221 protein-coding genes, 2 tRNA genes, 1 pseudogene and 1 riboswitch (2 of these 225 running past the window's edge) are annotated in these 222,858 nt (G+C 63.9%); of the genes and pseudogenes, 103 read left to right on the forward strand and 121 right to left on the reverse strand.

Translation table 11 applies throughout. The annotated features are described in order from the left end of the window. The 11 genes from ACR42D_RS04985 to ACR42D_RS05035 all read right to left on the reverse strand — a co-directional run. Window positions 1–606 carry the start of a chloride channel protein gene (locus tag ACR42D_RS04985; protein ID WP_484565764.1) on the reverse strand. Its footprint begins 1,281 nt before the window's first position, so 606 of the gene's 1,887 nt are visible here — the first part of the coding sequence; it begins with the start codon at window positions 604–606; its stop codon lies beyond the left edge, outside the window. A 5-nt stretch (window positions 607–611) separates the two neighbouring features. Further along, window positions 612–1,595: a bifunctional riboflavin kinase/FAD synthetase gene (locus tag ACR42D_RS04990; RefSeq protein ID WP_484565765.1), complete on the reverse strand. Its 984-nt coding sequence runs from the start codon at window positions 1,593–1,595 to the stop codon at window positions 612–614. A gap of 68 nt (window positions 1,596–1,663) precedes the next feature. Continuing rightward, on the reverse strand, window positions 1,664–3,106 hold the full coding sequence (locus ACR42D_RS04995; protein WP_484565766.1) for a M48 family metalloprotease: 1,443 nt from the start codon (window positions 3,104–3,106) through the stop codon (window positions 1,664–1,666). 868 nt (window positions 3,107–3,974) lie between these two features. Further along, a complete protein-coding gene (gene rho / locus ACR42D_RS05000; RefSeq protein ID WP_484568438.1) occupies window positions 3,975–5,222 on the reverse strand; it encodes a transcription termination factor Rho in 1,248 nt (415 codons plus the stop codon). 397 nt (window positions 5,223–5,619) lie between these two features. Then, a complete protein-coding gene (locus tag ACR42D_RS05005) occupies window positions 5,620–6,135 on the reverse strand; it encodes a CarD family transcriptional regulator (protein WP_484565767.1) in 516 nt (171 codons plus the stop codon). A gap of 82 nt (window positions 6,136–6,217) precedes the next feature. Continuing rightward, window positions 6,218–6,835, reverse strand: a complete 618-nt coding sequence (gene pth, locus ACR42D_RS05010) for an aminoacyl-tRNA hydrolase (protein WP_484565768.1) — start codon at window positions 6,833–6,835, stop codon at window positions 6,218–6,220. Between the two features lie 132 nt (window positions 6,836–6,967). After that, the gene (locus tag ACR42D_RS05015; RefSeq protein WP_484565769.1) at window positions 6,968–7,603 is read right to left on the reverse strand and encodes a 50S ribosomal protein L25; all 636 of its coding nucleotides are present in this window, start codon (window positions 7,601–7,603) and stop codon (window positions 6,968–6,970) included. Window positions 7,604–7,702: 99 nt separating this feature from the next. Continuing rightward, the gene (locus tag ACR42D_RS05020) at window positions 7,703–8,641 is read right to left on the reverse strand and encodes a ribose-phosphate diphosphokinase (RefSeq protein WP_484565770.1); all 939 of its coding nucleotides are present in this window, start codon (window positions 8,639–8,641) and stop codon (window positions 7,703–7,705) included. A 33-nt stretch (window positions 8,642–8,674) separates the two neighbouring features. After that, window positions 8,675–8,749, reverse strand: a tRNA-Gln gene (locus tag ACR42D_RS05025). 332 nt (window positions 8,750–9,081) lie between these two features. After that, complete coding sequence (gene ispE / locus ACR42D_RS05030) at window positions 9,082–9,948, reverse strand: 4-(cytidine 5'-diphospho)-2-C-methyl-D-erythritol kinase (protein WP_484565771.1); 867 nt, start codon at window positions 9,946–9,948, stop codon at window positions 9,082–9,084. 51 nt (window positions 9,949–9,999) lie between these two features. Then, a complete protein-coding gene (locus ACR42D_RS05035; protein WP_484565772.1) occupies window positions 10,000–11,418 on the reverse strand; it encodes a Do family serine endopeptidase in 1,419 nt (472 codons plus the stop codon). Between the two features lie 246 nt (window positions 11,419–11,664). Between ACR42D_RS05035 and ACR42D_RS05040 the strand changes: the two genes are divergently transcribed. Both ACR42D_RS05040 and ACR42D_RS05045 read left to right on the forward strand, forming a co-directional pair. Continuing rightward, a tRNA-Arg gene (locus tag ACR42D_RS05040) sits at window positions 11,665–11,741 on the forward strand. Window positions 11,742–11,844: 103 nt separating this feature from the next. Then, on the forward strand, window positions 11,845–12,240 hold the full coding sequence (locus tag ACR42D_RS05045; protein ID WP_484565773.1) for a YybH family protein: 396 nt from the start codon (window positions 11,845–11,847) through the stop codon (window positions 12,238–12,240). Window positions 12,241–12,337: 97 nt separating this feature from the next. Here the strand turns inward: ACR42D_RS05045 and ACR42D_RS05050 are convergent, their stop codons facing one another. The 9 genes from ACR42D_RS05050 to ACR42D_RS05090 form a co-directional block, all read right to left on the reverse strand. Continuing rightward, complete coding sequence (locus tag ACR42D_RS05050; RefSeq protein WP_484565774.1) at window positions 12,338–13,054, reverse strand: hypothetical protein; 717 nt, start codon at window positions 13,052–13,054, stop codon at window positions 12,338–12,340. 264 nt (window positions 13,055–13,318) lie between these two features. Next, a complete protein-coding gene (locus tag ACR42D_RS05055) occupies window positions 13,319–14,524 on the reverse strand; it encodes a methyltransferase domain-containing protein (protein ID WP_484565775.1) in 1,206 nt (401 codons plus the stop codon). A gap of 132 nt (window positions 14,525–14,656) precedes the next feature. Further along, on the reverse strand, window positions 14,657–17,221 hold the full coding sequence (locus ACR42D_RS05060; protein ID WP_484565776.1) for a PAS domain S-box protein: 2,565 nt from the start codon (window positions 17,219–17,221) through the stop codon (window positions 14,657–14,659). A 106-nt stretch (window positions 17,222–17,327) separates the two neighbouring features. Next, a complete protein-coding gene (locus ACR42D_RS05065; protein WP_484565777.1) occupies window positions 17,328–18,983 on the reverse strand; it encodes a DEAD/DEAH box helicase in 1,656 nt (551 codons plus the stop codon). 199 nt (window positions 18,984–19,182) lie between these two features. Beyond that, window positions 19,183–19,401: a translation initiation factor IF-1 gene (gene infA, locus ACR42D_RS05070; RefSeq protein WP_163810014.1), complete on the reverse strand. Its 219-nt coding sequence runs from the start codon at window positions 19,399–19,401 to the stop codon at window positions 19,183–19,185. A 92-nt stretch (window positions 19,402–19,493) separates the two neighbouring features. Further along, on the reverse strand, window positions 19,494–19,757 hold the full coding sequence (locus ACR42D_RS05075; protein ID WP_484565778.1) for an RNA recognition motif domain-containing protein: 264 nt from the start codon (window positions 19,755–19,757) through the stop codon (window positions 19,494–19,496). Between the two features lie 237 nt (window positions 19,758–19,994). Further along, window positions 19,995–20,294 (reverse strand): hypothetical protein, encoded by a 300-nt coding sequence (locus tag ACR42D_RS05080; protein ID WP_484565779.1) that lies wholly within the window; start codon window positions 20,292–20,294, stop codon window positions 19,995–19,997. Between the two features lie 24 nt (window positions 20,295–20,318). Next, entirely contained in the window at window positions 20,319–21,860 is a 1,542-nt protein-coding gene (locus ACR42D_RS05085; protein WP_484565780.1) for a sialidase family protein, read from the reverse strand. Window positions 21,861–21,871: 11 nt separating this feature from the next. Then, window positions 21,872–23,161 (reverse strand): phenylacetate--CoA ligase family protein, encoded by a 1,290-nt coding sequence (locus ACR42D_RS05090; protein WP_484565781.1) that lies wholly within the window; start codon window positions 23,159–23,161, stop codon window positions 21,872–21,874. Between the two features lie 132 nt (window positions 23,162–23,293). Here ACR42D_RS05090 and ACR42D_RS05095 point away from each other — a divergent pair, with 132 nt between their 5' ends. After that, a complete protein-coding gene (locus ACR42D_RS05095) occupies window positions 23,294–24,076 on the forward strand; it encodes a prepilin peptidase (RefSeq protein WP_484565782.1) in 783 nt (260 codons plus the stop codon). A 108-nt stretch (window positions 24,077–24,184) separates the two neighbouring features. On the opposite strand, the gene ACR42D_RS05100 is transcribed toward ACR42D_RS05095, so the two are convergent. Then, on the reverse strand, window positions 24,185–24,982 hold the full coding sequence (locus ACR42D_RS05100) for a BON domain-containing protein (protein ID WP_484565783.1): 798 nt from the start codon (window positions 24,980–24,982) through the stop codon (window positions 24,185–24,187). A 222-nt stretch (window positions 24,983–25,204) separates the two neighbouring features. Beyond that, complete coding sequence (locus ACR42D_RS05105) at window positions 25,205–26,746, reverse strand: ArnT family glycosyltransferase (protein WP_484565784.1); 1,542 nt, start codon at window positions 26,744–26,746, stop codon at window positions 25,205–25,207. Between the two features lie 196 nt (window positions 26,747–26,942). Here ACR42D_RS05105 and ACR42D_RS05110 point away from each other — a divergent pair, with 196 nt between their 5' ends. Then, a complete protein-coding gene (locus ACR42D_RS05110) occupies window positions 26,943–27,683 on the forward strand; it encodes a hypothetical protein (protein ID WP_484565785.1) in 741 nt (246 codons plus the stop codon). Between the two features lie 194 nt (window positions 27,684–27,877). On the opposite strand, the gene trpA is transcribed toward ACR42D_RS05110, so the two are convergent. From trpA to ACR42D_RS05170, 12 genes are all read right to left on the reverse strand, one after another. Further along, window positions 27,878–28,639, reverse strand: coding sequence for a tryptophan synthase subunit alpha (gene trpA, locus ACR42D_RS05115; protein ID WP_484565786.1), 762 nt, complete (start codon window positions 28,637–28,639; stop codon window positions 27,878–27,880). 107 nt (window positions 28,640–28,746) lie between these two features. Beyond that, complete coding sequence (trpB, locus tag ACR42D_RS05120) at window positions 28,747–29,910, reverse strand: tryptophan synthase subunit beta (protein ID WP_484565787.1); 1,164 nt, start codon at window positions 29,908–29,910, stop codon at window positions 28,747–28,749. 9 nt (window positions 29,911–29,919) lie between these two features. Continuing rightward, window positions 29,920–30,546, reverse strand: a complete 627-nt coding sequence (locus ACR42D_RS05125; RefSeq protein WP_484565788.1) for a phosphoribosylanthranilate isomerase — start codon at window positions 30,544–30,546, stop codon at window positions 29,920–29,922. A 1-nt stretch (window position 30,547) separates the two neighbouring features. Then, window positions 30,548–31,318, reverse strand: coding sequence for an indole-3-glycerol phosphate synthase TrpC (locus ACR42D_RS05130; RefSeq protein ID WP_484565789.1), 771 nt, complete (start codon window positions 31,316–31,318; stop codon window positions 30,548–30,550). Further along, a complete protein-coding gene (trpD, locus tag ACR42D_RS05135; protein ID WP_484565790.1) occupies window positions 31,308–32,315 on the reverse strand; it encodes an anthranilate phosphoribosyltransferase in 1,008 nt (335 codons plus the stop codon). The genes ACR42D_RS05130 and trpD overlap by 11 nt, the downstream gene beginning before the upstream one ends. Window positions 32,316–32,319: 4 nt before the next feature. Further along, window positions 32,320–32,892, reverse strand: coding sequence for an anthranilate synthase component II (locus ACR42D_RS05140; RefSeq protein ID WP_484565791.1), 573 nt, complete (start codon window positions 32,890–32,892; stop codon window positions 32,320–32,322). Next, complete coding sequence (locus tag ACR42D_RS05145) at window positions 32,873–34,330, reverse strand: anthranilate synthase component I family protein (protein ID WP_484565792.1); 1,458 nt, start codon at window positions 34,328–34,330, stop codon at window positions 32,873–32,875. Before ACR42D_RS05145 ends, ACR42D_RS05140 begins: the two co-directional genes overlap by 20 nt. 245 nt (window positions 34,331–34,575) lie before the next feature. After that, entirely contained in the window at window positions 34,576–35,346 is a 771-nt protein-coding gene (locus tag ACR42D_RS05150) for a prephenate dehydrogenase/arogenate dehydrogenase family protein (RefSeq protein WP_484565793.1), read from the reverse strand. 19 nt (window positions 35,347–35,365) lie between these two features. Then, complete coding sequence (gene aroA / locus ACR42D_RS05155; RefSeq protein WP_484565794.1) at window positions 35,366–36,706, reverse strand: 3-phosphoshikimate 1-carboxyvinyltransferase; 1,341 nt, start codon at window positions 36,704–36,706, stop codon at window positions 35,366–35,368. Continuing rightward, window positions 36,703–37,806 (reverse strand): prephenate dehydratase, encoded by a 1,104-nt coding sequence (gene pheA / locus ACR42D_RS05160; RefSeq protein WP_484565795.1) that lies wholly within the window; start codon window positions 37,804–37,806, stop codon window positions 36,703–36,705. The genes aroA and pheA overlap by 4 nt, the downstream gene beginning before the upstream one ends. A 321-nt stretch (window positions 37,807–38,127) precedes the next feature. Further along, the gene (locus tag ACR42D_RS05165) at window positions 38,128–39,111 is read right to left on the reverse strand and encodes a 3-dehydroquinate synthase II family protein (RefSeq protein ID WP_484565796.1); all 984 of its coding nucleotides are present in this window, start codon (window positions 39,109–39,111) and stop codon (window positions 38,128–38,130) included. A 10-nt stretch (window positions 39,112–39,121) separates the two neighbouring features. Beyond that, complete coding sequence (locus ACR42D_RS05170; protein ID WP_484565797.1) at window positions 39,122–39,919, reverse strand: 2-amino-3,7-dideoxy-D-threo-hept-6-ulosonate synthase; 798 nt, start codon at window positions 39,917–39,919, stop codon at window positions 39,122–39,124. 552 nt (window positions 39,920–40,471) lie between these two features. Between ACR42D_RS05170 and ACR42D_RS05175 the strand changes: the two genes are divergently transcribed. From ACR42D_RS05175 to ACR42D_RS05185, 3 genes are all read left to right on the forward strand, one after another. Then, entirely contained in the window at window positions 40,472–41,830 is a 1,359-nt protein-coding gene (locus ACR42D_RS05175; RefSeq protein ID WP_484565798.1) for an ammonium transporter, read from the forward strand. 38 nt (window positions 41,831–41,868) lie between these two features. Further along, the gene (locus tag ACR42D_RS05180; protein WP_484565799.1) at window positions 41,869–42,201 is read left to right on the forward strand and encodes a P-II family nitrogen regulator; all 333 of its coding nucleotides are present in this window, start codon (window positions 41,869–41,871) and stop codon (window positions 42,199–42,201) included. Window positions 42,202–42,319: 118 nt separating this feature from the next. After that, a complete protein-coding gene (locus tag ACR42D_RS05185; protein WP_484565800.1) occupies window positions 42,320–43,546 on the forward strand; it encodes an EAL domain-containing protein in 1,227 nt (408 codons plus the stop codon). 102 nt (window positions 43,547–43,648) lie between these two features. Here the strand turns inward: ACR42D_RS05185 and metK are convergent, their stop codons facing one another. From metK to panC, 3 genes are read right to left on the reverse strand one after another with little or no spacing between them, the layout of a single operon-like run. After that, entirely contained in the window at window positions 43,649–44,818 is a 1,170-nt protein-coding gene (gene metK, locus ACR42D_RS05190) for a methionine adenosyltransferase (protein WP_484565801.1), read from the reverse strand. 34 nt (window positions 44,819–44,852) lie between these two features. Further along, window positions 44,853–45,233, reverse strand: coding sequence for an aspartate 1-decarboxylase (gene panD / locus ACR42D_RS05195; protein WP_338669840.1), 381 nt, complete (start codon window positions 45,231–45,233; stop codon window positions 44,853–44,855). 5 nt (window positions 45,234–45,238) lie between these two features. After that, entirely contained in the window at window positions 45,239–46,087 is an 849-nt protein-coding gene (gene panC / locus ACR42D_RS05200) for a pantoate--beta-alanine ligase (RefSeq protein ID WP_484565802.1), read from the reverse strand. Between the two features lie 202 nt (window positions 46,088–46,289). Here panC and ACR42D_RS05205 point away from each other — a divergent pair, with 202 nt between their 5' ends. Both ACR42D_RS05205 and ACR42D_RS05210 read left to right on the forward strand, forming a co-directional pair. Further along, window positions 46,290–48,713, forward strand: coding sequence for a tetratricopeptide repeat-containing diguanylate cyclase (locus ACR42D_RS05205; protein ID WP_484565803.1), 2,424 nt, complete (start codon window positions 46,290–46,292; stop codon window positions 48,711–48,713). Between the two features lie 246 nt (window positions 48,714–48,959). Beyond that, complete coding sequence (locus ACR42D_RS05210; RefSeq protein WP_484565804.1) at window positions 48,960–50,816, forward strand: methyl-accepting chemotaxis protein; 1,857 nt, start codon at window positions 48,960–48,962, stop codon at window positions 50,814–50,816. A gap of 111 nt (window positions 50,817–50,927) precedes the next feature. On the opposite strand, the gene ACR42D_RS05215 is transcribed toward ACR42D_RS05210, so the two are convergent. Then, the gene (locus tag ACR42D_RS05215; RefSeq protein ID WP_484565805.1) at window positions 50,928–52,166 is read right to left on the reverse strand and encodes a M48 family metallopeptidase; all 1,239 of its coding nucleotides are present in this window, start codon (window positions 52,164–52,166) and stop codon (window positions 50,928–50,930) included. 200 nt (window positions 52,167–52,366) lie between these two features. Between ACR42D_RS05215 and ACR42D_RS05220 the strand changes: the two genes are divergently transcribed. Then, window positions 52,367–53,221 carry a tetratricopeptide repeat protein gene (locus ACR42D_RS05220; protein ID WP_484565806.1) on the forward strand — a complete coding sequence of 285 codons (855 nt, stop codon included), beginning with the start codon at window positions 52,367–52,369 and terminating at the stop codon, window positions 53,219–53,221. Between the two features lie 6 nt (window positions 53,222–53,227). Here ACR42D_RS05220 and ACR42D_RS05225 read toward each other — a convergent pair whose 3' ends face one another. Further along, on the reverse strand, window positions 53,228–53,821 hold the full coding sequence (locus ACR42D_RS05225; protein WP_484565807.1) for a hypothetical protein: 594 nt from the start codon (window positions 53,819–53,821) through the stop codon (window positions 53,228–53,230). 138 nt (window positions 53,822–53,959) lie between these two features. Then, window positions 53,960–54,379 (reverse strand): hypothetical protein, encoded by a 420-nt coding sequence (locus ACR42D_RS05230; protein ID WP_484565808.1) that lies wholly within the window; start codon window positions 54,377–54,379, stop codon window positions 53,960–53,962. Between the two features lie 139 nt (window positions 54,380–54,518). Between ACR42D_RS05230 and ACR42D_RS05235 the strand changes: the two genes are divergently transcribed. The 4 genes from ACR42D_RS05235 (at window position 54,519) to ACR42D_RS05250 (ending at window position 56,965) form a co-directional block, all read left to right on the forward strand. Beyond that, complete coding sequence (locus ACR42D_RS05235) at window positions 54,519–55,412, forward strand: LysR substrate-binding domain-containing protein (RefSeq protein WP_484565809.1); 894 nt, start codon at window positions 54,519–54,521, stop codon at window positions 55,410–55,412. Between the two features lie 255 nt (window positions 55,413–55,667). Beyond that, window positions 55,668–56,042 (forward strand): PH domain-containing protein, encoded by a 375-nt coding sequence (locus ACR42D_RS05240; protein ID WP_484565810.1) that lies wholly within the window; start codon window positions 55,668–55,670, stop codon window positions 56,040–56,042. Between the two features lie 240 nt (window positions 56,043–56,282). Next, window positions 56,283–56,582, forward strand: a complete 300-nt coding sequence (locus ACR42D_RS05245; protein ID WP_484565811.1) for a hypothetical protein — start codon at window positions 56,283–56,285, stop codon at window positions 56,580–56,582. Then, window positions 56,579–56,965, forward strand: a complete 387-nt coding sequence (locus tag ACR42D_RS05250) for a hypothetical protein (protein ID WP_484565812.1) — start codon at window positions 56,579–56,581, stop codon at window positions 56,963–56,965. Before ACR42D_RS05245 ends, ACR42D_RS05250 begins: the two co-directional genes overlap by 4 nt. A 131-nt stretch (window positions 56,966–57,096) precedes the next feature. On the opposite strand, the gene ACR42D_RS05255 is transcribed toward ACR42D_RS05250, so the two are convergent. The 6 genes from ACR42D_RS05255 to ACR42D_RS05280 all read right to left on the reverse strand — a co-directional run bounded on the left by ACR42D_RS05255 (window position 57,097) and on the right by ACR42D_RS05280 (window position 61,337). Further along, window positions 57,097–57,312 (reverse strand): helix-turn-helix domain-containing protein, encoded by a 216-nt coding sequence (locus ACR42D_RS05255; protein WP_484565813.1) that lies wholly within the window; start codon window positions 57,310–57,312, stop codon window positions 57,097–57,099. Window positions 57,313–57,321: 9 nt separating this feature from the next. Further along, on the reverse strand, window positions 57,322–57,891 hold the full coding sequence (locus ACR42D_RS05260; protein WP_484565814.1) for a DUF2975 domain-containing protein: 570 nt from the start codon (window positions 57,889–57,891) through the stop codon (window positions 57,322–57,324). A gap of 210 nt (window positions 57,892–58,101) precedes the next feature. Next, entirely contained in the window at window positions 58,102–58,554 is a 453-nt protein-coding gene (locus ACR42D_RS05265; RefSeq protein ID WP_484565815.1) for a hypothetical protein, read from the reverse strand. Between the two features lie 187 nt (window positions 58,555–58,741). Continuing rightward, window positions 58,742–60,394, reverse strand: a complete 1,653-nt coding sequence (groL, locus tag ACR42D_RS05270) for a chaperonin GroEL (protein ID WP_338669851.1) — start codon at window positions 60,392–60,394, stop codon at window positions 58,742–58,744. A 63-nt stretch (window positions 60,395–60,457) separates the two neighbouring features. Beyond that, a complete protein-coding gene (gene groES, locus ACR42D_RS05275) occupies window positions 60,458–60,745 on the reverse strand; it encodes a co-chaperone GroES (RefSeq protein ID WP_071546380.1) in 288 nt (95 codons plus the stop codon). Window positions 60,746–60,902: 157 nt separating this feature from the next. Beyond that, the gene (locus tag ACR42D_RS05280; RefSeq protein ID WP_484565816.1) at window positions 60,903–61,337 is read right to left on the reverse strand and encodes a bacteriohemerythrin; all 435 of its coding nucleotides are present in this window, start codon (window positions 61,335–61,337) and stop codon (window positions 60,903–60,905) included. Between the two features lie 232 nt (window positions 61,338–61,569). On the opposite strand from ACR42D_RS05280, the gene ACR42D_RS05285 reads away from it, so the two are divergent. The 3 genes from ACR42D_RS05285 (at window position 61,570) to ACR42D_RS05295 (ending at window position 66,100) form a co-directional block, all read left to right on the forward strand. Continuing rightward, on the forward strand, window positions 61,570–63,417 hold the full coding sequence (locus tag ACR42D_RS05285) for a lysophospholipid acyltransferase family protein (RefSeq protein ID WP_484565817.1): 1,848 nt from the start codon (window positions 61,570–61,572) through the stop codon (window positions 63,415–63,417). 79 nt (window positions 63,418–63,496) lie between these two features. After that, complete coding sequence (locus tag ACR42D_RS05290) at window positions 63,497–64,231, forward strand: hypothetical protein (protein ID WP_484565818.1); 735 nt, start codon at window positions 63,497–63,499, stop codon at window positions 64,229–64,231. A gap of 246 nt (window positions 64,232–64,477) precedes the next feature. Beyond that, a complete protein-coding gene (locus ACR42D_RS05295) occupies window positions 64,478–66,100 on the forward strand; it encodes an OpgD/OpgG family glucan biosynthesis protein (RefSeq protein WP_484565819.1) in 1,623 nt (540 codons plus the stop codon). 66 nt (window positions 66,101–66,166) lie between these two features. Here ACR42D_RS05295 and ACR42D_RS05300 read toward each other — a convergent pair whose 3' ends face one another. The 6 genes from ACR42D_RS05300 to ACR42D_RS05325 all read right to left on the reverse strand — a co-directional run bounded on the left by ACR42D_RS05300 (window position 66,167) and on the right by ACR42D_RS05325 (window position 69,896). Continuing rightward, window positions 66,167–66,307, reverse strand: coding sequence for a hypothetical protein (locus tag ACR42D_RS05300; RefSeq protein WP_484565820.1), 141 nt, complete (start codon window positions 66,305–66,307; stop codon window positions 66,167–66,169). A gap of 101 nt (window positions 66,308–66,408) precedes the next feature. Then, on the reverse strand, window positions 66,409–67,125 hold the full coding sequence (locus tag ACR42D_RS05305; RefSeq protein WP_484565821.1) for a hypothetical protein: 717 nt from the start codon (window positions 67,123–67,125) through the stop codon (window positions 66,409–66,411). 83 nt (window positions 67,126–67,208) lie between these two features. Beyond that, window positions 67,209–67,805 carry an LOG family protein gene (locus tag ACR42D_RS05310; RefSeq protein WP_484565822.1) on the reverse strand — a complete coding sequence of 199 codons (597 nt, stop codon included), beginning with the start codon at window positions 67,803–67,805 and terminating at the stop codon, window positions 67,209–67,211. Further along, window positions 67,802–68,842, reverse strand: a complete 1,041-nt coding sequence (locus tag ACR42D_RS05315) for a threonine aldolase family protein (protein ID WP_484565823.1) — start codon at window positions 68,840–68,842, stop codon at window positions 67,802–67,804. Before ACR42D_RS05315 ends, ACR42D_RS05310 begins: the two co-directional genes overlap by 4 nt. A gap of 16 nt (window positions 68,843–68,858) precedes the next feature. Continuing rightward, on the reverse strand, window positions 68,859–69,437 hold the full coding sequence (locus ACR42D_RS05320) for a GDSL-type esterase/lipase family protein (protein WP_484565824.1): 579 nt from the start codon (window positions 69,435–69,437) through the stop codon (window positions 68,859–68,861). Window positions 69,438–69,446: 9 nt separating this feature from the next. Then, entirely contained in the window at window positions 69,447–69,896 is a 450-nt protein-coding gene (locus tag ACR42D_RS05325; RefSeq protein ID WP_484565825.1) for a pyridoxamine 5'-phosphate oxidase family protein, read from the reverse strand. 49 nt (window positions 69,897–69,945) lie between these two features. Between ACR42D_RS05325 and ACR42D_RS05330 the strand changes: the two genes are divergently transcribed. The 3 genes from ACR42D_RS05330 (at window position 69,946) to nhaA (ending at window position 72,806) form a co-directional block, all read left to right on the forward strand. Continuing rightward, the gene (locus ACR42D_RS05330; protein ID WP_484565826.1) at window positions 69,946–70,671 is read left to right on the forward strand and encodes a TIGR04283 family arsenosugar biosynthesis glycosyltransferase; all 726 of its coding nucleotides are present in this window, start codon (window positions 69,946–69,948) and stop codon (window positions 70,669–70,671) included. Next, window positions 70,668–71,333, forward strand: coding sequence for a TIGR04282 family arsenosugar biosynthesis glycosyltransferase (locus ACR42D_RS05335; RefSeq protein ID WP_484565827.1), 666 nt, complete (start codon window positions 70,668–70,670; stop codon window positions 71,331–71,333). The genes ACR42D_RS05330 and ACR42D_RS05335 overlap by 4 nt, the downstream gene beginning before the upstream one ends. Window positions 71,334–71,438: 105 nt before the next feature. Further along, window positions 71,439–72,806 (forward strand): Na+/H+ antiporter NhaA, encoded by a 1,368-nt coding sequence (gene nhaA, locus ACR42D_RS05340; protein WP_484565828.1) that lies wholly within the window; start codon window positions 71,439–71,441, stop codon window positions 72,804–72,806. Window positions 72,807–72,874: 68 nt separating this feature from the next. Here nhaA and ACR42D_RS05345 read toward each other — a convergent pair whose 3' ends face one another. The 7 genes from ACR42D_RS05345 to rpmH form a co-directional block, all read right to left on the reverse strand. Beyond that, window positions 72,875–73,144 (reverse strand): hypothetical protein, encoded by a 270-nt coding sequence (locus tag ACR42D_RS05345; RefSeq protein WP_484565829.1) that lies wholly within the window; start codon window positions 73,142–73,144, stop codon window positions 72,875–72,877. A gap of 2 nt (window positions 73,145–73,146) precedes the next feature. Next, complete coding sequence (gene mnmE, locus ACR42D_RS05350) at window positions 73,147–74,538, reverse strand: tRNA uridine-5-carboxymethylaminomethyl(34) synthesis GTPase MnmE (protein WP_484565830.1); 1,392 nt, start codon at window positions 74,536–74,538, stop codon at window positions 73,147–73,149. 136 nt (window positions 74,539–74,674) lie between these two features. Next, entirely contained in the window at window positions 74,675–75,742 is a 1,068-nt protein-coding gene (locus ACR42D_RS05355) for a Jag family protein (protein WP_484565831.1), read from the reverse strand. Window positions 75,743–75,787: 45 nt separating this feature from the next. After that, on the reverse strand, window positions 75,788–77,455 hold the full coding sequence (yidC, locus tag ACR42D_RS05360; RefSeq protein ID WP_484565832.1) for a membrane protein insertase YidC: 1,668 nt from the start codon (window positions 77,453–77,455) through the stop codon (window positions 75,788–75,790). After that, window positions 77,425–77,706 (reverse strand): membrane protein insertion efficiency factor YidD, encoded by a 282-nt coding sequence (gene yidD / locus ACR42D_RS05365; protein WP_484565833.1) that lies wholly within the window; start codon window positions 77,704–77,706, stop codon window positions 77,425–77,427. Before yidD ends, yidC begins: the two co-directional genes overlap by 31 nt. 7 nt (window positions 77,707–77,713) lie before the next feature. Then, window positions 77,714–78,085 (reverse strand): ribonuclease P protein component, encoded by a 372-nt coding sequence (rnpA, locus tag ACR42D_RS05370; RefSeq protein ID WP_484568439.1) that lies wholly within the window; start codon window positions 78,083–78,085, stop codon window positions 77,714–77,716. Then, complete coding sequence (gene rpmH / locus ACR42D_RS05375) at window positions 78,073–78,207, reverse strand: 50S ribosomal protein L34 (protein WP_071546398.1); 135 nt, start codon at window positions 78,205–78,207, stop codon at window positions 78,073–78,075. The genes rnpA and rpmH overlap by 13 nt, the downstream gene beginning before the upstream one ends. 229 nt (window positions 78,208–78,436) lie before the next feature. Here rpmH and ACR42D_RS05380 point away from each other — a divergent pair, with 229 nt between their 5' ends. Then, a complete protein-coding gene (locus ACR42D_RS05380) occupies window positions 78,437–79,090 on the forward strand; it encodes a lactate utilization protein (protein ID WP_484565834.1) in 654 nt (217 codons plus the stop codon). Window positions 79,091–79,296: 206 nt separating this feature from the next. Continuing rightward, entirely contained in the window at window positions 79,297–80,043 is a 747-nt protein-coding gene (locus tag ACR42D_RS05385) for a UPF0280 family protein (RefSeq protein WP_484565835.1), read from the forward strand. A gap of 4 nt (window positions 80,044–80,047) precedes the next feature. On the opposite strand, the gene ACR42D_RS05390 is transcribed toward ACR42D_RS05385, so the two are convergent. The 4 genes from ACR42D_RS05390 to ACR42D_RS05405 are packed head-to-tail and all read right to left on the reverse strand — an operon-like array spanning window position 80,048 to window position 83,575. Continuing rightward, window positions 80,048–80,584 carry a GNAT family N-acetyltransferase gene (locus ACR42D_RS05390; RefSeq protein ID WP_484565836.1) on the reverse strand — a complete coding sequence of 179 codons (537 nt, stop codon included), beginning with the start codon at window positions 80,582–80,584 and terminating at the stop codon, window positions 80,048–80,050. A 5-nt stretch (window positions 80,585–80,589) separates the two neighbouring features. After that, complete coding sequence (locus tag ACR42D_RS05395) at window positions 80,590–81,237, reverse strand: Crp/Fnr family transcriptional regulator (RefSeq protein ID WP_484568440.1); 648 nt, start codon at window positions 81,235–81,237, stop codon at window positions 80,590–80,592. 60 nt (window positions 81,238–81,297) lie between these two features. Next, entirely contained in the window at window positions 81,298–83,262 is a 1,965-nt protein-coding gene (locus ACR42D_RS05400) for a diguanylate cyclase (RefSeq protein ID WP_484565837.1), read from the reverse strand. A 13-nt stretch (window positions 83,263–83,275) separates the two neighbouring features. Further along, complete coding sequence (locus ACR42D_RS05405; protein WP_484565838.1) at window positions 83,276–83,575, reverse strand: MTH1187 family thiamine-binding protein; 300 nt, start codon at window positions 83,573–83,575, stop codon at window positions 83,276–83,278. A gap of 478 nt (window positions 83,576–84,053) precedes the next feature. Here ACR42D_RS05405 and ACR42D_RS05410 point away from each other — a divergent pair, with 478 nt between their 5' ends. The 4 genes from ACR42D_RS05410 (at window position 84,054) to ACR42D_RS05425 (ending at window position 88,108) form a co-directional block, all read left to right on the forward strand. After that, window positions 84,054–85,040: a hydrogenase small subunit gene (locus tag ACR42D_RS05410; RefSeq protein WP_484565839.1), complete on the forward strand. Its 987-nt coding sequence runs from the start codon at window positions 84,054–84,056 to the stop codon at window positions 85,038–85,040. Window positions 85,041–85,106: 66 nt separating this feature from the next. Next, on the forward strand, window positions 85,107–86,825 hold the full coding sequence (locus ACR42D_RS05415) for a nickel-dependent hydrogenase large subunit (RefSeq protein ID WP_484565840.1): 1,719 nt from the start codon (window positions 85,107–85,109) through the stop codon (window positions 86,823–86,825). A 422-nt stretch (window positions 86,826–87,247) separates the two neighbouring features. Continuing rightward, the gene (locus tag ACR42D_RS05420) at window positions 87,248–87,754 is read left to right on the forward strand and encodes a hypothetical protein (protein WP_484565841.1); all 507 of its coding nucleotides are present in this window, start codon (window positions 87,248–87,250) and stop codon (window positions 87,752–87,754) included. Window positions 87,755–87,778: 24 nt separating this feature from the next. Continuing rightward, entirely contained in the window at window positions 87,779–88,108 is a 330-nt protein-coding gene (locus ACR42D_RS05425; RefSeq protein WP_484565842.1) for a DMT family transporter, read from the forward strand. Between the two features lie 157 nt (window positions 88,109–88,265). Here the strand turns inward: ACR42D_RS05425 and ACR42D_RS05430 are convergent, their stop codons facing one another. The 4 genes from ACR42D_RS05430 to icd all read right to left on the reverse strand — a co-directional run bounded on the left by ACR42D_RS05430 (window position 88,266) and on the right by icd (window position 92,508). Next, the gene (locus ACR42D_RS05430; protein WP_484565843.1) at window positions 88,266–88,523 is read right to left on the reverse strand and encodes a HypC/HybG/HupF family hydrogenase formation chaperone; all 258 of its coding nucleotides are present in this window, start codon (window positions 88,521–88,523) and stop codon (window positions 88,266–88,268) included. Further along, window positions 88,492–89,046, reverse strand: a complete 555-nt coding sequence (locus tag ACR42D_RS05435) for a HyaD/HybD family hydrogenase maturation endopeptidase (protein WP_484565844.1) — start codon at window positions 89,044–89,046, stop codon at window positions 88,492–88,494. The genes ACR42D_RS05430 and ACR42D_RS05435 overlap by 32 nt, the downstream gene beginning before the upstream one ends. A gap of 457 nt (window positions 89,047–89,503) precedes the next feature. Further along, window positions 89,504–91,096 carry an acetolactate synthase large subunit gene (locus ACR42D_RS05440; RefSeq protein WP_484565845.1) on the reverse strand — a complete coding sequence of 531 codons (1,593 nt, stop codon included), beginning with the start codon at window positions 91,094–91,096 and terminating at the stop codon, window positions 89,504–89,506. 269 nt (window positions 91,097–91,365) lie between these two features. Then, on the reverse strand, window positions 91,366–92,508 hold the full coding sequence (gene icd, locus ACR42D_RS05445; protein WP_484565846.1) for an NADP-dependent isocitrate dehydrogenase: 1,143 nt from the start codon (window positions 92,506–92,508) through the stop codon (window positions 91,366–91,368). A 159-nt stretch (window positions 92,509–92,667) separates the two neighbouring features. On the opposite strand from icd, the gene ACR42D_RS05450 reads away from it, so the two are divergent. The 4 genes from ACR42D_RS05450 to ACR42D_RS05465 all read left to right on the forward strand — a co-directional run bounded on the left by ACR42D_RS05450 (window position 92,668) and on the right by ACR42D_RS05465 (window position 96,127). Beyond that, a complete protein-coding gene (locus ACR42D_RS05450; RefSeq protein WP_484565847.1) occupies window positions 92,668–93,399 on the forward strand; it encodes an SIR2 family NAD-dependent protein deacylase in 732 nt (243 codons plus the stop codon). Next, window positions 93,399–93,899 carry a GNAT family N-acetyltransferase gene (locus tag ACR42D_RS05455; RefSeq protein WP_484565848.1) on the forward strand — a complete coding sequence of 167 codons (501 nt, stop codon included), beginning with the start codon at window positions 93,399–93,401 and terminating at the stop codon, window positions 93,897–93,899. The genes ACR42D_RS05450 and ACR42D_RS05455 overlap by 1 nt, the downstream gene beginning before the upstream one ends. Before the next feature lie 285 nt (window positions 93,900–94,184). Next, the gene (locus ACR42D_RS05460; protein WP_484565849.1) at window positions 94,185–95,531 is read left to right on the forward strand and encodes a TrpB-like pyridoxal phosphate-dependent enzyme; all 1,347 of its coding nucleotides are present in this window, start codon (window positions 94,185–94,187) and stop codon (window positions 95,529–95,531) included. Between the two features lie 125 nt (window positions 95,532–95,656). Next, complete coding sequence (locus tag ACR42D_RS05465; RefSeq protein WP_484565850.1) at window positions 95,657–96,127, forward strand: META domain-containing protein; 471 nt, start codon at window positions 95,657–95,659, stop codon at window positions 96,125–96,127. A 185-nt stretch (window positions 96,128–96,312) separates the two neighbouring features. On the opposite strand, the gene ACR42D_RS05470 is transcribed toward ACR42D_RS05465, so the two are convergent. Beyond that, complete coding sequence (locus ACR42D_RS05470) at window positions 96,313–97,410, reverse strand: glycoside hydrolase family 3 protein (protein WP_484565851.1); 1,098 nt, start codon at window positions 97,408–97,410, stop codon at window positions 96,313–96,315. A 114-nt stretch (window positions 97,411–97,524) separates the two neighbouring features. On the opposite strand from ACR42D_RS05470, the gene ACR42D_RS05475 reads away from it, so the two are divergent. The 5 genes from ACR42D_RS05475 to ACR42D_RS05495 all read left to right on the forward strand — a co-directional run bounded on the left by ACR42D_RS05475 (window position 97,525) and on the right by ACR42D_RS05495 (window position 101,105). Continuing rightward, complete coding sequence (locus ACR42D_RS05475) at window positions 97,525–98,550, forward strand: rhomboid family intramembrane serine protease (protein ID WP_484565852.1); 1,026 nt, start codon at window positions 97,525–97,527, stop codon at window positions 98,548–98,550. 71 nt (window positions 98,551–98,621) lie between these two features. Beyond that, window positions 98,622–99,434 carry a metal ABC transporter ATP-binding protein gene (locus ACR42D_RS05480; protein WP_484565853.1) on the forward strand — a complete coding sequence of 271 codons (813 nt, stop codon included), beginning with the start codon at window positions 98,622–98,624 and terminating at the stop codon, window positions 99,432–99,434. Beyond that, window positions 99,434–100,234, forward strand: coding sequence for a metal ABC transporter permease (locus ACR42D_RS05485; protein WP_484565854.1), 801 nt, complete (start codon window positions 99,434–99,436; stop codon window positions 100,232–100,234). Before ACR42D_RS05480 ends, ACR42D_RS05485 begins: the two co-directional genes overlap by 1 nt. Window positions 100,235–100,340: 106 nt before the next feature. Beyond that, on the forward strand, window positions 100,341–100,547 hold the full coding sequence (locus tag ACR42D_RS05490) for a DNA-binding protein (RefSeq protein WP_071547142.1): 207 nt from the start codon (window positions 100,341–100,343) through the stop codon (window positions 100,545–100,547). 18 nt (window positions 100,548–100,565) lie between these two features. Further along, the gene (locus ACR42D_RS05495) at window positions 100,566–101,105 is read left to right on the forward strand and encodes a hypothetical protein (protein ID WP_484565855.1); all 540 of its coding nucleotides are present in this window, start codon (window positions 100,566–100,568) and stop codon (window positions 101,103–101,105) included. A gap of 121 nt (window positions 101,106–101,226) precedes the next feature. Here ACR42D_RS05495 and ACR42D_RS05500 read toward each other — a convergent pair whose 3' ends face one another. Further along, window positions 101,227–101,577 (reverse strand): zinc ribbon domain-containing protein, encoded by a 351-nt coding sequence (locus ACR42D_RS05500; RefSeq protein ID WP_484565856.1) that lies wholly within the window; start codon window positions 101,575–101,577, stop codon window positions 101,227–101,229. A gap of 113 nt (window positions 101,578–101,690) precedes the next feature. Here ACR42D_RS05500 and ACR42D_RS05505 point away from each other — a divergent pair, with 113 nt between their 5' ends. Further along, window positions 101,691–103,232 (forward strand): hypothetical protein, encoded by a 1,542-nt coding sequence (locus ACR42D_RS05505; protein WP_484565857.1) that lies wholly within the window; start codon window positions 101,691–101,693, stop codon window positions 103,230–103,232. Here the strand turns inward: ACR42D_RS05505 and ACR42D_RS05510 are convergent. Then, window positions 103,216–103,917, reverse strand: coding sequence for a CTP synthase C-terminal region-related (seleno)protein (locus ACR42D_RS05510; RefSeq protein WP_484565858.1), 702 nt, complete (start codon window positions 103,915–103,917; stop codon window positions 103,216–103,218). The genes ACR42D_RS05505 and ACR42D_RS05510 overlap by 17 nt on opposite strands. A 116-nt stretch (window positions 103,918–104,033) precedes the next feature. Between ACR42D_RS05510 and ACR42D_RS05515 the strand changes: the two genes are divergently transcribed. Further along, window positions 104,034–104,987 (forward strand): LysR family transcriptional regulator, encoded by a 954-nt coding sequence (locus tag ACR42D_RS05515; RefSeq protein WP_484565859.1) that lies wholly within the window; start codon window positions 104,034–104,036, stop codon window positions 104,985–104,987. Window positions 104,988–105,004: 17 nt separating this feature from the next. On the opposite strand, the gene purU is transcribed toward ACR42D_RS05515, so the two are convergent. Further along, the gene (gene purU / locus ACR42D_RS05520) at window positions 105,005–105,886 is read right to left on the reverse strand and encodes a formyltetrahydrofolate deformylase (protein WP_484565860.1); all 882 of its coding nucleotides are present in this window, start codon (window positions 105,884–105,886) and stop codon (window positions 105,005–105,007) included. Between the two features lie 200 nt (window positions 105,887–106,086). Here purU and ACR42D_RS05525 point away from each other — a divergent pair, with 200 nt between their 5' ends. Then, window positions 106,087–106,710, forward strand: coding sequence for a D-sedoheptulose 7-phosphate isomerase (locus tag ACR42D_RS05525; protein WP_484565861.1), 624 nt, complete (start codon window positions 106,087–106,089; stop codon window positions 106,708–106,710). Window positions 106,711–106,826: 116 nt separating this feature from the next. Here the strand turns inward: ACR42D_RS05525 and ACR42D_RS05530 are convergent, their stop codons facing one another. The 4 genes from ACR42D_RS05530 to ACR42D_RS05545 form a co-directional block, all read right to left on the reverse strand. Beyond that, window positions 106,827–107,534: a cytochrome c biogenesis CcdA family protein gene (locus tag ACR42D_RS05530; protein ID WP_484565862.1), complete on the reverse strand. Its 708-nt coding sequence runs from the start codon at window positions 107,532–107,534 to the stop codon at window positions 106,827–106,829. A gap of 6 nt (window positions 107,535–107,540) precedes the next feature. Then, window positions 107,541–107,915: a thioredoxin family protein gene (locus ACR42D_RS05535; protein ID WP_484568441.1), complete on the reverse strand. Its 375-nt coding sequence runs from the start codon at window positions 107,913–107,915 to the stop codon at window positions 107,541–107,543. 205 nt (window positions 107,916–108,120) lie between these two features. Then, complete coding sequence (locus ACR42D_RS05540; RefSeq protein WP_484565863.1) at window positions 108,121–108,705, reverse strand: DJ-1/PfpI family protein; 585 nt, start codon at window positions 108,703–108,705, stop codon at window positions 108,121–108,123. A 46-nt stretch (window positions 108,706–108,751) separates the two neighbouring features. Further along, on the reverse strand, window positions 108,752–109,132 hold the full coding sequence (locus tag ACR42D_RS05545; protein WP_484565864.1) for a hypothetical protein: 381 nt from the start codon (window positions 109,130–109,132) through the stop codon (window positions 108,752–108,754). Window positions 109,133–109,279: 147 nt separating this feature from the next. On the opposite strand from ACR42D_RS05545, the gene ACR42D_RS05550 reads away from it, so the two are divergent. Next, on the forward strand, window positions 109,280–109,702 hold the full coding sequence (locus ACR42D_RS05550) for a hypothetical protein (RefSeq protein WP_484565865.1): 423 nt from the start codon (window positions 109,280–109,282) through the stop codon (window positions 109,700–109,702). A 9-nt stretch (window positions 109,703–109,711) separates the two neighbouring features. Here the strand turns inward: ACR42D_RS05550 and ACR42D_RS05555 are convergent, their stop codons facing one another. The 4 genes from ACR42D_RS05555 to ACR42D_RS05570 form a co-directional block, all read right to left on the reverse strand. Beyond that, window positions 109,712–110,308: a hypothetical protein gene (locus ACR42D_RS05555; protein ID WP_484565866.1), complete on the reverse strand. Its 597-nt coding sequence runs from the start codon at window positions 110,306–110,308 to the stop codon at window positions 109,712–109,714. Window positions 110,309–110,792: 484 nt separating this feature from the next. Next, window positions 110,793–112,850, reverse strand: a complete 2,058-nt coding sequence (locus tag ACR42D_RS05560; RefSeq protein ID WP_484565867.1) for a ribonucleoside triphosphate reductase — start codon at window positions 112,848–112,850, stop codon at window positions 110,793–110,795. Next, entirely contained in the window at window positions 112,798–113,481 is a 684-nt protein-coding gene (locus ACR42D_RS05565) for an anaerobic ribonucleoside-triphosphate reductase activating protein (RefSeq protein WP_484565868.1), read from the reverse strand. The genes ACR42D_RS05560 and ACR42D_RS05565 overlap by 53 nt, the downstream gene beginning before the upstream one ends. Window positions 113,482–114,193: 712 nt before the next feature. Then, window positions 114,194–115,426 (reverse strand): mechanosensitive ion channel family protein, encoded by a 1,233-nt coding sequence (locus tag ACR42D_RS05570; protein WP_484565869.1) that lies wholly within the window; start codon window positions 115,424–115,426, stop codon window positions 114,194–114,196. 160 nt (window positions 115,427–115,586) lie between these two features. Between ACR42D_RS05570 and ACR42D_RS05575 the strand changes: the two genes are divergently transcribed. Next, window positions 115,587–116,780, forward strand: a complete 1,194-nt coding sequence (locus tag ACR42D_RS05575; protein ID WP_484565870.1) for a metallophosphoesterase — start codon at window positions 115,587–115,589, stop codon at window positions 116,778–116,780. A 228-nt stretch (window positions 116,781–117,008) separates the two neighbouring features. On the opposite strand, the gene ACR42D_RS05580 is transcribed toward ACR42D_RS05575, so the two are convergent. After that, complete coding sequence (locus tag ACR42D_RS05580) at window positions 117,009–118,358, reverse strand: APC family permease (RefSeq protein ID WP_484565871.1); 1,350 nt, start codon at window positions 118,356–118,358, stop codon at window positions 117,009–117,011. A gap of 247 nt (window positions 118,359–118,605) precedes the next feature. On the opposite strand from ACR42D_RS05580, the gene ACR42D_RS05585 reads away from it, so the two are divergent. Genes ACR42D_RS05585 through ACR42D_RS05595 form a run of 3 tightly spaced genes read left to right on the forward strand, consistent with a single transcriptional unit; the run spans window position 118,606 to window position 121,152 of the window. Further along, window positions 118,606–119,319 carry a FadR/GntR family transcriptional regulator gene (locus ACR42D_RS05585; RefSeq protein ID WP_484565872.1) on the forward strand — a complete coding sequence of 238 codons (714 nt, stop codon included), beginning with the start codon at window positions 118,606–118,608 and terminating at the stop codon, window positions 119,317–119,319. Window positions 119,320–119,321: 2 nt separating this feature from the next. Beyond that, the gene (locus ACR42D_RS05590) at window positions 119,322–120,338 is read left to right on the forward strand and encodes an alpha-hydroxy-acid oxidizing protein (RefSeq protein WP_484565873.1); all 1,017 of its coding nucleotides are present in this window, start codon (window positions 119,322–119,324) and stop codon (window positions 120,336–120,338) included. Between the two features lie 13 nt (window positions 120,339–120,351). After that, entirely contained in the window at window positions 120,352–121,152 is an 801-nt protein-coding gene (locus ACR42D_RS05595; protein ID WP_484565874.1) for a sulfite exporter TauE/SafE family protein, read from the forward strand. Between the two features lie 87 nt (window positions 121,153–121,239). Here the strand turns inward: ACR42D_RS05595 and ACR42D_RS05600 are convergent, their stop codons facing one another. The 3 genes from ACR42D_RS05600 to lpxB are packed head-to-tail and all read right to left on the reverse strand — an operon-like array spanning window position 121,240 to window position 124,475. Continuing rightward, window positions 121,240–121,563 (reverse strand): hypothetical protein, encoded by a 324-nt coding sequence (locus tag ACR42D_RS05600; protein WP_484565875.1) that lies wholly within the window; start codon window positions 121,561–121,563, stop codon window positions 121,240–121,242. A gap of 35 nt (window positions 121,564–121,598) precedes the next feature. Further along, window positions 121,599–123,287 carry a glycosyltransferase family 2 protein gene (locus tag ACR42D_RS05605; protein ID WP_484565876.1) on the reverse strand — a complete coding sequence of 563 codons (1,689 nt, stop codon included), beginning with the start codon at window positions 123,285–123,287 and terminating at the stop codon, window positions 121,599–121,601. Between the two features lie 39 nt (window positions 123,288–123,326). Further along, window positions 123,327–124,475: a lipid-A-disaccharide synthase gene (gene lpxB, locus ACR42D_RS05610; RefSeq protein ID WP_484565877.1), complete on the reverse strand. Its 1,149-nt coding sequence runs from the start codon at window positions 124,473–124,475 to the stop codon at window positions 123,327–123,329. Window positions 124,476–124,606: 131 nt separating this feature from the next. On the opposite strand from lpxB, the gene ACR42D_RS05615 reads away from it, so the two are divergent. Further along, window positions 124,607–125,536 carry a Gfo/Idh/MocA family oxidoreductase gene (locus ACR42D_RS05615; RefSeq protein WP_484565878.1) on the forward strand — a complete coding sequence of 310 codons (930 nt, stop codon included), beginning with the start codon at window positions 124,607–124,609 and terminating at the stop codon, window positions 125,534–125,536. Between the two features lie 475 nt (window positions 125,537–126,011). Here ACR42D_RS05615 and ACR42D_RS05620 read toward each other — a convergent pair whose 3' ends face one another. The 5 genes from ACR42D_RS05620 to ACR42D_RS05640 form a co-directional block, all read right to left on the reverse strand. Further along, window positions 126,012–126,671, reverse strand: coding sequence for a BON domain-containing protein (locus tag ACR42D_RS05620; RefSeq protein ID WP_484565879.1), 660 nt, complete (start codon window positions 126,669–126,671; stop codon window positions 126,012–126,014). Window positions 126,672–126,724: 53 nt separating this feature from the next. Then, window positions 126,725–128,344: an ArnT family glycosyltransferase gene (locus ACR42D_RS05625; RefSeq protein ID WP_484565880.1), complete on the reverse strand. Its 1,620-nt coding sequence runs from the start codon at window positions 128,342–128,344 to the stop codon at window positions 126,725–126,727. A 1-nt stretch (window position 128,345) separates the two neighbouring features. After that, entirely contained in the window at window positions 128,346–128,966 is a 621-nt protein-coding gene (locus ACR42D_RS05630) for a phosphatase PAP2 family protein (protein ID WP_484565881.1), read from the reverse strand. 53 nt (window positions 128,967–129,019) lie between these two features. Next, on the reverse strand, window positions 129,020–129,217 hold the full coding sequence (locus ACR42D_RS05635; RefSeq protein WP_484565882.1) for a hypothetical protein: 198 nt from the start codon (window positions 129,215–129,217) through the stop codon (window positions 129,020–129,022). A 98-nt stretch (window positions 129,218–129,315) separates the two neighbouring features. Next, window positions 129,316–131,085 carry a motility associated factor glycosyltransferase family protein gene (locus ACR42D_RS05640; protein ID WP_484565883.1) on the reverse strand — a complete coding sequence of 590 codons (1,770 nt, stop codon included), beginning with the start codon at window positions 131,083–131,085 and terminating at the stop codon, window positions 129,316–129,318. 138 nt (window positions 131,086–131,223) lie between these two features. On the opposite strand from ACR42D_RS05640, the gene ACR42D_RS05645 reads away from it, so the two are divergent. Both ACR42D_RS05645 and ACR42D_RS05650 read left to right on the forward strand, forming a co-directional pair. After that, window positions 131,224–133,503 carry a cysteine synthase gene (locus tag ACR42D_RS05645; protein WP_484565884.1) on the forward strand — a complete coding sequence of 760 codons (2,280 nt, stop codon included), beginning with the start codon at window positions 131,224–131,226 and terminating at the stop codon, window positions 133,501–133,503. 126 nt (window positions 133,504–133,629) lie between these two features. Further along, on the forward strand, window positions 133,630–134,646 hold the full coding sequence (locus tag ACR42D_RS05650; protein ID WP_484565885.1) for a hypothetical protein: 1,017 nt from the start codon (window positions 133,630–133,632) through the stop codon (window positions 134,644–134,646). Between the two features lie 384 nt (window positions 134,647–135,030). Here ACR42D_RS05650 and ACR42D_RS05655 read toward each other — a convergent pair whose 3' ends face one another. From ACR42D_RS05655 to msrB, 3 genes are all read right to left on the reverse strand, one after another. Continuing rightward, window positions 135,031–135,492 (reverse strand): DUF6790 family protein, encoded by a 462-nt coding sequence (locus ACR42D_RS05655; RefSeq protein WP_484565886.1) that lies wholly within the window; start codon window positions 135,490–135,492, stop codon window positions 135,031–135,033. Between the two features lie 122 nt (window positions 135,493–135,614). Next, window positions 135,615–136,379 (reverse strand): substrate-binding periplasmic protein, encoded by a 765-nt coding sequence (locus tag ACR42D_RS05660; protein ID WP_484565887.1) that lies wholly within the window; start codon window positions 136,377–136,379, stop codon window positions 135,615–135,617. Between the two features lie 151 nt (window positions 136,380–136,530). Then, a complete protein-coding gene (gene msrB, locus ACR42D_RS05665) occupies window positions 136,531–137,568 on the reverse strand; it encodes a peptide-methionine (R)-S-oxide reductase MsrB (RefSeq protein ID WP_484565888.1) in 1,038 nt (345 codons plus the stop codon). Window positions 137,569–137,919: 351 nt separating this feature from the next. On the opposite strand from msrB, the gene ACR42D_RS05670 reads away from it, so the two are divergent. After that, window positions 137,920–138,468 (forward strand): hypothetical protein, encoded by a 549-nt coding sequence (locus ACR42D_RS05670; RefSeq protein ID WP_484565889.1) that lies wholly within the window; start codon window positions 137,920–137,922, stop codon window positions 138,466–138,468. 75 nt (window positions 138,469–138,543) lie between these two features. Here ACR42D_RS05670 and ACR42D_RS05675 read toward each other — a convergent pair whose 3' ends face one another. Genes ACR42D_RS05675 through ACR42D_RS05690 form a run of 4 tightly spaced genes read right to left on the reverse strand, consistent with a single transcriptional unit; the run spans window position 138,544 to window position 143,299 of the window. Further along, window positions 138,544–140,127, reverse strand: a complete 1,584-nt coding sequence (locus ACR42D_RS05675) for a sigma-54-dependent Fis family transcriptional regulator (protein WP_484565890.1) — start codon at window positions 140,125–140,127, stop codon at window positions 138,544–138,546. 25 nt (window positions 140,128–140,152) lie between these two features. After that, window positions 140,153–140,749 (reverse strand): indolepyruvate oxidoreductase subunit beta, encoded by a 597-nt coding sequence (locus tag ACR42D_RS05680; protein ID WP_484565891.1) that lies wholly within the window; start codon window positions 140,747–140,749, stop codon window positions 140,153–140,155. Between the two features lie 2 nt (window positions 140,750–140,751). Beyond that, window positions 140,752–142,587, reverse strand: coding sequence for an indolepyruvate ferredoxin oxidoreductase subunit alpha (iorA, locus tag ACR42D_RS05685; protein ID WP_484565892.1), 1,836 nt, complete (start codon window positions 142,585–142,587; stop codon window positions 140,752–140,754). Window positions 142,588–142,645: 58 nt separating this feature from the next. Further along, window positions 142,646–143,299 (reverse strand): tetratricopeptide repeat protein, encoded by a 654-nt coding sequence (locus ACR42D_RS05690; RefSeq protein WP_484565893.1) that lies wholly within the window; start codon window positions 143,297–143,299, stop codon window positions 142,646–142,648. A gap of 332 nt (window positions 143,300–143,631) precedes the next feature. Here ACR42D_RS05690 and ACR42D_RS05695 point away from each other — a divergent pair, with 332 nt between their 5' ends. Then, on the forward strand, window positions 143,632–144,891 hold the full coding sequence (locus ACR42D_RS05695; RefSeq protein ID WP_484565894.1) for a glutamate-5-semialdehyde dehydrogenase: 1,260 nt from the start codon (window positions 143,632–143,634) through the stop codon (window positions 144,889–144,891). A 143-nt stretch (window positions 144,892–145,034) separates the two neighbouring features. Beyond that, complete coding sequence (gene nadD / locus ACR42D_RS05700; protein WP_484565895.1) at window positions 145,035–145,697, forward strand: nicotinate (nicotinamide) nucleotide adenylyltransferase; 663 nt, start codon at window positions 145,035–145,037, stop codon at window positions 145,695–145,697. Between the two features lie 16 nt (window positions 145,698–145,713). Here the strand turns inward: nadD and ACR42D_RS05705 are convergent, their stop codons facing one another. Beyond that, window positions 145,714–146,724 (reverse strand): glycosyltransferase family 9 protein, encoded by a 1,011-nt coding sequence (locus ACR42D_RS05705; protein WP_484565896.1) that lies wholly within the window; start codon window positions 146,722–146,724, stop codon window positions 145,714–145,716. A 131-nt stretch (window positions 146,725–146,855) separates the two neighbouring features. Between ACR42D_RS05705 and ACR42D_RS05710 the strand changes: the two genes are divergently transcribed. From ACR42D_RS05710 to hisA, 20 genes are all read left to right on the forward strand, one after another. Next, complete coding sequence (locus ACR42D_RS05710) at window positions 146,856–147,917, forward strand: hemolysin family protein (protein WP_484565897.1); 1,062 nt, start codon at window positions 146,856–146,858, stop codon at window positions 147,915–147,917. 20 nt (window positions 147,918–147,937) lie between these two features. Further along, complete coding sequence (locus ACR42D_RS05715) at window positions 147,938–148,378, forward strand: cytochrome c maturation protein CcmE (RefSeq protein WP_484565898.1); 441 nt, start codon at window positions 147,938–147,940, stop codon at window positions 148,376–148,378. A 130-nt stretch (window positions 148,379–148,508) separates the two neighbouring features. Further along, window positions 148,509–150,407, forward strand: coding sequence for a heme lyase CcmF/NrfE family subunit (locus ACR42D_RS05720; RefSeq protein WP_484565899.1), 1,899 nt, complete (start codon window positions 148,509–148,511; stop codon window positions 150,405–150,407). After that, complete coding sequence (locus ACR42D_RS05725; RefSeq protein ID WP_484565900.1) at window positions 150,408–151,073, forward strand: ABC transporter ATP-binding protein; 666 nt, start codon at window positions 150,408–150,410, stop codon at window positions 151,071–151,073. It abuts the gene before it with no gap. Beyond that, window positions 151,067–151,744 (forward strand): heme exporter protein CcmB, encoded by a 678-nt coding sequence (locus ACR42D_RS05730; RefSeq protein ID WP_484565901.1) that lies wholly within the window; start codon window positions 151,067–151,069, stop codon window positions 151,742–151,744. Before ACR42D_RS05725 ends, ACR42D_RS05730 begins: the two co-directional genes overlap by 7 nt. Before the next feature lie 2 nt (window positions 151,745–151,746). After that, on the forward strand, window positions 151,747–152,409 hold the full coding sequence (locus ACR42D_RS05735) for a cytochrome c biogenesis protein (protein WP_484565902.1): 663 nt from the start codon (window positions 151,747–151,749) through the stop codon (window positions 152,407–152,409). Between the two features lie 28 nt (window positions 152,410–152,437). Continuing rightward, a complete protein-coding gene (locus tag ACR42D_RS05740; protein ID WP_484565903.1) occupies window positions 152,438–152,584 on the forward strand; it encodes a CcmD family protein in 147 nt (48 codons plus the stop codon). Next, the gene (locus ACR42D_RS05745) at window positions 152,574–153,185 is read left to right on the forward strand and encodes a tetratricopeptide repeat protein (RefSeq protein WP_484565904.1); all 612 of its coding nucleotides are present in this window, start codon (window positions 152,574–152,576) and stop codon (window positions 153,183–153,185) included. The genes ACR42D_RS05740 and ACR42D_RS05745 overlap by 11 nt, the downstream gene beginning before the upstream one ends. Before the next feature lie 184 nt (window positions 153,186–153,369). Beyond that, a complete protein-coding gene (locus ACR42D_RS05750) occupies window positions 153,370–154,548 on the forward strand; it encodes a branched-chain amino acid ABC transporter substrate-binding protein (RefSeq protein WP_484565905.1) in 1,179 nt (392 codons plus the stop codon). An 82-nt stretch (window positions 154,549–154,630) separates the two neighbouring features. Then, window positions 154,631–155,533, forward strand: coding sequence for a branched-chain amino acid ABC transporter permease (locus tag ACR42D_RS05755; RefSeq protein ID WP_484565906.1), 903 nt, complete (start codon window positions 154,631–154,633; stop codon window positions 155,531–155,533). A gap of 69 nt (window positions 155,534–155,602) precedes the next feature. Next, window positions 155,603–156,898, forward strand: a complete 1,296-nt coding sequence (locus ACR42D_RS05760; protein ID WP_484568442.1) for an ABC transporter permease subunit — start codon at window positions 155,603–155,605, stop codon at window positions 156,896–156,898. Further along, complete coding sequence (locus ACR42D_RS05765; RefSeq protein ID WP_484565907.1) at window positions 156,891–157,685, forward strand: ABC transporter ATP-binding protein; 795 nt, start codon at window positions 156,891–156,893, stop codon at window positions 157,683–157,685. Before ACR42D_RS05760 ends, ACR42D_RS05765 begins: the two co-directional genes overlap by 8 nt. A 1-nt stretch (window position 157,686) precedes the next feature. Next, a complete protein-coding gene (locus ACR42D_RS05770; RefSeq protein ID WP_484568443.1) occupies window positions 157,687–158,394 on the forward strand; it encodes an ABC transporter ATP-binding protein in 708 nt (235 codons plus the stop codon). 74 nt (window positions 158,395–158,468) lie between these two features. Beyond that, window positions 158,469–159,923 carry an IMP dehydrogenase gene (gene guaB, locus ACR42D_RS05775; RefSeq protein ID WP_484565908.1) on the forward strand — a complete coding sequence of 485 codons (1,455 nt, stop codon included), beginning with the start codon at window positions 158,469–158,471 and terminating at the stop codon, window positions 159,921–159,923. Window positions 159,924–159,993: 70 nt separating this feature from the next. Beyond that, window positions 159,994–161,538, forward strand: a complete 1,545-nt coding sequence (guaA, locus tag ACR42D_RS05780; RefSeq protein ID WP_484565909.1) for a glutamine-hydrolyzing GMP synthase — start codon at window positions 159,994–159,996, stop codon at window positions 161,536–161,538. Between the two features lie 34 nt (window positions 161,539–161,572). Further along, window positions 161,573–161,908 carry a Sec-independent protein translocase protein TatB gene (tatB, locus tag ACR42D_RS05785; RefSeq protein WP_484565910.1) on the forward strand — a complete coding sequence of 112 codons (336 nt, stop codon included), beginning with the start codon at window positions 161,573–161,575 and terminating at the stop codon, window positions 161,906–161,908. A gap of 6 nt (window positions 161,909–161,914) precedes the next feature. Then, window positions 161,915–163,249, forward strand: a complete 1,335-nt coding sequence (gene tatC, locus ACR42D_RS05790; protein ID WP_484565911.1) for a twin-arginine translocase subunit TatC — start codon at window positions 161,915–161,917, stop codon at window positions 163,247–163,249. A gap of 112 nt (window positions 163,250–163,361) precedes the next feature. Next, window positions 163,362–163,943 carry an imidazoleglycerol-phosphate dehydratase HisB gene (gene hisB, locus ACR42D_RS05795; protein ID WP_484565912.1) on the forward strand — a complete coding sequence of 194 codons (582 nt, stop codon included), beginning with the start codon at window positions 163,362–163,364 and terminating at the stop codon, window positions 163,941–163,943. Continuing rightward, on the forward strand, window positions 163,943–164,593 hold the full coding sequence (locus tag ACR42D_RS05800; protein ID WP_484565913.1) for a hypothetical protein: 651 nt from the start codon (window positions 163,943–163,945) through the stop codon (window positions 164,591–164,593). The genes hisB and ACR42D_RS05800 overlap by 1 nt, the downstream gene beginning before the upstream one ends. Next, window positions 164,590–165,318 (forward strand): 1-(5-phosphoribosyl)-5-[(5-phosphoribosylamino)methylideneamino]imidazole-4-carboxamide isomerase, encoded by a 729-nt coding sequence (gene hisA / locus ACR42D_RS05805; RefSeq protein WP_484565914.1) that lies wholly within the window; start codon window positions 164,590–164,592, stop codon window positions 165,316–165,318. Before ACR42D_RS05800 ends, hisA begins: the two co-directional genes overlap by 4 nt. Window positions 165,319–165,382: 64 nt before the next feature. Here hisA and ACR42D_RS05810 read toward each other — a convergent pair whose 3' ends face one another. The 6 genes and pseudogenes from ACR42D_RS05810 to upp form a co-directional block, all read right to left on the reverse strand. After that, a complete protein-coding gene (locus tag ACR42D_RS05810; protein WP_484565915.1) occupies window positions 165,383–165,796 on the reverse strand; it encodes a bacteriohemerythrin in 414 nt (137 codons plus the stop codon). Window positions 165,797–165,814: 18 nt separating this feature from the next. Continuing rightward, on the reverse strand, window positions 165,815–166,636 hold the full coding sequence (locus tag ACR42D_RS05815; protein WP_484565916.1) for a mechanosensitive ion channel family protein: 822 nt from the start codon (window positions 166,634–166,636) through the stop codon (window positions 165,815–165,817). 158 nt (window positions 166,637–166,794) lie between these two features. After that, window positions 166,795–167,274 carry a hypothetical protein gene (locus tag ACR42D_RS05820; RefSeq protein WP_484565917.1) on the reverse strand — a complete coding sequence of 160 codons (480 nt, stop codon included), beginning with the start codon at window positions 167,272–167,274 and terminating at the stop codon, window positions 166,795–166,797. Window positions 167,275–167,277: 3 nt separating this feature from the next. Then, the gene (locus ACR42D_RS05825; RefSeq protein WP_484565918.1) at window positions 167,278–168,036 is read right to left on the reverse strand and encodes a glycosyltransferase family 2 protein; all 759 of its coding nucleotides are present in this window, start codon (window positions 168,034–168,036) and stop codon (window positions 167,278–167,280) included. A gap of 106 nt (window positions 168,037–168,142) precedes the next feature. Further along, window positions 168,143–169,248, reverse strand: a pseudogene (locus ACR42D_RS05830) (uracil-xanthine permease family protein). Between the two features lie 99 nt (window positions 169,249–169,347). Then, a complete protein-coding gene (upp, locus tag ACR42D_RS05835) occupies window positions 169,348–169,974 on the reverse strand; it encodes a uracil phosphoribosyltransferase (protein ID WP_484565919.1) in 627 nt (208 codons plus the stop codon). A 171-nt stretch (window positions 169,975–170,145) separates the two neighbouring features. On the opposite strand from upp, the gene ACR42D_RS05840 reads away from it, so the two are divergent. Together ACR42D_RS05840 and ACR42D_RS05845 are read left to right on the forward strand one after the other, a co-directional pair. After that, complete coding sequence (locus ACR42D_RS05840; RefSeq protein ID WP_484565920.1) at window positions 170,146–171,870, forward strand: dephospho-CoA kinase; 1,725 nt, start codon at window positions 170,146–170,148, stop codon at window positions 171,868–171,870. Continuing rightward, window positions 171,867–172,607 carry a rhomboid family intramembrane serine protease gene (locus ACR42D_RS05845; protein WP_484565921.1) on the forward strand — a complete coding sequence of 247 codons (741 nt, stop codon included), beginning with the start codon at window positions 171,867–171,869 and terminating at the stop codon, window positions 172,605–172,607. The genes ACR42D_RS05840 and ACR42D_RS05845 overlap by 4 nt, the downstream gene beginning before the upstream one ends. A 127-nt stretch (window positions 172,608–172,734) precedes the next feature. Here ACR42D_RS05845 and ACR42D_RS05850 read toward each other — a convergent pair whose 3' ends face one another. Together ACR42D_RS05850 and ACR42D_RS05855 are read right to left on the reverse strand one after the other, a co-directional pair. Beyond that, the gene (locus tag ACR42D_RS05850; RefSeq protein WP_484565922.1) at window positions 172,735–173,286 is read right to left on the reverse strand and encodes an adenylyltransferase/cytidyltransferase family protein; all 552 of its coding nucleotides are present in this window, start codon (window positions 173,284–173,286) and stop codon (window positions 172,735–172,737) included. Between the two features lie 2 nt (window positions 173,287–173,288). After that, window positions 173,289–174,608, reverse strand: a complete 1,320-nt coding sequence (locus tag ACR42D_RS05855) for a BPG-independent phosphoglycerate mutase family protein (protein WP_484565923.1) — start codon at window positions 174,606–174,608, stop codon at window positions 173,289–173,291. Between the two features lie 99 nt (window positions 174,609–174,707). On the opposite strand from ACR42D_RS05855, the gene ACR42D_RS05860 reads away from it, so the two are divergent. Continuing rightward, window positions 174,708–175,310 (forward strand): PHP domain-containing protein, encoded by a 603-nt coding sequence (locus ACR42D_RS05860; protein WP_484565924.1) that lies wholly within the window; start codon window positions 174,708–174,710, stop codon window positions 175,308–175,310. A 26-nt stretch (window positions 175,311–175,336) separates the two neighbouring features. On the opposite strand, the gene ACR42D_RS05865 is transcribed toward ACR42D_RS05860, so the two are convergent. Continuing rightward, complete coding sequence (locus ACR42D_RS05865; RefSeq protein WP_484565925.1) at window positions 175,337–175,894, reverse strand: BON domain-containing protein; 558 nt, start codon at window positions 175,892–175,894, stop codon at window positions 175,337–175,339. A gap of 145 nt (window positions 175,895–176,039) precedes the next feature. Between ACR42D_RS05865 and ACR42D_RS05870 the strand changes: the two genes are divergently transcribed. The 5 genes from ACR42D_RS05870 (at window position 176,040) to ACR42D_RS05890 (ending at window position 182,025) form a co-directional block, all read left to right on the forward strand. Continuing rightward, window positions 176,040–177,020, forward strand: a complete 981-nt coding sequence (locus ACR42D_RS05870; protein ID WP_484565926.1) for a DnaJ C-terminal domain-containing protein — start codon at window positions 176,040–176,042, stop codon at window positions 177,018–177,020. A gap of 10 nt (window positions 177,021–177,030) precedes the next feature. Next, complete coding sequence (locus ACR42D_RS05875) at window positions 177,031–177,366, forward strand: chaperone modulator CbpM (protein ID WP_484565927.1); 336 nt, start codon at window positions 177,031–177,033, stop codon at window positions 177,364–177,366. Between the two features lie 31 nt (window positions 177,367–177,397). Then, window positions 177,398–179,995: an ATP-dependent chaperone ClpB gene (gene clpB, locus ACR42D_RS05880; RefSeq protein ID WP_484565928.1), complete on the forward strand. Its 2,598-nt coding sequence runs from the start codon at window positions 177,398–177,400 to the stop codon at window positions 179,993–179,995. A gap of 219 nt (window positions 179,996–180,214) precedes the next feature. After that, the gene (locus ACR42D_RS05885) at window positions 180,215–180,688 is read left to right on the forward strand and encodes an arsenate reductase ArsC (RefSeq protein WP_484565929.1); all 474 of its coding nucleotides are present in this window, start codon (window positions 180,215–180,217) and stop codon (window positions 180,686–180,688) included. 182 nt (window positions 180,689–180,870) lie between these two features. Continuing rightward, on the forward strand, window positions 180,871–182,025 hold the full coding sequence (locus tag ACR42D_RS05890) for a multidrug effflux MFS transporter (protein ID WP_484565930.1): 1,155 nt from the start codon (window positions 180,871–180,873) through the stop codon (window positions 182,023–182,025). Between the two features lie 75 nt (window positions 182,026–182,100). Here the strand turns inward: ACR42D_RS05890 and ACR42D_RS05895 are convergent, their stop codons facing one another. Then, complete coding sequence (locus tag ACR42D_RS05895; protein WP_484565931.1) at window positions 182,101–183,075, reverse strand: YheT family hydrolase; 975 nt, start codon at window positions 183,073–183,075, stop codon at window positions 182,101–182,103. 175 nt (window positions 183,076–183,250) lie between these two features. On the opposite strand from ACR42D_RS05895, the gene ACR42D_RS05900 reads away from it, so the two are divergent. The 6 genes from ACR42D_RS05900 (at window position 183,251) to gatA (ending at window position 191,196) form a co-directional block, all read left to right on the forward strand. Continuing rightward, window positions 183,251–184,456 (forward strand): aminopeptidase, encoded by a 1,206-nt coding sequence (locus ACR42D_RS05900; RefSeq protein ID WP_484565932.1) that lies wholly within the window; start codon window positions 183,251–183,253, stop codon window positions 184,454–184,456. Between the two features lie 145 nt (window positions 184,457–184,601). Then, window positions 184,602–185,222 carry a nucleotide exchange factor GrpE gene (locus tag ACR42D_RS05905; protein WP_484565933.1) on the forward strand — a complete coding sequence of 207 codons (621 nt, stop codon included), beginning with the start codon at window positions 184,602–184,604 and terminating at the stop codon, window positions 185,220–185,222. Between the two features lie 105 nt (window positions 185,223–185,327). Then, entirely contained in the window at window positions 185,328–187,241 is a 1,914-nt protein-coding gene (gene dnaK / locus ACR42D_RS05910) for a molecular chaperone DnaK (RefSeq protein ID WP_484565934.1), read from the forward strand. Between the two features lie 108 nt (window positions 187,242–187,349). Further along, entirely contained in the window at window positions 187,350–189,389 is a 2,040-nt protein-coding gene (locus ACR42D_RS05915) for a hypothetical protein (RefSeq protein ID WP_484565935.1), read from the forward strand. Between the two features lie 37 nt (window positions 189,390–189,426). Next, a complete protein-coding gene (gene gatC / locus ACR42D_RS05920) occupies window positions 189,427–189,711 on the forward strand; it encodes an Asp-tRNA(Asn)/Glu-tRNA(Gln) amidotransferase subunit GatC (protein ID WP_428593677.1) in 285 nt (94 codons plus the stop codon). A gap of 27 nt (window positions 189,712–189,738) precedes the next feature. Then, on the forward strand, window positions 189,739–191,196 hold the full coding sequence (gene gatA / locus ACR42D_RS05925; RefSeq protein WP_484565936.1) for an Asp-tRNA(Asn)/Glu-tRNA(Gln) amidotransferase subunit GatA: 1,458 nt from the start codon (window positions 189,739–189,741) through the stop codon (window positions 191,194–191,196). A gap of 79 nt (window positions 191,197–191,275) precedes the next feature. On the opposite strand, the gene ACR42D_RS05930 is transcribed toward gatA, so the two are convergent. Then, the gene (locus ACR42D_RS05930) at window positions 191,276–191,494 is read right to left on the reverse strand and encodes a hypothetical protein (RefSeq protein ID WP_484565937.1); all 219 of its coding nucleotides are present in this window, start codon (window positions 191,492–191,494) and stop codon (window positions 191,276–191,278) included. 286 nt (window positions 191,495–191,780) lie between these two features. On the opposite strand from ACR42D_RS05930, the gene mnmA reads away from it, so the two are divergent. Next, entirely contained in the window at window positions 191,781–192,818 is a 1,038-nt protein-coding gene (gene mnmA, locus ACR42D_RS05935) for a tRNA 2-thiouridine(34) synthase MnmA (protein ID WP_484565938.1), read from the forward strand. Here mnmA and ACR42D_RS05940 read toward each other — a convergent pair whose 3' ends face one another. Beyond that, on the reverse strand, window positions 192,819–193,430 hold the full coding sequence (locus tag ACR42D_RS05940; RefSeq protein ID WP_484565939.1) for a tetratricopeptide repeat protein: 612 nt from the start codon (window positions 193,428–193,430) through the stop codon (window positions 192,819–192,821). Between the two features lie 60 nt (window positions 193,431–193,490). Here ACR42D_RS05940 and ACR42D_RS05945 point away from each other — a divergent pair, with 60 nt between their 5' ends. The 9 genes from ACR42D_RS05945 to recJ are packed head-to-tail and all read left to right on the forward strand — an operon-like array spanning window position 193,491 to window position 201,371. Next, window positions 193,491–194,783 carry a MiaB/RimO family radical SAM methylthiotransferase gene (locus ACR42D_RS05945; protein WP_484565940.1) on the forward strand — a complete coding sequence of 431 codons (1,293 nt, stop codon included), beginning with the start codon at window positions 193,491–193,493 and terminating at the stop codon, window positions 194,781–194,783. Further along, window positions 194,780–195,313 carry a DUF4416 family protein gene (locus ACR42D_RS05950; protein WP_484565941.1) on the forward strand — a complete coding sequence of 178 codons (534 nt, stop codon included), beginning with the start codon at window positions 194,780–194,782 and terminating at the stop codon, window positions 195,311–195,313. The genes ACR42D_RS05945 and ACR42D_RS05950 overlap by 4 nt, the downstream gene beginning before the upstream one ends. A gap of 43 nt (window positions 195,314–195,356) precedes the next feature. After that, window positions 195,357–196,238, forward strand: coding sequence for a YicC/YloC family endoribonuclease (locus ACR42D_RS05955; RefSeq protein WP_484565942.1), 882 nt, complete (start codon window positions 195,357–195,359; stop codon window positions 196,236–196,238). Window positions 196,239–196,244: 6 nt separating this feature from the next. Further along, window positions 196,245–196,499, forward strand: coding sequence for a DUF370 domain-containing protein (locus tag ACR42D_RS05960; RefSeq protein ID WP_128326808.1), 255 nt, complete (start codon window positions 196,245–196,247; stop codon window positions 196,497–196,499). After that, window positions 196,500–197,141: a guanylate kinase gene (gene gmk / locus ACR42D_RS05965; RefSeq protein WP_484565943.1), complete on the forward strand. Its 642-nt coding sequence runs from the start codon at window positions 196,500–196,502 to the stop codon at window positions 197,139–197,141. It begins immediately after the preceding gene. Further along, entirely contained in the window at window positions 197,134–197,838 is a 705-nt protein-coding gene (pyrF, locus tag ACR42D_RS05970) for an orotidine-5'-phosphate decarboxylase (protein ID WP_484565944.1), read from the forward strand. Before gmk ends, pyrF begins: the two co-directional genes overlap by 8 nt. 9 nt (window positions 197,839–197,847) lie before the next feature. Continuing rightward, complete coding sequence (locus ACR42D_RS05975; RefSeq protein ID WP_484565945.1) at window positions 197,848–198,741, forward strand: tetratricopeptide repeat protein; 894 nt, start codon at window positions 197,848–197,850, stop codon at window positions 198,739–198,741. A gap of 41 nt (window positions 198,742–198,782) precedes the next feature. Next, window positions 198,783–199,643, forward strand: a complete 861-nt coding sequence (locus ACR42D_RS05980; protein ID WP_484565946.1) for an HDOD domain-containing protein — start codon at window positions 198,783–198,785, stop codon at window positions 199,641–199,643. 18 nt (window positions 199,644–199,661) lie between these two features. Continuing rightward, window positions 199,662–201,371, forward strand: a complete 1,710-nt coding sequence (gene recJ, locus ACR42D_RS05985; protein WP_484565947.1) for a single-stranded-DNA-specific exonuclease RecJ — start codon at window positions 199,662–199,664, stop codon at window positions 201,369–201,371. A gap of 181 nt (window positions 201,372–201,552) precedes the next feature. Here the strand turns inward: recJ and lipA are convergent, their stop codons facing one another. Genes lipA through ACR42D_RS06005 form a run of 4 tightly spaced genes read right to left on the reverse strand, consistent with a single transcriptional unit; the run spans window position 201,553 to window position 205,679 of the window. After that, window positions 201,553–202,422 carry a lipoyl synthase gene (gene lipA / locus ACR42D_RS05990; RefSeq protein WP_484565948.1) on the reverse strand — a complete coding sequence of 290 codons (870 nt, stop codon included), beginning with the start codon at window positions 202,420–202,422 and terminating at the stop codon, window positions 201,553–201,555. Beyond that, complete coding sequence (lipB, locus tag ACR42D_RS05995; protein ID WP_484565949.1) at window positions 202,352–203,011, reverse strand: lipoyl(octanoyl) transferase LipB; 660 nt, start codon at window positions 203,009–203,011, stop codon at window positions 202,352–202,354. The genes lipA and lipB overlap by 71 nt, the downstream gene beginning before the upstream one ends. Window positions 203,012–203,020: 9 nt before the next feature. Beyond that, on the reverse strand, window positions 203,021–204,133 hold the full coding sequence (locus tag ACR42D_RS06000; RefSeq protein WP_484565950.1) for a small ribosomal subunit Rsm22 family protein: 1,113 nt from the start codon (window positions 204,131–204,133) through the stop codon (window positions 203,021–203,023). Beyond that, window positions 204,123–205,679 carry an ASKHA domain-containing protein gene (locus ACR42D_RS06005; protein ID WP_484565951.1) on the reverse strand — a complete coding sequence of 519 codons (1,557 nt, stop codon included), beginning with the start codon at window positions 205,677–205,679 and terminating at the stop codon, window positions 204,123–204,125. The genes ACR42D_RS06000 and ACR42D_RS06005 overlap by 11 nt, the downstream gene beginning before the upstream one ends. A gap of 128 nt (window positions 205,680–205,807) precedes the next feature. Between ACR42D_RS06005 and ACR42D_RS06010 the strand changes: the two genes are divergently transcribed. From ACR42D_RS06010 to ACR42D_RS06025, 4 genes are all read left to right on the forward strand, one after another. Continuing rightward, window positions 205,808–206,683 carry an alpha/beta fold hydrolase gene (locus ACR42D_RS06010; RefSeq protein WP_484565952.1) on the forward strand — a complete coding sequence of 292 codons (876 nt, stop codon included), beginning with the start codon at window positions 205,808–205,810 and terminating at the stop codon, window positions 206,681–206,683. 540 nt (window positions 206,684–207,223) lie between these two features. Further along, window positions 207,224–207,853, forward strand: coding sequence for a class I SAM-dependent DNA methyltransferase (locus tag ACR42D_RS06015; RefSeq protein WP_484565953.1), 630 nt, complete (start codon window positions 207,224–207,226; stop codon window positions 207,851–207,853). 11 nt (window positions 207,854–207,864) lie between these two features. Continuing rightward, window positions 207,865–208,509: a class I SAM-dependent DNA methyltransferase gene (locus ACR42D_RS06020; RefSeq protein ID WP_484565954.1), complete on the forward strand. Its 645-nt coding sequence runs from the start codon at window positions 207,865–207,867 to the stop codon at window positions 208,507–208,509. A gap of 275 nt (window positions 208,510–208,784) precedes the next feature. Continuing rightward, window positions 208,785–209,927, forward strand: a complete 1,143-nt coding sequence (locus ACR42D_RS06025) for an IS481 family transposase (protein WP_484565549.1) — start codon at window positions 208,785–208,787, stop codon at window positions 209,925–209,927. A 113-nt stretch (window positions 209,928–210,040) separates the two neighbouring features. Here ACR42D_RS06025 and ACR42D_RS06030 read toward each other — a convergent pair whose 3' ends face one another. The 9 genes from ACR42D_RS06030 to ACR42D_RS06070 form a co-directional block, all read right to left on the reverse strand. Continuing rightward, window positions 210,041–210,835 carry a sirohydrochlorin cobaltochelatase gene (locus ACR42D_RS06030; RefSeq protein WP_484565955.1) on the reverse strand — a complete coding sequence of 265 codons (795 nt, stop codon included), beginning with the start codon at window positions 210,833–210,835 and terminating at the stop codon, window positions 210,041–210,043. Further along, window positions 210,832–211,545, reverse strand: coding sequence for a precorrin-2 C(20)-methyltransferase (cobI, locus tag ACR42D_RS06035; RefSeq protein WP_484565956.1), 714 nt, complete (start codon window positions 211,543–211,545; stop codon window positions 210,832–210,834). The genes ACR42D_RS06030 and cobI overlap by 4 nt, the downstream gene beginning before the upstream one ends. Before the next feature lie 69 nt (window positions 211,546–211,614). Next, window positions 211,615–212,508 carry an ABC transporter substrate-binding protein gene (locus ACR42D_RS06040; protein WP_484565957.1) on the reverse strand — a complete coding sequence of 298 codons (894 nt, stop codon included), beginning with the start codon at window positions 212,506–212,508 and terminating at the stop codon, window positions 211,615–211,617. 2 nt (window positions 212,509–212,510) lie between these two features. Next, window positions 212,511–213,290 carry an ABC transporter ATP-binding protein gene (locus ACR42D_RS06045; RefSeq protein WP_484565958.1) on the reverse strand — a complete coding sequence of 260 codons (780 nt, stop codon included), beginning with the start codon at window positions 213,288–213,290 and terminating at the stop codon, window positions 212,511–212,513. Next, window positions 213,283–214,320 carry a FecCD family ABC transporter permease gene (locus tag ACR42D_RS06050; RefSeq protein ID WP_484565959.1) on the reverse strand — a complete coding sequence of 346 codons (1,038 nt, stop codon included), beginning with the start codon at window positions 214,318–214,320 and terminating at the stop codon, window positions 213,283–213,285. The genes ACR42D_RS06045 and ACR42D_RS06050 overlap by 8 nt, the downstream gene beginning before the upstream one ends. 4 nt (window positions 214,321–214,324) lie before the next feature. Further along, window positions 214,325–215,299, reverse strand: coding sequence for a sirohydrochlorin cobaltochelatase (locus ACR42D_RS06055; protein WP_484565960.1), 975 nt, complete (start codon window positions 215,297–215,299; stop codon window positions 214,325–214,327). 122 nt (window positions 215,300–215,421) lie between these two features. Beyond that, window positions 215,422–215,598: riboswitch (cobalamin riboswitch) on the reverse strand. Between the two features lie 13 nt (window positions 215,599–215,611). After that, window positions 215,612–217,285: a chemotaxis protein CheA gene (locus tag ACR42D_RS06060; protein WP_484565961.1), complete on the reverse strand. Its 1,674-nt coding sequence runs from the start codon at window positions 217,283–217,285 to the stop codon at window positions 215,612–215,614. Between the two features lie 9 nt (window positions 217,286–217,294). Further along, window positions 217,295–218,020: an Hpt domain-containing protein gene (locus tag ACR42D_RS06065; RefSeq protein WP_484565962.1), complete on the reverse strand. Its 726-nt coding sequence runs from the start codon at window positions 218,018–218,020 to the stop codon at window positions 217,295–217,297. 15 nt (window positions 218,021–218,035) lie between these two features. Then, a complete protein-coding gene (locus ACR42D_RS06070; protein WP_484565963.1) occupies window positions 218,036–218,431 on the reverse strand; it encodes a response regulator in 396 nt (131 codons plus the stop codon). A gap of 182 nt (window positions 218,432–218,613) precedes the next feature. On the opposite strand from ACR42D_RS06070, the gene ACR42D_RS06075 reads away from it, so the two are divergent. The 6 genes from ACR42D_RS06075 to ACR42D_RS06100 form a co-directional block, all read left to right on the forward strand. Beyond that, window positions 218,614–219,204 carry a TrmH family RNA methyltransferase gene (locus ACR42D_RS06075; protein ID WP_484565964.1) on the forward strand — a complete coding sequence of 197 codons (591 nt, stop codon included), beginning with the start codon at window positions 218,614–218,616 and terminating at the stop codon, window positions 219,202–219,204. Window positions 219,205–219,214: 10 nt separating this feature from the next. Beyond that, the gene (locus ACR42D_RS06080) at window positions 219,215–219,826 is read left to right on the forward strand and encodes an L-threonylcarbamoyladenylate synthase (protein WP_484565965.1); all 612 of its coding nucleotides are present in this window, start codon (window positions 219,215–219,217) and stop codon (window positions 219,824–219,826) included. A gap of 493 nt (window positions 219,827–220,319) precedes the next feature. Next, window positions 220,320–220,805 carry an NUDIX domain-containing protein gene (locus tag ACR42D_RS06085; protein ID WP_484565966.1) on the forward strand — a complete coding sequence of 162 codons (486 nt, stop codon included), beginning with the start codon at window positions 220,320–220,322 and terminating at the stop codon, window positions 220,803–220,805. Window positions 220,806–220,878: 73 nt separating this feature from the next. Further along, window positions 220,879–221,889, forward strand: a complete 1,011-nt coding sequence (pdxA, locus tag ACR42D_RS06090) for a 4-hydroxythreonine-4-phosphate dehydrogenase PdxA (RefSeq protein ID WP_484565967.1) — start codon at window positions 220,879–220,881, stop codon at window positions 221,887–221,889. Between the two features lie 2 nt (window positions 221,890–221,891). After that, window positions 221,892–222,431: a D-glycero-beta-D-manno-heptose 1,7-bisphosphate 7-phosphatase gene (gene gmhB, locus ACR42D_RS06095; RefSeq protein ID WP_484565968.1), complete on the forward strand. Its 540-nt coding sequence runs from the start codon at window positions 221,892–221,894 to the stop codon at window positions 222,429–222,431. A gap of 395 nt (window positions 222,432–222,826) precedes the next feature. Further along, window positions 222,827–222,858 carry the 5' portion of an IS481 family transposase gene (locus tag ACR42D_RS06100; RefSeq protein ID WP_484565969.1) on the forward strand. It continues 1,111 nt past the right edge of the window, so only the first 32 of its 1,143 coding nucleotides appear in the window; its start codon is at window positions 222,827–222,829; its stop codon lies off the right edge, out of view.

Here is a 222,858-nt window from a genome sequence, read left to right on the forward strand (position 1 = left end):
CAACGCGCCGCCCAGCGGGGCCCGGAAGATGGCCCCCAGGCCCCCGGCCGCTCCGGCCAGCAGGAGCATGCGCCGCTCCTTGGCGGACATGTCCAGGATCTTGGCCAGCCAGGAGCCGATGCCCGCGCCCATCTGGGTGATGGGGCCCTCGCGTCCGGCCGAGCCGCCCGAGGCGATGGTCAGGACCGAGCACAATCCCTTGATGATGGCCACCCGGGCCTTGATGATGCCGCCCTGGTTATGGAAGGCGTTGATGGTCGAGTCCGTGCCGTCCGTGCCGCCGTTGATGGTCTCGGGGATGAAGGTCTTGACCAGCCAGCCGGTGAGCAGGGCCGTGCCCGTGGTGAAGGCCGGGATGACCCATGGCCGGTACACGCCCGCCGGGCCCTCGAACAGGCCCTCGCCCGCCGGGTCCGGGGAGACGATGCCCGCCAGCTGGTGCTGGATGAGGAACTTGCCGCTCTCCACCAGCCAGAAAAAGCCCGCGGCCACGAGGCCGGACATGGTCCCGACGACCACGCCGATGACCAGCCACCGAAACGAGGTGACCGTGCGGTACGATTTGACGAAATCCTTCCAGTAATTGATCAGACGGGTGATGGGCATGAAACTTATCGGACCTCCGGGCCCTTGTTGAAATCCGGGTGGGTCAGTTTGATGGCGGCCTCGGGCTGGGCGAGGATCTGGCGGCCCAGCTCCACATCCTTGGCGATGCGCGCCTTGAGTTCGTCCAGGCCGTTGAACTTCTTCTCGTCGCGGATGCGCTGTACGAAGTGGACCCGGATATGGTCCCCGTAGAGATCGCCGGAAAAGTCGAGCAGGTGGGCCTCCACCGAGAGCACGTCGTTGCCGAACGTCGGGTTCAGGCCGATGTTGGCCACGCCTTCGTGCACCGCGCCGTCCACCTCGGCCCAGATGGCGTACACGCCGGGCTTGGGGAAGAGTTCGTCCACCAGCTTGAGGTTGGCCGTGGGGAAGCCGAGCAGCTTGCCGCCCCGGTTCATGCCGTGCACCACTTCGCCCTTGACCTGGTAGAACCGGCCGAGCAGGGGACGCACCGCCCAGACGTGGCCCGCCTGGACCAGGTCGCGGATGCGGGTGGAGGAGACGATGGCGTTGTCGATGGTCACCGGGTCGAGCCGGTCCACGGAAAAGCCGTACTTGTCGCCCAGTTCGCACAGGGTCTCGAAGTTTCCGGCCCGCCCCTTGCCTAGGTGGTAGTCGTAGCCGATGATCATGTCCTTCACGTTCAGGCCGTCCACCAGGTAGGTCTTGACGAACTCCTCGGGGGAGAGCTTGGCCATGTCCATGGTGAACTCGAGCAGCAGGCAGACCTGCGGCCCGTACTGGGAGATCAGCTCGACCTTCTGTTCGGTCAGGGTGATGAAGGGCGGCGTGCGGTCGCTGCGCAAGACCCGCAGCGGATGGGGGTCGAAGGTGACGACCACGCTGATGAGATCCCGGGCCTTGGCGCGCTCGCAGGCCAGCGCGATGAGTTTCTGGTGGCCCTTGTGGACTCCGTCAAAGTTGCCGATGGTCACGCATGACCCGGCGATGACGTCCTGGATATCCTGTATGGTCCGTGCGACGATCATTGTGTTGGGTGTTCCTGTTTGAAAAAAAGAGCAACCTACGCCAAAAGGGCCCGGTGCACAAGGCCGGGCTATTTCCCTATCTCGGCGCGGGCCTGGATGGTCTCCTCGAGGTCCTTTATCCGATCCTTCTGCTCCTGGGTCTGGGCCAGGTCGCGGGCCCGCTGCATGTACTCCCGCGCCTTGTCCAGGCGCATGGAATAGACCGCTGCGTAGGCCAGGTGCAGGTTGCCGCCGAAGGTGTCGCCGGACTCGCCCAGGATCATGCCCAAATGGTGGTGGACCTCCCAGTCCTCGGGCACCAGCTCGTTGACCTTGCGCATGTTCTTGGCCGCCTCGGCGTACTGCTTGGCCTCGGCCTGGAGCCGGGCCAGGTAGAACAGGGCCATGGCGTCGTCCCTGTCCATGATGGCCGCCTTTTGCAGCAGCCCCACGGCGCGGTCGGCCCGGCCGGTCTTGAAATAGAAGATGCCCGCCTCGCGGACCACCAGGGGGTCGTCCTTGTCCAGGGACAGGGCCTTGTCAAAGGCCGCCTGGGCTTCGTCCATGCGCTTGAGCCGCTCAAGGGTGATGCCGCGCCCCACGTAGTCCATGGGCGTGTATTCGCTTTCCTTCTTGTCGTCCCAGTAGGCCAGGGCCGTGTTGGCCGGAGACATGCGCGAGCGGATGAGCACCTGGACCCTCTTCAGCCGGGTGTTGTCGTCCTTGCGCTCCAGAAACGCCTTGGGCATGCGCGCGATGCGGTCGTTGAGATAGGTGATGCGCTCCTCGGTGCCGGGGTGGGTGGACAGGTAGCTCGGCATGTTCGAGCTGTTGTCGTACCACTTGTTTTTGAGCATGATCTCGAAGGTTCCGGGCATGCCCTCGGGGTTGTACCCGGCCTTGACCAGGGAGTTCAGGCCCACGTGGTCCGCCTCGCGCTCGTCCTCCTGGGAGTAGTGCAGCATGGCCGCCGTGGCCACGCCCTGGGAGCCGACCACCAGCGCCTGGCCCGCCTGGGCCGCGTTGCCGCCGCCCCCGGCCACGCCCAGCAGCAGCCCGGCCAGCATGCCCGCCGTGGACAGCAGGGAGATCTTCTTCTGCTTCTCGATGCGGCTGACCACGTGGCGCTGGGAGACGTGCGCCAACTCGTGCGCGATGACCCCGGCCAGTTGCGACTCGGTGTCCACGGACTGGATCAGCCCGGTGAAAATATAGATGTAGCCGCCGGGGATGGCGAAGGCGTTGATCAGCGGGTTGGCGATGACCGCGCTCTTGACGTGGAACGGCATGGGCCGTTTGCCCGTGACCACGCGGGCCACCACGTCGGCCACGTACTTCGTGATGTACGTGTCGCCCACCATGTTCTGCTTGGCGCGGATGATCTGGTCGAAATCGTGGCCCATCTTGTTCTCGTCGCGCAGGGTCATCTTGCCGCCGAACAGATCGAGATCGGCGCGCGCGGTCACGGCCGGGACCAGAACCAACAACACGGCGGCCAGCAAGGCCGGGAATATGGCGAAGGGTGAACGCATGCCGCCATAGTAATCATTTGCCCGCCCAAAGCAACCACCGACCACCCGTTGCACAAGATGTGCAGGGAAGGAATGCCTCCAGCGGCCGGGGGAAGGGAATTCTTTGAGGAAACGTTTGCAAGATGTTCTTGCTTGAGCGTCATGAGCCGTTTGATTGCGGCTTTGTTATTCCGATTTTACGGAGAAACTCCAACAATAAAAAACAGATATAAAAACAAGGCACAAAGCCATATTGGAAACAGCAATGGCAAGAGAAAAACATATCTGCGTTGACATTCCTTGAAGTATACTAATCTTCTGGTGGCTAAAGATATGCACAGATAAATGCAGATCATTGCTCCTAAGACGAATAAATTATAATTCACGATGCTGATGAATTGTGGGTGTAACGAGTCGACGTAGATCAAAAGTGATACACTGGTAAAAATGCTCAAGGTCATCGTTGCAGCCAAAGCCATACAGAATGCTACTGCCCTACGTTTATACTTTTTTACTCCACGTTTCTTTAGGCTGGACGCCATTGGGATTATAAATAACGCGCTCAATGGAAACCACAGTAAGCAAATGACAAGCATGTGTCCGATACTGTGCAACATATTTTCCTCTTTGCGCCACTTCCCGCATGAGGGGAGCTGTGGCTCATGGTTTTTGGGATTTTCCGCATAAAGGCCGCAGAATCTCCGCCAGCCAACTCCTGCCGTCCTCTAACCCCAAACATCTTGTCATGACCTATCCACGTAAGAATACAGAAATGCCGCCGATTCAGTCATGAATCAGCGGCATTACGCATTTTAAGGGAGCGACTCGGGTGCATAGCCCCCGACAGCGGCTCTTTTCATTCGCCGCAAAATCGCCCTCGAATGTCGATTTACTTGCTCATCAAATCCAAAAACTCTCTGTTGTTCTTGGTGCCCTTCATCTTGCCCCGGAGGAACTCCATGGAATCGATGGAGTTCATGGGGGAGAGGAGCTTGCGCAGGATCCAGACGCGGTTGAGCACGTCCTCTTCCAGGAGCAGCTCTTCCTTGCGGGTGCCGGAGCGGTTGATGTCGATGGCCGGGTAGATGCGTTTGTCGGACAGGTGGCGGTCCAGGTAGAGCTCCATGTTGCCGGTGCCCTTGAACTCTTCGAAGATGACCTCGTCCATGCGCGAACCGGTGTCGATGAGCGCGGTGGAGATGATGGTCAGGGAGCCGCCTTCCTCGATGTTGCGGGCCGCGCCGAAGAACCGCTTGGGCCGCTGCAGGGCGTTGGCGTCGATACCGCCGGAGAGCACGCGGCCGGAGGACGGGGTGACCGCGTTGTAGGCCCGGCCGAGCCGGGTGATGGAGTCGAGCAGGATGACCACGTCGCGCTTGCGCTCGACCAGCCGCTTGGCCTTCTCGATGACCATCTCGGCCACCTGGACGTGGCGGGTCGGCGGCTCGTCGAAGGTGGAGGAGACCACCTCGGCCTTGACCGTGCGCTGCATGTCCGTGACCTCCTCGGGCCGCTCATCGATGAGCAGGACGATCAGGTCCACCTCGGGATGGTTGGCGTTGATCGAGTTGGCGATGGTCTGGAGCATGATCGTCTTACCGGTCCGGGGCGGGGCCACGATCACGCCGCGCTGGCCCTTGCCGATGGGCGAGAGCAGGTCGATGATCCGGGCGGAATAGTTCTTGTCGCCGTTTTCGAGCCGCAGCTGCTCCTCGGGGTACAGAGGAGTCAGGTTGTCGAACAGGACCAGGTTCTTGGAGTGCTGCGGGTCCTCGAAGCCGATCTCGGACACGCGCAGCAGGGCGAAATAGCGTTCGCCCTCCTTGGGCGGCCGGATCTGGCCCGAGACCACGTCGCCCTTGCGCAGGCCGAAGCGGCGGATCTGCGAGGGGGAGACGTAGATGTCGTCGGGACCGGCCATGTAGCTGTACATGGGCGAGCGCAGGAATCCGAAGCCGTCGGGCAGGATTTCCAGCACGCCTTCGCCGAATATCTGGCCGTTCTGAGAGGCGCATTGCTGCAGCAGGGCGAAGATGAGCTCCTGCTTGCGCATGGTGCTCGGGTTCTCCACTTCGAAGGACATGGCAAGATCGGTCAGATCCTGCATGGATTTTTGCTTGAGTTCGGTGAGGTTCAGGCTGCCGCCATTGCCGTTTTGTTCCGGCGCGACCTTGGGGGGCTTCTTGCGGGTGGTCTTTTTAGGGGCGCCTTTGCCTTTGCTTTCTGAATCAGTCTTTTTAGTGACCATGTTTGGAAATTCTTGTTGAGGTTGTAGAGATTATGTCAATTCAGACTATGGGATACGATAATTCTATACGGCGTGGCCACCGTGGGGGACGTCAAACACAGGATGTCGCGGATGAACCTTTCCGGGCGGACGGTTCGGGTGTGAGGAAACGGGAGCATACCTCTCGTTGAAGTTGCGCTAACAGCCTCGGGACGTCTCAAAAACCAAGTGGGAGTGGGATGATCTGAAAGCCGCGGTGCGGCACAAGGAGGCAGTTACCTCAAACAGGGGACCTTGACAAGTCCTGCTAGTCGTTTTTCTCCTGCGCGGCGATGACATCGGCGAACATTTCGTTGATGTCGTCCTTGATGGCCTCCTGATCGCGGTCCAGGGAGTAGGCCAGTTCCATGGAGACCAGGCCCATGGCCTGTTCCAGCAGGCGGCGTTCGCCGAACGAGAGTTCCTTGTCTTTTCCGATCAGGAACAGCTCCTTGAGCACGTAGGCCACATCGGCCAGGTCGCCGCTCTTGAGCTTCTCGGAATATTCGCGGTAGCGCCGGTTCCAGTTCTGGCCAGTGTAGCCGGTGAACCCGGTGCGGTCGTTGAGGGATTCGAAGATTTGCTGTCCCACATCGGCAGGGCACACGGAACGAAGACCCACGTTCACGGCGTTGGCAACCGGGACCATGAGGGTGACGTTGTTGCTCAAGATACGGACTATGTAAAAATCGGCTTTTACGCCGCCGATCTCCTGGGATTCGACACGCTCCACGCGTCCCACCCCCTGGGAGGGATACACAACCAATTCATCGACCTTGAACACTTGGACCTCAGTACTTGAAAATACTACAGAATTATACGCGACAGAAAGACATTATATCCAAAAGGCCGGGAAGAGTCCACGATTACTCCGATTCTTCTTCCCGGAGGGAAAAGGCGTTGACGTGCTGCTGGGCAAAGCCCATGCCGCGCCGGAAAAAGATATCCAGGCCCTTGGCCGCGTGCCCGATGATCTCGGGGAGCACCGCCTCGGACCGCGCATCGAAGGATTCCAGGACCCAGTCGGGGATGGGCTTGTACGGGTCTTCGGGACGCCCGATGCCCAGCCGCAGCCTGTTGTAATCCGCTGTGCCGAGCCGCTCCTGGATGGACTTGAGCCCGTTGTGGCCGTTGTCACCGCCGCCCCGCTTGAACTTCATCCTGCCCACGGGCAGGTCCAGTTCGTCGTGGACCACCACCAGATCGGCGGGCTCGATGCCGTGGCGGCCGCAGACCCGGGCCACGGCCTTGCCGGACAGGTTCATGTAGGTCATGGGCTTGACCAGGAGCCGGAAGGCCCCGGCGAACTTGCACCGCCATAGGTCGTAGTCGCCGGACTCTTCTATCTTCTCGAGCCGCATGGACTTGCGTTCATCCGCGAGGTGCAGGAGATGGTCCACCAGCATGAATCCGATGTTGTGCCGGGTGGTCTCGTATTCGGGGCCGGGGTTGCCCAGCCCCACTATGGCGCCTTTGAAGTCCATGAGTCGGGTCCGTTGTCCGCGTGGAGGCCACGCGCTGCGAGATTCAGTCTATCAGTCTCTTCCGCCGGAAGCAAAAAAAATCCCGGAGCACGACATCGCGCTCCGGGATGTGGTGTCGTTGACTGTGCCGGGCTATTCGGCCTCGGACTCTTCGGCGGCCGCTTCGGCAGCCTCTTCGCCCTCTTCTCCCTCGCCGGCATCTTCCTGGATGGCGGTGACGGACAGGACGGCGTAGTTCTCATCGAAGATCGGGGTGACGCCTTCGGGGAAGGCCACGTCCTCGATGTGCACGGAGTCCATGATGTCCATCTCGGTGATGTCGATGACGATGGATTCCGGGATGTCCATGGGCTTGCAGACGACCTCGATGCTGTCGCGGTACTGCTCCAGCACGCCGCCGAGCTTGACGCCCTTGGAATGGCCGGTGATCTCGAAGTGGACGGCGACCTTGAGTTCCTGGGTCAGGTCCACGCCGAAGAAGTCCACGTGCTCGGGCACGCCCTTGACCGGCTCGTTGCGCACGCGCCACAACAGGGCGGGCATGGTCTCGCTCTTGCCGCCGCGCTCCAGGACCAGTTCGAAGACCTGGGCGTTACCAACGGCCGCATAGGCCTTCTGCAGGGGGACCATCTCCACCTTGACCGGGATGTTGGTCCCCTTGGCATCGTAGTATATGCCGGGGACCATGCCGGTGGCACGGAGGCGGCGGTTCGGGCCCTTGCCCAACTCGGTCCGTTCCTGGACGTTCAGTTTCAGCAGTTCTGCCATGATAGTTTCTCCTTGTTACGCCCTGGCCGTCCACCATGGACGGACGCTCGCGCTTTAAATGGTTTCGGCGGCCCGCTTCGGCCGCCATCTCCTCAAAATTTATACGAACAGTACGGACACGGAGGATTCCGTGTGCACGTTGTTGATGGCTTTTGCCAGCAGGGAGGCCACGGAGCGGACCTTGAGTTTGCTGCACTGGTCCTCTTTTTCGCCCAGCGGGATGGTGTCGGTGACGACCACCTCGGAGAAGGCGGACTCCTCCAGACGCTGGCAGGCCGGGCCGGACAGCACCGGGTGCGTGGCGCAGGCCATGACGTCCTTGGCCCCGTTCTCCATGATCACGTTGGCCGCAGCGCACATGGTGCCCGCGGTGTCGATCATGTCGTCGATGACCACGGCCACCTTGCCCTTGACGTCGCCGATGATGTGCATGGCCTTGGCCTGGTTGGGCGCGTCGCGGCGCTTGTCCACGATGGCCAGGGTGGCGCCGAGGCGCTTGGCGTAGGCCCGGGCGCGTTCCACGCCACCCGCGTCCGGGGAGATGATGACGAAGTCGTCGTCGCGGTCGCGCAGCTGCTCGATGAGCACGGGCGCGGCGAAAAGGTTATCCACCGGACAGTTGAAGAAGCCCTGGATCTGGCCCGCGTGCAGGTCGATGGTCACCAGCCGCTGCATGCCCGCGGTGGACAGCAGGTCGGCCACGAGCTTGGCGGAGATGGGCGCTCTGGGCACGACCTTGCGGTCCTGCCGGGCGTAGCCGAAGTAGGGAACCACGGCGGTCACGCGGGACGCGCTGGCGCGCTTGAGCGCGTCGAGCATAAGGCACAGCTCCATGAGGTGGAAGTTGACCGGGGAACAGGTGGGCTGGACGACAAAGACGTCGTCGCCCCGGACGTTCTCGCCGATCTCGATGCGGATCTCGCCGTCGGAAAAGCGTTCCCGGAGGACCGGGGAGGCCTTGGTGCCGAGATGCTCGCAAATGGCCTCGGCCAGTTTCGGGCTGGATGATCCGCTGATGATCTTCAATTCGCCGTGCATGAGACTACCCTCTGTGCGATCTTTTTTAATTTTTGGCTGGGGCGGGAGGATTCGAACCCCCGAATGTCAGGACCAAAACCTGATGTCTTACCACTTGACGACGCCCCAGCAAAAAATGTCGATAAGCGGCCGATCGCTTTGTTGCTGCGCGGAAATCAGACCCTTGCGTATTAAGATACGCGGCGGTCCTGATTTCCGCTTGCGCCTCGCGCTCGACCACTTCTCGACATTTTTTGCCCTGCTCCATTTTGGGGGAGCGCCGTCTCGTTTGCTTGCTTTGCATGCAACCTCGTTGGCTGGGGGCTGTCGGTGAGCGGTCTGCGCTCGGTTGACCTTTCGATGTGGCCCTTGCGGGTGTCGCTGAATGGGGTGGCTCCCGGCGCTTTCTGCGGCGGGGGCGGCGACGTCGAATCGGTCCGGCCCTTATCCGGTTTCATGCCCTAGGGGCAGTCCACCTGAAAAATTTCAATTCCCTTTTTTTCGAGAGCCTGGACTGCGGACGTGGCAGAACCCCTGTCCCGAAATATGCCGAACAGGGAGGCTCCCGAGCCGCTCATGGCGGCGTGTTCGGCCCCGTGTGTGAGGAGTGTCTGCTTGATATCCCGAAGGGATGGGTGCTCCTCGAAGACGATCGGCTCGAAGTCGTTCGTCATCTCCCGGGGCGAAACGGGAGAAGGATTCTTAGTATCCCCCATGTCGGATGTCAAGGATTCATGGGAAACACCCATGGCGTATTTTTTGTCCCAGGCGCGGAATGCCCAGGCCGTGTCCACGTGGATGTCCGGGCAGGCCAGGATTAGCGTCGCGCCGGAGAGGTCCACCTCGGCCGGGGTCAGTTCCTCGCCGATGCCGCCCGCCCAGGCCGGACCGTCCAGGAGGAAGAAGGGCACGTCGGCCCCGAGATTCGCGGCCAGGCCGATCAGGGCCTGCAGGGGCAGACCCTTGTCCCCGGCCTCCTGGTTGAGCCACTTGAGCAGGGCGGCCGCATCGGAGCTGCCGCCGCCCAGGCCGCCGCCCATGGGGATGCGCTTGGTCAGGGCCACGAAGATGCCGGGGCGAAAGCCGGTGGCCTCGCCGAACGCCTTCCACGCCTTATAAAGGATGTTGGAGGTGGTCTCCAGTTCCGGGCGCTCGGCGCAACGGATGTAGAAGTCGTGATCCGGGCTGGGCATGACCTCTATGAGGTCGCAGGGCAGGGGGACCGGATAGAAGAGCGTGCGCAGCTCGTGGTAGCCGTCGTCCCGCAGACCGAGGATTTCGAGGTGCAGGTTAATCTTGGCCGGAGCGATGAGGGTGGCTGCTTGCATGGGTATAAAAAAAGGGGGGCTCCCTGAGGAGCCCCCCGGTTGATGAATGGCTTACTTGTTGTCCAGGGGAAGGGCGACGAAGCTGTTGCGTCCCTGCCGCTTGACCAGGAGCATGACCGCGCCGCGCTTTTCGGCGCTCTTGATCACGCCGTTCAGGTCGGAAACGGAGTTCACGTCCTGCTGGTTGGCCTGGAGGATGACGTCGCCCTGGCGAATGCCTTCCTCGCCCGCGGGCGTGTTGGGATCGACGTCGACGACGAGCAGGCCCTGGGTCTTGTCCAGGCCCAGCGCCTGGGCTTCCTGGTCGCTGATCGGCTTGAGCGCCATGCCGAGCACGGTGGCGGCCTGTCCCTGATCCTGCTGGTTCGGGCCCATGGCGGCCATGGACTTTTCATTGCGCTCGCCCAGGGTGACGGTGCGGGTCACCTTTTCGCCGTTGCGCCACAGCACGAGGTTCGCCTTGTCGCCGGGAGCCAGGCCCGCGATCTTCTTGAGCAGGTCGTTGTTGTCCTCGACCTTCTTGCCGTTGACCTCGATGATCACGTCGCCCTGCTTGACGCCGCCCTTGTCGGCCGGAGCGCCCTTGCCCACGGAGGCGACCAGCGCGCCGGTGGGGTCAGGCAGGCCCAGGGCCTTGGCCTGGGTCTCGCTGACCTGCTGGATGGTCACGCCGAGCCAGCCGCGCTGGGGCGTCTTGCCTTCCTTGAGCAGGGCGATGACCTTGGCGGCCTGGGTGGCCGGGATGGCGAAGCCGATGTTGTCGGCGTTGGGGTTGATGGCCGTATTGATGCCGATGACCTCGCCGTCCATGTTCAGAAGCGGACCGCCGGAGTTGCCGGGGTTGATGGACGCGTCGGTCTGCAGGAAGTTGTCGAACGGGCCCGCGCCGATGATCCGGTGCTTGGCCGATATGATGCCCGCGGTGACCGTATTGTCCAGGCCGAAGGGGTTGCCGATGGCCAGCACCCATTCGCCCACCTGGATGTCGTCGGAGTCGCCGAACTTCAGGGTCGGCAGGGAGTGGTCGGCCTTGATGCGGATGACGGCCAGGTCGGTTTCCTGGTCCGCGCCCACCACTTCAGCCGGGTATTCCTTCTTGTCGTCCTGGAAGCGCACGGTCACCTTGTCCGCGCCGTTGATGACGTGGTTGTTGGTGACGATGAGCCCGTCGGAAGAGATGACGAAGCCGGAGCCCTGGCCGAGCATCTTGCGCGGCTGCTGTCCCTGCGGGCCGAAGAACTGGTCGAACCGCTTGAAGAACTCGTGGAACGGGTGTCCTTCGGGAACCTGCTGCCGGAACTGCTCCATGCTCGGGCCCTTGGTGGTTTTTTCCGTGGAGATGAAGACCACGGCCTTGCCCGCCTCCGCAGCCAGCTCCGTGAACACGGGCAGGTCGCGCGCCTGTGCAATAACCGGCACAGACAGCACAAGGGTCAGGACAAGGATGAGAAGATTAACCTTACGATTCATATTTGCCTCCATACAGGATGCGGAAAACAGGATGGCGGCTCGCACCGCCTCTCCCGTATATAGCCCTTTTTTTCCCATTGTAAATAGTGTGCCCGAAATTGCACACGCATTTGGGGCGGAAAGCGCGGCCCCGATCTCGCTTCAGCCCGTGCCGAGACGCGGGCGACGGGTCCTCATGCGTGACGAAAGGCTTGCCTTTTCACCCGCCATTGGCTAGGAACGATTCCCCGGCACCTGCCGGAACGTGCCCCCATAGCTCAGGTGGATAGAGCACAGGATTCCTAATCCTGGTGCCGCGTGTTCGAATCGCGCTGGGGGCACCACGGATATTTCAAAGGGGGCGGTCCATGGACCGCCCCCTTTGCTTATGCACCGCACCACCCGTCGGGCCGCCGTTCCTTCAAAACCCTTCAGGAGAGGGCTCAAATGAAACGACATCCAGTGGAAATTCAGATTGAAAAGGCCGACAAGGCGATCGTTGCCGAAGATTTCGATACGTTGCTCGACATCTATACGGAGGATGCGGTCCTGGTCATAGAGCCGGGCCGCACCGTCCGGGGGAAAGAGGGAATCCGCAAGGCGTTCGAAGCGATCGCCGCTTATTTTCGGCATGGCCTTGAGGTCAGGCAGAACGGCATGGAGATCCTGGAATCGGGACGGATCGCCCTGGTCCACGCCAATACGGTGGTCTCCGCGCCCGAATCGCCGGAAACCGAGCGCAAGGCCGTGTATGTCTTTCACAAGGATGACGACGGGACATGGCGGTGCGCCATCGACAACTCATACGGAAACGAGATCGTGCCCTGCGACGCGGCGTGCTAGGCAAAGGCCATGGGCTGCCGAGCCGCTTCCTACGGCGCGTGGACTGAAACCCGCTTTCATTCGAAAGCGGGTTTTTTCGTGCTCGTTCGCGTCGTGGTCAATTCGCCTTTCCGCCGTCGGGCAACAGCGTGTGGTTGAGGCTGGCGAAGCCTCCCTGGACCGGGTGCAGCGGGAATTGGTTCTTGGCCAGGAAGTATATCCTCCAGCCTGTCGATTCCGCGTCGGTGGCGGACCGGTCCGCGTCGCCGCGTTCCGTGACGATGACGTCGGCGATGTTGAACAGCGCGTAGTACGCCTTTCCGAGCGTGGCCGCGTCGTTCTTGTCCACGCGCAGAAACGGCTTGAACGGATCGCTCTCGTTTTTCAGATGCGCCCGGATGGCGCTCGTGTCGGCCTTGTACTGGTTGTTGGCGTAGTCCATCGGGAACATGTCATAGGATTTCCAGGTCTTCTTGCTGTCATCGTAGGTGAAGGACTCCACGAAGACCTTGCCCAGGTCCCGCAGGTCCGCGTTCACGGTCAGGCAGCTCGCCGGAGTGGTCACGGAGAAGATCGCGCCCCCGGCCTCGGCGGACGGGCGGGCGGCGCCGCCCCTGATAAGGAAGATGAAATAGAATGTGATCACGACCGACAACCCGAAACCGGCCCATTGGGCGATCTGCGGGGGAATGGCCTTGGCCAGGTCAGGGACCGCCGCGCTGGCCAGGGGCGACGTCCCGAGCAGGCAGAGGAACAGGAGCGAAAGGACATTGAGGTGAAACAGGCTCAGACCTGGAAGAGCGCGTTGGAGAAACTTTTCTATCTGCGACAGCATGCGGTTCCCTCCTTGGCATCTTATGGGGGCGTTGTTCCGTCTTTGCGTACCGGATAACACATTTCAAGGCGGGGACAAATACCTATTCACAGGCAGGGCGGTTCCCGCAGCCGATGGGGTTGGCCGGGCAAAAGCCAGGGGCGGCCCGAGGCGACCGCGCAGGCCGTGACGGCGGACGTCCGTTTTTTAAGCGAATGCGGTGTTTCGCGGTGGGGGACGAACGAGGGGCCCGTCGCTTCCGCTGAGCGGGCCCCTGTCCGTTGGTTACGCGGTATAGGCGTGGATCACATGGACCGGGTCGCTGACGCCGCGCGTTTCGAGGAAATGGCGATCGTCCTGCGGACGCCAGTCCCGGCGGATGCTCTCCGCGCCCATGGGGCCGGTGAAGCCCGCCTGTTCCAGAAGTTGGAGCAGGAAGCCGGGCCGCTCGAATTCGTGCAGCTCCAGCCAGCCGCGTACGGCCTTGGTGGGGAACCAGCGGTCGGACACGCCGATCAGGATGACGCCGCCCGGAGCGAGGCGCGAGCGCACGCTTCGCAGGACGGTCAGAGGATCGGTCAGGTATTCCACGGACAGGCTCAGGATCACCGCGTCGAACGGGCCCTGCGCCGGGATTTCCGGGTCGCGGTTCAGGTCGTGGACCAGGTGTTCGGCCAGGGCCGGGTTGCGGATCATCTCCTCGTCGTTCATGCCCAAGCCGGTGACGCGCAGGCCGAGGCCGGTGGGCAGATGCGACTGGACGCTGCTCATCAGGTCGAGCACCGCCATGTCCGGCCGCAGGTGTCGGGCGTACAGGGCCGTCAGGTTTTCGCTTGCGCGGGCGTCCACGTGGCCGACGATGCGCGGCCTGGCGTAGAAGCGCGCATCGTCATCGTCCGGGCGGTCGAGGAATCCGTCGGCCATGAAGGCGGTGGGGCCGGAGGCGAGGCGGGCCTGCATGCCCGGTCCGTTGTCGCACAGCTCCTCGCCCCAGTGGAAAAGAAGACCGCCCGTGTCGGAGATCTTGTCCTGCACGGTCTGGAGGGTGGCGGTCAGGGTCAGGGGGAGTCCGGCCAGCGGATGGTTGCGGTCCACGGTCATGGTTCGGTCGTCCAGAGCCGTGACCCGCGCCGGGGTCATGGTCCCGGGGAAAACCCCGGTCAGGTCCGAGAACAGGCCCTGCGGATAGAATCTTCCGACGCGGGGACGCACGCGCCTCCCGCCGACCACGGGGCCGTTGAAGCGGTCGGTTCCGATGACGCCGATCAGCGAGTCGCTACGGCCCGGGATCAGCTCGCCGGGCGCGTAGTCCACCCGCACGGAGTCGCCTTCGGACTTGCCCTCAAGCAGCTCATTCAGGCGCGGGGGGAAGATGTCGCGCCAGGCGTTGACCCGGCGGGCGACGATGTGGTCGGTGAACGTCCGGTCTCCGTCGCGCCAGTCGAGGACCAATTCCATGATAGCCAGTGCGTTGCTTCCGAAACGAGTCAATTCATCCTTCAGTGCTCACTCTGAATTGAGTTCAAAGGTTTATGGGACGCGGATGTGCCCCGTCCATGAAGGATAAGTATTCGAAAAGGGTGTGGCAACCGCTCCCGCGCGCTTGCGGGGCGGACGCCTTGTCTAGGGGCAGGTGTGGCCGATGGACGGGACCGTGGGCAGGGTGAAGGTGAAGACGCTGCCCTTGCCCAGGGTGGATTCCACGCGGATGATACCGCCGTAGTGCTCGACGATCTCCTTGCAGATGGCCAGCCCAAGGCCGGTGCCCTGAGCCTCGTTGCGCACTGTGTCGCCCAGGCGGGACTTGTGGAATTTCTCGAAGATGTAGCCCAGTTCGTCTTCCGGGATGCCCGTGCCGGTGTCGCTTACGGACACGGTCAGCAGGCCGTCCTGCTCGCGCATGGCCACGGTGACGCTGCCCTGCCGGGTGAACTTGTAGGCGTTGTTCAGCAGGTTGATGAGCAATTGCTTGATCTTGTCCGGGTCCGCCTGGATGCGCCGGTCGGTCTCGGGCAGGACCGTGACCAGCTCGACGCCCTTGGAGCCGTTGAAGCCGCCCGCGGCCGAGGCCACGGCGTCGCGGATGATCTCCGCCGGGTTGAGGTTGTCGTCGTTCCAGCACGCCTTGCCCGATTCGATGCGGTTGATGTCCAGAAAGTCGTTGATCAGCCGGGTCAGCCGTTCGCCCTCGGTGTCGATGATCCCCAGGTTGCTCTGGATGCGCGTGCCCTTGGCCGACAGCGTCTCGCCCTCGGCCAGGGGCATGAAGTGGCGGGAAAAGTCCTTGGCGCAGAGCTTGGCGAACCCCCGGATGGAGGTCAGCGGGGTGCGCAGTTCGTGAGAGACCGACGAAACCATGGACGACTTGATCTCGTCCAGGGTCATCAGCCGCCGGTTGGCTTCCTCCAGCTCCGCCTTGCGGGCCTCGATCTCGGCGGTGCGCTGCTCGACCTTGTCCTCCAGCTCCTCGTTGAGCCGGGTCAGGGCCTCCTCGATGGTCTTGCGCTCGATGGCCATGGCCACCTGCTCGGACACGGCGGTCAGGAAGGTGACGGCCTCGCCTGTATACTGCTTGGGGTTGGCGTAGTCCTGCACGGCCATGGCCCCGACGACGCGGTCGCCCTGCCGCAGCGGCACGCCCAGCCAGGCGGCCGGCGGGGTGCCGATGACCCCGATGTCGGCCATCCGGGCCTCGACGTCCGGGTCGGCCTGCGAGAGGTACAGGGGCGCGGCGGTCCGGAAGACGTGGATGGTCAGGCTGCTCTGCCCCGGGTCGCTGATGTTGGGGATGTCGAAATAGTCGTCCATCTCGTCCTGGAAGTAGACGAAGCGGAGCATGTCCTTTTCCTCGTCCCGCATGGCGATGAAGAAATTTTCGGCCTCGATGACATCGCCGATGATGGCGTGGATGGTCTGGTAGAGCTCCCGCAGGTCGCGGGTGGTGTTGACCGCCGTGGAGATGGCGTACAGGGCGTGGGTAGTGCGCTCGTTGAACTTGCGCTGGGTGATGTCCGTGTGGGACCCGGAAATACGGTAGACGTTGCCGTTCTCGTCCCGGCTGCTGCCGCCCCGGCCGAGAATCCAGCGGATGGAGCCGTCCTTGTGTATCTGGCGGAACTCCACCTGGAACTGCTCGACCTTGCCGTCTATGCACTCCTTGTTGGCGGCCAGGGCCCGTTCGCGGTCGTCCGGGTGCACGCTCTTCAGCCAGGAGTCCAAGTGGTTGGGGAACTCCTCCTCGGTGTAGCCGAGAATCTCCCGGTAGCGGGGCGAGTAGAAGCATTCGTCGCTGTCCAGGTACCAGTCCCAGAGGCCGTCGTTGGCGCCTCGGGCCATGAGCTGGTAGCGCTCCTCGCTCTTACGCAGGGCTCGCAGGGCCTCGTCCCGTTCGGTGACGTCGATGAGGGAGCAGACCCGGTCGTCCGTGCCGGGCACGTTGCGGATGAAAAGATGGATACGCCGGATGTCGCCGCCGAAGGTCAGGAAGTCGAATTCATATTCCGAGGGCGGGTTACCGATCTTCTTGTCGCGCATTTCCTGGTATTGTTTCATGCGCTCCCGCTCCGCCGGCGGCACGAAATCCATCCAGGTCTTCTTGCCCTCGATATCCTCCCGAGCGCATCCGGACATGACGCAGAACTGGGAGTTGCAGCTCTTGATGGTCGCGCCGTCCCCCAGCAGGGCCATGGCCGTGCCCGTGGTCTCGAACAGGGTGCGGTAATGGCTCTCGCTCTTGCGCAGGGCGTCCTCCACCTGGCGGATTTCGGATACGTCGATGACCACGCCGCGTACGCCGATGATCTTTTCGCCGCTTGTGATGGGCTGGGAATAGACCTTGATGGGCAGGGCGGTGCCGTCCTTGCGCACGGCCATGTATTCCTCGTGCTCGAAGCGCTTCCCGGACAGGAGCCGGGCCAGGTTCCGACGGACGCGATCGATGGAGTCGGGATGGATGATGTCGGGCAGCGTGAGCCCGGCCCGGATGTCGGCCTCGGTGTAGCCGAAGTTTTCCAGGGCGTGGCGGTTGGCGAATCGGAAGGACCCTTCCAGGTCCATTTCGAAGATGAACAGGGGGAGGTCGTCGGCAACGAAACAACCCGCTTCGACGCGCACGTCGTCGAGCAGGGCGCGAAGGTGGTCAAGCTCCTCGATGAGCTCTTCTTTGGTCTTGCGTTCGTCGCCGATCATGCATTCTCCTGAGGGCCCGGTCAAATTACCGGGGGGCCGTAAAAGAATCAATGATAAAACGTTGCCCCGCCGGGACAAAAAGGCGTCCTGGCGGGGCATCGGCCGGTCAGCGCCCCTGTTGGGGCTTGAACCGCTTCTTGTAGGGGGGCTTGCCGCCCGGCCAGCCTCCCTTCTTGGGATATGTCCGGCCCGGGGGCTTGCGCCGCGACTGGTCCCGGGCGACCACGGTGGCGCCCTCCCGGCTGTTGACCGCGTTGACGACCTTGTCGGCCTCGGCGGCGGGCACCGTGAAGGTGGTCCGTTCGCCCTGAACGCGGACGTGCTGGATGGCCCAAGGCTTGATGCGCGCAGCCGTGGCGATGAAGTCCACGAACCGCTTGGGGTTCATGCCCTGGGCGCGGCCGAGTTCGCAGACCAGGTCCACGCGGCCCCGCCCGGCGGGACCCACGGCGTCGATGCTGCGGTAGCCGGACTCCACCAGCTCCTCGCCGAAGGCGTTGCGCAGCAGGGCGGCGACCACCTGTTCGGCGGGCCGGTCGGCGAGCAGCTCCCCGGCCATGGCCAGGTAGGCGCTGTGGCCGTCGGCCTCGAGGATGTCGTTGAGTTCGTCGACCACCTTGCGCTTCTTGGAGTGGATGACGTCCTCGATGCGCGGCAGGGGCTCCTTGGCGATCTCGATGCCCGAGCTCTTGGAGATGTACATGAGTTTGCGGAACTCGCTGGGCGCGATCAGGGTGATGGCCACGCCCTCCTTGCCCGCCCGGCCGGTGCGCCCGGTGCGGTGCACGAAGGTTTGCGGGTCCTGGGGCAGGGCGAAGTTGACCACGTGGGTCAGGTCCGGCACGTCGATGCCGCGCGCGGCCACGTCCGTGGCCACCAGGATGGTCGCCTTGCGTTTGCGGAAGCCATTCAGGATCTTCTCGCGCTGGGCCTGGTTCAGGTCGCCGTGGATGGGCTCGGCCGGATAGCCGCGCTGGGTCAGCCTTGCGGCCACATGGTCGGCGTCGGCACGGGTGCGTACGAAGACCAGGCCGTAGAAGTCCGGCTGGGCGTCGATGACCCGGCACAGGGCCTCGAAGCGGTCCGAATCGGCCATTTCGTGAAAGATCTGTCGGGTCAGGGGCACGTCCGAGGTCTCGGGCTTGACCGTGACCACGTCGAAGTCGCCCATGAACTCCTTGGCGATGGACATGACCTCGCGGGCCATGGTCGCGGAGAACATCAGGGTGCGCCGGTCCTCGTTGGCCGAGGCCAGGATGGCGCGCACGTCGTCCACGAAGCCCATGTTGCACATCTCGTCCGCCTCATCGAGGATGAAGTAGGCCAGCTCGTCGATCTTCAGCGAGCCGCGCTCCAGGTGGTCCATGATCCGGCCGGGGGTGCCCACGACCACGTCCACGCCGCGCTTGAGCGCCTTGAGCTGCATGTGGATGGCTTGGCCGCCGTATACCGGGAGCACGCGGATGCGCTTGCCGCCCTTGAGGGAGTCGATTTCCTCAGCCACCTGGATGGCCAGCTCGCGGGTGGGGGCCAGGATGAGCGACTGCACGCGGCGCGCGCCTTCCCGGGCCGCCTCGATGACGGGCAGGCCGAAGGCGGCGGTTTTACCCGTGCCGGTCTGGGCCTGGCCCACGATGTCCCTGTCGCCCGAAAGCAGTTTGGGGATGGTCAGGGCCTGGATGGGAGTGGGGGCGGTGAACCCCTTGGATTCCAGGGCTTCGAGAGTCGAGTCCGAAAGCCCCAGTTCCTTGAAACTGGTCATGATGAGCCTTTTGTAAAAAGTAAAATACGGAAATATCGTTCCACCGGACAACGCGCCATACGAAACCGGCACAGCCGCGCCCGCGCCTGCGTGAGGTCTCGAAGGGGGAGAGTGAGGAGGGTGTCCGGGGGAAGGGGAAAGGGGGAGAACCTCGTCGGCGCTCCTCGCTTCACCTTCCCCCGGCCGCCGGGGGAGGCGGCTACCTGGGGCGGAAGGTGATGCGGCCCCGGGTCAGGTCGTAGGGGGAGAGTTCCACGGTCACGGTGTCGCCGGGCATGACGCGGATGCGGAACTTGCGCATTTTGCCGGAGATGTGGGCGAGCACGGTGTGGCCGTTTTCGAGTTCAACGCGAAACATGGCGTTGGGCAGGGCTTCTTCAACAGTGCCCTGGACGACGATTCCTTCTTCTTTAGCCATATACTTCTTTAACCTCTTGTTGCAGGCGACGGGAAAAGCCCGCCCCGGAGCGGGGCGGGCTGACTTATTTCTTGTAACGACGGGCGGCCGCGCTACCAGCGCGGGCGCTCGGGACGGGGACGTGCTTCGTTGACTTTGATGTTGCGGCCACCGAAGTCGGAGCCGTCCAGGCTTTCAATGGCGGCAAGGGCCCCCTGGTCTTCCATTTCGACAAAACCGAAGCCGCGCGGGCGGCCGGTCTCGCGATCGTTGATCAGTTTGACGGAAATGACCTCACCAAAGGTCTCAAACGCTGCGCGTACATCCTCTTCCGTGGCATTCCAGGGCAGGTTGCCCACATAGATATTCTTAGCCATTACGTACCAAACTCCGAAAAATGGTGTAACAAAACGGCGAACAACGCCCGGTGAAACTAGATCGAGGAAGCGAAAGCGCGCAAGCCTTGCGGAACCTGAAGCCATTCCACCCTTATCGGTGTGGGCCGGCCGAAACCGGCTGCGTCCCCGTGGACACCACCGACTACTGTAGTAGAGCCCCTTACGTGGGGGCAGGGGTATCCGTCAAGGGAAAAATGTTTTGAATAGGAATATCTCCTAGATAATCGCCTCCATATCCGAGAATATTCTGTCCGGGTCGCACAATCCGGGCCGCTCTTCGGCCATGGTCTCCAAAAAATCGAAAAAGGCCTCCCACCCGGCCACCTCCGTGACCTTCCTCTTGTCCACGAATACTTTGAAGATGGTCCCCCGGGGGCACTTGGTCAGGTTGAGTTCGAGCACGCCCTCACCGGTCATCTCGGTCCAGAAGGCGGACCAGGAGGTGCGGTCGCCCTCGGTCTTCTTGTATTTCTCGAAATAGGCCTCAAAAATCCGTTCGATGTCGGCGCGTTCCATGTGGTCCATCCTTGGTTGCGGTGCTCAGGGCCTGAAGTCCTCCGGCCAAAACCGGGTTCCGGCGATGTGCGCGGTCCTGAGCGGCTCGTAGCCCGGCTCCACGGCCCCGCCGTGGTGGTAGGCGCAAAAGAAGCTTCCGTCCGCGAGGGGCGTCCACCCGGAGTACCCGAAATCCGGGGCCGCCGCGTGCCGGTCGTTGCGCAGCTCCAGGACGCGGTCCCGGACGCGGGCGTCGGGCCGCCCGTCTTGGGCGGTCCAGTTCCAAGCATACACCCGGTCATAGGCGGGTTCAAGGATGTTCAGGGAAACGCGCTTCCACGTGCAGTCCACCGCGTTGTCCTCGAAGGGGTAGGGCGCGCCGAACATGACCGGGCGGGTATCGGCTTGGTCCGGGTCCACCTCGATCATGGCCCGCCGTTCGCCGTTGACAAAGGCCGCCACCCGGCCGTCCGCGTACTCGAAGCGCAGCCGGTTGCATCGCCCGCGCGGCAGGGGGACGATCTGCGTGTCGTCCGAGTCCGGGGTCATGCCGTCCGGGGTCAGCCGCCACCACGTGCCCACGCGGATAGCGCAGCCGTTGGGCCCGGCCTCGTCCACGCGCACATCGGCCTCGAGCGTCAGGCTGGCCGTGCGCGGGTCGGTCATGGGCCGCAGGGCGTATCGCACCACGGACTCGTTGCCCGCGTCGTTTTGGACGCGCATGCCGTCAGCGGTGAATATCGGATTGGCCGGGTCAACGGCCCGTCCGTGGACCTGGAATCCCGAGGCCAGCTCCTCCACCGTGCCCATCCAGGCGCAGGTGCCCCAGTCCGGGCCGGTGTTGCGGTAGGTGACCAGCAGCCGCCCGTCGTCCAGAAGCCCCATGGTCGGGCGGTGGCCCATGAGCGCGGCGGGCTCGGGGCGCGACCAGCTGGCCCCGTTGTCGTCGCTGTGGACCAGGTACATGGGCTCGAACACGAAGCTGTTTTCGCGCAGCAGGGCCAGGATGCGGCCGGACTCCAGCCGGGTCATGGAGGCCTCGCACAGGACCAGGTTGCGCTCGGCGGCCATGACCGACAGCGGCTTCCACGTGCGTCCGCGATCCGTGGACCGGAAGACCATCTGTTCGGTGGGCGGCTGGCGGATGGCCGGGTGCTCCTCCTGTCCGACGTGCCGGTGGCCGGTGGTCAGCCAGCTGCCGTCGTCCAGGACCAGGATGCGGTCGTGCATGTCGTGGGTCAGGCCCGCGGCCTCGAAGGGTTGCCAGGTGCGGCCGTTGTCACGGCTCTCGAAAAAGACGCGCGAGCTGTCGGACAGGATGATGGTCCTGTCCGGGAAAAGCTTCAGGCGCGGGCTGTGGCTGCGCGGGGAGTCGGGGTAGACGGGGTCGGACCATGTCGCCCCGTTGTCGCGGCTCGACTTGATGACGAGTACGCGGCGGTTGGGGCGCACGTGCCGGTCGGCCTCGTTGTAGGCGGTGATGAGCGTGCCGTCTTGGGCCCGGATCACGTCCGGGAAGGCCAGGTAGTTTCCCTCCCTGCGGTCGATGACCACATGGCGGTCCGTTTGGTCCGACAGGCTGGGCATGCGGACTCCGGCTACTCTTCCCCGCGCGAGTCTTCCACCCGCTTGGTCTTGGAGAAGCTGCGGGGCAGCTCGCCGGGACCGAGGATGGACACCTCGCCGCGCACCAGGATGTTCTTGCGGATCTCGTCGGCCAACGCCCTGGCCAGCCCCTCGTCGTTGCCGGACGGGGCGCCGGGGGCGCGCTCCACGTGCACAGCCATGTGGTCCAGGCCGTCCTTGCGGCTGAGGAAGATGCGGTATTCGGCGGACAGTTCCTTGAAATGCTCGAGCACGGAGCCGATCTGGCCGGGGTAGATGTTCACGCCACGGAAGATGAACATGTCGTCGGACCGGCCCAGGATCTTGTCCACGCGCGGCATGGTCACTCCGCAGGCGCATTGGCCCGGGATGAACCGGGTCAGGTCGTGGGTCCGGTAGCGGATGAGCGGGGAGGCCTCCTTGCGCAGGGAGGTGACGACCATCTCGCCCACCTCGCCGGGAGCCACGGGTTCCAGCGTCTCCGGGTCGATGATCTCGGTGATGTACATGTCCGCCCAGTAGTGGATGCCGTCGTGGGCCGCGCACTCCAGGCCGGTGCCCGGGCCGTAGAGTTCGGTCATGCCGATGATGTCGAAGCTGTCCTCCAGCCCCAGGGCCTGTTCGAACTGGCGGCGCATCTTGGGGGTGTGGGTCTCGGAGCCGAATATCGCCTTCTTCAGGCTGATCTTGTCGGCCAGCCCCTGTTTCTGGACTTCCTCGCCCATGAGCAGGGCCATGGAGGCCGTGGAACATATGCAGGTGGACTTGAGGTCGGTCAGCATCTGGAGCTGGATTTCGAGCAGCCCCGGCCCCACGGGCAGGGCCATGGCCCCGAACCGTTCGCAGCCGAGCTGGAAGCCCGCGCCCGCCGTCCACAGTCCGTAGCCCACGCAGATCTGGACCCGGTCCTCCACGGTCAGCCCGGCCATCTCGTAGCAGCGGGCGAACATGTCCTTCCAGGCGTCGATGTCGTTCTGGGTGTAGGCCAGGATCTTGCGCTTGCCCGTGGTCCCGCTGGACCCGTGGATGCGGACCACGTCCCTCTCGGGCACGGACAAGAGCGGCATGGGGTAGCCGTCCTTGAGGTCTTCGGCGGTGGTGAAGGGGAGCTTGCGCAGGTCGTCCAGGGAGGTGACGTCGCCCGGCTCCAGGCCCGTTTTCCTGAAGCGGGCCTGGTAGAAGGGGCTGTTGGCGTGGGTGTGGCCCACGGTCCATTTCAGCCCTTCGAGCTGGATGTCGGCGATCTGTTCCTCGGTCAAATGCGGTATGAAACGATGGTCCATCTGGGGCTCCCTTGAATGCGTGTGAGGCGGCGCTTCCCTTGTGCCGGGAGGGGAAATCCGGTAGTCTGCGAAGTGTTGCGCCAGCGGTATTCATGCAGCAAATGCCGCGAATCTTCAAGCCCCAAGGACGCTATGGACACCTTCCCCACCTGGGCTTTTTACCTTGCCGCCGCCGTGGCCGGACTCGAACTCGGCGGCCTGGCCACCATCTTCATCCAGCGGTGGATCGACGAGGAGCCCATCTGCAAGCCGGGCGGTTCCCGGTGCCCCGACTGTAATGCCAAGCTCTCCTTCCGCGACACCGTTCCATTGCTCAGCTTCCTGCTCCTCAAGGGGCGCTGCCGACACTGCGGCGCGGCCATCGGCCCGCAGTATCTGCTGGTCGAGCTGTCCTGCCTGGCCTGGGCCCTGGCCTCGGCCTACACCTACGGCCTGTCCCCGGAGTGGGGCGTGTACCTGATCCTCGGGGTCATGCTCATCGCGGGCAGCTTCATCGACTTCGAGACCTTCCTGCTGCCCGACCGCATCACCCTGGGCGGCACCGGCATCGCCCTGGCGGCCAGCTTCGTGCTCCGCGAAGGCCCCACCTGGCAGAACGCCCTGCTCGGCGCGGCCGTGGGCGCGGGCCTGTTCTGGGTCCTGCAGCAGCTCTACCGGCTGTGGCGCAAGCAGGAGGGGCTGGGCACGGGCGACGTCAAGCTCATGGCCATGATCGGGGCCATGGTCGGCCTGGGCGGGCTGGCCCCGACCATCCTGATAGGCAGCCTGACCGGCGCGCTCGGCTCCATCTACTACATGTTCCGCCCGGGCAAGGGCGGCATCCGGGGCCGCGTTCCCTACGGCCCGTTCCTCAGCCTCGGCTGCATGCTCTACCTGCTCTACGGGCCGGAGATCATGCGCTGGTGGACTTCCTAGCCGCCGATAATCACCCACGCTATTGAAAGCCGCCCAATGAAAAAACCGCCCGTGGCGGACGGGCGGTTTATGTGGGGAAGGCCTTTGGTCGCGATCTGGGGGGATGGATTACCGGCCTCTGTCGGGGTTGGTGACCGCCAGCACCGGACTTGCTTCCGGCCTTGGCCTTTTCTCGACCTTGGGCCTGGTCTTCTTGGGTTTGGTTTTTGGAGGCGGCGGGATTTCCTTGGGCGGCTTGGGCGCGGGGGCCAGCTGCGCGGTCATGATCTGCGGCTCGGGCCCGGCGTTCTCCTGGTGGTAGAGGTAGGAGACCACCCGGTTGACCCCGTCCATGCTCATGGCGTGGGCCATGATCCGGTCACGCTCCCTCTTGTCGTGGATGACCCCGAGGAGGATGATGTCGCCCTGGACGATCTGGACCTCCACGGGCGTGCTGGTGACCTCGAAGTCGGCCATCAGCTGGGTGCGCAGCTCGGCGTACATGGCCTGGTCGCTGAAAAAGTCGTTCTCCCCGTCCGGATCGCGCAGGTACAACCGGCTGATGACCTGCCGCTTGCCCTCGACCTTGTCCACGCACTCGTAGATGGTCCGCAGTTGGGCCTGGGAGTCGTATTCGCCCACCAGGTAGAGCTTGCCGAAATAGCAGTATGTGTTGATCTGGTCCGCCCGGATGTCCTTGTTCTTGTACAGCTCGGCCTGGGCGTGCCCGGCCACGATGGCGTCGAGCATCTGCTGCTCGGTGGTCCGTTCGTCCACGGCGGTCTCATACATGGACTGCCCGCCGCCGATGATCGACGAGACATAGGCGGGCGCGCCGGGAATGAGCCCTATGCCGAACGGCACCATGGCGCAGCCCGGTAGGAAAAAGATGATGGATGCGACAACCAACAATTTGAGTCTGAACATTCTGACCGTCCCCCCAATTTAAGGTGTTCAGGCTCCACCCTGGGCCGGGAGTAGCAAGAATCCTGCCACCGGACGGGCTATAAAACGGTAAACCTCCGCAGCCCTTGGGAGGCAAAGGAATCGTAATTTCGCGACGTTCCGCTATGTGAAATCGCGATCTATAAAATGTGGATTAATGGCGCGCGGTGGATTCGGCGCATCCATGAAAAATGGATCGCGGGGCTAGAACTTGCCGGTGTGGCGGGGCCAGTACCCGGTGAATCCCTTGCAGATGATGATGGTGAACTTGCGCCCCTGGCCGCCCTTGAAGGAGGAGCGGTAGAAGATGGGATCGCTGACGTATTCGAACATCTTTTTCAGGTCGGCCACGGGGGTTTCCTGGAACCGTTTGCGGACCATGACCGCGTCCCAGCCGAGCTTGTCCTCGCCCGGCACGGGCCAGAGGTCGTACTGGTTCATGCGCCGGTTTTCGGTCCAGGCGCAGAAGGTGAAGGGCTGGCCCTCGAGGTAGAAGGCCAGTTCCGAGGTGAACCCGTAGTTGTCGGACATGGCGAAGACCCTGGACGGGTCGTCGAATTCGGTGGCGATGATGTCGTTCACCTTGCGCCCGAGGTCGTTCCAGCCCTTGAGCCGGAGGGTGATGTTCATGGAGTCCGGCAGGGGCAGGAGCGGGGAGACGAAGACGGTCAGGGTCACGGCCACGGCCACGCCCGCCAGGATCGCCCGGCCGCGCGTTCTGCGTGTCGGGGCGTCCCACCACGCCTTGAAGGCCATGCCCGCCAGGATCGCGCCCGTGGCGAAGGCGGCGGCTGTCCAGTTGGCCTCCACCTTGGAGAAGAGCGCCTTGAGGGTGATGGCGCCCCACAGGGGCCAGAAGAAGAGCACGGTCAGCAGGTCGCGGCGGTAGTTCGCGTCGAACCGGCCCACCGGGCCGACCCACGCCTTGCGCGCCGCGCCCAGGGTGGCCGCGACGATGAACCAGAACCACCACGGGGCGAGCAGGCCGATCTGCGCGCCGAGCATCTCGAAGAACGGGCCGATGCGGTCGGGCAGCCAGTCGCTGCCGCCCACGCCCGAGGTCAGCTTGGCCACGTGCTTGTAGGCCACCCAGCCGTTGTCCATGTTCCAGAGGACGATGGGCGCGAGCCCGACGGCGGAGCCGACGACCCCGGCCACGACGAAACGCATCCAGAACCGCTCGGGCAGCTGGTCCCGGCACTGCAGGACGACCGCGTAGACCAGGCCCAGGCCCAGGAAGGCGAGCATCATGTACTTGGCCAGGATGCCCACGGCCATGCATACGCCCAGGATGACGAAGGGCCAATTGGACACCGTGCGGTCCGGGTCGTGGCGCGTGGCCGCGGCCAGGGCGAAGAAGGCCACGGTCCAGAAGAAGATCAGCGGGCAGTCGGTGGTGGCCAGGATGCCCAGCCCGTTGAGCAGGGGCATGGTCGCGGCCGAGAAGAGCACGAACACGGCCAGCCGGTACTCCCGCCAGACGCGCGACACCCCGACGTACAGCGCGGCCTGGATGCCGGTCATGCCCAGGATGGACCCGAAACGCACGCCCAGCTCGGTGTTCCCGAAGACCCAGGTCCACAGGCTGATGATCCAGGCGATGAGCGGCCCCTTGGAATAATAGGACAACTGCGGCCGCCTGATCCAATCCCAATACTGCGCCTCGTCCTGCACCAGGTTCAACTGGCCCGAGGCCACGAACCAGTAGCGGACCAAAAAGGACGCCAGAATGATGAAAAAGGCCACCAAATCCAGCCGGGGAGAGTATGTATCGCGGGGCGTAGTCATGACAAGGGGAGAGGTATATTAACTGCGGTGGGTTGGCAAGAATGGATAATGGGGGGGCTACTTGTCATTTTTGAGTTGCTGTGGTCGAGTGGAAGACAATAGTGACGAATTAGAGATTTTTTTGAATTAAAATCGATCGTAGAGGGGGTGGTTCATGTCTCAGCCAAATTTAGTTCGTAAAACATTTCCGCATTATTTGTCTGGTATATCGAGTGGGTATATTAAATGCCCACTGGTAAGGCACATTCCGCCGGAATACTCTGCGATTGGTTGGAATGGATTATCTTTATGTAAAGATTTCTTTCGCATAAGAAGATGCACAATAAGCATAAATTTATTTATAATGCAAATCCTTGGATGGATTGCAAGTTTAAATAATAATATTCTGAATGCGCATCGTATGCATGAATGTTTAATTAAGATAAAAGGTAGTCCAATAATGTTGTCTCCTTTGTATGAGTATAATACGTGTTTGAGTGATATAATTCACCGTATGCGAGTTATAACGGATCGTATTGTTCAGTTGGGATGGTTAATTGCGTATGAAGGTGATAAAGATATTAAATTTATTGATAGTATTGGGTACTTGATTAAACAGAAAAATGGAAAATATGACATTCTAAATGGATATATGGATATAAAAAATAACTATAACCTTTTTTATATACTTAGTGCACTTGATGATGCGTTTAAGCATCATATGGCTGTTTGCGAATGTAATAATAAAATAGGAGAAGATGAAGTTGTTTTAAATGGTTATATTGTAAAAAATAAAGAATTAGTTAATACAGAATTGGAAGAAATAGAGATCGAAGACCATGCGCATAGCTTACGAGAAGTCGTATTAGGCTTCGACCGCTTTCTTGGTGAGCGGTTGTTCGAAATAAAGGAGTGACATAACAAAATCACTTCGAAGCAAATAAGGTATTTGTGCTAAGTGCTTCAGAATAGAGGGGCGGTGGGACGAAATTTGCGTCAATTGTTCCCCATTCAAATTCCCGCCCCGCGAAGCGGCGCTAAAAAGTTTGGAAGGGGGAGTCCAGAGGGGGAAACTTTTTCAAAAGTTTCCCCCTCTGGCCGCCGGAGGCACTACTTCCACGGCTCCATGAAGGAGTCGCTGGAGTGGCCGGATTCGATGTGGGAGATGAGGGCGGAGCCGAACACGGCGGCGTCCATGAACCCTTCGAACTCTTTAAGCTGGTCCGGGTGTTTGATGCCGAAGCCGAGGGCGACGGGGATGTCGAAGACTTCCTTGGCTTCGGCCAGTTTTTCCTTGATGCGCGCGGGCAGGGACTCGCGCTGGCCGGTGGTGCCGAGCACGGACACGAAGTAGCAGAAACCCTGCGCGCCGTCGGCGTAGAGCTTCATGCGCTCCTTGGTGGTGTTCAGGCCGACCAGGGGCACGAGGGCGACGTTGTGCGGCTCCACGGCGTCCTTGACGAACCGGGACTCCTCGTGCGGCATGTCCGCGATGATCAGGCCGGACACGCCTGCGGCCTCGCAGTCCGCGCCGAACTTGTCCAGGCCGTACTGGTAGACCGGGTTGAGGTAGCCCATGAGCAGCAGGGCGGCCTTGAACCGGCCCTTGCGCTTCTTGAGTTCGGTCAGGATCCAGGTCAGGTTGATGCCGTCCTCCAAGCATTTGAGGGACGCCTTTTCGACCACCGGGCCGTCGGCCACGGGGTCGGAGAAGGGCATGCCGATCTCGATGACGGACGCGCCCGCCGCGTCGAGCTCCTCCAGTTCCTTCCAGAATTGCTCGCGGTTCGGGAAACCGGCGGGCAGGAACGGGATGAGCCCGACCTTCCCCTGGCTCCGAGCCTCTTCTATCTTCACTTGCATTGCATTCATCGTATTATCCTTTTCCCGGCGCACCCGCCTGCGCGAAGCGCACCTAAAAAGTTTTGGAGATTCTTAAGAACCTTTTCCAAAAGGTTCTTAAGCCGCCGGAGGCATCCCTACAGAATCTGGTCGAGTATCCCCAGATCCTTGTCGCCCCGCCCGGACAGGCAGACGAGCACGGATTTGCCTTTGAGCGCTTCGCGGTTCTCGATGGCGTAGGCCACGGCGTGGGACGATTCCAGGGCCGGGATGATGCCTTCGCGTCTGGACAGGACCTTGAAGGCGTTGATGGCCTGGGCGTCGTTGATGGTCGTGTAGTCCACGCGTCCGATGGCATCCAGATGGGCGTGCTCCGGTCCCACGCCGGGGTAGTCCAGGCCGGGCGCGATGGAGTGGGACGGCTCGATCTGGCCGTCCTTGGTCTGGAGCAGCTTGGTCAGCATGCCGTGCAGCACGCCGTCGGTGCCATGGTCGATGGGCGCGGAGCTGTAGCAGCCCGGTTCGCCGGTTCCGGCGGCCTCGACGCCCACGATCTTGACGGACTCGTCCGGGACGAAGTTGTGGAACATGCCGATGGCGTTGGACCCGCCGCCCACGCAGGCCACGACCACGTCGGGCAGGTTGCCTTCGTTGCGGGCCATGAACTGCTCGCGCGCCTCCTTGGAGATGATCTGCTGGAACTCGCGGACCAGGGTGGGGAAGGGATGCGGCCCGGCGGCGGTGCCGAAGCAGTAGTGGGTGGTCTCCTGGTCGGACAGCCAGCGGCGCAGGGCCGCGTTGATGGCGTCCTTCAGCGTCTTGGTGCCGGACTCCACGGCCACGATCTCCGCGCCCATGAGGCGCATGCGGCCCACGTTGGGGGCCTGGCGGACCACGTCGGTGGCCCCCATGTAGATGACGGCCTTCATGTCGAGCATGGCGGCGGCGACCGTGGTGGCCACGCCGTGCATGCCCGCGCCGGTCTCGGCCAGGAGCACGTCCTTGCCCATCATCTTGGCCAGCAGTCCCTGGCCCAGGGTGTTGTTGATCTTGTGCGCGCCCGAATGGTTGAGGTCCTCGCGCTTGAGCCAGAGGTCCAGGCCGAGGTCCTTGGACAGGTTCGGGCAGTAGGTGATGGCCGACGGACGGCCCACGTTTTCCTTGAGCATATCGGTGAAGCGGGTCTGAAACTCCTCGGTGGGGAGGATGGTTTGCATGGCCTCTTCGAGCTCTATGAGCGGCGGCATGAGCAGCTCGGGGATGAACTGCCCGCCGAAATCGCCGAAGTATCCTTTCTTCATGATGAATCCTTATTCCATTTCCGCGAGAATCCGGAAGACTTCCCGCAGCTTGGTCTCGTCCTTGATGCCCGGTGCCTTTTCCACGCCGGAATTGATGTCCAGCCCGGAGGGGTTCACGGCCAGGGCGTCGCGGATGTTGTCCGGGCCGAGGCCGCCTGCAAGGAACCAAGGTGTTAGTATTTCAATATCTTGCAGCATCGCAAGATCAATGGATTTGCCGGTGCCGCCCTGGCCCTTTGCGCCCGCGTCCAGGAGGAAGTGCCCGCAGACCTCGGAGTAGTTCTCGAGGTCCCGCAGCAGCGCCTGGGGCGAGGGGTAGGTGTCGGGCCAGAAGGCCCTGATGACCCGGTCCGGGCCGATCTTCCAGCAGAAGTCCACGTCCTGGCCGCCATGCAGCTGGGCCGCGTGCAGCCCGCAGCGTTCCATGGTCTCAAGGACCTCGTCGGCGGTCTGGTTGACGAACACGCCGACCTTGGAGACCTTGCCGGTCTTGACCGAGGCCACGAAGTCCGGGTCCGCGCAGCGCGGGCTCTTCGGGTGGAAGATGAAGCCGAGCAGGTCCACGCCGAGATCGACGCAGAGTTCGACGTCCCGCATGCGGGTCATGCCGCAGACCTTGACCAGGGGGCGGGGCATCCTACTTGACCCCCGCCAGTTCGGCCAGCTTGGCGCCGGGATCGTCGGCCAGCATCAGCGAGGTGCCGATGAGGATGGCGTCGAACCCGAGGCCCGCCATTTCCTCGACCTGGGCGCGGGTCTCCACGCCGCTGGCGCAGATCCACAGCTCGCCGTCGCGCTTCTGCTTGATGAAGCGGCGGCTCTGGTCGAGGGTGGTGACCAGGGTGTCCAGATCGCGGTTGTTGACCTGGATGATGTCGGCCCCGGCCTCGCGGGCCAGGTCCAGGTCCGCCTGGTCGAATATCTCGACCACCGGGGCCAGGCCGGGCATGCGGGCGATGTCGATGAGCTGCCTGAGGTGCTCGGCGTCGTCGCACATGCGGGCGATGAGCAGCACGGCCGAGGCCGGGCTGGACGCGGTCATGGCCACCTGGAGCGGGTCGAAAATGAAGTCCTTGCGCAGCAGGGGGACACCCGGCCCGCTCATCATGAACAGGAAGTCCGGGGTGCCCTTGAAGTACTTGTGCTCGGTCAGCACGGAGATGGCCGCGGCCCCGTTTCGCGCATAGATGTCGGCGAAGTCGAGGGGGTTCAGGTTCTCGCCCAGCACACCCCGGCTCGGGCTGGCGGGCTTGAACTCGGCGATGATCGCGCCCGGACCCTTGGCCCGGATGGCCTCGACGAACGAGGGGCGTTCCCCCTGGTAGGCGGCCGGGAGATGCCCTTCCATGAAGTTCTTGTGCAGCGACTCGATCTCGAGTTGCTTGGCCTCTCTGAATTTATCCAACATAGGGAAGTCCTTTGGTCAGTCCTTTGTTTACCACGTCGCGGGCGATGTCGGCGCATTCCGCCATGGTGCCCTTGTCCAGCAAGTTGAGGCAACCTGCCAGATTGAGGGCCACCATGTCCATCATAGGGGCCGGGCCGTTGCCCGCCAGGATGCTCCTGAGCTTGGCCACGGCGTCCTCCTTGCCGTCCACGCGCACGTCCTCGGGGGCGTGGCGCGGGAAGCCCAGGGAAGCCGGGTCGACCACGGCCTTGTCCATGCGGCCGTCGTCGATGATGTAGCCCCGGTTCACGCCCCAGGTGGTCAGTTCGTCGAAGCCGCCCGCGCCCGCGAAGATGAGCGCCCGCTTCACGCCGGTCAGCAGCAGGGTCTCGCCCATGAGGAAGAGGCGCTCCGCGTCGCCCACGCCGAGCAGCTGGTGCGAGGGCCGGGCCGGGTTGGTCAGCGGGCCCATGAAGTTGAACAGGGTGCGGATGCCGAGCTGCTGGCGCACGGGCATGATGTACTTGAAGGCCGGGTGGTAGGCGGGCGCGAACAGGAAGGCGAAGTGGTACTTCTCCAGCCCGGCCGCGGCCTCCTCCGGGGTCTGGTCCAGGGGGATGCCCAGGGCCTCCAGGGCGTCGGCCGAGCCGCAGGAGGAGGACAGGGCGCGGTTGCCGTGCTTGGCGATGGTGTAGCCCATGTCCGCCAGGAACAGGGACACGGCCGTGGAGCAGTTGAAGGAGCACTGGCCGTCGCCGCCCGTGCCGCAGGTGTCGATGACCGGCTCGGGCCGCCTGCCGTCGAAGCCGGGGATCTTGCGCGCATGGGAGACCACGGCGCGCACTCCGGCGGCCAGGTCGGTGGAGTCCTCGCCCTTGGCGCGCAGGCCCATGAGGAAGGCCCCGGCCTGGGCCTCGGTCATCTTGCCGTCCATGAGCTCGGCGAACATGAAGTCGGCCTGGTCGTCGCTCAGGGCTTTCCGCTGGGCCAGGATGTCGAGTATTTCGGATATGGTCATGATCTTATCCTTTGATGTTCAGGAAGTTTTGCAGAAGCTTGGGGCCTTCTGGGGTGAGGATGGATTCCGGGTGGAACTGCACGCCGTGCCAGGGCCGGTCCTTGTACTGCAACCCCATGACCTCGCCCTGGTCGGTGCGGGCCGTGACCTCGATCTTGTCGGCGGCCTTTTCGGCCGGGACGATGAGCGAGTGGTAGCGGCAGACCGTGAACGGCGAGGGCAGTCCCTTGAACACGCTCTTGCCCTCGTGGAAGACCTCGGAGGTCTTGCCGTGCATGATCCGCCCGGCGCGCTCGACCGGCGCGCCCGCGAAGTGCCCCAGGGTCTGGTGGCCCAGGCAGACGCCGAGCACCGGGACCTCCTTGGGCAGCCGGGCCAGGAACTCCAGGCAGAAGCCCGCGTTCTGCGGGTTGCTCGGTCCGGGCGACAGGCAGACGCGCTCAAGCTCGCCGCCCCCGGCCAGCTCAAGGACCTGTTTGCGGTCGTTGCGGATGACCACCGGGTCGGCGCCGAGCTGCTGGAAGGCCTGCACCAGATTGAAGGTGAAGGAGTCGAAATTATCGATCAGCAAAAACATCGGTGCCTCCCTTGCCGGTGATGACCTCGAGGATCACGCGGGCCTTGTTGTTGCATTCGTTCCATTCCGCTTCGGGATCGGAGTCGTAGACGATGCCGCCGCCGGCCTGCCAGTAGCACTGGCCGTCGCGGATCCACATGGAGCGGATGGTGATGCCGGTGTCCAGGGAGACCACGTCGTCGTCCAGGCCGAGCCAGCCGATGCAGCCGCCGTAGGGGCCGCGTTCCTGGGGCTCCACGTCGGCGATGATTTCCATGGCCCGGATCTTGGGCGCGCCGGACAGGGTGCCCGCCGGGAAGGTGGCCTGGAGCACGTCGATGGCGTCCAGCCCGTCCTTGAGTTCGCCCCGGACGTAGGAGGTCAGGTGCATGACGTGGGAGAAACGCTCCACGTTCATGAACTTCTCCACGGTCACGGTGCCGGGCTTGGAGATGCGGCCCAGGTCGTTGCGCCCGAGGTCCACGAGCATGACGTGCTCGGCGCGCTCCTTGGGATCGGCCAGCAGATCGGCTTCCAGCCGGTTGTCTTCCTCTTCGGTATCGCCGCGCCACCGGGTTCCGGCGATGGGCCGGACTTCCAGCTGGCCCGCCGCGCTGCGGGCCATCATCTCGGGGGAGGAGCCGAGCAGGGTGGTGTTGCGGGTCTTGCCCATGGTCGGGCTGTCCGGGAACTTCATGTAGAACAAAAACGGCGAGGGGTTGGCCTGCCGGAGTCTGCGGTAGATCTTGAACGGCTCGTCGGACAGGGGCACCGAGAAGCGGATGGACGGGACCACCTGGATGCACTCGCCCTCGGCGATGAGCTCCTTGCAGCGTTCCACCGTGGCCATGTGCGCCTCCTTGCCGGGGTACACCGTGGGCTCGCCCGCCTCCGGGGCATTCAGGTCCACGCCCCACTGGACCGGTGCGGGCCGGGGGGTCGCGCCTTCGTCCAGGCTCAGGTAGCAGCAGGAGTGGCGCAGGTGGTCGAAGAGGACCAGCTGGCCGGGCAGGATGAGGCACGCCTCGGCGTCCTCGGGTTTGCACACGTCCTTGAGCTTGCGCTCGAACATGCCCGCCGTGCCGTAGCCGAAGTAGCCGTACAGGCCGCGCGTCAGGCCGGGCAGCCCGTCCCTGGGGTTGCCGCCCGTGGTCTGCTGTTTGATGGTGAGATTCTTGAGGACTTCCTTGAGACCGGGGAGGTAGTCCATGCCTTCCAGCTCCTTGAGCGGAGCCAGGCGGTCATCGCCCACGTCCACCACCAGCTTGCCGTCCACGGGGTGGAGCAGGAGCCGGTAGTCGAAGGCGATGAGGGAATAGCGGCCGAGCCGTCCGTCCACCTCGGCGGATTCCAGGAGGATGCCGGGCTGGTCGCCCACCAGTCCCATGTACAGGGAGATGGTGGTTTGCACGTCGGCAGGCAACCATTTGCCGTGCTGCGTGAGGGTGATTTTCTGCATTGTCTATCCTTCACACCGGTTGCGTTCGCGGTACAGACCGTGCGCGCAACGGCGTTCGTTGAGAACGTGTTATTAATGATATGGCCGGGGTATGACCTGCCACCCCTTGATCTTCTTGCGGTTTTCCGATTTCTTTCACGTACCGTTCATCTGCTGTCTCCTTGAAAAAATGAAGCCGCACCCTGGGTCGGGGTGCGGCTCCGGTTACTGGTGTAATCGTGTGCCCGGCGAAAAGCCGCACCCCTTTAATATGATTCTTCGTTACGCCACCACCACTGGGCCCGGTCGGCCAACAGGTCGAGATCGCCGCCGGCGGCCAGGCTGAGGTAGGACATGAACTTGCGGCTGACTTCCTGCAGGAAGGGGTTGGATTCGGAGATGATTTCGAACAGCTCCGTATCCTGGGTGAGCATCTTGGCCGCCGCGTCGAGCCTGCGTTTGAAGGACGGGGTGACGAATTCCTTGATGCCGTCCACGTCGCGGGCCGCGGCCAGGAAGGCGACGGTGGAGGTGTAGTTCAGCCCCTGGATGTAGGCCATGGCCCGGTCGTGGTCCTCGGGCGTGGAATCGAAACAGGTGTAGCCGCAGCGCGAGAACAGGTCGGCGACCAGGGTGGCCGCTTCCGTATCCCGGTCCCGGCCGGGCATGACCGCCACCCTGGGCTCGAACCCCTCGGGGATGACCGCGCCGAACAGGGGGTGGGTGCCGACCACCGGCCCCTCATAGCTCCTGACCATGGCCTTGACCGGCATGACCTTCACCGAGCCCACGTCGCACAGGATGGTCGGGGCCTTCAGGTGGGGCGAGACGCGGTCGAGCACGGCGCCCATGGCCGTGACCGGCACACTGAGCAGGAGCAGGTCGCAAGCGGAGAGCGCGGCGCGCACGTCCTCGTCCGAGGACTTGCGGCCCAGCCCGGTCACGGTCAGGCCGAGTCCGGCGAAATCCGCCGAGAAGCGGCTGCCCATCTGCCCGTCCGCACCCACGATGGTGATATGGTCTATTGCCTTTGCCATGATCTTCGGTTCGTTGGGGTTAGCCGGTGATCTTCTTCCATTCGTCGAAGAAGCCCGGGAATGATTTGCCGACGCAGGCCGGATTGTCAAGGGAGACCTTTATTCCGGCCAGCTCGAACAGGGACATGGACATGGCCAGCCTATGGTCGTTGTAGGTCTTGAACTCGATCTCGCGGCCGCGCGGCAGGGCGGTGGGCCGGATGACCAGCGAATCGTCGGTGGTCTCGGTTTCGCACCCGGTGCGGGCCACTTCGGCGGCGCAGGCGGCCAGCCGGTCCGTCTCCTTGATGCGCAGATGGGCCACGTTGGTGATGGTCGTCGGCGACGAGGCGAAGGCGGCCACGGCGGACACGGTGGGCACCAGGTCCGGGCAGCGGCCCATGTCGACCTCCACGCCGCGCAGCCTGCCGGGCTGGACCAGGATGCCGTCGAAGTTGACCTTGATGGTCGCCCCCATCTGGCTGAGGATGTCCATGATCGCCCGGTCGCCCTGGAGCGAATCGGCGGCCAGCCCCTTGATCATCACCGGGCGGGGCCCCACGGCCCCGGCGGCCAGGAAATAGCTGGCGTTGGACCAGTCGCCCTCCACCGCGTAGCCGGTGTTCTGGTACCCGGTGGGCTGGACGATGAACCGGACGTGGCCCGGGGTCACGTGCTTGATGGACCGCCAGGGCACACCCTTCCACTCCTTGCCTTCGAGAATCTCCACGGAAAAGCCCGCCTTGAAATCCTCCATGATCCGCAGGGTCAGGGCCACGTACGGCCAGGACACGGCCTTCTTGCCGGTCACGGTGATGGTGACCTCATGGTCGGCCATGGGTGCGCCCAGGAGCAGGCCGGACAGGTACTGGCTGCTCTCCTCCAGGGTGATCTCCACGGACTTCTTTTTGTACCCGTTCGCGGTCATGACAAAGGGCAGGAAGCCCTGCTCGCCCTCGAAGTCGAATTTGGTTCCCAGGCCGGACAGGGCGGTGGTCAGCTCGGCCATGGGGCGCTCGTGCATGCGCGGCGCGCCATGGACCCGGAAGGTCCCCTTGCCCGCGGCGGCCACGGCGGTCATCAGGCGGCAGGTGGTCCCGGACTCGTGCATGAACAGTTCGTGCGGGGTCTCGTCCTTGTGCTTGCCGTCCGCGTTGCCCCCCTTGGGGCCGTCCGCCATGCCCGTGACCACGAGCTTGCCGTCCTTTTCCTCGATGGACGCGCCGCAGGCCTCAAGGCAGCCCCGGGTGCGGGTGATGTCGTCGGAGTCCAGGGCCGAGGAGACCTCGGACACCCCGTCGGCCAGGGCGGCCGCGATCAGGGTGCGGTGGGACAGGGACTTGCTGGCGGGGGCGTTGATGATGATCGGGTCCTTGGTCATTGCAGTTCCTCCTGGGTGGGGTAGGTGCCGAGCACGCGCAGGGTCAGGCATTGTTCACGGATATCTTCCAGCACGTCCTCGTACCGGCCGCCGCCCAGGTCGCAGGCCAGGTCGGCGAAAAAGACGTATTTCCACTTCTCGCCCCGGAAGGGACGGGATTCGAGCTTGGTCACGTTGATGCCCTGGTGGGCCAGGGTGGTCAGCACCCGGGCCAGCGCGCCCGGGCGGTTGGGCGTGGTGAACAGGATCGAGGTCTTGTCGCGCCTGTCCTCCTGGGACGGGGCCGAGCCGATGATCACGAAGCGGGTCCAGTTGTCCGGCAGGTCCTCGATGGATTCGGCCAGCACGTTCATGCCGTGCATGTCCGCCAGCTTGCGGTGGCCGATCACGGCGGCGGATTTCTTGCCCGCCACCACCTCGGCGGCCTCGGCCGTGGACTCCATGGGGATGGTCGGCACGTCGCGCAGGTTGGCATGCAGCCACTCGCGGCACTGGCCCAGCGGCTGCGGGTGGGAGTAGATGACCTCCACGTCCTCCACCTTTTGGGCGTGGGAGATGAGGCAGTGGCTGATGCGGCTGAAGACCTCGGCCTGGATGTAGACCTTGTATTTCATGAACAGGTCCACCACCTGGCCCACCGTGCCCTCGATGGAGTTCTCCAGCGGGATGACGCCCAGTTCGGCCCCTTCCTCGGCCACGGCCCGGAAAATCTCCTCGAAGTTGGACTTGGGCGTCAGCGAGGCGGACGAACCCATGTGCTCGATGGCCGCGAAATAGGAAAAGGTGCCCTCGGGCCCGAGGTAGACCACGCGCTCGGGCCGTTGCAGATGGCGCGACGAGCTCATGATCTCGCGGTAGATGGTCCGCAGGTGCTTGTCCGGCAGCGGGCCGGGCGAGGAGTTGGCGATTTTGTCCATGACCTCCTGCTCGCGGAACGGCTTGTAGATGGCCTCGCCCTTGGCCGCCTTGTAGCGGCCCACGCTCAAGGACACCTCGGCCCGCTTGTTCAGCAGGTCCACGATCCGCTTGTCGAGTTCGTCGATGGATTCGCGCAGTTCCCCGAGATCGGGGATGTCGTTCTGGTCTTTCTTGTCAGCCATGATATCTCCAGGGAAGGCCTCCGGCGGCGCCTCGCCGGCGGGGCGTCTCCGACGGCCGGGAACCCTTTGAAAAGGGTTCCCGGACCCTCCTAAACTTTTTGTCGCGCCTTCGGCGGGGCCGTTCGAGCGCGGTGGTTTTCGCTCATCTTATTATTGTCATGCTTCATTGACCACATTTTCTCAACCCCCACCCCGCGAAGCGGCGAAAAAAAGTTTAGGAAGGGAAAGGGGATGGGGGGGGCCGGGGGAAGGGGAAAGGGAAAGCCCTTTTCAAAGGGTTTCCCTTTCCCCTTTCCCCTTCCCCCGGGAGCGCCGCAGGCGCTACCCTTCCTTGATGTCTTCCTTGATGCGCATGCCGAAGTGGCGTCCGGCCTCGTCGGTGCGCACGAGGATCTTGTCCCCGACCTTGAGGGTGACCACGGACACGGGTTCGCCCTTGTCCGAGACCACGCGGATGGTCTCGGCGTTTTGCAGGAACACCTGGCCGGTCTTCACGCCGCTTGCGGTCTTGACCTCGGCGGAGATCAGCAGCATGGGCCGGACCTCCACCTTGACGCGCCCCACGGTGGCCAGGGAGGTGGCCCCGTCCGCGCCCACGATGAGCACGTCCGTGCCCGCGGAGAGTTCTTCGAGATAGGTGGTCTTGTCGCCGGGCATCTGGGCGTAGGCGTGGACCGCGCCCGCGTTGACCCGGAAGGGCCGCGCGGCCACGTACGGGTTGGATTCGGTCTCGGCGTGGACCAGGAAGGAGAAGGCGCTGGAGTTGCCGATGAGCATGCCCTGGCCCTTCTTCAGCATGGAGATGGTGTCCACGCAGACGCGGTGGCCCAGGCCGGTGGCTTCGATGGCGGTGACGGTGGCGGTGGAGAGTTCCATGGTTCCCTGCGAGAGTTTGAGTTCGGCGACGATCCGCTTCAGGTCGGCGGCTCCCTCGGGCAGGACCACGATGGTGTCGCAGCCCCGCTCCAGGATGCCTGCCGCCAACAGGGCCCGGTCCAGGGATTCGCATTCCAGGGCCAGGCTGTCCACCTGGGCCAGGATGTTCTCCACCGGGATGATCTCCCAGCCCTTCTTGAGGACCACGTCCTTGCCCGCCTGGATGGCCTTGACGGCCACGTCCTCGTCGGCCTTCTTGGTCAGCTCGACCACGGGCATGTCCTCGGGGGTGATGACGGTCACGCGGCCCAGCGCCCGGACGGCGTCCGCCTTGTCCTTCTCGACCATGACGGCATCCACGCCGGATTCGAGCGCCAGGGTGATCAGGGTCTTGTCGAAGGGGACGGATTTGAAGATGACTTTTTTCATGGCGGTTCCGCTATGCGTTGAGATGGTTGAGGGCGGCCTCGACGGATTCGTCGCCGTGGACGATCATGTTCAGGGCCTGCACCAGGCGGGTGGGGTTCTCGTGCTGGAAGACGTTGCGGCCCACGGACAGGCCCGCGCCGCCAGCTTCCAGGGAATCGTGGACCATCTGGAGGAAGGCCTCGGTGCTGTCCAGCTTGGGGCCGCCCGCGATGACCACCGGGATGCAGCAGGCGTCGCACACGCGGGCGAAGGTCTCCTTGTCGCCGGTGTAGTTGACCTTGACCACGTCCGCGCCCAGCTCGGTGCCCACGCGGGCGCAATGGGCCACGACCTCGGGGTCGTACTCGTTCTTCACCTTGGGGCCGCGCGCGTAGACCATGGCCAGGAGCGGGATGCCCCAGTTGGAGGCCTCGGAGGACATCTTGCCGAAATCGCCCAGCATGGCGGCCTCGGTCTCGTCGCCGAGGTTGCAGTGGATGGACACGGCGTCCGCGCCCAGGCGGATGGCGTCCTCCACCGAGGCGACCAGCGACTTGGCGTTGGGGAAGGGCGAGAGGGTGGTGGAGGCGGACAGGTGGACGATGAGCCCGATGTCCTTGCCCTGGGCGCGATGGCCGCAGCGGACCAGCCCCTTGTGCTCGATGACGGCGTTGGCCCCGCCGTCCACGACCCGGCCCACGGCCTCGCGCATGTCGACCAGTCCGTCGATGGGACCGACGGTCACGCCGTGGTCCATGGGGACCACGATGGTCCGGCCCGTGTTGCGGTTGAAGATGCGCTCCAACCTGATGGCTTTACCGATGTGCATGTTCTCTCTCCTTTGAAGTTGTTTGCCTCAAGGAGCCGACTTGTGGTCGGCGGCCGGGAAAAAAAACAAGGGCCGCCGGCTTTCGCCTGCGGCCCTTGAAGAAGTTCTTGCTATCCTGTGATCCACCAAAAGGTTACACAGCACCTCTTCCAAGCCCGCAGGCGCGGCTAAACCAATACCAAAAATAAAAGTTGGAAAAGTATGCGTTGGAAACGATGGTGGAGTTCATGGCTAATAGGGCTACACTCTCCGGGCAGTACTGTCAACTAAAACATTTGTCACGATTTCGAGGAGATAGCGCATATTACATTATATTCTTGCGACCGGCGGTCACTTTTAGTGGTTTTTGACAATTTTTTACATATTGACAATTTTGATGTAATTTTCACCCTGCAAAAATGTACTTTATCACAAAAATGAAAAATTATGGCCTCGTAAAACAGGGTTGAAAGGGCGATTTTACGCCAATAGCAATAGAAACCATGATTGGCACGACTCTTGATAAGGGATGGACAGGTTAGAAACGCATTCCATTCAAAGAGGAGTACTGCAATGTTTTCGAGAAAGTCCCCGACCCATGTTTCCAAGAGGCTCGCCATAGGCGCGGCCGCTTTGGCAGCAGCCCTGGCCCCCACCTTTGCCTACGCCCAGGACGTGGAGGTCCTCACCCAGTCCAACGCCAACATTCTGTGGACGCTGATCGCCGCCTGTCTCGTCATGATCATGCAGGCCGGTTTCGCCTGCGTCGAGTGCGGTTTCACCCGCGCCAAATCCGCCGGTAACATCATGATGAAGAACTTCCTGGACTTCGCCGCCGGGTCGATCGTCTTCTTCCTGTTCGGTTTCGGCATCATGTTCGGCCTGGACGCCGGCGGCTTCATGGGCACCTCCGGTTTCGCCCTGGGGGGCGTGGCCGAAGGCGACATGATGTGGACCTACACCTTCTGGTTCTTCCAGTCCGTGTTCGCCGCCACCGCCGCCACCATCGTTTCGGGCGGCATGGCCGAGCGCACCAAGTTCGGCAGCTATGTCGTCGTCTCCATCGTTATTTCCGGTCTGATCTACCCCATCTCCGGTCACTGGGCCTGGGGTTCCCTGTGGCTGGGCGATGACGGCGCCGGTTGGCTGGAAGCCCTGGGCTTCTGCGACTTTGCCGGTTCCTCCGTCGTCCACTCCGTCGGCGGCTGGATCGCCCTGGCCGGCGCCCTGGTGCTCGGCCCGCGCATCGGCAAGTACTCCGAGGACGGCAAGGCCAAGGCCATCCCGGGCCACAACATCCCGCTGGCCGGTCTGGGCGTCTTCATCCTCTGGTTCGGCTGGTTCGGCTTCAACCCCGGTTCCACCACCACCGCCGACGACACCATCGGCCTGATCGCCATGAACACCTCCCTGGCCGCCTGCGGCGGTACCCTGGGCGCCATGGTCTTCTCCTGGTTCCGTTTCGGCAAGCCTGACATCTCCATGACCATGAACGGCGCTCTGGCCGGTCTGGTCGGCATCACCGCGCCCTGCGCCACCGTCACCCCCGGCCCGTCCATCATCATCGGCCTGGTCGCCGGTGTGCTGGTCGTCCTGTCCATCGAGTTCATCGACAAGGTTCTCAAGATCGACGACCCGGTCGGCGCGTCTTCCGTCCACGGCGTCTGCGGTGCCTGGGGCACCATCGCCTGCGGCCTGTTCAACGTCGACGGCGGCCTGTTCTACGGCGGCGGCATGGGCCAGCTCGGCGTGCAGCTGATCGGCGTGGGCGTGTTCTTCGTCTGGGCCTTCGGCGCCGGCTTCATCCTCATGAACATCGTCAAGGGTGTCTTCGGCATCCGCGTCACCAAGGAAGAGGAACTCAAGGGTCTGGATATCGCCGAGCACGGTTCCGAGTCCTACAACGGCTTCCAGCTCTTCAGTAACGAGTAGTCGAAGCGTAACCAGAGATCATTCAAGGAGAATATAAAATGAAGCTCATCATAGCATACATCAGGCCCGAAAAGCTCAATGACGTGAAGCAGGCCCTTTACGCCAAGGAGATCTACTCCCTGTCCGTGACCAACATCCTGGGCTCGGGCCGCCAGAAAGGGTTCACCGAAACCTACCGCGGCGTGCAGATGGAAGTGAACCTGCTCAAGAAGGTCCGCCTCGAGATCGGCGTCAACGACGACTTCGAGCAGAAGGCCATCGACGCCATCCTGTCCTCCGGCCAGACCGGCTCCGAAGGCGACGGCGTGATCTTCGTCTCCGAGCTGACCAAGGCCCTGCGCATCAGGACCGGCGAGGACGGCATTCTCTAGAACGGATTGCGAACGCATATAAGCGCCGGGGCGGCGTCGACCACCGCCGCCCCGGCCTTATGACCCCGGTCCAGGCACTCGGATGATAAACGTAACGGCCGACAGGCAAGGTATTTCAGTGTTGACCGCAGTGCCGGACATACAAAAGATCATTGAAAATCGTTCGCTGATCACGCACTTCCAGCCCCAGGTCTCGCTCAAGAGAAAGGCGGTCGTCGGGCTGGAGGCGCTGAGCAGAGGGTTTGACCCCCAAAGCGGAGAAATCATACCTCCAACCCTGCTGTTCGAGCAGGCCCGGGACAAGGCATCCCGGCTCGCCCTGGACCGGGCCTGCCGAACCAACGCGGCGGAATCCTTCGCCGCCCTTCACAGAAGAGACAAGAGCCTGATGCTTTCCATGAACATCGACGCCTCCTGCATCAACGAGGAGACGCGCGGCTCCAGCCACGTACTCAATCTGGTCACCCGCTGCGGCATCAGCCCGAGCAACGTGATCATCGAGATCATCGAATCCCGGTGCGAGGACATGGACGCCCTCATGGCCTTCGTCAATTTCTACCGGGAAAATGACTTCCTCATCGCGCTCGACGACGTGGGCGCGGGCTTCTCCAACCTCGACCGCATCCCCCTGCTCAAGCCCGACGTCATCAAGCTGGACCGCACGCTGATCAGCGACGTGGACAAGCACTTCCACAAGCTCGAGGTGGTCCGCAGCTTCGTCCAGATGTCCAACCGCCTCGGCTGCCTGGTCCTGGCCGAGGGCGTGGAGACCGCCGAGGAGGCCATGTGCCTGCTCTCCAACGGGGTGGACGTGTTCCAGGGGTTCTATTTCGCCCGGCCCGCCCCCGGGCTGGATGCGGTGCCCGGCATGGCGGGCAAGGTCGACGCCCTGGCTGAGCGCCACCGGGAGAACCGCACCCAGCAGATAGCGGACGACAAGCGGCTGTACTCCAGCTACGACCTGACCGTGCTGACCATGTGCCAGGAGCTGGCCGAGACCCTGGCCAAGGACATGGGCCAGGCCTTGGCCAAATTCGTGGATACCTACGACAGCGTGGAGTGCCTCTACGTCCTGGACATGCGCGGCAGCCAGATCACCGACACCGTGTGCGACCCGGTCCGTCTCAAGACCTGCAAGCGATTCCTCTACGAACCGGCAGAAGTGGGCGCGGACCACTCTCTCAAGGAATATTTCCTGCCCATCCAGGCCGGGCTGGAGAAGTTCACCACCCGGCCGTACATCTCGCTCGCCTCGGGCAACCTGTGCATCACCATTTCCCATATGTTTTATCATAAGAGCAGCGGCCGTCACCGCATCCTGTGCGTTGACATGTCACGGGCCTAAGAGGGAGGCCCCCGATAGGGTTAGGCCGCAACGCTCAATGGAAAACCGCCCGGTTCGGCATATGCCGGACCGGGCGGTTTGTCTTTTGCGGGAGCTGCGGAACTAGATCTTGCAGGCGGTGCGCAGATCGTCCACGGCGTCGGTGGCTTCCCAGGTGAACTCGGGCAGCTCGCGGCCGAAGTGGCCGTAGTTGGTGGTCTTCTGGAAGATGGGGCGGCGCAGCTTGAGGCGCTCCTGGATGAAGTAGGGGCGCATGTCGAAGACCTCGGTCACGGCCTTGGTCAGCTGCTCGTCCGAGACCTGGCCGGTGCCGCGCGAGCAGACCACCACGGAAACGGGCTCGGCCACGCCGATGGCGTAGGCGATCTGGACCTCGCACATGTCGGCCAGACCGGCGGCGACCACGTTCTTGGCCACGTAGCGGGCCATGTACGCGCCGGAGCGGTCCACCTTGGACGGGTCCTTGCCCGAGAAGGCGCCGCCGCCGTGCGCGCCTGCGCCGCCGTAGGTGTCGTTGATGATCTTTCGACCGGTCAGGCCGCAGTCGCCGACCGGGCCGCCGATGACGAACCGGCCGGTGGGGTTGATGTAGGTCTTGAGGGTGTCGTCGATCAGCTCCTCGGGCAGGGTGTGCATGATGACTTCCTTGAGGATCGCCTCCTTCAGGTCGGAGTAGGCGATGTTCTCGTCATGCTGGGAGGAGACGACAACGTTGTCGATGCGTACGGGCTTGCCGTTGTCGAACTGCACGCAGACCTGGGTCTTGCCGTCCGGGCGCAGGAAATCGAGGATGCCCTCCTTGCGCACGTAGGTCAGGCGGCGGGACAGCTTGTGGGCGTAGTAGATCGGGGTCGGCATGAGGGTGGGGGTCTCGTTGGTGGCGAAACCGAACATCATGCCCTGGTCGCCCGCGCCCTGGTCCTCGGGTTTAACCCGGTCCACGCCCTGGGCGATGTCCGGGGACTGCTTGTCGATGGACGAGATGACCGCGCAGGTCTGCCAGTCGAAGCCCATGGTGTCGGAGCTGTTGTAGCCGATGTCCTTGATGGTGTTGCGGACGATGTCCGGGAAGTCGGCGAAAGCGGTGGTGGAGATCTCACCGGCGATGAAGGCCATGCCGGTGGTCACCAGGGTCTCGCAGGCCACGCGGGCGTTTGCGTCCTGGCCGATGATGGCGTCCAGGATGGCGTCGGAAATCTGGTCGGCCACCTTGTCGGGGTGGCCTTCGGTCACGGACTCGGAAGTGAAAAGGTATTTGCCTTCAATCTGCATCTGGCCCTCCTTCAGGGATGCTGCTTGATGTCGCCTAGAAATCCGGGTTGATGAGCTCGCACTCGAGGATTTCGTCGACGGTATTGTTCTTGCCTGCGATGACGACCCTGGGTTTGCGGGTCTTCGCTTCGTTTTCGTCCAGCCACATGTATGCGGCGATGATCACGCGCTGGCCGACGCCGCCCTTGTGCGCGGCGGCCCCGTTCAGGCAGATCTCGCCCGGTTGGCCGGGGATGGCGTAGGTGGTCAGCCGCTCCCCGTTGTCCAGGTTGTACACGTCCACCTGTTCGTAAGGCAGCAGTCCCACCGTCTTCATCAGCTTGGTGTCTATGGAAATGCTGCCCCGGTACTCCAGGTTCGCGCAGGTAATGGTCGCGCCATGAATTTTGGCGCTCAGAAAACATCTTTGAGCCACGGGTCTTAAACCTCTATCAGTAGATTATCTATCAGCCGGGCCTTGCCCATGCGCACGGCCACGGCGGCCAGCGCGGACCGGGCAATGGTCCTCAGCGGTGAAATTTCGTCCGGGTCCACGATCTCGATGTAGTCCACCTGGCCCATGGGCAGGGCGGCGGCGTACTCGTCGGCCAAGAATCGCTTCAGGGCGGCGCAGTCGCGCTCTCCGCCCTTGGCCTTGTCCGCGAGTTTGAGCAGCCCCTTGCGGATGTTCGGGGCCGCACTGCGCTCGGTCTCGGTCAGGTAGGCGTTGCGGGAGCTTAAGGCCAGGCCGTCCTCCTCGCGCACGATGGGGTGCCCGATGAGCTTGACCGGGATGTTCAGGTCGCGGACCATGCGGCGCAGGATGGCGAACTGCTGCCAGTCCTTTTCGCCGAACACGGCGACCTCGGCCTGGGTCAGCATGAACAGCTTGGTGACCACGGTGCACACGCCCCGGAAATGGATGGGCCGGGTGGCGCCGCACAGGTTCTCGCCCAGACGGGGGACCTCCACCCAGGTGGCGTGGTTGTCCGCGTACATGGCGCCGGGTTCGGGCGCGAAAATCAGGTCCACGCCGTGGGCCTCGGCCTTGGCGCGGTCGCTCTCGAAGTCGCGGGGGTAGCTGTCCAGGTCCTCGTTCTCGCCGAACTGGGCCGGGTTGACGAAGACCGAGACCACGAGACGGTCGCACTCGGGCCGCGCCCGGTCTATGAGGGAGGTGTGGCCGTTGTGCAGGTAGCCCATGGTCGGCACAAGGCCGATGGAGTGACCCTGCTTGCGCCAGGCAAGGCACTGGCGCTGCAATTCTGTCGGATCGGTGATGATTTTCATGATTCGCCTCGAAGCTTGGTTGAACACCTGACAGATTTACCCGGGGGAGTCAAACAAAATGTTTATATCTGGATGTATTGATATAGTTTGGCGGCAATGTGGAGGATCGGTCCGTTTTCGGGCGGAAAAACGGGAGTTGTCGCGGACCATTACCCAAAGTTTTGTTTGAGAAAAAACGGGCCTCGTTGTACCGTGCCGCATTATGAGGACAAATAAGGACATCTTCTCGGACAGGGCCGTGTCGCTCACTCCCCAGGAGTTGATCGATTTCGAACACACCATCAAGGATTGCATGGCTGAGTTCGTTCCCTTCACCTCCTACAGCCTGTTCTTTCCCAGGGAGAAGTCGGCCGAAATTCCGGAGCCCGAGTTTCGGGCCGAGGACCGCGAGTTGATCCTGCCCCTGGTCTTCAAGGGCGAGATGATGTGTTACTTCATCGCCAAGGGCGTGCGCCTCAAGGCCCCGGCCACGGCCCCGAAGTACCTCATGGCCCTGGCCGCGTCCGTGCTCGAGAAGCTGGCCCTGTACAAGAAGGCGGTCACCGATCCGCTGACCGGCCTGTATTCGCGCAATTTCTTCTTCGAGGAGCTGGAGCAGGCCATCGACCAGGTGCAGGGGTGCCTGGCCACGGGTTCCTGCCGGTCCGGGGTGGAGGCCCGTGAGCCCGAGATGGCCTTTTCCGGGACCTTCGGGGTCATCTTCCTCGACCTCGACACCTTCCAGCCCGTCAACGAGCGCTACGGCTACCTCAAGGGCGACGACATCCTGGGCGAGGTCGGGCGGCTGCTGAGCCTGGTCTGCCCCAAATACACCACCGTGGCGCGTTTCGCCAACGACAAGTTCGCCATCCTGGTGCCCGACGCCAAGCCCCACGCCTGCTTCCAGTTGTCCGAGGTCATCCGTTCGGGCTTGAGCAAGCTCTCCTTCACCGACGACATCACCAACGACACCATCTCGGTCACCGGCAGCCTGGGCTACGTCTGCTACCCCCAGGGGCTGGAGGGCGCGCAGTTCCGGCGCACCCCGTCCGAGCAGGCGCGCATGATCGTGCGCAAGGCCCGCAAGGGCGTGGCCGTGGCCAAGGACCAGGGGCGCAACCGGGTCTTCGGCTACGCCGACATCCTGTCCAAGGGCGGCAGGGTGCTCGAAACCCTGCCCATGAACCGCATGGTCGTATCCCTCGGCGAGGCGTCCGGGGCCAAGGTGGGCCAGCGGTTCCTGGTCCGTTCGCCCAAGTCCGGCGGCATCGCCTCGGCCGCCCTGACCGAGGACGAGCGCATCTCCGGCCGCTATCCGGCCATGTACAAGGGCGAGGTGGTCCTGGTCGAGGTCCAGGACGACATCGCCTTTGCCGAGGCCCTGCACCTGGGCGACGCGGCCTGGTCCGTGGAGCCCGGCGACCGACTGAATCTTATCGAGGGCGACGAAAGCCTGTTCTCGCCCGAGCAGGAAATAAAGGACGATACCATGCCGAGCCACGACGGCGCGACACAACTTCTGCGATACGGCGAATTCGTCTCCTGGTTCGCCAAGGCCCGGCTCACGCCCGAGTCCTTCGGCCTGTCCCTCATCCGCATCCTGGACCAGCCCGAGGAGAACGACCGCTACCAGGACGGCATGGACCACATGGCCCGCGACGTGGCCCGCATCGCGCGGGGCGTGTTCGGCGACGCGGCCACCGGCGGCCGGTTCGGCCTCAACGGCATGATCTTCTTCACCGAGGGCGTGGACCGGCAGACCCTCCTGGACCGCACCCTGGAGCTCGAACGGGCCGTTGCCCGCAACCTCGGCCTCAAGCTCTCCGTGGGCTCGGCGCGCTATCCGTTCCTGAATTTCGACCGGGCCGACATGCTCGAAAACTGTCGCAAGGCCCTGGAGCACGCCCTGCTTCTGCCCGACCCGCGCGTGGCCGTGTTCGACTCCATCTCGCTCAACCTGTCCGCCGACCGCAAGTTCATGGACGGCGACATCTACGGGGCCATCGAGGAGTTCAAGCTGGCCCTGCTCGACGACGAGAACAACCTCCTGGCCCGCAACTCGCTCGGCATCTGCTACGCCCAGCTGGGTCGGTTCGAGGAGGCCCGCCACGAATTCGAGCGGGTGGTGGAGCTCGACAAGAAGGACGTCCTCGCTCTGTACAACCTGGGCTGGGCCAACCATCGCCTGGGCGACCTCAAGTCCGCCGAAAAGGCCTACCGCCAGTGCCTCAAGGCCGAGCCCGGCCATGTCTACTCGCTGATGCGCCTGGGCTCCATCGAGGAAAAGGCCAACCATCTCAAGAAGGCCGCCAATCTCTACAAGAAGGCCGCCGAACAGCCCGGCGGCGAGCGCATGGTCCTGCGGCCGCTCGCCCGCGTGGCCTACCGCCAGGGTGACATCGAGGGTACCCGCGAATATCTGCACCTGGCCCTGAACGCCGACCACAACGACCACCAGGCCATGCACATGCTCTCCAAGCTCTATCTCGATCAGGGCGAGGACCCGCAGATCGCCGAGGTCCTTGCCCGCCAGTCCTCGGCCCTGGCCCCGGGCGTGCCCGCCTACTGGGAAACCCTGGTCGAGGCCCTCGAAGCACAGGGCAAGGGCGAAGAAGCCGCCATCGTCGCCGCTCGCGCGGCCAATTAGCCTGGGTCGCTTCCTGTTTTCCGGGGCCTGGCTCCCGGCCTCAGCGCACCGTGCACGGCACGGTGCGCTTTATTTTGACCCGTCAGTCAATTTGGAGCCAGTTTATAATGGACTGGTTTTGCCTCTAGCATCATGCTCTCCGTGACGCAGATTCTAATTGTCTGTATTTTATGTTTATTTTTGTTTTTTTTGGGTGAATTGTCAAGGGATTCTAGAGCGATCTGGTATGATTTCGAGGAGATGCAGATGTTTACTTGGATCACAAAAAGTCTGGCCCGGGCCATCATGTTGCCGTGCATAGCGGCAATCGTGATCGGGATCGTGGCGCTGATCTATTTCGTTAATTATTCAACCTATGAGATGGCCCTGCAGAGTGCGACAGGCAAGGCCGATACCCAGGCGCGGAGCATCGCGGACGCCCTGCACCTGTTCATCGAGGACAATATGACGGCCACCACGACCCTGGCCGGCATGGCCGTGATAAGAGGGGGGCTGCAGGGGGACTCGGAAAAGGCAGAGGCATTCATCAAACAGTACACGCGCGATAACGACAACCTGCAGGGCGCGGGTGTGTACGATCTGAACGGGAAGATTCTTGCGGGAGCAAATTCCCAAGGGGTTTCCATGAGCGGGCTGGACCTGTCCCAACGGGAGTACGTGAAGGCCGTGATCTCCAGCGGGCAGCCGCATATTTCCAGCGGCGTTTTCAAGGTCAAGGGGGGCGAGTCCCTGATCTTCGCCTTGAGCGCGCCCGTGCACGGAGAGAACGGTGAGCTCCTCGGCGGCGTGGCTGTATACTGCGACTGGAACCGTTTCTGCAAAACATTCGTCGATTCTGTGACCATTGGCGAGCGCGGGTACGGCTTTGTCCTGAACGCCAAGGGGTTGATCGTCTATCACCCCAAGGACCGGTCCCTGATCATGCAGGACTTCAACCGTCATGCATTCATCAAACGGGCCTTGGCCATGAAGAACGGCGAATTCCGCTATCAGTGGCAGGGAGCGGACAAAGTCATGGCCTTTCACGACGATCCCGGGACCGGATGGATCGTGTGTATGTCGGCCAACGAGGCGGACCTTGCCGCCGGGGCCATCCACCAGGCCTGGATTCTGTCCTGGATCGGCCTGGCGCTCGTTCTCCTGGTCATCGTTCTGATCGGTTTTTTCCTCAGGCGGCTGATCATCAAGCCGGTGGGCGACGGCATGGTCCTGGCCGCCGATATGTCCCGGGGTGACCTGGTCAAGGATATCGGCAGCGATTCGCCCAACGAGCTCGGCAATCTCATGCGCTCCCTCGGGAGCATGGTCGTGGCCCTCAGGAACGTGGTCCACGACGTCAAGAACGCGGCCGAGAACGTGGCCACTGGCAGCAACGAGATCGCTTCTTCATCCACGCACTTGAGCGAGAGCGCCTCGGAGCAGGCCTCGGCCGTGACCGAGATCACCGTATCCATGGAAGTCATGACCAGCCGGATCCATGAGAACATGGAGACAGCCCAGGAGACCGAGAACACTGCGGCCCGGACAGGTGAGCACGCCCGAAAGGGCGGCGCGGCCGTCCGGCAGACTCTGGAGGCCATGCAGGACATCGCCCAGCGGACGTCAATCATCGAGGAGATTGCCCGCCAGACCAACCTGCTCGCCCTGAACGCGGCTATCGAGGCCGCCCGCGCGGGTGAGCACGGCAAGGGGTTCGCCGTGGTGGCCGCCGAGGTCCGAAAGCTGGCCGAGCGATCCGGCGTGGCAGCGGCGGAGATCGGCGACCTGACCGGCAACAGCCTGAGCGTGGCCGAACACGCGGAGAGCATGCTCGAAAAGGTGGTCGCCGGCGTACAGCACAACGAGGAGCTGGCGCGAAGGGTGGCTGCGGCCAATAAGGAGCAGTATGCCTCGGTAGAAGAGGTGGCTTCGGCCATCAAGCAGCTCGAGGCAGAGACCCAGCGCAGCGCGGCCTTCTCCGAGGAGTTGGCCGCTACGTCCGAGGAGTTGTCCGGCCAGGCGACCCAGCTGCAGGAGGCCATGGAGTTCTTCCGGGTGGACCAGGATGCACGCGCGGTCTCCGCTTCGATCGGGGGGCGGGCCGTACGCTCGCTTCCTGAGTAGACGCAGGCCCGGCCGGGGGACGCTCGATGACGGCCCGGGCGGCCATGAGTCGATACGGATCAAAGGGAGGGGCGCGGCTTGGATGGTCGCGCCCCTTTCCCTATAAGAAGCCTAGCGGCCCGCTTTGGCCAGAGCCCGGATGCGGGCCAGGACGGGCGGGTGGCTGTATTCGAGCCAGACGGTGAGCGGGTGCGGGGTGGGGTTGGACAGGTTGGAGGCGGACAGCTTTTTCAGGGCCGAGATCATGTCTCCGGGGCGGCCCGTGGTCCGGGCGGCGAAGGCGTCTGCCTCGAACTCGTGTTTGCGCGAGATGGCGTTGGCCGCCACGGACAGGGCCAGGGAGAGCGGGGTGTAGAGCAGGACGAAGAAGACCAGGCCCGCGTACAGCGACATGTGCTCCATGCCGAAGGCCGCGAACAGCCCCTTGGAATCCAGGAACAGGGACATCAGGTAGAAGACCACGCCCGCCTTGAGTATGCCGGTGGCCAGCCGCTTCTTGATGTGGCCGAGCTTGGCGTGCCCCACCTCGTGGGCCAGCACGGCCACGATCTCGTCGGCGTCCATCTCTTTGATAAGCGTGTCGAACAGGGCGATGCGCCGCCGCTTGCCGAACCCGGTGAAAAAGGCGTTGCCCTTGGTGGACCGCTTGGAGCCGTCCATGACGTGGATGCCGGACAGCTCGAACCCGGCCTTGTCCGCGAACCGCTCCAGCTTGTCGCGCAGCTCGCCTTCCCCGAGCGGGGTGAACTTGTTGAACAACGGCAGTATCCAGGTCGGGGCCACGTAGGTCAGGCCAAGTGACAGGAGCACCGCGAATCCCCAGCAGAGCAGCCAGGCGTACGGGCCGGTTTTGTGCAGGAAGAGCAGCAGACCCGCCACCAGCGCGCCGCCGATGATCGCGGTCAGGATCAACCCCTTGATCCGGTCCAGGACAAAGGTGCCGGGTGTGGTGGTGTTGAAGCCGAACCGTTTTTCCAGCACGAAGGTGTGGTAGATCTCGAAGGGCAGGCCGAGGATGCCGCTGATCAGGGCCAGGGAGCCGATGTAGATCAGCCCGGTGACCAGAGGGCCGTACCCGGCCGCGCGTACCAGGGCGTCCAGGATGTTGAACCCGCCCGCCAGGATGGCGGCGGTCAGCACCAGCATGTTGAAGGTCTCGGACACCGTGGACAGCTTCATGGACGCCAGGGTGTAGGCCCGGGACTTGGCGAAGGTCTTTTCATCGAAGACGTCGGCCAGCTCCCTGGGTGGGGCGGGCTGCATGGCCCTGGCCGACAGCAGGTCGGACAGCACGCCCAGGAACCAGGCCGCAAGCAGGGAACCGATGATGATCGCGAGGTAGATGTTCAAGAGGCACTCCCGGGGTATGTGGACGGACCGCAACGAGCGGTAACGCTATACGTTTTGACTTGCCCGCGTCAACCTGACGGGCGGCTGCGATGGCCTAGTGCTCCGAAAAAACGGGATAATCGCGTCCAGGCTTGCCAATTTTTCATGCCTGTATTAATTTGCCGTTGTCTTATAGTGTTTTTTTCGAGACAAAGGACGCCATGTCAACAAGTCCCATGAACGCCAAGGAAATCCGCGAAGACATTGCGCGCGCCCGCGCCTATGCCAAGAAAAGCGACTACCTGCGGACCCTCAAGTACCTGGCCAACGCCATCCGGGGGATGGTCACCAGCCAGGTTTTCGGTGCGGAGAAGTTCGAGATTCAGGCCCACCTCGACGAGGCCCTGCGCGAACTGAACAAGATGAAGATGATCCGCAAGCTCTTTCCGGACGGGCTCAACTACCGGAAGGGCAAGGAAAAGGCGTTCTACCAGACCCTCATGCGGCTGCACAAGAAGCTGGGCGAGGCCATGGAAAAGGCGCGTATCGCCAAGCTGCGCAAACGTCTGGCCGTGCTGGACGACAACCTCATCAAGGCGGCCCAGCTGATCAACGCGGGCCAGCCGCTCGAGGCCCGCAAGCTGTACAGCAAGATCGCCGAATATTTTCAGGATATCGAGGGCATCCACTCGGACATCGGCAACCGCATGGCCACCTTCGGCCTGTTCGCCGAGGCCGTGCCCTACCTGAACAAGGCCCTGGATATCCAGAACAACGACGCGCGCGCCCACAACGCGCTGATCCTCTGCTATGAAGGCATGCACGAGCCGGACAAGGCCATGGCCGCCATCAAGGACGCCATGCGCTGGCTCGGCCCCAGCGAAAACCTCTATCTCCGCCTCGCCAAGCTGCACCTGCAGAAAAGGGAGTGGGGCGAGGTCTTCAACAACGCCAAGGCCGCCTACGACCGCAACCCGCTGAACACCGAGGCGGCCAAGCTCATGAAGCAGGCCGAACCCAAAATTTTCACCGCCTCCAAGAAGGCGGCCAAGAATTCCCACGACCTGAATTTCTAGGTCGGCCTAAGCCTCTTCCTCTCCGCCTATGGTCATGGTGAAGGGCTCGTCCGGGATGTCGTCGAACAGATAGGCGAACCGGGCCACCGCCGCTTCGGGGTCCCGCTCGTATGCCTCGGCAAAGGCCGCGTGCCGTTCGGCCGCCTCTTGTATTTCCGTCTGGGCGCTGACCATCCGGAAGTCGTTGCACAGCGTCTCGTCTCCGGCCAGGGCGGCCTCTATTTCATCCTTGTAGGGGGAGTCGCCCTTGACCCGGATCGCGCCTTCCATATCCGTGTACAGTTCCACGGGCGGGTTGGTGGGAATGCCTCGCTCCATGAACAGCGCCGTGATCCGGCTCTGGACGTTTTCGGTCTTTTGGGCCAACTCCTCGGGGGTGAGCAGGGGGAGCTCCGTGCTGAGCAGTCCCAGGGATGGTGTCTCGGCATCTTTTTCAGCCGTGGCGGCGGCCGCAGCCGCGCTCATGGCCCGGGCCTCCTCGGAAATGGTCACGGTGTCGCCGGTGCCGCCCGTGTCCGATCGGGGGGAGGCGGCCCGTGGCCTAGAAGACGGGGCGTTCACTGATTGCACGCCGTAGCCCTGGGCAATGGGGTTGATCATGGCTTCCTCCTTGCCCGGCACTTATTGCCGGTGGCCGCACCGATGCAAGGGGCATGCCCGGGCCTGCGGGTGAGAGGGGCGTCAATCGAGCGGGCCGGATCGCCCAAAAGGCACCCGGCCCGCCCGGTTTGTGGAGGATTAGTCCGAGAAGTGGAACTCGTCGCGCGTCACCCGCAGGATCGCGCCCTTGCCCGTGGCCGCCAGCAGATTGCCGTCCCGGTCGATGCTCAGCCCGGACACCGCATTGCCGCAACGGAAGATTCGGCTGACCGCGCCGTCCGGCGTGACCGCGTAGATGTCCCCGGACGCCGTGCCCACGAACAGCGTGCGCAGCCGGTCCACGGCCAGGGCCGTGGGGGCGTCCACCCGCGCGTAGACCATGGGCTCGCCGCCCGGCGGCACGCACAGGACCTTCCCGGCCTCGCGGTCCGCGGTGTAGGCATAGCCCCGGGCGTCCAGGACCAGCCCGGCGGTCCCGGCCAGTCCGGTGCCCACCACCCGCGACTCATCTTCGGCCCGGCTTGCGCCGCCCGTCCCGACCAGAAGCGCGGCGGTCATGATGACACTTAAAAAATATGTACGAATACGCGAACAACCCTGCATTTCGTGCCTCCTTTGTGTTGGAGGACACGGTAGAAATGTGGTATCAATATGTCCAATACATATTTACACGAAGATTAATATGTATTAAATCTGAATGATGGAACTGAGACAGATCACCTATTTCATTGCCGTGGCCGAGGAGCTGCATTTCGGGAGGGCCGCCGAGCGGTGCCATATCGCCCAGCCGCCCCTGTCGCAGCAGATCAAGCGTCTTGAGGAAGAACTCGGTGTGAGGCTGTTGGAGCGAACCAGCCGGAGGGTCGCCTTGACCCCGGAGGGCAAGGAGTTTCTCAGGCGGTGCAAGGACGTGCGCGACCGGTTGAACGAGGCCGTGATCCACATCCAGGACATGGCCAAAGGGCTGGAAGGGATGCTCTGCGTGGGGTTCATCGGTCCCGCGTCGCTGTCCAAGCTGCCCCAGGCCATCCGCGCATTCCGCGAGCGCAACCCCAACATCCGGCTCGATTTTTCGGCCCAGTCCACCACCGAGCAGTTGCCGCTGTTGCGCGGCGACCGGCTGGACATCGCCTTTGTGCGGTTGTTCGGGCACGATACGTCCGGCCTCAACACCATGACCTTCCTGCGCGAACCGTACGTCCTTGCCCTGCCCGAAGGGCACCGTCTGGCGGAGCGCGAGGTCACGGACATCGCCGATCTCGAAGGCGAGCCGCTCATCTTCAACCAGCGCATCGCCCAGCCCGCTCTCTATCGGTCCCTGATCGGCTCCTTCCACAAGGCGGGGTTCATGCCCAACATCGTGCAGGAGGTGAACACCGAGCAGTCCACCGTGGCCCTGGTCGCCACCGGTCTGGGCTGCGCCCTGGTCCCGGCCTCCAGCGCCACGGACAACCGCGCCGGGGTCGCCTTCAGGCCGCTCACCGGGGACCTCCCGCAATGGGAGATCACGGCCCTGTGGAAGAAAAACAAGAAGTGCGCCGGGCTCTTCAAATTCCTCGACGTCATCCGCGAATTCCGCGAAGTGCATTGAGGTGAGGGATGCCTCCGGCGGCCGGGGGAAGGGGAGAGGGAAACCCTTTGAGAAAAGGGTTTCCCTCTCCCCTTCCCCCGAACCCTCATCCCCTCTTCCTTCCTAAACTTTATGGTTGCCTTCGGCAGGGGCGTTGGGGCGCGTGAATGCTGGATCTTTTGCGTGTGGGCGATTGTGCGCCGGGTGGAGGGTATGGTAGTGGTTTTAAGCAGTTAAGTGGTATTAATTCGATCAATCATAGCAAAAGGCAGCACCATGGGATTTCTTGACGGTTTGATGGGCAATGCGACCGAGGTTTCGCTGGAGGACGTGCTGGAAGAGCTGGCTCCGATCCTGGGCGACAACGAGCGCATAGAGCGGGCCTTCAAGGTCATCCGAGACATGTACATCTTCACCTCGGGACGCCTGCTGATCATCGACAAGCAGGGCATGACCGGCAAAAAGGTCGATTACCTCTCCCTTCCCTACGGCTCCATCAAGGCCTTTTCCGTGGAGACCGCCGGGCACTTCGATCTCGACTCCGAACTGATCCTCCACGTCTCCGGCCTGCACGAGCCGGTCAAGAAGGAGCTCAAAAAGGGCAGCGACGTGGTCGGCATCCAGAAGCTGCTGGCCAACAAGGTGCTCTAATAACGTGGGACATACTGATGGTAAACTTTTGAACTAGTCATATTCGGGTGTCAGCCCTTCCGTAAGAAGCTGGTGTGAATTCTTTTTTGTGAGATCGGCTTAATCCTTTGGTTCGGACCTTGTGTGTTTAAGTGCAGGAAGGGGTGAAAAAATACATTTTAATATTGATTAAGTAGTTTTAATTTAATATTATATATTATCAGGCTTATTGAGCAGTTTGTTTTTCCAAGAGGAGGAGGTATGAAGCTAAGTGAGTTGTCAAAAACACAACAGGCTGAGATTCTGGAAGCCATCAAAAATGATGAAAGAATAGTCGGCGATGTGGATGTAGCAGCTGTTGACGTAAAAAAGAATGATGAGAAAAATAAAATTATTGTAAAGTATAAAGAATTTTATTTGGAATTTCCAAGTGTGCATTTTTCTCAGCAGACAAAGGACACTCTAGCGGTTGTATTCGTTACAGCGTTTATAGTATTAAGTGCTGTCATTGTTGGGTCAGCACTCTCAACATCACCAACTATTAGCAATTTAAAAAAATGAATGATTGGTCTGATTACAATCAATGGAGACAGGCATATAATTCATTGATAGAATTTGGTAAATCTACGCTAACGACATCCGCCTTGTTGAATGGTGGTGCTGCAACTGCTATTATTACTGCTGCATCTATTTCTAGTTTTGAAATTAAAAAATTGAAGTATGCCATATTTAGCTTTTCAATAGGTGCTGCATGCGCATTGTTGTCACTCGGTCTTGCGTATCTTTCAGAATATATTTTACTTCAGAAGCATAGAAGTAAGCCTTATCCAAGGATTTTGGACCGTGGGGAAAACATCATCAGGTATTTATCCTGGGTGGTTGCCTTGTTGTCGATTCTTTCGTTTTGTGTCGGCATCTTGGTCGCATATAGAGCATTGAACTAATTAGAGTGGCCCCTTCCGCGAAGCGGCACTAAAAAGTTTAGGAGGGGAGATGGGATGGGGGTCCGGGGGAAGGGAAGAGGGGAAGCCCTTTTCAAAGGGGTCCCCTCTTCCCTTCCCCCGGCCGCTGGAGGCTATTCCGGCTCGTCGGGTTCGTAGCGGAGGATGTCGCCGGGTTGGCAGTCTAGGGCCTTGCAGATGGCGTCCAGGGTGGTGAATCGGATGGCCTTGGCCTTGCCGGTCTTGAGGATGGACAGGTTTTGCGCGGTGATGCCCACGGCGGCGGCCAGTTCCTTGGAGCTGGTCTTTTTCTTGGCCAACATGACGTCGAGGTCGATGATGATGCCCATAGAGCGCCCCTAGACCGTCAGTTCGTCGGTTTCGCGCAGTTTGCGGCCCTCGTCCATGATCCAGCTGACCAGAATGATGATCCCGGCGATGATTAGGTCGCGGATGTCGCCCGACCCCAGCGAGATGGAGACCACCCGATCGCCCGGAGGGTTGTGCATGGTCAGGACCAGGGTCATCAGGGCCTCGTGGAACGGCATGAGAAACACGCCCGCCAGCATGGTCCAGCCGGTCCGGCGGATGTACTTGACCGTGTTGCCGGTGAAAATCTCACCTGCGGTGAACAGCCCGAACAGACGCGCCAGCCACCACAGGCAGAGCATGGTCGGCCCCAACGGGATCAGGCTGACCGCAAGCCCCAGCCAGCGCTGGCTCCAGGGAAGCGGAAACGCGGGCGTGAGCGCCGCGTCCAGACTGACATTGTCCCTGACCAGCCCGATGACCGAGGTCGACCCGCCGTCACCGAGCATGACCTCTCCCCCGGAAAGCCACAGGGTGGCCACTATCACCGGACTCAGGATGAATGCTGCTGCGAAAATGGCCCGGAACACCCGGGCAAACCTTTGTATACGATGTTCCATGGGAAACTCCTTGTGCTTGATGAGTCCTTTTATCGATGATTAATCATCGTTTGTCAATAACTATTTTACGCAAAACAGCGTTGTGGGAAAAAACGGCCTTTGCGTGGAGCGGAGTGCCTTGTGCGGCGGGCACGGCCGACCGGCCCCGGTCCGTGTGGATCGGGGCCGGTTTTGCATTGTCGGTGGAGCGGGGCGGGGAAGCGGTCCTTGTCAGCTGCGGTCCATGTCGTTCTCGACGACCTTGTACCGGACGCCGAGGTCCGTGCAGATCCGTTCCACGGCGACCAGGCCGCGGTTGCGCTGCTCGTCCTCGTCGCCGGGGCTGACGCCGACCATGATCAGCTGGGTGTTGTGGTCGTCAAGCGGCACCAGGGTCATCTCGAACCACCATGCGCCGTCCTTGGCCTCGGCGCGGAGGAAGTGTTTCTCCTCGTTCCTTTCGGTCACGACGTAGTTGGTTCCTCCGTCCTCCTCGGTGATCCGCATGGTCGTGGCGTAGATGTCCTCGGCGCTGCGCGGGATTTCGGCGGTGACGGTCACGTTGTCCCCGTCGGTGGACGAGATGAGATAGACCACCAGCATGGCGGGGCACCCGGACACGGCCGGGACGATCATGAGCAGGAGATAGGCGATCCAATGGCGTAAGGTAAACGGTGAAGTCATGAATACTCCTTGGCGAAAATGGGAATGATATTTTTCAATACGCGTGATCCTGTATCTCGGCAAGAGGGGGCGGGGAATAATTGCGTTCCAAACGCGAAGGCGGGGTGGCGCGGCCAAAAGAAAACCGGCCCCGGTCAATGAAGACCGGGGCCGGTTGGTAATGGCTAGGTTGGAAACGCCGGGAGGCTTAGTACATGCCGCCCATGCCGCCCATTCCGCCCATGCCGCCCATGCCGCCGGGCATGGCCGGGGCGCCGCTGTCCTTCTCGGGCTTGTCGGCGATGGCGCATTCGGTGGTCAGCAGCAGACCGGCCACGGAGGCGGCGTTCTGCAGGGCGGTGCGGGTGACCTTTTTCGGGTCGATGACACCGGCCTTGATCAGGTCCTCGTAGTTGTCGGTCGCGGCGTTGTAGCCGAAGCCGCCCTTGCCTTCCTTGATCTTCTCCACGACGATGGAGCCTTCCAGACCGGCGTTGGCAGCAATCTGGCGCAGGGGCTCTTCCACGGCGCGGGCGATGATGTTGATACCGGCCTGCTCGTCGTCATCAGCGGCCTTGACCTTGGCGCAGACCTTGCCGGAGCGGGCCAGGACCACGCCGCCGCCGGGCACGATGCCCTCTTCGACAGCCGCGCGGGTGGCGTTCAGGGCGTCTTCCACGCGGGCCTTCTTCTCCTTCATCTCGGTCTCGGTGGCGGCACCGACGTTGATGACGGCCACGCCGCCCACGATCTTGGCCAGACGCTCCTGGAGCTTCTCGCGGTCGTAGTCGGAGGTGGAGTCGGCGATCTCGGCGCGGATCTGCTGGATGCGGCCCTTGATCTCGGCGGGCTTGCCGGCGCCGTCGACGATGACGGTGTTTTCCTTGTCCACGACGATGCGCTTGCAGGAACCGAGGTCGTTGACGGTCAGGTTCTCGATCTTGATGCCGAGGTCTTCGGAAACGACCTGGCCGCCGGTCAGGGTGGCAATGTCCTTGAGCATGGCCTTGCGGCGCTCACCGAAGCCGGGAGCCTTGACGGCGACCACGTTCAGGGTGCCGCGCAGCTTGTTGACCACCAGGGTGGCCAGGGCCTCGCCCTCGATGTCTTCGGCGATGATGACCAGGGGTTTGGACATCTTGGCGCACTGCTCGAGCACGGGCAGCAGTTCCTTCATGTTGGAGACCTTCTTCTCGTTGATGAGAATCAGGGGCTCTTCCATTTCGCAGGTCATGCGCTCGGTATTGGTCACGAAGTAGGGGGAGAGGTAGCCGCGGTCGAACTGCATGCCTTCGACGACGTCCAGGGTGGTCTCGAGACCCTTGGCTTCCTCGACCGTGATGACGCCTTCCTTGCCGACCTTGTTCATGGCCTCGGCGATGATGTTGCCGATGGTGGCGTCGTTGTTGGCGGAAATGGTGCCGACCTGGGCGATCTCTTTCTGGTCGCGGGTGGGCTTGGCGACCTTCTCGAGGTCTTCGACAATGGCTTCGACGGCCTTGTCGATGCCGCGCTTGATGGACATGGGGGAACGGCCGGCGGCAACCAGCTTCACGCCTTCGGTGAAGATGGCCTGGGCCAGGACCGTGGCGGTGGTGGTGCCGTCACCGGCGACGTCGGAAGTCTTGGAAGCGACTTCCTTGACCATCTGGGCGCCCATGTTCTCGAACTTGTCTTCCAGCTCGATCTCCTTGGCGACGGACACGCCGTCCTTGGTGATGACGGGGGAGCCGAAGGACTTCTCCATCACGACGTTGCGGCCCTTGGGTCCGAGGGTGACCTTGACCGCGTTGGCCAGCTTGTCCACACCCGCTTTCAGTTTCTCGCGGGCCTTGGCATCGAAAAGAATATCTTTCGCCATGGTGTATTCTCCTTAAAAAGAATTTTTGAAATGGTGTTTTAGTTGGATCGCGCCGTGATGGAGCTATTCGACGATGGCGAGGATATCGTCCTCGCGCATGACCAGGTGCTCTTCGCCGTCGATGCTGATCTCGGTGCCCGCGTATTTGGCGAACAGGACGAGGTCGCCTGCCTTGACGGTGGGCTTCACGCGCTTGCCGGCTTCGTCCAGCTTGCCGGGGCCGGCGGCCACGACTTCACCCTTCATGGGCTTTTCCTTGGCGGAATCCGGGATGTAGATGCCACCCGCGGTTTTCTCTTCCGTTTCCAGACGCTTGACCAGGACGCGGTCGTTCAGCGGTTTCAATTTCATCCTCTTATACCTCCAAAATGGATTTTTGAATTTGTGCGCCGGACGACAGGTGCCGCCCGGCTTGCAGTTACATAAACACGGCATGACGGGTGTCAACCCGAGCGATCAAAAAAAAATCGGGTGTGCGGCCGAGCGGGCCGGATGGAGTCGGGGTAGCCTACTTGGCGTTTTCCTTGCGGAACTGCGCGAAGGGGAGGTCCATTTCCCGGATGTGCCCGTCGAACCAGTCGGCCAGAAAGCCGTGGAGCTTCACCGGCGGGACCGATGTGCCGTTCATCAGCTCGGCCTCCATGCGGATGATGTCGTCCAGGAATCGCTCGTGGGCGTCCTGCTGGTCGTCCAGCCCGGGGTAGTCGGCCTCGTCCATGAGGTTCTCCTCGAAGCTGAAATGCTGCATGACCGAGTCCTTGAGATCGCTCATGATGTCGAGCATCTCGTCGGTCTCGTCGTCGTCGAGCTGGCGGTACATGTCCGGCGACACCGCGTCGATGCGGCCGAGCATGGCGAAAAGGGCTTGGTGTTGGTCGTCGAGTTCGGGAATGCCCAGGGTGAGTTCTGGCGAATATCCGGCCGGGTTCGGTTTGGCTGACATGCGTTTCTCCTGTAACGCGGGTTGTTTTTTAGGCTCCATATACCGGGAATCCCGGTGCCTGTCACCCCCGGCCGTTCGTTTTTCAGGGAAATCGCGGCCGGTTCCGGGTCGCGGACCTCTGTCACACAGTCGCCAAGCGGGCGTCACCGAAATTGGCGAAATCGTCATGAGCACGCCGCGAACAAGGGCGCGTTCGGGCGTACAGTCCGGCAACCATAGCAGGAGGAAGGAAATGGAAGATCGCCTTGCCGGTCCGCTGTTCAATCTGGATTCGCCCTTCAACGACCCTGTCCGCCACACCCTTTTTTCCATGGTCAGGCGCCCGCTGGCCAAAGTGCTCAGACTCGACACGCTGAACTCGCTCTACTCGGCCCTGAAGGCAGGGGAGTGCGACGGCTGTTTCGTGGACAAGGCCATGGATTTGCTCGGGGTGCGCTTCTCGGTGGAGGGCCAGCCGGTCAGCCGGGTGCCGCGCACCGGGGCGCTGGTGGCGGTGTGCAACCACCCCTTCGGCGTGCTCGAAGGGCTGCTTCTGGTGCGTATCCTGCGCGAGGTTCGCTCGGACATCAAGATCATGGCCAACTTCATGCTCGGCATGATCCCGGAGATGGACGACCTGATCATCCAGGTGGACCCCTTCGGCGGGGCCGAATCCTCGCGCAAGAACATCTCCGGGCTCAAGGCGTCCATGCGCTGGCTCAAGAACGGCGGCATGCTGGTCGTCTTCCCGGCGGGCGAGGTGTCCAGCCTGAAGGTCAAGAAGCGCCGCGTGGGCGACCCGAACTGGAGCCCCATGATCGGGCGGATCATCCGCAAGACCGGGGCCGCGGCCCTGCCGGTATTCTTTAACGGACGCAACTCCGGCCTGTTCCAGACCCTCGGGCTCATCCATCCCCGGCTGCGCACCGTGCTCCTGCCCCACGAGAATTTGAAGCACGCCTCGCGCGACGTCATCAACGTCCGCCTGGGCACGGTCATCGGCCAGGACAAGCTGGCCGAGCTCGACGGCGACCAGGGCGTGGTCGACTACCTGCGCTTCCGCACCTACCTTCTGCGCCGAGAGCGCAAGCCGCGTTTCCACTTCAAGGGGCGCGAGGCCAAGCGGCGCATGGACCCCATCGCCAATTCGCGCGGCAAGCACATCCTCGCCTCCGAGGTGGCCAGCCTGCCGGACGAAAACGTCCTGCTGCGCAACGCCGAATTCACCGTGTTCCACGCCGGGGCCGACGAGATCCCCCGGCTGCTGCGCGAGATCGGCATCCGCCGCGAGGAGACCTTCCGCCTGGTGGGCGAGGGCACGGGCCGGGCCATGGACATCGACGGATTCGACGACACCTACCGCCATCTGGTGCTCTGGAATCACAAGGAGCGCGAGGTGGCCGGGGCGTATCGCTTCGCCCTGACCGACAAGATCATGGCCGAAAAGGGGCCGGACGGGCTGTACACCTCGACCCTGTTCAACTACCGGCCCGGCTTCCTGGAAGGGCTCGGCCCCGCCCTGGAGCTGGGCCGTTCCTTCGTGGTCCCCAAGTACCAGCGCAGCTACCAGCCGCTCCTGATGCTCTGGAAGGGGCTGGCCGAGTTCGTGGTCCGCAATCCGCGCTACTCCCGGCTTTTCGGCTGCGTCTCCATCTCCAGCGAATACTCGGTGGTCGCCCGCGAGCTGATCGTCGGCTTCATGGAGCGCCACTGTTCCCTGCCCGAACTGGCTCGCATGGCCCTGCCCAAGCGGCCGCCCAAGGTTAAGCGGTTGAAGCGGCTGGACTTCTCCCTGCCCGACGCGGTGTTCAACGACCCCGAGGACGTGGCCGACTTCGTGCGCGACGTGGAGGACGGCCGGTCCATCCCGGTGCTGCTCAAGCAGTATCTCAAGCTGGGCGGCAAGATCATCGGCTTCAATATGGACCCGGATTTCGGCAACTGTATGGACGGGCTCATCCTGGTGGACCTGCTCAAGTCCGACCCCAAGGTCCTGTCCCGGTTCATGGGCCGCGACGGGGTGGCCCGGTTCCACGCGGCCAACCGCCACGCCGTGGCCGGGCGCCCGGAGCCGGTGCGGATCGGCGGCGAGGCCGCCTGATCGGACCCCGGACAGGGGGAGAACCACACACCGTCCGCGCCGGGCTTGGCTTTCCGGCGCGAAGAGCATATGTTGCCCCATGCGCAAACATTTGATTCTCCCGATCCTGCTGATCGCCGCCCTGGTCCTTTTCGTTGGCTGCCGTCAGGGCGACGGCGCGTCGTCCGAAAAGGCCAAGCCCGCGTCCGCACCCGCACCCGCCGCCGAATCCGCCCCGCGCGATGAGGCCCCGGACCCGGCCAAGCCCCGGGTGCCGGACGGCTGTTCGCCCGAGTTCCGGGCCCTGTTCGACAACGCGGTGGTGGAGCTGCACGGCCAAGGCGACCTGGACGTGGTCGTGGTCACCGACCCGCTCTGCTGGCACTGCCGCCTCGGCGACAAGCTGTTGCGCGAATACCCCAATCTGTACGGCCGGTTGCGCCTCTGCTTTTTCCCGCGCAGCAGCTTCATCGGGTCGGACATGGCCGCCTGGGTCCTGGAGGACGCGGCGGGCACGGACCGCCTGGAGAAGCTGGCCAAGTTCGCCTACAACGGCTTGAAGCAGCCCAAGACCAAGGACCTCATGGAGGCGCGCATGCTCGTCCTGGTCCAGTTCGTCAAGGCGTTCCCGGAACTGGCCGAGGGCACGACCCTGGAGGGGCTGTACGTCCGCCTGCAGAAGGAGCGCGAGTTCCATGTGCAGGAGACCGCCATGCTCGCCCGCGCGGCCCATCTGCCCGGCACGCCCATCCTGGTGGCCGGGGACAAGGTCGTTTTGGGCTTCGGCCCCGAGGTCTGGCTCAAGGTCCTGGGCGAAGCGAAGATGTGCAAGTAGCCGCCCTCCGTGACGGCCGGCGCAAGGCGCGGCCGTGGAATCCCTGCCTTTTCCTCATTGCACTTGCTTGCAGGTTCCCCGTCATTCCCATAGAAGGAAAACCGTCGGTTTGCCCGGCGAGTCGCCCAGGCGCTGTGAAGAATAGTGTAAGTATTTATATTTGTTATATTTTTGTCAGCCATCTCGCCTGCGTGAAGACGCGGTGACGGCCTGACCGATCCATTGCCAAGACAAGGAGAGAACTCCATGCCGATTGCACATATCCCCCTGTCCCCCCTGCGCCGCATGCGGTCCCTGGCCGCTATGTTGCTCGCCCTGGCGGGCTTGGCGTTGTTCGCCCTGCCGGGCGGCGCACTGGCCGAGAGCCCGTCCGCCGAGCCCTTTGACTACGCCGTGCTCAAGGGCAGGGCGCGCGCCCAGGCCGGGCAGCCGTATGCCGACCACGAGGGCGAGATTCCCCGGGCGGTCGCGGACATGACCTGGGACCAGTTCCAGGCCATCCATTTCAACAAGGACCACGCCCTGTGGCGCGGCCGGGATTCGAAATTCCAGGCCACGCTGTTCCACCTGGGGCTGTACTTCAAGCGGCCCGTGGCCATCTATGAACTCAAGGACGGCAAGGCCGAGCGGATCGCCTACGACGCCGGGCTGTTCGACTACGGCAAGTCCGGCATCGATCCGGACAAGTTGCCGGAGGATATGGGGTTCGCGGGCTTTCGGCTGCAATTCTCGCCGGACTGGGTGCGCGACGTGGTCGCCTTCCTGGGCGCGAGCTATTTCCGCGCCGTGGGCAAGGAGATGCAGTACGGCCTGTCCGCGCGCGGTCTGGCCGTGGACACGGCCCTGGACCGGCCCGAGGAGTTTCCGGTCTTCACCGCCTTCTGGCTGGAGCGGCCCAAGCCGGGCAGTGATACGGCCACGGTCTACGCGCTGCTCGATTCGCCCAGCGTGACCGGGGCCTACCGCTTCGACATCACGCCCGGCGACACGCTGGCCATGCGCGTGGACGCGGCCCTGTATCCGCGCAAGCCCATCGAGCGGCTGGGCATCGCCCCGCTGACCAGCATGTTCATGGTCGGCGAGAACGACCGGCGCACGGGCTACGACTGGCGGCCGGAGATCCACGACTCGGACGGCCTGGCCCTGCACACCGGCACGGGCCAGTGGATCTGGCGGCCCCTGAACAACCCGCGCTCCCTGCGCTTCAACGCCTACATGGACGAGAACCCCAAGGGGTTCGGCCTGTTGCAGCGTGACCAGAACTTCGACCACTACCAGGACGACGGCGTGTACTACGACAAGCGCCCCGGCCTGTGGGTGGCCCCGCGCGGCGACTGGGGCAAGGGCGCGGTGGAGCTGGTGGAGATTCCGACCCTGGACGAGACCTTCGACAACATCGTGGCCTTCTGGCATCCGGCCGAGCCCGTGGTGCCCGGCAAGGAAATGCTCTTCAGCTACGACCTCTACTGGGGCACGGCTTCGCCCGGCCCCAAGGAGCTGGCCCGTGTGGTCGACACCTTCACCGGCCTGGGCGGCGCGGTGGGCAAGCGGCGCACGCGCTACAGCAAGCGGTTCGTGGTCGACTTCGCAGGCGGCCCGCTGGCTACCCTTGGCCGGGATGCTCAGGTCAAGGCGTCCATCAAGACCTCGGCGGGCGAGGTCGAACTGGCCACGGTCCTGCCGCTCCACTCGGTCAACGGCTACCGCGTCCGCTTCGACCTGGTTCCGCCCGACGAGACCGAGAACCCCATCAACCTGCGCATGATCCTGACCTCGGGCGGCAAAACCCTGACCGAGACCTGGACCTACCAATGGAGCCCGCCGCCTGCGAATGAGCGGCAGCTGCACAACGCCGGGCACCTGCAATAGGGTGCCGAACGCAGAAAATGACAAAGGGCCTCATTTAGAGGCCTTTTTTCATTTCTATCCATTTGTTCACTCGCGGCGGGTCGTAATTGGCGAACAGATCAGTTCGCCGGGGTCGGGGCTGGTCAGGACCATGCGCCGGTGGTCGGGCAGGCAGCACGGCTTGGCGCGGTAGCCGACCTGGTTCCAGGTCAAATGATTGAGGGGCAATCCCGACTATTGTTTGTGTGGAGCAAAATCAAAAGAAATCAACAGCCTGAATTGAGGATTGGAGTGAACATATAGTGCCGTTTCGGGTGCCCGGATAAACTTTAAACCATAAGGTCGATCGAAGGCTCTGTCGGGGCGTTTCCATACGCCTTCTGCGCCGCTGCCGCCTCCTGGCCGCTGTAGGCCTTCTGCGATGCGGCGGCCTCCGGTGCTGCTACTGCTGCGGCCTGGGGCTGGTCGGCTTCCGGTGCGGCGGCCACGGGGGCGGCGTTCGGTTCGGTTTCGGTCACGGACTGTTCGCCTTCGGCTTCTGTCTGAGCCTCGGGCGCGGCTTCGTCCAAGTTCTCATCCAGGGCTTCCTGGGGCGAGGTTTCGTTCTCCAACGCCTTTTCGCTTTCCGGCTTCACGGCCTCGTCGGCCTTTTCCTCAATGTCTTCCCGGATGTCTTCGAGTTGATCGGAGTTGGTGTCCTCCACCTCGTCATCGACTATGGAATTGACAGCCTTAACGGCATCTTTAGCGTAACTCGGGTCACCAGACAGCTCCACAAGACTGCGGTATTGGGCCACCACTGCCTGCATTTGGTCGCGAAAGGAGTTCTCCAAGGCCAGGCCCGCCTTGAGCCCTGCGATGTAGCGTGATTCCTCCCGGTAGGCGTGGACGAAATGCCCGCCCGTTAAATTGATGGAATTTCGAACGGCTTTATGCGTATCAGCGGTTTCAACGCTTTCGGTCGTGTCGGCTGCCTGCTTATTCACCCCCCCCAGTTTGAAGAGGGGAGTTGTTTGCTGTGCGCTTTCGATGCCGAATAGATTCATGACGACCTCCAGGTATGGAACGACATAATGCTCGTATCGACATTTGTTCACATATCTTTAGGCCGCCTGAATAAAAAGTTCGATTACAGCCCCTTCTTCATTTCAATCCACTTGTCCACCTGTGGCGGATCGTATTCGGCGAACATGTCGATGAGCTCTCCCGGATCGGGGCTGGTCAGGACCATGCGCCGGTGGGCGGCCATGAGGAAGCCTTCCTCGACCATGCGGTCCATGTGGTCGGCCAGGCAGGTGTAGTAGCCGTTCACGTCCAGCAGGCCGCACGGCTTGGCGTGGTAGCCGATCTGGCTCCAGGTCAGAACCTCGAAGAATTCCTCCAGCGTGCCGATGCCGCCGGGCAGGGTGATGAACCCGTCCGAGAAGTCGGCCATGAGCTGCTTGCGCTCGTGCATGGAGTTGACCACGTGGGATTCGGTCAGCCCCTGGTGGGCGATCTCCTTCTCGACCAGCCGCTTGGGGATGACCCCGATGGCCTCGCCGCCCGCCGCAAGGCAGGCGTCGGCCAGCCTGCCCATGAGCCCGGTGGAGGACCCGCCGTAGACCAGGCCGATCCCGCGCGCGGCCAGCTCGCGGCCCACGGCCTCGGCGGCGGCCACGTAGGCCGGGTTGTTGCCGGGATTGGACCCCAGGTAGACGCAGATGCGTTTCAGCTTCCGGCTCATGCGACCGCCTTCATGGCCTTGCGCAGGTCTTCCACGAACTCGTCGACCATCGCCTCGGTGGTGGCCCAGGAGGTCATCCAGCGCACGGTCTGGTCGTGCTCGTTCCAGACGTAGAAGTAGTATTTCCTGAGCAGGATCTCCGTGGCCTCGGGCGGGATGTGGGCGAACAGGGAGTTGCAGTCCACGGTGCCCTTGATGGTCACGCCGTCGATGGCTCCGGCCTTTTCGGCCAGCCGCTTGGCCATGGCGTTGGCGTTTTGCGCGTTCTTGAGCCACAGGTCGTCCTTGAGGTAGGCCTCCAGCTGGGCCGAGACGAAGCGCATCTTGGAGACCAGCTGCATGGCCTGCTTGCGCAGGTAGGGGAATCCCTGGCCGATGTCCGGGTTGAGGAAGATCACGGCCTCGCCCATGAGGCAGCCGTTCTTGGTCCCGCCGAACGAGATGAAGTCCACGTCGAGCGCGGTGGTCATGTCGAAGAAGGAGCAGTTGAGCGCAGCGCAGGCGTTGGCCAGGCGCGCGCCGTCCAGGTGCACCAGCAGGTCGCGGTCGTGGGCGAACTCCACCAGGTCCTCGATCTCCTTGAGGGTGTAGAGCTTGCCCACCTCGGTGGGCTGGGTGATGGAGATGACCTTGGGCTGGGAGGCGTGCACGAAGCCGATGTGGCCGAGGTACGGGGCGATCATGCCGGGCGTGAGCTTGCCGTCCGGGGACGGGATGGGCACCAGCTTGATGCCGCCGAACGCCTCGGGCGCGCCGCACTCGTCGTTGTTGATGTGGGCCTGCTCGGCGCAGAGCACCGAGTTGTAGGTGTGGGTCACGGAGCGCAGGCCGAGCACGTTGGCCGCCGTGCCGGTGGTCACGTAGTGGATACGCGCCTGGGACCCGAAGAATTCCTTGAACACCTCGTCGGTGTGGATGGACAGTTCGTCGTCCCCGTAGGACTTGAGGTGGCCGGTGTTGACCCGGACCACGGCTTCCATGATGGCCGGGTGGGCCCCGGAGTTGTTGTCGCTGGCAAAGGATTTCAAGTCGCTCATTTCGTATCGCTCTTTCTTATTCCAGCCCGAGAAACTCCCGGACCGTATGGGTTTGTATAAGGTACTCGGCCAGGATTGCGTATCCCTTGGCCTTGGGGTGGACATTGTCGTTGGCCGCCAGGGCCTTGGCGTAGGCGGCGGATTCGAGCAGGAAGCCGGTCACCGGCACGTGGGGCACGCCGAGCCGTTCGCACACGGACTCGAACCCCAGGGAAAGCTGGACGATGCGTTCGCTCTTGTCCTGGTCGGCCACGGGCATGGGGCCGATGAACAGGGTCGGGCCCAGCGCCTTGGCCTCGGCCAGGATGGCCTCCGCGTTTTCAAAGGAAGTCTTTGCGGGCACGTCGTTGGAGATGTCGGCCACGCCGAAGGAGAAGACCAACCGGGTGTTCTGGCCGGGCAGGAAGCGGCGCGAGACCTCCTCCTTCCAGCGGTCGCGGATCTTGGTCGTGGTGTTGGCGCGTACGCCGAGGTTGTACCAGGTCAGGTCCTGCCCCTGGCGCATCATGGCCGAGGCGAGCCGTCCGGGCCAGCCCAGCCCGGCCTCGTCGCCGCAGCCCAGGGTCAGGGAATCGCCGATGAAAAAGGTGATCATGGCATCCTCCTAGTCCTTGAGCCGCGCGGTGGCGGACCTGATGTCGATGGCGTAGGCGGCGGTGACGGCCAGGACCTTCTCGTTGTAGGGCATGGCGCGGCCCGCGTACTTGACGGTGATCAGGTCCAGGGCGCGCATCTTCTCATCGCCGTCAAGGGGGCGCGGCACGCCGTTGCCCATGACAGAGCGGAAGCGGTAGCCCAGTTCGCAGGCGTTGTCGTCGCTGGGCTTGAGCTGCATGTCCACGGCGGCGGAAAAGGCCAGGAGGGCGCCCGAATCGAGGCAGGCGGCCTTGCGGCCTTTCCTGCCCGAGTGGACGAAGAGGGTGTAGCCCTCAAACGCGAAATTCACGGGCACGCAGTGCGGGCCGCCGTCGTCGGCCAGGGCCAGCCAGATCACTTCCGCCTTGTCCAGAATCTCGGCCACCACGCTCTTGTCTTCGGTCACGCCTTTGCGCATCGCTCCCTCCGGTCTTTATTAAAAACGGCAAACAGTCTAGTAATCACACATGGACCCGATGGCAACCTCCGCATGTTCCATTTCCGTGATCATTCCGGTGTTCGGCGAGTCCGCGATCATCTCGCAGACCGTCCGGCAGGTGCGCGCATCCGCACCGGGCCGCGAGGTCGAGATCGTGGTGGCCGACGGCGGTCCGGGCCACGCGACCCTGGCCGCCCTGGACGTCCCCGGCGTGACCGGGGTGCGCTGTCCGCCCGGCCGGGGCGTGCAGATGAACGCGGGCGCGGCCGTGGCCACGGGAGATATCCTGCTCTTCCTGCACGCGGACACCCGGCTGCCCGACGGCTGGCCCGAAGCCGTGGACCGCGTCTTCAACAACACAGACTACCGCGTCCGGGCCGGGGCCTTTTCCCTGGCGGTGGACTCCCCCCGCGTCAGTCTCGCCGTGGTCGCGTGGTTCGCCAACCTGCGCTCGCGGTTCGAGCGCGTGCCCTACGGCGACCAGGCGCCGTTCATGGATGCCGCGCTGTTCCGCGAACTGGGCGGGTTCGCGCCCATCCCGATCATGGAGGACGTGGACCTGTTCCGGCGGCTCAGGCGGCTGGGCGAGCCCGTAACCATCCTGAAGGAGCGCGTCCTGACCTCCCCCCGGCGCTGGGAAAAGGACGGCGTGGTCCGGCGGACCCTGGGCAACTGGCGGCTGCGGCTGCGCTACGCCCTGGGGGCCGCGCCCGAGGATCTGGCCCGCTCCTACAGGCCGGATCGGGAGCAATGATGCGCGACTGCCTGCTGTTTTTCGTCCGCCACCCGGAGCCGGGCAGGGTCAAGACCAGGCTGATCGGTCCGGCCTCGCCCGAACTGGTGGCCGACTTCTACGCGGCCCTGGTCGAGGACGCGCTTTCCCGGCTCACGGGGATGATCGGCGCGGACCTGCTCGTCTGTTTCACGCCCGCCGGACAGGAACAGAGCGTGCGCCGATGGCTTGGGCCCGAGCAACGCCTTCTGGCCCAGCGGGGCGAGGGGCTGGGCGAGCGCATGGCCAACGGTTTCACGGACGCCTTCGCCCTGGGCTATGAGCGGGTGGTCCTGACCGGCAGCGACATCCCCGGCCTGACGCCCGCCATCGTCCGGAAGGGGCTCGACGCGCTCACCTCCGGCCGGGCGGCCCTGGGGCCTGCCGAGGATGGCGGCTACTATCTGGCGGGCTTCCACCGCGATGGGTTCGCTCCGGCCCTGTTCGACGAAACGGAGTGGGGCGGTTCCGGAGTCTGTGCCAGGGCCCTGGAGCGGCTGCGCGCGGCGGGCATGGAAACGGCTTTGCTCGACCGGCTGTCGGACCTGGACACCGTGGGCGACCTGCGGCCCCTGCTCGATGCGCCGTCTTGCCCCCTGGCCGGTCGCGTTCGGGAATTGGCCCTGAAGGTCGCCGGACGCTGACCGGGGTGGGCAACCCGTCATATTTGCAGGGGAAAAATGTGAGGGTGTTGCCCTCCATGGGAATATCGGTATACTTGAACCTGTAATCCCGGAAAGGAGCACCCCATGATCAGACCCGAGGACAGGCCGCTGCCCGTTCACTACGTACTCAGTTCCTTTGATAAATTTTTCCGCATGGAGGCGGCGGGCGGCATCGCGCTCATGGCCTGCACGATCATCGCCCTGGCCTGGGCCAACTCGCCGTGGGCCGCGTCCTACGACGGGCTGTGGCAGACCCGGCTGACCGTGGGCGTGGGCGGCTGGGTCCTGTCCAAGCCCGCGCTGCTGTGGATCAACGACGGGCTCATGGCCATCTTCTTCTTTCTGGTGGGGCTGGAGATCAAGCGCGAACTGCTGGTGGGCGGGCTGTCCACCCCGAGCCAGACCATCATGCCCGTGGCCGCGGCCATGGGCGGCATGGTCGTGCCCGCGCTCATCTTCTTCGGCCTGAACGCGGGCCACGAGTCCATCGCGGGCTGGGGCATCCCCATGGCCACGGACATCGCCTTCGCGCTCGGCATCATGTCGCTGCTGGGCAGCCGCGTGCCCGTGGGGCTCAAGATATTTCTGACCGCCGTGGCCATCGTGGACGACATCGGGGCCATCCTGGTCATCGCCATCTTCTACACCGCCTCCCTGAACCTGACGGCCCTGCTCGTGGGGGTGGCCGGGCTGGCGCTCATGGCCGTGCTCAACCTGCGCTGGCGCATCCGCCACTCCATTCCGTACCTGGTCCTCGGGGTGATCGTCTGGTTCGCCTTCCTGTTGTCCGGCGTCCACGCGACTATCGCGGGCGTGCTGGCGGCCATGACCATCCCGGCCGGGACGCGCATGAACTGCGCCACCTTCGTGGAGGAGCTGCGCGAGGCGGCCGAGGTCTTCGAGATGGCCATCACTCCGGGCAAGAACGTGCTGACCAACAAGGAACAGCAGATGGCCCTGCACTCCATGGAGCACGCCTACGAGGCTGCCACCACGCCGCTGCAGAACATCGAGCACGCCCTGCATCCGTGGGTCTCCTTCTTCATCATGCCGGTTTTCGCCCTGGCCAACGCGGGCGTGGCCCTGGACGCGGACGTCTTCCGCGAACTGCTCACCCCGATCTCGCTCGGCGTGTTCTTCGGCCTGGTCGTGGGCAAGCAGATCGGTGTGACCGGGGCGTGCTGGCTGGTAAAGAGGCTCGGCCTGGCCGACTTTCCGGACCGGACCACACTGGTCCACCTGTGGGGCGCGGCCTGCCTGGCGGGCGTGGGCTTCACCATGTCCATCTTCATCGGCAACCTGGCCTTTGACGAAGGCACCTCCCTGGTGGCTCTGGCCAAGATCGCCATCCTGTTCGCCTCCCTGGTCTCGGGGATTCTCGGGTTCCTGGTCCTCAAGTACGTGGCTCCGGAGAGCCCGCCGGACAGCGCGGAGCGGATCACCGACGCCTAGGCGCGCAACCAACGACGAAGCCCCCGCCGATCATCGATCGGCGGGGGCTTTCGTCTGTGAAGCGTCGGCTAGAAGTCGGTCAGCCCCAGCGGGTCCAGTTCGGAGACCTCCACGCGCACAAAAGTGACCACGTCGAAGAAGAGGTCCGAGGTGATTTCGGTCAGCCGCCACCGGGTGCCGGTGCCGAAGGAGTTCCACAGTTCCGTCTGGATGCCCTGGCGGACCTTGAAGGACACGGTTTCCACATCGGGGTCCGAGCCTTCCAGGTGGGTCTGCATGAGCGGCACCAGGCCGCAGGTGACGTGCTGCACGTCTATGGGGTCGAGTTCCTTGGTCATGGCTATTTTCCTATGCAGAACGAGTCGAAGATGGAGTTGAGCACGTCGTTTGCCGCGATCTCGCCGGTGATGCCGGAGAGCACGTTGCAGGCGGTTTCGAGACGCACGCTCAAAAGGTCGTAGGGGATGCCCGCGTCGGCGTCGCTGCTCAGGTCGGCCAGTTCGCGGTCGGCCTCGGCCAGCACGGCGGCCTGCCGGGCGTTGGGCGCGAGCTCGTCCGGGTCGGGCTGGCCCGCGCCCTTGAGGATGCGCTCGCGGATGCGCGCGGCCAGAACGTCGAGCCCCGCACCGGTCTTGGCCGATACGGCCACGGTCTCGAAGCCCAGATCGGCGAGCGGCGCGCCGTTGGTCTCGTCAAAGCCGTCGAGGTCCGCCTTGTTCAGCACGGCCAGCCCCTTGTCCGGGCCGGTGCGCCGGGCGGCGTCCAGGGTGTCACCGTCCACGGGCGCGGTCCCGTCCATGAGCACCAAAACCAGGTCGGCCCGGTCCATGAGTTCGCGGCCCATGGTCAGCCCGGCGGCCTCCACGGCGTCGTCCGTGGCCCGGATGCCCGCGGTGTCGGCCAGGCGGATGGACAGCCCGTCCAGGTTCAGGGTCTCCTCCAGGTAGTCGCGGGTGGTGCCGGGCTGGTCCGTGACGATGGCCCGGTTGCGGCCGAGCAGCGCGTTCATCAGGCTCGACTTGCCCGCGTTGACCCGGCCCGCCAGGACCGCCAACGCCCCTTCGCGCCAGGCGCGGGTGCGGTCCACGGCCTTGAGCAGTACGGCGATCTCGGCGCGGACTTCCTCCACGGTGGAGACCAGCTCTTCGGGGGAGAGACATTCCAGTTCCTCGTCCGGGAAGTCCACGGCCACGGCCAGCTGGGCGCGCAGCCCTTCGAGCCGGGCGCGCAGTTCGGCGATCCTGGTGCCGAGCAGGCCGGACAGCTTGACCTGGGCCAGGTGCATGGCCGCCTTGGTCGGGGCGTGGATCATCTCGGCCACGGCCTCGGCCTGGGACAGGTCCATGCGTCCGTTCATGAAGGCGCGGTAGGTGAACTCGCCGCGTTCGGCCAGGCGCGCGCCGAGGTTCAGCGCCTCCTGCAGGACCGCGCCGAGCACGGCCCGGCCGCCGTGGCAGTTGATTTCGACCAGGGATTCGCCGGTGTAGGACCGGGGGCTCGGCATGTAGGCGCAGAGCACGTCGTCCAGGTCCGCGCCGTCCGCGTCGGCAATGTGGCCGTAGTGCAGGCGGTAGGGCAGAAACTCGGTGAAGGCCGGGCTTGCTGGTCGGAACATTTTGCGGGCGATGTCGCGGGCTTGCGGGCCGCTGATGCGGATGATGCCCACGCCGCCATCGCCGGGCGGGGTGGCTATGGCCGCGATGGTGTCCTGTGAGTGCCTGGGATCGAGCATGAGGTTTCCTTACAAGAGCTTGCCTGGAATGGCAAAGCCGTTTCGCGCAAGAAAAAGGCCGCTCGTACGAGCGGCCTTCATGAATTCAAAGGCTGTCGAGAGTGGTGCGGATGCGCCGCTCTCGGAAGCCGCAGTCCTAGTAGCGGGCGCGGCCGTTTCCGTTCTTGCGGCTTTTGGGGACGATGAGCACACGCTTCATGGGACCGTCGCCCTTGGAGCGGGTGAAGACCGTCTCGTTATCCTGCAGCGCCAGGTGGATGACCCGGCGGTGGTAGGAGGACAGGGGCTTGGTGGACTGGGTCCGGCCCAGGCTGTCCGCCTTCTCGGCCAGGTGCCAGGCGATCTGGCGGAGCTTGTCGTCCTGGCGCTCTCGGTAGTCGCCGGTGTCCACCTGGATGCGCACCGAACCCTCCATCTTGCGGGAGACCAGCCGGTTGACCAGGTACTGGATGGAGGACAGGGTCTGTCCCTCGCGGCCGATGATCAGGCCGGAATTCTCTTCGTCGTCGATGAAGACCTTGACCCGGTCGGATTCCAGGGTGACCTCGATGGCGGTTTCGCCCACGATGGGGGTCAGCAGCTCGGCCATGACCTCGCGCACGGCGTTCTCAAGGAGCGTCGGATCGAACTCGGACATGTCGGCGCGGGGACGCTCCTCGCGCGGCTCGCGGGGTTCGCGCGGCTCACGGGGCTCACGCGGTTCGCGGGGCTTGCGTTCGCGCGGTTTGCGCTCGCGGCCCTTCTTCTCGCCCTTGGGCTGGCGGGGCTTCTTGTCCCGGGGCTTGCGCGCCGGGGCGGCTTCGGTGGGCTCGGGGGCGGCCACGTTGCCGTTGATGTCGTCGTATTCCTCGACCGGGATGAGGTTGCCGTTGGGCTCGTCCTCGACGATCTCGGCGGTCTGTTCCACGACTTCGACGGGCTCCTCCACGGTCTCGGAAGGGGCCTTGGGCTCGCGCCGGGGCTTGGCCTCGCGCTTGGGCTTGGCCGGTTTCTTCTCGCCGTTGAGGATGTCGGAGGCGTTCACCTGGGCGCGGGGCCGCGCCTGAACCTTGGCCTTTTTCACGCCCATGATGCCGAAGATGCCGGAAGAGCCTCCGGACAGGATTTCTATTTCCAGCCGGTCGCGCTGCAGATTGAAGTAGTCACAGGCGCTTTCGATAGCTTCGTCCAGGTCCTTCCCCTGGAATTCCTTGAAGTCACTCATTCTCGTTTCCTTCTTATGCCGGGGTGATGAAGCCCCCCGGTGGCGTTAGTCGTTGCTCGCGGCGGCCGATGCCTTGGATTTCCTGGCGATCATCAGCTGCTGTCCGATGGACAGGAGGTTGTTGAAGAGCCAGTAGATGACCAGGCCGGACGGGAACTGCAGGAACATGAAGGTGAAGACCAGCGGCATGAAGAGCATGATCTTCTGCTGCGTGGGGTCGCCCGCGGTCGGGGTCATCCGCTGCTGCAGGAACATGGACGCGCCCATGATGATCGGCGAGATGTAGTACGGGTCCTTGGCGGACAGGTCGGCCAGCCAGGGCAGATCGGTGAAGGGCAGATGGGCGATGAACGGGGCGTGCCGCAGTTCCACCGCGCCGAGCAGGGCCTTGTACAGGCCGAAGAAGACCGGAATCTGCACGACCATCGGCAGGCAGCCGCCCATGGGGTTGACCTTGTACGTCTTGTACAGGGCCATGGTCTCCTGGTTGAGGCGCTGCTTGTCGTCGCCGTACTTCTCGCGCAGCTTGGCGACCATGGGCTGGAGCTTCTTCATCTTTTCCATGGAAGCGTAGCTCCTCTGGGAAAGGGGCCAGAAGATCAGCTTGATGATGATGGTCAGGATGATGATGGCCACGCCGTAGTTGCCGATGTAGCCGTAGAAGAAGTTCAGGCCCACCAGCAGCGGTTTGGCCAGGAAGTCGAACCAGCCGAAGTTGACCGCGTCGGACAACTCGTTGGGCATGGCGGACAGCATCTTGCGGTCCGTGGAACCGATGAAATAGGAGGTCTTAAGGGTCTTGGCCACGTTGGGCATGAAGGTGGCCTTGTCGGTCACAGCCATGCGGAAGATGTCGCCCTGCATGCCGGCGGACAGGGAGGCGTCCTCGGTCCGGGGCATGATCGCGAACAGGAAGTAGTTGGACTCGATGGCCCCCCACTTGAGGTCGGCGGGGGCGGACAGCCCTTCCTCGCGCAGGTCGTCGCGGTCGCTCAGCTCCTTGCGGGTGTCCTTGGTCAGGTAGGCCACGCGGGTCTGGTTGTAGCGGTCGTCCTCGTCGGACATGGACCGGGCCGCGGCGGTGAAGGACAGGGCGCCTTCCGCGCCGGTGGCGGTCAGGTTGGTGACCGTGGCCGACTCGTCGATGAGATAGGAGTCGGCGTGGAAGGTCAGCACCCGCTCGATCTGGTAGCCGTCCACCTGTCCGGTGAAGGTCAGGGTCTTGGTGCCCTCGCCCTCGGCCAGGTTCAGGTCGGTGCCCTTGAAAGCCCACTGGCCGCGCTTCCAGGTGTGGTATTCTTTGTCGTTCAGGGTCAGGATCAGGCCGAGCGGGCCCTTGGCGAACGCGTCCGCACCGACCAGGTCCACGAACGGGGAATCCTTCTTGATGGTCTCGCGGTACTTCTTGAGCACGAACTTTTCGAGAACGCCGCCCTGGGAATTGAACACGGCGGTGTAAAGCGGGGTATCCACCGAAACGGACACGCCGTCGGTGGGAACGAATTCGGGAACGGGAGCAGCATCCGTGGCGGCACTGGCTGCGTCTTGGGTCTTTTGGGTGAGGGCGGCCGTCTTCTGTTCGGCCTCGGCGGCCTTACGGGCCATTTCCGCTTTTTGTTCCGCCGAGGGACCCGTGATGTATTGCCATCCGAAGAGGACAATAAAGCTCAGGACCAGGGCAATTACAAGACGGATTTGCTCCTTCTTCTCCATGGGGTGAATCTCGCTTTGGTTTTGGAATCGGGCCAAACGGCCGGGACGGGGTCAAATCCCCCGCGGCATAGAGGCTGGCAACGAAGGAGACGCCAAAGCGTAAGAAGGCTCCCCTTGAACGCTCCGTGGCGGCACAGGGCTTCCTTGGCGTACTCGGAGCACGACGGATAGAACCTGCAGGCCGGAGGCAGCAAGGGGGAGATGAGTTTTTGGTAAAACCAAATGAGCGCCAGGAATAGTGAGCGCATCATTTCCTCTCTAAGAGGCCGCCGCTTCTGAGCACAGACGGCTCAAAAGCGGGGTAAACTCTTCTGTGGCGAGGGCGAGGGTCAGCTGCTTGGCCTCAAGGTTCCGCTTCGGAACAACGACGATATCCAGAGGCAAATCAAAATCGAATTGATGCAGCCTGAAATACTCGCGCACCACCCTCTTTATACGGTTGCGCGCCACTGCGTGTCCCATCTTCTTACTGACAGTCAGTCCCAGGCGAAAGCCGCCTACCGGGGTGCTGCGCTTGCGCAGGAACAGGATGAAACTCTTCGTGAAATGCTTCTTGCCCTGCTCGTAACAAGCTGTGAATTCAGGGCTTCTGAGCAGCCGGCGCTCCTTGTTCCAAGCTAGACGGCTAATCTCTTACGCCCTTTGGCGCGACGGCGGGCAAGCACCTTGCGACCATTTTTGGTGCGGGAACGCACCAGGAAACCGTGGGTTCTTTTGCGACGGCATTTGCTGGGCTGGTAAGTACGTTTCATATCTGTGATCTCCTGAAGAGTAAAATTTGCTGAAAGTTGCGTTGAACGGAAGCATATAACCGTTGGTCCTGAGACCGTCAAGCGGTATTTTCTCCGGTTTCCGGGGGACCCGCTTCCGGCTCGGCGGGTTTTCTGCTACAAGCTTTTTCACCGCTTGGCGAGTGAAAAATGGACCCTTTTCCAAATTGCCGCACATCGCCTTCTTAATGAAGTATATACCGGAGGACATATGGACAAGCCCCAAGAACATTATTGGACCCTGCACCTGAACGATCTGGCGGAACAGCTCGGGAAAAACGGCTTCGACGTGCGCATGGCCGACACGCTTTCCGCCGCCCGCGACCTCGTGATCAACGAGATCCTGCCCGAGATCAAGCCCAAGACCGTGTCCTGGGGCGGGTCCGGCACCCTGGCCGCGTCTGGACTCTACGAGTACCTGCGCGACAGCCCGGACTATGAGACCCTGGACACCTGGGACAAAACCCTTTCGGCCGAGGACAAGTATGAGCTGCGCCGCCGGGCCCTGCTCGTGGACTGTTTCTTCGCCAGTTCCAACGCCGTGACCGAGGACGGCCATCTGGTCAACCTCGACATGATCGGCAACCGCGGAGGGGCCATCACCTTCGGCCCGCGCAACGTGGTCCTGCTCATCGGCCGCAACAAGCTCGTGCCCGACCTGGAACGGGCCATGGAACGCATCAAGGAATACGTGGCCCCGGTCAACACCATGCGCCTGAACATGAAGACCCCCTGCGTCAAGACCGGCTACTGCATGGACTGCGGTTCCCCGGACCGCATCTGTAACGTCTGGACGATCACCGAAAAGTCGTTCCCCAAAGGGCGCATCAAGATTGTCCTCATCAACGCGGACCACGGCTTCTAGAAGGGTGGGGGGGCGTGCGCCCCCGGCCCCCCATCCCCTCTTCCTTCCGAAACTTTTTGGGCCGCCTTCGGCGGGGTGTGCTGTGGGAAATGGTGTTCGTTGTTTGTTCGTTGTTTGTTCGTTATGAGGCCGGGTGTGGATAAAATGTTCGTAAGTGTGTTCGCAAGTTGTTCCGTATTTGGAACATCGGCTTGGAGGGCTTGGTGATGGCCGGGAAACATCTTTCCACAGAGCGCGGGTATCGGCGCATGGTCCGCCCCCGGGACGGCGAGGTCCGGTTCCAGGTGGGGGTGGAGCAGACCGATCTGCTCGTGGTGGCCGAGCTTGACCTGCGCGACGAGATCGCGGCCTTCGTGTCCAGGGTGCGCGGCGAGATCAAGAACTGGATCATGTTCCATCCGGAGTTCGCCGAGAGCCTGGTGCCCGTCGCCGTGCCGGACAGCGCGCCCGACATCGTCCGGGCCATGGCGGCGGCCGCGCAGCCGTGCGGAGTGGGGCCCATGGCCGCCGTGGCCGGGGCCGTGGCCCAGGCCGTGGGCGAGGCGTTCACCGCGCGCAGCCCGAACCTTCTGGTGGAGAACGGCGGGGACACCTACCTGTGCTCCACGCGCGAGCGGGTGGTGGCCCTGCTGGCCGACCCGGAATCCGGGGCGTCCGTGGGGCTGCGCATCGAGGTCGACGCCTTTCCCGTGGCCCTGTGCGCGTCCAGCGGGACCATCGGCCATTCTCTGAGCCTCGGCTCCGGCGACCTGGTGGCCGTGCGTGCCAAAGACGCCCGGCTGGCCGATGCGGCGGCCACGGCCCTGTGCAACATGCTCGGTTCGGAGAAGGATATGGACCGGGTGCTCAAGCGGGCGCGAGGACTGGCCCCCTACGGGCTGGATGGCGTGTTCGCCCAGTACGACGCCAAGGTGGCCGCCTGGGGCGATCTGGAACTGGTGGCCTTGGAATAGCGGGCTAGAGCAGCAGGCCGTATATCCACAGGTCCGTCAGCTTGCCCCACTTGCGGACCACGCCCTGCCGCAGTCCCTCCTGCCTGAAGCCGGTCTTTTCCAGCACCCGCCGCGAGGCCGGGTTCCAGCCGAAACAGGTGGCCGTGAGCTGCTCGATGACCGTGTGGTCGCGCATGTAGCGGACCAGCTCGGACACCATTTCGGTGGCCAACCCCTTGCCCCAATGGGCCGGGCCGAGCCAGTAGCCCACCTTGGCGGTGTGCGCCTCCACGTCCGTGCCCCGGATGGTCCCGCAGCTGCCCGCCAGCTCCCCGTCGACCAGGACCGCGAACTGCCATTTGTCCTCGCCCGCGCCTTTCCGCGACCAGTAGACCATCCGTTCCGCCGCCGCCTCGTCAAAAGGGTGGGGGAACTTGAAGGAGGTGTTCCAGGATATGTCCCGGGTGTTGGCCACGGGCGGGATCAGGGGGATGTCCTCCATCCGCCAGGGGCGCAACAGGCAGCGTTCGGTGTTCAGCTCGGTTCGCAGAAAGTCGTTCACGTCGTCTACTCCTGCTGTTGCATGACCGCTGCGAGCATGTCCCGCTCGCGGATGCGGATGATTCTGGTGTCGTTCGCGTCCCGGCCCACGGCCAGGAGCTCCTGGTCGGCCAGCCTCTGGACGTACTGCTCGATCCGGTCCGGGGTGGTCACGAAGGTCTCGGCCAGGGTCTTGATCGTGACGTCGTATTTCAGCTCCAGCTTGCCGCAGGCCGAGAAGAGGTCGAAGATGCGGACCACGCCCAGCCCCACGGACGGGACCTTCATGGCCTTGCGCGTGGTGGATTTGAGCCGGTTGACCAGGACCGTGATGATGGAGGCGATGACCTTGGGCGATTTGCGCATGAACTCGTCCAGGTCGTCGCGGGTGACCACGATGACCTTGGAGTCCTCCAAGGCGATGGCCGTGGCCGTACGCACGCCGTCCTCCAGGAACAGGGCCATCTCCCCGAAGATGGAGATGGGCTTGAGGATGGCGAAGACCTTCTTGCGTCCCTCGACGGTCCCGGAAATCTCGATCTTGCCCTCGGTCAGGATATACGCGGCGTCGCCCTTGCTGCCCTCGTTGAAGACCAGGTTGTACTTGAGCACGTTGCGCATCAGGTAGTTGCCGCGCGAGACCTGCTTCAACTGGACGTTCTGCTGGGTGATCATGGACACGGATGCGCTCCTCTCAATCGGTTATCGATTATCCCTCTGCGGCAGCAAGGGCGGTCACAATCGGACCACCGAGTTGCGGCCCGCCTGCTTGGCCTTGTACAGGGCCTCGTCCGCCCGTTTGAGCAGGTCGTTGATGGAGTCCTCGTCTTCCAGGGAGGCCACCCCGATGGACACGGTCACGGTGAGGTCGCCGACGTCGGTGGGGATGGGCCGGGACGCGGTCATGGCCCGGAAACGCTCGGCCGTCTCTTCGGCCTGCTCGGGGGTAGTCTCCACCAGCAGGGCGGCGAATTCCTCTCCGCCCAGGCGGGCGAAGACGTCGCTCTGCCGGAAGTCGGCCCGGCAGCGCAGGGCGAAGGTGCGCAGGACCTCGTCGCCGATGGCGTGGCCGTGGGAGTCGTTGACCTCCTTGAAATAGTCGAGGTCGAACATGAGCACGGCCAGGGGATGGCCGAACCGCTTGGCCCGCGCCAGCTCGCTCTTGGCCCGGTGGAAAAAGGCGTGCCGGTTGTGGGCCCCGGTCAACTGATCGCGGGTGGCCATGCGCTGCAGCCGCGCCTCCAGCCGCCGCTTCTCGGTCACGTCGTGGACGATGGAGTAGTGGAGCTGGCGGTGGCCCAGCGAGACCGGGCCGGTAAAGACCTCCACGTCGCGCCGGGTGCCGTCCTTGAGGGTGTGCACCTGCTTGAAGTAGCCGCGCCGCTCCTGGGCCGCCTCCTTGAGTTCATGGTAGAGTTCCTCGTCGGTCATGCAGTCCAGCTGGCGGATGGTCATGGAGGTCATTTCCTCGTTGGTGTACCCGTAGAAATGACAGGCCGCCGGATTGACGAACTGGATGGACGAGTCCAGGGGGTCGTGCAGGAGCATGACCGCCTTGTTCTCCTCGAAGAAGGCGCGGTGCAGTTCGTCGCGCTCCTCCACGGCCTGGGACGCCTGGACCAGGTCCGTGACGTCCTGCATGATGCCGTTGAAGAAGCCGTCGGGGTTCAGCCGCCCGGAGAGTTCGGCCCAGATGTGCCGCCCGTCCGTCCTGACCAGTTCGGTGCGGAAGCGCGATATCTCACCGTCTTGCCACAACCTTTCCCACAATCGTTCCCGATTCTCCCGGTGTACGTAATATTTCAGGATGTTTTGTCCGACCACATGCTCGGAGGCCTCGAACCCCATGATGTGCGCCGCGGTCCTGTTGGCCTCCTTGATGAGCCCGTCGGGACCGATCAGATAGATGCCGACCAGGGCGTTGTCGAAGAGCTGTCGGTAGCGCTTCTCGCTGTCGGCCAGGGCCGCCTCCTTGCCCGCGATGTGCCGGAGCATGCCGTTATGGGCCTCGATGACCTCCCCGATCTCGTCGTCGCTGCGCCAGTCCGCCTCGGTCCACCGGCCGGTCTCGCCGGTCTTGCGGATGGCCGCCAGCAGGGCCTTGAGCGGGCGGCTCACGGTCCGGCTGAAGGCGTAGACCGCGCCGCTCAGGGTGACGGCGATGATCAGCAGGAACTGGGACAGCTGCCACAGCAGGTGCAGCCGGAACCGCTTCTCGGCAAAGGTATAGGTGTAGTGGATGACCAGCCGGCCCATGTCCACGCGCGAGCCGTCGGGCATGCGCCGGTAGATGTCCCGCCACAGGGTCTTGAGGCCGACCACGTGGTCTTCGGGGGTGATGCCGTAGGACAGGAAGAGGTCGCCGTCCTGGTCGTATATCTCGGCCCCGAGCATGGCCGGGTTGCTCGAGATGGTGGCCAGGGCGCTGACCATCTCCTCGGTCTGGTAGTTCCACAGCAGGCCGTCCAGCACCCGGGTGGTGGCCGTGGCGAAGATGCCCACGTCGGTGTCGATCTTGTCCATGATGTCGCGCCGGGCGTAGTGGGCGAGCAGGAGCATGAACAGCATGATGCCCACCAGCAGGGGGGGCAGGATGCGCACCAGGAATTTGAAGATCAGGGACCTGGGATTGATCCCACCGGGGGGCCGGGGGCGGTGCTCGGCGGCCTTTTCGGCCTGTTTCTCCGGGGGCGGGGCCATGGGCGGGCGGTCCTTAGGCCAGCCTGCTCTCCACACTGTGGAGCTTCTGGTCCATGCCGTCGCGGCGTCCCTTGCGGGCATCCACCTTGATGGTCATGTACAACCGGTCGGAATCCTTTTCCAACTCGCGGTAGCAGCCGTCGACCACTCCCATGACTTCGTCCCACTCTCCTTCGATGCTGGTGCCCATGGGGCAGAGGCGGTATTTCAGGCCGGACTTCTTGATGACGTTCAGGGCGCGGGAGACATAGGCGCTCAGGCCGGAGCCGCCCTTGTCCAGGGGGAAAATGGAAAGATCGATGATGACGGCCATCGGAAATGTCCTCCTCGAGATTACTGATTCGTCACCTGTTTTAGCCGAATTGTAGGCCGAGTGGAAGAATGTAATCAATTATTGTTTATACCCGTCTCTTCGGCGTCTCGGGCGAAGGGGCGAGGCAAGGGAAAAGGGGGCGGGAAAGGGCGGGATCGGCGACCGCCAATGCCCGTGGGCAGGGCGTTCTGTGATTTTTGTCACGTGTTCACGTCAATTCGCCTAGCGTGCCGATTCGCTTGAAAGTTTTTTAAAGTTGCCTATTGATTTTGTTTGTAAAGCGCGATACGACTTTGTTAATTAATTTTTCCGGGGGGTTATAGCACGAACTCGGAAAAAGAATGTTAATCGTGTCACGTTTTTGTTAATCGTGGCAAAGAGACGGTTTAGGTCCGAGTTCGGGTGTGTGCCCGACGGTTATGGCGGGAATAACGGTGTTCTCCGTCATAACAGACTCATTTTATTACGGAGGTGTTCTATGAAATTTTCCGTAGGTCATGGCAAGGAAGGAGCCGTGGAACGGCTGGAAAAACGCGGCGTCTCTCGCCGTGATTTCATGAAGTTCTGCGGAACCGTGGCCGCAGTGATGGGCATGGGTCCGGCTTTCGCCCCGAAAGTCGCCGAAGCCCTCACAGCTGACAACAGGCCCGACGTCGTTTGGCTGCACAACGCCGAATGTACCGGTTGTTCCGAATCCATCCTGAGGACCGTCGAGCCCTACATCGACGCTCTCATCCTGGACTACATCTCGCTGAACTACCATGAGACCATCATGGCGGCGGCGGGTCATGCCGCAGAGAAGGCTCTGTGGGATACGGTCAACGGCGGCAACTTCGTGGCCGTCATCGAAGGTGGCGTCCCGACCGCTCCGGCCGGTACCGCCAACGAGGCCGGCGCGTACGGCAAGGTCGGCGGCCACACCATGCTGGAGACCACCACCAAGGTCGTCAACGCCGCCAGCGCGACCATCACGTACGGCACCTGCGCGTCCTACGGCGGCGTGCAGAAGGCCGCCCCGAACCCGACCGCGGCCAAGGGCATCGGCGAAATGTTCCCGGGCAAGGCGTTCATCAACGTCCCCGGCTGCCCGCCGAACCCCTACAACCTGGTCGGTACCATCGTGCACTTCCTCACCAAGGGCATGCCCGACCTCGACGACGTCGGGCGTCCGACCCTGTTCTTCGGCGAGACCGTGCATGACAACTGCCCGAGGCAGGAGCACTTCGACATGGACGAATTCGCGCCTTCCTTCGGTTCCGAAGAAGCCCGCAAGGGCTGGTGTCTGCGTAAGCTCGGTTGTCGTGGTCCCGAGACCTTCAACAACTGCCCCACGGTCAAGTTCAACCAGTACAACTGGCCTGTCCAGTCCGGCCACCCCTGCATCGGCTGCTCGCAGCCCGATTTCTGGGACGGCGCCGACTGGGATGGCGAAACCTACTTCTACGCCGACCTCACCGACATGTAGTCGGCGGTCCGCAAGGTTTCGTCCAACTAACGCAGACAGAATCAGAATTCTTAAGGAGGATACAATATGTCTGGTTGCTCCCCTAAAGCCGCCCCGATGGCGCATGGGAAACACGATGTCGTAGTTGATCCGGTCACCAGGATCGAAGGTCACCTTCGCATTGAGGCCGTGGTCGAAGATGGCAAAATCGTTGACGTCCGCAGCAGCTCCCAGCTGTTCCGCGGTCTGGAGATCATCCTGAAAGGCCGTGATCCCCGCGATGCCCAGCACTTCACCCAGCGCTCCTGCGGCGTCTGCACCTACGTGCACGCGCTCGCTTCCGTCCGTTGCGTCGACAACGCCGTCGGCGTGGACAAGGAAATGCCCCACAACGCGACCATCATCCGTAACCTGGTGCTGGCCGCTCAGTTCATGCATGACCACATCGTGCATTTCTATCATCTGCATGCCTTGGACTTCGTCGACGTCACCGGCTGTCTGTCCGCCGACGTCAACAAGACCGCTGAAATCGCCGCCGCCGTCGCCAAGACCGTGCGCCCCGATCCCAAGATCGTCTCCTCCAAGGAAGACCTTCAGAAGACCAAGGACACCGTCAAGAGCATCGTCGAATCCGGCCGTCTGGGCATCTTCACCAACGCCTACTTCCTCGGCGGCCACCCGGCCTACGTCCTGCCGCCCGAGGTCAACCTGCTTGCCACCAACCACTACCTGAACGCCCTGCACCTGCAGGTCAAGGCCGCTCGCGCCATGGCGGTGTTCGGTGCCAAGAACCCGCACACCCAGTTCACCGTCATGGGTGGCGTGTCCTGCTACGAAGGCCTGACCGACAAGTACATCAACGACTTCCTGGCTCTGTACGCGGACATCAAGGACTTCATCCTCGACTGCTACATCCCGGACCTCATCGCCGTTGCCGGTTACTACAAGGATTGGGCCTCCATCGGCGGCACCACCAACTTCATGAGCTTCGGCGAATACCCGGCGCAGGGCGGCGAGGCCGACCTGAACTCCCGGTACATCAAGCCCGGCGTCATCTTCGATCGCAAGATCACCGACGTCCAGGCCTTTGATCCGACCAAGATCGAAGAGCACGTGAAGCACTCCTGGTACAAGGATGACTCTCCGAAGCATCCCTACGCCGGTGTGACCGATCCCATGTACACCAGCCTGGACGACAAGGCGAAGTACTCCTGGATGAAGGCTCCCCGCTACGACGGCAAGTCCACCGAAGTGGGCCCGCTGGCCACCTGCCTGGTCAACTACGGCCTGGGTCATCCCGAGTTCGTCAAGTACGTCAACTTCGTGCTCGGCAAACTGGAAGTCGGCCCCGACGCCCTCTTCTCCACCCTGGGCCGCACCGGCGCCCGCGGTATCGAGTGCCTGATCACCTGCCTGAAGACCGAAGACATGGTCAACGATCTGAAGGAAAACATCGCCAAGGGCAACCTCGACATCTGCAAGGATTGGGACATGCCCGCCGAAGCGCAGGGCGTTGGTTTCGTCAACGCTCCCCGCGGCGGCCTGAGCCACTGGATCGACATCAAGGGCGGCAAGATCGACAACTTCCAGCTCGTGGTCCCGTCCACCTGGAACCTCGGTCCCCGCTGCGACAACAACCTGCCCGGCCCCACTGAAGAGGCTCTGCTGGACAACACCCCGATCGCCGATCCGGAACGCCCGGTCGAGATCCTGCGTACCGTCCACTCCTATGACCCCTGCATCGCCTGCGGCGTGCACGTCATCGACAACAAGACCGGTAACGTCAAAAAGTTCCGCGTCCTGTAGTCAAGGCAGGCGCTGACGCGCTAAAAACAGAGGCCCGGCATATGCCGGGCCTCTTTTTTTCGCGATGGCGCTTGCGGCGGCGGCTTTGGATAGCGGGCCATCCGCACATTTTCCGAGGGGGCATTTGATCCTCACGTAGGTCCACTACGCTGCGGTCAAATCCCCCCTCGAAAAATGCACGGCTGACCCACTCTACGAAGCCTCGCTCCCTGCGTTCTCGGGGGGAGGGAGCGCGGGAGTGGGGAGGGGGACGCGGAGGAGCGGTGCGTGCGCTTCGCTGTTGGGTGCCTTTGCCACCCCAGGCGCTTGGGGCGGCTATGGGGAGTTCGCTGAGGTTAGGCTGCTTTGCAGCCAATGCGCTCGTGGCGGCGAAAAGGGGGGCTGGTTTGACCTTTCGGCGGTTGTTGGCTACGGATTTTCGTATGCGAAGAGAAGAAAGACTGGGGATTGTCGGGCGCGGGGCGCGGTATGTGAAGGCCGCGCCGTGGCCGTACATGACCGGGGTCGGGGCGTTGCTGGCCGCCTTCGTGTTGAAGGGGGCCGGGGCGGCGCAGTGGGCCTCGGGGGACGTGTCCGGGGGCGTCGTTTTGTGCTGGTGGGGCGTGTGCTGGCTGGTGGTCGCCTTTTTCGCCATGGCCGACGGCGTGTCCCGGCATAGGGAGTACCGGCGGATCAAGGCCATGCTGCTCAAGTACGGATTCAGCGAGCGCATCCTGAAACCCCTGGCCCGGTCGCGCTGCCAGCGGGACGCCGCCCTGCACGCCGCCCGGGAGACCGGGTATCTGGACCGCGCCCGCGACTACTTCCACGGGCTCGGCTACCGCTGGTACCACATCCTGCCCGACCTCGTGATCCGCAACCCGCTGGCGTTCGCCAGCCCGACCTTCCTGCGCACATCCTTTCTACCCGGCAAGAAGCAGCGGGCATAGCCCGTCCCGAACATCGGAGACACCATGGGATACATCTATCTGGCCCTGGCCATCATCAGCGAAGTTGTCGGCACCACGGCGCTCCAGTCGAGCCACGGGTTCACCCGGCTCGGCCCCAGCCTGGTGGTGATCGCCGGGTACGGCCTGGCCTTTTACCTACTCTCATTGGTGCTCAGGACCATCCCCATGGGCGTGGCCTACGCCATCTGGGCGGGGCTGGGCATCGTGCTCATCGGCCTGGCCGGGGTGGTCTTCCACAAGCAGCCCCTGGACCTCCCGGCTATGCTCGGTATGGGGCTCATCGTGGCCGGGGTGGCGGTCATCAACATCTTCTCCAAGACCGTGGTCCACTAAGTCGAGTGCTGTCCGGACTGTACCTTATGGCCCTTCGCCGCAGGCGACGCAAAAAGTTTGGGAGGGTCAAGGGCAGCGCCCCATCCGCCGGATGCAGCCGACAAAAAGGCCCGGAACGCGGTGCGTCCCGGGCTTTTTGGCGTTCTTTGCGCAGCCGCTAGAGCATCTCGTGTTGATATTCTTCCCCGCCCAAGAGTTCGACCATGTCGCGCAGGATCTTGAGGGTCTCCTGCGCCTCCTTGGGGTCGAGCTTGCGCAGGGCGAAACCGGCGTGGATAATGATGTAGTCGCCGATGGTCACTTCCTCGTCCATGAGCATGATGGACGCCTGGACCGTGGTGTCGCCTTCGCCCACCTTGCAGGTGGCGACGCCGTCACTGATTTCAAGAATTTCTGCAGGTATCGCGAGGCACATAAATCTTCTCCGTTGCGGGGTTCGCTGCGGTCCGGGGGGCGTAGGATGCGCCCGCCTTCTTCACTTCCTCGAGGACCAGGGCTTCCATTTCCGGCAGCCGGGCTTCGAGTTCGGGGGACAGGGCGGCGGACATGTCCTTGTAGTTGACCGGTTCGATGCCGAACAGGACCACGTCGTCCGGCACGTTGCCGATGATGCTGCACTGGGCCAGCGTATCAAGCAAGTCGGTCTGGTGCAGGGAATTCTTGAAAGCGCAGGCCTTGTTTAGATCCTCGCCCAGCAGCCGGAAAATCTCGCCCGGCCGCCCGTCGTTGAGCACGATGTCCACGATGATCAGGTAGTCCGACTCCATGATCGGGCCCATGAGCTTGAGCCCCAGGGTGCCGCCGTCGAGCACGGTGACGTTGTCGGAAAATTCGTATTTCTGCTCGAGCTCCTCGGCCACCCGGACGCCGAATCCCTCGTCGGTGAACAGGATGTTGCCGACGCCCAGGATGAGAATGCGTTTATCTTTTTCAGGCATGGCTTTCACTTAGTAGAGAGCCAAGGTTTTCGCAAGGTCTAAAACGGAAAACCGTGCCCGAAACCGGGCGCTGGATGTCCGATAATCGCCTTAACGCGCGGCGTAATAGAGGGAACTGACCTGTCCCCCGGCGCGAGCACGGCTGGGGGCAGGTTCAGCCTGCCGTGGTTGTGGACGATCTCGTCGGTGTTTGTACCAGTGGCGGACCAGGCGCACAGGCGCGTTGGTCCGGAGCGGAGGCCACGGCCCACAAAGGGTCTTCCTGGCCAAAGGTGTCCCGGTTTCTTTGCAGTTCCTGCAGGTACATGCGTGCTCTCCTTATGCGCCCGGCGACAGGGGTGCGGGCATTCAGTAGAGAGTTGCATCTCTCATGCCATGACTCGCGCGGGAAGGAGCGGAAATGAGCGCGAACGGCGCGGGCCGGGGCGCAACGGTCCCGGCCCGCAGTGATGTTGCGTTAGATGACGGCCTCGATGAGCCGGGGCCCCTTGGCGCTCAGGGCGGAGCGCAGGGCGTCGGCAAAGGACTTGGTGGTTTCAGCGCGCACGGCCTCCACGCCCATGCCCTCGGCGATGCGCACCCAGTCCAGGGTCGGATCGTGCAGGTCGAGCAGGGAGACCGCCTGGTCGCCCTTGGACGCGGCCCGGACCAGCTTGAGCTCCTGGTTGAGGACCGCGTAGGAGCGGTTGGCGTAGAGCACGGTGACCACGTCCAGATTCTCCCTGGCCTGGGTCCACAGGGCCTGCACCGTGTACATGGCGCTGCCGTCACCCTCCAGGCAGACCACCTTGCGGCCGGGCGCGGCCACGGCGGCCCCGACGGACAGCGGCATGATGCCGCCGATGGCTCCGCCGGTCAGGGCCAGGTAGTCGTGGGGCGCGGCGTTGGAGAGCAGGTTGGCGTAGGGCAGGGTCGAGGTGATGCCCTCGTCCGTGACGATGGCGTTCTCGGGCAGGAGCGCGGCCACGATGCGCAGTGCGGCCTCGGCGGTCAGCGGCGCGTCGCCGGGCAGGGCGGGCGGATCGAGCGGATACAGGGCGCAGTCGGGCGAGGCGTCCACCGCTCCGGCCAGGTCGATGAGCGCGGTGTCGCCGTCCTCGGCCGCGTGGGCCAGGGTCAGGATGGCGCAGTGCGGCGGGGTCAGCCAGCTCTCCTGTCCGGGATAGGCGAAGAAGGAGACCGGCGGTTCCGCGCCCACGAGCAGGAGCTGTTCGAATTCCTCGAGCCGCGCCAGGACGTGCTTGCCACGGTAGGGCAGCCTTTCGACCACGGGCGCGCCCGCGCCGGAACGCATGCGCGGAGTGAAGGTGTCGCAGAACAGGGTGGCCCCGGTCTTGGCGGCCACGCATCCGGCGGCATGAAGCCCCTCGCCGTGGAGCACGGACCCGCGCATGAGGATGGCGGTCTTTTTGCCGTTGGTCAGGGCCTTGGCCGCGGCCTCGACGGCGTCCGGGGACACCGGAGCGGGAGTGGGGACGGCCAGGGCGGGCGCGGGGCGCTCGGCCGGGAGCCAGGCCGTGTCCGCAGGCAGGATCAGGGTGGCCACCTGGCCCGGGGCCGTGCGCGCGGCACGGACCGCCTCGGCGGCGTCCAGGGCCACGGTGCGCGGGCTGCGCGGGCGGCGGACCCAGTGGGAGATGGCCTCGGCAAAGCCCTCCACGTTGGAGGTCAGGGGCGCGTCATAGCGCACGTGGTAGGTGGCGTGGTCGCCGACGATGTTGACCACCGGCGAGGCGCCCTTGCGGGCGTTGTGCAGGTTGGCCATGCCGTTGGCGAAGCCGGGCCCGAGATGGAGCAGGGTGCAGGCGGGCCTGCCGGTCATGCGGGCGTAGCCGTCGGCCGCGCCCGTGGCCACGCCTTCGAACAGGCAGAGCACCCCGCGCATGCCGGGGATGCGGTCCAGGGCGGAGACGAAGTGCATCTCCGAGGTGCCGGGATTGGCGAAGCAGACATCCACACCGTTGTTCACCAAGGTGGCGAGCAGGCTGTCCGCGCCGTTGCATTCGGCGCACCGGCCGGTTTCAGTAATTTCAAGGGTATGTTGAGGCATGATTCGACTCCTTGTTGCGGGTCTTGTGGAGTGTGCGGTCCCGGCGGGGCCGGGGGCGGGAATCCGAAGGGGCTGCGTCTCGTGGCGGGACGGGCGATCATCGCGGGCGCGTGGCCCGGTCGGGAAAAAACAGTTTCCGCCATGAACGAAGGTAGCCAAGCGGGGGAGGCGGGTCAAGCCGGGGAGCGGGAACTCGTCGGCCGGGAAAAAGACGGCGGGCCGCGACACATGGTCGCGGCCCGCCGGGGATGTCTTGGTAAGCTGGCGGGTTACAGGTTGGCCAGCAGCAGCTCGCCGAATTCCTTGCAGCCCACCTGGGTGGCGCCGTTGATCTGGGCGGCCAGGTCCACGGTGACCTTCTTGGCGGCCAGGGTCTTCTCCACCGAGGCGTGGATGAGCGCGGCGGCATCACCCCAGCCGATGTGCTCAAGCAGCATGGCCCCGGACAGGATCAGGGAGCCGGGGTTGGCCAGGTCCTTGCCCGCGATGGTCGGGGCCGTGCCGTGGGTCGCCTCGAAGAAGGCCAGCTTCTCGCCCATGTTCACGCCGGGGGCCAGGCCGAGTCCGCCCACCTGCGCGGCCAGGGCGTCGGAGATGTAGTCGCCGTTCAGGTTGGTGGTGGCGATGACCGAGTACTGCTCGGGGTACATGAGCACGTTCTGGAACATGGCGTCGGCGATGCGGTCCTTGATGATCACGCCGGAGCCGTCCTGGCCCTCGCGCACGACCTTGCCCTGGTATTCCTCGTCGGCCACCTCATAGCCCCAGGCGCGGAAGCCGCCCTCGGTGGTCTTCATGATGTTGCCCTTGTGGACCAGGGTCACGGACGGCTTGCCCTCGGCGATGGCGAAGTCGAGGGCCTTTCTGACCAGCCGCTTGGAACCCGCCGGGGTGATGGGCTTGATGCCCACGCCCGCGGTGATGTCGATCTTCGCGCCGAGTTCGTCCACGAGAAATTCGATTAATTTCTTGGCTTCCGGGGAGCCGGACTGGTATTCAATACCGGCGTACAGGTCCTCGGTGTTCTCGCGGAACACGACCATGTCGACCAGGTCGGGACGCTTGACCGGGGACTCGATCCCCTTGAAATATTTGATGGGACGGATGCAGGCGTAGAGGTCGAAGACCTGGCGCAGGGTGACGTTCAGGCTGCGGAAGCCCTTGCCCACCGGCGTGTTCAGCGGACCCTTCATGGCCAGGTCGGCCTGGGCCAGCGCGTCCATGGTCGCCTTGGGCAGATGCTCGCCGGTCTCGGCGAAAGCCTTCTCGCCCGCCAGCAGCTCCTGCCAGTCGAGCTTGTTGGCCCCGTTGTAGGCCATCTCCACGGCCTTGTTCAGGACGGGGCGCGCGGCGGCCCAGACTTCGGCGCCGATGCCGTCACCTTCAATGTAATAGACAGTTCTAGTAGCCAATGGATCCTCCTCGGGCAATGTGGTCGGGACTGGTTGTGAAATGAAGTAGCGGACTATGACGTTTATTCGGTCGGATTGCAAGCGGCCCGGCCCCGAGCGGCCGGCCCGGCGCGGGCTCTGGCCGACAACATGACAACATAACGAATGGCTGGAGAGATCGTGCAGGCTGAACTGGAGATGGTCAAGGCGTTGTTGAGCGGCGACAGGCGGGTGGTCGTCCTGACCGGGGCGGGGGTGTCCGCCGAAAGCGGGGTGCCCACTTTCCGGGGCCGCGACGGGCTGTGGAAGCACTACCGGGCCGAGGACCTGGCCCGGCCCGACGCATTCGCCGCGCATCCGGAGCTGGTCTGGGAGTTCTACAACTGGCGGCGCAAGCTGGTGGCGGGCTGCCAGCCCAACCCGGCGCACCTGGCCCTGGCGGCCATGGAGCGGCAGATACCGAATTTTCTTCTGATCACCCAGAACGTCGACGGATTGCACACCCGGGCGGGCAGCCGCAAGCTGGTCGAGATGCACGGCTCCCTGTGGCAGGTGCGCTGCACGGTCTGCACGCACGCCCGCGAGGACTTCTCCGAACTGCCGGACCTGCCCGACTGCCCGGTCTGCGGCCACCTGCTGCGGCCCGGCGTGGTCTGGTTCGGCGAGCCGCTCACCCCCGGCGTGCTCAAGCTGGCCATCGAGCAGATCGGCAAGGCGGACGTGTTCGTGTCCGTGGGCACCTCCAACCTCGTCCAGCCCGCCGCGTCCTTCTACCAGCTGGCCAAGGACCACGGGGCCGTGACCGTGGAGATCAACGCGGAACCGACCCCGAACACCGGGTTCATGGACTTCGCCCTGCACGGCCCGGCCGGGGAGATCCTGCACGAGTTGGCCGCCGGGATGGCCAAGTGATGGGTATGCAAGAACGGATCACCTGCGAGCCCCTCGCTCCCGAGCGGGAGGTCGAGGCCCTGGCCTTGGTCCGGACCGTGTTCGACGCCTCGGTGGCTCCCGGCTTCTCCGAGCAGGGGCGCGCCTCGTTCGCGGAATTTCTCGACCGCTTCGCCTTTTCCCGTCGGGAGGGCAAGGGCTTTGCCCTGACCGCCCTGCAGGGGGATGTCCTTGTGGGCGTCCTCGAGGTGGTGGGCGACGGCCACGTGGCGCTGTTCTTCGTGTCCGCCGACTGCCGGGGGCTTGGCGTGGGGGCCGCGCTCATGCGTCGGGCCGTCGCGCGGTGCCTGCGAGATGATCCGGACCTGTCCGCCCTGACGGTCAACGCTTCGCCCGGCTCGGTCAAGGCCTATGCGAGGCTGGGATTCACCGCCGTGGACAGCGAGCGGGAGCGCGACGGCATCCGGTTCGTCCCCATGAGTCTGCCCCTTCGGGACCCCGCGCAATCGGGCCCGGCTTGACGCCAAAGGCGGAAAGAGCGTAGGAGTTTCCTCTATGCAAACACCCATATCATACAACTATTTTTGTGGACGCGGGTGGCGTAACGTCAAGCGGCCCGATTCCTAGACGCGTGCTGAAGCGATCCGCTGCCGGTCCCGGCGGCGGCGTGCTTGCGCGCGCGTTCGGACATCGGAAAGCCGCTGGTTCGTTGCCAGCGGTTTTTTTCGTCAACGCGCACCGGATCGGGGAGCCGGGAAGCTTTCACCCGATCCGGCCTACAACGCGCAACTGTTCGGAGGAACACCATGTCTGTGAAGAAGATATTCCTGTCCCAGGACCAGATGCCCACCCAGTGGTATAACCCCATGCCCGATCTGCCCACGCCCATGGCCCCGCCCCTCAACCCGGAGACCATGGAGCCGCTGACCCCGGACCTGCTCTCCCCGATCTTTCCGGATTCGCTCATCGCCCAGGAGATGAGCGCGGACCGGTTCATCGACATCCCGCAGGAGGTCCTGGACGTCTACAAGATCTGGCGTCCCTCGCCGCTGGTGCGCGCCGACCGGCTGGAAAAGGCCATCGGGGCCAAGTGCAAGATATTCTACAAGGACGAGTCGGTGTCCCCGGCGGGTTCGCACAAGCCGAACACCTCGGTGCCCCAGGCGTACTACAACAAGATGGAGGGCGTAAAACGGCTGGCCACCGAGACCGGCGCGGGCCAGTGGGGCACGGCCCTGTCGTTCGCCTGCGCCCAGTACGACATGGAGTGCGTGGTCTACATGGTCAAGGTCTCCTACGAGCAGAAGCCGTACCGCAAGATGATCATCAACACCTACGGCGGGACCATCCACGCCTCGCCCTCGGACCAGACCCGAACGGGCCGCGAGATGCTGGCCAAGGACCCGGACTGCAAGGGGTCGCTCGGCCTGGCCATCTCCGAGGCCGTGGAGGACGCGGCCACCCATGACGACACCAAGTACGCGCTGGGCTCGGTGCTCAACCACGTCATCATCCACCAGACCATCACCGGCCTGGAGGTCCAGAAGCAGCTCGAGATGATCGGCGAAAAGGCCACCCACCTGGTGGGTTGCGTGGGCGGCGGCTCCAACTTCGGCGGCCTGGTCCTGCCGTTTTTGCCGCAGAAGCTCAATGGCGACCCGGTCAAGTTCATCGCGGTGGAGCCCAAGGCGTGCCCGACCCTGACGCGCGGCGAATACCGCTACGACTTCGGCGACATGGCCAGGCTGACCCCGCTGGTCAAGATGCACACGCTGGGCCACGATTTCATGCCCGCGCCCATCCATGCGGGCGGCCTGCGCTACCACGGCGACGCGCCCATCGTCTGCAACATCGTCAACGAGGGGCTGTGCGACCCGGTGGCCTACTTCCAGACCGAGTGCTTCGAGGCGGCCAAGCTGTTCATGCAGACCGAGGGATTCCTGCCCGCGCCCGAGACCTCCCACGCCATCAAGGGGGCCATCGAGGCGGCCAAGACCGCCGGGCCGGACGACGTCATCGTCTTCCTGTACTCGGGCCACGGCATGCTCGATCTGGCCTCGTACGACGCCTTCAACCAGGGGCTGCTGACCAACTTCGAACTGCCCCAGCGCGACATCGAGGAAGCGCTCAAGGCCTGCCCGAACGTGAAATAGCGGCCTGCTAGCCAACACATGCCGCCCCCGGCCCGGACTTCCGCGCCGGGGGCTCGTGTTTCCTTGCAACAGGGCCGCGCCCCTGTTAATCATGATCCCGTATTCATTGATCAAGGAGACGAACGATGCCGAATCTATGGAAGAGAATGTGTTGCGCCGCGCTGCTGCTGGCCGCCCTGGCGTCCCTCGGCGCGTGCGGGTCCCACGAGGCCCCGGTCATGAACGAGGACGCCCTTCGCCAGGCTCTGGTAGGCAAGACCTGGACCCTGCGCAGGATCGTTTCACGGGACTTCGACGACGACCCGGCGCAGACCATCAAGTTCAACGCCGACGGGACGGTGGAGGGATTCAGCGGGTGCAACGCCTTTACCGGCACCTACACCCTGACCGACGACTACCTGGAGTTCGGCCCCTTCACCGCCACGGAAAAATCCTGCGGCCCGGCCGGTGACGAGCGGGAGTACACCTACATGACCTACCTGGCCAAGGTGACCCGCATCGATACCCAGACCGATCCCGACGAACTGGTCCTGCTGACCGAGAACCAGAGCGAACTCAAGTTCACCGTCGGCGGTTCCGGCGGCCTCTTCTGGTAGTTCCGGTTTGCCTTAAGAAGTGAAAAACGCCGGTCGCCTACAAAAGCGACCGGCGTTTTTTCTGGATCAAGCCCCGCGCCGAAGGCGCATAAGCGGGATGCAAAGGTGCGAACCCTATCGCTGCTGTCGCTATCTCCAAGGCTCGAAGACTCGCCTAAGAGCTAGGGCTGCCCGCACCTGATTTTTTACCCCAGCTGCGCTTTCAACCGCATGATCCGGTCATAGGACTGCTGAATGCGCGCCTCGGGGATGGTCCCGTCGTCCACCAGGGAGCGGATGACGGCGTGGACCTTTTCGACGATGTGCTCGTCATAGGCGAGGTTGTTGCCGAACAGGAGGATGTCCGCGCCTGCCTCGATGGCCCGGCGGACGGCCTCCCGGCGTCCGTACTCGTCGGCGATGGCCCCCATGTCCATGTCGTCGGTGATGACCACGCCCTGGTAGCCGAGCTCACCGCGCAGCAGACCGGTGATGACCTTTTTCGACAGAGTGGCCGGGTAGTCGGGGTCGAGATGCACATTGAAGATGTGGGCGGTCATGATCATGTCCACCTTGCCGCCCTTGATCAGTTCCCGGTAGGGGATCAGTTCGGCCTCTGACCAGGTGCCGGTCACGTCGGTCAGACCCCTGTGGGAGTCGGTCCCGGCCGACCCGTGGCCGGGGAAATGCTTGAGGCAGGAGAGCACCCGGTTGCGGTGCAGCCCCTTGATGAAGATGCCCGCGCAGCGCGCGACCTCCTGCGGGTCGCTGGAGAAACTGCGGCCCAGCCTGCCGATGGCCGGGCTGTCCGGGTCGACGTTCACGTCCACCACCGGGGCGAAGTTGAGGTTGAACCCGGTATCCCGCAACATCGCGCCGACGGCCAGGCCCGCGTCGAGCACCTCGGAATCGCCCGCCGCGCAGAGCTCTGCCGCCGAACGGGTCTCCTTGAAGCCGTAGGTCTTTTTGAGCCGCTGCACCTTGCCGCCTTCCTGGTCCACGCCCATGAACAGGGGGATGTCCGCGTTGGCCTTGAGGTCGGCGATGAGTTTCTCGACCTGGTCCTTGCTCCGGATGTTGCGCTGGCCTGCGCCCCGGAACATGTCGTGGTCGAAGAGGATGACCCCGCCCAGGTGGCGTTCTCGGATGTCGCGCACGATGGTCGAGTCCCTGTCCACGGAGAAGCCCCGGAACCCGGCCAGGATCATCTGGCCGATCATGGTGTCCAGGTCGGCGGCGCGGGCGGCGGAGCAGGGGAGCAGGAAGAGAGACAGCAGGAACAGGGCGGCGAAGCGGATGCGCATGGCGTGACTCGTCGGGGGTTGAGGTTTCGGGTTCGGGCCAGCATAGGGCGGGCGGGGGCGCGGCGCAAGGGCGAAACCGGTTTGCGCCGGGCCGGATTTCCTATACATTGCGGCATGCACGCCCGAACCGTCCACCCCGGATTCTTCCGCCGCGTCCTGCGCCACGCCTGGATCGATCTCGTGCCCCTGGTGCGCGGGGAGCAGGCCGGACCCCTGTCCTGCCGCGAGGCACGGCTGTGGGGGCTGATTTTGTCCTCGCGCCACGTGCCGCACCGGTTGCGGCGGGTTTTGTCCGAGGGAGGCGACGGCTGGGCGGTCATGGTCCAGGAGTGGTACGTCGACCGGGCCGTGGAGGAAATCGAGCTCTATTTCGAGGAGAACCGCCCGGAGCTGGCCAAGGTGGACCTGCCCGACCTGCGGCCCGTGGGCGGGCTGGAGCCGACCCTGTTCGGCCTGGCCCTGCTCGTGATATTTTACTGGGCTTATTCCCGGACCTATCCGGGCATGGGGCTGTACCCGGACCTGTGGGTGCAACTCGGCAGCGCGGACGCCGGGGCCATCCTGTCGGGCCAGTGGTGGCGGCTGTGCACGGCCCTGACCCTGCATGCGGACGGCCCGCACGTGGCCGGAAACGCGGTCATCGGCGGGGTGTTCATCTGGTTGGCCGCGCGGCGGCTCGGCTCGGGCGCGGCCTGGATGCTGACCATGGGGGCCGGGGTGCTCGGCAACCTCTTCAATTCACTGGTCCTGGGCGTGCATCACGACGCCATCGGCTTTTCCACGGCCACCTTCGGCGCGGCCGGGGCGCTGGCCGGGATCACCCCGTTCGGCGTGGGCGGCGGGCTTCACGGGTTGGGCAGCGGCTCGTGGCTGCGGCGTTTTCTGCGCTTCACCCGCACGGCGCTTATCCCGTTCGGCGCGGGGCTGGGGCTGCTGGCCATGCTCGGCGCGGGCAACGGGGAGGGCAACACCGACCTGGGCGCGCACCTGTTCGGCTTCGGATCGGGCCTGGGATTGGGCGCGCTCACGGCATGGGCGGCCACCCGCTGGGGCCTGCCGGGCAAGGGCGCGGATTTCCGGCTCTACGCGGCGGCCCTGCTTATGCCCGCAGCCGCCTGGGTCTGGGCCTGGGTGGCATGATTTCCGGGCTTGTGCTAGGCTGCCTTGATCGGTAAGGATGTCGATCCAAAGCGTTTCACCAGGAGTTTCACGTGGCTGAGCCCGTTGTCGACATACAGGGTCTGAACTATTCACCGGGCGGCCTGCCGGTGCTGGAGAACGTCGATTTGCGTATCGAGCGCGGCGACTATCTGGCCGTGCTCGGCCCCAACGGCGGGGGCAAGTCCACCCTGCTCAAGCTCATGCTCGGGCTGATCCGGCCGGACAGCGGGACCATCCGCGTGCTCGGCCTGCGTCCGGGCGACGCCGGGGGGCGTATCGGCTACCTGCCCCAGCACACGGAGGTCGCCAGTTCCTTTCCCATCACCGTGCTCGAGGCGGTCTGCATGGGCACGGTCAAGCCGGGATTCCGGGGCATGTCCGGCCGCCACTCAAAAATCGACCATGAAAAGGCCCGCCAGGCCCTGCGAAAGGTGGACATGCTCGACTACCAGGGGCGCAGCCTGGCCCGGTTGTCCGGCGGCCAGAAGCAGCGCGTGTTCATCGCCCGCGCCCTGGTGGACAGCCCGGAACTGCTTTTGCTCGACGAGCCCACGGCCAGCGTGGACTCGGCCAGCCGCATGTCCCTGTTCGCCCTGCTCAACGAGCTGACCGAGGAGATGACCGTGATCATGGTCAGCCACGACATCTCGTCGCTGGCCTCGGGGGTCAAGTCCGTGGCCTGCGTCAACCGGACCCTGCATTTCCACAAGGCCCCGGAGATCACCGACGACATGTTCGCCATGACCTATGGCGGGTCCGGGGACCATTGCTGCCCGGTGGAGCTGGTCACCCACGGCCACGTGCCGCACCGCGTGCTCGCGCCCCATGACGGGGCGGACGCGGACCAGGGCGGTGAGTCGTGATGGACGTGCTCGGCTTCGACTTCATGCAGAACGCCCTGGCCGCGGGGCTTCTGGCCAGCCTCATCTGCGGGATCATCGGCTCCTTGGTGGTGGTCAATCGAATCGTCTTCATCTCCGGCGGCATCGCCCACGCCTCCTACGGCGGCGTGGGCCTGGCCTTCATCCTCGGCCTGCCGGTCCTGCCCGTGACCTCGGCCTTCACCGTGTGCATGGCCCTGATCATGGCCCTGGTCACCCTGCACGCCCGTGAGCGCGTGGACACGGTCATCGGCGTCATCTGGGCGGCGGGCATGGCCCTGGGCATCATTTTGCTCGACTTCACGCCGGGCTACAACGTGGACCTGATGAGCTACCTGTTCGGCTCCATCCTGGCCGTGCCGCGCTCGGACCTGTGGATCATGGCCGGGCTGGCCGCCATCGTCATCGTCCTGGTCCTGGTCTTCTACCGGGGTTTCACAGTCATGAGCTTCGACGAGGAGTTCGCCCGCTCGCGCGGCGTGCCCGTCAATTTCCTGTATATCCTGCTCATCGTCATGGTCGGTCTGAGCGTGGTCATGATCATCCGCGTGGTCGGCCTGATCCTGGTCATCGCCCTGCTGACCATCCCGCCGTTCATCGCCGAGCGGCGGACCCGTTCGCTTCGGGTGATGATGATCGTGTCCACGGTCCTGTCCGCCGTGTTCACGGTCTGCGGGCTGATGATCTCGTACGCGCTCGACATCACCTCGGGCGCGTCCATCATCGCCGTGGCCGCCGTGGGCTTTTTCATCTCACTGCTCATCCCGCAGAAAACCGCCTAGTCCGTAAGGGGTTGTTTTTTCCAATGGAATGGCTTTTGCAAATTGTCCTCAGCAGGTGTACATCTTTTCCTGGCCCAAGGCCTGACAAACGGCCCGGCGCATAACCATGGAATACAAAGACAAGCTCAAACAGGAAGGATACACCCGGTACCGGGGCGCGGTTGACGCCTCGGTGTACGAGTATTTCAACTGCGACTGTTCGTGGAAGGCCCAGTGGTACCTGAAAAAGGGCCACTACCGCTGCTGCGGCTGCAAGGAACGGTGCGAAACCCGCGATCCCGAGGGGTTCCAGCTCTTCCTCGATCTGGGATAAGGCAACTAAGGAAGGACAATGCGACGCATTCTCATCGCCCTGAGCCTGGCCATGGCCCTGGCCGCGATTCCGGCCCTGGCCTCGGACTATATGGACATGGACATCTGCCTGGGCAAACAGGTCCTGGGGCGCATCCTGTGCAAGTCTCCCCAGGAGATCAACTACGTGGCCAAGGTCAGGGACAACATCTACCTGTTCTCCGTGTTCTACGCCAAGCAGGAAGCCCGGTTCGTGGTCGGCATCTCGAGCGACAAGATCCGCGTCCAGGGCAAGGAATTCCTCAAGCTCACCCGAACCATCCCCTATGATTTCGACACGACCAGCAAATGCGCCGTGGTCGAATACTCCTCCGCGGAGTGCACCCGCACCGAACCCATCGTCTGCTGCACCGAAAAGACCGAGGAGGACATCAAGGAAGAGAAGTTCTGGGACCGTCCCATTCCCGACCTGCTCGAGGAGGACCTTAAAAAGGCCCTGGAGGTCCTGCCCCCGGAAGAGAAGCCCGCACCGGGCCAACAGAACGGCCAGGGAACACCGGCCACGCCTCCGGCCCAATAATTCAGGCCCATCGGAAAACCAAAGCCCCTACAGAAATGCGGGGGTTTTTTTTTGCGTCCCTCGCCCGCGAAGCGGCCCAAAAAGTTTAGGAGGGAAAGGGGGATGGGGGTCCGGGGGCGTCCTACACCTTCCGCACCCAGAGCAGGAGGGCGATGAGGGCGACGGTAGGGTAGAGGGGCCACCAGATCTTGTAGACGATGCAGGCCGCGGCCACTCCGGCGAGGATCAGGACGTAGGCCCAGGCCTCGAGCATGCGCTTGAGGGAGCGCAGCAGGTCGCCCTGCACGCCGTGGTGGCGGAACGGTTCCAGGGGCGCGTCCGCGACGGCCCCATTGTCCGGCGCGGCGCGGCGGGAGGACTGGAGCTTGTTGCCGCATTTGGGGCAGGCCAGGGTGTCGTCGGAGCTCTTGGCTCCGCATTTGGTGCAGGTGATCACAGGGAGGTTATGGCCGCCGAGGAGGAGAAAGGTCAAGGGGCGGTGCGCCCCTTCCATCCCGGCGCGGTTGGTGATATGGCTTTTGCAGAAAAGCCGGAGAAGGCTTAGCATCGCGCAACTCCCATGCGCAATTGAGGATAATCGAACCCATGAGCGAATCAACCGCCCGCGACACGCGACCCGACAAGGAAACGCGCCTTGCCGCCTACCAGAAGAAACTGCGCGCGCTGAAGGAGCGCTCATCCCTGCGGGAGGTCACGGAGCGCGAGATGCTGCTGGCCATCCTGGAGAACAACAGTCCGGCCATCAACGAATACCCCATGCTCGAGGCGCAGCGCAGCAGCGTCATGGAACTGTTGTGCGGCCGGGTGGGCCATCCCGGTTACGAATTCATCCACGAGCGGGTGGGGCGGTTCATCATCCTGCTGGCCCACTATGACAAGGCGGTCAAGACCGGGGACGCGGAGCGGCGCGAGGAGCTGGAGGCGGCCCTGCTCAACGCCGAGGCCGTGCTGACCAAGTGCGCCCAGGGCGTGGTCTACGCCATGGCCCTGGTGACGGACAATTTCGAGGAGCTGGTCCTGCGCTATTTCGGCAAGCAGAGCCTGGAGCAGTACAGCGGGCTTATCGAAAAGCACGAACTGGACCAGGGATTCTGGAGCGCCTTCGTGGAGGAGTTCATCGCCAGCCGGGTGGTGGAGGCCCACCGGGAAATCCTGGAGGGCGAGAAGTACGAGATATCCAAGGAGCGGACCTTCCTGGTCATCCGTTTCCTGTTCGACGACATTCTCTCCAAGCTCAATCCCACGGACCAGGAGATATCCAAGACCCGCATCCAGAACAGCTTCATCGCGGCCCGCGAGGAGCCCGCCATCCGGGAGCGGGCCAAGCTGGTCCAGGCCATGCTGGTCAAGGGGCTGAGGGGCTTGTCGCAGTTCGACAAGCTCTCGGCGGGCGAGCTGCTCCACGCGGCGCGCGTGGCCTGCATGGACAACGTGGCCGAGGAGTTCGAGACCCAGTACAAGGCCCGACTGGCCGAGGCGGAGGCGGCCCGCAAAGGCGAGGCCGGGAAGAAGGAGCCCGAGGAGCGGCAGCGGGAGCAGGCCTGGTTCAAGTTCGTGCAGGACCAGCTGGTGGCCCTGGGGCTCGGCGCGTCCATCGCCATCGGCGTGACCAGCGACCATTTCTACAAGGCGTTGGAGGCCGTGGTCCCGGACCAGATCAACGGTATCCTGCCGCTGAAGAAGGATTTCAGCCTGCCGGTGCTCGAGAAAATCCTCTTTTTCCTGCTGGAAAACCATTTCATCCAGATTCTCAAGGAGTGCGGGCGCGAGGAGGGCGGCAAGATCCAGGTGCGCAGCGGCCGGGCCCGGCGCGTGCCCGCTCCGGCGGTGAACGAACTGCGCGGTATGTCCAAGATCCGCAAGAAGCAGATGTTCGGCAACGACGTGACCAGGGAGGACACCCTGCTGTTCAAGCCCAAGACCGCCAAACAGCTGAGCGAGACCATGTCCATGCTCTCGCTCGAACCCGAGCTGCAGCGGGGGCTGGCCGAGCTGTGGAAGCGGGCCGTGTTCCGGGTGGACGTCATGGTCCTGATCAACCTGGAACTCGTGGCCCGGTCCACCACCAACCTGACGGTCAGGCTGACCGAAATCCTGGGAAAGTACGGCGTCAAGAAAATCGGGTAATCGGCGCTCGGACCGCCTTGACGAAACCGTCCACCAGCGGGTGCGGGCAGGACCGGGCGGAACGCGCCTGGGGCACGAACAGGGTGGCGATGAAGAATCGATGCGCCGGTATCTCCACGACCCTGATTTCCCCCTCGGCGTCCGAACCGCTGACCCGGATGGGCGCCTTCTTCAACTCCTCGACATACGCGGGATTGACGCCGAAATTGCAATAATAGCGTTCGGTCGTCCGCGTACTCCCGTACAGGGCCGCGGCCCGTGACCCCTCGGCCAGGGAAAGGGTCATTTCCCTCCCGGCCAGGGAGCAGGCCAGTTCGGAGATGAACAGGTCGCTGGCGTAGGGATCATACTCCGCGTGCTCCGCGTCCTTGAAGCCCAGCAGGTTCCGGGCGATCTCCAGGATGACGTGCTGGAACCCGCCGCAGGTCCCCAGCAGCGGAACATCGTTCTCCCGGGCATACCGGATGACCTCAAGGGTTTTTCGCATGTTCCTGTAAGGGCTGCCGGGGCCGATCCAGAACCCCTGGTACTCGCTGTACAATCCGGGGCCGAGGTCTTCGGTTGATATCCAGTCCCCTTTGACCTCGATCCCGGCGGCAGCGGCGGAGTGAAGCAGGGCCCGTTGCGTGGCGGCATGGGGTTCGAAGGACGGGTCGTATTCGGCGATCAAGGCGATTTTTTTCATATGGCTCCCGTGGGGTTGTCGTCGGGGCCGCAGTCGGCCCGATTGTGCTTCCACTGTATTTGGCGTATGCAGCCGAGTAAATGCAGCAGTGCTAAACCATGGCTTAAGTGAAACCGATGCTCCCCGATCTCAACAGGCTCAAAGTCTTTCATTTCATATTCACGGAGAAAAGCGTGGCCGGGGCGGCGCGGAAGCTCCACGTCTCGCCCTCGGCCGTGAGCCAGGCCCTGAACAAGTTGGAAGGGGAAATGGGCGTGGCCCTGTTCACGCGTTCGCCGAGCGCGTTGGTGCCCACCTATGCGGGCGAACAGCTCGCAAGTATGATGGGGCCGTTCCTCCGCGATCTCGACACGGGGGTCGCCCGGCTGCAACAGGCCCGGCAGGTCCCTTCGGGGATGCTTCGGATCGGCTCGCCCATCGAATTCGGAAACGCCTATCTGCCCGCGATCATGGCCGGTTTCCGGGAGTCCTGCCCTGATGTGACCTTTACCCTCAAACTCGCCGACACGGCGGAAATCCTGTCGATGATCCGCGACGGCGCCGTGGACTTCGGTCTGGTGGACGATTTCTTTCTCCGGGATCGGCTGGAAGAGGGAGTGGGGCCCTGTGCGGTTGAACCGCTGATTGACGAAGAAGTCGTCCTGGCCTGCTCACGCGAATATTATGAACAGGCCATCGCGGGCGACCATTCGTTCGCTCACCTGGCGGGACGGGAATTCGTCGCCTACAGGGAGTCCTCGTTGACCCTGACGGGCTGGTTTCTCCACCATTTCGGGAAACCGTGCGCCGGGCTGAACCGCGTGCTGTCCGCCGACAGCCATCAGGCGATCATATCCGGGATACGGGCGCACCTGGGACTGGGCGTGATCGCCTCGCATCTTGTGAGGGAGGACTTGGCGGCGGGGAGCATCGTTCCGATCAGGACCGGGACCCGCGAGATAGTCAACACCATATCCCTGGCGCAACTGCTCGACAAGGTCCCCAACCTGACGGAGCGGACCTTTCTCCGCTATTTGCAAAACGACGTGTTCGGGCCCGACGGATTGCTGGATTTCACGGGTGTGGCCTAGGCCGGCGTACGGCGGGATCAGCGGCGGAAGACGATGGTCTTGTTGCCGTCCACGATGACCCGGTCCTCCAGGTGCCACTTCACGGCCCGAGCCAGGACATGGCGCTCGATATCGCCGCCCAGCCTCTTCAAGTCGTCCACGTCGTGGCTGTGGGTCACTCGGATGACGTCCTGCTCGATAATCGGGCCCTCGTCCAGCATCTCGGTGACGTAGTGGGCCGTGGCGCCGATGAGCTTGACGCCGCGCTCGTGCGCCCGGCGGTACGGGTCCGCGCCCACGAAGGCGGGCAGGAACGAGTGGTGGATGTTGATGATCCGGTTGGGGTAGCGCTTGACGAAATCCGAGGTCAGGATCTGCATGTACCGGGCGAGTACGATGAGGTCGGCCTGGCCGTCCATGAGCTCGATCATGGCGTCCTCGGCCGAGACCTTGTCGCGAAGGCTGGGTCCCACGGGCACGTGGTGGAAGGGCACGTCGAAATTTTCCACCTCGCGGCGCAGGGTCGGGTGGTTGGAGATGACCATGGCCACCTCGGTTTCCAGGTCGCCGCGCTTGCACCGCCAGAGCAACTCCATGAGCGCGTGGTCCACCTTGGAGCAGAGGATGACCATCTTCTTGGGCACCCAGACGGGGTTCAGGGACCAGTCCATGACGAAGCCGTTGGTGACCTCCTCGGCGAACTCGCGGCGCAGCTCTTCCAGGCCGTCCATATCCAGGCCGGGCAGGAAGAACTCGTTGCGCATGAAGAACCGGCCGCCCTCGGGGTCGGTGGAGTGCTGGTCCGAGTGGATGATGTTGGCGTTCTTGCGGTGCAGGTAGCCGGAGACCGCGGCGACGATGCCGGGCTGGTCCGGGCAGGTGATCAGCAGCCTGACGGTGCTTTCCTTGGATTCGGTCATGGTCTTGATTGCCTTTGCTGGAATAAGTTCTGTCTGGCCGGAAAACGGCCCCGGCCGGGCGCAAATTTGCGCTGTACCGCAAAAGACGGTCGAATAAAAGCCTTTTCCTCGCCCGTCGCCCGATAGGGGTTGGCAAGGACGGATTTCGGCAGTATAGGCAGGACTGGCTTTTTTCGACGACAACCACAGATGAGGAACGCATGTCTGAATCCGCTCTGCACAAAGTGATGGATCACGCATCGGCCGGACTGGCCGCGCGCAAGGCCTTCTTCGACACCAAGGCCGAGCTGGTGGTCGAGATCGCCCGGGCCATGGCCGTGTGCCTGGCCGGAGGCGGCAAGGTCATGTTCTGCGGCAACGGCGGGTCCGCCGCCGACAGCCAGCACCTGGCCGCCGAGTTCACCAACCGTTTCCGCATGGAGCGTCCGCCGCTGCCCGGCCTGGCCCTGACCACCGATACCTCGGCCCTGACCGCCATCGGCAACGACTACAGCTTCGACGAGGTCTTCTCCAAACAGCTTCTCGCCCTGGGACGGCCCGGCGACATCCTGGTGGGCTTCTCCACCTCGGGCACCAGCACCAACGTCATCCGGGCCATGCGGGAGGCCAAGCGCAACGACATCGTCACCGTGGGCATGACCGGCCAGAGCGGCGCCGAGATGGCCACCGTGTCCGACTTCCTGGTCACCGTGCCCTCGGGCGACACCGCCGTCATCCAGGAGATCCACATCGCGGCCGGGCACATGTTCTGCCACCTGGTGGACCACTTCCTGTTCGAGGCCGTGGCCGAGCTGACCCCCTACCTGCCGGAATCCAAGGGGTAGGTCCCGCACTTCGATGGAAAAAAGCCCCGGCGGGATTCGCGGGGCATTCATGGATTTTAAAAGATGGCCCCGACCGAGTCGAAGCCATCTTCTTTGGCGTTCGGGATATCGGCCGTCTAGGCCGCGCTGAAGAACGGCTGGGCGATGAAGTAGAGCCCGAGCAGGCCGATCAGCCCGCCGGCCAGTCGGCGAAACACCATTCCGCCGCGTTGCCAGGCCGAATTGGCGAGCAGCTTCCTGACCATGGCGGTCGAGCCGCCGGCCACGGCGATGGGGATGCAGTGGCCGGTGGCGAAGAGCAGGATGAAGACGACGCCGGTGAGGATCTTCTCCTGTACCGTTATGATGGCGAGGATGGGGGCGATGAATCCGAAGGTGCACGACCCGGACAGCACGCCGTAGGCAAGCCCGATGACGAATGCGCCGAACATTCCCTTGAGTTTCAGCCTGGGCATCAGCCCGCCGGACAGGGAGCACGCGGACACGCCGAGCATGTCCAGGGCGACCCAGAGGAGCAGCACGCCCACGACGATGGTCCAATAGGGCCCCACGTCGCCGAGCATGCGGCCCAGCAGGGAGCAGACCACGCCTATGGCCGCGATGGTGATGAACAGGCCGGAGGTGAACAGCAGGGCGTAGACCGAGGCCTGCCTGCCCTCGATGACCTTGTCCTGGCCCGCCACGTACCCGACGATGAGCGGGATGGAGGCCAGATGGCATGGGCTGAATAGGACGCTGACCATGCCCCAGAGGAAGCAGCCAAGCGCGCCGAGCAGCACCCCGCCCGTCATCCATTGGTTGATGAGAATGAATACCTGGTCCATGCGAAACTATTTCGCGCCCAGTTCGGTCAGCTTGGCGACGATGCTCTCCTTGTCCAGGTAGCCCACGTGCCGGTATTGCTCCTTGCCCTGCGCGTCGTAGAATATCTGCGTGGGGATCGTGCTGACGCCGTACTTGGCCGCCTGTTCCCGATGTTCCCAGACGTCGATGAAGGCGATCGCTGCCCGTCCTTCGTATTCCGTGGACAACTCCTCGATGATCGGGGTCATCATCTTGCAGGGAATGCAGGAGTGCGCGCCGATGTCCACCATGGTGACCATCCCGGCCACGGGCATGGGGTGGGGCGCGCCGGAGATCAGCTCGGCCGCCGGGACGGGAGCGCCGGAGTCCTGCGCCCCGGCAGGGACGGCGTAGAGGGCCATGCACACGAGAAGAAGCAAGCAAATCTGGAGAGCAATTCTTTTAACCACGAGTCGTTTCCTTCGATGGGTTGGTGATTCTTCCGGCAACGGCATTGCCGACCGTCATGCGGTGCGTTGCGGATTACATTTGGCGATTTCTTCAACTGTTGTCGTAAAAAAAGACCGGTTTCTGGCGTTGCCCGATTGCCGGTCCTGCATTCAAGGGTCAGTTTCCGGCACCCCCGGCGTGCTCGGCGGCCAGCATCCTGCGGAACGCCTCGACCGCGTCTCGGACCAGCCCGGCGCTCTCGAAGACCGCCGTGGTGAAGCCGACCGGGGCCGTGCCGGGCGCGGTGATCACCCGGTTGTCGACGACCGCCTCGGGCGAGGGGTGGAACAGCTCCGAACCTGCGTAGCCCGGCGCGTGGCGGTGCAGGTAGTCCGCGTCGTTGGAGGTGTGCCGGACGTCGTCCAGAAGCCCGGCCCTGGCCAGGGCCAGCGTGCCGCCGCAGATGCCCGCCACGACCCCGCCGCGCGAATGGTGGGTCAGGAGCAAGTCGTCGAGGACCGGGGCGTCGTCGGTCTCCCAGATGGTCCCGCCGATGACGGCGATCACGCCGGGCGACCATTCGCGGATCGCCTCCACCCCGTCGGGGATGGTGGCGGACAGCCCGCCCATGGAGCGGACCTCGCCCGCGGTGGGGGCGAAAAAACGGATTTCCAGGCCGTAAAACGGTCCGCCCGCTCCGGCAATAAGACCGTATTCCCAATCCGCGAATCCCTGCGTGAGGATGATGGCCACTTTCTTCATGACGAAATCCTTGCGGCTGCGCTGCGTGTTTCCCGGACGCTCCCGATCAGAAATCCTCCCGCTTGATGCGGATGGTCAGCCCCTTTTCGCGGAGCTTCCGGGCCAGGATGTTGGCGCGCTGGATGGAGGGAACCGTGCTGATGACCAGCTGGGCGGTGCCGTGCTCGTCCCAGACCCAGATGTTCTCGGGCAGGACCAGCCCCGCTTTGCGGGTGGCGGCCAGAAGCTTCTGCCGTGACTCTTCGCGCCGGTCGAAAGATTCCTGGTCCAGGGGCTCGCCGCAGGCCAGGACCCACCAGCCGCGCGGACGCAACTTCGGATCGGGCTCCTCGCCGAAACTCTGGGCTGTGATCGCGGCCTGCTTGGCGCGCACCACAGCGGTCATCCGCAGGATGCTTTCTTCCAATTGCCTGATATCGTTTGGCATAATCCTCATTTCCCTCAGGGCTGCGGTAGCCGGTTGCCTCAATGTATTGTTACTCCGGCCATCAATGAATGGCAAGCAAAGCGAGAGCCGGAGGCGCGTTTTTTCGGCCCCTTGCGCCGGACCGGGTGCGGATGTATCGTGTGCAATATGGTCTACTTGTCAGGTTCCAATCCCCGGCGCACCCCGTTGCGGCGACTGGCCCGGGCCCTTGCCGGGCTCGCGGCGGTCTCGCTTATCGTCTGGGGGCTGGCCTCCATCCCCTACGACATCCTGCGGGCCGAGCGCTCCCGCCTGTTCGGCGAGGAGATCACCTCCGGGCTGGTGCTCAAGCTGCGCACGGACGAAGACCCGGAACATCCCCACGCCCGGGTGGTCATCGAATACACCTACGTGGACCCGGATGGCTACGCTCGCCGCGCCGAGGCCCGGCTGCCGGACAGCCTGTGGCGGCAGTACCGGCCGGGCAAGGTCGTCAAGGTCCTGCTCGTCAAGGGACGCCCGGATATCTCGCGCATCCCGGACGAGGTCGAACCCGCCTTCCAGGTCTGGCTCAGAAATCTGATGAATTGAGCGGCCGGATCAGCCGCCGTATTGCTTGGGGAATTTCTCGCCCATGAGGTATTCCATGGCCTCGCGGTCGATGGTGCCCGAGGCGATCAGGAACTCCAGTCCCGCGACCATGGGATGGTAGGTGATCCCGTGCGGCAGCTCGTCGGCCTGCCCGTACAGGAACCGTTCGGCGGGCACCGCCTCGTCCACCTCGATGATCCCGTCCGAGGCCAGGCTTGAGGGCAGCACATGGTCCAGGATGAACCCGCCGGGCAGGGTGGTCCACAGGTGATAGGTGCCCAGCGCGTCCTCGCCCGATTCGTTCTCGACCATCTTGCGGAAGTGCGCGGGTGTGACCGGAAACCGCATCTCGCCGTCCACCGCCACGTTGCCCATGGTCAGCACGCCGCTCGGAATGTGGAATTTCTTGGCCAGCATGTGGAACATGCCGAAGTTCACGTTCAAACCCTGCACCGACCGCTGCCGGAACGGAATGTGCCCGGTCTCCTCGATGGCGTTCAACACGGTCTGGTCCAGAGCCATCGCCGTCTCGTTGACCGCCACATCCCCCAAACCCAGCTTTTGGGTCCGCGATGCCGCGGCCTTGAATTCCTTGAGATACGTCATAAGCCGCCCTCTACCACCTCCCCCCCGCCCGAGGCAAGCGGGAGATGGCGGGTGCCTCCGGCGGCCAGGGGGGAAGGGGGAGAGAGGGCACCCTTTGGAAAAGGGCTTCCCTCTCTCCCCCTTCCCCCCTGGACCCCCCAACCCTCTCTCACCCTCCTAAACTTTTTGGATGCGCATCCGCGCGTGCGGAGGGTCAAGGGAGGTGTTGCCGCTTCGCGGAGAGGCGTTGAGCGAGATGAATAGTTGGAAGAGAAGTCAGAGAAAGTGCGCTTGTACCCCGCGAAGCGGTAATAAGAAGTTTAGGAAAGGATGGGGATGGGGGTCCGGGGGAAGGGGAAGGAAAAGCCCTTTTCAAAGGGTTTTCCTTCCCCTTCCCCCGGCCGCCGGAGGCATCCCCAAAATGCGTAATGCCCGCTGCTGGGCAGCGGGCATTACATTCCACTATCCTCAAGCCCCTTTCCTCAAAGGGGCTGTTGGAACTCGATTAGTTGCACAGGCAGTCGCTGAAGACCACGCGGTCGGTGTATTCCGCCTGTTTGCCCTTGTTCCACCGGGACACGGGGCGGTAGTAGCCCACGATGCGGGTATAGACCTCGGCCTCCTGGCCGCAGGTGGGGCATTCGAAGTGCTCGCCCAGGATATAGCCGTGCTCCTTGCAGATGGAGAAGGTGGGCGTCACGGAGATATACGGGATCTTGGTCTTGGAGAACGCCTTGAGGATGAAGTTCTTGAGCGACTTCGGATCGGGCACGGCCTCGCCCAGGAAGGTGTGGAACACGGTCCCGCCGGTGTACAGCGGCTGGAGCTGGTTCTGGTGTTCCAGGGCGTAGAGCACGTCCTCGGAGATGCCCACGGGCAGCTGGGTGGAGTTGGTGTAGTACGGGGTACCGTTGCCCTGGGTCTTGATGTCGGCGTAGAGCGACTTGTCGATCTTGGCCAGCCGGTAGCTGGTGCCTTCGGCGGGCGTGGCCTCGAGGTTGTAGAGGTTGCCGGTCTCTTCCTGGAAGCGGGCGGTGATGCGGCGCAGGTGGTTGAGGGTGCGGCGCATGAGGCGCACGCCGCCCTCGGTCTCAATGCCCTTGCCGATGAGGTTCAGGCAGGCCTCGTGCCCGCCGAGCAGGCCGATGGTAGAGAAGTGGCCCTTGTAGCCGTTCTTGAGGTAGCGCCTGGACCAGGGGAACATGCCCGAATCGAGGTTGTTGTTGATGACCTTGCGCTTGTACTCCAGGGAGTCCTTGGCCAGCTCGGCGTATTCCTCGACCAGGTCGAGGAAGTCGTCCTCGCTTTGGGCCAGGTAGGCGAGCTTGGGCAGGTTCAGGGTGACCACGCCGATGGAGCCGGTCAGGTCGCCCGCGCCGAACAGGCCGCCGGTCTTGTTGCGCAGTTCGCGCAGGTCCATCTGGAGGCGGCAGCACATGGAACGCACGTCCTCGGGATTGAGGTCCGAGCTGATGAAGTTCTGGAAGTAGGGCACGCCGTACTTGGCGGTCAGCTTCATGAGCTTTTCGCCGATCTCGGACTCCCAGGGGAAGTCCTCGGTGACGTTGTAGGTCGGGATGGGGAAGGAGAAGATGCGGTCCGAGTGGTCGCCGCCGAGCATGACCTCGATGTACGCCTCGTTGATCATATCCATCTCTTCCTGGAAGTCGCCGTAGGTCAGTTCGTCGTCGTACTTGCCGCCGATGATGGCGGGCTCCTTGGCGATGTGCTTGGGGGCCACCAGGTCGAAGGACAGGTTGGTGAACGGCGACTGGCCGCCCCAGCGCGAAGTGGTGTTCAGGTTGAAGACGAACTTCTGCATGCACTGGAGCACCTGGTCGTAGGTGAGGCCGTCCTCGCGGATGAACGGGGCGAGGTAGGTGTCCACGTTGTTGAACGCCTGGGCTCCGGCCCATTCGTTCTGCAGGGTGCCCAGGAAGTTGTTCATCTGGCCGAGCGCGGTGTCGAAGTGCTTGGCCGGACCGGCGGAGGCGCGGCCCTCGAGGTTGAAGCCCTCGAGCAGCAGGTCGCGCAGGGACCAGCCCGCGCAGTATCCGGCCAGGCCGAAGGAAAGATCATGGATGTGGAAATAGCCGTGCTCGTGGGCCAGGCGGATTTCCTCGGGGTACTTCTCCAGGGCGTAGCGGGCCTGGACCGTGCCGGACAGGTGCAGCATGAGCCCCTGGAAGGAGTGGGTCATGTTCGCGTTCTCGTTGACGCGCCAGTCGGCCTGGTCGAGGTAGGTGTCGATGACGTCCTTGATGTCCAGGTACGCCTCTTTCTGGGAGCGGAGCTGACGGCGCTTCTCGCGATACAGGATGTACTTCTTGGCGATGTCGTACTGGCGGCCTTCCATGAGGACCTGCTCGACCATGTTCTGGACGTGCTCCTGCTCGGGGATGTCCATATCGTCGAGTTTCTTCTCGACCTTGCGGGCCAGCCGTTTGGCGAGGAGCGGGTCCTTGATCCCGCTGGCGCTGAGCGCCTTGAAAATGGCCTGCGCGATGCGATCAGTCGACCAGGTTTCTAGTCGGCCGTCTCTCTTCATGATTTGGCTTGGCATGCTCCGGCGTCCTCCTTGGGGGCACGTATTTCTGGATTGTCAGTTCATGGTTCGGGGGCAGGTAGCTCCGCGCCACGTCGATGTCGGCCTGGGTCAGGCCGGGCACCTGGGTGATGCGGAAGTAGAAGGCCCCGGGCATGGCTTCGGCCATCTCGAAGATGCGGGCCATGTTGGCGCGGGCCGCGATCTCGGACACCGCGTTGCCGGTCAGGGACGGGTACTTGGCGTACGGGCCCTTGACGTCCACGGCAAAGGTGTCCACGAGTTTTTCCTCAAGGAGTTCGGCGACCACTTCCGGGCGCATGCCGTTGCTGTCCATCTTCACGGGCATGCCGGTCTTCTTGATCTCGAAGGCCAGCTCGCCCACGCCGGGCACCGTGGTGGGCTCGCCGCCGGAGATGGTCACGCCGTCCAGCCATCCGGCCCGGTCGCGCAGGTACGCCTTAACGCGCTGCGGATCGAGGACGGGCAGGGACTGCATGTCCCAGGCAAGCTGGAAATTGTGGCAGGTGGGGCAGCGCAGGTTGCAGCCGCCCAGAAAGATGATGCAAGAGGTCCTTCCGGGCCAATCGCACAGGCTCATGTTTTCGAACCCGCGGACAAAATTCCAGGCCCCTTTCGGCTCGTTCATCTCGGCTCCTCAAGAAACAGCGCACCGCTCTCGCGGCAGCTCATGGCGTAAGTAATGATAATGTCCGGGGATGCTGTTACCGTCACCACTCCCGGAGCGGGCGCGGACGCTGTTTTCGGATGAAAAAAGGCGTGAGCGCGTGAGGTCAACCCTATCCCAGGGGAATAATTTTGTACAGGGGGGATTGCGAAAACATTTGGCTATATAAGTTGATTCCGGGAGTCTGGGGCGATTATTCGAGATTAGCTACGATATTGAAAAGTTTTCCACTGTTGTTAAATAGTGAACAGGGCAATATCGTTAACTTTTTTCTAGAGTAAGTTTAGAAAAAAGTTTTTTCAATTCCAAGGGGATTGATTTTCGACAGAAGGGGGATGTGACGGGCGGGAAAAGGGCGGCCTCGAACCGCTGAAAAGTGCTTACCACAAGGGTTGCCGCTTGGGAACAGAAAAAAGGCTCGAAGGACGGTGTATTCCACAGGAAAAAGAACAATCAAAACGGGACATTTTCCCGGGCAGCGGCAAAGCCCCGCATGGCGGGGCGCGGCGCGTTGTCAATATGGTTATAGCAGTTTCAATGGTTGTGTCTTTGCCGAATGTGACGCGCGGGTTTCAAGGCTGTCTTTTGTCCGGCAAGCCGTTATTGTTCGTGTGATATTCGTTGCCCATGCCCTATTAATGTGGAGGGCGGCCGTGCCGTCCCGCGCGCGGTCCTAGTTCTGGGCCGTGGCCCGTCCGTCCACAAGGGCGTTGCGCTGGTAGGCGCGCAGGCCGAACTCGGGCAGGGCGGCCAGGAGGTGGTCCATGATGTCGGACTTGATGTCCTCGTGCAGGGCCCAGGCGGTCTCGCTGGTGAAGCAGTAGAGCTCGAGCGGCAGGCCGTCGTCGGCGTGGGGCTGGAGCTGGCGCACGAGCAGGGTCATGTCCTGGCGGATCTTTGGATGGGACTGGAGATACTCCAGGGCGTAGTGGCGGAACAGGCCGATGTTGGTCATGCGCCGGCCGTTGAGCGGCGAGGACGGGTCCGCGCCCGAGGCCGCGTTGGCCGCGTCGATCTCCTTCTGGCGCATGGTTATGAACGGGGCCAGGTGCTGGACGGCCATGAGGCGCCGCTTGAGCGCGTCGTCCGCGAAGCGGATGGACGACTGGTCGATCATGATGGCCCGCTTTATCCTGCGCCCGCCGCTCTTGGTCATGCTCTCCCAGTTCTTGAACGGGGTGTCCAGGAACTTGAAGGTCGGGATGGCCGTGACGGTCATGTCCCAATTCCGGACCTTGACCGTGTTCAGGGCGATGTCGATGACCGTGCCGTCCGCGTTCATGGCGGGCATCTCGATCCAGTCCCCGGCGTGGAGCAGGTCATTGGCCGACATCTGGATGCCCGCCACCAGGGAGAGGATGGTGTCGCGGAAGACCAGCAAAAGGACCGCGGTCATGGCGCCGATGCCGGAGAGCAGTCCCCAGGGCGACTGGCCGAGCAGGATGGCGACCACCGAGACGCCGCCGAGGATGTAGATGAACAGTTTGACCAGCTGGACGTATCCCTTGATGGGGCGGCGGCTGGCGACCTCGAAGGTCCGGTACAGGGCGGACAGTCCGTCCAGGAGCTTGGCCAGGACCAGGACCACGCTCACGGCCAGGTAGGCGAAGATGAGGTGGTCGAGCAGCCCCTTGAGGCCGGAGAAGAACTCCAGTCCCCAGAAGAAGACCGGGGCCGGGGCCAGGAGCGCGGCCCGGGAGAAGAACCCGGTTTCGAGCAGGATGTCGTCGAACCCGCTGCGGGTGCGCCGGGCAAAGGCGCGGGCGCCGCGCACCAGCAGCCAGCGGGCCAGGAAGAAGGCGAGCAGCCCGGCGAGCAGGAGCAGGCCGGTCTTGGCCGCGAGGTCCAGGATCGGGTTGGTTTCGATGAGGGTGACGGGCAGTTCGAAGGGCAGGTCGAGGTTCACGTGGGGCGGCTCCTTTGTACGCTTGGTCTTTTCCCTGTCTACCAGATTCGCCGATTCTTGAGAACCTCGGGAAGCGGTTTGGGCAGCCTTGTGCACCGGTTTGACAACCGGCCCGATGTCCTCCATGCTTTTCGGGACATAATCCCGAGGGAAATCATATATGGGTTACTGGTTCATCATCGTCATGACCGTCTCCACCCTCCTGGTCCTGTACCTGGGGTGGCGGCTGATCAATCCTCTTCGGCTGGGCCTGAAGCGCAAGCTCACGCTCTGGTTCCTGCTCGCCCTGATCCTGTTCGGGCACAGGCTGACCTGGGTTCTGCACCGGACCAACCGCTACGAACTGCTGGCCTGCGACACCATCGACTGGATCGGGTTCACCTTTCTGGGGTTCATCTCGATCCTGGTGGTCTTCATGCTGGCCCGGGACATTCCCAGCCTGTTCGCAAGGACGATAGCCGGGGTGAAGCGGCTGTTCACCCGGCGCAGTCGGCTGCCGTATTTCATCGGCCCGGACAAGGACCGCCGCCGCTTCCTGCTCAACGCCTCCAACGGGGTGATCATGGCCGCGGTCCTGCCCATGGCCGGATTCGGCGTGTACAACGCCCGGCGCAAGCCCTCGGTCCTTAACAACGACCTGCGTCTGCCCGGCCTGCCCGCCGGGCTGGACGGCTTCACCATCGCCCAGATCTCCGACACCCACATCGGTCCGACCATCCGGGCCGATTGGGCCCGGCAGGTGGTGGCCGAGGTCAACGCGCTCTCCCCGGACCTGATCGTGCACACCGGCGACATGGTGGACGGAGCCGTGGACGGGCTCAAGGCGGACGTCCAGCCCTTCGGTGAACTGCGCGCCCCGCACGGGGTGTGGTTCTGCACCGGCAACCACGAGTATTATTCCGGGGTCTTCGAATGGCTGGCCGAGGCGCGGCAGCTGGGCATGCGCCCGCTGGTCAACGAGCACGCGCTCATCGACACGGGCCGGGGCCGGATCCTGCTCGGCGGGGTCACGGACCTGCGCATGGGCGGCACCGTGCCGGGCCAGGCTTCTTCTCCGGCCAGGGCCATGGCGGGCGCGCCGGACCACGACGTGTCCGTGCTCCTGGCCCACGAGCCGGACTCGGTGTACGCGGCGGCCGAGGCGGGCTTCGACGTGCAGCTGTCCGGCCACACCCACGGCGGGCAGTACTTCCCGTACAACTACGTCATCCATCTCTTCCAGACCTACGTGCGCGGCCCGTACCTGTACAAGGACACGCACCTGTACGTGAACATGGGCACCGGCTACTGGGGCCCGCCCATGCGCATCGGCACCCGCCCGGAGATCACACTGCACACCCTGCGAAAAGCCTAGCGATACCCCGCGCCGAAGGCGCAAAATAGGGATGCAAGGGTGCGAGCCCTATCGCTGCTGTCGCTATCTCTAAGGCTCGAGGACTCGCCTAAGAGCTAGTGCTGCCCGCCGGAGGCGAAGTCACCCGACAACGCCGCGCAGCGGCCATCAACTCCTGATTTCACAGCAAAGGAAAAGAGCCGACATCCGCGAATAGCGGTGTCGGCTCTTTCTCTTTAACAAAACCGTCTAGGCCTCGGTGCGCCTGCGGTTGCGCGGCCTGTTGCCGTGCATGAGCAGCACGCCCGCGCCCAGGATGATCACGGACAGGGTCAGGAAGTGCAGGAACATGTCCTTCTGGATGGCTCCCCAGATGATGTACAGCGAACCGGCTCCGGCCATGGCGGGGCAGGCGTAGCGGTTGAAGGAGCCGAGGTCGGTGAAGGTCTTCATGACCCAGATGTAGAGGGAGATGTAGATGACGTAGAGGAAGGCGATGGGCAGCTCGGAGATGTCCATGAAGCTGCCCCACCAGCCCGCGAAGTTGCCGTACCAGACCACGAGCCAGAAACAGGACAGGGCGTAGCCGATCATGGCCGAGTGGGTGGTGCAGTTGTTCACCGGGTTGACCCGGCAGAACAGGTCCGGCTTGGGCCCCAGGCCGCGCGAGGCGATGGAGAACATGCCGCGCGCCGAGCCCATGATCAGGCCGTTGAGGGTGCCCAGGCAGGAGATGATCACGAAGACCGTGAGCAGGGTGCCGCCGAGCCTGCCGAAGATGATGGAGATGACCCGCACCGGGGCCGCGTCGCCCTGGGCCAGGACCTGGTCGTTGGTCAGGACCCCGGAGATGCCCATGTAGTAGAGCATGTAGATGCAGACCACGCTGATGGTCCCGACCACCAGGGCGCGGGGCAGGGTCCTTTTCGCGTCCTTGAGTTCGGCGTTGATGACCGTGGCGATGATCCAGCCCTCGTAAGCGAAGGCCGTGGACAGGGTGGCCAGGGCCAGGCCGCCGCCTCCCTGGGACACGGTCTTGGCCGCGACCGTGAAGTTCTCCACGGTCATGCCGTTGGTCAGCCCGGCGATGGTGCCGACCACGGCGACCAGGCCCAGGGGGATGAGCTTGACCACGGTGGAAGTCACCTGCCACCGCCCGGCCAGGACCGGCGAGAAATAGTTGAGCAGGAAGAAGGCGGTCATGTAGCCCCAGGACAGGGGCCACAGCGCGCCTTCCACGCCCATCAGGCCCTGGGTGTAGTTGGCCGAGACCCAGGCCAGGACCGCGACCAGGGTGGGGTAGTAGATGAAGGTCATGAACCAGGCCACCAGATATCCGGCGGTCTTGCCGTAGGCCTGTTCGAAGTAGTCCACCACGCCGTTGATTTTCTGAATACGGGTGGCGATTTTTGAGAAGACGTAGGCGGTGACGACCATGATCGCGCCGCCGATGAGCCAGGCGAACAGGGCCGTGGGCAGGCTGCCCGCCGAGGCCTCGAGCACGTTGTCCGCCTTGAAGAATACGCCAGAGCCGATGACGATGCCCACGACCATGGCGGTCGCGGTCCAGAATCCGTACTTTTTTTGTAGATTGTTCATGATGATATGGGGTCGCCCTGCGCGGGCTGTATGTGGGGGTTGCAAAAACGGCCCGTCCTTCCCGAAAAACCGCACCTCCTGCGGCGACAGGCCACGGACCCCTTATCGTCCATGGCCGGTTACGTCCAGCCCTTTGCGGGCTCTTTTCGACAAGGCGGGCCCCCTTTTGGCCGGATCACGGCGCTTGACTCGCGGATCAACTTGTCATAGACACAATTGGTCCAACCAATTTTACGTGGGGCGGAAAATGGAAGCCAGACCTGTAAGCAGAAAATGCATATCCGATGAGATTGTCAACCAGATCAGGGAGATGATCGACCACGGGCGGTTGCAGCCTGGAGACCGGTTGCCCGCCGAGCGCAAGCTGGCCGAGCAGTTCGGCGTGTCCCGCACCACGGTGCGCGAGGGCATCAAGATTTTAACCGAGTCCGGGCTGCTGTCCAGCCGCCAGGGCGCGGGCACCTTTGTCAGTCGTCCGGACGCCGGGGCCCGGGGCGGATCGCTTATCGACGCGGTCCTGGCCGGGAACCACGATCTCCAGGACGTGTTCGAGGTGCGCAAGATGCTCGAGCCCGAGATAGCGGCCCTGGCCGCGCGCAACGGTTCGCCGGACGCCAAGACCCGGCTCGAGGCCATCCTCATGGAGCAGGAGCAGAGCATCGACAGCGGTGAGAGCGTGGCGGGCATAGACCAGCGGTTCCACCAGGCCCTGGCCGAGGCGTCGGGCAACCCGGTGCTGCGCGAGATGGTCGCGGCCCTGCACGAGGGGTTCTCCCGCAGCCGGGCCGAAGATGTCCAGTCCCCCCAGCGGCAAAGGGCCTCCCTGGCCGCCCACCGGGCCATCGTGGAGGCGGTCAGGAACGGGCACGCCATGCAGGCCGAGCGGGCCATGCGTGAGCATCTCGACGAAGTTGAAAGAATCATCTTTGATAATCAAAGAGGAGTATACTCAAGGAGATAGCGATGAAGGAAATCAAAGACAAAGCACGGGAACTGATGAAGGGCTTCTGCCGGGTCTGCAAGGTTTGCGACGGCAAGGCGTGCGCGGGCGAGGTCCCGGGCATGGGCGGCCTGGGCACGGGAGCCTCCTTCAAGGCCAACCTGGAGGCCCTGGAGGGTTTCCGTCTGAACATGCGCCTGCTGCACGACGCGGCCGAGCCGGACACCTCCACCTCCCTGCTGGGCATCGACATGGCCATGCCGGTCATGGCCGCGCCCATCGGCGGCGTGTCCTTCAACATGGGCGGCGGCGTGTCCGAGGAAGACTACGCCGACGCCGTGGTCGGTGGCTGCAAGGCGGCCGGGATCATCGGCTGTACCGGGGACGGCGTGCCGCCCTTCCTGCACGAGGCCGGGTTCGCGGCCATCGCGAAGAACGGCGGCCACGGCATCCCGTTCATCAAGCCCTGGGAGGGCGCGGAGTTGAACGAGAAGCTCGAGAAGGCGCGCAAGACCGGCTGTTCCGTGTTCGGCATGGACGTGGACGCCGCCGGGCTGATCACCCTGCGCCAGATGGGCCGCCCCGTATCGCCCAAGCCCGTGGCCGAGCTCAAGAAGCTCATCGACCTGGTCCACGGCTGGGACGCCAAGTTCATCGTCAAGGGGATCATGACCCCGGACGAGGCCGAGCTGGCCGTCCAGGCGGGCGCGGACGCCATCATCGTCTCCAACCACGGCGGGCGCGTGCTCGACCACACCCCCGGCACGGCCGAGGCCCTGCCCGACGTGGCCGAAAAGGTCCACGGCAAGATCACCGTCCTGGTGGACGGTGGCATTCGCACCGGCGCGGACGTGCTCAAGATGCTGGCGCTGGGCGCGGACGGCGTGCTCATCGGCCGCCCGGTCTCCGTGGCAGCCGTGGGCGGATTGCAGGAAGGCGTGGAAAAGTACCTCGGAACCATCAAGGCCCAGCTCTCCGGAGCCATGGTCCTGACCGGGTGCAAGGACATCGCCTCCATCGACACCAACGTCCTCTTCTAAGGAGCGCCGAACCTTGATCACCACCTACATCCTGTACATCTGCCTCGGGGCCGTGGCCGGCGTCCTGGCCGGTCTGCTCGGTATCGGCGGGGGGCTGGTCATCGTGCCCATGCTCAACTTCGCCTTCGAGTGGCAGAACTTCCCGGTGGAGCACATCCAGCACATCGCGCTGGGCACGTCCATGGCCACGATCATCTTCACCTCGCTGTCCAGCATGCGCGCCCACCACAAGCGCGGGGCCATCAACTACACCGCGTTCTGGCGGCTGGCTCCCGGCATCATCGTCGGCACCTACCTGGGCTCCTGGATAGCCTCGCTGCTGTCCACCATGTTCCTGAAGATCTTCTTCGGCCTGTTCCTGTACTACGTGGCCACGCAGATGCTGCTGAACATCAAGCCCAAGGCCGCCCACGAGCTGCCGGGCCAGGCCGGGACCTTTGCGGCCGGCGGCGGCATCGGCGTGTTCTCGGCCCTGGTCGGCATCGGTGGCGGGACCCTGACCGTGCCGTTCCTGTCCTGGTGCAACCTGACCATGCACGCGGCCATCGCCACGGCCGCGGCGGTGGGGCTGCCCATCGCCTTGGCCGGCACCGCCGGGTACGTCATCAACGGCTGGTCCGTGGCCGGCATCCCCGGCCCGCACATCGGCTACGTGTACATCCCGGCCCTGCTGGGCATTATCGTGACCAGCATGCTGACCGCGCCGTACGGCGCCAAGCTGGCCCACAGCCTGCCCGTGGCCAAGCTCAAGAGGATCTTCGCCATCCTCCTGTATCTAGTCGGTTCTCGCATGCTCTGGAGTGCGTTTATGTAGCGCTTGCTCCCAAACCTTCGGGTAATAAAAAAGGGACTGCCTCAGCAGTCCCTTTTTCTTTGCGTCGGATTCTGTAAAATTGGTCTTTTACAAACCATTCTCTCTCTGATGAGCATCGACCACGTTGTCTACGCGGACGAGCTTTTCCTCGATCTTGCCGGGCTTGATGGTGTAGCGGGTCACTGTCCATTCGAGCTGGTCGATGAACTCCACGTGGCCGTAGCCGTTTTCGGGCAGCAGGTCGCGGATGGCCTCGATGAAGTCGTCGATCAGGATGTAGTGGCCCTCGTGGTCCACGCGCAGGACGTCGCCGTCGTAGTCCACCTGTTCGAAGGGGCATAGTCCCTGAATCTTATCCCACATTTCCGGGTTGATACGGTGAAAATCGCCGTAGACGCGGACATCTTCCATGTTGTTTCTCCCTTGGGGAACGTTCTGGGCGTGAATTAGGCATTCAAGCCCAGATGGTCAACCAGGAAGCGGGATTTTTGTTCCAGGTCGTGCCACAACAGGGCGCGGTTTTGCTGCCCCAGGCGGATCAGTTCCTCATCCGAATACTTGGTGTCCAGCTTGAGCTTGTTGCCCATGACCTGGCCGATCTGCCTTGCGGTCTTGGACTTGGCCAGGGACGAGTGCTGCACGTGGCGCACGGCCAGACCGCCCACGTACAGGGCGGGCGTGCCGTCGAGGTTCGCGCGCATGTCGCGGTCCAGGTCGTCGAACTGGGACGGGGTGTAGCGCAGGTCGAACGGCCCGGTGCGGGCCACTGAGCGCAGGTTGACCAGGTGGCAGCAGCCCGACACGGACAGGCAGGGCCGGGTGTAGGTGAACAGCCCGGAATCGGGCGACCCGGCGCAGTTGTCGTAGACCGGTACCCGGTTGGGCAGGGTGTCCGGCTCGGGCGCGGGCGGGGCCACGGGAAAGAGGTTGTAGTCGGCGGACTGCAGGCCGTAGGGTGGCACCGCAGCGGTGATCCGGCAGCCCACGGACCCGATGTCGTCGCGGCCGCGCACCGGGCCGAGCAGACGCAGGAGCCAGTCCTTGGGCAGAAAGATGTCGTCGTCCAGAAACGCGGCCCAGCGGGCCTCACGCACCCCGGGCAGGGACAGCAGCCAGTTGCGCGCGCCGGGCGCGCCCACGTTGACCGGCAGGGTTTCGATATGAAACCGGTCCGTGCCGAACCGCTGCTCGGCTCGGGCCAGGACCCTGTCCGTGTGGTCCGTGGATCCGTTGTTCAGGGCGAACACGCGGGCTCGGCCGATGTCGCTGGCGTACAGCGACTCCAGGGTTTCGGCCAGCAGGTCCGCCTTGTTCCAGGAGTAGACCAGCACGGCCGCCTCGGCGCAGTCGTCCGGGTCGGCCACGGGCGTGGGGCGGAAAAGATCGTGCAGCTTGAGCGTCAGATTGACGTGCCACGGAATGGCCTGCCACAGCCCGGCCAATGCCCCCTTGGCTTCGCCGGCGCGGCCCCTGCGCAGCAGCAGTTCGCCGCCCGCGTACGCCCGCCACAGCCCCCATACCGCCGGGTCGAGTCCTTCGACGAGCGGCAGGGCCTCCTCGGGCGGCAGGCAGTGGAAGGCCCGGTCCGCCTCGAACCGCGCCCGCAGCGGCAGGCTGGCCTCGGTCCACGAGACCATGTCCAGGGCGGCCATGGCGATTTCCGGCCTGCCCAGGTGGATGAGGTCCCGCCAGATGAAATGCAGCCAGCCCAGGCCCGTATCCGGGTTGCCCAGGACCACGGCCAGAAAACGCAGGATCAGCCCCCGGTCCTCCTGTCGGGCCAGCTCGAACCAGGTGTCCGTGGCCTCGCCCTCTTCGGGGTGCTTCGTGTCGGCGGCCAGGGCCATGAGCCGGATCAGGGCCGGGGAGGTCTTGAGCCCCAGGTTGACCGCCTTGACCGCCCAGCGGGCCAGCTCCGGGTGGAGCGGATGGGCCTGCATGGACCACAGGGCCATGCCCACGGCCGCGTTGCGGCAGCCGGGGTTCTCCTCGCCCAGCAGGAACAGGCCGGGCAGCAGCCCGGCCAGGGCCTCGGGCAGCCCCATGCCCAGCTGCCAGCCGGAAAAATGATCGGCAAAGGCGGGCTGGACGGGCGCGCAGGGCGGCAGGGTGCGGGGGAAGGAGAAACGGTTCATGATGCTTGCCGATTAGCAGAAATATCTGTCCGGGGCCAGTCAGCCGGACGTGGCGGCCAGGGCTTGGAGGTCGTCGAGGATGATCCTCGCGGCCCGGCCCGGCGCGCCGGGGTCGCCGACCATGGTGCGCAGGACCTTGAGCCCGTCCTTGACCTCGTCGTACGCCCGGGGATCGTCCAGCCAGGACCGGGCGGTCCGGGCGAGGTTTTCGGGCGAGGCGTCCTTGCCGATGTATTCCGGGTAGATCTCGCGGTCCAGGATGAGGTTGGGCAGGGAGACGTACTGCACGCTGACGAGCATCCTGCCGATCATCTCGGACAGGGGCGAGACCTTGTAGGCCACCAGGACCGGGGTGCCGATGAGCGCGGTCTCCAGCGTGACCGTGCCCGAGGCGGCCAGGATGAGCTTGCACGTGCGGAAAACCTGGTACCGTTCGGCCGGGGAAACAAAGGACACCGGGATGTCCTCGGGCCACAGGGAGCGGAGCAGGGATTCGTCCATGCCCGGCGCGCGGACCAGGACGTATTCCAGATCGGGATGGTCCACGGCCAGCCGCCGGGCCGTGTCCGCGAACACCGGGAGCAGGGAGGTGACCTCCTTGGTCCGGCTGCCCGGCAGCAGCCCGATGCGGTTCTCCCGGACGGTCAGCCCGTCCAGCGCATCCAGCGGCAGCACGTCCATGAGCGGGTGGCCCACATAGGCCACGTCCATGCCGTACTTGCCGTAAAAGTCCTTTTCAAAAGGCAGGATGCAGATGACCTTGCGGACGAACTCGCGCAGGAAGTTGGCCCGGCCCGAGCGCCAGGCCCAGATCTGGGGGCTGATGTAGTAGTACACCGGGATGCCCAGCTTCCTGGCCATGCGCGCGATGCGGAAGTTGAACTCCGGGCAGTCCACCAGGACGATGGCCCGGGGTCGGATGGCCCCCAGCTCCTTCTTGATCACCCCGAGCAGCTTGAGGATGCGCGGCAGCCCGCCGAGGATCTCGGTGATGCCGACCAGGGATATCTCGCGCATGGAATGGCGCGGCACGAGCCCCTCGGCCTCCATGGCCGGGCCGCCCATGCCGGTGAAGGGTATGTCCGGGTCCGCGGCCCGAAACGCCTTCATCAGCTCCGCGCCGTGTAAATCGCCGGAGGCCTCGCCCACGCTGAACCAGATGGGACCGGATGGATTGCCTGTCTGCATGCACAGTTAGTAGCCCATGTCCGTCCGGCCCGCAAGACGAACCGGGATTGGCCGTTCTACGGGGGTTGCCATGGGGGTCCAAGCCTTGTAGTACACACTCGCAACGCGAACTCTAGAACGAGGGTATATACATGTTGAAAGTCGGAGTCGTCGGTTTGGGCTGGATGGGCCGTGTCCATCTGCGCAACTACACCGAAATGGCCGGCGTCGAAGTGGTCGGCGTGGTCGACGTGGACGAAAAGGCCCGCGAAGACGTGGCGACCCAGTTCGGGGTCAAGACCTTCGCCACCCTGGAAGAACTGCTCGAGCACGACCTGGACGCCATGTCCATCTGCGTGCCCACCAGCCTGCACCACAAGACCGGTCTCGCGGTCATGGACAAGGGCATCAACGTCATCATCGAGAAGCCCCTGGCCGTTTCCGCCGCCGAGGGCGAGGACCTTGTGGCCAAGGCCAAGGAAAAGGGCGTGGCCCTGATGGTCGGCCACGTGGAGCGTTTCAACCCGGCCGTGGCCCGGGTCAAGGAGCTGATCGGCGAAGACGTCATCTCCATCCAGATCGAGCGCGTGGGCCCGTACCCGCCGCGCATCCAGGACGTCGGCGTCATCAAGGACCTCGGGTCCCACGACATCGACCTCATCCGCTACCTGACCGGGTCCGAGTTCAAGTCCGTGTACGCGGTCTCGTCCACCTCGCTGGGCAAGCACGAGGATTCCGCCCTGATCACCTGCGAGATGGAAAACGGCGTGCTCGCCAACATCACCACCAACTGGGTGACCCCGTACAAGGGCCGCAAGATCAACGTGGCCTGCGAGTCCAAGTACATCGCCGCCAACCTGATCACCCAGGAGGTCAAGGAATACTCGGCCTTTTCCACCTACGACAAATCCTACTCCGTGCGCGAATGGCCGCTCATGTTCCGCGAGCCGGTCAAGTCCGAGCTCAACGCCTTCCTCGACGCCCTGCGCAACAACACCCCGGTGCCCATCACCGGCGAAGACGGCCTCGAAGTCCTCAAAACCTTCGAACGCATCTTCGACTGCCTCGGCAGCAACTGCTAGGCGTCACGGTAGATCAATAAAAAAGGCCGCTCCATTCGGAGCGGCCTTTTTTTCGCCTCCGGCGGCCGGGGGAAGGGGGGAGAGGGAACCCTTTGGGAAAAGGGCTTCCCTCTCCCCCCTTCCCCCGGACCCCCATCCCCCTCACCTTCCTAAACCTTTTGTATCCGCTTCGCGGCGTAGTAAACACAAAAATGCCTCCGACTCGGCAATGAGTCGGGGGCATTTATTCTCTTAATTCTTCTGGAGCGATTCGGGTGCGTCAGCACCCGACAGCGGCTCTTTTAACCGCGTTAGCACAAGGCTTTCGAGAGTGGGTCAGCTGTGCATTTACTTCCGGCCGGGGCAACCGCAGCGTGCCTCAGCTCTTAGGCCGAGCTTGCTCGGTCTTAGAGATGACGACAGCAGCGATAGCCGTCTACGTGAGGATTGGCCCGGCCGGAAAAGATGTGCAGATGGCCCGCTATCGGAAGCCGCCTCACTTAACCGCTACCGAACTTTCCGTAACGGGGGCGGTTTCTGGAGTTTCTACCGAAATATAGTCGACCACATCCGCCAGCCCATTCATCTCTTCAGCTATAGCCAGGGCCGCCGTCTTCTGGCTGTAGTCCTTGGTCCGGCCTATGAGGATGGCGTGGCTGCGGACGACCTCCACGCGGAGGTCCGTGCCGTTGAGGCGCTTGGTCCGGCCGAACCGTTCGGACAGCTCCTGGATGAGGAGCTCGTCGCGGGCCGCGTCGCGGGCGGCATGTTGGGGCGAGGGGGCCGGGTAGAATTTGCAGGTGATGGTCTCGATGCCCTCCACCGTGGCCGCCGTGCGGATGGCGTAGTCCGCCTGGTTGCGGCTTTCGACCTGGCCCACCAGGTACGCCTTGGCGTTGATGACGTGGGCCGACAGATGGAGGTCGTTGAGCTCGAGCCGTTCGCGCAGCCGCCGTTCCATCTGGGCGTCGCGGGCGATGCACAGGCTGCCGCCCTCCACGCTGTTGCGCGGCAGGTACTTGTCGGCCGTGACCATGGCGTCGTAGCCCGTCATGGCCCCGCCCGCCACCTGGACGGCGGGATAGAGCGCGCATCCGGCCAGGAGCGCGCAGAGGATGACGGCCAGGGCCGCCTTGCTCGCGAATTCGCGTATCATTGACCAGGGAGTATAGTCGAAGGTCTAGAAAATGTCTAACACAATCGGGCGGGTCAGCCCTTGACGGCCAGGACGTGCACCAGGCCCGCGATGGACTGCCGGTCGACCACGTGGAATTCGGGCAGCCGGTCCTTGATGTCTTTCCAGTAGGTTTCGCGGATGACCAGGATCGCCTTGTCGCGGGTAGCCATCTCGTCGATGAGCCGGTCGTAGTTGTCGTACTCGGGATAATCGTGCCCGGCATAGTAGGTGTAGATGCCGGAATAGACCCGCGCGGCGAACGGCGCGTAGCCGCGTTCGATGTAGTCCTTGAGGATGAGGGCCTGCCGCTTGGGGCTCATGGCGTCGTCCAGGGACGGGGCGGCCAGCATGCCCACCGGGTATATCCACAGGATCATGGCCAGGGCGCAGGTCAACAGGGCCGCGCGGAACCCCTTGGCGCGCATGGAGACGATGGCCGCGCCGCCGAGGATGAGCACGGCCGCGCAGAGGCCCAGGCCGCGTATGGGCACCGGGACCGGGATGAGGTCCCCGGCCAGGAGCAGGGCCGCGCCGATGACCGCCCACAGGCCGCCCACCAGGGTCCACAGCCGCCTGGCGCGCGCTTCGCTCATGGTCCGCAGGTCGTCGGCGATGAGGATGGCCAACGGCGGGAACATGGGCAGGACGTAGATGAAGACCTTGCCGGACAGGGAGGACAGAAACAGGAAGGTGGCCGCGAACATGATCCAGAGCAGGGCCTTGGGTCCGGCATGGCGTCGTCCGCCCCACAGGGTTCCCCAGAACGACAGGGAGAGCAGCCGCTTCACCGGGGCGGTGAACAGGGCCAGGGTCCAGGGCATCCAGGCCAGGGGGAAGGCCGCGAGGTACCACCACCACGCTTCCTTGTGGTGGAAGGTGTGGGTGGCCCGCTCCAGTATCTGCTTGCCGAGCACGGTGTTGATCAGAAAATCCGGCCCTTCGGCCAGGATCACGCCGCCGACCCAGGCGGCGAGCATGGCGAGCATGGCCAGCACGCCCAGCCCCGTGCGCCGGGAGAGCAGTCGTTTGGCCTCGCCCTTGAAGAGCAGGAACAGGGTGATGTTGACCACCGGGAACAGGAAGCCCAGCGGCCCCTTGACCAGGGTGGCGGCCCCGGCCAGGAGGAATCCCCAGACCGGCCACCAGCCCTCGGACTGTCCGGTATAGGCCCGGTAGAAGGCGGCGTGGCAGAGGATGATCAGGGCCGCGAACATCAGGTCCATGCGCGAGTAATGCAGCAGGGCCGCGACCATGAAGGTGGAGATCAGGATCAGCGTGGAGGCCAGGGAGGTGGTCCGGTCGAACTTGAGCGTGCGGGCCAGGAAAAGGGCCGCGCCCAGGAAGAACAGTCCGGAGAGGGCCGCGCCCAGGAAGAACACGGCGGGCTGGTGGAACGGGGTCAGCTTGTCCAGGAGCCAGAGGAACCAGAAATAGACCGGCGGCTTGTCCGGATAGGGCTGGCCGTTCAGGGCCAGGACGACCCACTTCCCGTTGGCGGCCAGGTTGTTGTAGGCGTCGGCGTAGCGGACCTCGTCCGAGAACCACAGGGCGCGGTTGTTCAGGGCGAACCAGGTCTGGGCCAGCACGGCCAGGGTCATGGTCAGCCAGGGGTGGTTTTCGAGCCGGGTCCATATGGATTGAAGGGCGGTCATGTCATGATCTCCTGAAAAGCGAGGAATCGGCGATGATCACGGCGGCGAAACCGCCCACGCTGCACAGCAGCCAGCCGAAGAAGACGTCCGTGGGGTGGTGCCAGCCGAGGTAGATGCGCGAGAAGCCCACCAGGCCGAGGGAGAGGCCGAGCAGCGTGGTGACCGCCGTGCGCGACAGCCGCAGGGCCAGGGGCAGGGTCCAGCCGGTGTACTCGGCGGTATGCCCCGAGGGCAGGGCCTCCTGCGCGGCCCGGCCGGACAGGGGCTCGTACCAGTGGCCCTGGCCGGGGCGCGGCCTGCCGATGAGATATTTGGTGAAATGCACGGCCAGCCCGGCCACCAGCCCCTGGACCACGAGCACGACCAGGATGAAGCGCAGCCGCTCCCGGTTGCCGGACCGCCAGGCGGTCAGGAGCATGATCGCGTAGACGAGATAGAACAGGGGGTTGCACCAGTCGGTGACGAGTTTCATGAACACCGTCAGCCCGGCGTGGGCGGCGCGGTAGTGCTTGAAGAACAGGGCCGCGTCGCGCTCGCTGTCGAACCCGAGCCAGAGGGCGGCCAGGATGAGCAGGAGCGGCGCGGAGTAGAGCGCCCAATGTTTCAGGGAAGTACAGCGCATGCGGGTTTATAAGCCATTGGGAGGGCCCAGGCAAGCCGGGGCGCGGCGGCGGTCTATGACTCGCCGTCTCCGTTCTGCGGGTAAGGTTCGTGGGTGTACCGGGCCCAGATCTCGGGGCTCGCCTTCAGGTCCTTGAGGATGTCGGTCAGGGACTTGCCTTCCTGTTTCCAGTACTTGTCGGCGTTGTCCGAACATTCAAAGGGGATGACCAGGGTGCCGTCCTCGGTCAGGAAGGGTTTCTTCTCGTCCATGGCGAGGGACTATTTCACGGAACCGGCGCAAAGACAAGCCTCCTGTTCCGGCAATGGATCGCCCGTGTCGGCGGGGTGTTGGCGGCCCCTGATTCCAATCAGGCCACGGCCTGTTCGTCGGCGGCCAGGCAGACCTTGCGGTCGATCTCGCGGACCTTCTTGAGCGTGGACTTGGCGATGCGCTTGAACTCGCCCAGGTCCTTGGATTCGTAGCGGTGCTTGGCCTTGGTCAGCCCGGCCATGTCGATGATCTCGTTGAACAGGTACGGGCAGTACAGCGGGTCCTGCTTCATGAACAGTTCCACCCGGCTCAAGGCCTCGTGGATCTCCTGCTGATTGTCCTTGAGGTCCCTGAACAGCTTGGAAAGGTGCTTTTCCGCGTTGCGCATGGAGGTGGACCACATGGGCGAGCGCGGTTCCATGCGCAGGGGCGGGACCGCGTGGCGGCAGTTGTTCAGTTCGCGCAAAAAGCTCTCCACCGCGCCCGGGGCCGAGGCCAGGACGCCCTTGGTGTAGGCCGTGTCCACGTCCACCACCTTGGTGCCCTCGATGACCACGCCGCCGCCGTAGAGGTTGAAGATCGGGAACTCGGACTGCTTGAGGTCCTCCTCCAGCTCGCGCTTGGCGGTCATGTACTGGACCGTGGTCAGGATCTCCTCGCCGTCCATGTTGCGGGTGGTCTGGTGCCAGGAGCGCCGCTTCCGGTCGGTGGTGTGGTTGTGGTGGCCGCCCGAGTGGGACATGCCGTTGATCCAGGCGTAGTCCTGCCCGGCCAGGAGCAGGTGGGAGACCCCGCAGTAGCGCAGAAAACGCGACAGGGTCACCGAGACGTTGCCGCCCGCGTCGAGCACCAGGTCCCGCTCCTTGAGCACCTTGGTGCCCACGCCGCCTATGGTCCACAGGGGCAGGGTCGGGCCGGGGTAGCGCTTGAGGACCATGGGGTCGATCTTGGTGGAATAGACCAGGGGCACGTCCTGGACGAAGTCCGGGTCCAACCGCTCGAAGATCTTGAGCATGGACTTGTCGTAGTCGATGGCCGCGCACAGGTGCGGCTTGATGCCGAGGTTCTGCAGGGACGGGATGGTCTGCAGGGCGCAGGTGTAGAGCACGTGGCCCATCTTTTTCTTGAGCAGGGGGGCCATGGTCTCCAGCGACGGGCCCGCGCCGAGGATGACCGCGCCCACGCCCGCGCCCTTGCCCTCCATGGGCTTGAGGCTGCCGTCGCGCATGGCCTTGGCGAAGTTGTCGATCTCGTTGCCGACCATGACGTCCTGGCGGTGTCGCAGGGTGGACAGCTCCAGGGAGAAGTTTTCGAGCTTGTTCCGCATCCAGGTGGCCCAGCGGGCGTACTCCGGCCCGAGCTGGCGGCTGGGGATGTCGCTCTTGAGGTGGATCTGGCCGTAGATGAACTGCAGGTCCAGGTTGCGGATCACTTCGGACAGGAACCGCTCGTCCGGGACCATCAGGTGAAATTTCTTGTTCTCCAGGAAGGGCCGGTAGTCGGTCTGGCCCAGGCAGGCCAGGAGCATCTCGGAGCGCGGCTCCAGGAGCATGATCTTGTGGGTGTCCGGGGTGTTGGTCAGCAGGTGGTTGATGCCATAGCCCAGGTTGCAGCCGACCACGAAGGTGGCCGAGGTCGCGGCCTTTTCCGGGTGCAGCCAGTTGCCGTACAGCCCCTCCGGGGGCAGGGATTCGAACATGCCCTTGCCTTCGTCCATGCGCCAGTCGTGCAGGCCGAACTCGTTGCGGAAGAGCCGGGTCTTGAGCAGATCCTCGTTGAACGGGCGGGTGGACAGCCACTGGAAGATGGGGTTTCCGGTGCGTTGCAGGTATTCGATGTTGTCTTTCAGGAACGGGTACGGATTCATGATACGGCCTCGCGTGCTCAAAAAATGACGGTTCGACCGGGAAAATGCACTTTGCATGCCAGTTGCGCCAAGCCTGTTTTTGCCCTACGGTGCGGGCATCCATTCAGAACCCAACCCGCATGATTCCAGGGCGCTACGATGAACAAGAACCTGCTTGAGCTGATCGGCGACACGCCGCTGGTGGAAATACGCCACCTCAATCCCAATCCGAACGTCAGGATTTTGGCCAAGATCGAGTGTCAGAATCCGGGCGGGTCCATCAAGGACCGCGTGGCTGCGGCGATGATCGCGGCCGCCGAGGAGTCGGGCGAGCTGACCAGGGACAAGATCATCATCGAGGCCACCTCGGGCAACACCGGCGTGGGGCTGGCCATGGTCGCGGCCATCAAGGGCTACCGCATCAAGCTGCTCATGCCCGAGACGGCCAGCGAGGAGCGCAAGATGATCATGGCCGCCTATGGCGCGGAGCTGGAGCTGACCCCGGGCCACCTGGCTACGGACGGGGCCATCGAGCAGGCCTATCGCTACGCCCGCGAGGAGCCGGACAAGTACGTGCTCATGGACCAGTACAACAACCCGGCCTCCATCCGGGCGCACTACATGGGCACCGGGCTCGAAATCTGGAACCAGACCGGCGGCAAGGTGACGCACTGCGTCATGACGCTCGGCACCTCGGGCACGGCCATGGGCATCGCGAAAAGGCTGCACGAGATGGGCGACGTCTACGTGGCCGCGGTGGAGCCCTACGCGGGCCACAAGATACAGGGCCTCAAGAACATGCTCGAATCCTACCCGCCGGGCATTTACGATAAGCACGCCCTGGACGAGATTCTGCACGTGGAGGACGAGGACGCCTTCGAGAACTGCCGCAGGCTGGCCCGGCACGAGGGCATCTTCGCGGGCATGAGCTCGGGCGCGGCGCTCGGCGGGGCGTTGCAGCTGGCCGAGCGGCTGGACGAGGGCCTCATCGTGGTCGTGTTCCCGGACTCGGGCGAGCGCTACCTGTCCACCCACCTCTACCGCCAGCGCTCCGGCAGCGGGGTGACGATCTTTGACATGGCCTCGGGCGCGGACAAGATGCTCAACACCGGCGCGGGGTTGGGCGCGTACACCATGGGCCCGAGCCTGGACAACCCGGACGGCCTGGACTCCTGGCGCAGGCTGGCCCTGCTCGACGTGTTCGTTCGGCACCTGGCCGGGCGCGGCGTGGAGGTCGAGGGCGTGGCCGGGCTGACCGACATGGACGACCGCACCCTGGCGGCGGCCCGCGAGGCGGGCACGGACCGGGCGTCGTTTGCCGCCGATCTTCGCGAGGCGATCCTGGCGCGCGGCCGGGCCATGGGGCTGTCCGAGTCGCTGAAATTTCCCCTGTCGTCGAACAGCAACGAGACCGCGCTCACCCTCTGCCGCAAGCTGTTGGGCAAGGGGCTGGCCTACGAGAAGCTGCGCAGCGTCTACTTCGACGTGTTCCGCGACAAGCGGTACGGCGAGATCGGCACCGTGGACCTGGACAAGGTGTCCGGCGGCCGCACCGTGGACCTGGACGCCTACGTCAAGGACAACCCGCTGGACTTCACGCTCCTGAAGCGGGCCTCGCTCATGGACCTGAAGCGCGGCGAGGTCCTGGAGACCCAGTGGGGCAACGTGCGCCCCAGCTGGTTTTTGCAGCACGCGGCCATGGCCCTGGACGAATCGGGCCGCACCGACGTGATGATCGGCTCGGACAAGCACCGCTTCCCGCACCTGGAGAACCTGCGGGCCATCTGGTCCACGGCCGGGCGCGAGGCCCAGGCGTGGATGGTCTGCCAGCAGACCTCGGACGCCGAGGGCGAGACGCTCGCCACGGTGGCCGAAAAGCTCGGCGGCTATCGCGCGGCCCGCTTGTGGCTGCTCTCCGTGGCCACCCGCAAGACCCTGTGCGCGTCGGACGAAAACCTGGCCATGTGGGCCCGCAACTGGCGGCGCATCCAGGAGGGCGCGGTGGCCCTGACCCTGGCGCTGGACGCGCGCGGCGACGCCGTCCCCACCGACGTGGAGCAGGCGGTCTTCGACGTCAAGGCGGCCTTCAGGACCGCCCTGGACGAAGGCCTCAACCTCCACCGCTTCTGGCCCGCCCTGTTCAAGTTCATCAAACAGGTCAACCACTGGACCGCCGACAACGCCCTGTCCGGCGCGGCGGCCAAGACCTGCCTGGACGAACTCAAGGCCATCGACACCATCCTCGCCATCCTCGACCCCGCCCAAATGCCCGTCCCCCTCGGCGACCTGCCGGGGGAAGTCCAGGGCATGGTCGCGGACAGACAGAAGGCGCGGGAAGCCAAGGACTTTGGCCTGTCGGATGAGTTAAGGGATAAGATCGCGGGGGCTGGATTTAGAGTTGAGGATACTGGCGGTGCGCCGAGGGTGTTCAAGGCGTAGGGATTATTTGCGATACGGAAAAGAAGAGGGCCGCCCAAAAGGGCGGCTCTTTTTTTTGTGCCTTTATATCGAAATTGGTATAGTTAAAATCGGTAATGCAATCAGTTTCGGTAAAAGGAGGAGAATATGGATTGGAAAAGTTGCGTTCGAAATGACGAAAATATGATAGATGTCCCTAATAACTGGCTATGTCTACATTATTACGAAGCACTTAGTGTCTTGTTTAGGTTTGAAAACGCGTTGCGAATTTTCGTATATACTGTATTAAAAAATGTGTTTCATGATAAGTGGATGGACGCTAGTTTTAGTGATTCTAATACTGAAAATCAATCTGTTCAATCTATATATAAGAAAAGGAAAAGCCAAGCAGAGAAGTTTGGTTATCTTGGTTATCATGTTGAATGTCCAATCATGCACTTGACGAGTGGAGAGTTGATATCGATCATATTATCAGATGCCTATTGGGGGAAGTCGTTTAAAAATTATTTTCAAGGAAGCAAGGAAAGTATTAGAATTAAGATGAGTGAAGTAGTTAGTATAAGAAACTCATTGGCACATTTTAGGCCGATTAAGAGTGAAGATGTTGAATATATAAAGCAGAATATAAATCATACAACTTTGGAGATAGAGCAAAGGCTTGGAGAGTTGTTTGAGATTAATACTCCAGTGCCTACCAATACGGATTATGAGTGGTATAAGATGCTAAAAAATTTAGGTTTTAGCGAATGTTCTGTTCAACTTTATCAAAGTAAGAATGAGCATTGGATTAAAATAGTATTAATTTATATCACAGATTCTTTGTCGTTGTCTGCATATACAAGTACATACAAATCGGCGAGAGTTTTGAATCTTCAAAGTCAAAATGCGTTGATTGGTCATGATAGCATATTAAAATACGTTACTTGTGTTATGGAAGGGAGGCCGTACGGATGGTATAAAGAGGATATAGTCGAGACACATAAAGAATTGTCATTTGTTTTTGACAAAAGAATACTTGATGAGCATTGTGGTGAGGTAGTAGACGAATTTATTTCTATAATTAACACTATTGAAAAGGAAACTGAACTTGTTAAAGATGATAATCTTGCGAAAGGAAATCTTGTAGAGTCTGTAAGCTGCGGTATAAAAAAAAGCAGAAGGTAATGAATTTTGGATGGTTATTACGAACAATATGAAATGTGATTGTAGGCAAGGCGATCCAACAGAATATTGGGGAAATTTAGGGTATACTAATTCTTCTTTTTTCTCCACAACGGGACAATATCCATGGATGTCGACTTCTATATCAGGTGATTACCCTCCATTTTAAAAATTATTAATAATTTCGAAAGTTAATATTGGCTTATGGTATTTGGTTGGTGTTTTCAGAATTAGGCTAATATAACAGAGCAATTTTATTAAGATTATCCATAGGTTACTCACTTTTTTTGTGGGCATTGATTTCTAGATTTATTTTGAGAATCGAGCAAGTTAGTGTGATGAAACGCAAATGGTTAATTGTCGTAGGACATCGTGTTCAAGGCTAATTTACCGCAACCAATACAACAACCACAGCAACACCGGCATGATGATGTCCGCGAAGAACACGGGCCCGGCGTTGCCGGGTTTTTTGTTGCCGCCCACGCGGAGGTCGGCGGCGTGGACGGTGAAGGCGCCGACCAGGAAGAAGGTGGCGAAGAGGATGGTGGCGAGCCAGAAGCCGTCGCGCATGGGGGAGTGACGCAGGCCGAAGGCGAGGACGCCGCAGCCGCCGAGCGCCAGGTTGGCGAAGGCTATTTCCTTCTGGAACGGGCTGCCGGGCCGCCATCCGATGTAGGCGGCCACCTGGTCCGATTTGTAGTAGTGGCCGAGGAAGGCCCACAATGCGCCCAGGCCGACCTGGACGCCGAGGAGCCAGGCCAGGAGCGTGGCGAAGAAGGTCGCGTCGGTGAATAACCAGTTCAGGATGGCGCAGACGACGGCGATAACGGCCAGGTAGACAACGTACATGGTTCGCTCCCTTGGTTCGGGTGTAGCGGCAGGGCCAGGTTATTTGGCCTGCCGCATTGTAATACGCTATATCGAAAGTCCTTGTTCGTCAAAAGAGGCACGCGACAGGCGGGAGTCCTGGTTTAGTGCTCCGGGCCGAGATATTTTTTCAGGATGGATCGGTATTCCTCGGTCTGCTTGAACGCCTTGAGCGTGTCGGAGAACTTCTTTACGAATCGTTCGGAGGTGCGTTCCTTGTTGAACATGAGGTATAGCCCGTCCCTCTTTATCTCGTAGTCGAAGTTGGGATGGATGCCGCCCTCTACCGATGCGGCCAGGGTCAAGCCGTTGCCGATATCGGCCACGGTGGCGTCCAGTCTGCCCAGGGCGAGCTTGCGGAAGTTGATCTTGTCGCTGTAAACCTCCTCCACCGAACAGTAGGTCTGGATGAAGTCCCAGAATTCCGGGGTGTAGCTGTAGCCCAGGACCACCCCGATCTTTTTGCCCTTGAGGTCGTTCAGGGAGCGGATGGTCGTGCCCTTGCGGGTCCAGATCACCCAGGGCGATTCGAACAGCGGCTCCTTGGGGTAGGCGAAAGAAAGAGCCCGCTCCGGAGTGAGGTTGGCCGAAAACAGACCGTCGGCATCACCGAACCTGACCATGTCCAGGGCCCGCTTCCAGGGCAGGGCCATGATCTCGATGTTGTCCATGCCCATGCGCGTGTACACGGCCCGGACCACGTCCACCGACAGCCCCGTGTACCCGTTTTCGGTCTCCATCTGGTAAGGGGGCCATATGTCGCAGACCAGGCGCGTGGGGCGATCGGCCATGACATACCGGTCCGCGAGCACGAGGGCGGAGAAAAGCACGGTAGCGAGCAGGACCCACAGAATTTTGCTTCGGTGCATGAAAGCCTCCTTACTATAGACCATAGCACTGGATGCCGCCGAGGCAAAGCCGCTTAGTACAAAAACGGGAAATTGTCCTTCCGCCGGCGAAAAAAAGGAGCCGCTCCAAATGGAACGGCTCCCGGTGTGGTCGCTGCGTGGTGCGCCGCGGTTAGTCAAACAGATACAGGAATTCCCCGTACCCCTCCGCCTGCATCTTGTCCTTGGGCACGAAGCGCAGGGCGGCCGAGTTCATGCAGTAGCGCAGGCCGGTGGGCTGCGGTCCGTCGTCGAAAACGTGGCCCAGGTGGTTGTCGCCGGCCTTGCTGCGTACCTCGGTGCGCACCGAGAAGAGGGAGCGGTCCTCCTTTTCCACGATGTTGCCGGGCACCAGCGGGGTGGTGAAGCTCGGCCAGCCCGTGCCGGATTCGTACTTGTCCGTGCTCGAAAAGAGCGGCTCGCCGCTGACGACGTCCACGTAGATGCCCTCGGCGTGGTTGTCCCAGTATTCGTTGTTGAAGGGCGGTTCCGTACCTTCCTCCTGAGTGACCTTGTACTGCAGGGGGGTGAGTGTCCGCTTCAGGGTGTCGTCGTCGGGCTTGACGAAATCGCCTCCGGCGGCGGTGACCAGCGCGTTGTCGCGGGCGGCCTCGATGACGTCGTCGGCCTGATCGCCCCAGTGGTTCTCCACGAACTTGTCGCGGCCCGAGAAGTAGCGGTAGGTCTTGTAGCGCACGGGATTGTGCTTGTAGTAGTCCTGGTGGTAGCCCTCGGCCGGGTAGAAGGTGGTGAACTCGATGAGCGGGGTGGCAACGGGCTTGTCGAACCGGCCGGACCGGTCCAGGGCCAGCTTGGAGGCCTCGGCGGTCTCGCGCTGCTTTTCGTTGTGGTAGAAGATGGCCGAGGTGTACTGGAACCCCCGGTCGCCGAAGGAGCCGCCGGTGTCGGTGGGGTCGAAGTGCCGCCAGTAGTGGTCCAGGATCTGGGCGTAGCTGATCCGTGCGGGATCGAACGTCACCTGCACCGACTCGCGGTGGCCGGTGGACCCGCTCGAAACCTGCTCGTAGGACGGATCGGGTTCGGTGCCGCCTGCGTAGCCGGATATGACCTTGATCACGCCGGGCAGCTTTTCCATATCCGATTCCACGCACCAGAAGCAGCCGCCCGCCAGGGTGGCTATCTCGTAGTTGGTGTCGGTAGTGTCAGCCATGGCCTGTCCCTCCGATGAAGAAAATATGCTCATCCCGAACCCGAGCGTCAGGAGCAGGACGCCGGTCAGGGCAATGTTTGTAACCTTGTGGATCATGTGATCACCTCCAAGGGTGACAATGATAGTCGTTATTACAATTAAGTAGCCACGATCTCCCATATGTCAATGCGGGGACGGCGTCAGGCCGGGCGGTCCGAATATGCGAATCGTTATTTTTTACCGGAAAATGGTGGATTTTTGGCCTGTTTTGGGGCAAGTGGCATTGCTTCGCGGCGGCTGGATGTGCATAGTGTCCGTATCAGGCCGACGGCCGCGACCGAATTTCGCATTGAATCACATCAAGGAGAGACCATGCCCAACCAGAATTACACTCTTTTCAGCGGCGGCGCCCAGGGTGCCGAGAATCAGTTCGGCAAGCTCGCCGAATACCACGGCCTGTCCGAAGTGAACTACACGTTCGAGGGCCACCGCATCGAGCGCACCCGCGGCGTGCGCGTGCTGACCGACGAGGAACTGACCCAGAAGGACGTCAGCCTGACCTACGTCTCCCGCCTGCTGAACCGCAAGTTCACCAACGCGGAGAAGATGCGCAAGGTCCTGCAGACCATCATGTGGCAGGTGGACGCCAGCCAGCAGATCTTCGTGGTCGGCACCATCCTGGAGGACGGCACGGTCAAGGGCGGCACCGGCTGGGGCGCTGAGTTCGCCAAGATCTGCAACAAGGACCTGTTCGTCTTCGACCAGGCCAAGGACGCCTGGTCCAAATGGGAACACGGCGCGTGGGTGGCCGTGGAGGCCCCGGTGATCTCCGCCGGACACTTCACCGGCACCGGCACCCGCTTCCTGGAGGACAACGGCAAGAAGGCGCTCGAGGACCTGTTCTCCCGTTCCTTCAAATAGCGCCTCCCAAAGGCAAATGAAAAGGCGGCCCGGAGATTCCGGGCCGCCTTTTTCTGTATCGCTGTCGCGCCGAGGCTAGACCTCGAGCTTCTTCTTGGTCTTCTTCTTGGTCTGCGAGTACTTCTTCACGTCGATGTTGTACTTTTTGACCTTGTAGTTGACGATCCGGTAGGACACGCGCAGGTCGCGGGCGGATTGGAGCATGTTGCCGCCGGTCTTCTTGAGCGAGTCGATGAGCAGCTCCTGCTCGAACTTGGCCACGGCCTCGCCGAAGGACAGGTTGGTGCCCGTGGCCGAGCTCTCGGCCGACTGGAGGGTCGGCGGCAGGTGGTAGGTGCGGATGACCTGCTCCTCGCAGAGCAGGACCGCGCGCTCCATGCAGTTCTTCAACTCGCGCACGTTTCCCGGCCAGTGGTACATCACCAGCAGCTCGATGGCGGGCGTGGAGATGCGTTTGACTTCCTTGCCGTACTCGTCGGTGAATTCGGACAGGAAATGTTCGGCCAGGGGAAGGATGTCCTCGCGGCGCTCTTTCAGCGGCGGGATGAAGATCGGGAAGACGTTGATGCGGTAGTACAGGTCCTCGCGGAACAGTCCCTTTTCCAGCAGCTCTTCCAGCGGCTGGTGGGTGGCGCAGATGAGGCGCACGTCGACCGTGATGGTCTGCTCGGAGCCGACCCGCTGGATCTCCTTTTCCTGGATGGCGCGCAGGACCTTGGCCTGGGCGTCCAGGGAAAGCTCGCCGATTTCGTCCAGGAACAGGGTGCCCTGATCCGCCACCTCGAACAGGCCGCGCTTGGTCTGGAAGGCCCCGGTGAACGCGCCCTTCTGGTGGCCGAACAGTTCGGACTCGATGAGTTCGGACGGCAGGGCCGCGCAGTTGAGCTTGATCAGCGGTTTGTCCGCGCGCGGGCTGGACTGGTGGATGGCCTCGGCCAGGAGCTCCTTGCCGGTGCCGGACTCGCCGCGCAACAGCGCCGTGGCCCGGCTCGGGGCCACTTGGGTGGACTGGCGCAGGACCAGGCGCATGGCCTTGGAGGCCGCCACGAAGTCCTTGGGCGGGGTCGTCTCCGCCCCCCCGGCCATGAGGCCCTGGGAGAGCAGGTGGTTCTGGGTGGCCATCTCCTCCTGGAGCTGGGCCACGTGCCCGGCAATGATGCCCGCCACCACCTCGAGGAAGTCGCGGTGGGCCTTCATGTCGTCCGCCGGAATGAGCGGCACGTCCACGGACAGCGCGCCGATGACCTCGGCCTCGTCCGAGCGCAGGTTGATGACCGGTACGCAGATGAAGCCGAGCTTGCGCAACTCGTCCTCGCTGCGGCCGAACGCCTTGTTCAGGAACTCGGGGTCGTCGGACATGCGCGGCACGCTGATGGACTGGCCCGAGTCGAAGACCCGGCCGATGATGCCCCGGCCCGGCGAATAGGTCACGTCGTCGGACTGCGCCGGGCTGTAGGTCAGCGAGAGCTTCAGGTTCTCGGTCTTGGGGTCCATGATGACCATGAACGCCCGGACGTACTCCATGTCCAGGGCCAGGGTTTTCAGGAGCGCGTTGAGCGATTCCTCGAGGGTCGTCTCCTTCCTCAAGGTTTCCTGAATGGTCTTCAGCGTATGCAGATAGCTGAGATCATCGGAGTGGTCCTGTGTGTTGGTTGCCATTCTACTTTCTCTGGGAGTTCAAGCTCTAGGAGTTCAGGGCCTTGACGCCGAGTTCCAGGGCTTTGAGGTTGACGGCCTGAAGCTTGGCCGGGAGGTTCGCCTTGATGGCGGCTTCCAGGGCCTCGGGGCCGAAGGGCAGTTCACCGGCCGCGCAGAGCGCGCCGAGCATGGCGATGTTGCCCGCCTGCACGGCGCCCGCTTCCAGGCCGATGGACTGGTTGGCCATGAAGTACACCTTGTCGGTGCAGGCGGACACGGCCTTCTTGATGTCGTCGATGGTCGGGCATTCCTGTTTGCCCATGGCCACGGACAGGGGCGGCATGTACTCGGTGGACGAGACCACCAGGCCGCCCTGGCGCAGATAGGGCAGGGCGCGCATGGTCTCCATGGGCTCGAACCCGAGGAGGATGTCGGCCTCGCCGATGCCGATCTTGGGCGACTTGCACCCGATCAGCACCGTGGACTCGACCACGCCGCCGCGCTGGGCCATGCCGTGGATCTCGCCCGAGGTCACGGTCAGCCCCTGGCTGAGGGCGGTCTTGGCCAGCAGGGTGGTGGCGGTCAGGGTTCCCTGGCCGCCCACACCGGTCATGAATATGCGGATTTTCTTGGTATCGGGCATGGTTAGCTGCCTCTCTTCTTGGCTTTGATGTGCCCGCAGACCTGCAGGCAGAGCATGCAGCCGTTGCACAGGATCGGATTGACCGCGGCCTTGCCGCCTTCCTTGTACATGGCCGGGCAGGCCAGCTTGTCCAGGCAGTCGAACCGGCCGGTGCAGGACTCGGCCACGTAGGCCACCTGCGGGGCGACCTTCTTGTAGACCCGGCGGGTGTACAGCGGGCAGGGCTCCTTGGCGATGAGCACGCGCACGCCGCCCATCTCGCCGAGCTCTTCCAGGGCGGCCATGGTCTTCTTCTGGTTGAACGGGTTGACCGTGCGCACCTCGGTGACGCCCAGGCCGCGCACGGCGGCTTCGATGTCCAGCGGGTGGTCGTTGTCGCCGATGACCGTCTTGTCCACGCCCGGGTTGGGCTGGTGGCCGGTCATGGCCGTGGTCCGGTTGTCCAGGATGACGATGAGCACGTCATGGGCGTTGAAGACGGCGTTGGCCACGCCGGTCAGGCCGGAGTGGAAGAAGGTGGAGTCGCCGATGAAGGCGACCACTTTCTGGCCGGACGCCTTGGCCACGCCGCCGCCCGCCGAGATGGAGGACCCCATGCACAGCAGGAAGTCGGCGGTCTGCAGCGGGGGCAGCAGGCCGAGCGTGTAGCAGCCGATGTCCGAGGAGTAGACCACGTCGTCGCCGAAGACCTTGCGGGCCGCGTAGTAGGTGCCGCGATGCGGGCACCCGGCGCACAGGTTCGGCGGACGGCCGGGCAGCTCGGGCAGGGAACATTCGCAGGTGGGCACCGGGGCTTCGCCCAGCCCCTCGCGGATGGCGTTCTCGACCAGGGTCACGTCGAACTCGCCGTTGCGCGGCAGGACGTCCTTGCCCTTGATCTCGATGGAAAGCCCGTTCTTCTGGGCCAGGACGCGCAGGTCGTTCTCCAGGACCGGCTCCAGCTCCTCGACCACCAGGACCGTGTCCACGGACTTGATGAAGTCCAGGCACATGTTCTCGGGCAGGGGGTTGGAGAAGCCGAGCTCCAGGACCGAAACCTTGTCGGCCAGTCCCGCGTTGTCCAGGGCGTCGGCCACGTAGGCGCGGGCGATGCCGGAACAGACGATGCCGTATTTGCCGCTGCCGGTGACCTTGTTGTACGGGGAGTTCTCGGCCTCCTCGCGCAGGGCCTCCATGCGTTCCATCAGGCGGACGTGCATGGGCCGGGAAAAGGCCGGGATGGGCACGCAGTGCGGTGGGTTGCGCTTGAACCCTTCGGGCTTGCCGGGGGCCGGGGCCGGGCCGAACTCGACCGGGCCGCGCAGGTGGTTGACGCGGGTGGTGGTGCGCAGCAGCAGGGGCGCGCCGTGCTTCTTGGAGAGAAGCAGGCCGTCGCGGGCCATGTCCTTGGCCTCCTGGGCCGAGGCGGGCTCGAGCACCGGCATGCCGCCCAGGCGGGCGTAGATGCGGTTGTCCTGCTCGTTCTGGCTGGAATGACAGCCGGGATCGTCGGCGGACAGGAGCATCAGTCCGCCGGGCGCGCCCACGTAGCACAGGGTCATCAGCGGGTCGGCGGCCACGTTCACGCCCACGTGCTTCATGGTGCACATGGTCATGGCGCCGGCCAGGGTCGCGCCTCCGGCCACTTCCAGGGCGACCTTCTCGTTGACCGAGTATTCGAAGTAATATTTGCCGTCGGGCGAAATGCGGTAGAACGTGTCCGGCACTTCGCTTGATGGGGTGCCGGGATAACAGGTCACCACCTGGATGCCCGCTTCCACGGCGCCGCGCACGATGGCCTCGTTGCCGAGGAGCAGATGGGTGTCGCCGGGGGTGTCACCCAAGAGCGGATTTGCCATTTTGCCTCTCCTGCGGCCGGGCGCGGTTGCGTCCGGCCTCTTTAACTAGATGATTCGATTATTTGCTTTCCAACTGGGAGATCTTGTACTCGATGAAAGGCTTGTCGCCGACGTTCTCGCCGTCCAGCTTCTTGTAGGCGGCCAGGGCTTCGGCCTTGTCGCCCGCGGCCTCGGCTGCCTGCGCGAGCTGGCGGTATACCGGAATGGTGTAGGCGGCGGAGGCCAGTCCGGCCAGTTCCTTCATCTCCTTGAGGGCGTCGGCCCCGTGTCCGGCCAGGACCATGGCCTTGGCGCGGCCCAGGCGGGCAACGAACTGCATCTCGCCCTCGGTCAGGCCGACCAGGCCTTCCCAGTAGCCCTGGGCCTTGGCGTAGTCCCCCAGCTCCGTGGCGGTCTGGGCGGCCTCCAGGGTGACCGCGGGCCGGACGGAATCCGTGACGTCCTTAAGCATGGCGTCGAGCTTGGCCAGACGGTCTGCCCCGGTGGAGGAGACCATGATCTCGCCAAGGGCGGCCTGGGCGCCGGCTTCGGCCCGGGCGCTGTAGGCCTGGTAGCCCGTGTAGGCCACGGTGGCGGCCAGGATGACGCAGACCGCGATGATCAGCTGCTTGCGGTAGGTGAACGCGGCTTCGAGGATCGGGTGCATGGATTCGGGCGTGCGGGCCTCGATGTCGGTCAGCACGTCGGGTTGAACGGGATTGGTTGCAGCCATGGGATTTTCATGCCTCCATGAGGGTGATTTTTGTGGTAAACGGGCCGGGAAGCGAGGCCCGGCAACGCAGAGGGCTTGATAAGCAAAATTGTAAAAAAGGTCAAAGGCTATTTTGGCGGGAAGACGCAAAATAGCCAAAAACAGCGACTGTAATCAAGCCGTTGCCGGAGCAAATAACAAAAAATGTAAATCGATCGGCGTCCGTCAATCCAAAGTGTATTCGGTCGGCGAAGACGGGAATTGACTTTATCCCCCGGAGGAGGTTAGCAAATTGGCTCGCCTGGGCAGAATTTCGTTCGGTTCCGGCGTCGATAATTTCAAGGAGAATGTTCATGGATTTACGCGAACAGATGGTGGACATGGGCAAGCGCGCCAAGGCGGCGTCACGCAAGCTTTCGGCGGCCTCGGGCAAGGCCAAGCAGGACGCCCTGCTGTTCCTTGCCGAACTGCTGGAGGCCGAGGCCCCGGCCATCCGGGAGGCCAACGGGCTCGACCTGGACGCGGCCGCCGGAAACGGCCTGGACAAGGCCCGCGTGCAGCGGCTGACCATCAGCGACAAGGTCCTGAATTCCATGATCCAGGGGTGCCGCGAGGTGGCGGCCATGGCCGACCCCGTGGGCGAGATCGAGTCCATGACCAAGCGCCCCAACGGGATGCTCGTGGGCCGCATGCGCGTGCCGCTCGGCGTGGTGGCCATGATCTACGAATCCCGGCCCAACGCCACGGTGGACGCGGGCATCCTCTGCCTCAAGGCGGGCAACGCGGTCATCCTGCGCGGCGGGTCCGAGGCCTTCCATTCCAACAAATGCCTGGCCGGGCTGATGCACAAGGCCCTGGAAAAGGCCGGATTGCCCAGCGACGCGGTCCAGGTGCCCCCGACCACGGACCGCGAGGCCGTGGCCGAGATGCTCAAGCTCGAGGAGTATATCGACGTGGTCATCCCGCGTGGCGGCGAGGGGCTCATCCGGGCCGTGACCAGCCAGGCGACCATGCCGGTGCTCAAGCACTACAAGGGTGTGTGCCAGATTTTCGCCGATGCCTCCTGCGACATCGACAAGGCCGTGCCGATCATCGAGAACGCCAAGACGCAGTACCCCAGCGGCTGCAACGCGGTGGAGTGCCTGCTGGTCCACCGCGACGTGGCGGGAAAGCTGCTGCCCCGGGTGGCCGAGGCCATCGGGCCCAAGGGCGTGAAGTTCAAGGCCTGCCCCGAGTCCCTGCCCCTGCTCGGCGCGTACGCCGAGCCCGCAACGGATGAGGACTGGGGCTACGAGTTCCTGGACCTGATCCTGGCGGTCAAGGTGGTCGCGGACATGGACGAGGCCATGGACTACATCGCGGCCCACGGCTCCAACCACACCGAGGCTATCCTGTCCGAGGACTACGAGAACTGCATGCGCTTCGTGCGCGAGGTGGACGCCTCCCTGGTGGTGGCCAACTCCACCACCCGGTTCAACGACGGCGCGCAACTCGGCCTGGGCGCGGAGATCGGCATCTCCACCTCCAAGCTCCACGCCTACGGCCCCATGGGCATCAAGGAGCTGACCAGCGCCAAATTCGTCCTGCTGGGCGAAGGGCAGATCCGGGAATAGCCTTCCTTGAACCTACTTAAATGAATTGAACGGGCCGTCCTTGAGGACGGCCCTTTTTATTGGCGCTGCGAAAATGGGCTGTTTTTCACGGGTTGCGGGCGTGGCCCTGGGAGGCTATTATCCCGGACCATAGGAGATCGGCAATGAAGATAGGTATTTTGGGCGGCAGTTTCAATCCGGTGCACACCGGCCACGTGCGCATGGCCGTGGAGGTCCTCGAACAGCTCGGCCTGGACCGGGTGGAGCTGGTCCCGGCGAGCGAGCCGCCGCACAAGCGGGGCAAGGACGTCCTGCCCTTCGACCTGCGCATGGAGCTGGTCCACAGGGCCATAGCCGACATCTCCGGCCTGGGGGCCAACCCCCTGGAGGCCGAGCGGCCCGGCCCGTCGTTCACCTGCGACACCCTGACCTGCTACCGCACCGAGACGCCGGAGAACGAACTCTATTTCATCCTGGGCGCTTCCACTTTCCTGGAATTGCACAACTGGCGGCGCGGGCTGGAGATTCCGGCCCTGTCCTCCCTGGTGGTGGTCAACCGCTGGGAGGCGGCCGACGACGTGGCCGGGTTCGTGGCCGAACACTGGCCCGAGGCGGCATCGGAGGCCGACGGCGCGTGGCGGCTGCCCGGAGGCACCTCCATCCGGCTGCTGGACACCCCCCGCCTGGACATCAAGGGCGGGCACATCCGCCGCCGCTGGCTGGACCGCCGCAACCTGAGCCTACTGGTCCCGGACGGGGTCCGCGACCTGCTCGATGAACGCGCCGAAGAGATCGAACGCCACTGGGGCGAACGGAAGAGGGTGTGACCCGGGGCCGGATCGATCAGGCCAGGGAGGCCAGGACAGCGTCCAGGACCGTTTCGGGCCTGGTCTCGGTCATGCACTCGAAGCCGCGCGCGCACTTTCTGGCCCCGTGCAGGGAGCAGGGGCGGCAGGGCAGGTCCCGTTCCAGGACCACATCCTTGTTACCCGCCGGATAGAATCCCCAGGCGCGGGCCGTGGGCCCGAACAAGGCGACCACCGGGGTGCCCACCGCGCAGGCCAGGTGCATGGGGCCCGAATCCCCGGTGACCAGCAGGTCGGCTCGCTCAAGGAGCGCGCAGGTGGCGCGCAGATCGGTCTTGTTGGTCAGGTCGCGCTCGTGGCCGCTGGTGAGCGGCGTCTCGTTTCTTCCCACCACGAACCAGTTTATGCCTTTCGCGTCGAGCAGGGCGGCCAGCCGGATCCAGTTTTCGGCGGGCCACTGCTTGGACGGGTGGGTGGCGTAGGGGTGCAGGGCCACGCGTGGTCCCTGGCAGGAGATCGGCGAGAGGTGCCGTTCGGCGGCCCGGGTCTCGGCTTCGGCCAGGTAGATGCGCGGCAGCACGGCCTCGCGGCTCGGGGTGTGCTGGTCCAGGGCCAGGGCGTATCGCTGGGGCACGTTCAGGGCCTCGAGTTTTTCGCGGAAGCGGTCGGAGCGGGTGCGCTCGAACAGGCGGCGGGCCAGGCCGAACTTGGGGTAGCGGCGGACCGGTCCCTTCCAGCGCAGGGCCAGGATGCGCGAGCGCAGGGTGCCGTGCAGGTCCACGAGCATGCTCCCGGCGTATTGCCTGGCCAGCTCGCCGGTCCTGCGCAGCCAGCCCGCGTCGGTCAGGTCCGCTTTGGTCAGGCCGATGGTCCCGGCCACGGCGGGGTGGTTGGCGAGCAGGGGCAGGTTGGCCTCCCTGGTCGCGAAGACGAAGGTCTGTCCGGTCCGCTCATGCCAGTGGGACAGGACGCCGGTGGCCAGGGCCACGTCGCCCATGTGCCCCAGGCGGAAGACCACGGCGGGGTGCTCGGCTGCGCTCGGATTCATGCCCGTCCTGTTCGCCTCAATCGCCTTGGAAGTCAAGCCTGTTGCGTGTTGCGCAGGTCCGTGGCATCTGCTACATCCATCGGTAATGCATCGTGTTCGTTCCTCTCGTTTCCAGGAAGTGAAAAGAACCCATGGTTGAACTCATACTCGCTGTCGGCGTGGCCGTCTTTGTGTCCGCATTCTGCTCCGTGGCCGAAGCGGCGCTCTATTCCATGAGCTGGGCCGACATCCAGAAGCTCAAGGACAGCGGCCGCAAGTCCGCGGTTCTGCTCCATAAGTTGCGCTCGAAGATCGACGAGCCCATCACCGCCATCCTGACCCTGAACACCTGCGCGCACACCGCCGGGGCCGCCGTGGCGGGCTGGGCCTGGGCCAAGCTCTACGGCGAAGACACGCTCTGGCTCTTTACAGTCGCCTTTACAGTAATTATTCTCATTTTCACGGAGATCATGCCCAAGACCCTGGGAGTGCTCTATTCGGACGTGATCGCGCCGCCCCTGTCCCGGCCGCTCAAGGGCATGGTCTGGCTGTTCAAGCCGGTCATCGCCATCATGGGCGTGCTGTCCAAGGCCGTGAGCCACAGGGAGTCCAAGCCGGACCACACCGAGGACGACATCCGGGCCATCGTCAGCCTGACGCGCCGTTCCGGGGTGATCAAGCAGTACGAGGAGACCTCCATCCGGAACATCCTCTCCCTGGACTCCAAGACGGCGGAGCAGATCATGACTCCGAGGACCGTGGTCTTCTCGCTGCCCGCGGACATGACCGTGGCCCAGGCCAGGGAGGAGCACCCCAACTGGCCGCACAGCCGCATCCCGGTGTACGAGGAGGATACCGAGGACATCGTGGGCGTGGTCTATCGGCGGCTGGTGCTCGAGGCCCTGGCCGACGACCGGGACGAGCTCAAGCTGTCGGACATCATGCGCCCGGTGCGCTTCGTCCTGGAGTCCGTCACCCTGGACAAGCTGCTGGTGCAGTTTCTGGGAAGCCGCATGCACCTGGCCGTGGTCCTGGACGAGTACGGCGGGGTGGCCGGTGTGGTCACCCTGGAGGATGTGCTCGAGGAAATTTTGGGCAGTGAAATAGTTGACGAGACCGACCAGGTGGTGGATATGCGGGAACTCGCCCGCACCCAGCGGGACGAGCTGACCCGCGCCCGCAACGGCTCCACCGGCGGGGACAAAAAAGAATAGCGCTCTGCGCAAGGAACCATATGGCCAAGAAGTCCAACAAAACCGTGTACGCCGTCGCCCTGGTGCTCTTCCTGGGCGGCCTTTCCTACCTCATCTTTTCCGGCCTGACCCAGGATTCGGTTTACTTCCTGAACGTGACCGAGGCCCTAGCCCAGGATCGCGCCGAGATCGGCAACGCCCGGCTGTTCGGCAAGGTCTCGCCCACCGGGCTGGCCATCGCCGACGGCAAGCTCGGGGCCGACTTCGACCTGGTGGACAAGATGGAGCACGACAAGACCCTGCGGGTGGAATACAAGGGCGCGCTGCCCGACACCTTCAAAGCGGACGTCGAGGTCATCGTGGAAGGGAAGTTCTCCCCGGACGGGCAGGTCTTCCTGGCCAGGACCCTGGTGACCAAGTGCCCCTCCAAGTACGAGGAGAAGAGCAAGCAGATGGACGCGCGGCAGGGGCAGGCCGGTTAGTGAATTTTCTTTCACATCATTGCGCCCCGGTCCTTTCCCCTCTATCGCCGTTGAACCCGCCGGACACGAGTGCGGGCCAGGGGGCGACGCCCCCTTTCCCCGCATGTCGAATTTGTTGTAAGGAGTCTGTATGCATCTGACCGGATACGTCGGTTTACTCTTTTCCCTGCTCGCCTTCCTCTTTCTCGCCGGTTTCGCCGGTTTCTCCGCCTGGACCAGGAAGGAGGAGACCCTGACCGTGGTGGAACGCGGCCAGTTCATCGCCGCCTGCGGCGTCATCTTTTCCACGCTCATCCTGCTGGTCGCCCTGACCTCCCGGGACTACTCCTTCCGCTACGTCTACAACAACGTGGACAACGCCCTGTCCTTCGTCTACACCCTGACCGCCCTGTGGGGCGGCCGCGAAGGATCGCTGCTGTGCTGGGAGCTGATCATCGCCGTCTCGGGCATGATCTTCGTGGCCACGCCCGGCTACAAGTCCCTCGGCTCGGACACCAAGCTTTTCTTCTGGATGTTCTTCCTGACCGTGCAGGGCTTCTTCCTGCTCCTGCTCACGGGCTGGTCCAATCCGTTCATCGAGATCATCCCGGCCCCGGCCGACGGGCGCGGCCTGAATCCGCTGCTGCGCAACCCGGGCATGATCTTCCATCCGCCGCTCCTGTTCATGGGCTTCGCCCTGTACACCATCCCGGCCTGCGCGGCCCTGGCCTCGTCCATTGCCGGCGAGAAGAAATCGTGGATCAAGGTGGTCCGCAACTGGAACGTCCTGTCCTGGGTCTTCCTGACCTCGGGCATCGTCCTGGGCGGCTGGTGGTCCTACATGGAACTCGGCTGGGGCGGCTACTGGGCCTGGGACCCGGTGGAGAACGCCTCCCTGATCCCCTGGTTCGCGGGCACGGCCGTGCTGCACACGTCCATCATCGAATCCCGGCGCAACGCCCTGCAGCGGACCAACGTCTTTTTGATGGCCCTGACCTTCGTCCTGTGCATCTTCTCCACCTACCTGACCCGGTCCGGGGTGATCGACTCCCTGCACACCTTCGGCGCGTCCGGCGTGGCCCAGCCCCTGTTCTGGTCCATGGTCGCGACCCTGGTCGTGACCCTGATGGTCACCTTCCTGTCCGAGCGGCCGACCCACCGCACCCTGTCCGATTTCCTGAGCCGCCAGGGGCTGCTGGTCATCACGGCCTGGTTCCTCCTGGCGCTGGGCCTGGTGGTCACCCTGGGGACCATGTGGCCGGTCATCAGCCGGTTGTGGACCACCTCGTCCATGGGCCTTGACGCCCACTTCTACAACCGGGTCTGCCTGCCGTTCATGGCCCTGCTGGTGCTCCTCTTCTGCTTCTGCCCCTGGCTGGGCTGGAAGGGCGGCATCCGCAACAAGAAAGGGTTCATCGCGGTCAGCGCCGTGCTGGTCGCGGCCTTTGCGGCGTTCTACCTGTCGGGCATGACCAACGTGCTGGCCGCCCTGACCGCCGCCGCGTCCGTGGCCGCCCTGGTCGGCATCGTCCTGCTCTTCGCCCTGTACCCGGCCCTGCGCGCCCAGCGCCAGTCCTGGGGGGCCTACGGCGTGCACCTCGGCCTGGTGCTCCTGGCCCTCGGCGTGGCCTTTTCCGGGCCGTACAAGACCGAGCGCGAGGTGGTTCTGGCCCAGGGAAAATCCGTGGCCATCGGCGAGTTCACCGTGACCTATACGGGGCTGCACGAGGACCGCAACGTGGGCGACATCGAGGTCCGGGCCACGGCCACCCTGGCGGTCACCAAGGACGGCCGGGACGTGGGCGTGCTCCGGCCCGACAAACGCATGTACAAGAACTTCCCCAACCAGCAGTTCGCCGAGGTGGGCACCATCCCGAGCTTCGGCGACGAGCTCTACGCCACGCTGCTCGGCCTGACCGAGGACAACAAGGCGAGCTTCAAGATCAGCATCAACCCGCTGGTCAACTGGATCTGGATCGGCGGCACGATCATGTGCCTGCTCGCCTTCCTGCTGCTGCGGCGCATGCCCAGGCCCGGCGAGGTCGGGTAGATGGCGGGCCCGGACAAACCGCTGCTGACCGTGAAGCGGGCGGCCAAGTTCTTCGGCAACAAGCTCGTCTTCAAGGAGATCTCCTGCGAGGTCCTCCCCGGCGAGATATTGCTGGTGGCCGGTCCCAACGGCGCGGGCAAGTCCACGCTCATGCGCATCATGGCCGGTCTGAGCAGGCCGTCGGCGGGCGAGGTCCTGCGCGGGCTCGAACCCGAGGAGACGGCCTATCTCGGTCACGCCACCTTCATCTATCCCGGGCTGACCGCCCTGGAGAACCTGCGCTTCTGGGCGTCCATGTACGGCCTGTCGCCGACCGGAGACGAACTCATGGCCCTGCTCAAGCGGGTGGGGCAGGAGCGGGCGGCCGAGGAAAAGGCCGGGGCGTTCTCGCGCGGCATGGCCCAGCGCCTGAATCTAGCGCGTGTCTACCAGGCCGACCCCAGACTCATCTTTCTCGACGAACCCGGCACCGGCCTGGACCCGGCCTCGCTGAAACGGCTGCGCGGCGAGATCGCGGGGCTGCGCGACCGGGGCACGGCCATCGTCTGGATCAGCCACCACGTGAACGAGGACGCGGCCCTGGCCGACAAGGTCCTGGCCCTGGGCGGGCGCAGGGTGGAATATTTCGGCCCGGCCTCGGGCTTCACCCCGGAGGGCGCATGCTGAAGCGCACCCTGGTCATCGCGAAGAAGGACCTTAAGCTCTCCCTGTCCGGGGGACAGGGGCTGGTCCAGGCGGTCCTGCTCGGCCTGCTGCTGATCTTTTTGTTTTCGCTGTCCAAGCCGCTGGGCGGGTCCATCTCGCCCCAGGCGGCCGGAGCCATCTTCTGGCTGGCCTCGGCCTTCGGCCTGGTCCTGGTCTTCAACGACCTGTTTTCCATAGAGGAGATGAACGGCGCACGCATCGGCATCCTGTCCTCGCCCGCGCCCGTGCACGCGGTCTGGCTGGGCAAGGGGCTGGCCGGATTCTGTCTGCTGTTCGTCTCGCAACTGGTGTTCCTGCCGGCCACGGCGGCCTTTCTGGGCCAGTCGGTCCACGGTCCCTGGTGGCTGCTCTGGGTCACGCTGCTGGGCGCGGACGTGGGGCTGGTCATCATCGGCGCATTGCTCGGGGCGCTCTCCCAGGGCCAGGCGGCCCGCGAGTCGCTGCTCTCGGTCATCGTGTTCCCGCTGCTGCTGCCCGTGCTTCTGTCCGGCATCACCCTGTTCGGCCTTTGTTTCTCGCCCGAGCACACCATGGGCTACGGCCAGTGGCTCGGCCTGATTTTCGCCTTTGACTGCCTGTTCGGCGGGGCCGGGCTGTTCCTGTTCCCGTTCGTCTACAGTGGGGAAGAGTAGTTATGAAAGTTTCCATCCTGGCCATACTGGCGGGCATCGGGCTGGTGGCCCACCAGGTCATGATCTGGTTCTACGCGCCCATTGCCCAGTCCGGGCCCGTGCAGAAGATCTTCTACATGCACCTGCCGTGCTCCTGGTGGGCGCTGGTCTCCTTTTTCGTGGTCTTCGCGGCCTCCATCCTCTACCTGTTCACGCGCAACGACCGGTACGACCGGGTGGCTGCCGGGGCAGGGGAGCTGGGCGTGCTCTTCGCGACCATGACCCTGATCTCCGGGTCCACCTGGGCCCGGGCCGAGTGGGGCCACTGGTGGCTGTGGGACCCGAAGCTGACCACCGCGCTGATCATGTGGTACGTCTACGCCGGGTACCTGGTCCTGAGGAACACCCCCATGGGACGCGACCGCAAGGCGCTGGTCTGCGCCGTGCTCGGCATCGTCGCCTTCCTGGACGTGCCGCTCGTCTTCTTCGCGGCCAAGCTCTGGGGCAGCGCCCATCCCGACGGTCTGGCCCGTCAGGGCTCGGGCATGGAGGCGCGCATGTGGCACACGGTCTTCGCCGGGCTCTTCGCCTTCGGGCTGCTCTGGGGAGCCATGCTCCTGACCCGCATCCGCCAGCTCGGCCAGAAGGCCCGGCTCGAGGCCATGCTCGTCTGGGACGAGGAATAACAACGTAAGCAAAACGCGAGGATACATCATGTCCGCAACCGTCTATATCTTCATCGCCAACGTGGCCATCTGGCTCGGCGTGGCCGGGTATCTCGCCTTCCTGGCGTCGCGCTCCGCCGGTCTGGAAAAGCGCATCCGCCAACTGGAACTGCTGGGGGACGACCATGACGGATAACCGCGTCCTGTTCGGCCGCAAGGCCGTCATCCTGGCCGTGTTTCTGGCCCTGGCCGCCATGTTCGCGACCAGCTTCGTCTACCGGATGAAAAATCCCAACCTGTTCGTGAAGTCCCAGCCCGCGCGCAACTTCGTCGACGCGGGCGAGGGGCAGGGCGGCCCCGGCGCGCCCGCCATGGACGGGGCCATGAGCGGAGCCATGTCGCGGGTCAAGGAGTACCTGGAGCGGGTCAAGCAGAACCCCGAGGACGTGGAGGCCCTGGTCGGCCTGGGCAACTCGTTTTTGATGATGCGCGCCTGGGACCGCGCCCTGGAGCCCCTGGAAAAGGCCCGCAGCCTCAAGCCGGAAGACACCACGGTGCTCAAGGCCGTGGGCATCGCCTATTTCAACAAGCAAGAATACGCCAAAGCGAGCGAGACCTACGAGGCCATCCTCCAGATCGATCCGAAAGACACCCTCGCGCTTTTCAATTTGGGCGTCATTTACAAGCATTATTTCAAAAAGCCGGATATCGCCCAAACATACTTCGAAAAGGTCCTGGCTCTGGAAAAACAAGATGCGGAAATGCTCAAGCTGGCCCGCCAGGAGTTGTTGAAATAGGATCGTCAATCATTCAAATAAGTTGTGTTCTGTGACACAGGCCCGGATATGATTGACAAGAAACTGAAAATAACTACAATGTCACATTCCGTGGCTTTACCCGCCGGAGACGGTATTTTCGGCGGTCTGCTTGTTTAACACATTGAGTGGTAACGAACCCTTATACATTTCGAGGAGAGGTAGCATGAGAGTCAAACTGAGTCTGATAGCTCTGTGTCTCGTCATGGCGGCCATGCTGGCTGCCTGCGGCGGCGAAGCGAAAAAGGATGAAGCGAACGACAAGAAGGCTGACGTGGAGACCGGCGAGGTCGCCGCTCCGGCCAAGAAGCTCGTCCTCGGCGTTGCCGGCGCTCATTCCGGCGACCTGGCCTCCTACGGCCTGCCCACCGTCAACGCCGCCAAGCTGGTGGCCGACAAGCTGAACGCCGCCGGCGGCGTGAACGGCGCCATGGTCGAGGTCATGCCCCAGGACGACCAGTGCAAGCCCGAGCTGGCCACCAACGTCGCCACCAAGCTGCTCTCCGACGGCGTGAAGATCGTGCTGGGCCACATCTGCTCCGGCGCCACCAAGGCCGCGCTGCCCATCTACCTGTCCGGCAAGATCGTGGTCATGTCCCCGTCCGCCACCAACCCGCCGCTGACCCAGTCCGGCGAGTACCCGAACTTTTTCCGGACCATCGCTCCGGACGACGCCCAGGCCGCCCTGGAAGTCGCCTTTGCCAAGTCCCTGGGCCTGAAGAAGGTCGCCATCATCCACGACAAGGGTGACTACGGCAAGGGCTTCGCCTCTTTCTGCCAGCAGTTCATCGACGCCGATCCCGAGATCGAGCAGGTCCTGTTCGAGGGCGTGACCCCGGGCGCCGTGGACTACTCCGCCGTCGTCCAGAAGATCAAGAGCTCCGGCGCAGAGGGCGTCATCTTCGGCGGCTACCATCCGGAGGCCTCCAAGATCGTCACCGGCATGCGCAAGAAGGGCATGGAGATTCCGTTCATGTCCGACGACGGCGTGAAGGACGACACCTTCATCAAGGTCGCCGGCAAGTACGCCGAGGGCGTCTACGCCACCGGCCCCATGGACTTCTCCAGCAACCCCCTGTACCAGGAGGCCGTTGCCGCGCATAAGGCCAAGTTCGGCACCGATCCCGGCCCGTTCTTCCCCGAGGCCTACTCCGCGGCCCTGGCCCTGCTGAACGCGGTCAAGGTCGCCGGCGGCACCGATTACGACAAGATGATCGATGCCCTGCACACCTCCTACGTCGATACTCCGGTCGGCAAGATCAAGTTCGACGCCAAGGGCGACGCCGAGGGCGTCGGCTTCGCCGTCTACCAGGTGAAAGACGGCAAGTACGTGGAAATCAAGTAGATATAGGTTTCCAAACGGATTAGACCAGGGGACGGGCCAAAGCCCGTCCCCTGGATTTATTTAATGAACAGGAATCACGACAATGGAATATTTCCTTGAGCTGTTCATGGGTGGGCTCACCCGAGGCAGCATCTACGCTCTGATCGCCCTGGGCTACACCATGGTCTACGGCATCATCGAGCTGATCAACTTCGCCCACGGCGAGATATACATGATCGGCGCCTTCACCGGGCTCATCGTGGCCGGGCTGCTGACCATGTTGGGCTTTCCGGGGCCCGCCATCCTGGTCATCGCCATCGTGTGCGCGGTCATCTGGGCCGCGTCGTACGGCTTCACCATCGAGAAGATGGCCTACAAGCCGCTGCGCAACGCCCCCAGACTGTCCCCGCTCATTTCCGCCATCGGCATGTCGATCTTCCTGCAGAACTACGTCATGCTCGCCCAGACCTCGGACTTCCTGCCCTTTCCCGAACTCATCCCGCATTTCGGCTTCATGGAAAAGATGGGCACGATCATGAGCTCGGCCGAGCTGGTCATCATCCTGGCCACCGTCGCCTCCTGCGTGGGGCTGACGCTGTTCATCAAGTTCACCAAGCTGGGCAAGGCCATGCGCGCCACCGCCCAGAACCGCAAGATGGCCATGCTGGTGGGCATCAACGTGGACATGGTCATCTCCGCCACCTTCGTCATCGGCTCCAGCCTGGCGGCGGTGGGCGGCGTGCTCATCGCCTCGCACATCGGCCAGATCAACTACTACATAGGCTTCATCGCGGGCATCAAGGCGTTCACCGCCGCGGTGCTCGGCGGCATCGGCTCCCTGCCCGGGGCCATGCTCGGCGGCCTGGTCCTCGGCCTGACCGAGGCGTTCGCCACCGGGTACGTCTCCTCGGACTACGAGGACGTTTTCGCCTTCCTGCTGCTCGTCCTCATCCTGATCTTCAGGCCGTCGGGCATCATGGGCAAGGAAAAGACCCAGAAGGTCTAACAGGGATCATCGCGGCCACCACGGCCGCCGACCGCGAAGGAATATATCGTGAGTAACGAAAGCAATACCATGAACCAGAGCTTCATCAGGTTCTTCCTGACCGCCGGGTGCGACAGCTACGCCCATGCGGTCCGGAAGTCGCTGCTGGTGGCCCTGTGGTTCGTCTTCCTGACCTTCCCGATCATGGTCATCCGGGTGAACACCATCGAGAACACGGTGGTCTGGCACTGGAACCGCATCGGGTACGTGGCCCTGGCCATCTTCTTCGGCTCCTTTGTCTGGCGCTGGCTGCTGGCGCGTAAGGAGCTCAAGAAGGACGAGAGGAGCAGCGAGAACAGGCTCGAGTCCCTGTTCACCGTGTTCCAGACCAAGCCGGCCATCAAGTACACGCTGCTGGCCGTCATCGGCGTGGTGGCCGCCATCGCGCCCCTGAAGGTCAACCTCTTCAACGGCGGCTTCCAGCTCTTCAATCTCTACCAGACCAACATCATGATATCCTGCCTGCTGTACATCGTGCTCGGGCTGGGGCTGAACATCGTGGTCGGTCTGGCCGGTCTGCTCGACCTGGGGTTCGTGGCCTTCTACGCGGTGGGCGCGTACGCCTACGCGCTGTGCAACATGCATTGGGGAATCGGCTTCTGGTACATGCTGCCCGTGGGCGCGGTGCTCGGGGCCATGCTCGGCATCCTCCTCGGTTTCCCGGTCCTGCGGCTTCGCGGCGACTATCTGGCCATCGTCACCCTGGGCTTCGGCGAGATCATTCGGCTGGTGCTCGAGAACTGGGGCGACGTGACCATGGGCCCCTCGGGCATCTCCTCCATCGAGCGTCCCGGATTCTTCGGACTGGACATGGGCGTCATCGGCTCCACCCACTACATGTACTATATCATGGTCGCCCTGCTGGTCCTGACCATCTTCTGCGTCAACCGGCTGCAGAACTCCCGCATCGGGCGCGCCTGGCTGGCGCTGCGCGAGGACGAGATCGCCTGCCAGGCCATGGGCATCGACAAGATGAAGACCAAGCTCATGGCCTTTGCCCTGGGCGCCACCTGGGCCGGCATGGCCGGGGTGGTCTTCGCGGCCAAGACGACTTTCATCAACCCGGCCTCGTTCACCTTCTGGGAATCGGCCATCATCCTGTCCATCGTGGTCATCGGCGGCATGGGCTCCATCCGGGGCGTCATCGCCGGTGCCGTCATCCTCATCCTGGTGCCCGAGTACCTGCGCGAGTTCGCCCAGTTCCGGATGCTCCTGTTCGGGTCCATCATGGTCCTGGTCATGGTCTTCAGGCCCCAGGGGCTGATCAGCGCCAAGCGCAAGGTCTACGAATACAAGGTCGCAGAGGCGGAGGCCGCCAATGAGTAATCCTGTCCTGAACGTCAACGCCGTGAGCAAGGACTTCGGCGGCATCCGCGCCCTGGACGAGGTCGATCTGGTGGTCAACGACAAGGAGATCGTCGCCCTCATCGGTCCCAACGGAGCGGGCAAGACCACCTTCTTCAACTGCATCACCGGCATCTACACCCCCACCTCGGGCGACGTGATCATCGATCCCGGGGCAAAGGGCAAGACCCGGCGCATCAACGGCAAGAAGCCCAACATCGTGACCGAGCTGGGCATGGCCCGGACCTTCCAGAATATCCGCCTGTTCCCGTCCATGACCGCGCTCGAGAACGTCATGATCGGCACCCACTGCCGGACCAAGTCCTCCATCTGGGGGGCCATCTCCCGCAACAGGGCCACCCGCCGCGAAGAGCGGGCGGTTATCCAGAAGGCCTACGACCTGCTGGAGCTGGTCGGCCTGGCGGAGTTCGTCAACGAACTGGCCACAAACATGCCCTACGGCAAGCAGCGCAGGCTTGAGATCGCCCGCGCCCTGGCCACGGACCCGTTCCTCCTGCTGCTGGACGAGCCCGCCGCGGGCATGAACCCGCAGGAGACCCGCGACCTGGAGGATCTGATCATCGGCATCCGCGAAAAATACGGCATCTCGATCATGCTCATCGAGCACGACATGAAGATGGTCATGTCCATGTCCGACCGCATCTACGTCCTGGACTACGGGCGCATGATCGCGGACGGCACGCCCGAGGAGATCGCGGCGAATCCGGAGGTCATCAAGGCCTACCTCGGGGAGGAACACGATGACTAGGATGCTCGAACTCAAGAACGTCAACAGCTTTTACGGCAACATCCAGGCCCTGTACGACGTCAACCTGCATGTCGACCGGGGCGAGATCATCACCCTGATCGGAGCCAATGGAGCGGGCAAGTCCACCACGCTGATGACCGTCTGCGGCGTGGTCCAGGCCAGGCAGGGCCAGGTCCTGTACCAGGACGAGGACATCACCAGGCTCGCCCCCAACATCATCGTCAGCCAGGGCATCTGCCAGGTGCCCGAAGGCCGTCTGATCTTTCCCGAGTTGACCGTCCAGGAGAATCTGGATATGGGCGCGTTCATGCGCAACAACAAGGCCGAGATCAAGCGGGACATGGAATACTGCTTCGACCTCTTCCCCATCCTGGCCCGGCGGCGCAAGCAGCAGGGCGGCACGTTGTCCGGCGGCGAGCAGCAGATGCTGGCCATCGGCCGCGCGCTCATGGCCCGGCCCGCGCTCCTGCTGCTGGACGAGCCGTCCATGGGGCTGGCCCCGCTGGTGGTCAAGCAGATCTTCGAGATCATCAAGAAGGTCAACAGCGAGAACAACACGACCATCTTCCTGGTGGAGCAGAACGCCAACCTGGCGCTCAAGATCGGCCACCGGGGGTACGTCATGGAGAACGGGAGGGTCGTCCTCTCGGACACCTGCGACAAACTGCTCGCGAACGAGCAGGTAAAACGGGCCTACCTGGGTCTATAATGGAAAACACCGAGGCCGGGCGCTAAGCTCGGCCTCGTCATATTTGATAAGCAAAAACGCTCTGGAGGAATGACATGAGCAAAATACTTGATAAAGCATTGACCTTTGACGATGTCCTGTTGTTGCCGGGCTATTCCAACGTGCTGCCCAGCGATGTTGACGTTTCCACCTATCTCACACCGGGGATCAAACTGAACATTCCGCTGATCTCCGCAGCCATGGACACGGTCACCGAGTCCAGAATGGCCATATCCATGGCCCGCCACGGCGGCGCGGGCGTGATCCACAAGAACATGTCCGTGCGCGAGCAGGCGCGTGAGATCGACCGGGTCAAGAAGTCCGAGTCCGGCATGATCTCCGATCCCATTACCGTGCACCCCGACGACGATCTGGGCAAGGTCAAGACGATCATGTCCGAGTACCGCATTTCCGGCCTGCCCGTGGTCAAGGGCGACCACCTTGTGGGCATCATCACCAACCGCGACATCCGGTTCGTGGTGGACGAGAAATCCCTGGTCTCCGAGCTGATGACCTCCCGCGACCTGGTCACCGTGCCCGAGGGCATCGACAACGAGGAGGCCAAGCGCAAGCTGCACCAGCACCGCATCGAGAAGCTCCTGGTGGTCGACGAGGAGAACCGGCTCAAGGGACTGATCACCATCAAGGACATCAACAAGCACAAGAAGTACCCCGACGCGGTCAAGGACTCGCGCGGCCGCCTGCTGGTCGGCGCGGCCATCGGCATCGGCAAGGACTGCCTGTCCCGGTCCGAGGCCCTGCTGCACGCGGGCGCGGACTTCCTGGTCCTGGATTCGGCCCACGGCCATTCCGAGAACATCCTCAAGTCCACGCGCGAACTGCGCGCGGCCTTCCCGGACCTCCAGCTGGTGGGCGGCAACGTGGCCACCTACGAGGGCGCCAAGGCGCTGATCGAGGCGGGCGTGGACACGGTCAAGGTCGGCATCGGCCCCGGCTCCATCTGCACCACCCGCGTGGTGGCCGGTGTGGGCGTGCCGCAGATCACGGCGGTCATGGAGGCCAGCCGCGCGGCCCGCGAGGCGGACAAGTGCATCATCGCGGACGGCGGCATCAAGTACTCCGGCGACGTGGTCAAGGCGCTGGCCGTGGGCGCGAACTCCTGCATGATGGGCTCGGTCCTGGCCGGCACCGAGGAGTCCCCGGGCGAGACCATTTTGTTCCAGGGCCGGACCTACAAGCAGTACCGGGGCATGGGCTCCATCGACGCCATGAAGAAGGGCAGCTCGGACCGTTACTTCCAGGAGAAGTCCAAGAAGCTGGTGCCTGAGGGCATCGTCGGCCGGGTGCCGTATCGCGGCAAGGTGGGCGAGTCCCTGTACCAGTTCATCGGCGGCCTGCGTTCCGGCATGGGCTACACCGGCTCCGCCACCATCGCCGAGCTGTTCGAGAAGTCCAAGCTGGTTCAGATATCCTCGGCCGGTTTGCGCGAATCCCACGTCCACGACGTGACTATCACCAAGGAATCCCCGAACTACCGGGGCGACGGCTAGCCGCCGGTGTCCGGTTCGGGAATGGTAATTCGCCTTTTCATTTCTCCCATTGTGAATTAGAGAGAAACGCATGCAAGACAACAGAGTTCTCATCCTTGATTTTGGCAGTCAGTTCACTCAGCTGATCGCACGCAGAGTGCGCGAGGCCGGGGTGTATTCCGAAATTCACCCCTGCAACGTCGACCCCGAACGGGTCAAGGCGTTCAAGCCCTCGGCCCTGATCCTGTCCGGCGGCCCGTCCAGCGTCCTGGAAGGCGGCTGCCCCGAATTGAACATGGAATACCTCGAGATGGGCATTCCCGTGCTGGGCATCTGCTACGGCATGCAGCTGCTGGCCCACAATCTCGGCGGCCGGGTGGTGGCATCCACCGACCGCGAGTACGGCCGGGCCCAGTTCTACGCCCAGAACGACTCCATCCTGTTCGACGGGGTCAAGGACAAGGACGACCTGACCGTGTGGATGTCCCACGGCGACCGCGTGGAGGCCCTGCCCGAAGGGTTCGTGCCCATGGGCAAGTCCGACTCCATCGAATACGCCGCCATGGGCAACGTGGACAAAAAGATCTACGCCCTGCAGTTCCACCCCGAGGTGGCCCACACCACGGACGGCTCGCTGATCATCCAGAACTTCCTGTTCAAGGTGGCCGGGCTGAAGGCGACCTGGTCCATGTCCTCCTTCGTGGACACGACCATCGAGGCCCTCAAGGAGCAGGTCGGCGACGCCAAGGTCGTGCTCGGCCTGTCCGGCGGCATCGACTCCACCGTGGCCGCGGTCATGCTGCACAAGGCCATCGGCAAGAACCTGCACTGCATCTTCGTGGACAACGGGCTGCTGCGCATGGGCGAGCGCGAGGAGGTCATCGGCTTCCTGGCCGAGCACTTCGAGCTCAACGTCAAGATGGTCGACGCCTCCGACGAATTCCTGGCCGACCTCAAGGGGGTCGAGGACCCGGAGAAGAAGCGCAAGCTCATCGGCTACAAGTTCATCGAGGTCTTCGACCGCGAGGCCAAGGCCATCGAGGGCGTGGAATTCCTGGGTCAGGGCACCCTGTACCCGGACGTCATCGAGTCCGAATCCTTCAAGGGCCCCTCGGCCGTGATCAAGTCCCACCACAACGTGGGCGGCCTGCCCGAAAAGATGAACCTCAAGCTGGTGGAACCCCTGCGCGAGCTGTTCAAGGACGAGGTGCGCCGCGCCGCCTACGAGCTCGGCCTGCCCGAGCACATCATCTGGCGCCAGCCGTTCCCCGGCCCGGGCCTGTCCATCCGCGTCATCGGCGAAGTGACCGAAGAGCGGCTCCAGATTCTCCGTCTGGCCGACAAGATCGTCCAGAACGAGATGATGGCCTCGGACTGGTACCGCAAGGTCTGGCAGGGCTTCGCCGTGCTCCTGCCGCTCAAGACCGTGGGCGTCATGGGCGACGACCGCACTTACGAGAACGTCATCGCCCTGCGCATCGTCGACTCCCTGGACGCCATGACTGCGGACTGGTCCAGGCTCCCCTCGGAGCTGCTGGCCCGCATGTCCAACCGGATTATCCGGGAGGTCAAGGGCGTCAACCGGGTGGTTCTGGACATCTCCTCCAAGCCGCCGAGCACCATCGAGTGGGAATAACCAGAGCAATTAAACCGATTACCCAGGTGAGCATATGTTTGGAATAGGCGGACCCGAGTTATTGATTATCTGCGTGGTGGCGCTCATCGTCATCGGCCCCCAGAAGCTGCCCGAGCTGCTGCGCTCCCTGGGCAAGGGGGTGGCCGAGTTCAAGCGCGTGGGCAACGAGGTCAAGACCACCCTGGATGATGAGGTCACCAAGGCCGAGGCCGCTGCCCGCAAGCAGGAAGTGGACGCCGAGCTGGCTCGCCGCAAGGCCGAGAAGGCCAAGCAGGAGGCTGCCGCCGCCGAACCCGTCGCCGAGGCCCCGGCCCCCGAGGCCCCGGCCGAAGCGGCCCCTGAAGCCGAGCCCGAAGAGAAGAAGGCCTAGGTTTAGATGAGTTCCGACAAAGACGACGTCAAGGGGCCCGAAGAGGAACCTGTTTCCGGCAAGACCGTCGAGCCGGATGAGGACCCGACCCTGATCGACGGGGACCCGTCCGAATCGGTGGAGACCGAGACCGGCGACGCCCCTGACGAGCAGGACGATTTGGCCGGGAGCGGGGAAGACGGCGACGAGGCCGCCTCGCCCGAACCGCCCGAGGTGTCCGCCGCCACGGCCGTTCCGGCCGAGGGCGGGGACGGCGGCGACGGCTCGGACACGGGCGCGGCTGCCGCCGCCTCGGACGATGAGCCCGATGGCGAACCCGAGGATGAAGACGGCGAGGACGACGAGGACGCGGAGCCCGAGGACGGCGAAGGGGCCCAGATGTCCCTGCTCGACCACCTGGGCGAGCTGCGTTCCCGCCTGACCCGCGCGGCGCTGGCCGTGTGCGTGGGCATGGTCGCCTGTTATTCCTTCGCCTCGCAGATGTTCGACATCCTCATGCAGCCCATGGTGGACGTCTTCCAGAAGCAGGCTGCGGCCACCGGCCCGTTGCTCACCCCGGAATTCTACCAGCAGTTCGGCGCGGTCTTCCAGAAGATGCTGGCCGCCAACGGGTTCGACCACCCCGAGCAGATGCAGATCTTTATGGCCGCCCTGCAAAAGGCGCTCATGGCCGTGGCCAGGGAAGGGCACTTCCAGTACACCTACCCGGCCGAGGCCTTTTTCGCGCACATCAAGATATCCATCGTGGCCGGGCTCTTCCTGGTCAGCCCGTACGTGTTCGCCCAGATCTGGGGTTTCATCGCCCCGGGCCTGTACGCCCACGAGCGCAAGTGGATGGTGCCCATGGCTCTGTTCTCGGGCATGTTCTTCACCGGCGGCGCGCTGTTCGGCTATTTCCAGGTCTTCCCCTACGCCTTCGACTTCTTTGCCGGGTTCTCCAACGAGGGCATCCAGTTCGTTCCCAAGCTCAACGAATATTTGAGTTTCTGTCTGAAACTCCTGTTCGCCTTCGGCCTGGTCTTCGAATTGCCCCTGTTCATCTTCTTCCTGGCCCGGCTGGGCATGGTCTCGTCCACGGGGCTGCGCAAGAAGCGCAAGTACGCCATCCTGTTCGCCTTTGTCCTGTCGGCCATCCTGACCCCGCCGGATCCCTTCACCCAGTGCCTCATGGCCGGGCCCCTGATCGTCCTCTACGAGGTCGGCATCTGGGTGGCCTTCTTCTTCGGCAAGAGGGAGAAGCGGCACCTCCAGAAGCAGGCCGAGGCCGAAGCCAAGGCCGAGGCCGAGCTGGACGCCGTGGCGGAAGAGGGCGGAAAGGAAGACGGGGCACAGACCCCCTAGCGACCGCATTCGGGGCGGGCATCGCGAAAGTCGGTGCCTGCCCTGTTTATTTTTCTAGTCTTTTCCTCTATGTATGGGGACGACGCTCACGCTTACAGGAAAGGAGTGCGCCATGCGCCAGGCCACAGTGGCTCGGACCACCAAGGAAACGGACATATCCCTGACCCTGAACCTCGACGGTGAAGGGAAGGTAGCGGTCGACACCGGCATCGGGTTCGCCGACCACATGCTCACCCTGTGCGCCTTCTGGGCCGGGTTCGATCTGGACCTGGCCTGCAAGGGCGACCTGGATATCGACACCCACCACAGCCTGGAGGACGTCGGGCTCTGCCTGGGCCAGGCCCTGTCCGAGGCGCTGGGCGACAAGCAGGGCATCAACCGCGTGGCCTCGGCCAAGGTGCCCATGGACGAGGCGCTGGCCGAAGTGGTCGTGGACCTCTCCGGCCGCCCCTACATCGTCTACGACGACGCCCTGCTGCCCGACATCATCGCGGGCGACGAGAAGGACGTCTGGCGTGAATTTTTGAAGTCCCTGGCGTACAAGGCGGGCATGAACCTGCACGTCAAATTTGAGTACGGCCAAAACGGCCACCATCTGCTGGAAGCGGCCTTCAAGGCCCTGGGCCTGGCCCTGTCCAAAGCGGCCACCGTCGGGCGCAAGGGGGTCTCCAGCACCAAAGGGAGTCTCGACTGATGAAACGTTTCGCTGTCTTTTTCGCCCTGGCGCTTTCAAGTCTGGCCCTGCTGGTCGTGGCCGGTTGTGGTAAATCGCGAACGGCCGCCGTGCCCCGCCCCGAGGGCAAGCTGGCGGTGGCCGGGTTCACCAACCCCACGTTCAACTGGGAACTGCTGGCCGGCTACCTCGATGAAGAGGGCAAAGCCGCGCCCGGAGGGACCGTCGAGACCCTGGACATGATCCTGGCCGACACCCTGCAGCAGCACCAGGTCTTCGATTACATCACCCCGGACGCCGTGCGCCAGTGCGAGGACGTGGTCGTGTTCGAGGACTCGGGCAAGCCCCGCGTGTCCGCGTGGAAGTACTGGCTCGGCGTGGGCAAATGTATCCAGGCCGACTTTCTGCTCGTCCCGCAACTGACCACCTGGCGCGAGCGCGTGGGCAGCGACGCGGGCGTGGAGACCCCGGCCTCGGTGGCCATCGATTTCTACCTCATCGACGTCAAGAACGAGCGGATGATCCGCTCCCGCTACGAGGAGACCCAGCAGTCCCTGCTGGAGAACCTCTACAACGCCAAGAAGTTCGCTGCCCGTGGCGGCAAGTGGGTGACCGCCACCCGCCTGGCCCGCGACGGCATGGACGAGAAACTCACGGAACTCGGATTATGATTCTTTTTCCCGCTGTCGACATCAAGAACGGTGAATGCGTCCGCCTGGCCCAGGGCAAGGAGGACGAGGTCACCGTATTCGCCTCGGACCCCATTGCCCAGGCGCGCTACTGGGAAGACCTCGGTGCGCGCTACCTCCATGTGGTGGACCTGGACGGGGCCTTTTCCGGCGTGCCCAAGAACTTCGACCTGATCAAGGCCATCTGCTCCGAGATCGACATCCCGGTCCAGCTCGGCGGCGGCATCCGCGACATCGCCACGGCCCGGAAATACATCGAGGCGGGCGTGAGCCGGTTGATCATCGGCACCATGGCCCTGGAAAATCCGCAGCTCTTCTCCGACCTCTGCCGGGCGTTGCCAGGCCGCATCGGCGTCTCCCTGGACGCGGTGGACGGCAAGCTCAAGACCAAGGGCTGGGTCGAGGACGCGGGGCTGATCATCGACGACGTCCTGCCGCGCCTGGAAAGGGACGGCATCCGCTTCATCGTCTACACCGACATCGCGCGCGACGGCATGCAGACCGGCGTGAACCTCGACGCCCTGGCCGCCCTGTGCGCCAAGACCTCGATCCCGGTCATCGCCGCCGGAGGCGTGCATACCCTCGACGACATCAAGAATCTCTACCCCTTGTCCCTCAAAGGGTTGGAAGGCGCCATCTCCGGCCGGGCCATCTACGTCGGCACCCTGGACGTAAAGGAAGCCAACGCCTGGATCGACGCGCAGTAGATTCCGGATTCCCCGGCAAAGCATGAATGAAAAAGGCCCCGCTTGAGCGGGGCCTTTTGTTTGTTCAGAGTTCCCGGCGCCGGTAGCCGTTCAGGAAGTCTCCCAGGCGTCTGTCGGACCCCATGATGTGGGCCGTCAGCCAGTTCCGGAGGAAGGGCAGAAGGACTTCCGGCACCGTCTCGTCCCCGGCGAGATACTGCGCGTACAGCATGCTGGCGTTCTCGGCGAGCTCCTGGTGTTCCAGCTTGTGTTTTTCGATCTTGTCGTAGCCGTGCTCTTCCATGAGGCCTTCCTCATGATCGAAGTGCCAGTGGGTGTACTCGATCAGTTCGGTCAGCAGCTTTTCGACGAATTCCCTGGGGGCGGTCCCTTGGGCCGCTTCGTGGGCATCGTTGAACAAGGCGATCAATTTCCTGTGATCGTCGTCGATGGCCTTGAAACCGACGCTCAGCTCCTTGCTCCAGGTGAGGATGGGCATGGGCTACAATCCCTCCGGCTACTTCTCGGCGTACATGTGCACGTCCTGCTGCGGGAACGGGATGGAGATGCCTTCCTGGTCGAAGACCAGCTTCACCTTTTCGGTCAGGGCGAAGTACACGCCCCAGTAGTCGGCGGTCTTGCACCAGGGGCGGACCACGAAGTTGACCGAGGAGTCGGCCAGCTCCATGACCTGGATGACCGGAGCGGGCTCGGCCAGCACGCGCGGCTCTTCGGACACGATGCGCTCCAGGGTCTGCTTGGCCTTGAGCAGGTCGTCGTCGTAGCCGATGCCGAAGGTCATGTCCACGCGCCGGGTGTCGTTGGCCGTCACGTTGACGATGGTCCCGCCGAGCACCGCGGAGTTGGGCACGGTGATGACCTTGTTGTCCGGGGTGGTCAGCACGGTGTTGAAGATGTTGATGGCCGTGACCGTGCCGGACTGGCCGCCCGCGGTCACGTAGTCGCCCTTTCTGAAGAACTTGAGCAGGATGAGCATGACGCCCGCCGCGAAGTTGGACAGGGAGTCCTTGAGGGCCAGGCCCACGGCCAGGCCGGCGGCGCCGAGTACGGCCAGGAAGCTGGTCACGTTGATGCCCGCCTGGCCCAGCGCCGCGATGATCACGGCGGCGATCAATGCGTAATAGGTGATGTTCTTGAGGAACGAGGCCAGGGTCTCGTCCACCTTGGCCTTGACCAGGACCTTCCGGGCCGCGTTGGCCAACGCCTTGGCGATAATCCAGCCGATGAGGAATACGAGCAGGGCCACGATGATCCGCAGTCCATACTGGGTGGCGTAGGCCATGAGGGTTTCGGTCAGTTGGGAGATATTGATGTCCATGGTTCCTCCGGGAAAATGGGATGTGATATTCTTGATTCAATAGCAAAAAGCAGTATGAGAGAAAATAGGCATTTGGGAGATTATGCCAGAAAAAAGAGGCGCTACCGGGCGATTTGTTCCAGGTGCTTCCGTAGGTTTTTAGCCTTTTACCGGCAGAGTCAGGCCAGAAAGCCTCGGAGCCGGTTCGCGACTTTCTGTTGGAATACGGCGCTCATGACGAATATGGAGAGGGCCATGAAACAGTACAAGACCAGGACCCCGAAGCCACCCGCCAAGTCATGCAGTGTCCACTGGCCGCCGTCGGTCGGGCGACGCATGAAAAGGAGAAACGGAAGCAGCACAATGGTGAAAAAGGCGGTTTTCAGAAACCAGGTGGTCCTGAGTCGGCCCTGCAGGGTGGTGGCTTCCGAGGAATGCGCGAACCGGCCCTGAAAGGCGACAACCGGGATCGGCCAGAAGAGTGAATAGTATTCGAGATCCACAGCGTCTCCCATGGCGTACCCGGTCAGAGCGGACAGGAACATACCGCGTCTTGGGCTGTCCAGGCCGTTGTTGATGCGCCCTTTGGCCTCCTCCGGCGCTCTGGCGGTCTCAATGCGTATCTCGCGCCCTTTGAAGAACCCGGAGAAAAAATGCATGGCTTACTCCCCGCCCCATTTCCCCTGTTCTTCCACGCGGATGTACTTCTGGAAGGTGTAGTAGAACCCGGCCAGCGCGTTGCACAGCCCGGCGGTGCCGTCCAGGAAGCCGAGCTTGAGCAGGTAGAGCTTAATGAAGCGCATCTTGGCGTGGAGCAGGGCCCGGAACAGGCCGCCTTTGCGGCCCTTTGCGCGCAGGGCGGCCGCGCCCTCCTCGGCGTAGTAGTTGATCTTGTCCATGTGCTGCCGGAAGGATTCGTAGGGGTAGTGGAGGATGTCCCCGGACAGCTTTTTCGTCTCGCCCAGCGGGTTGAAATGGTAGTGCGCGCCCGAGGCCGTGACTTCCATCTTGCCGGATCGGAAGACGCGCAGCAGATAGTCCGGGTACCACCCGGAGTGCTTCATGAACCGGTTGAAGTAAAAGGAGCTGCGCGGCACGTAATAGCCCGCCACCCGCTCGTTCGCCTCGAGTCTGTCCTCGATGGCCGCGCGCAGTTCGTCGGTCAGCAGCTCATCCTGGTCCAGGGAGACCACCCAGGCTGTGCCGATCTCCTTGAGGGCGAAGTTGAACTGGTCGACGGGGCCGGGCCAGGGACGGATCACGACCCGCGCGCCGCACTTTTCCGCGATCTCGCGGGTGCGGTCCGTGGACTGCGAATCCACCACCAGGAGTTCGTCGCAGAAGTCGAGGGACTTGAGGCATTTTTCGAGCAGCCGTTCGCCGTTGTATGTCAGGACCAGGCCGGTCACGGTTTCGCGCATGGTTTTCTCCTTGGGCAGGGGGATCATAGCCGCTATCGGCGGCTCGGTCCATCCGAAACAAAAAGGCCCCCCTTCCTGCGAAGAGGGGCCCTTGGTCAATTGTGGATTAAAGGTCGGTGTGGTGATCCGGGCCGGACGGGTTGATCTCGTCGGGCAGGGGCTCGTTGCAGTCCTTGCAGGGCAGGACCAGGTTCAGGACCACGCCCACGATACCGGCCAGGCCGATGCCGCCGAGCTTGACGATGATCAGGTCGAAGCTCATGCCGCCGATGCCGAAGACCAGGATGATGGCCACGATGGCGAGGTTGCGGGGGAGCATGAGGTCGTTGCCCGCGCGCACCAGGGTGTTGATGCCGATGACGGTGATGGCCCCGAAGAGCAGGATCATGATGCCGCCCATGACCGGCACCGGGATGGTGTTCAGGAACGCGCCGAGCTTGCCGACGAAGGCCAGGACGATGGCGGTGACGGCCGCCCAGGTCATGATGGCCGGGTTGAAGGAGCGGGTCAGGGCCACGGCCCCGGAAACCTCGGAGTAGGTGGTGTTCGGCGGGCCGCCCAGGCAGGCCGCCAGGGACGTGGTTGCGCCGCGGTGAACCCGGTGGCGTCGAGGATCAGGGAGGTCGCGTAGCCCGCGGCGATGCCGAGCATGATCGGGATCAGCTTGATCCAGCCCTTGCCCAGCAGGGAGGTGAAGATGGTGGTCAACAGGGCCACGCCCGCAATGATCATGGCCGTGGTGTTGGGCACCAGCCAGGCCGCGCCGTCGCCGGTGCGCCCCATGGCCATGTGCACGGCGGTGGGGGCCAGGATCAGGCCGATGACCATGATCACCGGGCCGGTGACCACGGGCGGGAGCACCCGGCGGAGCATGTTCGAGCCGTAGATGCGGATGAGCACGCTCAGGACCACGTAGAGCAGCCCCGCGCCCGCCAGACCGCACATGGTGGACGGGATGCCCCAGGTCTGCACGCCGTAGATGATCGGGGCGATGAAGGCGAAACTGGACGCCAGGAACACCGGAACCTTGCCCCGGGTGACGACCTGGAACAGCAGGGTGCCCGCGCCCGCCGTGAACAGCGCCACGTTCGGGTCCAGCCCGGTCAGCAGCGGCACCAGGACCAACGCGCCGAATGCCACGAAGAGCATCTGCGCGCCCAGCAGCCCGTCCTTTAGTCTGAAATTGTAATCCGTGGAATGCACGTCACTCATCGCTACCCACTCCTCTCTCTTGTTGGTTGCGGAGCCCCCCGACTCCAGTGTTGCCCCTCAGGTCTCAAAAAAAGGCACGCTGTGTTGCGTGCCCTTTGCCTACTTGGTGCCGAATATCTTGTCCCCCGCGTCTCCGAGACCGGGGATGATATAGCCTACGTCGTTTAATTTCTCGTCCACCGCGGCGGTGTAGATGTCCACGTCGGGGTGCTCGCCCAGGATGCGCTCGATGCCCTCGGGCGCGGCGCACAGGAACAGGCCGCGAATGGACTGGCAGCCCGCTTCCTTGAGCAGCTTGATGGTCGCGTTCAGGGTCCCGCCGGTGGCCAGCATGGGGTCCAGGATCAGGGCTATGCGCTCTTCAATGTTCTTGGCCAGCTTGACGTAGTACTGGACGGGCTCCAGCGTCTCCTCGTTGCGGTAGAAGCCGACGACCGACGCCTTGGCGCCGGGGATCATGTCGAAGACGCCGTCCATCATGCCGAGACCGGCGCGCAGAATGGGCACCACGGTGACCTTCTTGCCCTTGATGCTGTCCACCTCGACCTTGCCCGCCCATCCCTTGATGGTTCTCTTTTCGGTCTCGAAATCCTTGGTCGCCTCGTAGGTCAGCAGGCGGGTGATCTCGTTGGCCAGCGTCCGGAAGTGGCTGGTGGAAATGTCGTGCTGACGGAGAAGACCAACCTTGTGCCGGATCAGCGGGTGGTCAACCAGGTGTAAGGCCATTTTCGCCTCTCTTTGGGTTTTGATAATATGTAGAGAAAGTATCAATTGCGCAAAATTTCTTTTTTCTAAGCCGATGAAGGGAGAGGGTCAAGAGCCAATTTTGTAAACAGTGAGTACATAAAATGAATTTGAATTTTACTTTCCAATGATTCCCGGTATATCACCTTGATCATGACGAAAGAGAAATCCGAACAGCGGTGGGAACGGACCATTTCATGGGGCGACGCGGGTGTGCGGCTGGACAAGTTCTGGGGCCGCGAGCTGGCCGGGGAGGGCGTTTCCCGTGGCCGCGTCAAGGGCTGGATCGAATCCGGCCTGGCCCTGGTGGACGGCGAGGTCTCGCCCAAGGGCAACCGCAAACTGGCCCCCGGCCAGGCCGTGTCCATCCGGGCCGCCGAGCCCGAGCCGTGCGAACGCGCGGCCGAGCCGGTCCAGGGCGACATCGAGGCCGTGTACGAGGACGCCGACATGCTCGTGGTCGTCAAGCCCGCCGGGCTGACCACCCATCCCGCGCCGGGCGAACCCGGCCCCACCCTGGTCAACCTGCTGATCCATCAGTGGCCGGACATCGCCGCCGAAAACAGCGCCATGGACCCGCAGCGGCCCGGCATCGTCCACCGTCTGGACAAGGACACCTCCGGGCTCATGGCCGTGGCCCGGACCGAAGCGGCCCGTCTGGCCCTGTCCGGGAGTTTCGCCGGGCGCGAGACCTTCAAGGTCTACCTGGCCCTGGTCCACGGGTGCCCCGCGCAGGCCGAGGGGACCATCGACGCGCCCATGGGCCGCCATCCGCACCACAAGACGCGCATGGCCGTGCTGCCCAAGGGCGGGCGCGACGCGCGCAGCGACTACCGGGTGCTCTGGACCGGCCCGCGCGGCCTGGCCTCCCTGGTGGCCGTGCGCATCCATACCGGCCGGACCCACCAGATCCGCGTGCACATGGCCCACATCGGCCATCCGCTGCTCGGCGACGCGGTCTACGGCGCGCGCGAGAACGCCGAGTGGTCGCGGCGGCCCGACCGGCTGGCCGATCTGGCCCCGCGCCAGATGCTCCACGCCTTCTATCTCTCCGTGCCCCATCCGGCCACGGGCGAGCCAGTGACCCGCTGGCAGGCACCGCCCAAGGACTTCCTCGCCCTCCTGGCCGGACTGACCCGCGAGTGCTTGCGCGTGGGCATCGTGGGCATGCCGGGCGGCGGCAAGTCCGCCCTGCTCAATACGTTGCGCGACATGGGGCGGCCCTGCTTCTCGGCGGACGAGTCCGTGGCCGAACTCTACGCGCCGGGCGGCGACGGCGCGGCCATGATCCGGCAGCGGTTCGGCGGGCAGTACACCCTGGACGACGGCGGCGTGGACAAGCCGGGCCTCTTCAAGGCCATGCGCGAATCAGAGGCCGTGCGCCGGGAAGTCATGGACATGGTCCATCCTATGGTCCGCCATCAATGCGAGGAATTCTTCCAGGCCCACCGCGACGAGCCCGTGGCCTATGCCGAGATACCCCTGCTCCTGGAAGGGGGGTGGCACAAGACCGGCCTGGTCGACCTGGTGGCCGGGGTGCGTTGCCCGCAGGCCAAGCGCACCGGAGAGCTGCGCGAACTCCGCCGTCTCTCCCCGGAAATGCTGGCCGTGTTCGACTCCTGGCAGTGGCCCGAGGCTGACAAGCTGGCGGCCTGCGACGTGATCGTGGACAACGACAAGGGGCTGGCCGAGTTGGCCGAGGCAGCGCGTGGCCTGGACGAGACCACGGTAAATGCCTGGGAGCGGCGCAACCGGGAGTTCGCGGACTGGATGGACGGGCTTTGGCCGAAACTGGCCGAGGCATTGTCCGAGGAACTGGCCGAAAAGCTGGCCGAAGCAAAGGGTGCCCGACCGGACGACGGAGGAAGCGAGGCGTGATCCCCATCCGCGACAACGTGCCGCGCGAGACGCGGCCCTATGCCGTGCTGACGATCATCGTTGTCAACGCCCTCGTCTTCCTGTTCGTGTTCAGCCTTTCGCCCCAGGCCCGGGCCCAGATGTTCTACCTGTTCGGGGTGGTCCCGGCCCGTTTCTTCGAGCCGGACTGGGCGGCCTGGGCCGGTTATCCGGACACCCTGGGCTGGCCGTTTCTGACCTACATGTTCCTGCACGGCGGCTGGCTGCACGTCATCCTGAACATGTGGATGCTCTGGATATTCGGCGACAACATAGAGGACGTCACCGGGCACGGCTGGTTCGCGCTCTTCTACGTGCTCTGCGGACTGGCCGCCGTGACCGTGCACATGGCCTTCGAGCGGGCCTCGCCCATGCCGGTCATCGGCGCGTCCGGGGCCGTGGCCGGAATCATGGGCGCGTACATAGTCCTGTACCCGCACGGCAAGGTCCTGACCCTCATCCCGGTCTTCTTCTTTCCCTTTTTCTTCCGTATCCCCGCGTCCCTGTTTCTCGGCTTCTGGTTCCTCATGCAGATTCTCTCCGGGCTTTACTCCACGGCCAACGGCGCGCAGAACGTGGCCTGGTGGGCGCACGTGGGCGGGTTCGTCACCGGCATCATACTGATCCGCTGGTTCCGCAGGCCCGGCCGGTGCCGCTACTGCTACAATCCGGACACCAAAGACTACGACCCCGAGGATTCGGGGCCGCCTTTCGTTTAATAGAGCAATTGAGGATGCCGTTTCGCGGCGATGGACGGGTGACTTCGCCTCCGGCGGGCAAGGGTTCGCACCCTTGCATCCTATATTGCGCCTGCGGCGCGGGGTGTTTGGCTTCGCCGGGGGCGAGCTATGACAGTTTCCGGAACCGGTCGGCCAGGCGCCAGCGGTCCACCAGGGTGGCCACCGCCGGGGGGACCAGGGAACGCCATTCGCGCTCCTCGCGGATGGCCGCGCGCACGTCCGTGCCGCTGATGCCCTTTTCGCTCTGGGGCCGCTCCCACATGACGTGGGTGGTCAGGCCCAGCCCCTCGAACCGCTTGCGCTTCTCCCTTCCCCAGTCGTCGTAGATGGTCAGATAATAGACCGCGTCGCGCGGGGCGCACCCTTCGATCAGTTCCGGGCAGTTGATCGGGAAGGGAATCACGGAAAAGGCGTGCCGGTCCACCCCGGCCTCCATCAGGGCGGCCTCGATCATGGCCTTGCGTTCCTCGTAGGACAGGGGGTTGTTCACCCGGCTGGACCGCTCCGGGTTGGTCGCCTCCTCGCGGATGCTCGCCGCGTCAGGGTTGGTCACGCCGATGATCAGCCGTTCGCACAGCTTTTTCCCGGCCAGCAGGTAGGTCAGGTGGTCGTTGTGCAGGACCTGGAATCGTCCGTGGATGAAGCCGAGGGGGTGCATGGTCACTCCTGGGGATCGAGGATGAACGGGGGATGGTCGCTCGGCCAGTATTCCACCGGAAAGGGCGAGTCGTGGATACCGTCCAGCCGGGCTCGGTCGAGATAGTTGAGGACCGTGAACAGGAATTCGCGGCCGCGCATGCAGCCCAGCGCGCCCCCGGCCACCGAGACCTCGTCGAAGGCGGCCACTCGGTCGCGGCGCACGCCCCGGCCCGCGAACATCATGGGCACGGGCTCGCCCGAGTGGATCAGCGCGCCGCTGCTCGGGGTCGAGTGGTCGGCGGTCACGGCCAGGAGCAGGCGCGGGTCGTCCAGAATCCGGTCGGCCAGCTCGCCAATTCCCCGGTCCAGGGACTCGATGACCCGGACCTTGGCCTCCGGGTCCTTGGTGTGGGCCGCCTGGTCCGGTCTCTTGGTATGCACGTGGATGAAGTCGTAGTCGCCCGCCCGGTCCAGGGCCTGCCCGATGCGTTCGGCCAGGTCCGCGCCCGGGTCGTCCGTGTCGCGTGCCTTGAGGAAATCCATGCCCATGAACCGTGCCAGCCCGGCGTACATGGCCCCGGTGGCGATGGACAGCCCGCGCAGCCCGTAGCGCTGGCGCATGGTCGGGCAGCGGGTCAGCCGCCCGGCCCGCTGGGTGACCAGCCCGTTGGCCGGGATCTGGCCGGTCCGCTCCCGCTGCTTGTTCAGGGGCAGGGCCGAGAGAATGCGGTGTACCTGCACGAGATAGTTCTCCAACGCCCGGGCCGTGCGCAGTGCCGCCGCGTCCTCGTGGCATTTGAGCGGCAGGGGGCGGGGCAAAAGCCGTCCGTCCACCATGGGGTTGGTGTCCGTGATAAAAGGGGAGACCACGCCGCGCAGGACCAGCACGCCGAACAGCCCGCCCACTGGATGCACGAAACCGGTCATGCCTTCGGATTGAAAGGGCGGCAGGGAGTCGAACAGGGTCTCGGCCTCGCCGGGCGTGGTTGGCACCTTGTCGTGGAGCAGGGTCAGGCGGTTCTCCGCGTCCGGGCCGATGTGGGCGAAATGGGTCAGCAGGGCCACGTCCTTGGGGCCCAGCGTGAGCCCCGCGCCCAGGGCCTCCAGCGCGCCGCGCCCGGGAAATTCGTAGGGCAGGCCGCCGAACAGGGCGAAGTGGGCGTTCTCCGAGGGCAGGGGCTGGCCCAGCAGGGTGGCGTGGTACAGCCCGGTGGCCGACAGGGCGGCCAGGCGGTCCAGGCACGGCGTGGCCGCCGCCTGCAGCGGAGTGCGGTCGCCGAGGACGGGGTGCGAGCGGTCCCCCAGACCGTCCAGCAGGACCATGATGCATGTGTCTGGCATGGGAGGCTCCGGTTTTTAATAGATAAACTCTATGATGATAATGTATTTCATATATACAATCACATTGCCATGGGCGGATGCGGGTGTAAAAATAGGTCCATGCTCATAGACCTTCACGTCCACTCCACCTGTTCCCCGTGCAGCATTCTGAAGCCCTCGGAAATCCTGGCCAACGCCCGTTCCCTGGGACTGGATGCCGTTTGTATCACCGATCACGACACCATGTCCATCCTGACACAATGTCGTGAGGGGTTCCAGCCCGACGGGCTGCTGGTCATCGTGGGCATGGAGTACACCACGGACCAGGGCGACTACCTGGTCTTCGGCGACGTCCGCTCCCTGCCCACCGGGCTGTCCGCCGAGGTCCTGCTCCCGGCCGTGCGCGAGCTGGGCGGCGCGGCCATCTCGGCCCACCCGTGCCGGACCTGGCGTCCGGCCGACACGATCATCTTCGACCAGGGGCTGTGCTCCATCGCCGAGGCGGAGAACGGACGCAACACCGACGCCGAAAACGGTCTGGCCCTGGACCTGATCGAGGCCCGGGGCCTGATCGCCGTGGCCGGGTCCGACGCCCACTCCCTTGAGGAATTGGGCCGCCGCCCCACGCGTTTCACCGTGCCGGTCAACTCGACCAGGGACCTGGTGGACGCCCTCAACCACGGGCATTGCCGCCCCTCCGTGGCGCACCGCTCGGCGGCCTGACTCATCCGGGCCCACGGCCCCTCCCTTTACTTGGTCGGGACCAGAAAGGACGTGACCTTGCGCACGCCCTTGACCCCCTTGGCCACCTTCACGGCCAGGGCCGCTTCCGCCTTGCTGCGAACCATGCCCAGCAGCACCACCTCGCCGTTCATGACCTCCTGCTCGATCTGGGTTGAGCTCAGGTCGCCGTTGCCGATGAGATCGGCGCGCACCTTGGCCGCCAGCTTCAGGTCGTCGGACGCGGTGTCGGTTTCGGGCTTGAAGTAGCTGGTCACCTTTTTCACGCCCTCGGTCCCCTTGGCCGTCTTCTCCGCAAAGGCGCGGAAGGGCTGGTCGTTGATCGCGCCCACCAGATAGACGTGCTTCAGGAAGCAATAGACGTGGACCTTGAGGGCCATCTTGGAGTCCTTGTCCGCCAGCCCGGTCTTGATGGACAGGGATATCTTCTTGTCCGCCGCCTGGTCGCCCACGCTGCGTTCGTCGCGCGCGCTTCCGTAGATGGCTCCCCACGGGGTCCAGGCCAGAGAGGACAGGGCGAGGCAAAGGACCAGCATGACCGGGGGAAGTGGTGTGGAATGGCGCATGGTTCCTCCTTGTCTTGTCTGTGGATAACTCTGTGGAAAATTATCCGGTTCTCATTTTTTCCCGCTTGACACCGGGCAAAGGCATATTATTTATGGTAAGCGTTGGAAAAACAGAAATCAGTCAGCAGCAAGGAAAACGATTCTAATGGAATATAGAGACTATTACAAACTTCTCGGAGTGTCCCGCTCCGCCTCCAAGGAAGAGATCGGAAAGGCTTTCAAGAAGCTGGCCCGGAAGTATCACCCCGATCTCAACCCGAACGACAAGGACGCGGAGAACAAGTTCAAGGAGATCAACGAGGCCTACGAGGTCCTCAAGGACGAAAAGAAGCGCAAGCTCTATGACCAGTTCGGCTCCAATTGGGAGCACGGCCAGAACTTCCAGCCGCCGCCGGGCTACGAGAACGTGCACTTCGGCGGTGGCGGCGGTTTCGGCGGCGGTGGCGCGGGCTTCTCGGACTTCTTCGAGACCATCTTCGGCGGCGGGGGCGGCGGTTTTCGCGGCGGCTTCCAGTCCGGCGGGTTCTCCCAGGGCGACTTCGGCGGCGGCTACCAGCGGCGTCCGCGTCGCGGCGCGGATTCCGAGGCGTCCTACGAACTGACCCTGGAGGAGGCGTACCGGGGCGGCAAGAAGTCCATCACCCTGCAGGAGCAGACCAGCGGTCCGGACGGCATCCCGCGCATGACCACCAAGACCCTTGAGGTCACGGTGCCGGCGGGCATCAAGGACGGCCAGAAGATCCGCCTGGCGGGCCAGGGCAATCCCGGCCTGAACGGCGGAGCCAAGGGCGACCTGTACCTGAAGATCCGGCTCATGCCGCACCACATGTTCAAGGTTTCCGAATCGGACGTGATCCTCGACCTGCCGCTGTCCCCGTGGGAGGCTGCGCTCGGCACCACCGCGCGCATCGCCACCCTGGACGGGGCCGTGGAGATGAAGATTCCGCCGGGCATCGGCTCGGGCAAGAAGCTGCGCATCAAGGGCCGGGGCCTCGGTGCCGGGGCCAAGAAGGGCGACCAGTACGTGCGCATCATGGTCCAGGTTCCGGAACGGCTCTCGGCGGAGGAGCGCGACCTGTTCGAACAACTGCAGAAGGTCTCGGACTACAAGCCGAGAAATTTCTAGAGGTGCGACGATGACCACGAAGAAATTGCAGGAAATGATCATGCGGATGCCGGGCCTGAACCTGCCCGAGCGCAGCGAATACGTGGCCTGGGCCCAGCTTGTCCAGCTGACCTCCATCGAGCCCGCCGAGATGAGCGAGCTGGTCGACCTCGGCTGGATCAGTCCGAAGCGGACCGGGGCAGCGGAGTACCTGTTCCGTCTCAAGGACGTCTACCGCATCCACAAGCTCATGCGCTTGGTCCATGACCTGGAAGTCTCGGTCTACGGCGGGTCCATCATCGTGGACCTGATGGAGCGGATCGAGGAGCTCGAGACCGAGGTCGAGGAGCTCAGGAGACTTGTTTGACCGACTTATTTCATGAGGAGGTATAACTATAATGGATATAAACACTTTCACCCGTAAAACCCAGGAAGCCGTTTCCGAGGCCCAGAACCTGTCCATCCGGAGCGGCCATCAGCAGATAGACTGCGAACATCTCATGCACGCCCTGGTGGCCCAGGAGAACGGCCTGGCGGGTCAGATCCTGCGCAAGCTGGGCGTGGCCCCGGACGCATACCTCGGGGCCATCGACGCCGAGATCGCCAAGATCCCGTCCGTGTCCGGCTCGGGCGTGCGCCCGGACCAGATCGTAGTCACCCAGCGCATGCAGAAGGCGTTGGTGGCCGCCGATGACATGCGCAAGCGCATGAAGGACGAGTACGTCTCGGTGGAGCACGTCTTCGTGGCCCTCATGGACGAGTCCGGCAGCAGCGGCGTGGGCCGGGTCAACAAGCAGTTCGGCCTTGACAAAAACAAGGTCCTGACCGCCCTGGAAGAGGTGCGCGGCAAGCAGCGCGTGACCTCGGACAACCCGGAGGCGACCTACGAATCGCTCAAGAAGTACGGCCGCGACCTGGTGGAGGAGGCCCGCTCGGGCAAGCTCGATCCGGTCATCGGACGTGATTCCGAAATCCGCCGCGTGATCCGCATCCTGTCGCGCCGCACCAAGAACAACCCGGTGCTCATCGGCGAGGCCGGCGTGGGCAAGACCGCCATTGCCGAAGGCTTGGCCCAGCGCATCGTCAAGGGCGACGTGCCCGAGGGCCTCAAGGACAAGACCGTGTTCTCCCTGGACATGTCCGCGCTCATCGCCGGGGCCAAGTACCGGGGCGAGTTCGAGGAGCGGCTCAAGGCCGTGCTCAAGGAAGTGGCCGAGTCCGCCGGGCAGATCGTCATGTTCATCGACGAACTGCACACTATTGTGGGCGCGGGCAAGACCGACGGGGCCATGGACGCGAGCAACATTTTGAAGCCCATGCTGGCGCGCGGCGAGCTGCACTGCATCGGCGCGACCACCCTGGACGAGTACCGCAAATATATCGAAAAGGACCCGGCACTGGAACGCCGCTTCCAGACCGTGCTGGTGGAGGAGCCGTCCGTGGAGGACACCATCTCCATCCTGCGCGGCCTGCGCGAGCGGTTCGAGGTGCACCACGGCGTGCGCATCGCGGACGGGGCCATCGTCGAGGCGGCCGTGCTGTCCAGCCGGTACATCACCGACCGGCAGTTGCCGGACAAGGCCATCGACCTCATCGACGAGGCCGCCGCCCTGATCCGTACCGAGATCGACTCCCAGCCCTTTGAGCTGGACACGGCCAACCGCCAGATCATGCAGCTCGAGATCGAGCGCGAGGCGCTCAAGCGCGAGACCGACAAGGCGTCGCGCGAGCGGCTGGTCGAGCTGGAGAAGAAGCTGGCCGAGCTCAAGGAATCCCAGGCGGCCATGATGGCCCAGTGGGAGAACGAGAAGTCCGGCATCGAGCGGCTGCGCGCCCTCAAGGGCGAGATCGAGGAGACCCGCCGCGAGATCGACGAGGCCAAGCGCATCCCCGACTACAACCGGGCCGCCGAGCTGGAATACGGCAGGCTGCCCCAGTTGGAGAAGGAGCTGGCCCAGCGCAACGAGGCGTTGGAGACCGGCGAGGGCCCGCGTATGGTCAGGGAGGAGGTCGGCCCGGACGACATCGCCCAGGTCATCGCCAAGTGGACCGGAATCCCGGTCTCCCGGCTCCTGGAGGGCGAACGCGAGAAGCTGCTGCGGCTGGGCGACGTCCTGCACGAGCGGGTCATCGGGCAGGACCAGGCGGTCCAGGCCGTGGCCGACGCGGTGCTGCGCGCCCGGGCCGGGCTCAAGGACCCGTCGCGGCCCATCGGTTCGTTCATCTTCCTCGGCCCCACGGGCGTGGGCAAGACCGAACTGTGCAAGACCCTGGCCTCGGCCCTGTTCGACACCGAGGACAACATGATCCGCATCGACATGTCCGAGTACATGGAGAAGCACACCGTGGCCCGGCTCATCGGCGCGCCTCCGGGCTACGTGGGCTATGACGAGGGCGGCCAGCTGACCGAGGCCGTGCGGCGCAAGCCGTACTCGGTCATCCTGTTCGACGAGATCGAGAAGGCGCACCACGACGTGTTCAACGTGCTCCTGCAGATCCTGGACGACGGGCGGCTGACCGATTCCCACGGCCGCACGGTGGACTTCAAGAACACCATCGTGATCATGACCTCCAACCTCGGGGCCGAGTACATGCTCGACGGCATCGACGCGTCCGGCGAGTTCAAGGAGGGCGTGGAGGACCAGGTCCGCGAGGTGCTCAGGCACCACTTCCGGCCCGAGTTCCTGAACCGTGTGGACGAGACCGTGCTCTTCCGGCCGCTGACCCAGGACCAGCTCATCGGCATCATCGACCTGCTGGTGGCCGGTCTGCGCGCGAGGCTCGAGGACCGCAACATCGGCCTGACCCTGACGGACCGGGCCAAGGCGTTCATCGCCCAGTCGGCCTACGACCCGTCCTTCGGCGCGCGGCCCCTGCACCGCTACCTGAAGCACAACCTGGAGACCCCGCTGGCCAAGCGCCTCATCGGCGGCGACCTGGCCGACGGCCAGGCCGTGACCGTGGACGAGCGCGAAGGGGAGCTGGTTTTCGACTAGGCGGACCACAGACGACATCCAAGGCCGGTGCCCGGAACAGGGCGCCGGCCTTTTTTTACGTTCCTTGCCGGTTTTCGCCCGGGCGGCGTATTCGTCACCTGTCTGAAACCAAACGCGTGGCGCGATGGGCTATGGTCCTCGCCTGGGAGGGGAGCGGCCCGGTGCGGGGCATGCCATGCCGGACGCGATCCTCCGATCCCATCGAAAAGGAGTGCGATCATGGATAAGGTGTTGTTCGTCTGCGTGCACAACAGCGCGCGGAGCCAGATGGCGGAGGCGTATCTCAACGCGTTGGGGGGCGGCGAGTTTGCGGCCGAGAGCGCCGGGTTCGAGCCCACGGAGATCAATCCGCTGGTGGTCGAGGTCATGAAGGAAGAGGGCATCGACCTCTCGGGCAAGAAGGCGCAATCGGCCTTCGACCTGTACAGGGAGGGGCGCATCTTCAGCTATGTCATTACGGTCTGCGAGGAGTCGGTGGAGAAACAGTGCCCGATCTACCCCGGCATGACGCACCGCCTGCACCTTCCCTTCCCGGACCCGGCACGGGCGCAGGGCACCCATGAGGAAAAGCTGGACCAGGTCCGGGCCATCCGCGACCAGATCAAGGCGGTCGTCTACGAGTTCCTAGAGTGGGCTCGCTCGGGGGACGTCAAGAAGCTCAGCGATTTCTGGGAAATCCGTCCGCTAAGCTGACGCAGGCCGAAAGGCCGGTGATCCCGGGAAGGGGACGGCCACGCTTCCGGTCCCTTCCTCCGTCAATCCGTGCCCGCTGCCGCCTCGGTCCGGGGGCCCGGCCTCGACGCAACTCAAGAACTGCCTTGACATCGGGTCCGTCTTTCTCGATGGTTGCGCCCTCAACAATTGTCGAGGTCCTCATGCCCAATCTGATCCTGTTGGCCCTGCTGGCGTCGTTCCCGCCGCTGTCCACGGACATGTATCTTCCCGCCATCCCCACTTTGCAGACATTGTGGGGCATCAGCTATGCCACGGCCAACCTGTCCATGGTCCTGTTCATGGCCGTGTTCAGCGTCTTTCTGCTCATCCATGGGCCGCTGTCCGACCGCTTCGGGCGAAGGCCGGTGCTGATAGGCGGGTTGATCCTGTTCATCCTGGCCTCATTCGGTTGCGCCGTATCCCCGTCCATCGGTTTCCTCATCGCCTGCCGTTGCCTGCAGGCCGCGGGCGCGGCCGCCGGGGCGTCGCTGGCCCTGGCCCTGTCCAAGGACCTGTACGGGGGAGCGCAGCGGCAGAAGATTCTGGCGCACATGGGGGTGATCATGGCCCTGGCCCCCATGCTGGCGCCGTCCATCGGCGGGTTGATGCTCAAGTTCGCCTCCTGGCGCTGGATATTCGCCGTGCAGGCGGCCATGGCCCTGATCGGCCTGTACGGGGTGCTGCGTCTCAAGGAGCCCCTGACCGAGTTCACGCGCGGCGGTTTTCTGGCCGTGGCCGGGCGGTACCGGCTGGTGCTCGGGAATCTGCCGTTCACGGTCCTGGCCACCGGGTTCGCGCTCATGTCCCTGCCCCATTTCGCCTTCATCGGCGGCTCGGCGGACTTGTACATCAACGAGCTGGGGCTGTCCGAACAGGCCTTCGGCATCTATTTCGGGGCCAACGCCATCGGCTTCATGCTCGGCTCGTTCATCTGCACCCGGATGGTCGGTACGTACAAGCCGCTGAACATGCTCTACACCACCTTCGCCTGCCTGTTCGCGTCCACCATCCTGATGTTCATCCTCGGCGGGCACACGCCCCTGACCCTGGCCATTCCCATGTTTTGCATGTCGTTGAGCGTGGGCTTTTCCCGGCCCATCTCCAACTCCATGATTCTGGACCAGGTGGATACGGACGTGGGCGCGGCCTCGGGCATCCTGACCTTCGAGATATTCTTTGTCGCGGCCCTGTCCATGCAGCTCATCTCCTGGGACTGGCCCCACAAGCCCTACGTTCTGGGCGTGCTCGGCGTGTTCGGCACCCTGATCCCGCTGGCGGCCCTGCTGGCCGTCAAGAAGCGGTGCCGGTTCAACTAGCCGCCGTCCCTTGAAACAGGAAAAGGCCCGCGCGTATCGGACGCGCGGGCCTTTTTTCATGGGCAAACGGGCGAATCAGGCCTGGATGTCGTTCAGAAAGGCCTCGGCCCGGCACTCGGACCAGTAGACGTTTTTCTTTCCCTTGGCCACGAAGCCCACGTGGCCGCCATGAACCGGCGTCTCCAGGAACAGATGCGGGTTGGACATAGCCTCTTTCACCGGGAAGCAGGTCGGGGTCAGGAACGGGTCGTTCTGGGCGTTGACCAGCAGGGCGGGCACGCGCACGGCGCGCAGGAATTGGAGCGAGGACGCCCTGGCGTAGTACTCGGCCGCGTCCGCGAAGCCGCCCATGGGCGCGGTGAAGCGGTCGTCGAAGTCGCGCAGTGAACGGACGCCCTTGAGCTTGGCGGCGTCCACCACTTCCGGGAAGCGCTCTCCCTTTTCGCGCATCTTGCGGCGTAGGCCGCGCATGAAATATTCGAAATAGACGTGGTGCGAGGAGATGACCCGCTCGGCCGCGCCCAGGTCGCACGGAGTGGAAAAGGCCACGGCCCCGACCACCTGCTCGGGCACCCGGTCCGGGTCCTCGCCCAGGTACTTGAGAATCTGGTTACCGCCCATGGAGAAGCCGATCAGGACCACCTGCTCGTAGCGGCCCGTGGACAGACAATGCAGGATGATCTCGTGCAGGTCGCCGGTCTCGCCCGAGTGGTAGCAGCGGGGCAGCCGGTTGGGTTCCTCGCTGCATCCGCGCTGGGACCAGCAGGCCGCGTCCCAGCCGTTCTTGGTGGCCATGGCCGCCATGCCGAGCACGTATTTCTTGCGCGAATTCCCTTCCAGGCCGTGGCTGACGATGACCAGCCGGTTGGACTCGCCGGTGCGCGAGCGGTGCCTGTCCAGGTCCAGGAAGTCCGAGTCGGCCAGCTCCACGCGCTCGGGCTCGGGCGCGGTCAGGGGTGTGAGCCGAAAGAGCGGCGGGTACAGGGTGGCCATGTGGCCCGAGGCGAACGGGAAGGGCGGCCGGTAGTCGGGAATGGGCAGTACGGGCATGGGGATGGTGTACGACCGCCTGGCTGCGAAGTAAAGCGGCGCGTGGTCCTGTGGTGTCCGTCCGCAGGAGGAGGGGCGATTCCTCGGGCGGTTCGGGAAAACGGTTGCCCGGACGGCTGCTGATTGGCTACCCTTGCTCACCGCCCGCTGACGGGCGCGAACCCGAGGAGCCCGCGTGCCGCTGTACGACCAGACCGACATGGAAAACTACGCCGAGGTCCTGACCTGGGCGCTGAACGAATCCAGGGAACGGCCCCTGCGCAACAGCGAGATGGTCCTCATCCGCTACGACATCCCCGGCCTGGCCCTGGCCGAGGCCCTCTATTCGCGGCTCATGGACATGCACCTCATGCCCGTGGCCATGGCCCAGCCCACGCCCTACATGGAGATGGAGCGCTACCTCAACTCCAGCTTCGGCCAGCTCCTGTTCCAGCAGCCCGGCCTGGCCGAGCTCTATTCTCAGGCCGCCGGGGTGGTCAACATCATCGCCCCGGAGGACCTGACCTACCTCCAGACCGTGGACCCGCGCACCATAGCCGAGGCCCGGCGCGCCGACGCGCCCAACCGGCGCATCCTCCAGCGGCGCAGACAGTCCGGAACCATGGGCTGGACCACCTGCCTGTTCCCCACCGAGGCTCTGGCCAAGGGCGCGGGCATGACGCTCGACGAATACGCCTTTGCCCTGAAGCGCGCCTGCTGGCTGAACATGCCCGACCCGGTGGCCGAGTGGCGACGGCTGAAACGGGAGGTCGGCGAGGTCTGCGCATGGCTTGACGGGCTGGGGATTCGCTCCTTGAGAGTGGAGTCCGAGGACATCGACCTGACCGTGGGCATCGGCGACAACCGCCGGTTCGTGGGCGTGAACGGGGCGAACATCCCGGGCTACGAGGTCTACGTGGCCCCGGACGCGCGCAAGGTGGACGGGACCTACTATGCCGACCAGCCGACCCTGCGTTACGGCCACCTGGTGTCCGGCATGGCCCTGGTTTTTTCGGACGGCATCGCCTCCCGGGCCGAGGTTGAGATCGGCCAGGTGTTCGTCCAGCAGCAGCTCTATTCGGATGCGGGCGCGCGCAGGGTGGGGGAGTTCTCCCTGACCGACAAGCGGTTCTCCCGCGTGGACCGGTTCATGGCCCATACCTTGCTCGACGAGAACTTCGGCGGCGAGCACGGCAACTGCCACCTGGCCCTGGGCGGCTCGGTGCTCGAGAGTTTTACCGGCCCGCCCGAGATGCTCACCCCTGAGCTGGAGTACGGGCTCGGCTTCAATTCGTCGGACATGCACTGGGACCTGGTCAACACCCAGCCCAAGCGGGTCACGGCCAAACTTGCCGACGGCAGCCCGAAGCTGATCTACGAGAACGGCGGGTTCAGGATTTGAGTTTCGCCCCGCCGCGAGGGCCCGCCGCCCTTTTTTCTTGTCATTCTGGTTATTGACAACCTTATCCACATGCTTATTTTCCCCACAGGTCTCGCTTCCCGCAGGCCTTTTCATTACAAAATTAGTTTCCCAAGGAATTGATTTCATGGCGAAAAACAACAATGAAGTGCCCATCAACGGTCTGTACGACGACGAGGGGCGGATACTGGATGAACAGGTCGCGGAAAACCGGGGCGAAAGCGAGGCCGAAGCCGTGGAGGAAGCGGTGGAAGTGTCTCTGAGCAAAGAGGAACTGGACGCCCTGTGCAAGGAGTCCATCTGTCCCGGGTGCGACGTGTTCAAGGAGGCCGAGGCCATCCGGCTGCGCGCCCTGGCCGACTCCGAGAACGTCAAGAAGAGGCTGCTCCGGGAGACCGAGGAGTTGAAGAAGTACGCGGGCGAGTCCATCCTGGCCGACCTGCTGCCCATCCTCGACAACCTGGACCTGGCCCTGGCCCACACCGACAACCTGTCCGCCGAATGCAAGAACTTCGTCATCGGCGTGGACATGACCCGGAAGATATTCCTGGACGCGGTCAAGAACCACGGACTGGAAGCCGTCCAGGCCGGAGTCGGCGTGGAGTTCGACCCCGAGATTCACGAGGCCGTGGGCACCGTGGAGGAACCTTCGCTGAAAAGCAACCAGGTCGCCCAGGTGGTCCAGAACGGCTACCGGCTCAAGGGGCGGCTGCTGCGCCCGGCCAAGGTCATGGTCAATAAGCTGTAGGTTTTTTGACGCTGCGGCCTTTACAAGGGCCAACGCGTGATTATTGAACAAAGTAGCGAAAATTTTACGTCGAATACGACTTTCATATCTTAGGAGGACATAAATATGGGTAAGATCATAGGGATCGACCTTGGAACCACCAACTCCTGCGTCTACGTCATGGAGGGTAAAGACCCGAAATGCGTCACCAACCCCGAAGGCGGCCGGACCACCCCGTCCGTGGTGGCCTTCACCGACAAGGAGCGGTTGGTGGGCGACATCGCCAAGCGCCAGTCCGTCACCAACCCGGAGAAGACCGTCTTCGCCATCAAGCGCCTCATGGGCCGGGCGGCCGACGCTCCCGAGGTCAAGAAATGGCAGGAGCACTGTCCGTACCGGATCGTGGCCGGCAACGGCAATGACGCCTGGGTCGAGATCGACGGCAAGAAGTACTCTCCGCCCGAAGTCTCCGCCATGATCCTGCAGAAGCTGAAGAAGGACGCCGAGACCTATCTGGGCGAGCCCGTCACCGAGGCCGTCATCACCGTCCCGGCATACTTCAACGATTCTCAGCGCCAGGCCACCAAGGACGCGGGCAAGATCGCCGGTCTCGAGGTCAAGCGCATCATCAACGAGCCCACCGCAGCCTCCCTGGCCTACGGCTTCGACAAGAAGGCCAACGAGAAGATCGCGGTCTTCGACCTCGGCGGCGGCACGTTCGATATCTCCATCCTGGAAGTGGGCGACAACGTCGTTGAAGTGCGCGCCACCAACGGCGACACCTTCCTGGGCGGCGAGGACTTCGACCACCGGATCATCGAATACCTGGTGAACGAGTTCAAGAAGGAGAACGGCATCGACCTGTCCAAGGACCGCATGGCCCTGCAGCGCCTGAAAGAGGCCGCCGAAAAGGCCAAGCACGACCTGTCCTCCTCCATGGAGACCGAGGTCAACCTGCCGTTCATCACCGCCGACCAGAACGGCCCCAAGCACATGATGGTCAAGATCAGCCGCGGCAAGCTCGAGAAGCTCGTCGAGGACCTGGTCGACCGCACCGTGGAGCCGTGCCGCAAGGCCCTGAAGGACGCCGGTCTGTCCGCAGCGGACATCGACGAGGTCATCCTTGTCGGCGGCATGACCCGCATGCCCCTGGTCCAGGAGAAGGTGAAGTCCTTCTTCGGCAAGGAGCCCAACCGCTCCGTGAACCCGGACGAGGTCGTGGCCATGGGCGCGGCCATCCAGGGCGGCATCCTGGCCGGTGACGTCAAGGACGTCCTGCTCCTCGACGTGACCCCGCTGTCCCTGGGCATCGAGACCATGGGCGGCGTGATGACGCACCTGATCGAGCGCAACACGACCATCCCGACCAAGAAGTCCCAGGTCTTCACCACTGCGGCCGACAACCAGCCGTCCGTGTCCATCCGGGTCTTCCAGGGCGAGCGTCCCATGTGCGCGGACAACAAGCTGCTCGGCAACTTCGAGCTGACCGGCATTCCGCCGGCGCCGCGCGGCGTGCCGCAGATCGAGGTCTCGTTCGACATCGACGCCAACGGCATCGTGCACGTCAACGCCAAGGACCTGGGCACCGGCCGCGAACAGTCTATCCAGATCACGGCCAGCTCCGGCCTGTCCGACGACGAGATCGATCAGATGGTCAAGGACGCCGAGGCCCATGCCGACGAGGACAAGAAGAAGCAGGCCCTGATCGAGGCCCGCAACCAGGCCGATACCCTGGTCTACACCTCCGAGAAGTCCCTGCGCGACCTGGGCGACAAGGTCGACCCGGCCCTGAAGGCGGACATCGAAGGAAAGATCGAGGAAGTCAAGAAGGCCCTGGAGGCCGACGACGCCGACCAGATCAAGGCCAAGGCCGACGAACTGGCCCAGGCCTCGCACAAGCTGGCCGAACAGCTCTACGCCCAGCAGAACGCCGAGAGCGCCAATCCCGGCGCGGCGGCGGGCACGGCCGGACCCGAAGCGGGTTCCTCCGCCAAGGATGACGACGACGTGGTGGACGCCGACTACACGGAAGTCAAGTAGTTCGGCTTGCCTTCACAGGCCAAGAGAAGTATAGCATTACCCGGTCCGCAGCATTGCGGGCCGGGTTTTTTTATCTGGTTGCGGGCGATTGCCGCTGCCGAACCGACAATGCACCAAGCCATCCCCATGAAAAACTCCGCATATACCGTCAAGATACCGGCCGCACTGGTCCTTGCCTGCCTCCTCGTATGGGGCTGCGCCCCCCGGACCATGCCCGTCAAGAGCGCGGACCTGCTGTCCACGCCCAATCTTCTGGTCGAGGCCGACGCCGCCTGGAAGGCCAAACACTGGGAGGCGGTCGAGCTCTATTACGCCGCCGCCCTGGAACGGCCGGACCTGGTCAGGAGCGAACTGCCCACCATCTACCTCCGGCTGGCCGAATCCGCCTCGCAGAACGGCCACTACCACCAGGCGCGCATCGCCCTGGAGCAGTGGGCCAACCTGGACACCCGGGCCCTGGAGCGGGCGGACTGGGAGCGGCTCTACCTGGACGCCATGGCCGGGCTGGGCAAGGCCGAGCGGCTGACCAACCACCTGCAGTGGGTCCTGGGCGCGGCCAACGTGCCGTGGCCGACCAAGCAGGAGGTGGCCCTGTGGTACGCCGACCACTACATCGGCCAGGAGGACTACGAGCGCGCCCTGGACGTGCTGGACAAATTCTACGCCCTGGCCCCGGACATGTCCGCCAGGTCCCTGTTCGAGCGGGAGCTTCGGCAGCGGCTGGCCGATATGGACGACACCGAGGTGGACGACCTGGCCAAGGCGGTCACTCCGGTCAACCAGTGGCGCTTCCCCTATGCCCTGGTGGCGTTCGAGCGCGGTGTGCGCACGGCCTCGGACTCCACGGCGTGGTCCGCCAGCTGGCGCACCATGCGCGACCTGGCCTCGTCCGGCCAGCTGGCCGATCCCATTCCGCTCAAGAACAAGCTGGCCGAGCTTGAGGCGCGCTACGGCGTGCCGCGCATTGGCCTGGCCCTGGCCCTGCCCGTGACCGGGCCGTACGCCAAGGTGGGCGTGAAGATCCTGCGCGGCGCGGGGCTGGCCCAGTGGCGGCTGGCCCAGGACGGCGTGGACGTGGAGCTCGCGGTCATCAACACCGAGGCCCCGGGCTGGGAATCCCGACTGGCCCAGCTGCCCAGCCACTTCACTGTGGTCGGCGGCCCGTTGCGCATCAACGCCTTCAAGCGGTTCTACGAGGCCGATTCCCCGGCCGCGGGCGTGCTTGAGAAGCGCGCCGTGTTCGCCTTCCTGTCGTCCCTGGGCGACCTGACCGAGGGCAAGGACGCCTGGCGGTTCTTCTCCAGCCGCAACGACGAGGTGCGCAGCCTGGTCCACCTGACCGTGGACAAGCTCGGCATCACCGACCTGGCCGTCTTCTACCCCGAGGAGAAGTTCGGCCGGACCATGGCCCAGACCTTCTACAGCGAGGCCGCGTCGCTGGGCGGCCGGATCAAGGGCATGCAGTCCTATCCGCCGCACGAGCTCAAGCAGTGGACCCGCCGGGTGGGCAAACTGTTGAACGTGCCGACCGATTTCAGCGACAACAAGGACGTGCCCCTGCCCATGCCGGACTTTGGGGCCGTGTTCATCCCGGACGGCTGGCGTCAGGCCCAGACCCTGCTGCCCAACTTCTTCTTCTACGAGGGCGACCAGCTGGTCTTCCTCGGCCCCGGCCTGTGGAGCCGGGCCCTGGACGACGCCAAGGACGTGGACGAGCACTACTACCGGCTGGCGGTCTGCCCCGGCGCGTGGTGGGACGGCTCGGACGGCGGCAGGGCGCTCCAGACGGCCCTGACCGAAGAGGGGCTGGGCCAGGCCGACTTCTGGGTGGCCCTGGGCTACGACTTCCTGCGCTTTGCCGGGAACCTCGGCACCCTGCCCGCGTCCTTTGACAGCGATATGGTCAACAAGCGCATCCACAAGGCCGAGGACATGGATTTCAGCATGGCCCCCATGACCTGGGACGAGAACGGCACGGCCAGCCAGGACCTGTACCTGTTCACTCCGGCCTCCAACGGCAAGCGGATCATGGACCCGGAAAAGTTCGCCGAGCGCATCGCCAGGGCCAAGGCCCGGCGCGAGCGGCGCATGGAAAATTACGAGAAGCGGTTGGAGGAAGAGGGCAAGCCCTCGTCCTCCCGCCAGTAGCCGCCCGCATCCGGCGCGGCGCATAAAGGAGAAACCCATGAAGATCAGTCCCGAAGAAGTGGCCAAGGTCGCCAGCCTCTCCCGGCTCGACCTGCCCGAGGACAAGCTCGAACTGTTCGCCGGACAGCTCGGCGACATCCTCGCCTACATGGACAAGCTCGGCGAGCTCGACACGGACGAGGTGGAGCCCCTGTACAGCCCGGTCAAGCACACCACGGTGCTGCGCAGGGACGAAGTGCGCAAGGACTACAGGCGCGAGGAAATCCTGGCCAACGCCCCGGAGCAGGACGGCCAGTTCTTCATTGTTCCGCGCATTGTTTAATATTTTGATATAATTCAGGATTGATTAATGTCTGAACTGCATACGAAGACCCTCTCCGAAATCGCGGCCCTGCTGCAATCCGGGGACGTCAAGGTTGTCGAGGTGGTCAAGCACTGCCTGGACCGCATCGAGGCCACCGAGCCCCAGGTCAGGGCGCTCATCACGGTCATGGGCGAAGAAGCCATGAAGCAGGCCGAGGCCATGGACGCGGCCGGTCCGGACCCGTCCAAGCCGCTGTGGGGCGTGCCCATGGTGCTCAAGGACCTGCTGACCACCAAGGGCGTGAAGACCACCTGCGGCTCGAAGATCCTAGAGAATTTCGTGCCCTTTTACGACGCCACGGCCGTGGCCAGGTTGAAGGAGGCCGGGGCCGTGTTCGTGGGCAAGGCCAACATGGACGAATTCGCCATGGGCTCGTCCACCGAGAACTCCGCGTTTTTCATGACCGCCAATCCGTGGGACGTGGAACGCGTGCCCGGCGGGTCCTCGGGCGGCTCCGGGGCCACGGTGGCGGCGGGGCAGTGCTTCGGCGCGCTCGGCACCGACACCGGCGGGTCCATCCGCACCCCGTCCTCGTTCTGCGGCATCGTGGGGCTCAAGCCCACCTACGGGCGCATCTCCCGTTTCGGGCTGATCGCCTACGGCTCGTCGCTCGACCAGATCGGGCCCATGACCCGGTCCGTGGAGGACGCGGCCCGGCTGCTCCAGGTCATGGCCGGGCACGACCCCAAGGACTCCACCTCCGTAGACATCGAGGTCCCTGACTACCTGGCCGGACTCGGCCGCGAGGACCTCAAAGGCGTCACCATCGGCCTGCCCGAGGAGTACTGGGGCGAGGGACTGGACGAGGAGGTCAAGGAGGCCTGCGCGGGCGCCGTGGCCGAGATGGAGAAGCTTGGCGCGCAGACCGTGCCGGTCAAGCTGGCCCTGACCGAGTACGCCATCGCCACCTATTACATCATCGCCATGGCCGAGGCCTCGTCCAACCTGTCGAGGTTCGACGGCGTGCGCTTCGGCTACCGCAACAAGAAGGCCGAGGAGCTGATCGACATGTACACCGCCAGCCGCACCGAAGGGTTCGGCGACGAGGTGCAGCGGCGCATCATCATGGGTACTTACGTGCTCTCCAGCGGCTACTACGACGCCTACTACAACAAGGCCGCCAAGGTCCGCCGCCTGCTGCGCCAGGACTTCGACAAGGCCTTTGAGCAGTGCGACTTCATCGCCGGTCCGGTCTGCCCGACCACGGCCTTCGTCAAGGGCGACAAAGCCGACCCGCTGCAGATGTACCTCATGGACATCTTCACCATCTCCGCCAACCTGGCGGGCATCCCGGCCATGTCCCTGCCCGTCGGACTGGGCAAGGAGTCGGTCATGCCGGTGGGCCTCCAGCTCATGGGCCCGGCCTTCAGCGAGGCCGACATGCTCTCCGTGGCCGAACGGCTGGAGCGCGCCCTGCCGCCCCTGTCCATGCCCGAACTCTAGGGCTCTATCGCAACGCGAAAGCCGGTTGCCGACATCGTCGGCAACCGGCTTTTTTTATGGCTGATTCGTGAGGTTCGGCTCACCGCCTGCAGCCGGGCTCCTCGATGTTGTCGTCCTTCATCCAGTTGTAATTCAGGTTGGTCCGACCCATGGCCCCGTGGTTCACGAACCGGATGTTCGAGGCCGGCCTGCCTTTGCGCCCGGCCCAGAACAGGGGGATGATGACCGCGCCGCCCACGCCGGTCGCCAGGCCGCCCGCCGTCCCGGCGATCAGGCCGAGGAGGGTGCCGTCCAGCAAATAGTTGGACAGGGCCCCGATGACCGTCGCGGCCAGGATGCCGAGTCAGGCCCGGTACAGGCCGAGGAACCCTGCCAGGAAGAAGAGCGCGGTCAAGGCCAGGAAGCTGATGCCGTGGTATTGGTATTCCATAATCGGCTAAGTATGTGATCATAAGTGGCGGGTCAAGGCTGCTCGGCAAAGGGTGGCGGCTTTATCCCTCCAACATACAATGAGATTATAATATCTTCCCATTTTTCTCCCGGTCTCGTAGGATGCCGCACATGACGCACAGGGGAAAATGCCTATGACCGTCGCCGTGGCCGTTTCGGGCGGCATGGACAGTCTGCTCGCGCTCGCGCTGCTCAAGGAGCGGGGCGAGGAGCTTATGGCCGTGCACGGCCATTTTCTGCCGCCGTCCCCGGCCTGGGAGCGGGTGGCGGACGGGCTGGGCGCGGCCTGCGAGACGCTGGGCGTGCCGTTTTACGCCCTGGACCTGCACGAGGCCTTCGACGACCGCGTGGTCAAGCCGTTCGTGGCCGAATACAAGGGTGGGCTGACGCCCAATCCGTGCGCCATGTGCAACCCGCGCATGAAGTTCGGGGTGCTTTTCGACGCGGCCCGCAACCTCGGGGCGGACCGGCTGGCTACCGGCCACTACGTCAGCATGGCCGAGCGCGAGCAGGGGCGGATGCTGGTGCGCGGTGAGGACGCCTCCAAGGATCAGAGCTATTTCCTGTCCATGGTCCCGGTGGAGAAGCTGCGCCTGGCCGAGTTCCCCCTAGCCCGGACCTTCAAGCGCGACGTGCCCGCCGTCCTCGAAGCCCACGGCCTGACCCCGCCGTTGCCGTCCGAGAGCCAGGAGATCTGCTTCGTGCCGGACGACGATTATCAACATTTTCTGACCGCGCGCTGCGACATGCCCGGTCCGGGCGCGGCTGCCCTGCCGGACGGCCGTATCATCGGCGAGCACCAGGGGCTGTGGCGGCACACCCAGGGCCAGCGGCGCGGCCTGGGCATCCCGTGGTCCGAACCGCTCTACGTCCTGGACAAGGATGTCGGGACCAACACGTTGATCGTGGGACCCAAGGAATTTCTCGCCGCCAACGGATGCGTGGCCGGACAGGTCAATCTCATGTGCCCGGCCAGGGATTGGCCCGGCACCGTGCTGGTCCAGACCCGCTACCGCCAGAAGGCCAAGCCCGCCAAGGCGTGGCTGTCCGGCGGCAAGCTGTATTTCGATTTTCTGGAGCCGCACACGCGGCCCACGCCCGGCCAGGTGGCGGCGGTCTACGACGAGGCCGGGACCGTGCTCGGCGGCGGGGTCATCGAGGAGGCGCTGTAGCTACCAGTCGCGGTTGCGTTCCAGCCGCTCCTGCAGGTCGCGGTCGAATCCGTCGCGGCGCTCCTTGTTCATGACCTTGTGGATCTTTTCGGCGGTCAGCTCGGGCTTTTTCTCCAGGTAGGCGGCCGAGCGCTGCACCGCGCTGGTGGCCCGGTAGTAGAGGGGCTCACGGTAGGTCTTGAGCAGGCCGAAGCCCGCCTCGCGCCGGCCCAGGTAGATGAGCGTCAGGCCGAGATAGTAGGTGGAGTCCGGCAGGTCAGGGTATTTTTCGAGGGTGTCGGTGAAGATTTTGCGGGCCGCCTCGAAATTTCCGTCGTTCAACTGCTTGATTCCTGCCTTGTTGTTGAGATAGGCCTCGTTCGGGCCGTTGTTCAGGAAGTCGCCGTAGGAGTTCAGGGACACGCCGAACCCGCCCACGCCCGCGCCCACCGAGGTCGAGCCCGCGCCCACGCCGACGCCCACTCCGCCCCCGCCGGTGCCGACGCCCACCCCCACGCCGAGGGACGAGCCCACGCAGCCCGCCAGCAGCAGGGCCAGCAGGGGGACGACAAAGGCGGCCGGGAATCGGGACGCGGTGCCTGAGCGACGGGAAATGGCATTCGTTTGCTTCATGGGGGCCACCTCGGCTAGAGTGCATGAACTTTTTTTTAAACCGGACAGGCGTATCATAGCATGACAACCTTCCACACCGCCACCCTGGGCTGCAAGATCAACCAGTATGAGACCCGGTCCATCGCCGAGGCCTGGGCCGGGCGGGACGCGGTCGAGGTGGACGACCCGCGCGCGGCCGACCTTATCCTGGTCAATTCCTGCGCCGTGACCGCCAACGCCGTGGCCGACCTGCGCCAGGCCGTGCGTCGCTTCCACCGCGACAACCCCGAGGCCGGGATCATCGTCACCGGATGCGCGGCCCAGGTCATGCCCGACGAGCTGGCGACGCTACCCGGCGTGATCCGGGTGGTCGCCCAGGCGGACAAGGCGCGGCTGCTGGACGGCCCCGATGAGATCGCGCCGGTCGGCGGCGAAAAGCCGAGGTTCGCGCCCTTTTCCATCACCGGCTACGGCCGGGCCCGGGCCGTGGTCAAGGTCCAGGACGGCTGCTCCCATTTCTGCACCTACTGCATCGTGCCCCTGACTCGCGGTCGGTCCGTGAGCCGCGACATGGCCGAGGTGGAGGCCGAGATCGGCAGGCTGCTCGGCGCGGGGTTTCGCGAATTCATCCTCAGCGGCATCAACCTGCGCCACTTCGGGCGCGACCTGATCGGCAAGCCGGACTTCTGGGACCTGGTGGCACGCCTGGAAAAGACCTTCGCCCTGGACTGGGCTGGGCGGGCACGGCTGCGCATCTCGTCCGTGGAGCCGGGCCAGCTGACCGACAAGGCGCTGAGCGTGCTCGGCGCGTCCCGGCTGGTCTGCCCGCAGCTCCATCTTTCCCTGCAAAGCGGTGATGCGGACGTACTCAAGGCCATGGGCCGCGGCCACTACTCGCCGCAATCCGCCGTGGGCTTCATGGAACGGCTCAAAACGTTCTGGCCGGTCATGGGGCTGGGCGCGGACCTGATCACCGGATTTCCGGGCGAGACCGAGGCGCAGTTCGAACACACCATGGAGCTGTGCCGGGCACTGCCCCTGACCTACGGGCACGTATTTCCCTATTCCGAACGGCCCGGCACCAAGGCGGCCGACCTGCCCGGCGCGGTGGACGTGCCGGTGCGCAAGGAGCGGGCGGCCCGGCTGCGCAAGCTCGTGGGCCGCAAGAAGACGGCCTTTCTCAAGCGGTTGCTCGATCTGCCGCACTTGGACGTTCTGGTCCAGGACGAGCGCGGGCGCGGGGTCAGCCAATACTACGCGGCCTGCCGTTTCGAGGATGCGCCCGGCTGCGCGCCTCGTTCACTGGTCCGGGCGCATCCCGTGCGCGTGGAAAAGGGCGTGGTCATCGTCGAACCTCTGGGGGGCGCATCGTGAGCACGCCCAAGACGCCCGATCCGGGGTTGCTGGTCATTTCCGTGCTGAGCGCCCAATGGGACGCGTTCTGGCCCGAGGCGAGCACGGAGCTGACCGCCCGCTTCGGCCCGTTCGAGTCCTCGGAGGAGTTCGCCTTCGATGAGACCGACTACTACGACGAGGAACTGGGCTCGCCCATCACCCGGCGGCTGATCGCCTTTGACGCGCTGCGCCCCCTGGACGAACTGGCCGATATCAAACTGTGGACCAACGCGCTGGAGCAACGGTTCGCGCCGGACGGGCGCAGGCGTTTCAACCTGGACCCCGGCTTCATCACCCAGCAATCCCTGGTCCTGGCCACGGGCAAGAATTTTTCGCACCGCATCTATCTCAAGGACGGCATCTGGGCCGACCTGACCCTGATGTGGCAGCGCAAGCACTGGGTGGATTTTCCCTGGACTTTCCCCGACTACGCGGGGGAGGCCATGAAAACGCGGCTGACAAAGCTGCGCCTGTCGTATAAAAACAAGCTGAGCAAGCCGCAAACGTGATTTTTTTCCACAACACGCGGCTTACAACCAGAAGGAAAAACATATGCCTGTAAGCATGACCGGCTTCGGCCGGTGCGAGACCAACGAACACGCCTGGACCCACGTCTGGGAGATCAAGAGCGTCAACGGCCGGTTCCTGGACGTCAAGTGGCGGATGCCCGGCTCTCTGCGCTCGCTGGAAAACGGCTGGGAACGGATCGTCCGCACCTACGCCTCGCGCGGCCGGGTGGACGTCTCCCTCAACCTCGAGGTCCTGGACGCCGGAGTGCTCGGCGTGTCTTTCAACGAGACCATGGCCGAGGCCATGTTCCAGGCCATGGAAAAGCTGGCCGAGAGCCGGGGCGAGATATTCAACCCGGACTACAACCGGGTCCTGGCCATGCCCGCCCTGTGGCGCGACAGCGGGGCCGAGCCCGACCCCGGCCTGGCCGAGAGCCTGAACAAGGGGCTGGAAACGGCCCTGGCCGACTGGGTGGCCTCCCGGTCGCGCGAAGGCGAGGCGTTGGTGGCCGACCTCACGGCCCGGCTCGCCACCCTGCGCGAACTGGCCGACAAGGTCCGCGAGCGCGTGCCGGACATCCTCGAGGCCAAGAAGGCTTCGCTCAGGCAGCGCATCACCGACATGCTCGAATCGGCCAACGCCGAATTCTCCGAGGACCGCATGCTCCAGGAGGTGGCCTACCTCACGGACAAGCTCGACGTGTCCGAGGAGCTGACCCGGCTCGACGCCCACCTGGAGCGGCTGGCCGAGGTCCTGGCCGACAAGGATGAAGTGGGCAAGAAGCTCGACTTCCTGGTGCAGGAGACCTTCCGCGAGATCAACACCTGCGGCAACAAGGCGCAGGATACCGAGGTCAGCCGGCTGGTGGTGGATTTCAAGGCGGAGCTGGAACGGTGCCGCGAACAGGTGCAAAACATCGAGTAGGTGGGCATGCAGAAACAGGGATTACTCAACGTCGGGTTCGGCAACTTCGTGGTGCTGGACCGTGTCATTTCCATCGTCAACCCGTCCAGCGCGCCCATGCGGCGTCTGCGTGAGGACGCCCGCGCCGAAGGGCGGCTCATCGACGCCACCCAGGGCCGCAAGACCAGGGCGATCATCGTCACCGACTCCAACCACGTTGTCCTTTCCGCCATCCAGGCCGAGACCATCGGGCAGCGATTTAGCGCGGACGAGGGGGATTAGGTGGTTCAGGACGATCACAAATTCAGGCTGGGCCAGGTCCTGGTGGTCTGCGCGCCCAGCGGCACGGGCAAGAGCACGCTCATTTCCATGTTGCGCGAGAAGTACCCGGACTTCGGCTTTTCGGTCTCCTACACCACCCGCGCCCCGCGCGGCAGCGAGCAGGACGGCCGGGAATACCACTTCGTATCCCGCGACACCTTTGTGGCCATGCGCAGCAAGGGCGCGTTCTGCGAGTGGGCCGAGGTCCACGGCAATTTCTACGGTACGGCCACCAAGCCGGTGGAGGAGATGCTCCACAAGGGTGAGGACGTGCTCTTCGACATCGACGTGCAGGGCGCCAAGCAGCTGAGAAAGACCTTCTACAAGGGGACCTTCGTGTTCCTGCTGCCCCCGTCCCGTGAGGAACTTGTGCGCAGGCTCAAGGGGCGCGGCACCGATTCCGAGGAGTCCATCGCCAAGCGGCTGGCCAACGCCTCGGGCGAGCTGGCCCAGGCCGAATGGTTCGACTACTGGGTGGTCAACGACGATCTCGACGAGGCGTACAAGGAACTCGAGGCCGTGTACCTGGCCGGGAAGTGCAAGCCCGCGCTGCGCCCCGGCATTCTCGACAACATCATGCAGACCTGGGAAAACAATGGCTGAGCTCGTCGTCGCACTGGATTTCAAGGACGCGGATTCGGCCCTGTCCATGGCTCGGACCCTGCGGGGCGTGGCCCCGTGGATGAAGGTCGGCCTGGAGCTCTTCACGGCCGAGGGCCCCAGGGTGATCACCGGGCTCAAGGATTTGGGATTCAAGGTCTTTCTTGATCTCAAGTTCTTCGACATCCCGAACACGGTGCAGGGTGCGGTGCGCTCGGCCGTGCGCCTGGGCGCGGACATGGTCAACATCCACGCCCTGGGCGGGGAGCGCATGGCCAGGGCGGCCATGGAAGGGTGCGCCGAGGGCACGGCTCCCGGGCAGACTTCCCCCCTGGTTCTGGCCGTGACCATGCTGACCAGCATGGCCGCCGGGGACCTGCCCGTCGAGAACGCGCCGGGTCCCTCGGAGATGGCCCTTGACCTGGCTGTGAAAGCCAAGCAATATGGCTTAAATGGAGTGGTCTGCTCGGGCCTTGAGGTGGAGCGGATCAAGGACGCCTGCGGGAGCGGCTTCGTCTGTCTCACCCCCGGCATCCGTCCGGCCCTTGCCGAGGCCGGTGACCAGAGGCGGGTGGTCACCCCGGAGCAGGCGGTGCGCAGCGGATCGGATTTCCTTGTGGTGGGCAGGCCCGTGACCAGGGCGAAACGGCCGGATGAAGCGGCCCGGGCGATCATCGAGGAGATGGACCGGGCCCTATAGGAGCGTTGGATGGCCGAACAGGGGCAGGGTGCCGATAACCGGCACGAAATAGTTCGGGACGGGGCGGAGAAGATCAAGGGCATCTTCTCCACGCAGACCGTCGCCAAGGTCGGAACAGGGACCACGCAGCGCAAGACGATCCAGAAGACCTACTGGGACGCCGAGGAGCTCGACAACGGCGAAATTTCCGTCCAGCCCCTGAACCGCAACTACGTGCCCTCCGGCCCCAAGCGCAGCATTCCGCGCGACGATTTCCTGACCAAGTTCAATCCCGAACCGGAGTTCTACGTGTCCACGGTCTACCCGGCCATCAAGGAGATGGACGGGGCCATCGTGCGCGGCGAGCAGCACCGCGAGCGGGGCGCGGCCTATTCCGCCGAGTTCGAGTACAAGCAGGCCATGGCCATCGACGAGGAGAACGTCCGGGCCAACTTCGGCCTGGGGCTGACCTACCTCGACCGGGGCGACCAGGCCAAGGCCAACGACATTTTCGAGCGCCTGGTCGGGCTCGAGGCCGCCTTCGACGCCGAGCACAAGCATCTGTTCAACGATTTCGGCATCAACATGCGCAAGAACAAGATGTATGACCAGGCCCTGCAGTATTATCTCCGGGCCGAGCAGCTGGTTCAGAACGACGAGCATCTCTTCCACAACATCGCCCGCTGCTATTTCGAGAAGGGCAACGTCGAGGGGTGCAAGAAGTATCTGCTCAAGAGCCTGGAAGTGAACCCCGACCTCGAGGCCAGCCTGAAGTTCTGGGCCTTCCTCAAGGACAAGGGGTACGTGGGCAAGGATGAGGGGCCGGACGTGTCGGTGGTCAAGCCCAACCGGCGGCCCAAGGACGATACGGATAAGGCCAGCGGGGAAAAACCGGCTCCGTCGGCGCCCATCAAGCTGGATTAAGGGGCCGGTGAGCCGCCCGGCGGCTCGGGGCAGGAGTGTTCATGAATCAGGAGAAGATCCAGGGCTTTCTTCAGGAACTGCCGCTCATGCGCGAGGACCTGCCGTTTTCGCCCGAGGTCCTGAAGCAGCTGTTCGTCCAGACAGGCAACGGCTCGCTCGCATCCATGGAGGACGTGGGCGGGACATTGAGCAAGGACCAGGGGCTGACCGCCCGTATCCTGAAGCTGGCCAACTCCGCCTATTACGGCCTGCAGGCCGAGGTGCAGAGCGTGGCCCGCGCCGCCGCCGTGCTCGGCATGGCCGAGATCCGCAACATCGTCCTGGCGCTGGGCGTGACCGGGCTGACCCGGCGCTACCCCTTGCCCGAGGATTTCGACCTGGGCCGCTACTGGGCGCACCAGTTCATGGTCGCCATGGTCGCCAGGGAGCTGTCCCAGATGATCGGCGTGGGCAAGCCGGAGAACCTGTTTACCTCCGGGCTGCTCCACGATTTCGGCAAGCTGGTCACCGCCCTGAAGCGCCCGGACGACTGGTCGGCCATCCGCGAGATGGCCGAGAGCGACGAGATGCTCGACAGCGAGGCCGAGGAGGAATACTGGGGGCTGGACCACGCGGTCATCGGTGCGCTGGTGCTGCGCTCCTGGGATCTGCCCGCCGCGCTGGTGGAGCCGGTCAACTGGCACCATTCGCCGGACCTGTCGCCGGATTTTTCCAACGAGTCCAACGTCATCAGCCTGGCCGACAGCGTGGTCCACGCCGTGGACGATCCGGATGGGCGGTACGGCGAGCGGGTGGACGAGCTCTGCCAGGCCGTGGACGTGGACATGGACGACCTCCTGGAAGTCGCCGAGGAGCTGGTCGACTCGGGCGACATCGAACAATTCGTAAACATACTCTCCTGACCACACGGGAACATCGCCTTGCCCTGCATCTGGAAACCCCGCAACGAGGGGGACGCGCCGTCGTCCGCCGCGGCCATGGCCGAGGAACTGAACGTATCGCCGCTCATCGTCGAAATCCTCTGGAACCGGGGGCTGACCGACGTGGCCGATATGGACCGCTTTCTCAGCCCGCTTCTGCGCCACATGGCCAACCCGGCCGAGGTCCCCGGCCTGACCGAGGCCGCCGAGACCATCGCCCAAGGGTTGGCCGAGGGCCGCACCCTGGCCGTCTGGGGCGACTACGACGTGGACGGCATCACGGCCACGGCGGTCATCAAGGAATTCTTCGCCCTTCGCGGGCAGGACGTCATGCACCACCTGCCCAACCGCATGGAGGAGGGCTACGGCATGAACGTCGAGGGCGTGGAGCGGCTGCACGAGCAGGGCGCGGCCATGCTCCTGACCGTGGACTGCGGCATCTCCGACATCGCGCCCGTGGCCCGCGCCCGCGAGCTGGGAATGACCGTGGTGGTCACGGACCATCACCTGCCCGGCGAGACTCTGCCCGAGGCCCACGCCGTGTGCGACCCGCGCCTGAAGGAAGGCGGGCCGTGCGACGATCTGGCCGGGGTGGGCGTGGCCTTCATGCTCGTGGTGGCCCTGAATACCCTTTTGCCCGGCGACAAAGTGGACCTGCGTCCGCTGCTCGATCTGGTGGCGCTCGGGACCATCGCGGACATCGTCAAGCTGACCGGCCAGAACCGCATCCTGGTCAAGAACGGCCTGCTGGTCATCAAGGACGCCAAGCGGCCCGGCATGGCCGCCCTCAAGGTGGTCAGCGACTACGCCCGCCAGGCCGAGCTCGGGGCCGGGCAGATAGGCTTCCACCTGGCGCCCCGGATCAACGCCGCCGGGCGCATGGGCGACCCGGAAAAGGCTCTGAATCTGCTGCTGGCCAAGGATTTCGACTCGGCCATGCCCATCGCCGAGGAGCTCAACGCCATCAACATGGAGCGCCGCCGCCAGGAACAGGAGATATCGGACCAGGCCATGGCCCAGGCCGAGTCCATGCGCCACATGGCCGGGCTGGTCCTGTACGCCGAGCACTGGCATCCGGGCATCATTGGCATCGTGGCCTCGCGCGTGGTCGAAAAATACTACCGGCCGACCCTGCTTCTCTGCGCGCCCGAGTCCGCGGGCGGCCTGATCAAGGGATCGGGCCGGAGCATCCCGGAATTCAACCTGCACGACGGTCTGGCCGAGGTGGCCGGCGTGCTCGAAGGGTTCGGAGGCCACGCCCAGGCCGCAGGCGTCTCCCTCAAGCCCGAGAATCTCGAAGCCCTGCGCGAGCGGTTCAACGACCATGTGGTCGCCACCCTCGGGGCCAAGCCGCTCACGCCCACCCTCAAGCTCGATCACGAGCTGGCCTTCTCCAACATCAACAACACCCTGCTCAAGGAGCTGGAACTGCTCCAGCCCTTCGGCATGGGCAATCCCGAGCCGGTCTTCGCCACCAAGCCCGTGCGCGTGGCCGAACACGCCCTGTTCGGCCGCGAGGGCGAACACGTCAAGCTCGTCCTCGAAGACCAGGAGTCCGGCACAAAGCTGCCCGGCAAGGCCTGGCGCATGGCCGACTCCCTGACCCGCGCCGTGCACAACCGGGTCATGCGCTTCGCCTTTACCCCCAAGATCGACCGGTTCCGGGGGATTCCGAGCATTGATTTGCGTATTCGGGACTGGATCTTCTAGGGTTTTAAAATCAGGGGGAAGGCCGCTGCGCGGCGATTGTCGGGTGACTTCGCCTCCGGCGGGCAGGGGTTCGCACCCCTGCACCCCATATTGCGCCTGCGGCGCGGGTTGTCCAAATAATTAAGGCCGACAAGGTGATATCACCTTGTCGGCCTTGGTTTTGTATTACTTGTAGGTTCGTCTAGACGAAGTCGGCGGCGTTGTAGCTCGAACGCACCAGGGGGGCGCTGAACATGTGGCGGATGCCGCGTTTCCGGCCTTCCTCGGCGTACAGCTCGAAAACCTCGGGCTCCACGTACCGCTTGACCATGGGGTGCTGGCGGCTGGGCTGCATGTACTGGCCGATGGTCACGATGTCGCAGTCGATCGCCGCCAGGTCGTCCAGCACGGTCATGATTTGCTCGTCGGTCTCGCCCAGGCCGACCATGATCCCGGATTTGGTCGGGATGTCCGGGGCCATGCGCTTGGCGTTCTCCAGTACGTATAGGGACTGGCGGTAGTCCGCCTGGGGCCGGATGGCGTCGTACAGGACCGGCACGGTCTCCAGGTTGTGGTTGAGCACGTTGGGGCGCGCGTCGAGCACGGCCCTGAGCGCCGCTTCGTCGCCCTGGAAGTCCGGGATGAGGACCTCCACGGTGCACTCGGGCATGGCCTCGCGTACGGCCCGGATGCAGGCCGCGAAGTGGCCTGAGCCGCCGTCCGGGAGGTCATCTCGGGTGACCGAAGTGATGACCACGTGCTTGAGTTTGAGCCGTCTGGCGGCCTCGGCCACGCGGGCGGGCTCGGTCGGGTCCAGCGGTTCCAGGTCGCCGGAGGTGATGTTGCAGAAGGCGCAGTTACGCGTGCAGATCGCCCCCATGATCAGGAAGGTGGCCACGTTCTTGGAAAAGCACTCCCACTTGTTGGGGCACTTGGCGGATTGGCAGACCGTGTTCAGGTGCAGGTCGCCGATGAGCTCCGAGGTGTTGGAGAAGTTCTCGTTACACGGCAGCTTGATCCGCAACCACGGCGGGATCCGCAAAGGCTTTTGCAAAGGCTCGCTTGAAGACATTCTTGACGTCCTCCATGTCTATGTCCCGCCCGGCTTCGGCGGAGAGGGAAGTGGGTACCGCGCCCTGGATGCCGCACAGGGTGATGGCGTTGAAAAGGCTCGTGTCCCGGGCCACGTTCAGGGCCAGGCCGTGGTAGGTCACCCAGCGGCGCACGCCGATGCCCATGGAGCATATCTTGCGGGTCTCGTCCACCCAGACGCCCGGATGTTTGGGCCGCCGGATGGTCTCCACGCCGTAGTGCGCGCAGGTGTCGATGACCGCCTGCTCCATGTCGTGGAAGAATTTGCGCATGCCGCCGGGCCGCTTCTCGACGCGCCAGATGGGGTAGGCCACCAGCTGGCCCGGGAAGTGGCAGGTGATGTTCCCGCCGCGCGTGGTCTGGACCAGGTCGATGCCGTGGGCCTGCAGTTCCTCGGGGTCCAGGTGCAGGTTCTCGGAGCCGCCCAGGCGGCCCAGGGTGATGACCTTGGGGTGCTCCAGCAGGAACACGGTGTTATCCTGCGTGCCGTTGGTCACGGCCTCCAGGGCTTCCAATTGCAGGGCTTCGGCGTCCTTGTAGCCGATCAGCCCCAGATCAATGATCTTCATTACTCGCTCTTACGGTTTGTAGGGAAGGATGAGCGCCTTGGACTTGAGGTCCGTCTTGGGGCTGGAGGGCCAGCCGGGCGCGATCAGTTGGCCCGGGAACAGGGGCCGGGTTCCGGCCGCGTACTCGATCAGGGTCAGCCCCTTGTCCGAGCAGGCGTACTGGCCCTTGCCGCCGTGCAGCTTGAAGGGCTCGGACACGGCCCGCACCGCGCCCCATTCAGAGGCGCCGCCGGGCGAAAGATACAGGAAGTTGAGGCTGACGTTGTCCTTTTCCAGGGACGCCTCCCTGGAGATGCCTTCCAGCCACTCGGGCGCGCCCTTGGTGGAGAAATTGAAGTGGCACCAGGGCCCCTGGCCCATGGCGGGCATGGGGCACTCGCCCGTGTGCGGGCAGGGCGCGATGGGCTTGTAGCCCTTTTCCAGGAACTGGGCGCGCATCTCGGCGATGATCCGCCCGGCCAGCCGCACGCCGGTCTCGACGAGCAGGATGCGCCCGGTCTCCTTGGTGGCCCCGATCATGTGCGCGGCCAGTTTCTCGGCCTGGGGCCGCGTGGACCGGCCGGACCAGTCCAGCTCGTTGAAGGCGTTGGCGGCCATGAGCAGGTCGACCTTGTCGCGGATGTGGTCCGTGAACCCGGCCTTGACCGTCTTGACGCGCCAGGGCGAGTCCTTGCCCGCCAGGGCCTGGAAGAGCTTGAGCCCGGTGTTCATGGTCTTGGGCGCGATGTCCAGGCAGGTGAAGTTCAACCGCCGCTTGCGCAGGTGCGGCCGGGACATCCACAGGGCCAGGACCGTGGTCAGGGGGCCGGTGCCCAGGTCGGCCACGTTGCCGTCCTCGGGGATGTCCAGCTCCAGGCCGGAGAACAGCCGGGACAGGCGGAACAGGTTCCAGGGCAGGAAATAGTAGAGATACGGCGACAGAAACTTGTCGTCGGTCATGTACTCCTTGCGCCGGGTGGACCGTTCGTTGGTCAGGCTCCGGGACATGTCCCGGATGTCGTACTTCAACTGGTCGCGGTGCTTGCCCTTGAGTGGCCAGGCGCGCTTGAGCAACGCCTCGAAGCGAACGAGTTGTTCGACATTGTCCTCGGTCAGGTTGGGAAACAGTCCGTCAATCGACATAGGAAAAACGCATCCTTTGGATGAATTGGTCGCCGAAATCGGCGTCGCCGGTCAGGTCCACGCGGGTCAGCCCCTCGGGCAGGGATTCGGCGAAGGTCCGCGCCGCCGGGTCGGCCAGGAGCAGCTCCGTGCCCGCAAGCGACGTGTTGCCCGCCTTGACGGTCCGGGCCGCGCAGCCGGGCGGCAGAAAGCCCAAGGTCTCCAGGTCGGCGGGCGAGACGTGCTCGCCCAACGCCCCGGCCAGATAAATTTGTTTCAGCCCGCCCGGGCCGATCCCGGCGGTCTTGAGCAAGGCGGACACGGCCAGGTTGAAGGCCGCCTTGACCTTGAGGATCTCCTCCACGTCCGAGGCCGGGAGCCGGACCTCGCCGTTGACCGCAAAGGCGGGCTCGCCGTCCACGGCGGACACCCGTTCGGCCAGCCGCGCGGCCAGGGGGGTGGTCCCCTTGGCGAAGCGCCCGGTCTCGTCCAGCACGCCGTGGGCGCGCAGCACGGCGGCCAGGGACAGGTAGCCCGTGCCGGTCATGCCCGTTCTCGTCGCCTGGGTGGCGTCCGAATCGTCGAAATAGCGGATTTCCAGCCCCCCGGGGGTCAGCTGGAAGCCGGTGATCGCGCCGGGCCCGGCGGTGCGGCCGAAGGACAGCCCAACGCCCTCCAGGGCCGGCCCCATGGGCACGCTGGCGCACAGCCGCTTTTCGGGCGACAGGGCCAGGATGAACTCGCCGTTGGTGCCGAGGTCGGCCAGAAGGAACGGATACTGCGGCTCGCCGCCGTATTCCACGGCGGTCAGCCCGGCGGACAGGTCCGCGCCCACGAATGGCGCGAGCAGGGGGGGGATGTAGGCCGGGGGCAGCCCCGCGCCCAGCCGTTTCTCGTCGCCGCCGAAATAGGTCAGCTCGTAGGGCGCGGCCGCCAGGTCGTCCGGTTTCTTGCCGAGCAGGATGTAGGTCATGGCCGGGTTGCCGGACACGGCCAGGGCCACGCATTTGCCGCCCAGGTTGCGGGCTGCGAGCAGGGCCAGTTCGGTGATGCGGTCGGTGATCAGGGCGCGGAGCACGAAGCGGCCCTCCGCCGTGGACGCGGCGGCCAGCCGGGACATGACCTCGGCCCCCATGCCCATCTGCGGGTTGAGCTCGAGGCCCGTGGCCACGGGTTCGCCGTCAACCAGAGCGGTCCAGTGGACGGAGGTGGTGCCCAGGTCCACGGCCAGGGCGAAGTCGCCGCCCACCTGCTTCAGGGCGCGCACGGCGCGTTGGGTGCGCACCGGCTCGGGCAGTTCGATCTCGCACGGTTCGGACGGGTGCAGGCAGGCGAGCCGCCAGCCCTGGTCGAGCCTGTCCTGGCCGAGCTTCTTCAACTCGTCGCGGTTCGCTTCGGGCGCGTCATTGAGATAGCGCACGCGGCACAGGCCGCACTTGCCCAGGCCCGAGCACAACGGCACGCCGTGCCACAGCCGGGAGAGAAAGATGGTTCGGGCCAGGGTCTCGCCCGGCTTGGGCTCCAGGGCGAACCGCCCGCCGTCATGGGTGTGTATCAGTATGCTCACAAGGTCTCCGTGGGGCGCAGACTAGCCCAAGGCGCGTGCGCTGTAAACGGCGGGCATCGTGCTTGGCTCCGGGGGCGGGAATTGGTAAGGATTCTGGTCGGCGGAGAATCAAACCAAAGGAAGGCGTCATGTCTCGGGTAAAGGCCAATGGCATTGATATTGAGTACGATACGTTCGGCGACGACAAGGGACCGGCGTTGTTGCTGATCATGGGCGGTGGAAGCCAGATGATCTACTGGGAGGCCGGGTTCTGCGAGATGCTGGCGGAACGGGGATGCTACGTGATCCGTTTCGACAACCGGGACGTAGGCCTGTCCACCAAGTTCGACGAGGCGGGCGTGCCCGACATCGCGGCGGCCATGGCCGGTCAGTCCGTGGAGCCCGCCTATACCCTCGAGGACATGGCGGATGACGCCGTGGGCCTGCTCGACGCCCTTGGCATCGACAAGGCGCACGTCTGTGGCGCCTCGGTCGGGGGCATGATCGCTCAGGTCGTTGCGTACCGGCACCCGACACGCGTCCTGAGCCTGACGTCCATCATGTCGAGCACGGGGAACCCCGAACTGCCCAGGATCGCGGGCGACGTCCTGGCCGAGGTGTACAAGCCCATCCCGGCCGAGCGCGAGGCGTTTGTCGCGCACCAGACGGACATGTGGCGGAAGCTGTGGAGCCCCGGTTTTCCCTTTGAGGAGGAGCGGCTGCGGCGTCTTCTGGGTGAGAGTTTCGACCGCTCCTACTATCCGCAGGGCATGGCCCGCCAGGGGCTGGCCGTCGTGGCCCACGGCTATCGGAAATCCTCCATCGCCTCGATCAAAGCCCCCACGCTGGTGATCCACGGCGACAGGGACCCCTTCATGTCCCTGGAGGGCGGCAGGGAGACGGCCCGACTCATTCCGGGCGCGAAACTGCTGGTCATCGAGGGCATGGGCCACGATCTGCCGACGCCGACCTGGCCGCGCATCGCGGAGGCCATGTCCGAACACATGCGGTCGGCGGCCCGGTAGCAGCAGCCCGCTCAAGAACAGGGGCGATGGGCCGCCTCTCACCGCCTGGTGCTCGACGAACGGAAGCGTCGGCACCGATCGCCTGAAGTCCTGCTGACACTCCGCCGGGGGAGTAATCCAGCGCTTCGCCGTTCCCATCCACATTGCCTTTCTTTCTGGCCCATCCGTGGCCGGGGCTCCTCGCGCGCCCGGCCAACGCCCTCTCTTGATTGTTTCAACAGGATGACAATACAACGTTATTGTGAATGTCATGCACTGCCTTGACTTTGTCATGCAGAGATGTTTTGTAATGAACCTACAGTATGATTTTTGACTGGTTAATCGTTTTTCAATCGACGATCAAAGCCAAGGAAATATTTTTTAATTGGCAACATGTTGATTGAAACATCCATCTCCAGTTTCAATAATACAAAGCGATTTTGCTTCATTATTTTATGTAATACATCGATGATGCATTGCAATTATATTTCCATATCATTTATGATGACTGTATAAAGTCTGAAAATTTCTATAATAGAAACATTTAACAGAGGAATCGCCATGAACGACACTCCCGAGAAATGGGTGGCCACGTACGAAGCCACCACCCCGGAACAACTGGTTGACGCCTACCGCTGCTGGGCGGACGAATACGACAGGGACACCTGCCAGGGCATGGGCTACGTGGGACCCGGCGTGGCCGCCAATCTCCTGGACCGCTATCTCGAATCCCCCGAGTCCAAAGTCCTGGACGCCGGGTGCGGCACCGGGCTGGTGGGCCAGGCCATGAGCGAGTTGGGCTACAGCCGCATCGAGGCCATGGATTTCTCCCGCGACATGCTCAAGGTGGCCGAGGCAAAGGACGTCTACGGCGACATCCACCACGCCGACATGAACCGCAGGCTCGCATTCGACGACAATTCCTATGACGCGACCATCTGCGTGGGCGCGTTGACCTATGCCCATGTCGGGCCCGAGGTCTTCGACGAGTTCGTGCGCATCACCCGGCCCGGCGGGTTCATCTGCTTCACCGTGCGCGACGGGGCGTACCAGGAGTACGGCTACCGCAAACGGATGGTCAGCCTGGAGGCGGACAACGCCTTTAGGCTCAAGGAGATGGTCGACACCGACTATTTGCAAAAAGAGGACGTCACGGCCAAGTACTGCGTCTACGAAGTCCTGGAATCATAGGGGGATACGGAATGGTTTCCGACAACAAGACATTGGACAAGGTCTATACCGCCACCAACCATGCCGAACTGATGGACGCCTACAAGGATTGGGCGGACGACTACGACAACGACACGGTGGGCAGCTTCGGCTATGTGGCCCCTGCGGCCGCGGCCCGGGCCCTGCAGCGCGTGGAGCCCAAGACCGGCGTGCGCATCCTCGACGCGGGCTGCGGCACCGGCCAGGTGGGGCGGATACTCTCGGACAAGGGGTACGGGGACATCCACGCCCTGGACTATTCCGAGGACATGCTCCGCGTGGCCGAGTCCAAGGACATCTACGGCTCGCTCATGCAGGCCGACCTGAGCAAGAAGCTCGATATCGACGATGACGCGTACGGCGCCGTGGTCTGCGTGGGCACATTGACCTATGGCCACGTGGACGCGACCGCCTTCGACGAACTTATCCGCGTGACCCGGCCCGACGGGCATATCTGCTTCACCATCCGCGAAGGGGCGTACGAGGACTACGGGTACCGCGACCGCATGATCGCCCTGGAAAAGGCGGACGCCTGGGAGTTGGTCAGCATGGAGGAGGCGGACTACCTCAAGAACGAGAACGTGACGTGCAAGCTGTGCACCTACAAGGTCCTGGCCGAGGGTGCACCGAATGCCTAGGATCACCGCACCCCGGCGGACGAAAGAGGAGGACCATATGGTCCTCCTCTTTTTGTTGACGAAACGAAACCATTCAAAAGTCAACGTCCGCAATAGCGCCCCCCCCTGCGAAGCGGCCCAAAAAGTTTAGGAAGGAGAGAGGGGATGGGGGTCCGGGGGAAGGGGAGAGAGGGGTACAGCCCGGGTACATAGGTAACACATTAGCCCGGGAACAGGGGTAACACTTTGGGCATGAGAGCCTGGAGGTGCCCATGCCCTGGAATGAGGTCAAACCTATGGATCAACGATGGCTGTTTGTGATGGAGGCGCAGCTTGGCGCCGAGGCCCTGGCGGCATTGTGCCGCAAGTACGGCATCAGTCGAAAAACAGGATACAAGTGGCTGAAACGATACCATGAACTCGGCAAGTTCGGATTCATGGAGCTGACCAGGAGGCCGCGCGGTTGTCCGCATAGGACGCCTGTTGAAATGCGGGAGGCCGTCGTGGCCCTGCGCAAGGCGTGGCCGGGCATCGGGCCGCGCAAGATCGCCGGTGAGCTGCGCAATCGGGGGCTCCGGCCCCCCTCCCACAGCACCATCGCCCTCATCCTCAAGGACGCGGGGCTGGTCAAGGCGCGCAGGCGGCGCAACGCCCGGTTTCGGCAATGGCCAGGCACGCTGACGGAGCCCGAGCATCCCAACCACGTCTGGAGCGTCGACTACAAGGGCTGGTTCAGGATGCTTTGCGGAAGCACCTGCTATCCATTAACGATTATGGATAGTTACAGCCGATTTCTCGTGGGGTGCGAGGCCCTGTCCCGGCCCGCCTTCGCGCCCACGCGGGAGGCCTTCGACCGGACTTTCGCCCGATTCGGCCTGCCCGAAATAATCCGCGTGGATAACGGAACGCCGTTCGCGGGGGCGGGAGCGGGCGGCCTGTCCCGGCTGAGTGCTCTTTGGCTGCGGTTGGGGATCGACGTGGAGTTTATCGAGCCGGGCAAGCCGCAACAAAACGGGGCGCACGAGCGGATGCACCGCAGCCTCAAGCGGGAAATCCGCCTGGGCAGAGGGCTGCGGCAACAGCAGCGCCGCTTCCGCGCCTGGCGTCGGCACTACAACCACAACAGGCCCCATGAAGCGTTGGGCATGGCCGTCCCAGCCCAGGTCTACGTCCGATCGGAGAGAAGATATCCAGCTGAAATACCGGACTTTCAATACGCCGCACAGCACACTGTCCGGCGGGTCAAAAACACCGGGGAAATCAAGTGGAGGGGCCGCAGGCGGTACATCAGCCAGGGCCTGGCCGGCAGTCTGATCGGCCTTCTGGAAAACCGCGCCGGCGACTTGAACATCTACGCCGGATCAGTCCTGCTCGGCATCTTGCCCGCCTCCGGTTCCGGGGGCCTGATCAGGCCCCCGGAACCGGTAGACGAACAATAAAAGTGTTACCCATGTACCCGGGCAGAAGTGTTACCCATGTTTCCGGTTGCACAGGGGAAGCCCTTTTCAAAGGGTTCCCTCTCTCCCCTTCCCCCGGCCGCCGGAGGCAACCGCTAACAGCGGTTCATGCGCGCCAGGGCGTCGTGGAGGTGGCTGAGCCAGATGTCCACGAGACGGTCGTATTCGCCCGCGCCCTTGAGCACGGCCTCGCACTTGATGCCCGCCTTTTCCAGGCGGGTCTGCCAGCTGGTCTCGGAGTCGCCGACCATGTCGCGGGCGGCGTGCCAGCCCGCACCGAAGAGGAAGGGCAGGAGGTGGGCCTTTTTCACGCCGTCGCGCCGGAACCGTTCGATGATCGCGTCGATGCCGGGTTCGGCCTCCATGGCGCCCATGTGCACGGACGGATCGCGCTTCTGGAAGGCGCGGTGCAGGGCCTCGTAGTAGACGTTGCCGTCGTGCTTGGTGCCGTGGCCCATGAACAGCACGGCGTCGTTTTCGCCCTTGCCCTGCTCGGCGATGGCCAGGACCGCGTCGGCCACTTCCTCCACGCCCGCCTCGCCGGCCACCAGGGGAAAGCCGACCTCCACGCGGGTGAAGCCGTGCTCGCGGAGCATGAGTTCGTTGGCCAGGCCGAGGAGTTCGTGGAACTCGGTGCCCGGGATGAGATGCAGGGACTGGACGGCCACGTGGGTGACGCCTTCATTGAGGAGCTTGTCCAGGGCGGCGGGCACGGAGTCGACCGCTTCGCCCGCCTTCTTCATGTGCCCCCGGATGGTCTTGGAGGTGTAGGCCACGCGCACCGGGATGTCCGGATAGGCCGCCCTGACCCGCTCGGTGATGTGGGTCAGCGAGTCCATGGCGTTCTCGTGCCGTGAGCCGAAGGCGGCCAGGACGATGGCGGTGCTCACGATTTGTTCCTCTTGACCAGGGCCAGGGAGAAGTAATGGGGCTGCTTGGGGGCATCCTTGATGTCCATGAGAATGGACTCATCGTCCATGTCCAGGCGGGAGACGAGAACCGTGGTGTCGGCCAGGCGGAGCTTGGTCAGCAGGGCGCGAATCTCGTCGAAGTTCTTGTACGCCTTGAGGATGACCGCGTTGTCGGCGGTGTTCAGCTGCTCCTCCAGGCGGGCGGGATCGGCCACGCCCGAGGTGATGAGCAGGGATTCCTTGGACTCGCACAGGACCAGGCCGATGCGCGCGGCCGCAGCGTGGAAGGAGGTGATGCCGGGCACGGCGCGCAGGCGCAGGTCCGGGTTCATCTCCAGCAGGGTGCGCTGCAGGTAGCCGTAGGTGGAGTAGGTCAGTGGGTCGCCCAGGGTCAGGAAGGCGGCGTCCCGGCCGCTGTCCAGGACTTCGGCCACGAGTCGGGCGTTCTCGGCCCAGGCCTCATCCAGGGTGTCCTGGTCCTTGGTCATGGGAAAGCCCAGGCGGATGATGCGCACGCCTTCCTTGAGATGCGGTTTGGCAATGGAGTACGCCGTGGAATAGTCGTTCTTGGTGGAGGCGGCGGCAAAGATGACGTCCACCTGTCCGAGGACGCGCACGGCCTTGAGGGTGAGCAGTTCCGGGTCGCCGGGGCCTACCCCGATGCCGTAGAGAGTGCCTTTCTTGGTCACGTTGTCTATCCGTTCTGTTTTTGTCGGTAGCCGACTGTGTCTGTTTTGCGCTGGCCCGTCAACTCGGGGCTAGGGGTGCAGGAGCTGGTATACGGTGTCGATGCCTTCGAGCAGGCGCAGGGTGGGGCGCGAGACCAGGTGCTCGTCCACCAGAAAGACGTTGCGGGTCAGGACGGCCTTGATGCGCGAGGCGGCCGGGCTGCCCACGATGTCCTTGACGGAGACGTCGTTCATGGTTCCGCGCTGGGCAAGGTAGACGTCGATCCGGCCGCCCTTGTTCAGCAGCCGCTCCAGGCCGTAGTCCGCGATGTTGGTCCCGTGGCGGGGCCGGGCGTCGGCGGCCACGTTGATGCCGCCCGCCTTTTCCAGCACGAACAGGGGCATGGAGCCGGGCGAGAAGGTGGCGGATTTGCGGTGGATGGATTCGAAGAACACGCCGGGCAGTTCCTCCTCGGGGATGGTGCCCAGCCGGTCCTCGGCGCGGCGCACGCCGTCGCGGAAGTCCTCGATCATGTATTCGGCCTTGGCCTGGCGGCCGGTCAGGGCCCCCAGGGTGCGCCAGTAGCCGAACATGGCCTCAATGGAGTCGGGCTGGAGCGAGACCACGGTGACGCCGTGGCGGGCGAGCGCGTTCCACAGCCCGGCGTAGGCGCGCATGTGCATGGGCCGGATCAGGATCAGGTCGGGCTTGGCGGCCAGGAACTTCTCCACCCCGTCGCGGGCGTTGAAGGCGGGCTTGCCCAGGGCGGCGGCCGGGTAGTCCTCGTCGGTGGACACGCCGATGATCTGCTCGTCCAGGCCGAGGGAAAAGAGGTTTTCGGTGTGCGCGCCGTACAGGGAGATGATCCGGGTGAACGGTTTGTCGAAGGAGACGGTCCGGCCCGAGTCGTCGGTGATGGTCCGGGCCTGGGCCGTGGAGCAGAGGAACAGGATGAAGGCGAGGGTGAAGAAGAGGCGTTTCAAGATCAGTTTCCTTGGATATAGACGATGTGCGGTCCGTATTCGGTTTCCAGAACGGCGGCGCGCACGCCGAAGACCGCGTGGATGTTTTCGGGAGTGAGCGTGCGGGAAACGTTGCCATAGGCGTGAACGGCCCCTTTGTCCAGCATGACCAGGTTGTCGCAGTACCGGGCGGCCAGGTTCAGGTCGTGGAGCACGGCCACCACGGTGCGGCCCGCTTCGGCCAGCCGGACGAGCTCCTCCATGGTCGCCATGGCGTGGCGGATGTCCATGGCCGAGGTGGGCTCGTCCAGGAGCAGGGCCGGGGTGTCCTGGGCCAGACCGCGCGCCACGGCGGTGCGCTGGCGCTCGCCCCCGGACAGGTCGGCCACGGCGCGGTGGCGCAGGCCTGTGAGGTCCATGGCGGCCAGGGCCTGTTCCACGCGCTTTATGTCGCGCGGGCCGGGACGGCTGAACCGGGGGATGTGCGGGTGCCGCCCCATGAGCACGGTCTCGGCCACGGTGAACGGGAAGCGCAGGGGCTGGTCCTGGGAGACCAGGGCGCAGAGCCCGGCCAGCCGGGCCGGGGGGCAGGCGGACACGTCCTCGCCGTTGAGGCGCGCCGCGCCCGAGGTGGGCGCGAGCAGTCCGGCCAGCAGGCCGAGCAGGGTGGACTTGCCGCTGCCGTTGGGACCGATGATCCCGTGGACCATGCCCGGGGCGAACCCCAGGTCCAGGCCGCGAAGCACCGGCGCGTCGCCGTAGGCGAAGCCGAGGTCCTGCAGGGTGAAGGTGGCGCTATCCACGGGCCAGCCTCCGGGAGCGGCTGAAGATCCAGCAGAAGACCGGGCCGCCGATGAGCGCGGTGAGCACGCCGATGGGCACCTCGTGGGGCAGCAGGGCGCGGGTCACGGTGTCGGCCAGCAGGAGCAGGATGGCCCCGCCCAGGCCCGAGGCGGGCAGCAGCCAGCGGTTGTCCGGGCCCACGACCATGCGCATCAGATGCGGCACGATCAGCCCGACAAAGCCAATGACTCCGCTCACGGACACGCAGACCGCGCTGACCAGGGAAGCGGTCACCAGCAGGATCAGGCGCACCCGGCCGGTGTCCACGCCCAGGCTGCGGGCCGAGCGGGTGCCCAGGCTCATGATGTTCAGGTCGCGTCCGTAGTAGAGGCAGATCGCGAAGGCCGCGATGGATGCCGAGCCGGCCAAGGCCGCGTCGTTCAAGGTGCGGCCCACGAAGCTGCCCATGAGCCAGAAGACGATGACCGAGACCCGCTCGTCGGCCAGGTACTTGATGAAGCTGATGCCCGCCGAGAGGATGGCCGAGACGATGACCCCTGAAAGGATGAGCGAGGCCGGGGACAGCTCGCCGTCCCGCCCGGCCAGGGAGATGACCGCGAAGAGGGTCAGGGCCGCGCCCGCGAAGGCCAGGACCGGCAGGGTGGCCGGGCCGAAAAAGGAGAGGCCCAGGAGCAGGGCCAGGGCCGCGCCGAAGGCCGCGCCCGAGGACACGCCTAGGGTGAACGGGTCGGCCAGGGGGTTGAGCAGCAGTCCCTGGAAGACCGCGCCCGCCACGGCCAAGCCGAAGCCCACGGCCGCGCAGGTCAGGATACGCGGTAGGCGGACGTCCAGAAGGATGCCCGCCGTGGTGGTGTCCAGCGAATCCGCCGCCCCCCGGAGCCCGTTCAGCAGCCCGCGCAGGACCTCGCCCGGCGGGATGGGGATGACCCCCAGGCCGCAGGCGGCCAGGGCCAGCCCGGCAAGCGCTGCCGCGAGCAGGGCCACGGTCAGGCCGTTGCGAAGGGGGGTACGGGAGGCGGCGGTCGTCATGAACCTATTCCGCGCCCTGCTTTTGGGCCATGGCGTCCTTGACGTGGTCCACATAGATGTCGGCCCAGGCGTCCATCATGCCCAGGCCGTTCAAGTCGGGGGTGACCTTGTATCCGGCCTTGGTCAGCATGACCTTCCACGAGTCGTCCTCATCGCCCGCCATGTCGTTGGTGGCATGGTCGCCGGCCACGATCATGAACGGCTTGAGCAGGATGTTCTTCTTGCCCGCGCCCTTGAGCTGCGCGGCCATGTCGTCGAACCCGGGAAAGCCTTCCACGCAGCCGATGTAGATGGGGTAGTCGTATTCGTCCTGCAGCACCTTCTGGAATTCGGAATAGATGCCGGTGGAGAAGTAGTCGTTGCCATGCCCCATGTAAACCAGGGCGGCGTTCATCTTGCGGGCGTGTTCCACATCGGCCTTGAGGGCCTTGGCGGCCTTGGCCAGGTCCTCGGTGTAGGGATGGTCCTCACCGGGCATGCCCAGGGCCGGACGGCCCAGAGCCAGGCGGACAAAGGGCGCGTGGCGGGGCTTCAGGGTGCGGATGGATTTCAGGGAGCCGACCAGGGTGATCAGGTCGTGGAACTCCTCGCCCGCGAAGACGTGCAGGGACTGCACGGTGATGTCGCGGTAGCCGTCGTTCTGGAGGTCCGCGATGGTGGCCAGGGGGTGCTTGACGTACAGGACCTCCTCCGGGATGTCGGCGTGCGCCGTCTTCCAGGCCGCGTCGTCCTGGCGCTTCTGCCAGATGCGGCGGATGATGTTCGAGGTGAAGGCCAGGCGCACGGGCACGCCGGGATTGGCCGCCTCCACCTTGGTCTTGATGTTCAGGATGGATTTGACCGCTTCGGGGTAGGAAGTGCCGAAGGCGGCCAGGACGATGGCCGGTCTGGCCGGGCCCTCGTCGTGGTGCCCGGCCTGGGCCGGTACGGCCATGAGCAGGACGAGCAGGAGGAAGATGGAGTTTCTGAACAGGTTCATCGATGTTCTCCGAAAGGGGCGGGTCCGGGAAATGAATAACCCCTTCCTCTTCGAATTCAGAGGAAGGGGTCCGTATTATCCCTTCGATACCTCGGCGGCAAGCCCACGTACCACCGTGGCAAGTCCATTGCGCGCATCAGGCAGGTCTTCCGGCTGGTCCCTCCCGCTGCCGCCTTCCCAGGGAGACCCCAGTGGCATGAATGGCAGCGGTTCGGCAGGACGTCACGGCGGCGGGTCCGCTCCCGATTCGCACGGGATTCCCTATTGAGTCCGAGGACACCTGAAGATTGAGGATTATGCTCCGGGCGGCGGTTATGTCAAGGACGAGTCGGCGGCCTTGGCGATGCGATCCTGGAATTGCTGGATCATCTCCTCGGCGTCGATGACCAGGGCGTCGGATTCGCCCATCATGCCGTAGCCCAGGATGGGGATCTGGAAGATTTCATGCACCGGCACGGTGAAGCCGGTGATGACCACCTGCTGCTGGCGGAGGACTTCATCCACCAGGATGGCGCCCTTGTAGTCGCCCACCCGGACCACGATGGCCTGGGCCATCTCGATGTCGTCGATCTCCGGGGTCAGTTCCAGGAGGTCGGCCAGGCGGAGCAGGGAATGGACCTCGCCGCGCACGTCCACGGTCTCGCGGCCGTCGGGCAGCTGGACCACGTCGTTGTGCCGGGGCATGTAGATCTCGACCACGTCGCGGCTGGGCATGATGAAGGTATCGCCGCCCACCTTGCAGACCAGGGCGTCCACGATGCCTTCGTTGGCCGAGCGGTCCAGGGGGATGACGATGGTGAAGGCCGCGCCCTTGCCGAGCGTGCTCTTGATGGACACCTCGCCGTCCAGGGCGACTTTGATGGCGTTGACCACCGCGTCCATGCCCACGCCGCGCCCGGACACGTCGGTGATCTTCTCGGCCGTGGAAAAGCCGCTCTGGAGGACGAACTGGAGGATTTCCTCGGTCTCGTATTCCTTGTCCGGGTCGGCCAGCCCCTTTTCCAGCGCCTTGGCCAGGATGCGGTCCGGGTCCAGGCCGCGCCCGTCGTCGCCGACCTGGATGAAGGCGCTGTCGCCCTTGCGCCAGGCGGACAGGGTCACGGTGCCGGTCTCGGACTTGCCCGCGGCCTTGCGCCCCTCGGGGTCTTCCAGGCCGTGGTCCACGGCGTTGCGCAGCAGGTGGACCAGGGGCTCGTTCAGGGATTCCACGATGGTCTTGTCCAGGGCCAGGTCGTCGCCCTTGACCTCGAAGTCGAGCTTCTTGCCGATCTTCTGGGACAGGCTCTTGACCAGCCGGTGCATGGGCATGAAAATCTGCTTGAGCGGCACCAGGCGGATGGCGTTGACCTCCTGCTGGAGCCGGGTGATGACGTTGTCCAGCTCGCGCAGGCTGGAGGCCATCTGGGTCATGCTGGTGGCCCCGCCCTGGGCGATGACCGCGTAGGTGACCATGAGCTTGCCCACCAGTTCGATGACCCGGTCGAGCCGGTCGGTGGCCACGCGGATGGAGGAGATGGCCGCGGGCGCACCCTTGGCGTCGGCCTTGGATTCGGCCTTGGGCTCGGGCTTGGCGTCGGCCTTGGATTCGGCGGGCGCGTCCTCTTCCTCGGGCGCGTCGGCCTCGGCAGTGGGCGGTTCCGAGAACGCCTTGGCCGCGTCCTCCTCGGATTCCTCTACTGCCGGGGCGGACGGCGAGCGCTTGATCTTGGCCAGAGCGTCGGCGCTGCCCTCAAGCAGGCCGCCCAGGGCGAAAAAGAACTTCTTCTGGGCCTCGCAGATGCCGAGCAGGGAGGTGATGATGTCGCTGCTGACGGGCGTGATGCCGTCCTTGAGCATGTCCAGCAGGGCGATGACCCCGGCCGAGGAGAGTTGCATGCACGACAGGCCGAGTGCGTCCACCACCGCTTCGACCCCCTGGCCGGTGGCGTCCACTTCGAGGATTTGCTGTTCGATGTCCTCGATGCACTGGATGATGCTGTCTTGCATGGCTTCCCCTTATTGCGCGGTGAAATAGGTTTCCCTGTCGGGATAAACGGAGATGGTCTTGTCGAAGCCCCACCCGATGAGCGTCTGCTTGGCGTCCGGCGAAAGGGAGCAGGCCGCGATCTTGAAGGTCGTGCCCATGCTGGCCACGGCGGCCCACGCGCCGGAGCCGAAGGTCAGCACCCCGCCGAGGTCCAGGAGCACCGGGTCGCCGGGCTCGATGAACAGGATGGCCGAAATGATCGGCTTGACGTGGCCCTCCAGGTGGACGCGCGGGTCCTTGACCGTGATCACGGTCACCCCGTCCCGGGTCTCCACGTCCACGCCGGCTCCCATGGATTCGCCCTCGGACTGCTCGCTGGAGGACGCCTCCTTGATCAGGGCCAGGACTTCCTCGCGTTCCCCGGTGTCCGTGTCGCCCTCTCTGAGCTGTTCCAGAACCTGGAATATCATGTTCACCCCGCGCGAGAGCAGGGTCACGTTGTCCGGTGTCGACTCGACTTCGCCGGACTGTACTTTTTTCAGGAAATCCTCAATCTTGTGGGTAAAGTGGGAAGCTTCTTCAAAGCCCGCCATGAACCCGGTAACGCCCTTGATGGTGTGCAGGGGGCGGGCCAGGATCTCGATGCCCTGGGGCAAATCCTCGCCCTCGAGGAGTTCGAGACCCTCCATCACCTGGGGGTAGTACTTGTCGTTGACTTCGGAGAAGAACTCCTCGACCATCGGGTCTTCGCTCATGACGGGTCCTCGGCTTTATTTGTGCAGGAGCCCGAGCTTTTCCAGCTCGGCGTACAACTTGTCCTTGGCGACCGGCTTGACAATGTAGGCCGAGGCCTCGCCGTCGTGGAAGGTCCGGATGACCGTCCGGGGGTCGTCCAGAGCCGTGGTCATGATCACCTTGACCCTCGGCCGGTAGTTGTGTTTCGTCTCGAGGTCCCGAATCTTCTGCAACGCTTCGATCCCGTCCACCTCGGGCATCATGATGTCCATGAGAATCAGGTCGTACGGCCTGTTTTCGTCATGGCCCATCTTGAACGCCTCCACCGCCTCCCTGCCGTTGACCACGATGTCCACCTCGAAAAGGGTCATCAGGAACGACCGCAGGACCTTGCGGCTCAGGAATTCGTCTTCGACAATGAGTGCACGCATTTCGTTCCCCGCTTTCTTACCTTGGAAAGAGAATTCACATCTTCTTTTCCTACGTAAAATGAAAAAATGTCAATATGATGATAGGAATTTATAACTCGCATCACATTATAATCTGGCCGGTTGCGTCGCCTTGAAGTGTGTCCGGGGTTGCCAAACCATTGCAGAATGGATACCAACGCCGCATGCCCAGACAGATAACGGATGAAAGGAAGAAACGTATCGACGAGGTGCTGTCCCGGCGGCAGCCGGACCTGACCCTGATCATGGACAACATCTGGGACCCCCACAATGTTTCGGCGGTCCTCAGAAGCTGCGACGCCTTCGGCGTGGCAGGGGTGCACCTGTACTATACCGATTCGCAGTGGCCCGACCTGGCCCAGAAGAGCTCGGCCTCGGCCAAGAAGTGGATCGAACGCACCGAGCACATCGACGCGGACGAGATGATCGCCGAACTGAAGGGGCAGGGCATGCAGATACTGCGCACCGGATTTTCGGCCACGGCCCGTCCGGTCATGGACTTCGACTTCACCCGGCCCACGGCGATCATCCTGAGCAACGAGCACCGGGGCACCTCCCCGGAGCTGGCCAGGCTGGTCCCGGACGAGGTCTATATTCCCATGCAGGGAATGGTCCAGAGCTTCAACGTCTCGGTGGCCGCGGCCATCATCCTGTATCAGGCGTTCACCCAGCGCGACGCCGCCGGCATGTACGACGAATCCTCCTTCTCCCGGGAGGAACTGGAATCGCTCAAAACCCAATGGTATTCGAGGTAAGGAGAGAGTCATGCAAGAATTGCTCAAGGTCCTTCGTTCCGACGGCATCGTCATATATCCCACCGAAACCCTGTACGCGCTGGGCTGCGACGCCACCAGCGAAAAGGCCTGCGACCGCGTGGCCGAGGTCAAGGGACGCTCCGAGGAGCGGCCCCTGCCGCTGATCATCGGCGGCCTGGACATGCTCGACCTGGTCACCGCCGAAAAGTCCCGCTCCCTGCTGGACCTTGCCGAAGCGTTCTGGCCCGGTCCGTTGTCCATCCTGGTCAAGGCGTTGCCCGAACTGCCCGCCTGGCTGTCCGACGAGGAGGGCTACACCTCGGTGCGCTGGTCCGGCCATCCGTTCGCCTCGGAGCTGTCGCGCCGGTTCCGCAAGCCCATCGTGGCCACCAGCGCCAACCTGTCCGGCAAGCCCCCGGCGGCCCTGCCCGAGGACATCGACCCCGCGCTCCTGGAAAAGGTCGACGGTTACTACTTCGACCCGCCGTGGCCGCGCGGCCACAAGGCGTCCACCGTGGTCCGCATGCTCGGCTCCAGCAAGCTCGAAATCATCCGCGAGGGCGAGATATCCATCAAGAAACTCTGCGACAAGGGGTTCTCCGTGGCCGTGCGCAACGCCTGATCCGTTCGGGCGGGTTAAAAAACTTGAACCCGTATACACGGGAAATGGACCTTTGCCGGTCCGAGGTAAAAAATCCTGTACCCATTTCCGGGGGCAGGATTTTTTATTCTTCAGGTGTATTTCTATAGCATATTGATTTTATAGGTTAAAAATAAAATATTGCCGTCTTTTTAGACTTTGGCACAGCGGTTGCTACATATCAAATCAACTTCTTCCTTTTATTTGCACACGAGAAAGCCAAGGCTTCACCGGATGGTCCGATGAAGCCTTTCTCGTATGGTTTGCTGCGCAATAATAATCATTATAAAAGCGGCATGTTGGGTGTTTTTCTGTGCTCCTTTTCAGCCGCATCATCGCCTCTTGCGTCGGGTGTATCCGGGGCGGGAAGGGGATCTCGGCAGAGTAAAAAAAGTGGAATCCCTTTCCCGGGGTTTGACTTCGTGGCCGTGTTTGGGGACAGTCCTGCCGTATCCAACAGCCAACGGAGCGTGCCATGGGCAAAGTGCAGACCTGCCCCCATTGCGGGGGTGAAATTCAAGTATATCGAAATCCCACTCCCACGGTGGACGTGATCATCGCCATGCCGGTAGAAGGCGGCGGGCAGGGCGTGGTCCTGGTAAAGCGGAGCAACCCGCCGCTGGGCTGGGCGCTGCCCGGCGGGTTCGTGGATTACGGCGAGACCTGCGAGCACGCGGCCGTGCGCGAGATGCGGGAGGAGACCGGGCTGACCGTGCGGCTGACCGGTCTGCTCGGGGTCTACTCCGACCCGAACCGCGACCCGCGCGGCCACACCATGAGCGTGGTCTACACCGGCGAGCCCGAGGACCCGTCGCAGCTCGCGGCGGGCGACGACGCGGCCGAGGCCAGGGTCTATCCTCTGGGCCAATGGCCCGAACTGGCCTTTGACCACGCCCTGATCCTGGCCGACTACCAGACCTCGCTCCGGAACGGCGCAACCCCCTGTCCGGACGCGGATTGACTTGGCCCGGACCCCGGCGTAGCCTCCCGAAACCGGCCTATCCCGAACCGACCGCATTCAAGGTGAGACCATCATGCGAACCCTGTGCATAACCCTCGGAGACCCCTGCGGCCTCGGACCCGAGCTGGTCACCCGCCATTTCCTGGACTCCGGCGAGCCCACGGACCGGTTCCTGCTCATCGGCCCGGCACCGGCCCTGGACCGCGAACTGGCCAGGCTGGGCGCGGCCCGCTTCTTCACCCCCATCGATTCCCCGGACCAGATCACGGACAAGGGGCCCGGCGTCTACATCCACCAGCCGTCCGAGCTGGACGACGTCTGTTTTCCTCCGGGCGCGCCGTGCCGCGAGGGCGGTCTGTCCGCGGGCGTCAGCCTGGACGCGGCCATCGAGGTCCTGAAGTCGGGCCTGGCCCAGGGATTGCTGACCTGCCCGTTGAACAAGGCCATGCTCAACGCCGCCGGGTTCGACTTTCCCGGCCATACGGAATTTCTCGCCGAAAAGCTCGGCGTGGGCCGCGACAACGTGTGCATGCATCTGTGCGGCCACGACCCGGACGACCCCTCGCCCAAGCTGCGCGTCAGCCTGGTGACCACCCACCCGCGACTGCGCGACGTGCCCGCCCTGGTCACCAGAGAGCGTATCCTGCACTGCCTGCGCCTGACCGCCGACTTCGTGCGCACCTTGGGTCTGGAAGGCCCCATCGGCGTGTGCGGCCTGAACCCCCACGCCGGGGAGTCCGGGCGCATCGGCAACGAGGAGATCACCACCGTCATCCCGGCCCTGGAGCAGGCCAGGGCCGAGGGCATCGACGCGGCGGGCCCCATACCCGGCGACACCATCTTCCACTTTGCGGCCAAGGGCCAGTATCCGGCCGTGCTGGCCATGTACCACGACCAGGGGCTCGCGCCGCTCAAGCTGCTCCATTTCAGCCGCGCCGTGAACGTCACCCTCGGCCTGCCGTATCCGCGCACCTCGCCGGACCACGGCACCGGCTACGACCTGGTGGGCACGGGCGAGGCGTCCATCGACAGCTTCCGGGCCGCCCTGGATATGCTACAAAAACTGGTCGGCGGGACGGAGTGACCATGTTCAAGCGCTACATCCTGCTCGACCGCGACGGCACCATCATCTTTGACAAGCACTACCTGCACGACCCGGACGGCGTGGAGCTTCTGCCCCAGGCCGTCGAGGGCCTCAAACGGATGCAGGGCATGGGCTTCGGCCTGGCCGTGCTGACCAACCAGAGCGGCGTGGCGCGCGGCTACTACGGCGAGGACGCGGTCCACGCCTGCAACGAGCGCATGATCGAGCTGCTGGCCGCCGAGGGTGTGGCCATCGACGGCGTCTTCTACTGCCCGCACGAGCCCAAGGACAAGTGCCATTGCCGCAAGCCCAAGCCCGGCCTCATGGAACAGGCCGCCGCGCAGCTCGATTTCGACCCGGCCCAGGCGTTCATGATCGGCGACAAGTCCGCCGACATCGGGCTGGGGAACAACACCGGCGCGACCTCCATCCTCGTGCGTACCGGCAAGGGCGCGGCCCAGGAAGCCAAGTGCGGCCAACGCGCCGACCACGTCTGCGACGACCTCTTCGCCGCCGCGCTGTACATCGAAAGTTTGATGTAAGTCGCGCCTCCGGCGGCCAGGGGGGAAGGGGAGAGAGGGGACCTTTTGAGACAAAGGTCCCCTCTCTCCCCTTCCCCCCTGGACCCCCCAACCCCTCTCTCCCTCCCAAACTTTTTGTTTGCGCATTCGCGCGTGCGGTTGGTTGAGGTAGGTTTTGCCTCATCGCCGCCCCTTGTTGGACGCGGTTTCTTTTCCAAGAAGAGGACGCATCCACGCTCTCCCTCCCCGCGAAGCGGCGATAAGAAGTTTAGGAGGGAAAGGGGGATGGGGGTCCGGGGGAAGGGGGAAAGGGGGTACAGCCCGGGTACATAGGTAACACATTAGCCCGGGAACAGGGGTAACACTTTGGGCATGAGAGCCTGGAGGTGCCCATGCCCTGGAATGAGGTCAAACCTATGGATCAACGATGGCTGTTTGTGATGGAGGC

This window comes from Pseudodesulfovibrio sp. lm2024, from assembly GCF_051175575.1.
Classification (GTDB): Bacteria; Desulfobacterota; Desulfovibrionia; order Desulfovibrionales; family Desulfovibrionaceae; genus Pseudodesulfovibrio; species Pseudodesulfovibrio caledoniensis.

Bases quoted from the DNA above. Each gene is read 5' to 3' on its own strand.
- ACR42D_RS04990 (WP_484565765.1), bottom strand. From the start codon at position 1,595: ATGATCGTCGCACGGACCATACAGGATATCCAGGACGTCATCGCCGGG.
- ACR42D_RS04995 (WP_484565766.1), bottom strand. From the start codon at position 3,106: ATGCGTTCACCCTTCGCCATATTCCCGGCCTTGCTGGCCGCCGTGTTG.
- pth (WP_484565768.1), bottom strand. From the start codon at position 6,835: ATGGACTTCAAAGGCGCCATAGTGGGGCTGGGCAACCCCGGCCCCGAA.
- ACR42D_RS05015 (WP_484565769.1), bottom strand. From the start codon at position 7,603: ATGGCAGAACTGCTGAAACTGAACGTCCAGGAACGGACCGAGTTGGGC.
- ACR42D_RS05020 (WP_484565770.1), bottom strand. From the start codon at position 8,641: ATGCACGGCGAATTGAAGATCATCAGCGGATCATCCAGCCCGAAACTG.
- ispE (WP_484565771.1), bottom strand. From the start codon at position 9,948: ATGCAAGCAGCCACCCTCATCGCTCCGGCCAAGATTAACCTGCACCTC.
- ACR42D_RS05035 (WP_484565772.1), bottom strand. From the start codon at position 11,418: ATGAATCGTAAGGTTAATCTTCTCATCCTTGTCCTGACCCTTGTGCTG.
- ACR42D_RS05045 (WP_484565773.1), top strand. From the start codon at position 11,845: ATGAAACGACATCCAGTGGAAATTCAGATTGAAAAGGCCGACAAGGCG.
- ACR42D_RS05050 (WP_484565774.1), bottom strand. From the start codon at position 13,054: ATGCTGTCGCAGATAGAAAAGTTTCTCCAACGCGCTCTTCCAGGTCTG.
- ACR42D_RS05060 (WP_484565776.1), bottom strand. From the start codon at position 17,221: ATGATCGGCGACGAACGCAAGACCAAAGAAGAGCTCATCGAGGAGCTT.
- ACR42D_RS05065 (WP_484565777.1), bottom strand. From the start codon at position 18,983: ATGACCAGTTTCAAGGAACTGGGGCTTTCGGACTCGACTCTCGAAGCC.
- infA (WP_163810014.1), bottom strand. From the start codon at position 19,401: ATGGCTAAAGAAGAAGGAATCGTCGTCCAGGGCACTGTTGAAGAAGCC.
- ACR42D_RS05075 (WP_484565778.1), bottom strand. From the start codon at position 19,757: ATGGCTAAGAATATCTATGTGGGCAACCTGCCCTGGAATGCCACGGAA.
- ACR42D_RS05080 (WP_484565779.1), bottom strand. From the start codon at position 20,294: ATGGAACGCGCCGACATCGAACGGATTTTTGAGGCCTATTTCGAGAAA.
- ACR42D_RS05085 (WP_484565780.1), bottom strand. From the start codon at position 21,860: ATGCCCAGCCTGTCGGACCAAACGGACCGCCATGTGGTCATCGACCGC.
- ACR42D_RS05090 (WP_484565781.1), bottom strand. From the start codon at position 23,161: ATGGACCATCGTTTCATACCGCATTTGACCGAGGAACAGATCGCCGAC.
- ACR42D_RS05095 (WP_484565782.1), top strand. From the start codon at position 23,294: ATGGACACCTTCCCCACCTGGGCTTTTTACCTTGCCGCCGCCGTGGCC.
- ACR42D_RS05100 (WP_484565783.1), bottom strand. From the start codon at position 24,982: ATGTTCAGACTCAAATTGTTGGTTGTCGCATCCATCATCTTTTTCCTA.
- ACR42D_RS05110 (WP_484565785.1), top strand. From the start codon at position 26,943: ATGTCTCAGCCAAATTTAGTTCGTAAAACATTTCCGCATTATTTGTCT.
- trpA (WP_484565786.1), bottom strand. From the start codon at position 28,639: ATGAATGCAATGCAAGTGAAGATAGAAGAGGCTCGGAGCCAGGGGAAG.
- trpB (WP_484565787.1), bottom strand. From the start codon at position 29,910: ATGAAGAAAGGATACTTCGGCGATTTCGGCGGGCAGTTCATCCCCGAG.
- ACR42D_RS05125 (WP_484565788.1), bottom strand. From the start codon at position 30,546: ATGCCCCGCCCCCTGGTCAAGGTCTGCGGCATGACCCGCATGCGGGAC.
- ACR42D_RS05130 (WP_484565789.1), bottom strand. From the start codon at position 31,318: ATGTTGGATAAATTCAGAGAGGCCAAGCAACTCGAGATCGAGTCGCTG.
- trpD (WP_484565790.1), bottom strand. From the start codon at position 32,315: ATGACCATATCCGAAATACTCGACATCCTGGCCCAGCGGAAAGCCCTG.
- ACR42D_RS05140 (WP_484565791.1), bottom strand. From the start codon at position 32,892: ATGTTTTTGCTGATCGATAATTTCGACTCCTTCACCTTCAATCTGGTG.
- ACR42D_RS05145 (WP_484565792.1), bottom strand. From the start codon at position 34,330: ATGCAGAAAATCACCCTCACGCAGCACGGCAAATGGTTGCCTGCCGAC.
- ACR42D_RS05150 (WP_484565793.1), bottom strand. From the start codon at position 35,346: ATGGCAAAGGCAATAGACCATATCACCATCGTGGGTGCGGACGGGCAG.
- aroA (WP_484565794.1), bottom strand. From the start codon at position 36,706: ATGACCAAGGACCCGATCATCATCAACGCCCCCGCCAGCAAGTCCCTG.
- pheA (WP_484565795.1), bottom strand. From the start codon at position 37,806: ATGGCTGACAAGAAAGACCAGAACGACATCCCCGATCTCGGGGAACTG.
- ACR42D_RS05165 (WP_484565796.1), bottom strand. From the start codon at position 39,111: ATGAAAAAAGTCATCTTCAAATCCGTCCCCTTCGACAAGACCCTGATC.
- ACR42D_RS05170 (WP_484565797.1), bottom strand. From the start codon at position 39,919: ATGCACATCGGTAAAGCCATCAGGTTGGAGCGCATCTTCAACCGCAAC.
- ACR42D_RS05175 (WP_484565798.1), top strand. From the start codon at position 40,472: ATGTTTTCGAGAAAGTCCCCGACCCATGTTTCCAAGAGGCTCGCCATA.
- ACR42D_RS05180 (WP_484565799.1), top strand. From the start codon at position 41,869: ATGAAGCTCATCATAGCATACATCAGGCCCGAAAAGCTCAATGACGTG.
- metK (WP_484565801.1), bottom strand. From the start codon at position 44,818: ATGCAGATTGAAGGCAAATACCTTTTCACTTCCGAGTCCGTGACCGAA.
- panC (WP_484565802.1), bottom strand. From the start codon at position 46,087: ATGAAAATCATCACCGATCCGACAGAATTGCAGCGCCAGTGCCTTGCC.
- ACR42D_RS05205 (WP_484565803.1), top strand. From the start codon at position 46,290: ATGAGGACAAATAAGGACATCTTCTCGGACAGGGCCGTGTCGCTCACT.
- ACR42D_RS05210 (WP_484565804.1), top strand. From the start codon at position 48,960: ATGTTTACTTGGATCACAAAAAGTCTGGCCCGGGCCATCATGTTGCCG.
- ACR42D_RS05220 (WP_484565806.1), top strand. From the start codon at position 52,367: ATGTCAACAAGTCCCATGAACGCCAAGGAAATCCGCGAAGACATTGCG.
- ACR42D_RS05225 (WP_484565807.1), bottom strand. From the start codon at position 53,821: ATGATCAACCCCATTGCCCAGGGCTACGGCGTGCAATCAGTGAACGCC.
- ACR42D_RS05230 (WP_484565808.1), bottom strand. From the start codon at position 54,379: ATGACCGCCGCGCTTCTGGTCGGGACGGGCGGCGCAAGCCGGGCCGAA.
- ACR42D_RS05235 (WP_484565809.1), top strand. From the start codon at position 54,519: ATGATGGAACTGAGACAGATCACCTATTTCATTGCCGTGGCCGAGGAG.
- ACR42D_RS05240 (WP_484565810.1), top strand. From the start codon at position 55,668: ATGGGATTTCTTGACGGTTTGATGGGCAATGCGACCGAGGTTTCGCTG.
- ACR42D_RS05245 (WP_484565811.1), top strand. From the start codon at position 56,283: ATGAAGCTAAGTGAGTTGTCAAAAACACAACAGGCTGAGATTCTGGAA.
- ACR42D_RS05250 (WP_484565812.1), top strand. From the start codon at position 56,579: ATGAATGATTGGTCTGATTACAATCAATGGAGACAGGCATATAATTCA.
- ACR42D_RS05255 (WP_484565813.1), bottom strand. From the start codon at position 57,312: ATGGGCATCATCATCGACCTCGACGTCATGTTGGCCAAGAAAAAGACC.
- ACR42D_RS05260 (WP_484565814.1), bottom strand. From the start codon at position 57,891: ATGGAACATCGTATACAAAGGTTTGCCCGGGTGTTCCGGGCCATTTTC.
- ACR42D_RS05265 (WP_484565815.1), bottom strand. From the start codon at position 58,554: ATGACTTCACCGTTTACCTTACGCCATTGGATCGCCTATCTCCTGCTC.
- groL (WP_338669851.1), bottom strand. From the start codon at position 60,394: ATGGCGAAAGATATTCTTTTCGATGCCAAGGCCCGCGAGAAACTGAAA.
- groES (WP_071546380.1), bottom strand. From the start codon at position 60,745: ATGAAATTGAAACCGCTGAACGACCGCGTCCTGGTCAAGCGTCTGGAA.
- ACR42D_RS05280 (WP_484565816.1), bottom strand. From the start codon at position 61,337: ATGTCAGCCAAACCGAACCCGGCCGGATATTCGCCAGAACTCACCCTG.
- ACR42D_RS05285 (WP_484565817.1), top strand. From the start codon at position 61,570: ATGGAAGATCGCCTTGCCGGTCCGCTGTTCAATCTGGATTCGCCCTTC.
- ACR42D_RS05290 (WP_484565818.1), top strand. From the start codon at position 63,497: ATGCGCAAACATTTGATTCTCCCGATCCTGCTGATCGCCGCCCTGGTC.
- ACR42D_RS05295 (WP_484565819.1), top strand. From the start codon at position 64,478: ATGCCGATTGCACATATCCCCCTGTCCCCCCTGCGCCGCATGCGGTCC.
- ACR42D_RS05305 (WP_484565821.1), bottom strand. From the start codon at position 67,125: ATGAATCTATTCGGCATCGAAAGCGCACAGCAAACAACTCCCCTCTTC.
- ACR42D_RS05310 (WP_484565822.1), bottom strand. From the start codon at position 67,805: ATGAGCCGGAAGCTGAAACGCATCTGCGTCTACCTGGGGTCCAATCCC.
- ACR42D_RS05315 (WP_484565823.1), bottom strand. From the start codon at position 68,842: ATGAGCGACTTGAAATCCTTTGCCAGCGACAACAACTCCGGGGCCCAC.
- ACR42D_RS05320 (WP_484565824.1), bottom strand. From the start codon at position 69,437: ATGATCACCTTTTTCATCGGCGATTCCCTGACCCTGGGCTGCGGCGAC.
- ACR42D_RS05325 (WP_484565825.1), bottom strand. From the start codon at position 69,896: ATGCGCAAAGGCGTGACCGAAGACAAGAGCGTGGTGGCCGAGATTCTG.
- ACR42D_RS05330 (WP_484565826.1), top strand. From the start codon at position 69,946: ATGGACCCGATGGCAACCTCCGCATGTTCCATTTCCGTGATCATTCCG.
- ACR42D_RS05335 (WP_484565827.1), top strand. From the start codon at position 70,668: ATGATGCGCGACTGCCTGCTGTTTTTCGTCCGCCACCCGGAGCCGGGC.
- nhaA (WP_484565828.1), top strand. From the start codon at position 71,439: ATGATCAGACCCGAGGACAGGCCGCTGCCCGTTCACTACGTACTCAGT.
- ACR42D_RS05345 (WP_484565829.1), bottom strand. From the start codon at position 73,144: ATGACCAAGGAACTCGACCCCATAGACGTGCAGCACGTCACCTGCGGC.
- mnmE (WP_484565830.1), bottom strand. From the start codon at position 74,538: ATGCTCGATCCCAGGCACTCACAGGACACCATCGCGGCCATAGCCACC.
- ACR42D_RS05355 (WP_484565831.1), bottom strand. From the start codon at position 75,742: ATGAGTGACTTCAAGGAATTCCAGGGGAAGGACCTGGACGAAGCTATC.
- yidC (WP_484565832.1), bottom strand. From the start codon at position 77,455: ATGGAGAAGAAGGAGCAAATCCGTCTTGTAATTGCCCTGGTCCTGAGC.
- yidD (WP_484565833.1), bottom strand. From the start codon at position 77,706: ATGATGCGCTCACTATTCCTGGCGCTCATTTGGTTTTACCAAAAACTC.
- rpmH (WP_071546398.1), bottom strand. From the start codon at position 78,207: ATGAAACGTACTTACCAGCCCAGCAAATGCCGTCGCAAAAGAACCCAC.
- ACR42D_RS05380 (WP_484565834.1), top strand. From the start codon at position 78,437: ATGGACAAGCCCCAAGAACATTATTGGACCCTGCACCTGAACGATCTG.
- ACR42D_RS05385 (WP_484565835.1), top strand. From the start codon at position 79,297: ATGGCCGGGAAACATCTTTCCACAGAGCGCGGGTATCGGCGCATGGTC.
- ACR42D_RS05395 (WP_484568440.1), bottom strand. From the start codon at position 81,237: ATGATCACCCAGCAGAACGTCCAGTTGAAGCAGGTCTCGCGCGGCAAC.
- ACR42D_RS05400 (WP_484565837.1), bottom strand. From the start codon at position 83,262: ATGGCCCCGCCCCCGGAGAAACAGGCCGAAAAGGCCGCCGAGCACCGC.
- ACR42D_RS05405 (WP_484565838.1), bottom strand. From the start codon at position 83,575: ATGGCCGTCATCATCGATCTTTCCATTTTCCCCCTGGACAAGGGCGGC.
- ACR42D_RS05410 (WP_484565839.1), top strand. From the start codon at position 84,054: ATGAAATTTTCCGTAGGTCATGGCAAGGAAGGAGCCGTGGAACGGCTG.
- ACR42D_RS05415 (WP_484565840.1), top strand. From the start codon at position 85,107: ATGTCTGGTTGCTCCCCTAAAGCCGCCCCGATGGCGCATGGGAAACAC.
- ACR42D_RS05420 (WP_484565841.1), top strand. From the start codon at position 87,248: ATGCGAAGAGAAGAAAGACTGGGGATTGTCGGGCGCGGGGCGCGGTAT.
- ACR42D_RS05425 (WP_484565842.1), top strand. From the start codon at position 87,779: ATGGGATACATCTATCTGGCCCTGGCCATCATCAGCGAAGTTGTCGGC.
- ACR42D_RS05430 (WP_484565843.1), bottom strand. From the start codon at position 88,523: ATGTGCCTCGCGATACCTGCAGAAATTCTTGAAATCAGTGACGGCGTC.
- ACR42D_RS05435 (WP_484565844.1), bottom strand. From the start codon at position 89,046: ATGCCTGAAAAAGATAAACGCATTCTCATCCTGGGCGTCGGCAACATC.
- ACR42D_RS05440 (WP_484565845.1), bottom strand. From the start codon at position 91,096: ATGCCTCAACATACCCTTGAAATTACTGAAACCGGCCGGTGCGCCGAA.
- ACR42D_RS05455 (WP_484565848.1), top strand. From the start codon at position 93,399: ATGGGTATGCAAGAACGGATCACCTGCGAGCCCCTCGCTCCCGAGCGG.
- ACR42D_RS05460 (WP_484565849.1), top strand. From the start codon at position 94,185: ATGTCTGTGAAGAAGATATTCCTGTCCCAGGACCAGATGCCCACCCAG.
- ACR42D_RS05465 (WP_484565850.1), top strand. From the start codon at position 95,657: ATGCCGAATCTATGGAAGAGAATGTGTTGCGCCGCGCTGCTGCTGGCC.
- ACR42D_RS05470 (WP_484565851.1), bottom strand. From the start codon at position 97,410: ATGCGCATCCGCTTCGCCGCCCTGTTCCTGCTGTCTCTCTTCCTGCTC.
- ACR42D_RS05475 (WP_484565852.1), top strand. From the start codon at position 97,525: ATGCACGCCCGAACCGTCCACCCCGGATTCTTCCGCCGCGTCCTGCGC.
- ACR42D_RS05485 (WP_484565854.1), top strand. From the start codon at position 99,434: ATGGACGTGCTCGGCTTCGACTTCATGCAGAACGCCCTGGCCGCGGGG.
- ACR42D_RS05490 (WP_071547142.1), top strand. From the start codon at position 100,341: ATGGAATACAAAGACAAGCTCAAACAGGAAGGATACACCCGGTACCGG.
- ACR42D_RS05495 (WP_484565855.1), top strand. From the start codon at position 100,566: ATGCGACGCATTCTCATCGCCCTGAGCCTGGCCATGGCCCTGGCCGCG.
- ACR42D_RS05505 (WP_484565857.1), top strand. From the start codon at position 101,691: ATGAGCGAATCAACCGCCCGCGACACGCGACCCGACAAGGAAACGCGC.
- ACR42D_RS05510 (WP_484565858.1), bottom strand. From the start codon at position 103,917: ATGAAAAAAATCGCCTTGATCGCCGAATACGACCCGTCCTTCGAACCC.
- ACR42D_RS05515 (WP_484565859.1), top strand. From the start codon at position 104,034: ATGCTCCCCGATCTCAACAGGCTCAAAGTCTTTCATTTCATATTCACG.
- purU (WP_484565860.1), bottom strand. From the start codon at position 105,886: ATGACCGAATCCAAGGAAAGCACCGTCAGGCTGCTGATCACCTGCCCG.
- ACR42D_RS05525 (WP_484565861.1), top strand. From the start codon at position 106,087: ATGTCTGAATCCGCTCTGCACAAAGTGATGGATCACGCATCGGCCGGA.
- ACR42D_RS05530 (WP_484565862.1), bottom strand. From the start codon at position 107,534: ATGGACCAGGTATTCATTCTCATCAACCAATGGATGACGGGCGGGGTG.
- ACR42D_RS05535 (WP_484568441.1), bottom strand. From the start codon at position 107,915: ATGGCCCTCTACGCCGTCCCTGCCGGGGCGCAGGACTCCGGCGCTCCC.
- ACR42D_RS05540 (WP_484565863.1), bottom strand. From the start codon at position 108,705: ATGAAGAAAGTGGCCATCATCCTCACGCAGGGATTCGCGGATTGGGAA.
- ACR42D_RS05545 (WP_484565864.1), bottom strand. From the start codon at position 109,132: ATGCCAAACGATATCAGGCAATTGGAAGAAAGCATCCTGCGGATGACC.
- ACR42D_RS05550 (WP_484565865.1), top strand. From the start codon at position 109,280: ATGGTCTACTTGTCAGGTTCCAATCCCCGGCGCACCCCGTTGCGGCGA.
- ACR42D_RS05555 (WP_484565866.1), bottom strand. From the start codon at position 110,308: ATGACGTATCTCAAGGAATTCAAGGCCGCGGCATCGCGGACCCAAAAG.
- ACR42D_RS05560 (WP_484565867.1), bottom strand. From the start codon at position 112,850: ATGCCAAGCCAAATCATGAAGAGAGACGGCCGACTAGAAACCTGGTCG.
- ACR42D_RS05565 (WP_484565868.1), bottom strand. From the start codon at position 113,481: ATGAACGAGCCGAAAGGGGCCTGGAATTTTGTCCGCGGGTTCGAAAAC.
- ACR42D_RS05575 (WP_484565870.1), top strand. From the start codon at position 115,587: ATGGGTTACTGGTTCATCATCGTCATGACCGTCTCCACCCTCCTGGTC.
- ACR42D_RS05580 (WP_484565871.1), bottom strand. From the start codon at position 118,358: ATGAACAATCTACAAAAAAAGTACGGATTCTGGACCGCGACCGCCATG.
- ACR42D_RS05585 (WP_484565872.1), top strand. From the start codon at position 118,606: ATGGAAGCCAGACCTGTAAGCAGAAAATGCATATCCGATGAGATTGTC.
- ACR42D_RS05590 (WP_484565873.1), top strand. From the start codon at position 119,322: ATGAAGGAAATCAAAGACAAAGCACGGGAACTGATGAAGGGCTTCTGC.
- ACR42D_RS05600 (WP_484565875.1), bottom strand. From the start codon at position 121,563: ATGGAAGATGTCCGCGTCTACGGCGATTTTCACCGTATCAACCCGGAA.
- ACR42D_RS05605 (WP_484565876.1), bottom strand. From the start codon at position 123,287: ATGAACCGTTTCTCCTTCCCCCGCACCCTGCCGCCCTGCGCGCCCGTC.
- lpxB (WP_484565877.1), bottom strand. From the start codon at position 124,475: ATGCAGACAGGCAATCCATCCGGTCCCATCTGGTTCAGCGTGGGCGAG.
- ACR42D_RS05615 (WP_484565878.1), top strand. From the start codon at position 124,607: ATGTTGAAAGTCGGAGTCGTCGGTTTGGGCTGGATGGGCCGTGTCCAT.
- ACR42D_RS05620 (WP_484565879.1), bottom strand. From the start codon at position 126,671: ATGATACGCGAATTCGCGAGCAAGGCGGCCCTGGCCGTCATCCTCTGC.
- ACR42D_RS05625 (WP_484565880.1), bottom strand. From the start codon at position 128,344: ATGACCGCCCTTCAATCCATATGGACCCGGCTCGAAAACCACCCCTGG.
- ACR42D_RS05630 (WP_484565881.1), bottom strand. From the start codon at position 128,966: ATGCGCTGTACTTCCCTGAAACATTGGGCGCTCTACTCCGCGCCGCTC.
- ACR42D_RS05635 (WP_484565882.1), bottom strand. From the start codon at position 129,217: ATGGACGAGAAGAAACCCTTCCTGACCGAGGACGGCACCCTGGTCATC.
- ACR42D_RS05640 (WP_484565883.1), bottom strand. From the start codon at position 131,085: ATGAATCCGTACCCGTTCCTGAAAGACAACATCGAATACCTGCAACGC.
- ACR42D_RS05645 (WP_484565884.1), top strand. From the start codon at position 131,224: ATGAACAAGAACCTGCTTGAGCTGATCGGCGACACGCCGCTGGTGGAA.
- ACR42D_RS05650 (WP_484565885.1), top strand. From the start codon at position 133,630: ATGGATTGGAAAAGTTGCGTTCGAAATGACGAAAATATGATAGATGTC.
- ACR42D_RS05655 (WP_484565886.1), bottom strand. From the start codon at position 135,492: ATGTACGTTGTCTACCTGGCCGTTATCGCCGTCGTCTGCGCCATCCTG.
- ACR42D_RS05660 (WP_484565887.1), bottom strand. From the start codon at position 136,379: ATGCACCGAAGCAAAATTCTGTGGGTCCTGCTCGCTACCGTGCTTTTC.
- msrB (WP_484565888.1), bottom strand. From the start codon at position 137,568: ATGGCTGACACTACCGACACCAACTACGAGATAGCCACCCTGGCGGGC.
- ACR42D_RS05670 (WP_484565889.1), top strand. From the start codon at position 137,920: ATGCCCAACCAGAATTACACTCTTTTCAGCGGCGGCGCCCAGGGTGCC.
- ACR42D_RS05675 (WP_484565890.1), bottom strand. From the start codon at position 140,127: ATGGCAACCAACACACAGGACCACTCCGATGATCTCAGCTATCTGCAT.
- ACR42D_RS05680 (WP_484565891.1), bottom strand. From the start codon at position 140,749: ATGCCCGATACCAAGAAAATCCGCATATTCATGACCGGTGTGGGCGGC.
- iorA (WP_484565892.1), bottom strand. From the start codon at position 142,587: ATGGCAAATCCGCTCTTGGGTGACACCCCCGGCGACACCCATCTGCTC.
- ACR42D_RS05690 (WP_484565893.1), bottom strand. From the start codon at position 143,299: ATGGCTGCAACCAATCCCGTTCAACCCGACGTGCTGACCGACATCGAG.
- ACR42D_RS05695 (WP_484565894.1), top strand. From the start codon at position 143,632: ATGGATTTACGCGAACAGATGGTGGACATGGGCAAGCGCGCCAAGGCG.
- nadD (WP_484565895.1), top strand. From the start codon at position 145,035: ATGAAGATAGGTATTTTGGGCGGCAGTTTCAATCCGGTGCACACCGGC.
- ACR42D_RS05705 (WP_484565896.1), bottom strand. From the start codon at position 146,724: ATGAATCCGAGCGCAGCCGAGCACCCCGCCGTGGTCTTCCGCCTGGGG.
- ACR42D_RS05710 (WP_484565897.1), top strand. From the start codon at position 146,856: ATGGTTGAACTCATACTCGCTGTCGGCGTGGCCGTCTTTGTGTCCGCA.
- ACR42D_RS05715 (WP_484565898.1), top strand. From the start codon at position 147,938: ATGGCCAAGAAGTCCAACAAAACCGTGTACGCCGTCGCCCTGGTGCTC.
- ACR42D_RS05720 (WP_484565899.1), top strand. From the start codon at position 148,509: ATGCATCTGACCGGATACGTCGGTTTACTCTTTTCCCTGCTCGCCTTC.
- ACR42D_RS05725 (WP_484565900.1), top strand. From the start codon at position 150,408: ATGGCGGGCCCGGACAAACCGCTGCTGACCGTGAAGCGGGCGGCCAAG.
- ACR42D_RS05730 (WP_484565901.1), top strand. From the start codon at position 151,067: ATGCTGAAGCGCACCCTGGTCATCGCGAAGAAGGACCTTAAGCTCTCC.
- ACR42D_RS05735 (WP_484565902.1), top strand. From the start codon at position 151,747: ATGAAAGTTTCCATCCTGGCCATACTGGCGGGCATCGGGCTGGTGGCC.
- ACR42D_RS05740 (WP_484565903.1), top strand. From the start codon at position 152,438: ATGTCCGCAACCGTCTATATCTTCATCGCCAACGTGGCCATCTGGCTC.
- ACR42D_RS05745 (WP_484565904.1), top strand. From the start codon at position 152,574: ATGACGGATAACCGCGTCCTGTTCGGCCGCAAGGCCGTCATCCTGGCC.
- ACR42D_RS05750 (WP_484565905.1), top strand. From the start codon at position 153,370: ATGAGAGTCAAACTGAGTCTGATAGCTCTGTGTCTCGTCATGGCGGCC.
- ACR42D_RS05755 (WP_484565906.1), top strand. From the start codon at position 154,631: ATGGAATATTTCCTTGAGCTGTTCATGGGTGGGCTCACCCGAGGCAGC.
- ACR42D_RS05760 (WP_484568442.1), top strand. From the start codon at position 155,603: ATGAACCAGAGCTTCATCAGGTTCTTCCTGACCGCCGGGTGCGACAGC.
- ACR42D_RS05765 (WP_484565907.1), top strand. From the start codon at position 156,891: ATGAGTAATCCTGTCCTGAACGTCAACGCCGTGAGCAAGGACTTCGGC.
- ACR42D_RS05770 (WP_484568443.1), top strand. From the start codon at position 157,687: ATGCTCGAACTCAAGAACGTCAACAGCTTTTACGGCAACATCCAGGCC.
- guaB (WP_484565908.1), top strand. From the start codon at position 158,469: ATGAGCAAAATACTTGATAAAGCATTGACCTTTGACGATGTCCTGTTG.
- guaA (WP_484565909.1), top strand. From the start codon at position 159,994: ATGCAAGACAACAGAGTTCTCATCCTTGATTTTGGCAGTCAGTTCACT.
- tatB (WP_484565910.1), top strand. From the start codon at position 161,573: ATGTTTGGAATAGGCGGACCCGAGTTATTGATTATCTGCGTGGTGGCG.
- tatC (WP_484565911.1), top strand. From the start codon at position 161,915: ATGAGTTCCGACAAAGACGACGTCAAGGGGCCCGAAGAGGAACCTGTT.
- hisB (WP_484565912.1), top strand. From the start codon at position 163,362: ATGCGCCAGGCCACAGTGGCTCGGACCACCAAGGAAACGGACATATCC.
- ACR42D_RS05800 (WP_484565913.1), top strand. From the start codon at position 163,943: ATGAAACGTTTCGCTGTCTTTTTCGCCCTGGCGCTTTCAAGTCTGGCC.
- hisA (WP_484565914.1), top strand. From the start codon at position 164,590: ATGATTCTTTTTCCCGCTGTCGACATCAAGAACGGTGAATGCGTCCGC.
- ACR42D_RS05810 (WP_484565915.1), bottom strand. From the start codon at position 165,796: ATGCCCATCCTCACCTGGAGCAAGGAGCTGAGCGTCGGTTTCAAGGCC.
- ACR42D_RS05815 (WP_484565916.1), bottom strand. From the start codon at position 166,636: ATGGACATCAATATCTCCCAACTGACCGAAACCCTCATGGCCTACGCC.
- ACR42D_RS05820 (WP_484565917.1), bottom strand. From the start codon at position 167,274: ATGCATTTTTTCTCCGGGTTCTTCAAAGGGCGCGAGATACGCATTGAG.
- ACR42D_RS05825 (WP_484565918.1), bottom strand. From the start codon at position 168,036: ATGCGCGAAACCGTGACCGGCCTGGTCCTGACATACAACGGCGAACGG.
- upp (WP_484565919.1), bottom strand. From the start codon at position 169,974: ATGGCCTTACACCTGGTTGACCACCCGCTGATCCGGCACAAGGTTGGT.
- ACR42D_RS05840 (WP_484565920.1), top strand. From the start codon at position 170,146: ATGACGAAAGAGAAATCCGAACAGCGGTGGGAACGGACCATTTCATGG.
- ACR42D_RS05850 (WP_484565922.1), bottom strand. From the start codon at position 173,286: ATGCACCCCCTCGGCTTCATCCACGGACGATTCCAGGTCCTGCACAAC.
- ACR42D_RS05855 (WP_484565923.1), bottom strand. From the start codon at position 174,608: ATGCCAGACACATGCATCATGGTCCTGCTGGACGGTCTGGGGGACCGC.
- ACR42D_RS05860 (WP_484565924.1), top strand. From the start codon at position 174,708: ATGCTCATAGACCTTCACGTCCACTCCACCTGTTCCCCGTGCAGCATT.
- ACR42D_RS05865 (WP_484565925.1), bottom strand. From the start codon at position 175,894: ATGCGCCATTCCACACCACTTCCCCCGGTCATGCTGGTCCTTTGCCTC.
- ACR42D_RS05870 (WP_484565926.1), top strand. From the start codon at position 176,040: ATGGAATATAGAGACTATTACAAACTTCTCGGAGTGTCCCGCTCCGCC.
- ACR42D_RS05875 (WP_484565927.1), top strand. From the start codon at position 177,031: ATGACCACGAAGAAATTGCAGGAAATGATCATGCGGATGCCGGGCCTG.
- clpB (WP_484565928.1), top strand. From the start codon at position 177,398: ATGGATATAAACACTTTCACCCGTAAAACCCAGGAAGCCGTTTCCGAG.
- ACR42D_RS05885 (WP_484565929.1), top strand. From the start codon at position 180,215: ATGGATAAGGTGTTGTTCGTCTGCGTGCACAACAGCGCGCGGAGCCAG.
- ACR42D_RS05890 (WP_484565930.1), top strand. From the start codon at position 180,871: ATGCCCAATCTGATCCTGTTGGCCCTGCTGGCGTCGTTCCCGCCGCTG.
- ACR42D_RS05895 (WP_484565931.1), bottom strand. From the start codon at position 183,075: ATGCCCGTACTGCCCATTCCCGACTACCGGCCGCCCTTCCCGTTCGCC.
- ACR42D_RS05905 (WP_484565933.1), top strand. From the start codon at position 184,602: ATGGCGAAAAACAACAATGAAGTGCCCATCAACGGTCTGTACGACGAC.
- dnaK (WP_484565934.1), top strand. From the start codon at position 185,328: ATGGGTAAGATCATAGGGATCGACCTTGGAACCACCAACTCCTGCGTC.
- ACR42D_RS05915 (WP_484565935.1), top strand. From the start codon at position 187,350: ATGCACCAAGCCATCCCCATGAAAAACTCCGCATATACCGTCAAGATA.
- gatC (WP_428593677.1), top strand. From the start codon at position 189,427: ATGAAGATCAGTCCCGAAGAAGTGGCCAAGGTCGCCAGCCTCTCCCGG.
- gatA (WP_484565936.1), top strand. From the start codon at position 189,739: ATGTCTGAACTGCATACGAAGACCCTCTCCGAAATCGCGGCCCTGCTG.
- mnmA (WP_484565938.1), top strand. From the start codon at position 191,781: ATGACCGTCGCCGTGGCCGTTTCGGGCGGCATGGACAGTCTGCTCGCG.
- ACR42D_RS05940 (WP_484565939.1), bottom strand. From the start codon at position 193,430: ATGAAGCAAACGAATGCCATTTCCCGTCGCTCAGGCACCGCGTCCCGA.
- ACR42D_RS05945 (WP_484565940.1), top strand. From the start codon at position 193,491: ATGACAACCTTCCACACCGCCACCCTGGGCTGCAAGATCAACCAGTAT.
- ACR42D_RS05955 (WP_484565942.1), top strand. From the start codon at position 195,357: ATGCCTGTAAGCATGACCGGCTTCGGCCGGTGCGAGACCAACGAACAC.
- ACR42D_RS05960 (WP_128326808.1), top strand. From the start codon at position 196,245: ATGCAGAAACAGGGATTACTCAACGTCGGGTTCGGCAACTTCGTGGTG.
- pyrF (WP_484565944.1), top strand. From the start codon at position 197,134: ATGGCTGAGCTCGTCGTCGCACTGGATTTCAAGGACGCGGATTCGGCC.
- ACR42D_RS05975 (WP_484565945.1), top strand. From the start codon at position 197,848: ATGGCCGAACAGGGGCAGGGTGCCGATAACCGGCACGAAATAGTTCGG.
- ACR42D_RS05980 (WP_484565946.1), top strand. From the start codon at position 198,783: ATGAATCAGGAGAAGATCCAGGGCTTTCTTCAGGAACTGCCGCTCATG.
- lipA (WP_484565948.1), bottom strand. From the start codon at position 202,422: ATGTCTTCAAGCGAGCCTTTGCAAAAGCCTTTGCGGATCCCGCCGTGG.
- lipB (WP_484565949.1), bottom strand. From the start codon at position 203,011: ATGAAGATCATTGATCTGGGGCTGATCGGCTACAAGGACGCCGAAGCC.
- ACR42D_RS06000 (WP_484565950.1), bottom strand. From the start codon at position 204,133: ATGTCGATTGACGGACTGTTTCCCAACCTGACCGAGGACAATGTCGAA.
- ACR42D_RS06010 (WP_484565952.1), top strand. From the start codon at position 205,808: ATGTCTCGGGTAAAGGCCAATGGCATTGATATTGAGTACGATACGTTC.
- ACR42D_RS06015 (WP_484565953.1), top strand. From the start codon at position 207,224: ATGAACGACACTCCCGAGAAATGGGTGGCCACGTACGAAGCCACCACC.
- ACR42D_RS06020 (WP_484565954.1), top strand. From the start codon at position 207,865: ATGGTTTCCGACAACAAGACATTGGACAAGGTCTATACCGCCACCAAC.
- ACR42D_RS06025 (WP_484565549.1), top strand. From the start codon at position 208,785: ATGGATCAACGATGGCTGTTTGTGATGGAGGCGCAGCTTGGCGCCGAG.
- ACR42D_RS06050 (WP_484565959.1), bottom strand. From the start codon at position 214,320: ATGACGACCGCCGCCTCCCGTACCCCCCTTCGCAACGGCCTGACCGTG.
- ACR42D_RS06055 (WP_484565960.1), bottom strand. From the start codon at position 215,299: ATGAACCTGTTCAGAAACTCCATCTTCCTCCTGCTCGTCCTGCTCATG.
- ACR42D_RS06060 (WP_484565961.1), bottom strand. From the start codon at position 217,285: ATGCAAGACAGCATCATCCAGTGCATCGAGGACATCGAACAGCAAATC.
- ACR42D_RS06065 (WP_484565962.1), bottom strand. From the start codon at position 218,020: ATGAGCGAAGACCCGATGGTCGAGGAGTTCTTCTCCGAAGTCAACGAC.
- ACR42D_RS06070 (WP_484565963.1), bottom strand. From the start codon at position 218,431: ATGCGTGCACTCATTGTCGAAGACGAATTCCTGAGCCGCAAGGTCCTG.
- ACR42D_RS06075 (WP_484565964.1), top strand. From the start codon at position 218,614: ATGCCCAGACAGATAACGGATGAAAGGAAGAAACGTATCGACGAGGTG.
- ACR42D_RS06080 (WP_484565965.1), top strand. From the start codon at position 219,215: ATGCAAGAATTGCTCAAGGTCCTTCGTTCCGACGGCATCGTCATATAT.
- ACR42D_RS06085 (WP_484565966.1), top strand. From the start codon at position 220,320: ATGGGCAAAGTGCAGACCTGCCCCCATTGCGGGGGTGAAATTCAAGTA.
- pdxA (WP_484565967.1), top strand. From the start codon at position 220,879: ATGCGAACCCTGTGCATAACCCTCGGAGACCCCTGCGGCCTCGGACCC.
- gmhB (WP_484565968.1), top strand. From the start codon at position 221,892: ATGTTCAAGCGCTACATCCTGCTCGACCGCGACGGCACCATCATCTTT.